Source organism: Pseudomonas sp. GL_103, assembly GCF_057835175.1.
Genome location: NZ_CM174420.1, coordinates 5362501 through 5591482, shown reverse-complemented (window position 1 = coordinate 5591482; position 228982 = coordinate 5362501). Strand labels below are relative to the sequence as shown.

Sequence of the window (228982 nt, the reverse complement as noted above, 5' to 3'; positions counted from 1 at the left end):
TCAGGCGAATCGTTATAGGTATAAAAGATGCGGCAGTTTACCTGATGCATCGCCCCCTGCCCACGCGTTGGGCTTTTTTGGCGCAATCGCCGTCAGCTGCGGCGATCGACGATATACCGGGCCAGATCACGCAACGGCTCGGCCGCCGCGTCAAACGGTCGCAGCGCGTGCAGGGCCTGGTCGCGCAGCTCCAGGGCATAGGCCTTGGCGGCGTCGAGGCCGAGCAGGGCCGGGTAGGTCGGCTTGTCCCGGGCAATGTCGGCGCCCTGGCGTTTGCCGAGGGTTTCGGTATCGCTTTCGACGTCGAGAATGTCGTCCTGCACCTGGAATGCCAGGCCGATGGCTTGTGCATAAGTCTGCAGGGACTTGAGTTCGTCTTTCTCGGCACGGCCGCTGGCCAGGGCACCGAGTTTGACGCTGACCTCGATCAGCGCGCCGGTCTTGTGCCGGTGCATGTACTCCAGGGCTTTCTGGTCAAGCTTCAAACCGACCGAACCGAGGTCGATGGCCTGACCGCCGACCATGCCCGCCGGGCCTGCCGCCAGCGCGAGGGCGCTGACCATTTGCAGATGGATCCCGGCGTCCAAAGTGCTCAGGCGCGGGTCGAGCAGGGCGCTGAAGGCCAGGCTCTGCAAGCCGTCGCCGGCGAGGATCGCGCAGGCTTCATCGAATTTCTTGTGGGTGGTGGGCTGGCCGCGACGCAGGTCGTCATCGTCCATCGCCGGCAAATCGTCATGCACCAGCGAATAGGCGTGGATCAGCTCCACCGCACAGGCTGCGCCGTTGGCTTGCTCGGCCTTGCCGCCCAACGCTTCGCACGCGGCGTAGGCCAACAGTGGACGCACGCGTTTGCCGCCATTCATCACGCTGTAGCGCATGGCTTCATACAGCCGCGCCAGCTCGGGGCTCGGTGCAGTGAACAGGGTTTCCAGGGCTGCATTGACGCGGGCCTGGCTGGTTGCCGAGTACGCTGCAATCATTCTGGCTGATCCGCGTCGAAGGGTTCCTCGGCCAACTCGCCATCACGCTCGAGCAGCACCTGAACCTTTTGCTCGGCCTGGGCCAGCGCCGCCTGGCAATCGCGGGTCAGACCGATGCCTTGCTCGAAAGCGGCCAGCGAGTCCTCCAGCGACAATTCGCCATTCTCCAGACGCTCCACCAGCGTTTGCAGGTCGGCGAGGGACTGTTCGAAATCCAGTGCAGCTTTTTTGCGGGCCATGGCGGCGATTTCCGGTTGACGTTAAACCGGCGCGACACTAGCAGATAGGGGGTTCAGGGGCAAATGAGCGGGGGATTCGAAAGCCTTGGTTGTGAGTGCCACAAAGTTCGTGGCAACCCGACGATACGGATTATTCGGCTCACTTTATGAGCCGAATAACATCGCTATTCGGCTCACCGTCCACCCGTTATCGTGACTCCCACCGCAATTTCGGAGCCATTCGATTGTTAAAAAACACCCGAATGGCTAACCTTCGAGCCCTATACGACCTGGCAGTCACGGGTCTTTCAGACGAAACGCAGTATCGGCATCTGTAACGCGCACAGGATCAGGCGCAAGGTTTCGTCATGCATGGCAGGAGGCGTTGCATGCGTTCATTTCTTTTGCTGCTGATCGGGCTGGTTTTCGCCCCCGTGATTCTGGCTGCGCCCAATGCCGAGTTGTCGGAACCGGTGGGCGGCTGGCGTTACAACGGTCTGCTGGACCGTAGCGAAAACCCACAAGTCGCCTATCCCACGCCGCCGATTGATCGGGGCGTGCAGCGTAATCGCACGATGATCGAAGGCCGACTCAAGGCCCTCGGCACCCAGCGGGGGCCACACACTCTGGCGGTCAACGGCAATCCCTTGAACCTCTACACCGACGATCAAGGGAAATTCGCCCGGCCGTACGCGTTTGGCGCCGGTTCCAACAGCGTCGAGGTGCGTAGCGCCGAAGGCCAGTCCCTCAAGCGTGTTCAATTCTATGAAGCCAACAACCTGCGTACCCCGGCACGGATTCGCGTGGTGCTGGGTTGGGACGATCCGAAAGCCGAACTCGACCTGCATATTGTCACGCCCGATGGCCAGCATGCCTTCTGGGCGCATTCGGCCTTGACCAATGGCGGCGGCCTTGACCCTGACGGCGTCGATGGCCCGGGTCCGGAAATGTTCACCATGACCGCACCGCTGCGTGGCACCTATCTGGTTTACGTGAACTATTGGGGCAACTTCGGCAGCGGCGGCTATAACTTCGATGAGTCCGGCAACCAGAACGAGGTGATTACCTCGCAGATCAACCTGGTGCTCAACGAAAACACCGTCGATGAAAAACGCGAGACGTTCATCGTGCCCCTGCGCGCAATCGGCGACCTGCTGCTGGTCAAGACTTTCAACTACTAAGCATCCCCGCTCCACGGATGAACATCGGGTTTTGTGAACATGAGTGATAGCACTGTTACTCCGGCCGCTGGCGCACCAGCGACCAAACCTTCCCTGCATTGGCCGACGCTGCTGATCGGGATATGCCTGGTCATTGGCGTGGCCGGTGGGCTGGGGTGGTTCATGCACAAGCCCAAGGCCCCGGCGCCTGTGTTGGCCAGTGACAAACTGGGCATGAGCCGGCCGGATGGCCTGCTGGAAACCCATTCCCTGAGCCAGTTGCCCAAGGATCTGCTGGCAGTGCCGTTCCTCAAGGAAACCCTGACCGAAGATTTCGTCTTCTATTACGAAACCCACGCCGACCGCCTGGGGTTGATCGGAAGCTTGCGGCGGATCATCTACGAACATGACCTGAAACTGCAGGACACCTTGATCGAGCAACTGTTCGATCAGCCTGCCGACGTAGCGTTGTGGCGCGGGGCGGATGGGCGGCTCAAGGATTTCCTGTTGGTAATGGATCGCGGCGGGCTGGCCAAGGTGCTGGAGCCGCTGGCCAAAGTGGCGCTGGACGACTCGCAGCTGAGCAAGGTCGCTGACGTGAAGGTCGGTACCGACGACGTAGCGCTCTATCAACTCAGTTACAACGCCAGCAAGGCGCTGCTGTTCGCGTCCCATGGCGACAAACTGGTGGTGCTGTCCAATCCGGCGAAACTCTACGATCCGCAGAGCGGTGTAACGGAGGAACCGGGCAGCGTATCGACCACGGCCATTGCCGCGCTGCTCAATGGTGAAAAACTGTTCCCCGAAGCCTTCGGCCTGCCGCCGCGTGCGCCGGAGGTGAAACAACGTCTGTCGGTGAATGCCAGTGTGCTGGCCATGGGTTACCAGCGTTTCATTCCGAACTTCGCCGGCCTGCGTTTCGACATGGACGACAAGGGCTGGCACAGCTTCCTGGCCATGGATGAACTGGAGAATCAGCCGGACTTCGATTTCAAACCGATCTGGCAAGCCATGCCCATGGGCGCCAGCGCTTGCGTGGCGTTGCCACTGGCTGCCGAACAACAGAAACCGCTGCTGGTGAAGCTCGGTGCCGAAGATAGCGTGGCACAAGCGTTGACCGAACACATGGCCGGCGCGGCGGGCCTGTGCTGGTATGCCGATTCGCGGTTGTACACGCCCTTGCTGGTGGCCAGCCTCAACGATGACGACGGCGGCAAACTTGATGGGGATTTGGGCAAGCTGTTCGGCTCGATGGTCGGCGCCTATGAAAGCAATGTCGCCGAGCACGCATTCCCTGTGGTGGAGAAACAGGAAGGGCAGAGCCATCAGTGGCAGCGGCAAGTCAGTTCCAGTTTCGGTCCGTACAAAGCCAAGGACGCCGAGAGTCCGGAGGCGATCAACGGCAAGGCGTTCATGCGTGTGAGCCTGGCGCGGCATGGTTCGACGCTGCTGTTTTCCCTCGACGACAAGCTTGTGGACAAGGCCCTCGGCACCCTCGATAAACGCTTCCCGCCGATGGCCGACGTGGTGCCCAAAGACCTGCTGATGCCGGTCTATTTCGGCCCGGATTCCATGGCGCAATTGATGCAGCAGGAAACCCTCGACAGCCTGCCCCAGGACATGGAACCGGTGTTCTACAACGCCGCGCAAACCTACCTGATCCCGAAACTGCGCAAGCTCGGCGGCTACGGCAAATACGCCCTGACCTTGCCCGAAGGCAGCGAACCAGACGGCCACTGGCAGTGGTTGCCGCTGGAGTGGAAAGCCCTGTGACGGCATTGATCCGAAGTCTCGGTCTGCTGGCGCTGTTGCTGAGCGCGGGTGCCCGGGCTGTCGAGGCACCATCGCTCGACCCACAGCAATCCCAGGTGTTTCGCGCCTGGTTCGTGCGCATCGCCCAGGAGCAACTGAGCCAGGGCCCGAGCCCCCGCTGGTATCAGCAGGATTGCGCCGGACTGGTGCGCTTCGCCGCTAACGAAGCATTGAAAGTTCATGACGACAAATGGCTGCGCAGCAATGGCCTGTCCAATCGTTACCTGCCGCCGGAACTGCAACTGAGCGATGCCCAGCGCGGTCTTGCCCAGCAATGGCAGCAGGGCGGCGGCAAGGTCGGGCCCTACGTCAATGCGATCAAATTGATCCAGTTCAACAGCCATCTGGTCAGCCGCGATGTGTCTCAAGCACGCCCTGGCGACCTGATGTTTTTCGATCAGGGCGACGACCAGCACCTGATGATCTGGATGGGCCGCTACATCGCCTATCACACCGGCACCAGCACACCCACCGACAACGGCATGCGTTCGGCAAGCCTGCAGCAACTCATGACATGGAAGGACACCCGATGGATACCCGACGCAGCCAACCCCAACTTCATCGGCGTCTATCGACTGAATTTTCTTTCCCAATGACCGGTGCCCGCATGCTGCGTTTTCTGTCTCTGCTGTTGGTATTGGTGCTGCCGTTCTCGGCGGTAAACGCCGAAGACTCGGTCCCGGCCAGCGGCTATGCGCCGGTGGCCGGCGAGAGTTTTTTCCTGCTGGCCGATAGCAGCTTTGCCAGCGATGAACCGGCGATGGTCCGACTCGAAGCGCCGGGCCGCGACTATCGCCGGTTTCGCATGGAGCCCTACGGCGGCGCCGACATTCGGGTGTATCGCATCGACAAGCCGCTGGATTTCCTCAAGCGCCAGAAGAACCTGCATCGAGTGGTCAGCGATGGCCAGTTCAAGGGTGAAGGTCTGTCCAACACCCTCGCTTACCTGTGGGACAACTGGTATCGCAAATCCCGTCGGGTGATGCAGCGGGCGTTTTCCTACGAGTCGCGTAAACAAGTCACCGAGGAAGTGCCGGAACTGAAGATGGGCAACGCGATGGTCGCGCCAACGCCCTACGATGCGCAGCCGCAATTCGCGCTGATACCGGGTTTGCCGGTGGTCAGCCAGTTCCGTTATCCGTTGTGGCAGGCCAAGCCGATCCAGCCACCTGCGGGAGTGAACCTGGCGGGGTCTTCCAGCGAGTTCGTCAGCGTCGCGCCGGGCAACGTGTACATCCCGTTGGGCAATCTCAAACCGGGTCTTTATCTGGTGGAGGCGCTGATCGGCAAGTACCGCGCGACCACCATGGTGTTCGTCTCCAACACCGTGGCGGTGAGCAAGATCGCCGGTGACGAATTGCTGGTGTGGGCCGCGCGCAAACACGAAGGCAGCTCGGTGCCGAAGGTCAATGTGCTGTGGACCGATGGCCTCGGCGTGATGAGCAGCGGCGCCACCGATACTGACGGCTTGCTGCGCTTGAAACACGTCAGCCCCGAGCGTTCGTTCGTGATCGGCGAGGACGAAGAGGGCGGGGTGTTCGTCTCCGAGAATTTCTACTACGACAGCGAAATCTACGACACCAAACTCTATGCCTTCACCGACCGGCCGCTGTATCGGCCGGGGGATTGGGTGTCGCTGAAAATCGTCGGGCGGGAGTTCAAGAACGCGCGGGACTCGGTGCAGCCAAGCGCGGCCGATGTCAATGTGACTGTGCTGGATGCGACCGGCACGGCGCTGCAATCCCTCGATCTGAAGCTCGATTCCAAGGCTGGCACCCAGGGCCGATTCCAGTTGCCGGACAACGCCGTGGCCGGTGGATATGAACTGCGTTTCAACTACAAGGATCAGGCCTACAGCAGCGCCTTTCGCGTCGCTGAATACATCAAGCCGCACTTCGAGATTTCGCTCAATCTGGCCAAGCAGGATTACCGTACTGGCGAGCCGGTCAAGGGCAACCTGGTGCTGCTGTACCCGGACGGCAAGCCGGTGGCCAATGCGAAATTGAGCCTGAGCCTGCGCGCCCAACAGCTGTCGATGGTCGACAACGAACTGCAATACCTCGGGCAATTTCCGGTGGAACTGACCAGCACCGAATTGACCACCGACGCCAAGGGCAACGCGTCCCTCGATTTGCCGGCAGCGGACAAACCGAGTCGCTACATGCTCACGGTGTTTGCCAGTGACGGTGCGGCATATCGGGTCAAGACCACCAAGGAAGTCCTCATCGACCGTGGCGCGGCGAATTTCCGCTTGAGCGCGCCTCAACGCTTCAGCGCGGTGGGTGACAAGGTTGGCTTCAGCTATGCCCGCGAAGGCGAGCAGGCCGATGCCGTTACGCCGGGCAGCTACGGCTGGGTGCGCCTGGAAGACCAGAGCACCGGTGAAGGCAAACTCGCGGCAACCGACAAGGGGTTCACCCTGGCCTTTGACCGGCCGGGCACCTACAACCTGACGCTCAAGGATGATCATGGCCAGGTGGTCGGTGCAACCGGTCATTCGGTTACCGGCGAAGGTGTCAAAGCCGTACCCGGCACTGTGGAAATCGTCCTCGACAAGCCCGAGTACATCGCAGGCGATGAAGCGCTGGCGCTGATCACTTTCCCCGAGCCAGTGAGCGATGCGCTGCTATCTCTGGAGCGCGACAAGGTCGAAGCCACTGCGTTACTTTCCAAAGGCGGCGACTGGCTGAAGATGGAAAAACTCAGCGATACCCAGTACCGCGCGCGCATCCCGGTGAAGGACGGTTTCGCGCCGAACCTGACCTTCTCGGTGCTGTACACCAAGGGCGGCCAATACAGTTTCCAGAACGCCGGCATCAAGGTGGTAACGCCACAGATCGACGTGGCCATCGCCACCGATAAAGAAACCTACCAGCCGGGCGAAACCGTCTCGGTGGACCTGACCACCCAGTTCGCCGGCAAAGCGATTCCGGCGCACCTGACGGTCAGCGTGGTCGATGAAATGGTCTACGCCCTGCAACCGGAAGTGGCGCCGAGCATCGACCAGTTCTTCTATCACCCACGGCGCAACAACGTACGCACCAGTGCCAGTTTGTCGTTCATCAGTTATGACGTCGCCTTGCCGGGCAGCCCCGGTGCACCGGGCAAAGCCAATCGCAGTGAGCGCGGCGTGAAGGTGCTGGAGCGACCGCGTCGCGAGGACGTCGACACGGCGGCGTGGCAACCTGAATTGCTGACCGATGCCAACGGCAAAACCCGCTTCACCTTCAAGATGCCTGACTCCCTGACCCGTTGGAGCATCACCGCCAGGGCCATTGCCGATGGCGGTCAGGTCGGGCAGAAGAAGCAATTCGTGCGCTCGGAAAAACCGCTGTACCTGAAGTGGAGCGGGCCGACTCGATTCCGCGCTGGCGACAAACCGGACCTTGGTGTGTTCGCATTCAGCCAGGCCGAGAAGCCGGTCAAGGCCGAACTGGTGACCCGTTTCGCCGGCAACGAACAGCGCGTGGCTGTGACCCTCAACAGCGGCATCAACTACATCCCGTTGCCGGCTTTTGAACTGGCCAATGGCGAGTGGAGTGCCGAGCTGGTGCAGGATGGCAAAGCCGCTGACGCCCTGGCGGTGCGCCTGAGCGCGACCGGTGAAGGCTGGCAGGTGACTCAAACCCAGAGCCTTGATGTGGGTGAGGGCGATACGCCGCTGACGTTGCCGACAGACGCCAGTGATATCCGCCTGCGTCTGGACGACAGTCCGCAAGCGTTGTTCCGTTCTGCCCTCGACGATCTCTTGAGCTACCCCTACGGTGGCGTCGAGCAGACCGCCAGCCGCCTGCTGCCGTTGAGCATCGCTTACCCGACGCTGGCGGCGAATCCGCAGATCCGTGATCGCCTGCGCCTGATCATGCAAAACAGTCGCCTGCGCCTGGTGCAAATGGCCGGCCCTTCGGCGTGTTTCACCTGGTGGGGCATGGATGGAGAGCCGGATGCCTTCCTCACCGCCTACGCCTATTACGCCGACTGGCACGCCAGCCAGGTGCTGGAACTGAGCCTGCCGCCGGAGCATTGGCAGCGGGTGCTGGAGGTCTACGCCAAGCAGGCGAAGAACACGCCGCTGTTGCAGCGGGCGCTGATCCTGTCGTTCGCCAAACAGATGCAGTTGCCGGTCAACACTTTGCTCAGTGGCTTGATGGACGACCTGGCGAAAGCGGGCGAGGGCACCGCCGCGAATCTGATGGAAGACGGTGAAGACAGCCTCGTCATGAGCGATCCGGATTCGGCGTTGGGGCTGGCTGCCGCGCGAGTGATTACGGCATCGCTGGCCAGGCAAGCGAAGGTCGCTTTGCCGGACGCGTTCAATCGGCAACTGGCCGATGCGCAGCAACGTCTGGCGGTCAGTTCCCAACCATTTGCCGAAGCGCTGAACCTGTCGCTGCAACCCTTCGATCAGGCTCACGCCCAGGCCTTGCTGCAACGTTTGCTACCGCAGCAATCGACCCTGGAACGTGCATTGGCGCTCACCTGGCTGCAACGCAGCATCGAGCAGGCATCGCCCACCATTGCATTGGCGCCGGGTGAAGGCTGGAAGAAACAGTACGGGGTTTCTGGTGAGATGTATTGGACGTGGCAGGGGGCTGCGCCAGTGCCGACGCTATTGACGCTAACCGGCGCGCAAGAGCGTCCGCTGCGCGCTGCATTGAGCTACCGCAGCCAGCAGCCGGCGGTCGATCCAATGGCCGTGACCATCACCCGTCGCCTGTCGCGACTGGTGCCGGGGGATGAAGCCTTCACTTTCAAACTTGAAGCGGTCGGCAACGCGCCGCTGTCCAGCGACAACCTCTATCTCGATGAAGTGATCGTCACCAGCAAAGCCGCCAGACCGTTGCGTTACGGCATGCTGGAAGTGCCGCTGCCACCGGGCGCCGATGTCGAGCGCACCACCTGGGGCATCAAGCTCATGGGCAAGGCCGGCACCGAACCGACGGCGCTGGAGAAGGCGCGATTCGAACCGGGGCAAATGGCTTACGCCGTTCCGGTGGATGCCTTGAGTGGCGAGTTGCGCCTGCGGCATTTGGTGCGTTTCTCGCAGAAGGGGCAGTTCAACTTGCCGCCGGTGCGTTTCACTCAGGTGTATGCGCCGCAGCATCAGGCGCTTGAACAAAAGGCAGCCCTTGGCCAGGTCACGGTCCGCTGACGTGCGCAGGCGGCTGATAGGTGGGTTGCTGTGTTTGATCCCTGTGCTGGCAACGGCGCAGGACGAACCTTTGCGCCTGGCCTTCAAGGGCGATTTGTTGTCGCTCGGCCGAACGCAGGTGATCACCCGTGAGCCGTTGCCGCAGGACTTGCAGACGCCACTGGGCAGTGTGTGGAAGTTGTTCGTCTACGCCTGGCTGGTGGACACCGGTGCGCGCGAGCCGGCTTATGAATGTCGCGGCCAGTCGAAAGAAGAGGTTTATTGCTGCACGGCGGGCGGCAGGGTCGAGCGTGATCAGGCGCTGGTGAAGTCATGCGGTCTGTATTTCGAACCCGCGCGGTTGGGCATCAGCGATGCCGATTGGCGAGCCTATTGGCAGACGCGGCAGGCGCCACAATGGTTGCTGGATTTGCCTTCGATGCAACCGGCTACCCGGGTTTCGGTGGCGGAACTGTTGAAGGTGTTGGCCGTGCTGCCGGCGCAGGATCAAGCCCGGCGTGTGTTGCTCGATGTGGTGATCAATGCCGCTGATGGCCATGTCGTCGGTGAACTCGGTAGCCGTCTGCGGGTGAAGACCTGGAGCTGGCTGGCGGATCAGGACGCAACATCGCGACAGGGCGGGTTTGCCGGTTGGACGGTGGACGGTACACCTGTCTGGGCCGGCGGGCGCGGCACCAGTCAGCGGGTTCTTCGAGATTACGCACAGGCACTCTCTACGGTGATTCCCGTTTCATGGCCTGCGGATGCAGGACAGTGCGTGGAGGTCGACCTGTTCTCCCGCTATCCACTTCGGCGCGTGCTGGCAGGGGACACCGCGGTGACTTCCGGGGCATTGCAGGGTGACTACCGCGTTGAATTCGCCAACGGCAATACGCTGGATATCCACAGCGACGGCGAACTGTTTCTGCTGAACCACAAGCTCGTGGCTCGTCTGGATCGCGAAGAGTACGTCGCCCGTGTTCTCCAGCGCGAAGCCAGCGCCGAACCGGTCGAGGCCGCCAAAGCCCTGGCCGTGGCCATCCGCACCTACCTGCTGCAAAACGCCACGCGCAGCGGTGATTGCCTGAGCATCGACGACAGCAGCAGCCGTCAGCGGGTCGCACCGCGTCCGGCGTCGTCCGAGTCACGCGACATCGCCGCGTGGACCCGCGACCTGGTGCTGGCCGGCAGCACCGTCACCTACCATTCCGATCAGCCCGGCCCGGACAAACTGTCCTGGCAGCAAGCCGTCGAACAGGCCCGTGCCGGCCAGCGCTACGACGCCATCCTGCTGCACGCCTACCCACGCGCCAGTCTCAGTCGCTGGGACAACCCGGTCGCGTCCTGCGAAGCGTTGCCCGCCGCACAAGAATGGCTGCAGAAGCAACGGCGCGGCTGGCGCCAAAAACTCGAAAGCGAAACCGGCTACAACGAAGTCAGCACCTTCGCCGTATGCCGCCTGGCCTTCGGTCGCCCCTATGTCGACCGCGAACGGCAGCGTATCTACGTGCGTGGCGCGCAGACACTGCAAGACCGCCTCGACCTGACCCACGAATACCTGCACCTGGCCTTCGAAGCGCACCCCAATGGCCAGGATGAAACCTACATCGAAGGGCTCGCCCGTCACCTCTTGCTGGAATAGTCCATGAAACTCCGTTATCCACAGGTCTTGCTGTTTCTCTGCTCGCTGGTGGCGTTGCCATCGGTGATGGCGGCGGACAGCGTCAAACTCGACACCCCCGCAGGCGGTTGGCGCAACGGCGCTCCTGAGGGCGAAGGGGAAAACTTCCGGCAGACCGTCAACTACCCGGCCTCGTCGGTGAATACCCCGGCAGGGCAGGCCAACACCGCTCGCATCAGCGGGCAAATCAAAGCCACAGCCAAACCCACAGAGCCCGGCCGGCTGATCGTCAACGGGGTGAGCATGCCACTGAAAATCGACCCGGCCGGCCGTTTCGATCGCCCGTTCTCATTCCCCAACGGCAGCAACAGCGTCGAGGTTCGCAGCCCTGATGGCAAACAACGTCAGCGCACGCAATTTCTCAACAGCAGCGGCGGTGCGACCCCGGCCAAATTGCGCGTATTGCTGGCGTGGGACAGCGACGGCACCGACCTCGACCTGCACCTGATCACCCCCGACGGCGCGCACATCTGGTACGGCGACCGCGTCGCCCCCAACGGCGCCGCGCTCGACGTCGACGTTACCACCGGCTACGGCCCGGAAATCTTCGCCATGCCCGCGCCGATCAAGGGGCAATATCTGGTGTATGTGAACTACTTCGGCGGCGGCTACAGCAGTGAAGAAGAGGGGCAGGAAGACGCGGTACAGGCGCTGACCACGGCGCAGGTGACGGTGATTACCGAGGAGGGCACGCCGAGCGAGAAGATGGAAACCTTCCTGGTGCCGATGCGTGCGGTGGGGGAGTTGACGTTGGTGAAGTCGTTCAGCTATCCGTGAGGTTGAGGTACAACATGCGCAGGGTTTGCACACGGTTTCGCCCGTGATCCTTGGCGCCATACAGGGCTTCATCCGCCTGTGAAAGCAGGCTCGAAAGCTCGTACCCCGACTCGCCGGTGGTGACGACGCCGATACTGACACTGAGCATCCCCGGCTCCAGCAACGACAGCCGGGAAAACGCCTGGCGGATGCGTTCAGCCACCTGAACCGCCTCCTGCTCATCCGCCCCTTTGAGCAGGCAGGCAAACTCTTCTCCCCCGATACGACCGAACACATCGTGATTGCGCAGGTTGCCCGTCAGAATCCGGCTGAACGCGATCAGCGCCTGATCCCCCATCGGATGGCCAAAGCTATCGTTCAGGCGCTTGAAGTGATCCAGGTCGCACAGCAACAACGCAACGGGTTCTGCCCGGCGCTTGCAGTGGGTCAGCAATTGTTCTCCGTGGGACATGAAGGCGCGACGGTTGCCGATCCCGGTCAGCGGATCACAGAACGCGGCAGCCTTGAACTTAAGCTCCGCGCGCTCCTTGACCATGGCCAGCGTCACATAAGCGATCCCGATGACATACAGCATGGATTCGAACAGCATGAAGGAAAAAAAACGTACGCCATCGCCGATGCCTGACAGGGCTTGATCCAGAGGCAGGCTCTTATCGATCACGCTGCGAACGATATAGAAAGCCGTGTGCAGCAGCGTCAGAACCAGCGCCGGCATGTACGCGACTTCAAGCTTTTTCCGGCTGCGCCAGAACTCCGATGCCGTCAGCACGCCATAACCGGCCGCCAGCAGTGAATACACCACGACTCGCACGGGCATGGCGTCATAGAACGCCGGGATAAGGCACAGGATCAGCCAGATGCCGGCGCCCGCGAAAATTCCCGGCAGCGAAGGCTCGCGCCCGACAAATACGCGCATGGCGGTCCAGTTCATCGCCGCGCTCAGCAATAGGGCCATGTTGCCGAGAACCAGCGGGATAACATCGACCCCACGCCCCCGCCAACTGACCAGCACCACGCCAAGGGCAGCGAGAAACATCATTGCACCCAGATAAGCCAGAGGCCGCTCACGGGTTTCACGCCACCAGGCATGACAGGTCAACAAACCCATCAGAAAGAAAACGAAGACCGAGACTACCAGCAGGGTCGGGATGTGCAGATCCATTGCGAAGGTTCCCGTTGAGCTTGAAAGCGAAGTCCGACCGGCAGAGCTTCTTCCGGGGTAAGGGTAACGGTCTTTGGACGGGGTGGATTTAGCATCGGCCAATTTGGCTTGGCAAGTGTTCTCTGGGCGGGATGGAGGGTTATTAGCGTTGTTTCGTACTCAGTCCGGACTGAGGGGCTCTACCCGGCCTAATTTGTTTCCTGTGCGTCAATTTTTCGAAGCGTACAGGCATGACGTAAAAGTCTCAGCACTGCTGCGACAAATTCAGTAATTGGCGAATCACTTTCTTTCAGGCATTAAAAAGCCGGCTTGTGGCCGGCTTCTCGGGGACTGGCTTGGATCATTTTTGGTAAACCGCGCCAGCCTTCAAAACGTACACCCGGATCTTGCGTCCGGCTGTGGGACCTGGTGAGAAAGTCATCTGTCAGGCCAGTGCATCTGAGCCGCAGGGCGGTTCGATGCGCAAATGTGGGGCGCAGCATACGCAGGTTTGATGGAAATTCCCAGCGGGAAGTGCCGGGCAGAGCCGTTTGGCCACCCGGGTGGGCGGCCTATGGGTGTGCTGGAGCGCTTAAAGAAAGGGCACCGTCGGCCGTCGTTTGTTCAGGGTCGACCACCAGAACACCCACCCCAGTACCCTGATGTTCTGTTCTTCGATTTGTGCGGCCCTGAAGATTTCATCCGGGTATTCGGCGCGGTTGTGGCTGCGCAGTCGCAGGGAGTTGCCCGGTAGTCGGTGCAGGTACTTGATGCGTAGCATGCCGTCATGTTCGATGGCGTAGATCTCGCCATCGATAATCTGGGTCAGGCCACGGTCAATCGCCAGGGTCGAACCGTCTTCAATTTTCTCTCCCATACTGTTACCGCTCATGAAGACACAGATGGCGTCGGCGTGGTTGATTTCCAGGGAATCAAGGTGGCTGCGGGGCAGGCGGATGGATTGCCCGGGGTCTTCTATGACGTGTGTCTCGTTGGAGCCCGGGGCGATGACAGCCTCTTTGTACAAAGGCAGTTCGACGTCGACAGGCTCGATGACCGTATAGACACCGCGGATGGTCTGGGCATCGAAGGTGTTGCCGGATTCGTCGAGCAGGCGCAGGTGTTGGGCATCTTTCGAGCCTTCGCCGGTTTTCAGCCAGTCGCTGCTGACGGAGAGTTTTCTGGCGACTTCTTCCATGCAATGGGCGGGCACACCGCGGGTGTACCAGTTATGGACATTTTGCGGAGCCGTATCCAGGAATTCGGCAAATCCGGTGGTCGTGATGTTCGCTGCTTCGAGGAGCGCTTTAAAGCGTGGGCCGCTAGTGTTCTTTTTCATGAACGTGAGTCTACTGGCGGCTAACAAGGGTTTGAATAAACGCCTCGTTCAAATTTTGCGGGTAATTTACGACCGGATGTAAGACGTTCTTGGGGAATTTTAAACAAGCAAAAACCATCGGAAGGCCTGTTTAAACGGAGTGTTTGGCGTGCTTATCAAGCGCCCACAAAAAACCCCGGATCTCCCGGGGTTTTTCTTGCCGCTTGCAGCTAAAAGCCTGCAGCCGGGCTTAGCCTTTGTAGGCAGCAACCGACTTGGTGATCGCTTCGCGGGCGGCGTCTGCGCCGGCCCAGCCTTCGATCTTCACCCATTTGCCTTTTTCGAGATCTTTGTAGTTCGCGAAGAAGTGCTCGATCTGCTGGATCAGCAGCGCTGGCAGGTCGGTGTATTCCTTCACGTCCACGTACAGCTGGGACAGCTTGTCGTGTGGGACTGCGATGACTTTGGCATCGCCGCCGCCGTCGTCGGTCATGTTCAGGATGCCGACCGGACGGGCGCGGATTACCGAACCTGGAGCAACCGGGTAAGGGGTTACGACCAGTACGTCGAGGGGATCACCGTCGTCAGCCAGGGTGTTCGGGATGTAACCGTAGTTGGCCGGGTAGAACATTGGGGTGGCCATGAAACGGTCAACGAACAGGCAATCGCTGTCTTTGTCGATTTCGTATTTGATCGGCGCGTGGTTGGCCGGAATCTCGATCGCGACGTAGATGTCGTTCGGCAGGTCTTTGCCAGCCGGAATCTTGCTGTAGCTCATTGGGCGTTGCCCCCGTTAGTTGACCAAAAACACTTGGCCGGATTGACCAAAAAGTGGCGGCGATTATAGGCATATTCCTGTGTCGACGCCATGGACCAGAAGTCGTATGGCGCTTACTGGTGTGCCTGATAGACAGGGTCATGCGCCTGAAGTTGCTTCAACCTCGCCAACGGGTCCTGGCGATAGAACAGCTTCAATTGCTGGTACACCTGTGGATAAGCCTCGTATAGCAAATCCGGGGCGCTGAAGAAGTATTCGCTGGTGACGGCAAAGAACTCGGCAGGGTTCTCGGCGGCATACGGGTCGATGGCGGTTTCGGCGTCGGGATTGCGTTCCAGTTGCCGGTCGAGGTCGTCGTAGGCCTCTTGCATGACGCTGGCCCAGTCGCTGACGCGCATGTCGGGATGCAACGGTGGCAGGCCGTTGGCGACGCCGTTGAGCATGTCGAGTTTGTGTGCCAGTTCGTGGATCACCAGGTTGTAGCCTTCCCAGCCCCCGCTGGCCATTACGCCGGGCCAGGCGAGGATGATCGGGCCTTGCTGCCAGGCTTCACCGCTGTGCTCACCGTCCCATTCGTGCTCGACGCCGCTGGCATCGCGATGGCGCTGGGGGCTGAGGAAGTCGTCGGGGTAGAGGATGATTTCGTGGAAGCCCTGATACCAGTTCAGGTCGCCGAGGTGCAGCAGCGGCAATTGCGCCTGGGCGGCGAGCAGCAAGCGTTGTTCCTGATGCAGTTCGACACCGGGCAGGGCGCTCAGGTGCTTGTCTTCGAGGAACAGCACACAGGCTTCGCGCAGCCATTGGTCTTCGGCGGCGCTGATGCCATCGAGAAAACTCAGGTGATGGCGCACCCGTTGCCACATGTCATCGGCAATCGGGTGCTTTGCCAGGGTGCGCCGGCGACGCCAGGCGCTCAGGGACCACATCGTGTCAGCGCGATTCGGCTTTGGAATTCGAACCGGCTAGGCGGTTACGCACCATGCCAATGATCATCGGCACCAGCGAGATCAGGATGATGCCCACTACCAGTAGCGACAGGTTCTTCTTGATGAACGGCACGTTGCCGAAGAAGTAACCGAGCGTTACCAGGCCACCGACCCACAGGATGGTGCCCAGCACGCTGAAGGCAAAGAAACGCGGATAAGGCATTTTCCCCACTCCGGCGACGAACGGTGCAAAGGTACGGATGATCGGCAGGAAGCGCGCCAGGGTCACGGTTTTGCCGCCGTGCTTGTCGTAGAAATCGTGGGTTTGTTGCAGGTAGTCACGACGGAAGATCTTCGAGTCCGGATTGCTGAACAGTTTTTCACCTGCCGTTCGTCCGATGATGTAGTTGGTGCTGTCGCCCAGGATCGCCGCCAGCATCAGCAGACCGCCGAGCAGCACCGGGTCCATGCCGCCACCGGCCGCCACGGCGCCAGCGATGAACAGCAGGGAGTCGCCCGGCAGGAAAGGCATGACCACAAGGCCGGTTTCACAGAAGATCACCAAGAAAAGTATGGCGTAGATCCATGCTCCGTAGTTGGTTACAAGCATGTCGAGGTAGACGTCGAGATGCAGGACAATGTCGATCGGGTTGAAATCCATGGAAAGCACCTGTGGTGACGGCCCGACTCAGCAGACCTGTGCGGATGACTTCGCGTAAGACTACGGATAGGGGTAGTTTTTCTTACAAGCCGGGAATATCGGGATTATACGAGGCGAGTGGTGAAAATCGCGTCGAGATTGTAGCGGGGAATGTCATCACAGGGCTGATGTTTGATAACGATCAGGTGGGATCGAGCCTGCTCGCGATGCCGTTGCCTCGTTGGACCAGTGTAATCCAGTCGATGCCATCGCGAGCAGGGTGCAGGTGATTCAGAGTTCGTCGCTGATCGGCAGCACATAGTTCTTGAATTCGGTGTCTTCCTTGAATCCGATGGACTCGTAGGTTTTCTGCGCGACTTCGTTGTTGCTGCTGGTGGAAACACGCATGCGCACGGCATTGGTTTCCTTGGCCATTTTTTTTGCGGTGCGGATCAGGTTGTCGGCCACCAACTGGCGGCGGGCGTCCTCGGCGACATAGATATCGTTGAGGATCCATACACGCTTGAGCGAAAGCGAGGAGAAGCTCGGGTACAGCTGGCAGAAGCCCATCAGTTTGTTGCTGTCGTCATCGGACAGCGCCAGGTAGATCACCGATTCCTTGCGACGCAGGCGTTTTTCGAGGAACGCCCGGGACGAGTCCGGATACGGCAGGGAACCATAAAACTCGCGATATTTGACGAACAACGGGGTCAGCAGGTCCAGGTGTTCGAGGGTCGCTTGAATAATCCGCATGGTAGGTCTCGTCTTCAAGTGGCTGTCTTACGTCTCTGACGGCGATGGGAAACCCTTGGCGGCCGCGCCACGATCCTGCCTGAAACTGGTACGAGTGTGCAATGCGCAAGCGGTTCAGGCATTCGGCGGGCCGAGCAGGAAATTTCCTTTCATGTCGCCTCCCGTGTCCGCCTCCAGTGTCTGAACCTGCGCTTCGTCCTTCAGATTGACCCCTGACAACTGCCGCCGGCAGGCTTCGCGCATCAAATACAGCAAACGGTGTGCCGCCATGCCGTAGCTCAGGCCTTCGAGCCGGACATTGGAGATGCAATTACGGTAGGCATCGGTAAGGCCCACCTTGGGATTGTAGGTGAAATATAAACCCAGGCTGTCCGGGGAGCTGAGGCCAGGGCGTTCGCCGATGAGGATCACGGTCATTTTTGCGCCAAGCAACTCACCGATCTCATCGGCGACGGCCACTCGGCCCTGTTCCACGAGTACGACTGGCGCAACAGTCCAGCTGTCGCCTGCCATTTGCTCTTTGAGTCGCGCTAGAAACGGCAGGGTATGGCGATGAACGGCCAGTGCCGACAGGCCGTCGGCGACCACGATCACCAGATCCACGCCATCCGGATGGGCCGCCGCGTAATCACGCAGGGTCTGCGCCGAGGCATCACTGAGTTTTCGCCCCAAATCGGGGCGTTGCAGGTAGGTGTTGCGATCCGTCGCCGCACTGTGCAGCAAAAGACATTCGCGATCACGTTCGGCCAATTGCGCATTGAGGGAGGCATGGTCAAACGGCAAGTGCACCGCATCCCGCGCCTGAGCGTGGGCGTATTGGAAGTCCAGTTGCGCGCGGGTGGGAATGCTGGTGCCGGTGCGGCCCAGAGCGATTCGCGCCGGCGTCAGGCGTCGTAGTTCCAGCCAAGGGTTGTGTGGATCGAAGGGTAGTTTGTCCATGTCAATGCTCATCCCAGTTGCGCCAAGGCCTGCCGGAAGGCTGGCGGCAGGCTGTCGCCGAAGAGAACCCTGCCATCCGCTTGAGTGAAGATGCCCATTTTCGCCAGCCACTGCTCGAACTCCGGTGCGGGCTTCAACCCCAAGGTCTGCCGGGCGTAGAGCGCATCGTGGAACGAGGTGGTCTGGTAGTTGAGCATGATGTCGTCGGAGCCTGGGATGCCCATGATGAAGTTGATCCCGGCGACGCCCAGCAGGGTCAGCAGGGTGTCCATGTCATCCTGGTCGGCTTCGGCGTGGTTGGTGTAGCAGATGTCGCAACCCATGGGCACACCGAGCAATTTGCCGCAGAAGTGGTCTTCCAGGCCGGCGCGGATGATCTGTTTGCCGTTGTACAGGTATTCCGGGCCGATGAAGCCGACGACGGTGTTGACCAGGAACGGTTTGAAATGCCGCGCCACGGCGTAGGCCCGGGTTTCGCAGGTTTGCTGATCGACGCCGTGATGGGCGTTGGCTGACAGGGCGCTTCCCTGGCCGGTTTCGAAATACATCAGGTTCTGGCCCAGCGTGCCGCGATTGAGGCTCAAACCTGCGTCGTAACCTTCCTGCAATATATTGAGGTTGATGCCGAAACTGGCGTTGGCCGCTTCGGTGCCGGCGATAGACTGGAACACCAGGTCCAACGGCACGCCGCGATTGACCGCTTCGATCGACGTGGTGACGTGGGTCAGCACGCACGCCTGGGTCGGGATCTCATAGCGTTGGATGATCGCGTCGAGCATCTCCAGCATCGCGCAGATCGAGGCGATGCTGTCGGTTGCCGGGTTGATGCCGATCATGGCATCGCCGTTGCCGTGCAGCAGGCCGTCGAGAATGCTCGCGGCGATGCCCGCCGGTTCGTCGGTGGGGTGATTCGGTTGCAGACGAGTGGACAGCCGACCGCGCAGGCCCAGGGTGCCGCGAAACTGGGTGACCACGCGGATTTTCTGCGCCACCAGCACCAGATCCTGCACGCGCATGATCTTCGACACGGCGGCGGCCATTTCCGGAGTCAGACCGGGGGCGAGGGCGCGCAGGACCTGCTCGTCGGCGGCATCGCTGAGCAGCCAGTCGCGAAAGCCGCCGACAGTGAGGTGGCTGACGACCGCGAAGGCTTGTTTGTCGTGGGTGTCGATGATCAGGCGGGTGACTTCATCGGACTCATAGGGAATCAACACTTCTTGCAGGAAGTGGGATAGCGGGATGTCGGCCAAAGTCATCTGGGCCGCGACGCGCTCGCCGTCATTGAGGGCCGCGACGCCAGCCAGAAAATCCCCGGAGCGCGCCGGGCTGGCCTTGGCCATCACATCCTTGAGGCTGTCGAAGCGATAGGTCTGGGCGCCGACTGAATGGGCATATACGGCCATGGGGCGGGGCCTCCTGATCAATTCAAAAATTCGATCCGCTTTTCTGTGGGGAATTGCATGCACTTCAATAATGCAGGCGCCAGGCTCGGGGCCCGGCGCCGGTGCATTCATATACCTTCGAGCATAGCGTCTGCAGGTGCCTCGGAACGTTGCTTGGCGGTCAACTGGAAGTACAGGTAACCGGCAACCATGAAGCCGAGGAAAACCAGGCCGATCACGGTGTTGAACCAGGCCATCGCCACCAGGCACACCACCGCCAGAAACAGCGCGATCCCCGGCACGATCGGATAGCCCGGCGCGCGGAAGGTGCGCTCCAGGTTCGGTTCGGTCTTACGCAGCTTGAACAGGCTCAGCATACTGATGATGTACATCACGATGGCGCCGAATACCGACATGGTGATCATCGCCGCCGTCAGGGTCATGCCTTGCAGGTTGATCAGGCCGTCGCTGTAGATCGCCGCGATGCCGATCACGCCGCCGGCCAGAATCGCCCGATGCGGCGTCTGGAAGCGCGAGAGTTTGGCCAGCCCCTTGGGCAGGTAACCGGCGCGAGCCAGGGCGAAGAACTGCCGGGAATAGCCAAGAATGATCCCGTGGAAACTTGCCACCAGACCGAACAGACCGATCCATACCAGCATGTGCATCCAGGTCGAATTATCGCCTACCACGGCTTTCATCGCCTGGGGCAGCGGATCGTTGATGTTCGACAGTTGGCGCCAGTCGCCGACGCCGCCGGCCATCACCATCACGCCAATGGCCAGGAAAACCAGGGTCAGAATGCCGCTGACATAGGCCCTGGGGATCGTGCGTTTCGGGTCCTTGGCTTCCTCGGCGGCCATGGCCGCGCCTTCGATGGCGAGGAAGAACCAGATCGCAAAGGGGATCGCCGCAAAGATCCCGGGAATCGAGCCCATCGTGAACTCGTTCGAACCCGACCAGCCATTGAGTACGAAGTTGCTGAAGCTGAAGCCCGGGGCAACTACACCCATGAACACCAGCAATTCAGCGACTGCGAGCACGGTGACCACCAATTCGAAGGTGGCCGCGATGCTGACGCCCAGGATGTTCAGGCCCATGAACACGAAATAGGCGCCAACGGCGGCGATCTTCGGGTCTAGTTCCGGGTATTGCACGTTGAGGTAGGCGCCGATGGCCATGGCGATGGCCGGTGGCGCAAAGACGAATTCGATCAGGGTGGCGATGCCGGCGATCAACCCGCCTTTCTCACCAAAGGCCCGGCGGCTGTAGGCAAACGGCCCGCCAGCGTGGGGAATCGCCGTCGTCAGTTCGGTGAAGCTGAAGATGAAGCAGGTGTACATCGTCGCCACCATCAATGCGGTGACGAGAAAACCCAGTGTGCCTGCGGTGCCCCAGCCGTAACTCCAGCCGAAGTACTCGCCGGAAATCACCAGGCCGACGGCAATACCCCATAAATGCAGGGTGCCGAGAGTGGGTTTGAGCTGTGTGGAAGAAGTAGTCATAAGTCCTCTCTAATTTTTATTGTTCGATCTTTTGGACTTTCGGGTGCGACGGGTTGGGTGCAAATCCTGAATGACGGGTACGCAAGGCCCGTGCCAGAGCGGCCAGACCTTGAGTGTTGTGTCATTTAAGACGCCATCGCGAGCAAGCTCGCTCCCACAGGGTTCTGTGTCAGGTCTCAAAAGGTGGATTCACCACAAAAACCTGTGGGAGCGGGCTTGCTCGCGATGGCTGCTTGAAGGGCGACACAGAGTTACCTGTGTCGCCCCCGGTTTTTAGAAGAAGCCCAGCGGATTGATGTCGTAGCTCACCAGCAGGTTTTTGGTCTGCTGATAGTGGTCGAGCATCATCTTGTGGGTTTCACGGCCGACGCCGGACTTCTTGTAACCACCGAACGCGGCATGCGCCGGGTACAGGTGGTAGCAGTTGGTCCACACACGACCGGCCTTGATGGCGCGGCCCATGCGGTAGGCGCGGTTGATGTCGCGGGTCCAGAGGCCGGCACCCAGGCCGAACTCGGTGTCGTTGGCGATGGCCAGGGCTTCGGCTTCGTCCTTGAAGGTGGTGATGCTCACCACCGGGCCGAAGATTTCTTCCTGGAACACGCGCATCTTGTTGGTGCCCTTGAGCAGCGTCGGCTGGATGTAATACCCGCTCGCCAGGTTGCCCTCGAGTTTTTCCACCTTGCCGCCGGTCAGCAGTTCGGCGCCTTCGCCCTTGGCGATTTCCAGGTACGAAAGGATTTTGTCGAATTGCTGCTCGGATGCCTGGGCGCCGACCATGGTGTCGGTGTCCAGCGGGTCGCCACGTTTGATTTGCAGGACCTTCTTCATCACCACTTGCATGAATTCGTCGTAGATCGACTCTTGCACCAGTGCCCGGGAAGGGCAGGTGCAGACTTCGCCCTGGTTGAAGAACGCCAGTACCAGGCCTTCGGCGGCCTTCTCGATGAACGACGGTTCGGCCTTCATGATGTCTTCGAAGAAGATGTTCGGCGACTTGCCACCCAGTTCCACAGTGGACGGAATGATGTTTTCCGCCGCGCATTTCATGATGTGCGAGCCGACCGGGGTCGAGCCGGTGAAGGCAATCTTGGCGATACGCTTGCTGGTGGCCAGGGCCTCGCCGGCTTCGCGACCGAAACCCTGGACGATGTTCAGCACGCCCGGTGGCAGCAGGTCGCCGATCAGTTCGACCAGCACGGTGATGCCCAGCGGGGTTTGCTCGGCAGGCTTGAGCACCACGCAGTTGCCGGCAGCCAGCGCCGGGGCGAGTTTCCAGGCGGCCATCAGGATCGGGAAGTTCCACGGAATGATCTGCCCGACCACGCCCAGCGGTTCATGGATGTGATAGGCCACGGTGTTACCGTCGATCTCGGCGGCGCTGCCTTCCTGGGCACGGATGCAACCGGCGAAGTAGCGGAAGTGGTCGGCGGCCAGCGGGATGTCGGCGTTGAGGGTTTCACGCACGGCTTTGCCGTTGTCCCAGGATTCGGTGATTGCCAGCAGTTCGAGGTTCTGTTCGATGCGGTCGGCGATTTTCAGCAGCACCAGCGAGCGCGCCTGGGCGGACGTGGCGCCCCACGCGTCGGCAGCGGCGTGAGCAGCGTCCAGGGCCTTGTCGATGTCTTCGGCCGTGGAACGGGGGAATTCGGCAATCGGTTGGCCATTTACTGGCGAGGTATTGGTGAAGTACTGACCTTTGACAGGCGCGACGAACTCGCCGCCGATGTAGTTACCGTATTTGGCTTTGAACGAAACGATAGCGCCTTCAGTACCGGGGTGAGCGTAACGCATGGTGGTCTCTCCTTGCTTTTGTGCTTATAGGGAGTCGCGCATGTGCGCTTGCTTTAAGCGTAGAGCAAGGGCCGGGCCAGTGCCTTGCATGTCAGGTAAATCAAGGCCTTGCGAGGTTTTTGTCGGACAAACGGGGTTGGCCTGTGACGCTTTCGGTACAGCCCTGGTGACACTTTGTACCCTTTGTGGCACAGCTTGTGACCAACCGGTCTTGCAGGCATTGCAATGCGGGCCGAGCTGGAGGATGCTCGGCATCACCTCATGCACGGGACGCCGAGCCCCGGGGAGAATAATAAGAAATGCACGACAACCATTTGAGTCGCCATGCCCAGCAAGTATTGACGGTGACCCAGGGCAAGACCCACCTGCACGGTCCCGGCAGCGATCCGTCCATCGCCCGTTCCTGGCTGCGCTGCCTTGAGGACTATCACCTCGATCCGGCCCTGAGCATCGCGCCGACGGTGCTGGAACATGGCCGTGTCCTGGAAAGCCGCGAGCGCTTGCAGCAAGTGCTGCACATCGCCGGCAATGAAATGACCAGCCTGCATCAACAACTCTCCGGCGCCGGCCATGCAGTGCTGCTGACCGACGCCCGCGGCGTGATCCTCAACTGCGTCACCGCGCCCGCCGAACGACAGATTTTCGAGCGCGCCGGCCTCTGGCTCGGGGCCGACTGGAGCGAAGCGTGCGAAGGCACTAACGGTATCGGCACCTGCCTGGTGGAGCGTCAGTCGTTGACCATCCATCAGGACGAACACTTTCGCGGCCGCCACACCGGCCTGACCTGCTCGGCGAGCCCGGTCTTCGATCCCCATGGCGAATTGCTGGCGGTGCTCGACGTGTCGTCGGCGCGGCGCGATGTGTCGCGGCAAAGCCAGTTCCACACCATGGCGCTGGTCAATCTGTCGGCGAAGATGATCGAGAGCTGCTACTTCCTGCGCTGCTTCGACAACCAATGGTTGCTGCGTTTTCACTTGCAGGCCGAGTCCGTCGGTTTGTTCAGCGAAGGCTTGCTGGCGTTCGACGGGGAAGGGCGCATTTGTGCGGTCAACCAGAGTGCGCTGAACCTGCTGGGGCATATTCGCGGCGGCTTGCTGGGTAAGCCGGTGGAGGCGTTTTTCGATTGCTCGCTTGATGAGTTGCTCGGTCGCGCGAGCACCAATGCCGCCGCCAGTTGGCCGTTGCGCACCCGTGATGGCCGCAAGCTGTTCGCGGTATTGCGCGGTGAGGCACGGCGGCCGCTGCCAACCCCGATGGTGCCAGCGGCCAAGGTTGTACAAGCGCCGCGGCTGTCGGGCATTTGCCTGGATGACGCGACGTTGCAGGCGGACTTCCGCAAGGCTTTGCGCGTCTATGAACGCGACGTGCCGCTGCTGATCAACGGCGAAACCGGGTCCGGCAAGGAGGCCTTTGCCAAAGCGGTGCACCACGCCAGCCAGCGGGCGGAGAAAGCCTTTGTCGCCCTCAATTGCGCGGCCATTCCCGAAACCCTGATCGAAAGCGAGCTGTTCGGATATCGCGGTGGCAGCTTTACCGGTGCGCGCAAGGAGGGCATGCGCGGCAAACTGCAACAGGCCGACGGCGGCACCTTGTTCCTCGATGAAATCGGTGACATGCCACTGGCCATGCAGACTCGCTTGCTGAGGGTGCTGGAAGACCGGCAAGTGGTGCCGATCGGTGGCGAGCCGGAATCGGTGAATGTGCGGATCATCAGTGCCACTCACCGTAACTTGCTGGATCGTGTGCAGGACGGCAGCTTCCGTGAGGATTTGTATTACCGCCTCAACGGGCTGGAAGTCGCGTTGCCGGCCTTGCGTGATCGTAGCGACAAATCCCGGTTGCTCGACTTTCTGCTGGCCGAGGAGGCGGGCGGAGAAACCGTGTTGATCGACGGCCCGGCGCGGGAGGCCTTATTGGGGTTCGCCTGGCCGGGTAATGTGCGGCAGTTGCGAAATGTGCTGCGTACGTTGGCAGCACTGTGTGAGGACGGGCGGATCGGTCTGGAGGATTTGCCGGCGATGATTCGCCAGGCGCGGCCGGCAGTCTCGACGATTGAAGAGGCGTCGGAGCATCCGCTGGAAGATGCCGAGCGGCTGGCGTTGCTCAATGCGCTGGAACAGACGCGATGGCATATGACGCACACCGCGGAGCAGTTGGGGGTCAGTCGCAATACCCTCTATCGAAAACTGCGTAAACACGGGATTGCCCGGTAGACCACGTCGCGCCCTTCGCGAGCAGGCTCGCTCCCACAGGGTCTGCGCAGGCCTTGTGGGAGCGAGCCTGCTCGCGAAGGCGTCTTCATATACTGAAACACAAGGTGCGATTTTCCCCTCCCTAAGCTAACCTGCGGCCATGTTTTACGAGGTCGACTATGCACATTCATATTCTTGGTATCTGCGGCACTTTCATGGGGTCAATGGCGGTTCTGGCCAAGGAGTTGGGCCATCACGTGACGGGCTCCGATGCCAACGTCTATCCGCCGATGAGCACTCAGCTGGAAGCCCAGGGCATTGAATTGACCCAAGGCTACGACCCGGCGCAACTCGATCCGGCCCCTGATCTGGTGGTGATCGGCAACGCCATGTCCCGGGGCAACCCGGCTGTGGAGTATGTGCTGAACAAAGGCCTGCCCTACGTCTCCGGCCCGCAATGGCTGGCTGATCACGTGCTGCAAGGTCGCTGGGTGCTGGCGGTTGCCGGTACGCACGGCAAGACCACCACCAGCAGCATGCTGGCCTGGGTGCTGGAGCACGCGGGCATGGCTCCGGGTTTCCTGATCGGCGGCGTGCCGCAAAACTTCTCGGTGTCCGCGCGCCTGGGCGATACGCCGTTCTTCGTCATTGAAGCCGACGAATACGACAGCGCGTTCTTCGACAAGCGTTCCAAGTTCGTGCACTACCGTCCGCGTACGGCAATCCTGAACAACCTCGAATTCGATCACGCGGACATCTTCCCGGACCTGCCGGCCATCGAGCGGCAGTTCCATCATCTGGTGCGGACCATCCCAAGCGAAGGCCTGGTGATTCATCCGACCACTGAGCCGGCCTTGCAGCGCGTTATCGAGATGGGTTGCTGGACTCCGGTGCAAACCACCGGTGCCGGCGGTCAGTGGCAGGTCAAGCTGCTCAGTGAAGATGGCTCGAAATTCGAAGTGATGTTCGAAGGCGTCGCCCAGGGCGTGGTCGAGTGGGACATGACTGGCCAGCACAACGTCGCCAATGCTCTGGCGACCCTGGCTGCCGCACGCCACGTCGGTGTGGTGCCGTCCATGGGTATCGCCGCGTTGAGCGCCTTCAAAAGCGTGAAGCGCCGGATGGAAAAAGTCGGGGAAGTGGGTGGCATCACCATTTATGACGACTTCGCTCACCACCCGACCGCCATCGCCACCACCCTCGACGGGCTGCGCAAGCGCATCGGCGATGCACCGCTGATCGCGATCATCGAGCCGCGTTCCAACTCCATGAAGCTTGGCGCGCACCGTGACGGATTGCCGGAAAGCGTGGTCGATGCCGATCAGGTGATCTGGTACGCACCGGCCAACCTCGGCTGGGACCTGGCGGGCACCGCCGCGCTGTGCACCGTGCCGTCGATTGTCAGCGATTCCCTGGAAGGCATCATCGAGCGCGTGAAGAGTCAGGCTCAGCCAGGCACCCACGTGGTGATCATGAGCAACGGCGGCTTCGGCGGCCTGCACGGCAAACTGGCTGAGGCGCTCAAATGAACAACGGCCCGGACCGCATCACCCTGGCGATGACCGGCGCTTCAGGCGCCCAGTACGGTTTGCGCCTGCTCGACTGCCTGGTGCGGGAAGATCGTGAAGTGCACTTCCTGATTTCCAAGGCTGCGCAGTTGGTGATGGCCACCGAAACCGACGTCACGCTGCCGGCCAAGCCGCAGATGATGCAGGCGTTCCTCACCGAATACACGGGTGCCGCCGCCGGGCAGATTCGGGTCTACGGCAAGGAAGACTGGATGTCGCCGGTGGCTTCGGGTTCCGGCTCCCCGGCGGCGATGGTGGTAGTGCCGTGTTCCACGGGCACGTTGTCGGCCATCGCTACCGGTGCCTGCAACAACCTGATCGAACGGGCCGCAGACGTGACGCTGAAAGAGCGTCGGCAGTTGATCCTGGTGCCCCGTGAAGCGCCGTATTCGAGCATTCACCTTGAGCACATGCTCAAGTTGTCGAACATGGGCGTGACAATCCTGCCAGCATCACCGGGCTTCTATCATCAGCCGCAAACCATCGACGACCTGATCGACTTTGTCGTGGCGCGGATCCTCAACCTGCTGAATATTCCTCAGGACATGTTGCCGCGCTGGGGCGAGCATCATCTGACCAGCGATGAATAAGCTGCTGGTGATAGTGCTGGCGCTGCAATTGGCCGGGTGCGCGACCGCGCGCACCCTCGATGCGGCCAAGCCGGGGGCTCCGGTGGTTTACTCGGGGACTCGCCTGGATTTGTACGCGTTGAACGGTGGGTGCTGCGCGATGGACCGATTCGGCGCCGAAGCACCGAGCTATCCCGGTGTCGACCTGCCGGCGAGTGCGTTGCTCGACACGCTGCTGTTGCCGCTGTCATTGCTGACGGTGATTGGGGTGAGTTTTCAGGCGACGGGTGGATTGTAAGAGAGCGTTGTGGCGAGGGGGCAAGCCCCCTCGCCACAGGTTCGCGGTTTACTTGCCCAACTTCCTCAGCTCATCCGACTCGACAATCCTGACCCCGTCCTGCTCTTCCAGCGCAAGGCGCCACATCGCGCGAGCCAGTTGGCAGGCCTCGATGCCATGGTATTTGCCAGGGATCAGCCGAGACAACGGGCCGGCGACTTTCTCGCCCAGTCGCGGTTCGGTGCGATCACCCAGCAACAGCGAAGGGCGGCAAATAGTCAGCTGCGGCCAGTCCTGCGCGCGCAATGCGTACTCCATCTCGCCTTTGACCCGGTTGTAGAAAATCGAGGATCTGCGATCGGCTCCCAGCGCACTGATCACGATCAGGTGCCGTGCGCCCATCTCCCGTGCGCGTTTGGCAAAGGCCACGACCATGTCCAGGTCCACCGCGCGGAACGCCTGTTCCGAGCCCGCCTGTTTGATCGTGGTGCCCAGGCAGCAGTAGGCGATGTCGACACGGCCGTTCAACTGCGGCAGAAACTCCACCGGGTCGCCGACGGGGTTTTCAAGGTGCGGGTGCTCGGCCAATGGCCTGCGTGAGGGGGCCAATACCCGTGAAATCGTTGGCTCGTTGAGCAAGCGATCAAGCAGATGTTCACCGGTCAGGCCGGTGGCTCCGGCAAGCAATACGTGCTGAGGCGTCAAGTACATAGTGTTTCTCCCTTGATACTATTCAGCTTAGTTGCTGTTTGCATCCTTGCTTTCGATGGACGCACTTTGCAGAGCTTTTCGTGCCTGCTGTTTGCGCAGAAGTTGCCAATGCGAGAGGACGGTTTTCGGTGCCCAGATCTGCGGTTCGGACGCTTCGAAACCGTCCGCCAGCTCACGTTCGGCGACGGTGGCCTTGGTCAGTTTGAAGGCTTGTGCCAGGTCATCGGTCTGGTTCAGGGCCTGGGCGAACAGGGCGTCGCCGAAGTAAGTGAAGTTGGCTTCCTCCGAGCAACCGAAGGACACTCGGTCGGCCCGCGAGGCCGTCATGATCAGGGTCCGTTCATCCTTGAGGGTGGGGATGAAACCGCCGGAGTAGCAGGACGAAATCACGATGATCTTGTCGCGGTTTTTCAGGGGGGCGAGAACTGCGGCCAACTCGTCGGCTGGCAGATCGGCCAATTCCATGCGCGGCTGGTCAAGCACGAGTTCGTGTTCGCTGGTGCCGTGGCTGGTCAGGTAGATGAAAATCAGGTCTTCCGGACCGCTGCGTTCGGCCAGCGTCAGGGCGGCGCGGCGCAGGCTTTCCCGGGTAGCCATCGGGCGGTCGGCGAGGTGGTCGCGATGGTTCACCAGGCGGATCTGGCCAAAGGTACCGAAACGGGTAGTGAGCATGTTGGCGACGTAGTCGGATTCGCGCAGAAACACGCTTTGCTTGCCATCGCCACCCAGGGTCAACGAATACAGCTCCACCGCCGGGGTCGAGGGTGGGACGTTGGCCAGCGCGGCGTCGAGCAGGCGCCCTTGGGCCAGCAGGCCGAGCTCCAGGGTGTCGGGCAATAATTTGCCCTCGGCGTCGCGTACGCGCTGGCCGTTGATCCAGGTGCCGCTGAGCACGGTGCCATCGGTCAACACCAATGTGCCGCGCCCTTGGTAACTGTCGTTGTCGAACTGCCCGGTGTAAAAGCTGCCGTCGGACAGGTTCAGTCGGCCCTGGCCGGAAAAGCGCCAGTCATTGAACTGGCCGATGTAGTGGCTGCCGTCAGTACCGATCAACTCGCCCTTGCCGTTCAGCGAGCCTTCCTTGAACTGGCCCAGCCAGACATCGCCGTCGGCGTTTTCGTAGCGGCCCTTGCCGTGCAATTGATTGTTCTTGAAGCTGCCGACATAGATGTCGCCGTCGGCGCTGTTGAACGTCCCGTTGCCTTCCAGCTGGCCGTCGACGAAGTGCCCGGTGAACTGATTGCCGTTGCCGTCGCCGCGCTGGCCTTCGCCATTGGGTTTGCCATGGGCGAACTGGCCCTGATAGGCGCTGCCGTCTTCGAGTTCGAGGCGACCCAGGCCGGCGTATTGATCGGCCTTGAACTCTCCGCGATAGCTCATGCCGTTTTCTTTGAGGGTGCCTTCGCCGTTGCGCCGGCCGGCCTTGAAGCCGCCGCTGTAGCTGCTGGCGTTGGTGGTCAGTGCCCCCTGGCCGTCGAACAGTCCCTGGTTGAACTGCCCGCGATAGACTTCGCCATTGCTGCCATGCCATTCGCCCTGGCCCTGCCACTGGCCCTTGTCGAATTCGCCGGCGTACCAGCTGCCGTTCGGGTAGTCGATGCGCCCCTTGCCTTGCAGCAAGCCATTGACCAGGTCACCGCGATAGCGTCCGCCGTCCGGCAGGCGGGCGTCGGGAGGCATTGGCGATTCGCCGTCGCCGCAAGCGGTGAGCATCAGGGTCAAGGCAAGGAGTGCAAGTGAGCGCATAGCGGATTCCGGGCAATTAGGCGAGGGAGTATGCCGCAGCTATGTGTCCTTATACAGGGCGAGGTACCGCGCGAGGGCGCGAAACAGCGTGAGCTGCTTCGCATCCGGCAAGGTTTATACGAAGCACAGGGACAGGGGTTCGGCGATGTACGCCGGTTTGTCCGAACCTTCGATTTCCAGGGTGGTGGTGGCCTTGAGCAGCCATTGGCCGGGTTTCTTCTCGATGACTTCGGTCAGGTCGACCTTCAGGCGTACTTTCGAATTGACCTTGACCGGCTGGATGAAGCGCACGCTGTCGAGGCCGTAGTTGACCACCATCTTCAAGCCTTCGGGCATGACGAGGATGTCTTCCATCAGTTTCGGGATCAGCGACAACGACAGGAAGCCGTGAGCGATGGTGCTGCCAAATGGCGTTTGCGCGGCCTTGACCGGGTCGACGTGGATGAACTGAAAATCCCCTGTGGCTTCGGCGAACAGGTTGATGCGGTCCTGATCGATAGTGAGCCATTCGGAACGTCCAAGTTCCTTGCCGACATAATCTTTGAGCTCTGCAACTGGAACATAGGGCATTGAGACTCTCCTTGGGTTCATCGGTTTTATAGTTTTGGCTTGCGGGGATCTGACCTCCCGGCTTACTACTTTAGATCAACATGACCAAACGCTCCGGTCAACTGACCATGCTTTTGGCGAATGCCGGTCTATAGCGCGAGCATGCTTATAATGCCCGGCCAATGCGGGTGACGGATTTTGCGGGAGATCTTTGATGTTGTTACGGGGCCTGACGTGGCTGGTGCTGTTCCAATTGCTCGGCACTGCGATCAATCATTTGTTCTTGCCGGTGCTGCCGGGGCCGATTGTGGGGTTGCTGCTGTTGCTGGTGTACCTCATCTGTCGCGGACAGGTCGGCGAGCCGCTGAACCTGGCGGCCAGCAGCCTGCTGCGCTACCTGCCGCTGTTGCTGGTACCGCCGGCCGTGGGCGTGATGGTCTACGCCGCTGACATCGCGGCGGATTTCTGGGCCATTGTCGGTGCACTGGTGTTGTCGCTGCTGCTTTCGATGGCCTTCGCCGGGGTGCTGATGCAGCGCATGGTCAAGGGGCACGCTCACTCCGAGGACAACCAATGATCTTCGACTGGCACGGCGCCTGGACGTCGGTGATTCATCATCCCTTGTTTGGTATCGGCATTACCCTTGGTGCCTATCAACTCGTCCTGGCGGCATTCGAGAAAACCCGATGGATCTTTTTGCAGCCGGTGCTTGTCTCCATGTTGCTGGTGATCGGCGTACTGGTGGGCTGCGGCCTGACTTACGCCGAGTACCGCAAGAGTACCGAGATCCTCAGCATCCTGCTCGGCCCGGCCACTGTCGCGCTGGCGGTGCCGCTTTATCTCAACCTGCGACGGATTCGGCAGTTGTTCTGGCCGATATTTACTACGCTGGTGATAGGTGGGGTGGTGGCCACAGGGATGGGCGTGTTGCTGGGCTGGTCGTTCGGTGCCGAGCACATGATCCTGATGACCATGGCGCCGAAATCGGTGACTTCGCCTATCGCTATGTTGGTGGCTGAGCAGATCGGTGGTGTCGCGGCGCTGGCAGCGGTGTTCGTCTTGATTACGGGTGTGATCGGCGCGATTTTCGGCCCGGCGTTGTTGACCCGGCTGGGCGTGCACAGCCCTGAAGCCAGGGGCATGGCACTGGGCATGACGGCCCACGCGGTCGGCACGGCGGTGGCGATGCAGGAAAGTGAAGAGTGCGGCGCCTTCGCGGCGCTGGCGATGAGCCTGATGGGTGTGGCCACGGCGGTGTTGCTGCCGTTGGCGGTGTCGATGGTGGTGTAAAGGAAATGTCTATGAGTCTGCCGCTTTTTCCGCTCAATACAGTGCTGTTTCCAGGCTGCATCCTCGACTTGCAGATCTTCGAAGCGCGCTATCTGGACATGATCGGCCGCTGCATGAAGCAGGGCGGCGGGTTCGGCGTGGTGTGCATCCTCGATGGCGAAGAAGTCGGTATCGCCCCGGCTGGTTACGCCTTGGTCGGGTGTGAGGCGCTGATTACCGATTTCAAGCAGCAGGACAACGGCCTGCTGGGGATTCGTGTTCAGGGCGGGCGGCGTTTCCATGTATTGCGAACGGAAGTCCAGCGCGATCAGTTGACCGTCGCCGAAGTCGAGTGGCTGGAAGACGAACCCGAGCAACCCTTGCAGGACGAAGATGCCGACCTGGTTGCGTTGCTCAAGGCCTTGGCTGAGCACCCGATGGTCGAAGCGTTGAACATGGGCACTGAGGCGACCGGGCAACAATCACTGGCCAATCAATTGGCGTACCTGTTGCCGTTTGCCGAAGTTGACAAGATCGACTTGCTGCAACTTGATGATCCGCAACAACGACTGGATGCGATTCAGGCGTTGCTGGATGAGTTGCAAGGTGAGTTGTTTGTCTGATTAATTATGGTAAGTCGTCGATTGTTTTACTGATTGTTGTTTGGTTTGCTATTCAATTTGAAGTTGGTTGTTTCGGGCTTGTAGTCAGTTTGTCTGATGGGTCTTTGTATTGATTTTTAATAAGTGCGGAGAGTGGTTTGTATTGAGTGAGTAAGTTCGAGTGGTTATATTTGTTTTGCCTGCATGAGGTAGGCATTACATATATAAGGGATTGTTTTATGAAAGATTTAAGTGGCGATGAGCGTACGTTGTGGGCGGTGTGCTTTTCCCGGGTCATGGTCCGGTATGTTTTCGCAAATGCACCGCAGGCCGAAGTTGAGTTTGCGGCGGACTCGGCATCGAATGCAGCGAATGCGTTGATCCTGGTGCGACGCTCGGGTTTGAATGGCGGTCGCGATAGATTTGAACAGCGGCTTTGGGATGATTATGTGGGGGAGGCGATGATCAAGTTCTCCACGGAAGTTCGTTGGAAGTTGGAAGACTATGTCGTCGTCGCCGGGAAAGTTGGCAAGCAGGCCGATACGGCCATTGCGAAATATCGTGGCGTTGAAGAATCGGCTTTGCCAGGCTTCCCGTTTGGGGGCTAGGACTTAATATAAATTGTCAGGGCATGCTGTTGTTTAATGTCAAGGCGATTCTTGATCGGCCTGCCGTGAATGGGTGAGTCGTCGAAAAGTTGTTTGCCTGGCATTGTTGTTGGAAAGGTCGCAGCCTTTGGCAGCTCCTACAGGGTGAACACCCCTTTCATGTAGGCGCGACTGAAGCTGCGACCTTCTGCTTTATCTAGTACGCATACCGCAGCATCGTATGCGGCAAATGTCGCAACACGAAGAAGCCGAACAATGCCAGCAACGCCGGCAACACCAGCCACCAGACCTTGGGAGGCAAGGCGTTGAGCGGTTCCTTGCGCTGGATCAGCCACAGGCTCGCCGCGCAGACGCACGCCGCCAGCATTGCGCCGGCCAATACATCCGTTGGCCAATGCGCACCGAGGTAGACCCGCGAAAGCGAAATCGCCAGTGCGGGCAGGCAGCCCACCAATATCCATGTCAGGCGCATCCGGGGCGGTTGCCCACGGCCGGCCAGGACGGCGAGGGTCAGGAACAGCGCGAAAGACCCTGAGGCATGGCCGCTGGGCATGCTGTAGCTGGTCAGCGGGTCACTCAATACTTCGGGGCGCACGCGGGCGAAAAAGTACTTGGTCGCGGTATTGGCCAGTGCCGTGAAGAGCAGCGTGCTGCCTGCGAAAATCGCGTGCTGCCATTGCCGCATCAGCAGCAGCAAACCGGTCAGCAGCGCACTGAACAGCAACATGTTGCGGAATTCGCCGATCAGCGTGAAGACCACCGCCACTTCATCCAGCATCGGTTTACGATGTTCCTGCACCAGCGTCATTACCCCTTGGTCGAGTGCAGACAGGTGCGAGTAACCGATAAACAGCCCTGCCAGAATCAGCAGACTCATCCCGGTAATGAACAATGTTGCGCGGCGATGCCGGCGCAGGCTGCTGGTCGCGCTCAAGCCGACCATCAGCGCAATGCTGCCGGCAACAACCCCGGCCTGGAGCCAGAAGCCTTCGGGCAACGGCAAGCGGATTGCTGCGCCCGTGGCCCAGCCAGGCATCAGATAAGCCACCGACCAACCCGCGCCGGCCAACAGGCTGACAGCGAAGAAGCGCGGGAAAGGCATGTCGCACATTCCGGCCACCATCGGCAGCATTGGTCGCAGGGGGCCGATAAAGCGCCCAACCAGCAGGCTGGCGATGCCGTAACGCTGGAAATAAGACTCGGCCCCGGCGATCCATTCCGGATGATGGCGCAAGCCCGGCAGGCGCCGGATGTTCTGATGGAAGTGTCGCCCCAGAAAATACGAAATGACGTCGCCCAGCACCCCGGCGACAAAACCCAGCAAGAGCGTCTCACTGAGCGTCAGTGCGCCACTGCCTGCCAGTACCGCCACGGCGAACAGCAACACCGTGCCGGGAACGATCAGCCCGGCAATCGCCAGGCATTCCACGAAGGCCACGATGAATACCGCTGCTGCCAGCCATTGCGGGTTGACCGCCAACCATCCGGTCACGCTATCGAGCCATTGGCCCATAAAAACCACTCCATCAAATGTTCAATTGCTTTCAGGGGATAAGTGCAACTTTGAATACGCCACTGACCCCTGTGGGAGCGGGCTTGCCCGCGAATAGGCCCTTTCAGTCGATATTCACGTCGCCTGACACCCCCGCTCCCACAGGGGATTTCTGTTTGCATCAAGTCCGGGTCAATCTCAGGACAGCACAAAATAATCGCGACCTTCGACCTGGCCCCGTCGCAGCGGGTTGCGCGTGCAATAAGCCGCGTAGGCAGCGTCGACGAAGCGGTACATCAGGTGTTCATCGCGCCCATGGGGAATGCCCAGGCGCGTAGTCTGGATGATGTGGGCGGGCGTCTGCCCGACGTGTTCTACCAGCAGCACCTCATGGTCGAAGCGTTTGGCGTCCCACACCGGCACTTTCAGGCCCAGTGCCTTGCACAGCAGGGTTTGCCCGGCGCAGAGTTTTTGTGACGGGCGAGGGCGGCCCTGGGCATCGGGATTGTTCAACAGCATCTGTGCCAGGCTGCCCGGCCCGCTCAATTGATCGACCCACGGGTAGGCGGATTTGATCAGCACGGCGTTACCCGGCCCCTGGGCACTGAAATTCAGCGAATCGCCGCCCCGGGCGTAATACATATAGATGTGGCCACCATCCAGGAACAAAGCCTTACGCTTTTCTGTGTAACCGAGGGAGGCGTGGCTGCCTTTTTCTGCGCAGTAATAGGCTTCGGTTTCGATGATCCGGGCGCTGAGCCACAGGTCACCAACCCGATGGCGAATGACTTTGCCCAGTAAATCCCGGGCCAGAATTTGCGCGTCTCGGTCGAAAAACGCGTCCGGGAGGCCCGTGGGCAGGCTCGCAGCGGACGCTCGAACAGTCAGATTGGACATGATGACCGGCATTTGTCAGGGCTGAATGAGTCGTGATGATAACAATTTGCAGCTTAATCCCGGCTGAACATCGGTAAATTGCCCTCCATTTCGACCATCCGCCCGTCACCGCTGTTAGTCGGTGGGCGCGACAGCTATAATCTGTCGCTTTACTCTTTACCAAGACCTAATCAAAGACCACGCCAGACCATGACTGAGTCCGTTCTTGACTACATGACCCGCCTGGGTCGCGCTGCCCGCGAAGCTTCCCGCGTGATCGGCCGTGCCAGTACCGCGCAGAAAAACCGCGCCCTGCAGGCCGCCGCCAATGCGCTGGACGCTGCCCGCGCCGAGCTGACGGTGGCCAATGAACAGGATTTGGCCGCCGGTCGCGCCAATGGTCTTGAGCCGGCCCTGCTCGAACGCCTGGCGCTGACCCCGGCGCGTATCGACGGCATGATCGTCGGCCTGCGTCAGGTAGCAGCGCTGCCGGACCCGGTTGGTGCGATCCGCGACATGAGCTTCCGTCCGTCCGGTATACAGGTCGGCAAGATGCGCGTGCCATTGGGCGTGATCGGAATCATCTACGAGTCGCGGCCGAACGTGACCATCGATGCCGCGAGCCTGTGCCTGAAGTCCGGTAACGCGACCATCCTGCGTGGCGGTTCCGAGGCGATTCATTCCAATCGCGCCATCGCCGCCTGCATTCAGCGCGGCCTGGCCGAGGCCGATCTGCCTGCCGCGGTGGTGCAAGTGGTCGAAACCACGGATCGCGCTGCCGTTGGCGCGCTGATCACCATGCCTGAGTACGTCGATGTCATCGTGCCGCGCGGCGGCCGTGGCCTGATCGAACGCGTCAGCCGTGATGCCCGCGTTCCGGTGATCAAGCATCTGGACGGCATCTGCCACGTTTACGTGAGTGAACACGCCGATCTGGCCAAGGCACAGCGCATTGCGTTCAACGCCAAGACTTACCGTTATGGCATCTGCGGTGCCATGGAAACGCTGCTGGTGGATCAAGCCGTTGCCAAGGATTTCCTGCCGGCGATGGCTGCCCAGTTCCGCGAAAAAGGCGTCGAGCTGCGTGGTTGCGAACGCACCCGGGCGATCATCGATGCCGTGCCGGCCACCGAGGAAGACTGGAACACCGAGTATCTGGCGGCAATTCTGTCGATCCGCGTGGTCGACGGACTGGACCAGGCCATCGAGCACATCAACCATTACGGCTCGCACCACACCGATTCGATTGTCAGCGAACACCAGGGCGACACCCGGCGTTTCGTGGCTGAAGTCGATTCCTCGTCGGTGATGATCAATACCCCGACCTGCTTCGCCGATGGCTTCGAATACGGATTGGGTGCCGAGATCGGCATTTCTACTGATAAGCTGCACGCCCGCGGCCCGGTGGGCCTCGAAGGACTGACCTGCGAGAAGTACATCGTGGTCGGTGACGGGCAGCTGCGCGGACAGGAGCCGGTCTGACTTGGGCGACTTCGACCCGTCAGCCCCGGTCACCGTCAGCGAGCCAGCCCCTCGCCGCATTGGCGTGCTGGGCGGAACGTTCGATCCGGTGCACATCGGCCACTTGCGGGGTGCGCTGGAAGTCGCCGAAACACTGGCGCTCGATGAGTTGCGCCTGACACCCAGTGCCAGGCCGCCCCATCGGGGCAAGCCGCAGGTGTCGGCGAAAGACCGTCTGGCGATGGTCGAGTGCGCGGTGGCCGGTGTGGCACCGTTGGTGGTGGACGCCCGCGAATTGCAGCGGGACAAACCGTCCTACACCATTGATACCCTGGAACTGATGCGCGCCGAACTGGCCGCGGATGACCAGGTTTTTCTGCTTTTGGGCTGGGACGCTTTTTGCGGCCTGCCCACTTGGCACCGCTGGGAAGAGTTGCTCCAGCATTGCCATATCCTGGTGTTGCAACGCCCGGATGCCGACAGCGAACCGCCGGATGCCTTGCGCAACCTGCTGGCAGCGCGCTCGGTGAGCGACCCGCTGGCCCTCAAAGGGCCGAGCGGACAGATTGCATTCGTCTGGCAGACACCGCTCGCGGTATCCGCCACCCAGATCCGTCAACTGCTGGCCAGCGGTAAGTCGGTACGTTTCCTGGTGCCCGACGCGGTCCTGGCCTACATCGATGCGCACGGGCTCTACCGTGCGTCGAACTGAATAGGAGTGCCTCAAGGCACGTGGCAACAACGTGTATTGAAGCGCCCGAACAAACGAGCAAAACGAGTTTTATATGACGAGCAACAACGAAAGCAAAGTAAAACGCAAAGGCACATTCAAGAGTGCCCCGCTGCCGGAAAAGGTCCTCGCCGCCGAGCCGCCTAAAGGCGACGAGCTGGTCAAGATCGCCGTAGCCGCCCTGGAAGACGTCAAGGCCCAGGACGTGCTGGTGATCGATGTTCGCGACAAGCAGAGCATCACTGACTACATGATCATCGCCACCGGTACCTCCAACCGCCAGATCGGCGCGATGCTGGACAAGGTCCGCGAGGCCGTCAAAGCCCTGGGTATCAAGCCGCTGGGTGAAGAAGGCAAGGGCGACAGCGACTGGGTGCTGTTGGACATGGACGACGTGATCGTCCACATGATGACCTCCAACGCCCGTCAGTTCTACGACCTGGAGCGCCTGTGGAAAGGTGCCGAGCAGAGCCGTGCGGCCGATGGCAAGCACCACAGCCCTGAAGTTGGTCACGAGCACTTCAACAAGCTCAACAAAGACCAGGAATAAGGGACCGCTGTGCGACTGCGACTGATCGCCGTCGGTTCACGCATGCCCAAATGGGTGGAAGAAGGCTGGCATGAATATGCCAAGCGTCTTCCGTCCGAGCTGGCGCTGGAACTGGTGGAAATACCGCTCAATACCCGTGGCAAGAACGCCGACGTGGCCCGTTTCATCCGTCAGGAAGGCGAAGCCATGCTGGCCAAGGTCGGGCCGAACGAGCGGATTGTCACTCTCGAAGTCCATGGCAAGCCCTGGAGTACCGAGCAACTGGCGGTCGAGCTCGATCGCTGGCGGCTGGACTCGCGCACTGTCAACTTCATGGTCGGCGGCCCCGAAGGGCTGGCACCGGAAGTCTGTGCCCGGGCTGACCAGCGCTGGTCGTTGTCGCCGCTGACCTTGCCGCACCCGCTGGTGCGGATCCTGATCGGCGAACAGATGTACCGTGCCTGGACCGTGCTGTCCGGTCACCCTTACCACAAGTAGTTCTGCCCTCATGTCCCAGCCGATCCGCATCAAGGACCACGAAAAAGACGCCCGTCTGGTGCGTGGCCGCGTCGTGTTCGGGGCCATTGCCGTGGTGGCGCTGATCTGCGTGCTGATTGCCCGTCTGTATTTCCTGCAGGTGATCCAGTACGAGTACCACTCGACCCTGTCGGAAAACAACCGCGTCCATGTGCAGCCGATTCCGCCGACCCGTGGTTTGATTTTCGACCGCAACGGCGTGGTGATTGCCGATAACCGGCCGAGTTTCAGCCTGAGCATGACCCGCGAGCGGTCCGGCGACTGGCAGCAGGTGCTCGACGTGATCGTCGAAGTGCTGGAGCTGACGCCAGAGGACCGGGTGATCTTCGAGAAGCGCATGCGTCAGGGGCGCCGGCCGTTCGAGCCGGTGCCGATCCTGTTTGAGCTGAGCGAAGAGCAGATCGCCCGGATCGCCGTGAACCAGTTCCGCCTGCCGGGCGTGGAAGTGGTCGCGCAGCTGGTTCGTCACTATCCCCAGGGTGCGCACTTTGCGCACTCGGTGGGCTACATGGGACGGATCAACGAGAAAGAGCTCAAGTCGCTGGACCCGGTCAATTACAGCGGCACCCACCACATCGGCAAAACCGGCATCGAGCGTTTCTACGAGCCTGAATTGCACGGCCAGGTGGGTTACGAGGAAGTCGAGACCAACGCCCGGGGCCGCGTACTGCGCGTGCTCAAGCGTACCGATCCGATTCCCGGCAAGGACATCGTCCTGAGCCTGGACATCAAATTGCAGGAAGCCGCCGAAGCAGCGCTCGGTGGTCGTCGTGGCGCGGTGGTAGCGCTGGACCCGAAAACCGGCGAAGTGCTGGCGATGGTTAGCCAGCCGAGTTTCGACCCGAACCTGTTCGTCACCGGCATCAGTTTCAAGGCCTATTCCGAACTCCGCGATTCCATCGACCGACCGCTGTTCAACCGCGTATTGCGCGGCCTGTACCCGCCGGGTTCGACGATCAAACCGGCGGTGGCGATTGCCGGTCTGGACGCGGGCGTGGTGACGGCGTCGTCGCGAGTGTTCGACCCGGGGTACTACATGCTGCCCAACTACGATCACAAATACCGTAACTGGAACCGTACCGGCGACGGCTTTGTCGACCTCGATACGGCGATCATGCGTTCCAACGACACCTACTTCTATGACCTGGCCCACAAGCTGGGGATCGATCGGCTGTCGGCGTACATGACCAAGTTCGGCATCGGCCAGAAAGTCTCCCTGGACATGTTCGAAGAGTCGCCGGGGCTGATGCCGTCCCGCGAATGGAAACGTGCGACCCGCCGGCAGGCGTGGTTCCCGGGTGAAACGCTGATTCTCGGGATCGGCCAGGGCTATATGCAGTCGACCCCGTTGCAATTGGCCCAGGCCACCGCTCTGGTCGCCAACAAAGGCGTCTGGAACCGTCCGCACCTGGCCAAGACCATCGAGGGCGTGAAACCGGTGGATGAAAATCCGATGCCGGACATCATCCTGCGCGACCCCTCGGACTGGACCAAGGTCAACCACGGCATGCAGCAGGTTATGCATGGTGCCCGTGGTACGGCGCGCAAAGCCTCGATCGGCGCGCAATACCGAATCGCCGGCAAGTCGGGTACGGCCCAGGTGGTCGCGATCAAACAGGGTGAGAAGTATGACCGTTCCAAGGTTCAGGAACGCCATCGCGACCACGCCCTGTTCGTCGGTTTCGCGCCGGCCGACGACCCGAAAATCGTGGTGTCGGTGATGGTCGAGAACGGCGAGTCCGGCTCCGGCGTTGCCGCGCCAGTGGTGCGCCAGATCATGGATGCCTGGCTCCTGGACCAGGACGGTCGGTTGAAGCCCGAATACGCCAGCCCTATCAGTGCAGAGGCTACCGCCCGTGATGAATAACTTCGATCGCATGCTCTCCAGTGAGGATGTGATGCGTCGCCGTGCGACGCTGCTGCAACGCCTGCACATCGACGGCCCGTTGCTGATCCTGCTGCTGACCCTGGCGGCCGGCAGCCTGTTCGTACTCTATTCGGCCAGTGGCAAAAGCTGGGATCTGCTGGCCAAACAAGCCACTTCTTTCGGCATCGGCCTGGTGTCGATGATCGTCATCGCCCAGTTCGAGCCACGCTTCATGGCCCGCTGGGTCCCGGTGGGTTATGTGCTCGGCGTGCTGTTGCTGGTAGTCGTCGATATCATGGGTCACAACGCCATGGGTGCTACCCGCTGGATCAACATTCCCGGGGTGATCCGCTTCCAGCCTTCGGAGTTCATGAAGATCCTGATGCCGGCGACCATCGCCTGGTACCTGTCCAAGCGCACCTTGCCGCCGCAACTCAAGCATGTGGGGGTGAGCCTGTTCCTGATCGGCTTGCCATTCATCCTGATCGTGCGTCAGCCCGACCTCGGCACTTCATTGCTGATTCTGGCGGGGGGCGCCTTCGTGCTGTTCATGGGTGGCCTGCGCTGGCGCTGGATCCTCAGCGTGCTCGCTGCCGCCGTGCCGGTGTCCGTGGCCATGTGGTATTTCGTTATGCACGATTACCAGAAGCAGCGCGTCCTCACGTTCCTCGACCCGGAAAGTGACCCGCTAGGCACCGGCTGGAACATCATCCAGTCCAAGGCCGCCATCGGCTCCGGCGGTGTGTTCGGCAAGGGTTGGTTGCTGGGGACCCAGTCGCACCTGGACTTCCTGCCGGAAAGTCATACCGACTTCATCATTGCCGTATTGGGTGAAGAGTTCGGCCTGGTGGGGATCTGCGCACTGTTGCTGATCTACCTGCTGTTGATCGGCCGTGGCCTGGTGATTACCGCCCAGGCGCAGACATTGTTCGGCAAGTTGCTCGCGGGCAGCCTGACCATGACATTTTTTGTTTATGTTTTCGTCAACATCGGTATGGTCAGTGGCCTGTTGCCGGTGGTGGGGGTGCCGTTGCCGTTCATTAGCTACGGAGGAACTTCGCTGGTGACGCTGCTGTCAGCGTTTGGGGTTTTGATGTCGATCCATACCCATCGCAAGTGGATCGCGCAGGTTTGAATAAGGTGAAATTTTCAATGCAAGTAATGCGTGGCTGGGCGACTCGATACGCGCCATGGGTCGGCCTGGTAAGCATCCTTGGCACCATGCAGGAAGCGTTGGCCGGCGACTACGAAGGCTCACCCCAGGTGGCCGAGTTCGTCGGTGAAATGACCCGCGACTACGGTTTCGCCGGTGAACAATTGATGGGCTTGTTCCGCGAAGCCGAGCGCAAGCAGTCGATTCTGGACGCCATCTCGAAGCCCGCCGAACGGGTCAAGCAGTGGAGCGAGTATCGCCCGATGTTCATCACCGATGCGCGCATCGCCCGGGGTGTGGATTTCTGGCGTCAGCACGAAGCGGTATTGGCCCGTGCCGAGCAGGAATACGGCGTGCCGGCCCAGGTGATTGTCTCGATCATCGGCGTTGAAACCTTTTTCGGCCGTAATACCGGAAATTTCCGGGTGATCGATGCCTTGTCCACCTTGGGTTTCGACTATCCTCCCCGTGCCGAGTTTTTCCGCAAGGAGTTGCGTGAGTTCCTGCTGCTGGCCCGCGAAGAGCAGGTCGATCCGTTGACGCTCAAAGGCTCCTACGCCGGCGCAATGGGATTGCCGCAATTCATGCCGAGCAGTTTCCGCGCCTATGCGGTGGATTTCGACGGTGATGGCCATATCAACATCTGGACCAACCCGGACGATGCCATCGGCAGTGTCGCCAGTTACTTCAAGCGTCATGGCTGGGTCGCCGGCGAACCGGTAGTCAGCCGCGCCGATGTCCGTGGCGATCAGGTCGACGAGGGTTTGACCACAGGAATCGAACCGACGAAAACCGTCGGGGAGTTGCGAGCCCTGGGGTGGTCAAGTCATGATGCGCTGCGCGATGATATGCCGGTTACTGCGTTCCGCCTGGAAGGCGACAATGGCCCCGAGTACTGGATGGGCCTGAAGAATTTTTACGCGATCACGCGATATAACCGCAGCGTGATGTACGCCATGGCCGTACATCAACTGTCTGAACAGCTGGTCCAAGCACGGGGCGTCAAGTAATGCGGGCATTGCCTATCAATAAACCCCTGAAGCTGATGGCATTCGCCGCGCTGGCAGTGTTGGTCGCCAGTTGTTCGACCAGCCGTGCGCCGGCCCAGAAGACCAGCACCGCCGCCGTGCGCACGACACCGGGGCTGGACATCAACCGTGCCCACAAGGATGGCGCGCCATGGTGGGATGTCGATGTTTCGCGTATCCCGGACGCCACGCCGACCCTGCACACCGGTCCATACAAGGCCAACCCGTACACCGTGCTGGGCAAGACTTACTTCCCGCTGCAAGAATCCAAGACCTACGTGCAGTCGGGTACGGCGTCCTGGTACGGCACCAAGTTTCACGGCCAGAACACCGCCAACGGCGAGGTTTATGACCTGTATGGCATGAGTGCCGCGCACAAGACATTGCCACTGCCAAGTTACGTCCGGGTGACCAACCTGGACAACAACAAGAGCGTGATCCTGCGAGTCAACGACCGCGGGCCGTTCTATTCGGACCGGATCATCGACTTGTCCTACGCTGCCGCCAAGAAACTCGGTTACGCCGAAACCGGCACCGCACGGGTCAAGGTCGAAGGCATCGACCCGCAGCAATGGTGGGCCGCCAAGGGCCGTCCGGCACCATTAATGCTCAACGAACCGAAAGTCGCGCAGAATAGCGCCCCGGTGATCACGGCTTCGGCCGGCACCGTCGAGCAATGGACACCACCGCCGCAGCAACACGCCGCCGCGGTGGTGCCTGTGCAGCTTGATGCAAAAAAAAACGCTTCTGCGTCAGCCTCTGGCCAGTATCTGCAGGTGGGCGCGTTCGCCAACCCGGACGCTGCAGAACTCCTGAGATCGAAGCTCAGCGGGATGGTGAGCGCTCCGGTGTTCATCAGTTCGATCGTGCGCAATCAGCAGACCCTGCATCGGGTTCGCCTGGGCCCGATCGGATCGCCGGGTGAAATCCAGCAGGTGCAGAACAGTGTGCGCCTGGCCAATCTCGGTTCGCCAAGCGTTGTGACTGAGTAATACGTAGGACTTGATTGACGGTTCATCTGCGGTTTTGGGGGGTGAACCAGGTTGTTGGCTCTTCGAAGAACAAAAGCCCGGCAAAGGGTGATTGGAGTGAGCAACTGAACACGCGATGACTCGTTAGAAAGTCATCTGATTAGTTTTGCCCTTGGGCAGTTTCCATTAGCGATTTCGAGAGACGGATGAACATCACCACCTTTGCCAAACGCCTGTTCCTGCTAGTCCCGCTGCTCCTCTCGCCAGCCGCATTCGCGGTCGAGATGATGCCTTCGCCACCACAACTGGCCGCCAAGGCCTATGTGCTCATGGATGCCAGCAGCGGCAACGTGCTGGTCGAGAACAATGGTGACCAGCGTCTGCCACCGGCCAGCCTGACCAAGCTGATGACCGCGTATATCGCGACCCTGGAAATCCGTCGTGGCCAGATCGGTGAAAACGACCCGGTAACCGTCAGCGAAAACGCCTGGCGTACCGGCGGTTCGCGGATGTTCATCAAGGTCGGCTCTCAGGTCACCGTCAGCGATCTGCTGCACGGCATCATCATCCAGTCGGGCAACGACGCCAGTGTTGCGCTCTCCGAGCACATCGCCGGCAGCGAAGACGCGTTCGCCGACATGATGAACAAAACCGTTGGCGACCTGGGCATGACCAACAGCCACTTCATGAACCCGACCGGCCTGCCGAACCCTGAGCACTATTCGTCGGCTCACGACATGGCAGTGCTGGCTCGCGCGATCATCCACGAAGACCCGGCTCACTACGCGATCTACTCGCAGAAAGAGTTCTTCTGGAACGGCATCAAGCAGCCGAACCGTAACCTGCTGCTGTGGCGCGACAAGACCGTTGACGGTCTGAAAACCGGCCACACCGACGAAGCCGGCTACTGCATGGTGTCCTCGGCCGTACGTGATGGCATGCGCCTGATCGCCGTGGTGTTCGGCACCAACAGCGAAGTGGCTCGTGCCGCCGAAACCCAGAAGCTGCTGACCTACGGTTTCCGTTTCTTCGAAACCCAGACCTTCTATCAGAAGGGCACCGAGCTGGCTCAGGCTCCAGTCTGGAAAGGCTCCACCAACCAGGTCAAGGCCGGCCTGGCGCAAGACCTGACCATGACCCTGCCAAAAGGCCAGCTGAAAAAGCTCGCTGCCAGCATGACCATGAACCCGCAACTGATCGCGCCAATCGCCAAGGGCGACGTGATCGGTAAAGTCGAAGTCAAACTGGACGACAAGGTGGTGCACAGCGCCGATCTGATCGCTCTGGATGGCGTCGAAGAGGGTGGTATCTTCCGTCGCATGTGGGATAGCATCCGTCTATTCTTCTACGGCTTGTTCAACTGATAGTGTGCACCTGCATGGCCCTGCGCTGATTCGGCGCGGGGCTTTGCCGTCGCCACGGCTTACGCTTACGAGGCCGTTACGCCATGACCGATACCGAAGTAAAGGCGCCAAAGATCGAGTTCCCTGCCAATGATTACCCGGTTAAGGTGATCAGCGACACCGGCGTGGGCAACAAGGACAGAATCATCGACATCGTGCGCAAATATGCAACGATCAACGATGAGCGTGTTGACGAGCGCCAGAGCAGCAACGGCAAATACACCACCATTCAGTTGCACATCGTCGCGACCGACCAGGACCAGCTGTACAACATCAACAGCGAACTGCGGGCAACCGGTTTCGTGCACATGGTGCTGTGATGTCCGGTGTGCTGGGCTTTCGCGAGCTCGGCCAGATGGCTTACGAGCCGGTCTGGCATGCCATGCAACGCTTCACCAACGAACGCGGTACCGACGTTGCCGACGAGATCTGGCTGGTTGAGCATCCTGCGGTGTTCACCCAGGGCCAGGCCGGCAAGGCCGAGCATCTGCTGCTTCCCGGTGATATTCCGGTGGTGCAGGTCGACCGTGGTGGTCAGGTGACCTACCACGGCCCCGGCCAGCTGGTGGCTTACCTGCTGCTGGACGTGCGCAAACTCGGGTTTGGTGTGCGCGATCTGGTCAGCCGGATGGAGCTCTGCCTGATCGAGTTGCTGGCCAGTTACGGTGTGACCGCCGTGGCCAAGCCCGATGCGCCGGGTGTCTACGTCGACGGGGCGAAAATCGCCTCCCTGGGTCTACGGATCCGCCACGGCTGTTCCTTTCATGGCCTGGCCTTGAACGTGGACATGAACCTGGAACCGTTTCGACGGATTAATCCCTGCGGCTATGCCGGGCTGGCGATGACCCAGCTGAGCGATCACGCAGGATCGATTGAATTTGCCGAGGTAAGTGCCCGGCTGCGCGCGCAGCTCGTCAAACACCTCGACTATGCTGAGCAGACGACCCTGACGGGCGGAATCGACTGATATGACTACTGATGCAGTGCAAACCATGATCCCGACGCTCGATGTCACCGAGCGCCCGGCCCCGCGTCCCAAGGTTGAAGCCGGCGTCAAGCTGCGCGGCGCCGAAAAGGTTGCACGCATCCCGGTGAAGATCATTCCGACCACCGAGCTGCCGAAGAAGCCGGACTGGATTCGTGTACGCATCCCGGTTTCGCCGGAAGTCGACCGCATCAAGGCCCTGCTGCGCAAACACAAGCTGCACAGCGTGTGCGAAGAAGCGTCCTGCCCGAACCTGGGCGAGTGCTTCTCCGGTGGCACCGCGACCTTCATGATCATGGGTGACATCTGCACCCGTCGTTGCCCGTTCTGCGACGTCGGCCATGGCCGTCCGAAGCCACTGGACGTCAACGAGCCGGAAAGCCTGGCCATTGCCATCGCCGACTTGCGCCTGAAGTACGTGGTGATCACTTCGGTAGACCGTGACGACCTGCGTGACGGCGGTGCCCAGCACTTTGCCGACTGCATCCGTGAAATCCGCAAGCTGTCGCCGAACGTGCAACTCGAGACCCTGGTGCCGGACTACCGTGGCCGCATGGACATCGCACTGGAAATCACCGCTGCCGAGCCGCCGGATGTGTTCAACCACAACCTGGAAACCGTGCCGCGCCTGTACAAGGCTGCGCGTCCGGGTTCGGACTACCAGTGGTCGCTGACCCTGCTGCAACGCTTCAAGCAGATGATGCCGCACATTCCGACCAAGTCCGGCCTGATGCTGGGCCTGGGCGAGACCGACGAAGAAGTCATTGAAGTCATGAAGCGCATGCGCGAGCACGACATCGATATGCTGACCCTCGGCCAGTACCTGCAACCGTCCCGCAGCCACTTGCCGGTGCAGCGCTTCGTGCACCCGGACACCTTCGCCTGGTTCGCCGAGGAAGGTTACAAGATGGGCTTCAAGAACGTTGCCTCGGGTCCGTTGGTACGCTCCTCGTATCACGCCGACGAGCAGGCCAAGCTGGTCAAGGCCGAGCTGATGTCGTCCTGATCGACGCAATGAAATGAAAAGCGCCCGCACGGCATCCAGCCTCGCGGGCGTTTTTTTGCCTTGCCCATGGCAACGGCTGTTTTTTCCTGCAACCTGCGGGGCAACGGTTCCTCTTCTGTTTGTCCCCGTTCCTGACTACTGTGTGCTGAAGATTTCACGCAGGGAGATTCACGGATGACCGCTCGACCGACCCACACCCTTTGCCCTCATGCCCCCGTCCCGGCACTGCCGTCGGAAGGCATGATCGGCGTCATCGCACCCGCCGGTCCCGCGCCGCTGGACACCGACAAGGCGGTGCAATGGATGCGTGCCCGGGGTTATTCACTGAAAGTGTTTCCCGGGGTCTACGAAAAAAACGGCTACCTGGCCGGTAGTGACGAGGTGCGACTTGGCGACCTGCATGCAGCGTTCGCCGACAGCGAGGTGGATGCGATCATCTGCCTGCGCGGTGGTTATGGCACGCCGCGGCTGCTCGACCGCATTGATTTTGATTTGCTGCGTGACAACGCCAAGCCGTTCGTCGGCTACAGCGACATCACTGCGCTGCATTTGGCGATCAGTCGTTATGCCGGCTTCGTGACCTTTCATGGTCCGATGCTCAATGCCGACCTGCTGGGTGACAAGCAAATACCTACCGAGTCTTCGTTTTTCAACATGCTGCGCGGGCAGGTGAGGGCGGGAACAGTGCTGGCTCATCCGGTGGCCTACCCGCTGACCACGATCGAGCCGGGCGTGGCACATGGGCGCTTGCTCGGAGGCAATCTGGCCATGATCGCCGCGACCATGGGCACGCCCTACGAGATTGACGCCGAGGGCGTCATTCTGTTGATCGAGGACATCAACGAGCCGCTGTATCGCATCGACCGGTTGCTCACCCACCTGCGGCTGGCTGGCACGTTGCACAAGCTGCGCGGCGTGTTGGTCGGGGATGTGGCGGGGGTTGAGGTGGCAGCGCTGGACAGGTTGCTCAAACAGACCTTCGAGCCATTGAAGATTCCGGTGCTGTCCGGGTGGCGCAGTGGGCATTGCGACCCGAATCTGACGCTGCCCATGGGGGCGTTGGTCAGGCTGGATGCGGGGAATCAGGAATTGATGTTGGAGCAGGATGTGGTAATCAGGTAAGTCGCGAATATCTTGAAAAGATCGCAGCCTGCGGCAGCTCCTACGGGGTTTTGTGTACACCCGTAGGAGCTGCCGCAGGCTGCGATCTTTTGCTTTTAACGGTTACGCAATCCTTCCAGCAACTTGTGCGTCGGATACCCGTCCGCCGGCCAGCCAAACGACTGCTGGGCGCTGCGGATCGCCTTGCGGGTGTTGGCGCCGATGATCCCGTCGGCGGTGCCGGCGTCATAGTTTTGTGCGCTCAGCAGGTTTTGCAGCTCGATCCGCTCGGTACGGCTCAGAGGCAGGTCATCCTTTGGCCACGTACCGCTGATCAGGCCCGTGCCATTGAAGCGTTCCGACAACAGGCTCACCCCCAAGGCGTAGGACGACGAGTTGTTGTACTTGAGAATCGCGCGGAAGTTATCGAGCACCAGGAACGCCGGGCCACGGTATCCGGCCGGTAGCAACAGTGCGGCGGACAACTGCTCGGAGCCGGCCGGGACCTGGCCACCGTTGGGCAGCGTAATGCCCAGTTGGCGCCATTCGGCGACACTCTTGCGAATCGTGCCATCGGCCAGCACGTAATTGAAACCGCTCGGCAGCTGGACTTCGAAACCCCACGGCTGACCTCTCTGCCAGCCGGAGCTTTGCAGGTAATGTGCGGTCGAGGCCAGGGCGTCAGCCGAACTGCCCCAGATATCGCGACGGCCGTCGCCGTCGAAGTCGACGGCGTGGGTGTTATAGGTGGTCGGGATGAACTGGGTCTGGCCCATGGCGCCGGCCCAGGATCCGAGCATCCTCTCGGGTTCGATATCGCCTTGTTGCAGGATTTGCAGGGCGGCAATCAATTGCGCGTGGGCGAAACCGGGACGACGACCTTCGTAGGCCAGGGTCGCCAGCGAGTTGATCACCGACTTGCTGCCCTGGAACTGCCCGAAGTTACTCTCCATGCCCCACACCGCCACCAGTGCCTGGCGATCGACGCCGTAGCGCTGCTCGATACTTTGCAGGACGTCAGCGTATTGGTTGACCAGCGACTGGCCTTTGCGTACCCGCAGCGGCGACAAGGCGCCGTCGAGGTATTCCCAAACCGGTTTTGCGAATTCCGGTTGGCTGCGATCGGCACGAATCACGCTGGGGTCGAAGCTGACATCGGCGAAGGCGCGGTCGAACAGATCGGCGCGGATACCGGCGGCCAGGGCATCCTTGCGGAAACCTGCCTGCCATTCGACGAAGGTCTGGGTTGGCTGGATGTCGAGGTTCTCACCGGTCGGAACCACAGGCGGAACAACCGCCGGGGCGGTGGCGACAGGGAACGTCTGAAGCGGCTGAGCGTCGGCTGCGGTCGGTTTTTCCGCACAGGCGACAAGCAAAACAAGGCTGGAGGCAGCGATCAATTGGCGTAAGTGCCAACGACGGGAAAGACAAAAGGGCATGCACGGGTCCAGGGAATACGAATCAGGTACAGACCTTAACATGTCGAAGGGGTGTTCTGCTTTACGCAGCCAGAAAGTAAGAAGCCTCCCAGCTGTCAGACTGGAAGGCTTCGCGGCGGTAACTGCCTTTGCCCTTGGCCGGGCGTTCCTTGCGGCTGCGGAACAATGGCTGGGCGATGATTGATTTGGCCTTGTTGGGACCATGCGTTGATGGCTTTTTGCTCATGATGGTGCCTCGCAAGTGAGTGGTTTTTGCGGGGCAAATCATCGGCCGAAGTTCGGTGTCTGTCTAGTCCCTACATTGTGTAGGACCTTTCATTGATCTTGATAGCGATGTGGTTTCTGTGACGAGGGGCTATTCAGCGGGCAACGTCAGGCGTTGTCCTGCCATCAACAACGTCAACCGGCTCAAACTCATCCACGGCGAACCGGCCGCCTGGCCCTTGATCTGGGCATCGATGCGCTGCGCTTCGAGCAGCAGTTGCGCCCAGCGTTGGGCCGAGTAACGCTGCAGGGCTTTGCTCACCAACGGTTTACGTTTGTCCCATACCGGAGGTTTGGCCTGGCTGAAGGCCTTGTCCAGCGGCGTGCCCTGGCTGTATTGCAGGGAGATATTGGCCAGCAGGCGCAACTCCCGGGCCAGGGCCCAGAGAATCACCGGCGGCTCGACGCCTTCACCGCGCAACCCTTCGAGCATGCGCAACGCATGGGCTGCTTCACCATTGAGCACCGCATCGGTCAGGCCAAAGACGTCGAAGCGCGCACTGTCGGCCACCGCAGCCTGCACGGTTTCAACGGTGATCTGACCCCCTTCGGCCATCAGCTTGAGCTTTTCAATTTCCTGGGCGGCGGCCAGCAAATTGCCCTCGACCCGCGCCGCGATCAGCTCAACGGCGTCCTGGCTGGCGGAAAGCCCGGCCTGGGACAAACGTTGGCGGATCCAGCTTGGCAACTGGGCGACATCGACCGGCCAGATCTGCACGAACTGGGTCTGCTGCCCTTCGACCAGCGCTTTGCCCCACTTGGTTTTCTGCGCGCTGCCATCGAGCTTCGGCAAGCTGATCAGCAGCATGGTGTCCTCGGCCGGGCGCGAGCAGTACTCGATCAGCGCGGCGGCACCTTTGTCGCCGGGTTTGCCGGACGGCAGGCGCAGTTCCAGCAGGCGCTTTTCGGCGAACAGCGACATGCTGGCACCGGCTTGCAGCAGCGTCCCCCAGTCGAAACTGGCGTCGGCGGCAAACACCTGGCGTTCATCGAATCCCTGCTGACGGGCGGCAGCGCGAACAGCGTCGGCCGCCTCCTGGCACAACAACGGGTCATCGCCGCTGATGATATAGACCGGCGCAAGGGCACCTTGCAGGTGTTTGGCGAGTTGGGCGGGGGCGAGCTTCATAAGAGAGGGCGAACGGGGCGCCCGGGCGCCCCGTAAGTCTTACTGCTGCGGCAGTTCGATAGGCGACTGACGCGGGGTATCCGCTTCAGCCTTCTTTGCCGCTTCCAGCGCGGCGGCATCAGCCTTGGCCCTGGCTTCGGCAGTCTGCTGCAACTTGTCCAGTTGGGCCGGGCTCAGTTGTTCCAGGCGCAGCATCATGCGCTGGACCATCTCCCGGCGTCCTTCTGTCCGGGCCGTTTCAGCTTCCTGGTCAGAGCCCACCAGGTTGTTGCCGTCGTGCATGTAGATTTTCTGTACTTCGATTTTGTCGCTCAGCAGTGGCAGATCGCCGCGACCACGGAAGTCGTAGTTCAGCACGGTGGTGATCTGGTACTCGCCGGCATGACCGGCACCTGCGTAGCTGAGGATGCGCTGGCTTTCCTGTTCATTGGTCAGCACCAGCTTGTAAGGAGCGCCGTTATAGACCTTGACGCCGCTGCCAATCAGTACCTGACGCAACTGGGTAACGGTTGGGCCATAAGCGTTACGGGCGCTCAGGTCGAGTTCCTTGATCGCCAGTGCATTGGTGCCGGTGCCGCGCAGCTGGAAACCGCAGGCGCTCAGCAGAACCGCGAGGCCCATCACCAGCAGATTGCGTTTGATCATCTTGTTGCTCCCCTTGAAACCATGTGGGCCGATCAGGCGGCCCGAAAGGTTTTACTCGGCGCCAGGCTCACCTGGCGCCTGATCCAATTAGCTGGCGACGATATTGACCAGTTTCCCGGGCACTACGATCACTTTACGAATGGTCAGACCGTCGACGAAGCGCAGCACGTTCTCGTTGGCACGGGCGGCGGCTTCGACTTCTTCACGGCTGGCGCTGGCCGGCATTTCGATGTGGCCACGTAGCTTGCCGTTGACCTGAATCACCAGTTGCAGGCTGTCCTGTACCAAAGCGCTGTCATCCACCACCGGCCAGCCGGCGTCGATCACAGGTTCAGCGTGACCCAGTTGATTCCACAGTTCGTGGCTGATGTGCGGCGTGATCGGAGCCAGCAGCAGAGTCACGGTTTCCAGGCCTTCGTGAATCAGTGCGCGATCCTGTTCGGTGCCTTGCGCGGCTTTTTCCAGTACGTTCATCAGCGTCATCACCTGGGCGATGGCGGTGTTGAATTTGTGGTTCTGGCCGACGTCCTGGCTGGCCTGCTTGATGGCCAGGTGGATCGAGCGACGAACGGCTTTCTGCTCGTCGTTCAGGCTGGCGACGTCCAGTTTGCCTGGCAGGCCCTGAGTGACGTGGGCTTGAGCCAGACGCCAGACGCGTTTGAGGAAACGGTGCGAACCCTCTACGCCGGAGTCGGACCATTCCGCGCTCATGTCAGGTGGCGAAGCGAACATCATGAACAGGCGGCAGGTGTCTGCGCCGAACTGGTCGATCATCGACTGTGGGTCGACGCCGTTGTTCTTCGACTTGGCCATCTTCTCGGTGCCGCCGATTTCCACCGGCAGACCGTCAGATTTCAATTTGGCGCTGATAACCTTGGCTTTGCTGTCACGCTCAAGCTCGACGTCCGCCGGGTTGAACCAGGTGTAAGCGCCATTGGCTTCGCGGCGATAGTAAGTCTCGGCGATCACCATGCCCTGGGTCAGCAGGTTCTTGAACGGCTCGTTGGAGCTCACCAGGCCTTCGTCGCGCATCAGCTTGTGGAAGAAGCGCGCGTAGAGCAGGTGAAGAATCGCGTGTTCGATACCGCCGATGTACTGATCCACCGGCAGCCAGTGGTCGGCTGCCGATTTTTCCACCAGGCCGCCTTCAAAGTGCGGCGAGGCGTAACGGGCGTAGTACCACGAGGACTCGACGAAGGTGTCCATGGTGTCGGTTTCACGCTTGGCAGGCTGGCCGCATTTAGGGCAGCTGCACTCGTAGAACTCGGGCATGCGCGCCAGTGGCGAACCGGCGCCGTCGGGTACGACGTCTTCCGGTAGCACGACAGGCAGTTGATCTTCCGGTACCGGCACGTCACCGCAAGTGTTGCAGTGGATGATCGGGATCGGGCAGCCCCAGTAACGCTGGCGGCTGATGCCCCAGTCGCGCAGGCGGAACTGGGTACGCGAGGCGCCCAGTTCTTTTTTGATCAGTGCGACTTCGATGGCGTCGAACGCGCCCGCGAAGTCGAGGCCGTCGAACTCGCCGGAATTGATCAGCGTGCCGTACTCGCCGTAGGCGTCTTGCCATGGCGCCGGGTTGCTGTCACCGGAGCTGGTGCGCACTACCGATTTGACCGGCAGGTTGTACTTGTGGGCGAATTCGAAATCGCGCTCGTCGTGGGCCGGAACCGCCATCACCGCGCCGTCGCCGTAGTGCATCAGCACATAGTTGGCGACCCAGACCGGCAGTTTTTCGCCAGTCAGTGGGTGCTCGACGAACAGGCCGGTCGGCAGGCCTTTTTTCTCCTGGGTGGCGACGTCGGCTTCGGCCACGCTGCCGCCCTTGCATTCAGCGATGAACGCTTGCAACTCAGGATTGTTCTGTGCGGCCAGGGTAGCCAAGTGGTGTTCGGCGGCGACGGCGACGTAGGTCGCGCCCATCAGGGTGTCCGGACGGGTGGTGAAGACCTTCAGCGCGCCGGTTTCGCCGATGGAATCGACGTTGTACGGGAACTGCACTTCCATGCCGCGGGATTTGCCGATCCAGTTGCGCTGCATGGTCTTGACCTGTTCAGGCCAGCCAGTCAGTTCGTCGAGGCTCTCCAGCAACTCATCCGCGTAGGCGGTGATCTTGAAGTAGTACATCGGGATTTCGCGCTTTTCGATCAGCGCGCCGGAACGCCAGCCGCGACCGTCGATCACTTGCTCGTTGGCCAGGACGGTCTGGTCGACCGGGTCCCAGTTCACGGTGCCGCTTTTTTTGTAAATCACACCTTTTTCGAACAGGCGAGTGAACAGCCATTGTTCCCAGCGGTAGTAATCGGGCTTGCAGGTGGTCACTTCACGCGACCAGTCCACCGCCAGGCCCAGGCTGCGCAGCTGGGATTTCATGTAGGCAATGTTTTCGTAGGTCCACTTGGCGGGCGCTACGTTGTTCTTCATCGCGGCGTTTTCCGCCGGCATGCCGAAGGCGTCCCAACCCATGGGTTGCAGAACGTTCTTGCCTTGCATGCGCTGGTAGCGGGAGATCACGTCGCCGATGGTGTAGTTGCGCACGTGCCCCATGTGTAGCTTGCCGCTGGGGTAAGGGAACATCGACAGGCAGTAGTAAGTCTCCTTGCCTGGCTGTTCACTGACTTCAAAGGACTTTTGCTCGTCCCAGAACGACTGGGCGGCGGCTTCGATTTCACGGGGCTGATATTGTTCGTGCATGGCTACTTTTGAACTGAATAGGGGTGGCCTAATCCTCTTCAATGCAACGCTGGACGGTGATCACGCCGCATTGGCGTTTTCGATGTCCAGCCGAGCTGGAAGTGGAGTTACAGGAAGCGCCGTAGCATACATGACCGCGCTCTACCGAGGGAAACCCTGATTGCTGCCGCGCGTCTTGCAAAAACCGCTGCGAGGGCCGTTGGTCGCGGCGTTCAGCCGGTTTGTTCATGGAAGCTAAGCTCTAACTGGGGAGTAGGTCTTATCTTCCAATGAGGTGAGGGATGGTTGAGTCACAGCAAAAAGCTACAAAACCGGAGCTGTACGAAAGGCTGATCGATCGTTTGGCCCTGGCCCTGGAAGCGGCAAGAACTGCTGGCCGGTTGCGCGACGTACGCCCTCTGGAACTGGAACTGCGTGGCCTGAGCCCCGCAGAGTTTGCACTGGTCAAGGCGTATCTGGATCGCAGTGAGCGTGAGACACACGGATGCTTGTCTGAGGCGGTAAAGCAACTCGACGCACCACGTTCAGCCAAGATCATCTGGCTAAAGGACAAGGTTCCCGGCAGAGACGCGGTAAAGGTCCGGTCTTTGCAGTTCAAATAAGACGCAGAGCCGTGCTCCATGGTTTTTTGAAGCATAGTCCCTCTGTATTGATTGTCGCATTGCGCTAACCCACTTAGGCTTCGGGCATCTCCAGGAGATGCTCGATGCCTTTTCGTTACTTTGTAAAACAACTTCTTTTGCCCCCCGGCATTCTATTGCTGCTGCTTTTGCTTGCCTGGTGGTTGCGCCGCTCAAGGCCAAGGCTTGCCGGTGTGTGCTTTGCACTGGGGCTGGGTGGCCTTTGGCTGATGAGCCTGCCGGTGGTGGTGCAGTGGAGTGCCGGCCTGCTCGAGCGTGAGCCACCGCTGGCCCGCGACGAATGGGCAGTGCTGGGGCAGCGCGCGGATGCCATCGTTGTCCTTGGTTCCGGGCGCGAGCGCGGTGACGCGGCCTGGGGCGCCGACCAGCCCACCGGTGTCGGCCTGGAACGTCAGCGGTTTGCCGCGCGGCTGGCCAAGGCTTCCGGCCTGCCGGTACTGACCAGCGGCGGCTTGCATTACGGCACTCCGCCAAGCGAGGCGCGGATGATGGCTGACTCCTTGCGCGACGATTTTGGCGTGACTGTGCGCTGGCAGGAAGGACGCAGCCGCACGACCTGGGAAAATGCCCAGTTCAGCGCCGAGGTATTGTTGCCACAGGGCATCAAGCGTGTGGTGCTCGTGACTCATGCAGGGCACATGCCACGGGCGGTCTGGAGTTTCCGCAAGGCCGGGTTTGAGGTGGTGCCGGCGCCGGTAGGGTTTCTGGGCGGCGACAATGCGCGGCCACTGGGTGGCTGGATGCCGGAGTACAAGGCGATCTGGCAGAACGGGCAGTTGATGAACGAGGCGGTGGGGCAGATCGGTTATTCGTTGTTCTATCGCTGAAAATCAAAAGATCGCAGCCTTCGGCAGCTCCTACATTGGGATTGCGTACACCCTGTAGGAGCTGTCGAGTGAAACGAGGCTGCGATCTTTTCACCGTCGCCTCAAATCTTCAGACAGTCTTGGCCATTCGGCTCGCAATCAGCGCCCAGCCAAACAACAACACGCAGAGAATGAGCAATGGCCACGAGCGCCATTCCAGATACGGCGTGAGGTTGTGCATCGGCACCACTTCGCCATACAGGATGCCGCGTTCGAACTGCGGGATCTGATCGGTAATCTGACCGAACGGGTTGATCAGGCCGGACACGCCGTTGTTGGTGGCGCGGATCATCCAGCGGCCGGCCTCCAGCGCACGCATCTGCGCCATCTGCAGGTGTTGCAGCGGGCCGATGGAGGTGCCGAACCAGGTGTCGTTGCTGATGGTCAGCAACAGGTCGCTGCGGGCGGCAAGGCTGGCGGCGAATTCCGGGTAAACCACTTCATAACAGATGTACGGCGCGATCTGATAACCCTTGGCCTGCAGCAGCGGCTGGTCGGCCGGGCCGCGGGCGAAGTCGGACATTGGCAGGTCGAAGAAGGCGATCAGCCCGCGCAGCACATCCTCCAGCGGAACATATTCCCCAAACGGCACCAGTTTTTGCTTGAGGTAAGTGCCGTCGCCTTCGCCGACTACGGTGATGCCATTGAAGAAGCGCTTCTCGTGGCGGACCTCCATGCGGACCGGGACGCCGGTAATCAGCGCCGATTTACGCTCGGCCGCGAAGCTGCCCATCATGTTCAGGTAGCCCTCGGCGGACTCCTTGAGCACCGGGATCGCCGTTTCCGGCCAGATGAGAAGATCGACGCGCCTAGAGTTGAAACTCATGTCGCGGTACAACGCCAGTTGCGCGTTGAGCTGCGCCGGGTCCCACTTCATGCTTTGTTCGATGTTGCCCTGAATGGCGGCGACGCTCAGTGGCGGGCCCGACGGGCTGGTCCAGGCGTGGTGCTTGAGCGCCATTCCGACCAACCATGGGCCAACCAGCAGCAACGCACCGGCAGCGATGAAGCCTTTGCGCCCCGTGCGAATCAGGCGCAAGCCGTTGTAGATCAACGCAGCTGTCAGGGCCAGGGTGAAGGAAATCAGCCACATCCCGCCGATAGGCGCGAGCCCGGCCAGCGGGCCGTCGAGCTGGCTGTAACCGGAATACAGCCACGGGAAACCTGTCAGGAACCAGCCGCGGAAGGCTTCCTGGCCGACCCACAGCGCTGCGAAGGCCAGGGCATCGGCAAGCGGCGCTTCATTGCGGCGCAGCCAGCGCGCCCAGATCCAGGCGGGCAGGGCAAAGAACCAGGCAATCGCCGCCGTGAAGAGCAGCATCAGGAATCCGGCCAGCAATACCGAAGCGCCGCCGAAGTGGTGAATGCTGTAGTAGATCCAGCTGGTGCCGGCACCGAACAGGCCGAAACCGAAACACCAGCCGCGACCCAATGCCTGACGCGGGCTCAGCTCGCGCAGGCCGGCATAGAACAGGCCGACGGCGAGCAATGCCAGTGGCCAGATATCGAACGGCGCCAGGGCCAGTGTGGTGATTGCACCGGCCGCCACGGCCAGCAGGTTACCGGGCCAGCCGGGGCGGGTTGTCCAGCGCATTTCAATCCTTAGCGAGCAATAGGCGTCAGGCGAAGCAAGTGAATCCGACGGCTGTCGGCGTTCAGGATGCGGAAACGGTAAGGGCCGATTTCAGTGATTTCGTTACGTTTTGGCAAATGCCCGAACGCGCTCATCACCAGGCCGCCAACGGTGTCGAATTCGTCGTCGGAGAATTCGCTGTCGAAGAACTCGTTGAAGTTCTCGATCGGCGTCAGGGCCTTGATCAGGAAATCACCGCTGGGCAGCGGCTTGATGTAGCTGTCTTCTTCGACGTCGTGTTCGTCTTCGATGTCGCCGACGATTTGTTCCAGCACGTCTTCGATGGTCACCAGGCCTGCCACGCCGCCGTACTCGTCGATGACGATGGCCATGTGGTTGTGGTTGGCGCGAAACTCGCGCAGCAGCACGTTAAGGCGCTTGGACTCCGGCACGAAGGTGGCCGGGCGCAGCAGGTCCTTGATGTTGAAGCTGTCGCCGTTCTCCTTGAGGATCAGCGGCAGCAAGTCCTTGGCCAGCAACACGCCCATCACGTCATCGTGGCTTTCGCCGATCACCGGGTAGCGGGAGTGGGCCGAGTCGACCACGGCGGGCAGGAACTCGCGGGGTGTCTGGGTCGCCTTGATGCTGACCATCTGCGAGCGCGGGACCATGATGTCCCGGACCTGCAAGTCAGCCACTTGGATGGCGCCTTCGACGATGGCCAGCGCTTCGCTGTCCAGCAGTTTGTTCTGGTGTGCATCGCGCAGCAGCTCCAGCAGCTCCTGGCGGTTTTTCGGCTCGTGGGCAAAAGCCTGGGTGAGCTTACCCAGCCATGACTTCTGCCCGTTGCTCGATCGATCTTCGCTCATAGCGATTACTCTGAATCCTTTGTTGTTTCGGTAGGGGATAAATCGGTTTCGTCGTCCGCGTACGGATCGGGATAGCCCAGTTCTGCAAGCAACGTTCGTTCCAGTGCTTCCATTTCTTCGGCTTCGTCATCATCAATATGGTCGTAACCAAGCAGATGCAAGCAGCCGTGAATCACCAGATGTGCCCAATGGGCCTTGAGTTCCTTGCCCTGTTCAGCGGCTTCACGCTCGACCACGGCCACGCAGATCACCAGATCGCCCAGCAGCGGGATGTCGAGGAACTCATCCGGCACGTCGGCCGGGAATGACAAGACGTTAGTTGCGTAGTCCTTTTGCCGCCAGGTGTGGTTCAGCTCGCGTCCTTCGGCCTCGTCGACCAGACGAATGGTCATCTCCGAGTCGGCGGTGCGCTGGCGCAAAGCCAGTTCGCACCACTGGCGGAACTCGGCTTCGCTGGGGGCGTTGGCTTCAGTGGCTATTTGCAGGTCAAGCTCAAGCATCGCGGCGGCTATCCTTGGCGGCGGCATCATCGGCCGCTTTGGTTTCGAAGCGCTCATAGGCTTCGACGATGCGCTGCACCAGCGGATGGCGCACGACGTCCTTGGGCTGGAAATGGGTGAAGCTGATCCCCGGCACATCCTTGAGCACTTCAATCACATGGTGCAGGCCGGACTTGGTGCCGCGTGGCAGGTCGACCTGGGTGATGTCCCCGGTGATGACGGCCGTGGAACCGAAGCCGATCCGGGTCAGGAACATCTTCATTTGCTCGACCGTGGTGTTCTGGCTTTCATCGAGAATGATGAAGCTGTTGTTCAGCGTACGGCCGCGCATGTAGGCCAGTGGCGCGACCTCGATCACCTGGCGCTCGATCAGCTTGGCGACGTATTCGAAGCCGAGCATTTCGTAGAGCGCGTCGTAGAGCGGGCGCAGGTACGGGTCGATTTTTTGCGACAGGTCGCCGGGCAGGAAGCCGAGTTTTTCACCCGCTTCGACCGCCGGACGAACCAGCAGGATGCGGCGAATCTGCTCGCGCTCCAGTGCATCCACCGCGCAGGCCACAGCCAGGTAGGTCTTGCCGGTACCGGCCGGGCCGATGCCGAAGTTGATGTCGTTACCGAGGATTTCCTTCACGTAGCGCAGCTGATTCAAGCCGCGGGGGCGAATCATGCCTTTCTTGGTGCGCAGGGCCACGGACGGTTCGGCGGGGGAGTGGTTGTCCAGCTGCTCGACGGCCGATTCCTGCAGGAACAGGTGCACCATGTCCGGCGACAGCTCGGTACCCTTGGTTTCCCGGTACAGGCGGCGCAGGAGGTTTTCCGCGGAGGTGGTGTGTTTGGGTTCGCCGATCAACTCGAACTGGTTTCCGCGATTGCGGATCTCGATGGTCAGGCGCTGTTCGATCAAGCGCAAATGCTCGTCGAATTGCCCGCACAGATTGGCGAAGCGGCGAGCTTCAAAAGGCTCGAGGATGAAACGATGTGGTTCTATGGGTGCGTTCAAGGTCGTATTTAGCCGCCCTGGGGCAATAGTGATGAATCAAGGATAGCGCCAGTGGCGTGGGCGCGAAAGCTCTTAAATAACCAACGTCGTACGCGGTCCCTGTGGGAGCGAGCTTGCTCGCGAAGAGGGTGTGCCAGTCGACAATAATTTAACTGACACACCGCTTTCGCGAGCAAGCCCGCTCCCACAAGGGGGATGCGGTGTTATTGGACTAGCGAACCCCGCAGCGAGTGCGGCTGCGCGGCATCGATGTGCACATCCGCGAACTGGCCGATCAGGGTCGGATTGTCGCAGCGGAAGTTTACGATACGATTATTCTCGGTCCGGCCTTGCAGCTCGCCCGGGTCTTTTTTCGAGTAATCGGTCACCAGGATCCGCTGGATCGAACCGACCATTTGTCGGCTGATCTCGAAACCTTGCTGATTCAAACGATGTTGCAGCGCGTTCAGGCGTTCTTTCTTCAGTTCTTCCGGGGTGTCATCGGCCAGATCGGCAGCCGGAGTGCCCGGGCGCTGGCTGTAGACGAACGAGTAGGAAAAGTCGAAGCCGACGTCGGCAATCAGCTTCATGGTTTGCTCGAAGTCTTTCTCGGTCTCGCCCGGGAAGCCGACGATGAAGTCCGAACTGATGCAGATCCCCGGCACGGCGGCGCGCAGCTTGCGCAGTTTCGATTTGTATTCCAGCGCGGTGTGGTTGCGCTTCATCGCGGCGAGGATGCGGTCCGAGCCCGATTGCACCGGCAAGTGCAGGTGCTTGACCAGCTCCGGCACGTCGGCGTGGGCCTGGATCAGGCTGTCGGAGAATTCCAGCGGGTGCGAAGTGGTGTAGCGGATGCGGTCGATGCCGTCTACCGCGGCGACCACGCGGATCAGCTCGGCCAGGTCGGCCAGGCGCCCATCATGAGTAGTCCCACGATAGCCGTTGACGTTCTGCCCCAGCAGCGTCACTTCGCGCACGCCGTTTTCGGCCAGGTGAATGATCTCGGCAAGCACGTCGTCGAACGGCCGGCTGACCTCTTCGCCGCGGGTGTAGGGCACCACGCAGAACGTGCAGTACTTGCTGCAACCTTCCATCACCGACACGTAAGCGCTCGGGCCGTCGATGCGAGGCTCGGGCAAATGGTCGAATTTTTCGATTTCCGGGAACGAGACGTCCACTTGCGGCAGCTTGGTGATGCGCGCGGCGTCGATCATTTCCGGCAGGCGGTGCAGGGTCTGCGGGCCGAAGACCACGTCAACGTACGGCGCGCGATCGCGGATGGCCGCGCCTTCCTGGCTGGCCACGCAACCGCCGACGGCGATCACCATGTCCGGGTTGGCCAGCTTCAGTTCGCGCCAGCGACCGAGCTGGGAGTAGACGCGATCCTGGGCACGTTCGCGGATCGAGCAGGTGTTGAGCAGGATCACGTCGGCGTCTTCAGCGCGGGCGGTGACTTCCAGGGCCTGATGTTCGCCCAGCAGATCGACCATGCGCGAGCTGTCGTACTCGTTCATCTGGCAACCGTGGGTTTCGATGTAAAGCTTCTTGGCCATGGAATAGAGTCATCACGTGATTCAAAGAACCGCGCATTATAGGGAACATGTACCCAGGTTCCTACCGCTGCGCGTCCAATGGCTATGCTATAGTTCGCGCCCTCATTTTTATCCCCCGATGTGTTGCTCGCCTGCCATGACCAAACGTGAAGCTCCAATCTACAAGGTGATTTTCCTCAACCAGGGCCAGGTGTTCGAAATGTACGCCAAGCAGATCTATCAAAGTGATCTGTGGGGGTTTCTGGAAGTGGAAGAGTTCGTCTTTGGCGAGCGCACGCAAGTGGTCGTCGACCCGAGCGAAGAAAAGCTCAAGGCTCAGTTCGAAGGCGTGGTGCGCAGTTTTGTGCCGATGCATTCGATCGTGCGTATCGACGAAGTCGAGCGTATGGGAACACCGAAAATCAGCGAAGCCCGTGGCGCGGTCGGCAATGTCATGCCGTTTCCGATGCCGATGCCTGAGAAGTAAGTTTCAGTATCGAGTTGCCCCCAATCGTCGGAACGCCGCCCGGAGCAAGCTCGCTCCCACAGGGAATTGCGCCGCACACAGGTTTTGTGAGCGCCAGAGATCAACTGTGGGAGCGAGCTTGCTCGCGATTGGGGAAGTCAGAACACAGCAGAAATCAGGGTAGAGGCGCGAAAGGCGTACGCCCGTCAGCGCTCTGCAATTCCATCAAATATTTACGGAAGATTTGCCCAAGCACCTGGGTCGCAAGCTCCAGTTCTTCGCGGGGCATCTTTTCGGTGACTTCGTCGGCGGTGTCCAGGGCCTCTTCGGCGCCGTTGACCGCCGCCATCTTCAGCAGGATGTACGCCTGAACGTTATTGGCCGGCACGCCTTCGCCGTGGAAGAACATTGTGCCGAGTTTGAATTGTGCCTGGGCGTGGCCTTGCAACGAGGCTTTTTCGAAATAGCTCAGGGCTTGATTGAGGTCGCGCGGCGTGTTTTTGCCTTCGTAGTAGAACTCACCCAACTCGTATTGCGCTTGCGCATCCCCTTCTTCCGACGCTTTCTGGCAGGCGGCGAGCGCCTGTTCCAGGTCTTGCGGCTGGGTATTGAGGGTGCAGCGACCCATCGCTGGGATTAACAACGAGTTGCCGCCTGCTTGTGCGTGCGCGAGCAGGGGCTGAAGAAGCAACAGGCAGCCCAGTGCAAGGGTGCGGCCGGTGCGGTTCATGGGAATCGACTTACCTCTGAAGGGCGCGCGGACCCATCGAGGGGATCCAATAAGCGCGCATTATGAAATAAGCAGGGCCAACCTTACAAAGTCTTTACTCGTTTTTCTGCTGCGCGGGAAATTTATCGCCCACTTTGCGGGGGATTATCAGCAGACGAGCAGGAAAAAACCTGGGAATGCAGGCGAAAGCTGACGCTGGCAAGGGCCAACGTCAGCTTTTGAGCGTTACTTCAAGGCCGCGAAGGCGCGCTCGGCGGCGTCCAGGGTCAGCTTCAGTTCAGCTTCGCCGTGGGCGATCGAAGTGAAACCGGCTTCGAATGCGCTCGGTGCCAGGTACACGCCACCTTCGAGCATCAGGTGGAAGAAGCGGCCGAACAGGGCTGCGTCGCTGGCCATGACGTCATCGAAGGTGACGATATTGTCGGCACTGCTGAAGTACAGGCCGAACATGCCGCCGGCCTGCGTTGTCACGAACGGAATGCCGGCCGCATCGGCGCGCTGTTGCAGGCCGTCGAGCAGGCGAGTGGTGTAATCGGTCAACTCGGCGTGGAAGCCCGGGCGGCTGATCAGACGCAGGGTGGTCAGGCCGGCGGCCATCGCCAGCGGGTTACCGGACAGCGTACCGGCCTGGTAGACCGGGCCCAGCGGGGCGATGCGCTGCATGATTTCGCGCTTGCCGCCGAAGCAGCCGACCGGCATGCCGCCACCGATGATCTTGCCGAAGGTGGTCAGGTCCGGCGTCACGCCGTAGTACGCCTGGGCACCGCCGAGGGCGACACGGAAACCGGTCATCACTTCGTCGAAAATCAGCACCACGCCATGCTTGTCGCACAGGGTCCGCAGGCCTTCGAGGAAACCCGGTGCCGGCGGTACGCAGTTCATGTTGCCGGCCACTGGCTCGACGATGATGCAGGCCACGTCCTGGCCGACTTCGGCGAGCATGGTTTCTACCGCGTCGATGTCGTTGAACGGCAGGGTCAGGGTGTGTTTGGCGAATGCCGCCGGTACACCGGCTGAACTCGGTACGCCCTGGGTCAGTGCGCCGGAACCGGCCTTGACCAGCAGGCTGTCGGAGTGACCGTGGTAGCAGCCTTCGAACTTGATGATGCTGTCGCGGCCAGTGAAGCCACGGGCCAGGCGAATGGCGCTCATGGTCGCTTCGGTGCCGGAGCTGACCATGCGCACCATTTCCATCGACGGCACCAGAGAGCAGACCAGGTCAGCCATCTGGGTTTCCATCTCGGTCGGGGCACCGTAGGACAGGCCGTGCTCAAGCTGTTTGCGCACCGCGTCCAGTACGTCCGGGTGGCTGTGGCCGAGAATCATCGGACCCCAGGAACCGACGTAATCCACATAGCGCTTGTCATCTTCGTCGGTGACGTAGGCGCCTTCGGCGTGCTTGAAAAACAGCGGCGTGCCGCCGACGCTCTTGAACGCGCGAACCGGCGAGTTCACGCCACCGGGAATGTGTTTCTGGGCATTGGCAAACAGCGTTTCGGAACGAGACATGATCGGGCTCTCAAATCAGATTTTAAGCGACTTAAATAGAAAACAATTCGTTGAAGGCGCGGGCGCGGCGGGTCACCTCAGCCGTGCTCTCGGCACCGAATAGGCCATGCACCACCGCCAGCAGATCGACGCCATGGGCCACCAGTGGGGCGGCATTATCCAGAGTGATGCCGCCGATCGCGCAGATTGGCAAGTGCAACTGCTTGCGGGCCTGGTCGAGCAAATCGAGGCTGCAGGTCGGGGCACCGGGCTTGGTGTTCGAATTGAAGAAGCGGCCGAAGGCGACATAGCTGGCACCTTCTTTAGCCGCCTGTTCGGCCAGTTCGAGCTGCGCGTGGCAGGTCGAACCGATGATCGCCTGGCGCCCGAGCAGTGCACGGGCCGGAGTCAGCGGGCCGTCGGTCTGGCCCAGGTGCACGCCCACGTTCAGGCGTGCCGCCAACTCGGCGTCGTCGTTGATGATCAGCTGCGTCTTGTAGCGTTCGCACAGCCCGCGCAAGGCTTCGGCCTCACGCAGGCGGCGGGCCTCGTCGCTGCTCTTGTCGCGGTATTGCAGCAAGGTGACGCCGCCTTCCAGCGCCGCCTCCACGTACTTGAGCAACTTACCGTCCAGCAAATGGCTGTCGGTAATGGCGTACAGGCCACGTAGTTTCATCGGACAAGCCTCACCGCATACAAATAGAAGTTACGAACAGAAATCCAGTGGCAAGCGGCGCGGCACGAACTGGCCTTTGCCCAGTTGCTCGGCATCACGCAGGGTGCGCCATGTGTAGTTAAGCGCGGTCTGCACGGCACTGGCGAGGTTTTCGCCCTGGGCCAGACGACCGGCCAGGGCACTGGCCAGGGTGCAACCGGAACCGTGATAACTGCCCGGCAAGCGCTGGCAGGTATAGGTTTCGTGCAGGCCATCGCGGCTGTACAGGCGATTGTGGATTTCGGTTTCGTCGCCATGGCCGCCGGTGATCAGCAGGTGTTTGACGAACGGCAGGAGTTTTTCAGCGCACTCGTCCGCAGTGCCTTCGGGCAGTTCGGCGAGGATGCGGGCTTCGGGAAGGTTGGGGGTGGCAATGATCGACAAGGGCAGCAGGCGTTCGCGCATGGCGTAGCCGACTTCGTCCTTGCCCAGGCGTCCGCCGCCGCCGGCGCGCAGCACCGGGTCGCAGACCACTGGCAAGTGCGGGTGCGCCGAAAGCAGTTCGACCACGGTGTCGACCATTTCCAGGGAACCGAGCATGCCCAGTTTGACCGCGGCGACTTCGGAGTCGTTGAGCACGGCATTGGCCTGGGCCAGTACCCACTCACGGTCCAGGACGCGGAAGTCAGTGACATTGACGGTGTCTTGCACGGTCAGGGCGGTGACGGCCGGAGCCGCATGGCAACCCTGAGCGAGCAGAGCTTCGATATCTGCCTGCAAGCCGGCGCCACCACTTGGGTCGTGGCCGGAGAGACAGAGGACAACGGGGCGAGAGCTGTAGATATTCATGGTGCGCGAGCTTACCACCAAACCTGTTTTTCGGGTGTTGTGGCGGTGTGTTTGGTCGATACATTGTGGTGAGGGGGCTTGCCCCCTCGCCACAGCGATTTGTCTGCCTTTGATAATCGTTTAGCAGTATCGCTGAAACGCCCGTTCTAGAGCCTTTTCAGGAAAAATTTCAATGGTGTTTAATGGCCATCAACGGCTATGCTAGAGTGGATCCAAACCAATAACAGGTGATGCCGGTTTTACGTCTGCTCAAAAGGAATGGGGGGCTTCCTGACAGAACCGGACAGGCCACGCTGGGGCTTCAATGCGCTATTTGCTGATGTTGCTGTTGTGTTTGCCCCTCCTGGCAAACGCCGTCGAGTTCGATGAGTTCACTCAAAGCCTCCCCTTGGGCCGAACCCTGCAGGTCTATGAGGACGCAGGTGGTCAGGCGACCATCGCGGATATCCGTGCGCAAGCGGCGGCCGGCAACTTCAAACCGCACCACAAGGACACGCTCAACGCCGGGTACTCGCGTTCGGTGTTCTGGCTGAAAATCGACCTGCATTACCGTCCGGCCAACCCGACGGCGCAAAGGACCTGGCTGCTGGAACTGGCCTATCCGCCCCTCGATCATCTCGATCTCTATTTGCCCGATGCGGCCGGCAACTATCAGTTGGTCAGGCAGACCGGCGATGCCTTGCCCTTCGCCAGCCGCGAGATTCGTCAGAACAACTATCTGTTCGACCTGACCTTCAAACCGGACCAGGCCGAAACCGTATTCATGCGCTTGCAAAGCGAAGGCTCAATCCAGGCGCCGGTCACCTTGTGGTCGAGCACAGCCTATCTCGAAGAGCAGCCCGTGCGCCTCTACGTACTGGGGCTGATCTACGGTGTGCTGCTGGGGATGCTGGTCTACAACCTGTTCATCTACCTCAGCGTGCGCGACACCAGTTACCTCTACTACATCTTCTACATCGCCTCGTTCGGCTTGTATCAGCTGTCGGTAAACGGTGCGGCTGTGCAGTATTTCTGGCCGGACAATCCATGGTGGGCCAACGCCGCTACGCCGTTTTTCATCGGTTGTGCGGGGCTGTTCGGCAGTCAGTTCGCCCGCAGTTTCCTGCAAATGGCCACTCACAGTCGCTGGCTCGACCGCTTGTTGCTGGCGCTGGTTGCTTTCAGTGCGCTGGTGGTCGGCCTGTCATTGATGACCAGCTACGCCCTGGCCCTGCGCTTGGCCACGGCCCTGGCGCTGACGTTCACCGTGGTGATTTTTGCCGCCGGGATCTTTGCCTGGCTGCGGGGGCTGCGGGTGGCGCGGTATTTCATCATTGCCTGGTCGGCGTTTTTGCTCGGCGGCGTCGTCAATACGCTGATGGTGCTGGGCTATCTGCCGAATGTGTTCCTGACCATGTATTCCAGCCAGATCGGCTCGGCCATCGAAGTGGCGCTGCTGTCCCTGGCGCTGGCCGACCGCATCAACGCCATGCGCGAGCAGCAGGCTCAGACCCTGTTCGACGCCAGCCAGAAGCTTGAAGTCCTCAACCAGCAACTGGCCCGCAGTAACAAGCTCAAGGACGAGTTCCTTGCCACCCTGACCCACGAATTGCGCACGCCCATGAACGGTGTGATCGGTTCACTGGAACTGATGCAGACGGTCGAGATGGACCCGGAGCTCGAGCAGTACCAGCAGACGGCTTCGGGGTCGGCGCGGGACATGATGCGCATGGTCAACGGCATCCTCACCCTCACCGAATTGCAGGCCGGCAAACTCAAGGCCTCGGCCGACACCTTCAGCTTGCGTGGTGTGGTCGAGGCACTGCGCACGCAGTTCGAGGGCAACGCATCGGGCAAGTCGCTGGATTTCAAGGTCGATGTCGCGCCAGGTGTGCCGGATCGCTTGCACGGCGATAACGTCAAGATCGCGCAGTGCCTGGAATGCCTGCTGGATAACGCCATCAAGTTCACCAAGGTCGGCGGCCTGGCCCTGCGGGTGACCGGCAAGACCATCGAGCCCGACAGGCTGGCCTTGACCTTTGCGGTGATCGACACGGGCATTGGTTTCACCGATTTGGGCGAGGCCACGATGTATCAACGGTTCTTCCAGCTCGACGGCTCGATGACCCGTGAATACGGTGGACTGGGGGTTGGCCTGGCGATTTGCCGACAGTTGGTCGAATTGCTCGGCGGGCGCCTGACCCATCGCTCCGAGCCAGGACGCGGCAGCCGGTTTCAGCTGGATGTGGAAGTCGGGTTGCCGGTGGTAGAGCGTCCGGTGACGCCGTTGATGACCCGGGATTTTCCGCGCCTGCGCTTGCCTCAGGATTGTGCCGTGCTGTTGGTGGATGACAGCGGCATCAGCCAGTTGGTGATGCGCGGCATGTTGCTCAAGCTGGGCTTTCGCGTACGTACGGCCGATAGCGTCGATGCCGCGCTCGATCTCTTGCGGCGCGAAGTGTTTGACGCGGTGCTGGTCGATTGTCAGTTGCCGCTGCTGGACGGTGAGTCGGTGTGCTGCCGGATCCGCGCGTTACCCGGTTATGCCGAACTGCCGTTGTTCTTGATCGCCCTGAGCGGTGACCGTGAACGCTGCCCGACCGGCGCGGTGATTGATCACTTGAACAAACCGGTGAAATTCGAAGACTTGCAGGCCGCCCTCTACCGCCGCGTGCTTTGTTCGCAACAGGGCGAAAGCGCCGGCAGTTAGGCGGATATGACACTTTGATCGGCCGAGGGGCGGTGCTTAACTGAAGTCCCTTGGCCGACCAAAGGAGCCCTGTCATGAACCTGCATCAGTTCGCCGAAACCCACGAAGTCACCAACCAGCCACCGTCACTGGACGGCGCCAACCTGTACCGCATCGACTTGCCGTTGCAGGAATGGTCGCGGCGGTTCGGGGCCGGTTGGGCCGAATCGCGGATCGACGCCTACGGCGCGCTGGCCGGTGGCCCGTTGATGGAAGCCGGGTTCCTGGCCAATCAGAACAAGCCGGTGTTCAACAGCCATGACCGGTTTGGTCATCGCATCGACCTGGTGGAATTTCACCCGGCCTATCACCAATTGATGCGCACGGCGGTTGAGCATGGCTTGACCTCATTGCCCTGGGCTCATCCGCAGTCCGGCGCCCACGTGGCCCGCGCTTCCATGACTTACTTGCACAGCCAGGCCGAGGCCGGCAGCGGCTGCCCGCTGACCATGACCTTCGCCAGCGTTCCGGCCATGCGCCTGCAACCGGACCTGGCGGAAAAGTGGCTGCCGAAAATCCTCGCCACCGAATACGACCCGCGCAACGTCGGCATGGCCCACAAGGCCGGGGTCACCATCGGCATGGCCATGACCGAGAAGCAGGGCGGCACCGATGTGCGGGCCAATACCACCAAGGCGTATCCGGTCGGTGCCAGCGGTCCGGGCCAGGCCTATGAACTGGTGGGGCACAAGTGGTTCTGCTCGGCGCCGATGTGCGACGCCTTCCTGACCCTGGCGCAGACCGACAAGGGCCTGACCTGTTTCCTGCTGCCGCGCCATCGTCCGGACGACACGCGCAATCAGTTCTACATCCAGCGCCTGAAGAACAAGCTCGGCAATTGCTCCAACGCCTCCAGCGAAGTGGAGTTCCGTGGCGCACTGGCGTGGATGGTCGGTGAAGAGGGCCGTGGCGTTCCGACGATCATCGAGATGGTCGCCATGACCCGCTTCGATTGCATGGTCGGTTCCAGTTCGCTGATGCGCCAGGCGCTGACCCAGGCCAGCCATCACTGCGCTCACCGTTCGGTTGGCGGCAAACTGCTCAGCGAACAGCCATTGATGCAGAACGTGCTGGCGGATCTGGCGCTGGAAAGCGAAGCAGCTCTGGCCTTGAGCCTGCGCATGGGCCGGGCACTGGATCATCTGGACAATTCGCAGGAAGCCAAGTTCGCCCGGCTGGTGACGGCGGTGGGCAAGTACTGGATCTGCAAGCGGGCGCCGGCCATGATCAACGAAGCGGCCGAATGCATGGGCGGCGCTGGGTATGTTGAAGACAGCATCCTGCCGCGGCTTTACCGCGAGGCGCCGGTGAATTCGACGTGGGAAGGTTCCGGCAATGTGCAGTGCCTTGATGTGCTGCGTGCCCTGTCGAAAGAACCGGGCGTGCTCGATGCGCTGTTCAGCGAGTTGGGCGATGGCCATGGCGACAAGCGCTTGGCAGCGCACATCAATCAATTGCAGGCAGCCTTCAAGGACACCAGCGACATTCAGTACCGTGCCCGGCAACTCACTGAAGACATCGCTCTGGGGCTGCAGGCCAAGTTGTTGCTGGAAGCCGGGAATGCGGTGGTCAGTGATGCCTTCATCGCCAGTCGTCTGGATGGCGGCGGCCGAGTGTACGGCGCATTGCCACGCGGGCTGGACGTGGAAGCGATTGTCGCCCGCTCGACCCCGCAAGGCTTCTGATTAGTCAGAAGATCGCAGCCTTCGGCAGCTCCTACGGGTGCACGACGAGCCCTTGTAGGAGCTGCCGCAGGCTGCGATCTTTTTTGTCTGTTCCCGTGAAGCGACGATGCAGGCAAGATGAAGGTCTGCAAGTCAGAACACAGGATGCTGATCGTGACCGAAGCTTTTATTGTCGTTCAAACCGCCGAGCAAGCCGTGGATCGGCTTGCACTCTTGCACAATCGTGCAACCACCGCGCTGAGCCAGGCGCTCAAGCGCTACCTCAAGGATCGCGTCGAGCCCGATGCCGAACAGCGCTCGATGTTCCGCTATCCCGAATTGCGCCTGACCTATCACTGCCAGGGCGAAGTCCCGCAGACCACTCGCGCTTACGCCAAGGTCCAGTTGCCGGGCACTTACAGCGTCACTGTCACTCATCCGTCGGCTTTCCGTAAATACCTGCTGGAACAGCTCGTTCCGCTGATGCACGACTTCACCGTGACCGTGGAAGTCGGTGTCAGCCAGCAGAACATCCCATATCCGTACGTGGTCGAGCAGGGCGATGAGCTGGCAGGTTCCGGTGTCACCGCCGCCGTGCTGGCGCGGGTGTTTCCGAGTACCGACCTGTCGGCGGCGACAGACGGCATTGCCGATGGATTGTACGATTGGGAAAACACCGATCCGCTGCCCCTGGCGCTGTTCGATGCCGCCCGGGTGGATTTCTCCCTGCGCCGACTGGTGCATTACACCGGCAGCGACTGGCGGCATGTGCAGCCGTGGATTTTGCTGACCAACTATCACCGCTACGTCGACCAGTTCATCGTCCATGGCCTGGAACAACTGCGCACAGACCCGCGTTTCGTGCGCATGGTGCTGCCGGGCAACGTGATCATCGAAAAAAGCATGGACCACGGCGAAGCCTCGGCGATTGCCGCCGGGGTGGTCTGGCACCGCTACCAGATGCCGGCCTATCACCTGATCGCCAGCGATGGTCACGGCGTGACCTTGGTTAACATCGGTGTTGGCCCGTCCAACGCCAAGAACATCACCGACCACCTGGCCGTGCTGCGTCCGCATTGCTGGCTGATGATCGGCCACTGCGGCGGTCTGCGTCAGTCGCAGACCATTGGCGACTACGTGCTGGCCCACGCCTACATGCGTCGCGACGGGATTCTCGACCGGGTGGTGCCGCCGAACATTCCGATTCCGGCGTTGGCCGAAGTGCAACTCGCGCTTCAGCAAGCGGCGGCCAACGTCACCGGCGAGAAGGGCGACGAACTGAAGAAGCGCCTGCGTACCGGCACCGTGCTGACCTACGACGACCGTAACTGGGAACTGCGCTGGGCGCAGGAACGGCCGCTGATCAACCTGTCCCGCGCCGTGGCGGTGGACATGGAAAGCGGCACCATCGCAGCGCAAGGTTATCGTTTGCGGGTGCCGTACGGCACATTGCTGTGCGTCTCGGACAAGCCACTACACAGCGAAATCAAGTTGCCGGGCTCGGCCAACGCCTTCTATGAACGCGCGGTCAGCCAGCACCTGAAGATCGGTATCGAGGCGGTGGATCTGTTGCGCACCGAACTCAACTCGCTGCACTCGCGCAAACTGCGCAGTTTCGACGAGCCGCCGTTCCGCTGATTGTTCTCATGGTCATTTGGCGGTCGGGGCACTAGCATTACCAGCCCTGATCGCTAGATGTTCACGTCGCCATGTCCCGTCCTCAACGCCCCGTTTCCCGCCGCCCCGGCGCGAAACCATCCCCATCAGCTCCGCGCCGTGTCGCCAAGGCACCACCGGCCGAGCCGAAACTGATCCTGTTCAACAAACCTTTCGATGTGCTGACGCAATTCAGCGACGGCGAAGGGCGTGCGACCCTCAAGGATTACATCGATGTACCGGGAATCTATCCGGCCGGACGGCTGGACCGCGACAGCGAAGGCTTGTTGCTGCTGACCAACGACGGTCAGCTTCAAGCGCGGATCGCCGACCCGAAACACAAGCTGGCCAAGACCTATTGGGTACAGGTCGAGGGCGAGCCGGATGCCGAGCAGTTGCAGCGCTTGCGTGACGGCGTCGAATTGAATGACGGCATGACCTTGCCCGCCGAGGCGCGGCAACTGGACGAGCCTGAACTGTGGCCGCGCAATCCGCCGGTGCGCTTTCGCAAAAGCGTGCCGACCAGTTGGCTGGAGTTGGTGATTCGCGAAGGGCGCAACCGGCAGGTGCGGCGCATGACCGCGGCGGTCGGGTTACCGACCTTGCGCCTGGTGCGGGTCAGAATCGGCGACTGGACGATCGAAGGGCTCGATCAGGGCCAGTGGAAGGAAGTGCCGGCGCGCTTATAACGTGCCGGATTCGATCAGGCCGATCACCACGCTCTTGATCACGAACGCCGCCACGCCCAGGCCCAGCACGAAGAACAGAATGAACGAGCCAAAGCGCCCGGCCTTGGACTTCTTCGCCAGATCCCAGACGATGAAACCCATGAAAATGATCAGGATGCTGACCAGTCCGGTCATCATCCATTCTTCGAGAACGGCAGGATCCATCGAACATCTCCAGCGCGGGCGTGGCTAAAAGGGCGCGGGGAGTATACGCCTGCGCGGGTTCGCGCTGTATTGACCTGCGTCGGTGTGTCGCAGTCATTCGTCGCCCGGCCTGACAACCGACCTGCTCTTGTAGGAGCTGCCGAAGGCTGCGATCTTTTGATTTTGCTGCTAAGAAAAGATCAAAAGATCGCAGCCTCGTTTCACTCGACAGCTCCTACAGGCGCCTATAGAAGTGCTACTTAGCTACGCAGATGAGTCAAAGGCAGTTCGGTGCTGTTCAACACCTGATTCAGCACAAAACTCGAACGCACGCTGGTCACGCCTTCAATCCGCGTCAGATGCCCCAGCAGCAGTTTCTGGTAGTGATCCATGTCCGGCACCACGACCTTGAGTTGATAGTCGGCATCCATCCCGGTCACCAGGCTGCATTCGAGTACCTGGGGCAGGGTGCGGATGGCCGCTTCGAAGTTCTCGAATCGCTCCGGTGTGTGACGGTCCATGCCGATCAGCACGTAAGCGGTCAGGCTCAGGCCGAGCATCTTGCGGTCGAGCAGGGCGACCTGGCGGGAAATGTAACCGTCGTCTTCCAGTTGCTTTACCCGCCGCGAGCACGGCGAAGGCGACAGGCCGATGCGCTCGGCCAGCTCCTGGTTGGAGATGCGTGCGTCGCGCTGCAATTCCGCCAGAATACTCAGGTCGTAACGGTCGAGCTTGCTCATCAAACGGTCCTTTGTCGTAACTATTGCGGAGGATTATGTATCCTGGGTTAAAAATTGCGCAAGTGATGTTTAATCCAGCAATCTTAGCAATCCTCTGCCGGTGCTCCCGGCCTATTCTTATCACCAGAATCACTGCTCGGACAAACAGTCCAGTGCGGCTCGCCGAATCAGGCCCGCCGCGGTCGCCACCCCCACCGGGGATGTGCCGGCCCCCGAGCTACACACTGTCCAGAAGACGGCGTGAGGTGAGCCGACGCCACAAGTGTCGAGCCAGGACGAAGTTCTCTAAGGGGAGGCCGACGGGTCTCCCCTTTTTCTTGCGTGGAATTTGGCCCGCTGGCCTCAATAAATAAGTTGCGTGACTGATAACTTGTCGCAGAACCGACCACTGCTTTCCCAGTCTTACGTACAGGCCCTAACCCTCAATGAGGAAAAGCATGAAATCGCGCATCTGGCGTTTGGCCGGTGTTGGTTTGCTGTGTGTCAGTGTCTCTGCGCAAACGATGGCCGATGAGCCGCAAAATCGTGGCCATGATGGCGGGCAACACGACCAGGGTGGGCATCAGGGCGATAACCAGGGCCATGGTGGCAGCAACCAGCCGCACCCGAAAAATGGCCAGCAGCAGAATCAGCCCCGTGCGCAAAACAACGACAATCGCCAGTACGATCACAACGGCCAGAATCAACGTCAGGACAATGACCAGAGGCAGAACCGTCCAGCGCCGGATTTCAACAGCCGGGTGCGCTCGCCGCTGCCAATGCCACAGATGCCTGCCACTGACATGCCAATCCAGCCCCGGCCCGACACCGTGCGCCAGACCCAGCAGCCGCAGCGCGGTTACTACCAGGATCAGCCGCGTCGCAACGATTACAAGCAGCGCTGGAATGGCTACACAGTCGCACCGTCCTATGACAATTACGGGCAGGGGCGCCCGAGTGGATACGGTAACAGCTGGGGGCCAGGCCCAAGGTATCGCCCCGGCCAAGTGATCGACCGCTTCCCCGAGCGCGACTACCGTGTGCCTTACCGTGGCATGGATTACTTCTATTCCGGTGGCTACTGGTATCGCCCGCTGGGCCCGCGTTATGTGGTGGTGGAGCCACCGCGCGGGATTCGTGTCAGGTACCTGCCTGATTACGCCGAGCGGGTGTGGATCGGCGGGGTGCTGCTGTTCCTGGCGGCCGGTTCCTATTATGCCTATCAGCAAAGCACTCAGGATTACGTCGTGGTCGAACCACCGGTTGGCCAACCGCAACCACCTGCCGGCAACAGTGGTTATGACGTGGAGGCGTATCCGGCCAACGGTCAGTCGCCGGAGCAGGTCAGTCGGGATGGTTACGAGTGCTATCAATATGCGGTGCAGCAGAGTGGTTTCGATCCACGAGCCGCCACCTACCAGCCAGACCCGTCGGTGGTGCAAGCCTACCGACAGGCCCAAGGCAACTGCCTGAGCAGTCGCGGTTATCAGGTGACTTACTGATCCCGGGCGGCTTTTACCACTTCCTTCGGATCGGCGTGCACCAGTACTTCGGCCCGCGGGTAGGCGCTGTGAATGGCAGCGGCCGCCTGATCGCTGATGCCATGGGCAACTGACAGCGTCAGCTCTCCCGGCAACTCCAGATGCAACTGCACAAACCACTGGTTGCCGGAGATCCGCGTGCGCAGGTCATGGGCTCCCAACACGCCGGGCACGCTGCACGCCAATTCCAGCATGTGCTGGCTGACCTCCGGCGGCAGTTCTTCATCCATCAATACCGCAAAGCTCTCCCGGGCGATCTGCACTGCGCTCCACAGAATGTAGGCGGCGATTCCCAGACCAAACCAGGGGTCGACCTGATGCAGTCCAAACCCGGCCAACACCAGCGCGATCAGAATGCTGCCGTTGAGCAGCAGGTCCGAACGGTAGTGCAGCGAGTCGGCACGCACGGCGTTGGAGCCCGTGGCCTTGATCACCCGATGTTGCAGCATCAGCAAGGCCAGGGTCAGGACGAGGGAGAACACAATCACGCCGATACTGATCCACGGCGCGCCGACCGGTTCGGGATGTTTGAGCCGATCAACGGCCTGCAATGCAATCAGTACCGCACTGCCGCCAATGAACAATGCCTGGGCCATGCCTGCCAATGACTCGGCCTTGCCGTGCCCGTAGCGATGATCATTGTCGGCGGGGCGCAGGGCGTAATGCACCGCCAGCAGATTGAGCAATGACGTGACGCCGTCGAGTGTCGAGTCGGTGAGCCCGGCGAGCATGCTCACCGAGCCGCTCAGCCACCAGGCGATGGCTTTGGCGACGATCAGGGTGCAGGCCACCGCCACCGAGGCACGGGTCGCCAGCCGCAGCAGGCGGGCGTGTTCGGAGCTGGAGGTCATAGTGGTCATCGTTCCTTGAAGAGTCCTTTCGCGCGTAGGGATTACGCGGCTGGTTGCAGGCCGAACATCGCCAGTTGCTGGGCGCTGCCTTTGCTCTGGATCAGGCGTGGATCGTCCAGCGGGAAGCTGCGGCCCAGTTCGCTTTCCAGAATAGTCTGCAACTTGCGGTTATCGACCTTGCCGTCGGCGCCGATGGCTTCCTTGAGTTTTTCCGGTGCAACTTGTGCGGTCTTGCCCGGCTCGAAGTAAATCGCGCCGGTGGCGAAGTCCACGGCAAACGCAATCAGGCCGGGGATGATGTAGAACAGCAGGCCCACGGCGTCGAGCGCGGCGATGGCCGGGTCGATCTTGCCTTCGATCTGGCCACGGCGATCCGGGTAAAAGATCGAACCGCAGGCGGTCACTTGAGTCAGCAAGGTTGCGACCAGAACACCGCCAATCAGGCGAAAGGGAGCACGCATATGAAATCTCCTGAGTAGAACGCCAATAACGTTACTGGTTAGAGCCCAGACTACGCCAAACAGTTCGCCGTTATACTCGCCGCTCTGTTTTGGAGCCAGCATGATTTCTTTGCCGATCGATGAAGTTTTACCCGCCCTGCGTGAAGCCCTCGCTACACGCCACGAAGCCGTGCTCGAAGCACCGCCCGGCGCCGGTAAAACCACCCGCGTACCTTTGGCCTTGCTCAACGAACCGTGGCTGGCCGGGCAGACCATCCTGATGCTTGAACCTCGCCGGTTGGCCGCGCGTGCAGCGGCGGAACGGCTGGCCAGTGAGCTGGGGGAGAAGGTCGGCGAAACCGTGGGCTACCGCATTCGACTCGACAGCAAGGTCGGCCCCAACACCCGCATCGAAGTGGTCACCGAAGGCATCCTCACCCGGCGTTTGCAGGACGACCCGGCGCTCGAGGGCGTGGGCCTGCTGATCTTCGACGAATTTCACGAACGCAGCCTCGACGCGGATCTGGCGCTGGCCCTGAGCCTCAATGGCCGCGAACTGTTCCGTGACGATCAGCCGCTGAAAATCCTCTTGATGTCCGCCACGCTCGAAGGCGAGCGCTTGGCCGGGTTGCTCGACGACGCGCCGATCCTGCGCAGCGAAGGGCGCATGTACCCGGTGGCGATGCGCTGGGGCCGGCCGTTTCAGGCCGGTGAATTCATCGAGCCGCGTCTGGTGCAGACCATCCTTGAAGCCTTGAACGACGAGACCGGCAGCGTGCTGGTGTTCCTGCCGGGGCAGGCTGAAATCCGTCGCGTGCATCAGCAACTGGCCGATGCCTTGGGCGAAAACACTCAGGTTCTATTGTGTCCGTTGCACGGTGAACTGGATCTCGCCGCGCAACGGGCGGCAATTGATCCGGCACCGACGGGCAAGCGCAAAGTGGTGCTGGCCACCAACATCGCCGAAACCAGTTTGACCATCAACGGCGTGCGCGTGGTGATCGATGCCGGGCTGGCGCGGGTGCCGCGTTTCGACCCAGGCAGCGGCATGACCCGTCTCGACACCCAGCGCATTTCCAAGGCCAGCGCCACCCAGCGTGCAGGTCGGGCAGGGCGACTGGAACCGGGCGTGTGTTATCGCTTGTGGTCCCAGGACCAGCACGAGCAACTGGCGGCCTATGGCAGCGCGGAAATCCTTTCGGCGGACCTCGCCGGGATGGCCTTGCAACTGGGACGTTGGGGTGTGACGCCTGGGCAACTGGTGTGGCTCGACGTGCCACCGGCCGCCGCTTATGCACAGGCCCAGGACCTGCTCGAACGTCTGGGGGCTCTGGAGGGTGAAGCGCTGACACGTCACGGTCAGGCCATGGCCGAATTGCCGGCGCATCCGCGTATCGCGCATTTGCTGTTGCGCGGCCAGGCGCTGGGTTTGGCAGACATGGCCTGCGACGTTGCGGCACTGCTCGGCGAGCGCGATATCTTGCGCGGTGCCGGGGCGGACTTGCACAGCCGACTGGTATTGCTGTCTGGCGAAGAGCGCGCCGCACGCGGTGCCCAAGGCGGGGTGCAGCGCGCACGGCAACTGGCGCGGCAGTATCGTGGTTATCTGCGGGGCAAAGCTGCGGAGCCGGTCAGCGATCCGGATCACCCGCGCTGGCTCGGCGCGTTGCTGGCGCTGGCCTATCCCGACCGGGTCGCCCAACAACGGCGCGCCGGTGGTGCGGAATATCGCTTGGCCAACGGACGTGCTGCACTGTTCGCCGAAGCCGACAGCCTGATGAAGCAAGCGTGGCTGGTGATCGCCGATCTGGGCAGTCGCCAGGGCCAGCGTGAGGAGCGGATTTACCTGGCGACGGACTTCGATCCGGCGCTCTTCGATTCAGTGCTGGCCGAGCAGGTTCGCTGCGTCGATCAACTGGATTGGGATGAGCGCGAGGGCGTGCTGCGGGCCGAGCGTCAGCGCAAGGTTGGCGAACTGATCCTCAGCCGCGAGCCACTGACCGGCCTCGACGAAACCGCCCGCAGCCAGGCGCTGGTGAACCTGGTGCGGCGCAAAGGCCTGGAGCTGTTGCCGTGGACCCCGGAACTGCGTCAGTGGCAGGCGCGGGTCGCCTTGTTACGGCAACTGGACCTCGCCGCCAAGGGCGAGAGCGAGTGGCCGGATGTCAGCGGCGCGGCATTGCTCAAGAGTCTGGAACACTGGCTGATGCCGTATCTGGGCAAGGTTTCGCGGCTCAGTCACTTTGCCAACCTGGACCTGTCGAGTATCGTCCACAACCTGTTGCCATGGCCTCTGCCACAACGCCTGGACGAACTGGCGCCGCATCATTTGAGCGTGCCGTCGGGGTCGTCGATTCGTCTGGACTACAGCGAACAGCCGCCGATTCTGGCGGTGCGTTTGCAGGAGTTGTTCGGCCTGGCCGAAACCCCGCGCATCGCCGGGGGCCGGCAGGTGGTCAAGCTGCATCTGTTGTCCCCGGCGCGGCGGCCGGTGCAGGTGACCCAGGACTTGGCGAACTTCTGGCGCAGCACCTATGCCGAGGTGAAGAAGGATTTGAAGGGGCGCTATCCGAAGCATTACTGGCCGGATGATCCGCTGGTGGCCGAGGCCACCGCACGGATAAAGCCGCGCAAGTAATCGCAGCGCGATAACGTAGGAGCTGCCGCAGGCTGCGATCTTTTGATCTTAAAAAATCAACGTCAAAAGATCGCAGCCTGCGGCAGCTCCTACACGGACGGTGTTGACCTTTCGGATTTCGCCGTGAGCTGTTCGCGGCAATAGTCAGCAAACAACTGCGCCGGTTTGGTCAGTTGCCCACGCTTGAGCCATGCCGCCACCAGCCCGGATCCGGTGACCTCTTCGGCGATGTCCACGCACACCACTTTCTGTCCGTCGTAGGTGCACTCCGAATGCGGCTTGGTCACCAGTATCGAAAAACCGAACCCCTGGCCAACCATGCCCCGCACCATCTCGATCGAAGGTGAGCTGAAGGCGATGCGCGGGGTCAGGCCCAGCTCTTCGAACAGGCTGACGAAGTAGGTCCGGCTCGGCTGCACGTCCAGAAGAATCATCGGCTCCAGGCACAAATCCCGCAGCGACACCTGCGCCTGCTGGGCAAAGCGGTGATCCGCCGGCAGCAGCGCGTAAGGTCGTTGCGCCGGCATCAGTGGTTCGGTCTGGATGGTGCCGTCGAGGTCGTGCTCGTAGAGGATCGCCAGATCGAAGGCGCCGGAGGTCAGACCCTGCACCAGCTCTTGTTGCTCGCCGTCGCGGATGCGGATTTCCACCCCTGGATACAACGCCGAAAATCCTGCGATCAATTGCGGCAGATACAGCGGCGCGACGGTTTCGAAACAGCCGATATCGATCTGACCGGACACAACGTCGTTGTCGGCCAAGGCGTTCTGCTCGAACTCCTTGGCCATGCGCAGCAGTTCCTGGGCCTTGCGGTAGAAGCGTGCACCGCTGGGGGTCAATGACACGCCCTGTGCATGGTGACGAATCAGCAGTTGCACGCCGAAACTGTCTTCCAGCCCTTTGATGGCCGTGGAGATCGAAGGCTGGGCGATGTACAGCTTGCGCGAGGCCTCGGCGACGCTGCCGCACTCAACGGTGGTGATGAAGTATTTCAGTTGACGCAGATTGTAGGCAGCCACAGCAAACCTCGGGGGAGAACGGATCAGGCATCCTGGCAATTTGCGCGCCACCCCTATCCGCTCGGGTAGCGATTTGTTGTGTTTGAACAATAACCACATGCTGCGCCAGAAGGGAGATTGGCTACGTAGTTTTTTCTTGGCCTGCGAACACATTTTTACTGGTTTTCCACCGCTCGGGCCTGAGCGACTATCCAATACACAAGAATGTCCTCTGGAGCATCTGAACGTGTTCGAGCTTGAGTATTGGCAACGCAAGGCCGCTTCCCTGCGGTTTCCCGACCAGGCCGTGATCGACGGCCAGCGCCGCGCGGCGCAGTCGGGACAGACTTTCGCCGCGATCAACCCCGCCACCGGGCAATACCTGGCCAACGTTGCCGCCTGCGGCGAAGAAGACGTGAACGCGGCGGTACGCAATGCGCGGCAGGTCTTCGAGGCTGGCACCTGGGCTGCGCGCTCGCCGACCGAACGCAAGCAAGTGCTGTTGCGCCTGGCCGACTTGATCCTGGAAAACCGTGAAGAGCTGGCGCTGCTCGATTCGCTGAACATGGGCAAGCCCGTCGCCGATGCCTACAACATCGACGTGCCGGGCGCCGCCGGGGTGTTCCGCTGGTACGCCGAGAGCCTCGACAAACTCTACGACCAGGTCGCCCCAAGCGCGCAGAACGTGCTGGCAACCATTACTCGCGAAGCCCTGGGCGTAGTGGCTGCCGTGGTGCCGTGGAATTTCCCGCTGGACATGGCGGCGTGGAAACTCGCCCCGGCCCTGGCCGCCGGTAACTCAGTCATTCTCAAACCGGCCGAGCAGTCGCCGTTTTCCGCCCTGCGACTGGCTGAGCTGGCGCTGGAGGCGGGGATTCCGGCTGGCGTGCTCAACGTACTGCCGGGCCTCGGCGAGCAGACCGGCAAGGCCCTCGGCCTGCACCCGGACGTCGATTGCCTGGTGTTCATCGGCTCCACCGAAGTCGGCAAATATTTCATGCAGTACTCGGCCCAGTCGAACCTCAAGCAGGTGTGGCTGGAGTGCGGCGGCAAGAGTGCGAACCTGGTGTTCGCCGATTGTCAGGACCTCGATCTGGCAGCGGAAAAAGCCGCATTCGGCATCTTCTTCAATCAGGGCGAAGTCTGCTCGGCCAACTCGCGGTTGCTGGTGCAGCGCTCGATTCATGACGAGTTCGTCGAACGCCTCAAGGCCCAGGCCGAACGCTGGTTGCCGGGCGATCCGCTGGACCCGTCGAGCGCCGCCGGGGCCATCGTCGACAGCCGTCAGACCGCGCGCATCATGAAGTTCATCCAGCAGGCCGAACAGCAAGGCGCGACCAGGATCTGTGGCGGTCGGCAGTCGATCTTCAACGGCTCGGACAACTTCATCCAGCCGACGATTTTCACCGGCGTGACGCCGGACATGCCGCTGTTTCGCGATGAAGTGTTCGGCCCGGTGTTGGCGATTACGGCATTCGACGACGAAGCCCACGCCTTGCAGTTGGCCAACGACAGCGTCTACGGTCTGGCGGCTTCGCTATGGACCGACGACCTCAACCGCGCCCACCGTGTGGCGCGACAATTGCGGGCCGGTACGGTGTCGGTCAACAGCGTCGATGCGCTGGACGTGACCGTGCCTTTTGGCGGCGGCAAGCAGTCGGGTTTCGGCCGCGACCTGTCCCTGCATTCATTCGATAAATACACCCAGTTGAAGACCACCTGGTTTCAATTGCGCTGATAACAAAACGGAGAACTGGCGATGACCACACCACGTGACACCCGCGACTACCAGGCCGCCGACGCTGCGCACCACATCCATGCGTTCGTCGATCAGAAATCCCTCAACGACGAAGGGCCACGGGTGATGGTCCGTGGCGAGCGCCTGCACCTGTGGGACAACGATGGCCGGCGTTACCTCGACGGCATGTCCGGGTTGTGGTGCACCAACCTCGGTTATGGGCGCAAGGACCTGGCCGCCGCGGCGAGCCAGCAACTGGAACAGCTGCCGTACTACAACATGTTTTTCCACACCACCCACCCGCAGGTGATCGAGCTGTCGGAGCTGCTGTTCAGCCTGCTGCCGGCTCACTACAGCCACGCGATCTACACCAACTCCGGCTCCGAAGCCAACGAGGTGTTGATCCGCACGGTGCGTCGTTACTGGCAGGTGCTCGGCAAGCCCGAGAAGAAAGTCATGATCGGCCGCTGGAACGGCTACCACGGTTCGACCCTGGCCGCGACGGCGCTGGGCGGCATGAAATTCATGCATGAAATGGGCGGCATGATTCCGGACATCGAGCACATCGACGAGCCGTACTTCTTCGCCCACGAAGGCAACCTGACACCGGCCGAATTCGGTCTGCGCGCGGCCCAGCAACTGGAAGCGAAGATTCTGGAACTGGGTGCGGACAAGGTCGCGGGCTTTATCGCCGAACCGTTCCAGGGCGCTGGCGGCATGATCTTCCCGCCCGAAAGCTACTGGCCGGAAATCCAGCGCATCTGCCGCAAGTACAACGTGCTGCTGTGCGCCGATGAAGTGATCGGCGGCTTCGGTCGTACCGGCGAATGGTTCGCCCACGAGTACTTCGGTTTCGAGCCGGACACCCTGTCCATCGCCAAGGGCCTGACCTCGGGCTACATCCCCATGGGCGGCTTGATCCTGTCAAAAAAAATGGCCTCGGTACTGGTGGAGCAGGGCGGTGTGTTTGCCCACGGCCTGACCTATTCCGGGCACCCGGTGGCGGCGGCGGTGGCGATTGCCAACCTCAAGGCGCTGCGCGATGAAGGCGTGGTGACGCGGGTCAAGGACGACATCGGCCCGTACCTGCAACAGTGCCTGCGCGAAGTGTTCGGCAAGCACCCGCTGGTGGGCGACATTCAGGGCACCGGCATGGTCGCGGCGTTGCAACTGGCTGAAGACAAATCCACTCGCAAGCGTTTTGCCAACGAGAACGACATCGCCTGGCGCTGCCGCACGATTGGTTTCGAGGAGGGGGTGATCATTCGCTCGACCCTGGGCCGGATGATCATGGCGCCGGCGTTGATTGCCAGCCGTGAAGAGATTGATGAGCTGATCAGCAAGACCTTGAAAGCGGTGGATCGCACGGCGCAGGAATACGGCCGGCTCTGAGATTGCTGGAAGGCCCTTCGGGCCTTATCGCGAGCAAGCTCGCTCCCACATTGGATTTGTGCCGATCTCGGTAATGAGGTCGGCATAGAACCCCTGTGTGCGAGCCTGCTCGCGAATGCGACAGACATAAAAGATCGCAGCCTTCGGCAGCTCCTACAGGGGATCGCATTCCAATGTAGGAGCTGCCGAAGGCTGCGATCTTTTGCTGTTCTCAAGCTTTGCACCCACCTCGGGCATCCCCGCCCACAGCGCCCTTTCGCAGTGCGCGCTAACCAGTTTTTTCATCACTCGCATCCACATATTTCCTCATTTTCCTAATCCCGCCCTTGGGCCAACATCGATCTCGCCAGCCCACCGAATGCTGCCCGCCGAAGGGTCCCCCGAGAGACCACAGGTTGCAGCCGATTCAGGGCTCGCCGTACTGCCCATGACAAAACTAAATCAACAGCTTTGGGAGTGCTCCATGATCATGTCCTTGCTTACCCGCGTTGCCCATCCACTGGCGGTCACCGCCATCGCCGCGACGGTCGCCACCAGCGCCCAGGCCGGCACCCTGTCCATCGGCCATACCACCTGGGTCGGCTACGGCACCCTGTACCTGGCCCAGGACCTCGGCTACTTCAAGGAAAACGGTTTGACCGTCGAGTTGCCGGTGGTCGAAGAAGCGGCGATGTACATGGCCGCACAAGCTTCCGGCGAGTTGTCGGGCTCGGCGTCGACCATCGACGAGGTACTCAAGTACCGTCCGCAATTCTGCTTCAAGGCCGTGGCCGCGCTGGACGACAGCCATGGTGGCGACGGCGTGCTGGTAGGCAAGGACGTCAAGAGCCTGCAGGAACTCAAAGGCAAGGCCGTTGCGGTCAACGAAGGTTCGACCTCGCAGTTCTGGCTGTCCTATCTGCTGAAAAAACACGGCATGAGCATGAGCGACATCACCGTGCAGAACATGACGGCCGATGACGCCGCCACCGCGTTCATCGCCGGCCGCGTACCGGCCGCCGTGACCTGGGAGCCGCACCTGTCGATGGTTCGCGACAAAAAACAGGGCAAGGTGCTGATCGACAGCAGCAGCACACCGGGGGTGATCGTCGACGTGGTCGCACTGAACTGCAGCGTGATCGAAAAGCAGCCGGAAGACGTCAAGGCCCTGGTGGCCGGTTTGTACAAAGCCGTGCAGTACACCAAGGATCATCCACAGGAAGCCTACAAAATCATGGCCAAGGGTGTCGGCGGTTACCTGGCCGATCCGAAGGAAATGGAAGCGGCCGCCCAGGGCGTGCGTTTCTACGATCAGGCCATGAGCGAAAAGCTGCTGGGCTCGCCGGGCAAGCCGGGTGACAGCGCACCGCTGATCAAACTGGCCAACGAGACCGCCAGCGAGCTGCAAGGCAAGCCCTACAACGTCAGCAATGACGACCTGATCGACAACCGTTTCGTCACCCCGCTCTAGGAGGCTGCATGTTCAAGCGCAATTCATGGCTGAGCCGCTGCATCACGCCCAAGACCGGTTTGCCGGTCTCGGTGATCTGGAGCGCGAGCGGCCTGGCCTGGGTGCTGTTGGTCGGCCTGTGGGCCGGCTTGTCCTACGGTGGCGTGGTGCCGGGCATGTTCCTGCCGACGCCGGGCGCGGTAGTCGAGGCCGCCGTGCGCCTGGGTCGCGATGGCACCCTCAGCCAGCATGTGTGGGCCAGCGTCGAAGTGGTGATGGTCGGTTTCATCGTGTCGTCCCTGGTGGCGGTGCCGCTGGGACTGTTGATGGGCAGCTTTCGCATCGTCCAGGCCTTCCTTGAGCCGCTGGTGAATTTCATTCGCTACCTGCCGGTGACCTCGTTCGTGCCGCTGTTCATCCTGTGGATCGGCATCGGTCTGGAGCAGCGGGTGTCGGTGATCATCTTCGGCGTGTTCTTCCAGCAACTGGTGATGATCGCGGACGTGTCCAAAGGCATCTCCAAGGACCTGATCAATGCCTCCTATACCCTCGGTTCCAATCGCTGCGATGCGGTGCTGCACGTGATCGCTCCGGCCTCCCTGCCAGGTGTGCTCGACACCCTGCGCGTGACCATGGGCTGGGCCTGGACTTACCTGGTGGTGGCTGAACTGGTCGCCGCTTCCAGTGGCCTGGGTTACCTGAGCCTCAAGGCCATGCGTGGCTTCCAGGTGGATGTGATTTTCCTCGCCATCGCGATCATCGGCCTGCTGGGCCTGGTCACCGATCAACTGTTCCGTTTCCTACGTCTGAGGATCACCGCATGGGCTCAGTAACCGCCGCCACTCATCGTTTTGTCGCCCCCCAGGCTGCCCCGGTGAACGCGCCTCGGCTGAAAGTGGACAAGGTCAGCCTGAGTTACAAGAAACCCGATGGCGGTACCTTTACCGCGTTGGAGGAAGTGTCGTTCGAGGTGCCGGACCAGCAATTCGCCGTACTGGTGGGGCCTTCGGGTTGCGGCAAGTCGAGCCTGCTGTACCTCACCGCCGGCCTGGCCGAACCGACATCAGGCGAGATCTACGTCGGCGGCCAACAGGTGGAGGGCCCCGGTGCGGACCGCGGCATGGTGTTCCAGAGCTACACGTTGTTCCCGTGGCTGACGGTGCGGCAGAACGTCGAATTCGGCCTCAAGCGTCGCGGCATGCCGGCGGCGCAACGCAAGGACATCGTCGATTACTACGTCAATGAAGTGGGCCTGAGCGGCTTTGCCGACAACTACGCCAAGCAGTTGTCCGGTGGCATGATGCAGCGCGTCGCCATCGCCCGCGCACTGGCCAATGACCCGCAGATCCTGCTGATGGACGAACCCTTCGGCGCCCTCGACAGCCAGACACGCCTGCAAATGCAGCAGTTGTTGCTGCGGGTGTGGGGTAACAGCAAGAAGACCGTGCTGTTCGTGACCCACGACATCGACGAGGCGATTCTGCTGGGCGACCGGGTATATGTGATGGGCGCCAGGCCGGGGCGGATCAAGCAGATTCTGGATGTGCCGATCGAACGCCCGCGCAACTTGGACATGGTCATGGAGCGCTCGTTCATCGAGATGAAGCGCGAGATCTTCGGGCTGCTGCATGATGATCTGGAGGAGGTGCATTAAGTCAGGTTTGCACAGACCCTGTGGGAGCGGGCTTGCTCGCGAAAGCGGTGTATCAGACAACATTGATGTCGGATGTACTGGCCTCTTCGCGAGCAAGCCCGCTCCCACAGGTTTTGCATCTGACTTGAATGAGGCACTAAGGCGCAACCGGCAACAGAAACCGCGCAATCACCGGCAGGTGATCGGAGATACGCAACGTATCATCCTGCCGCACCGTCGCCTCCACCCGTTTGATCCGCGGGCTGTAGAACAGGTAGTCGACGGTCCGGTCCGGGCCGTTCAGATCGGGATCGTTCGGGTAATGGGTCAGCCAGCGTTCGCGGTCGATACCACCGGCTTCGTTGTTGGTCGGGATCATCGGGTACTTGTCCCACAGCAGGTGCAACGGGCTGTCGGCGGAGTAGGGCGCGCGTTGTGCATCGGACAGGCGTCGATACTGGCCCAGCGGCAACAGGTTGAAATCCCCACCGATCAGCCACGGCGTGCCACGGCTTTCGAGTTTATCGAGGGCCCTGGCCACGGCGTTCACCTGGTTCTGCAAGGTATTGTCGGCTCGATTGGCGCGGTCCAGATGGGTATTGAGTACCGCTATTTTCCCGCCATCACTGAACGGCAAATAACTCACCAGCAAGGCGTCTTTGGGTTTGAATTGGCGGCTGAGCGGATTGCCCGAGGCGATGGGCAGTTGCAGCCGTTCGGCATGTTCGATCTGGTAACGGCTCAGGGTCGCCAGTTGCCGGCCGACGCTGCCGAAGATGTGCGGGTTCGGCACGAAGTCGGCCTTCCAGTCGAACGCGCTGGTGCCACACGGATACAAGTCGGCGAGCCGTTCTTGCAGCAGTTTGAACTGGCGCTGGTAATCGCTGGCCTTGGCGCCGTCGTCCAGTTCCTGCAACAGCACGATGTCCGGCTGTTCGTCGCGAATCACCCGCGCCACTTCGTCGAGGCTGAAGGCCATGTCTTCCGCTGTGGGACGTTCGTCGGTGCCGGCGGCCAGGTCATTCCAGAATACGTAGCGCTTGCCGGCCAGGTACTGGACGTTCCAGGTCATCACCTTCAACGCCTGCCCGGGGACCAGGGAGGGGGCCTGGGCGCTGCAACTGACTGGCAACACTTCTTTGGCATCGGGGCGCCAGGTCAGGCTGTAGATCATCGCGGCGATCAGGCCGGTCATGATCAGCAGGCCCAGCAGGGTGTAGCGCAGTAGACGGGTCATGGCTCGACTTATTAGCGTTACAGGATTGTTGCCGAGCATACCCGAGAGCGATGGTCGCGCCCAAGGTCAGAGCGAGCTGTCATTTCTCTCAGGCAACGGGTTGATCAGCATGAACAGACGGAACAGCACCACGCTGGTAAACAGCTGCAGGAAACTGTGGGCGCTGTCGATCAGCACTGAAACCACCGGGTTCTGAGGTTCCGGATACGCCGCCAGCGTCACGCCTTTGAGCAGCCACAACGGCCCCATCACACACAGAATGCACAGCAGGATGCGCAAGAAATGCCCCTGGGTCATGCGCAGGCTTTCCTTCATGGCCGCCAGCGGCGCCAGGCCGCGCAACACCAACAGATATTCGCCAAACGCCAGGGTCACCATCAGGTAGATACCCGGCAGGAAATACAGCGACAGGCCCAGCAGAATCAGCACGGTATTGAGCGCCGTCAGCAGGGCGAAGCGCGGCCACAGGTAGGCGGACCTGGACAGCAACTCGCGGTTGCTCGGCGATTCGCCGCGGCTGCGGGCGTCGAGAAACAGAATCAGCGCGGCGGTGTACAGCGGGTACACCAGCAAGCCGACAATCACGCTGATGCCGGGGAAACTGTCCGGCTCCGTGGAATGGTCGACCACTTGTTGCAGCAGTGCCTCAAGCATCACCAGCGGCAGGCACAGCTGCACGATCTGGCGCAGATTGCGCTTGAAGAAATACAGGGAGTCACGCAGCACATCTAACGGATTCATCAGTTGGTATCGCAGGTTGGAAGCAGTGGCTCACTTTAACCGATCAAACGCCGGGGGACGCAAACGTAAACGTTCGGTAAAGGACATTGAAACATCTTGTTTCAGCCTCCATTAAGGTCGAGCACCTTATCCTCATTGGATAAAGGCAACGATTTCCCCGGCAATCTACGAGGTCGCCATGAACAGCGAAGAACAAACCCTGATCGATGGACTGTTTTCCCGGCTGCAACAGGCCGAAACGGACTCAGCCCCGCGCGACGCCCAGGCCGAGGCGCGGATCAAGGAACACCTGACGCGCCAGCCCGCGGCAGGTTATTTCATGACCCAGGCGATTCTGGTGCAAGAGGCGGCGATCAAGAGCCTCGATGAGCAGAACAAACAACTGACCCGGCAAGTCGAGCAATTGCAGGCCGAACTGCAACAGGCCAAGGCCCAGGCGACCCCGGCTCCTGCGCCGAGTAGCGGTGGCTTTTTGTCGAGCATCTTTGGCGGCAGCTCTCGCGAGCCACAGCCCGCGCCAACCCAGAGCGCACCACCATCGAACGGTGGCTGGCGTGAGCCGGGACGCTCATCGTTCGGATCGCAACCGCCGCAGCAGAACTTCGGCGCGCCGCCGCAAAACTATCCACAGCAGGGCTATGCACCCCAGCAACAGGCACCGGCAGCGGCCGGCAGCAGTTTCCTCGGTGGTGCGCTGAAAACCGCCGCCGGCGTGGCGGGTGGCGTGATGCTGGCACAAGGCATCAGCAGCCTGTTCCATCACAATCAGCAACCGGAAGTCGTCGAAGTCATCAAGGAAGAGCCGGCCCAGGTCAACGACCAGGGCAACAATGGCTGGGGCGATGACCAGCGCATGGCCGGTAACGATTCCTACAGCAACGATCAGGGCGGGTTCAGCGACGCCGACTACAGCGATGACAGCTCATCGTTCTTCGGCGGCGACGACGATTCCTTCGTCTGACAGATCTGTGGCGAGGGAGCTTGCCCTTGCCACATAGCCGATTATTCGCGGAACAATCCTTCGGGCTGGCATACTGGGCGACTTTTCGGGCCTGGTGCCTGATTCAGCCTTGAGGAAAGCCGGTGAAAAAAATCGCAGTGTTCGCCGATGTCCAGAACCTCTACTACACCGTGCGTCAGGCCTATGGTTGCCACTTCAACTACGCCGCACTGTGGGCTGACATCAGCAAACAGGGCGAGATCGTCGAAGCCTACGCCTACGCCATCGACCGTGGCGACAGCAAACAGCAGCAGTTCCAGCAGATCCTGCGCAACCTCGGTTTCACCGTGAAGCTCAAGCCGTACATCCAGCGCAGCGATGGTTCGGCCAAGGGCGACTGGGACGTGGGCATTACCCTCGACATCATGGATGCCGCCGATCATGTCGATGAAATCGTCCTGGCCTCCGGCGACGGTGATTTCGACATGCTGCTGGAACGCATCATCAGCAAACACGGGGTGCAAGCAGTGGCCTACGGCGTGCCGGGCCTGACCGCCAACTCGCTGATCCGCGCCGCCAGCCGCTACGTGCCGATCGAAGGCGCGTTGCTGCTCAAGAATTGATTTTTACGGAGTTGAACCAGGTTTGGAACGCATAGCAGTCATCGACTTTGAAACCACCGGGATCTCCCCGAGCAGCAGCTGCCGGGCCACGGAAATCGCCGTGGTGATCCTTGAACAGGGGCGCATCGTCGAGCGTTACCAAAGCCTGATGAACGCCGGCGTGCGCGTCCCGGCCTTCATCGAACAACTCACCGGCATCAGCAACGCCATGCTGCGCACCGCGCCGTCGGCGGAGCAGGTGATGAATGAAGTGAATGAATTCGTCGGTACCACGCCATTGCTGGCGCACAATGCCGCGTTCGACCAGAAGTTCTGGGACTTCGAGCTCGGGCGAATCAAACGCACCCGCTTGCAGAACTTTGCCTGCTCGCTGCTGCTGGCCCGCCGCCTGATGCCCGCCGCACCGAACCACAAACTCGGCACCCTCACCACGTTCGCCAACCTGCCTCACACCGGCAAGGCCCACCGGGCCACGGCCGATGCCGAGATGGCGGCCAACCTGACGGCGCACCTCGCTGACGAACTGCGGCAGAAGCATGGCTTGCGCGAGCTGTCCCATGACTTGTTGTGCAAGTTGCAGAAGATCCCGGCGGCGAAAGTGGGCGAACACCTAAAGCGCTATCGCGGGTTCTGAAAACACCGCACATCCCCTGTAGGAGCTGCCGAGTGAAACGAGGCTGCGATCTCTTGATCTTGATTTTGAAAATCACAGTCAAAAGATCGCAGCCTCGTTTCACTCGACAGCTCCTACAGTCCTTTATTTGCCATTCCCCTCAATGTGCCCCAATGGCACCCGCTTCTCTATCGCACTCGACAACACAATCGACGTCTTGCTGAACCCGAACGTGGCGATCCGGTTGATCAGTTCTTCCAGCTCCGGCATCGAGCCCACCGCCGCTTGCATGATCACGCACGGGTCACCGGTCACCCGATGGCATTCGGTCAACTGCGGGATTTTGATCAGGTCGTCGTAGGCTTTCTGGTTGCCGTGCTGGTTCAGGCGCAGTTCGATCACGCACTGGATCGGCAGGCCGAGCTTGGCCATGTCGACCTTCGCCTGATAGCCGGTGATCACGCCGCTGGCTTCGAGCTTGGCCACGCGCTCGGCCACGGCCGGGGCGGACAGGTTGACCTTGCGCGCCAGGTCCGCGTAGGACGCGCGACCGTTTTCCAGCAGGGCGCTGAGCAGCATGCGGTCGTACTTATCCATCGGGGTGACTCCTGAAAATGGTCGACTTTCGAAAACACGGTTTATAGCGCTGAACTCCATGTTTTGAAAAGTGTACTGGCGCTTTAAACAGGTTTTGTAGCTTATTTTCCGACCCTGGCCTTTCTAGAATAGTCGTTCACTTGTCCTTGCCTGTGAGCTGCCCCCATGTCCGGCCTTCGTCGCTTTCCCTTACCCTTGATCGCTGCCTTCTTCGCTTTGTATGTGATTTGGGGTTCGACCTACCTGGTGATCCGCATCGGCGTGGAGTCCTGGCCGCCGTTGCTGCTTGCGGGCATCCGCTTCGTGATCGCCGGAGCCTTGATGTATGCCTTCCTGCGCTGGCGCGGGGCGCCGGCACCGACATGGGCGCAGTGGAAAGCCGCTGGCATCATCGGGATCTTGTTGCTGGCGTGCGGCAATGGCGCTGTGAGCGTGGCCGAACACACGGGCGTGGCTTCCGGGGTGGCCGCTTTGGCGGTGGCGACGGTGCCGTTGTTTACCCTGCTGTGCGGATATTTCTGGGGCGCGCGTAATACCCGTCTTGAATGGGCCGGTATTGTGCTCGGGATGATCGGCATTGCGATGCTCAACCTGGGTTCCAACCTGCAATCGAGTCCATTGGGTGCGGCGTTGCTGATTTTTGCTGCGGCGACCTGGGCGTTTGGTTCTGTTTGGAGCAAACATTTGCCGCTGCCTCAGGGCGCGATGGCCAGCGCCGTGGAAATGCTGGTGGGCGGTGTGGTGTTGCTGATCGCCAGCGCAGTCAGCGGTGAGCACCTGGAAAAGGTGCCGCCGATCGAAGGCTGGGCTGCGTTGGCGTACCTGACGGTGTTTGGTTCGATCATCGCCTTCAACGCCTACATGTATCTGCTGAAACACGTGCGTCCGGCCGCTGCGACAAGCTATGCCTACGTCAACCCGGCGGTGGCGGTGTTGCTGGGGATCGTGTTCGTCGGCGAAACCATCGGTATCGAAGAAGCCCTGGCGATGGCGGTGATCATCAGCGCCGTGGTGTTGATCGGCTTGCCACAATGGCGTCGCACGCCAGAGCGGCCAGTGGTGGCGACGGCAGTGCCGACAGAATCCCGTGTGAATTAGGGTAAACTGCGCGGCATTGCATCTTGTTTTGCACACTTGTTTTGAACAACCCGCGCTGAATTTTCCTACGGTACTCCCATGACTTTCGCCACCCTTGGCCTGATCGAACCCTTGCTGCGCTCCCTCGAGACGCTCGGCTACCAGACTCCGACGCCGGTTCAGGCGCAAGCCATTCCGGCGGTGCTGGCCGGTCGCGACCTGATGGCCGCGGCCCAGACCGGCACCGGCAAGACCGCCGGTTTCGCCCTGCCGCTGTTGCAACTGCTGGCCATGGAAGGGCCGAAAGTCACCGCCAACTCAGTCCGCGCGCTGATCCTGGTACCGACCCGCGAGCTGGCCGAGCAGGTTCACGAAGCCGTGCGCCAGTACGCCGAGAACCTGCCGTTGCGTACTTACGCGGTATACGGCGGCGTCAGCATCAACCCGCAGATGATGAAGCTGCGCAGTGGTGTCGACCTGTTGGTGGCGACCCCGGGCCGCTTGCTCGACCTGTTCCGCCAGAACGCGCTGAAGTTCAACCAGCTGCAGACCCTGGTGCTGGACGAAGCCGACCGCATGCTCGACCTGGGCTTTTCCGAGGAGCTGGCGAACATTTACCGCGCGCTGCCGAAGAAACGTCAGACGTTGCTGTTCTCCGCGACCTTCTCCGATGACATCCGCCTGCTGGCCGGGCAGATGCTCAACGACCCGTTGACCATCGAAGTCAGCCCGCGCAACGTCGCGGCCAATACGGTCAAGCAATGGATCGTGACGGTGGACAAGAAGCGCAAGCCGGAGCTGTTCGTGCACCTGATGCGCAAGGGCAAGTGGAAGCAGGTACTGGTGTTCGCCAAGACCCGCAACGGCGTGGATGCGCTGGTGGATAAACTTCAGGGCCTGGGCATCAATGCCGACGGCATTCACGGCGACAAACCCCAGGCGACTCGTCAGCGCGCACTGGATCGTTTCAAAGCGAGTGAAGTGCAGATCCTGGTCGCCACCGACGTGGCGGCCCGTGGCCTGGACATCGAAGACCTGCCGTTGGTGGTCAACTTCGATTTGCCGATCGTTGCTGAAGACTACATCCACCGCATTGGTCGTACCGGCCGCGCGGGTTCGACCGGCGAGGCGATTTCCCTGGTCTGCGCCGATGAAGTGAATCTGCTGTCGGCCATCGAGATGCTGACCCGCCAGACCTTGAAGCGGCAGAACGAGCCGGACTTCGAACCCGAGCACCGTGTGCCGGACACCGATGCCAGCGGTCAGGTCGTCAAGAAACCGAAGAAACCGAAGAAACCGAAGGCTTCCGGTGGTGGCGGTGGTAAGCGCAATCTGGGTCGTTGGGTTGATAGCGGTGAGGTTGCGCCGGCGGAGCCTTCGATCAAGCCTGTGCGCAAGGTGCCGGTGTTCAATACCGGGCCGCGTAAGCGTAAGCCTTGATTTACCTCTGCGTCTGTTAGGCCGCCTTCGCGAGCAAGCCCGCTCCCACACTGGATCTGTGTTGTTCACAAATCCCCTGTGGGAGCGGGCTTGCTCGCGAAGGGCGCGCCTCGGTCTTCAGCCCTTGCGCTGCAACCATTCCACCATCCCCAACCCTGCCGCCCGCCCGCTGGCGAAACACGCGGTCAGCAGATAGCCGCCGGTCGGCGCTTCCCAATCGAGCATTTCCCCGGCGCAGAACACGCCAGGCAGTTGCTTGAGCATCAATCGCTCATCCATCGCCTCGAACAACACCCCGCCAGCGCTGCTGATGGCCTCGTCCAGTGGACGGGTTTTCACCAGTGTCAGTGGCAACGCCTTGATCGATTTGGCCAGCAAGGCCATGTCGGCAAAGCAGTCGGCGCTGGTCAGTTCACGCAATAGCGCCGCTTTGACCCCATCGATACCCAACTGACTGTGCAGGTGCTTGGCCATGGAGCGCGATCCCCGGGGTTTGCTCAACCCCGCCGCAACTTTATCCACAGGCCGGCCCGGCAACAGGTCCAGATGAATGGTTACCGATCCGTGCCGGTTGATCGCCTCGCGGATCGGTGCCGACAGGGCGTAGATCAGACTGCCTTCGATTCCGGTGGCGGTAATCACACATTCGCCGAGTCGCGGCACATCATCGTTAAGGCCGATGGCGATGTTTTTCAGCGGCGCGCCGGCGAATTTGCTGACCATCAATTCGCTCCAGGCCTGCACCTCGAAGCCGCAATTACTTGGCTGCAACGGCGCCAGTCCTACGCCGCGTTGCTCCAGTGGCAGCATCCATACGCCGTCCGAACCCAGTCGCGACCAACTGCCGCCGCCGAGGGCGAGCAGGGTGGCATCGGCATGAACGGTTTTTTCGCCTTCCGGGCTGTCGATGCGCAATCCGCCACGCTCGTCCCAGCCGAGCCAGCGGTGGCGGGTGTGGATAACTACGCCGCTGTCGCGCAGGCGCTTGAGCCAGGCACGCAGCAATGGAGCGGCTTTCATGTCGGTGGGGAATACCCGGCCGGAGCTGCCGACGAAGGTTTCGATGCCCAGGTCATGAATCCACTGGCACAGCGCTTCGGCGCCAAAGCCGCGCAGCAGTGGGGCGATCTGCGGGGCGCGTTCGGCGTAGCGCGAGAGAAACGCCGGGTAGGCTTCGGAGTGCGTGATGTTCATGCCGCCGACGCCGGCCAGGAGGAATTTTCGTCCGACCGAAGGCATGCCGTCGTACAGGTCGACCTTGATCCCGGCCTGGCTCAACACTTCGGCCGCCATCAGACCGGCGGGGCCGCCGCCGATGATGGCGACGTGAGGGGGGAGGGCTGACGAGGATTGGGTCATGGGATGCGCTGCGGTCTGGCGGGATAAGCCGCGCATTCTACCAGCCCCGTCCCCTGTGGGAGCGAGCTTGCTCGCGATTGCGGTGTGTCAGATACATGGATGTTGGATGTGCCGACGCCATCGCGAGCAAGCTCGCTCCCACAGGGATGATCGGTGTATTGGACGGCTGGTTAAAAAACAACCAGTGTTCTGTAGCCTATACGCAGCATGGGCTGTAGGCCCTTTCACTCAGGTTATCCACAGGCAGTTCCACAGGCATTGTGGGTAAAACATCCACAGCTCAGTGACAACCTGATGACTGCCAGACGCGCTGCGCGCTGTGATGGAGGATGCCGTGACGGCGGGCCAGGGCCTGGCGATCCTTGCTGTAGCCGCCGCCGATTACCCCGACCAGCGGAATGTCGCGGCCCAGGCAATGGCGCATCACGCTTTCATCGCGGGCGGCGACGCCTTCGTCTGTCAGCTTCAGATAACCCAGGGCATCGTCCTTATGCACATCGACCCCGGCGTCATACAGCACCAGATCCGGTTGGTAGAGCGGCAACAGGTAGTTGAGGGCATCGTCCACCACCTTCAGGTAGTCGGCATCGCCCATGCCGTTGGGCAGAGGAATGTCCCAATCACTTTCGGCCTTGCGCGCAGGAAAATTCTTTTCGCAGTGCAAGGAAACGGTCACCGCCTCTGGAGTGTTGTGCAGTATTCGTGCAGTCCCATCACCCTGATGCACATCGCAATCGAAGATCAGCACCCGATTCACCCGACCACTTTCCAGCAGGTAATGACTGATCACCGCCAGGTCATTGAAGATGCAGAACCCGGCCGGGTAGTCGTAGTGCGCATGGTGGGTGCCGCCCGCCAGGTGGCAGGCCAGACCATGCTCCAGCGCCTGCTCGGCCGCCAGCAACGAGCCACCGACCGCCCGCACCGTACGCCGGGCCAGGGCTTCGTTCCAGGGCAGGCCAAGGCGGCGCTGGTCTTCGCGGGATAATTCGCCACTCATGTAGCGCTCGATATACGAAGGGTCATGGGCGAGGACGAGAATCTCTGCCGGACACAGTTCCGGGCGCAGCAAATCGGCGTCACTTGTCAGGCCGCTCTCCACCAGGTGATCGCGCAACAGGCGGAACTTGTCCATGGGAAAGCGGTGATCCGCCGGAAACTCGGGACTGTAGTCTTCGTGATAAATCAGCGGGAGCGGCATGATGATTTCATTCAGGAATGAGAGACGGATCCTACCAGCGTTGTAGACTTGCGACATTGAAATGGAGGGGCGGGGCACGATGGAGCCAATACTGGAACTTGAAAGCGCTCGGCTGCTGTTGCGCCAGTGGCGCGATGAAGATTTACCTGACTTTGCGGCGATGTGTGCCGATCCGCAGGTGATGCGCTATTTCCCGGCAACCTTGAGCCGGCTGGAAAGCGCATCATTGATCGGGCGAATCCGTGGTCATTTCGCCGAGCACGGTTATGGTCTCTGGGCCTTGCAGCGAAAAGACTCTGGCCAGTTCATCGGCTTTACCGGGCTCGGCGTGGTCGGATTCGACGCGCCTTTCACTCCCGCCACGGAAATCGGCTGGCGCCTGGCCCGCGAGCACTGGGGCCTCGGCTATGCCAGTGAAGCGGCGTGGACCGCTCTGCGCTGCGGGTTCGACCGCTTGCCGCTGAAAGAGGTCGTGGCCTTCACGACGCAAACCAATCTGCCGTCTGAGAAAGTCATGCAGGCCATCGGCATGCACCATGATCCGGCGGATGACTTCGATCACCCGCGACTCGAAGCCGGTCATCCGTTGCGTCGGCATGTGCTTTATCGCATCAGCCGCGAGCAATGGCTGCAAACCTTGCATGGATAACCTGACACGGACGTTTACAATGGCCCTCATGGGCAGAGTCCAGAAACTGAATCGAGCGTTGCAGCCAAGGCTGCGCGGCAATGTTTTGCGTGAGGAGCATCTGAATGAGCCAAGTGTTGGATGATCTGGTCGACCTGCTGACCCTGGAACCGATCGAAGAAAACCTGTTCCGTGGCCGCAGCCAGGACCTGGGCTTTCGTCAGCTGTTCGGAGGTCAGGTGCTCGGCCAGTCGCTGTCGGCGGCCAGTCAGACGGTTGAAGAGGCGCGCCATGTGCATTCGATGCACGGCTATTTCCTGCGTCCGGGCGATGCCGGGTTGCCGGTGGTGTATCAGGTTGACCGGGTGCGTGACGGTGGCAGTTTCAGCACGCGCCGGGTGACGGCGATCCAGAAGGGCCACCCGATCTTCACCTGCAGTGCGTCGTTCCAGTACGACGAAGAAGGCTTCCAGCACCAGACCGAAATGCCGCAAGTGGTCGGTCCGGAAAACCTGCCATCGGAGCTGGAGATCACCCAGCAGCGCGCGCACCTGATCCCCGAGAAAATGCGCGAAAAGCTGCTGTGCCCGAAGCCGATCGAATTTCGCCCGGTGACCGAGAAAGATCCCTACAACCCGCTGCCCTCCGATCCGGTCAAGTACGTCTGGTTCCGCGCCGACGGAGCATTGGCCGATTCGCCGGCGCTGCATAAATACCTGCTGGCCTATGCATCGGACTTCGGTCTGCTGGTCACCTCGATGCAGCCCCACGGCAAATCGGTGTGGCACAAGGACATGCAGGTCGCCAGCCTCGATCACGCGCTGTGGTTCCACCAGGATCTGCGCGCCGATGACTGGTTGCTCTACGCGATGGACAGTCCGTGGGCCGGCAACTCCCGTGGATTCTCCCGTGGCAGCGTGTTCAACCGCGCCGGACAATTGGTGGCCTCGGTCACCCAGGAAGGCTTGATCCGTCACCGCAAGGATTGGGCATGAGCCTGGCCGACGTGCGTCACTGGGTGTTCGACATGGACGGCACCCTGACGGTGGCCGTGCATGACTTCGCGGCGATTCGCGTGGCATTGGCGATTCCTGCCGAACACGACATCCTGACCCACCTCGCCGCACTGCCCGCTGATGAAGCTGCGGCCAAGCATGCGTGGCTGCTCAAGCATGAGCGGGACCTGGCCCTCGGTTCGCAACCGGCGCCGGGCGCGGTGGAACTGGTGCGTGAACTGGCCGGGCGCGGTTATCGCCTGGGCATTCTCACGCGCAATGCCCGGGAGCTGGCACATGTCACGCTGGAGGCCATTGGCCTGGCCGACTGCTTTGCGCTGGAGGATGTGTTGGGCCGCGATGATGCACCGCCCAAGCCGCATCCGGGCGGGTTGCTGAAACTGGCCGAAGCGTGGAAGGTGCCGGCGAGCGAGATGGTGATGGTCGGTGACTACCGGTTCGATCTCGATTGCGGGCGAGCGGCGGGGGCGCGCACGGTGCTGGTGAATCTGCCGGATAATCCATGGCCGGAACTGACTGATTGGCATGCGGCGGATTGTGTCGAGTTGCGGCAGATGCTGTTGGCTTGAAGAATTTGTCGCCTGCTAAATCGCCATCGCGAGCAAGCTCGCTCCCACAATAGGTCTGTGTGGACTCGATATCGAGTATCTCCAGAGAACCACTGTGGGAGCGAGCTTGCTCGCGATGGCGTTAGATCCGGCACTGCAAAACCTACTGCCCAAACAAAGCCTTCTGCCCCTCCGTCGAGGTAAACATCCCGTCCCCATCATGCCCGACTCCGGGCACTTCTATCAGTTGCTGCTTCAACCCTTGCGGTTGCAACCGCTTCAGATAATCGAAGTAGTAACGCCCGCGGGCCAATCGAGACGGCCCTTGCGCCCTGGCTTCACAGCTCTTGTCCAGCGCCGGATGATTAGGGTCGATGTCCTGCTGCCCCAGCAGATAAACGACTTCACGCTTGAGGTAACTTTCCTGCAGCTGCGCGGCAGTTTGCCCCTCTGCGTAGGCCGGTAAATTCGCCAGCCCGTACTTCCAGCGATTGAAATTCGGGCAACCGGCGTGGCTGAATGCCACCGGCCGGCGCTCATCGAAATAAGCGTAGGAGGACGGATTGGCGATCACGTAGCGCACCTGCACGCCGGCCGCATCGAGGTCGGATTGCGCGTGACCGAGCAATGCATAGCGCTGAACCACCTGCGCGCCGCCGGAGTGCCCGGCAATGACGATTTGCTTCACATCCGGAAACTGCTGACGGTCACCCAAGCGGGCGATGATTTCGTCGAGCGCCGCGTAGGAACTCAGCCGAAACGGTGCCGTGGATTCGCCACCGGCCATCCATTCATTGCCTTGCCAGCGCAAAACCGTGTCGGCCACCGGATGGAGCGCAACGTCGGTTTCATTGAGGAATTGCGGGGCGATCACCAGGGTCGTTGCGCTTTGCCCGGCCAGTTCGGCCGCGTGCTCACCGCTCTGCAGATAGGTTTGCGCGTTGCGCAAGCGACCGTGGAGGATGATCAGCACCCGTTCGATTTTTGCCGGGGCGGGGCTGATGCCCACCGCGATTTCACCTGATTTCAACAGCAGGCGCCCTGAGCTGAGGTCTTTGACCCCATGCTCGGCGGCCTGGGACGTTGCGCAAGTAAATAGAACAACCAACAACCACTTCTTCATTTACAGATTTTTCGCCGCAAAGGTATCGCACTGGCCAACCTGGCCTTGGGCGAAACCGGTTTTGAACCAGCGCACCCGTTGCGCCGACGTACCATGGGTGAACGAGTCCGGGACCACGCGGCCCTGACCCTGTTGCTGCAAACGATCGTCGCCGATGGCGTTCGCTGCGTTCAGTGCTTCTTCGATGTCGCCCGGTTCCAGCCAGTTCAGGCGCTTCTGCGCATTGTTGGCCCAGACGCCGGCCAGGCAATCGGCCTGAAGTTCCTGGCGAACCAGCAAACCGCCGTCGCCTTCCATCTGCCGGCCTTGCTGGCGTGCTGCCTGAATTTTCGCGGAAACCCCGAGCAAGGTCTGCACGTGGTGTCCGACTTCGTGAGCGATCACGTAGGCCTGGGCGAAGTCGCCCGCGGCGGAAAAGCGTTGGGACATCTCCTGGAAGAACGCCATGTCCAGGTAGACCTTCTGGTCGGCCGGGCAATAGAAGGGGCCGGTCGCCGAGGTGGCCAGACCGCAGGCCGAATTCACGCGGTTGCTGAACAGCACCAGAGTCGGGTCCTTATATTGGCGGCCGGCCTGCTGGAATATCGCGCCCCAGGTGTCTTCGGTATCGCCGAGGATCGAACGCACGAATTCCGCGCTCTCATCATTGGCCGGCGGTGCCTGGCGACTCTGGTTGGTGGCGGGTGCCGATTGCTGCTCCATTTGCCCGGTCAGTTGTCCGAGGATTTGCAGCGGATCCTGGCCGGTGATCCAGCCGATGCCGACAATCAGGAGGATTGCCGTCAGGCTCAAGCCCTTGCCGCCACCAAAACGCATGCCGCCGCCACCGCCGCCAACCTCATCGCCACGGGCGTCGACCACGTTGTCGCTGCGTCGGCCTTTTTTCCATAGCATGTGGGAATCCTCTTCTGTTCCGGGTAAAGCTCCGAGCGATGAGTGTTGCTGCCAAGTGGGAGCGGCGCCAGTCCGGTCGTCCGTCTTTTTTTCGCGCACAGGTTGATTCCCGGCCACCCGTGAAGGGTTGCCGAGAAGGTTTCAGGCTTGTATTGAACACGGATCACCCATCGAATTCCGTTGGACGATGGGTTTTTATCGTGAGGGCGATCGCCGGTCCTGCGGATTATTCGTCGAATGCATCCCATACCGGCGCAAAGTCAGGGCTGACCTGGCGCTCGCGTTTGTGCTGCATGGTCGATCTCCATTTCATAAGCAGTGACGCCTGCGATATGGCGCGCGGCGATGTAGCCGAAGGTCAGCGCCGGGCCGAGATTGATGCCGCCAGCGGGGTAGTGACCGCCCATGATGCTGGCCATGTCGCCGCCCGCCGCGTACAGGCCGGCGATGGGTTGCGCCGCGCCATCCAAGACCTGGGCATGTTGGTTGACCTTGAGCCCGGCGAAGGTGCCGAAGCAGCCCGGCTGGACTTTCACGGCGTAGAACGGGCCTTGCTCGATCGGCGCCACGCATGGGTTGGGTCGTTGCAGTGCGTCACCCTGCTTGCGGTTGTAGGGCGTGGAACCACGACCGAACTGCGGGTCCTCGCCGTTGCGCGCGTGGCGGTTGTAGTCCGACACGGTGGTGCGCAAGCCAACCGGGTCGATGCCGCAGGCTGCAGCCAATTCCTCAAGGGTGTTGCCGGTTTTCAGATAGCCGCTGCGGATGAAGGATGACAGCGGCAGCGGAAATGGCCGAGAGATGCCCAGGCCATATCGACGCTGAAAGCCATGGGTGCAGATCAGCCACGACGCCACTTCTTCACCCGGCGGGGCGGCGGCGACCATGGCCGTGACGTAGTCGTAGTAGCCGTTGGCTTCATTGACGAAGCGCTGGCCGTTGCTCAGCACACCGATGATGCCGGGTTTGCCGCGCTCGATGATGTGCGGGAAGTGTCCCGTGCTGCCGTCGCTGTGCGGCACCTGCGACACCGGCGCCCAGGCGACGGCGGACGTCATGTCGCTATTGACCCGGGCACCGGCACTTTCGCCCAGGCGCAGGCCATCGCCGCAAACGCCGAGGGGCGGCAAGGCCAGATGCTCATGCCCGGTTGGTGTGCGGGGGAACAGTGCCTTGCGGCGTGCGATGTCATTGGCGAAACCACCGGCGGCGAGCACCACGGCCTTGCGTGCATGGATGCGCACCGAGCCTTTGCTGGTGATGACCACTGCACCGCGTACCTGATCATTCTCGCGCAGCAATCGGGTCACGAGCGCTGACTCCCAGAGCAACACGCCGAGGTCATCGGCGGATTTCGCCAGGCGTGCCACCAAGGCCACGCCGTTGACCAGTTGCATCGCCCGGCCATGCAGGGCGAGGTCGAACAGGTGACGGCTGAAACGCCGCGTAACGTGCCAGGCCGCCGACAGCGAGCGGGTCAGGTTGAGGAATGCCGTGAGGTCCGCCCCCGCCATGATCGGCATGCCCATGAACGAGGTTTCCCGCATGGTTTTGCGCAGACGCTTGAGCAGTGTGCCGACCTTTCGTGCGTCGTAAGGGGCGGCGATCACTGAGCGTCCGCCGGTGCCTGCCCCGGGCGTGTCGCCATGAATGTCGGCAATGGCGTTGCCGTCGGCGAACTGCAGCGAGGTGTGCTGCTCGAAGAACGACACCATCCGCGGGCCGGCTTCCAGGAAAGCGTCGATCATCGCCGGATCAAAGCGTTCACCCAGCTCGTGTTTCAGGTAAGTGCGCGGCAGTTCAACCTCTTCGACGATGCCCGCGCGTCGGGCCAGCGGGTTGCATGGCACCCAGGCCCAGCCACCGGACCAGGCCGTGGCACCGCCGAACACCGGGTCCTTTTCTACCACTATGACTTTCAGTCCATGCCACGCGGCGGTCACGGCCGCCGACAGTCCCGCCGCACCGGAGCCAACGATCAGCACATCGCAGTCGATGTCGGGAAGAAAGTGCGCTTCGGCAGGCATTGTTTGAACTCCGGTGTTTTATTGTTTTGGAATCTGGTTCCAGAAAATATAAGCATCAGGTAAAGCCGAACAAGCCTGAAGGGCGTAAAGCGGGCGGTTATCGAACGCTCAGTTCCAGATTTCGCATTCGTGCGGTTGTCTTCTAGAATCGAGCAAATTTTGCGTGGAAGCGACCATGGCCGGCAGTCAGATCGAACGTGTTTTCAGTGTGCTCGAAAGCCTCACCAGCGATCCCCGTGGCCTGCCGATGCAGACCCTGGCGGAGCAACTGGACATCCCCAAGAGCGCGACCCATCGCCTGCTGGCCGAGCTGATCCGCCTCGGTTATGTGCGGCAGAATCCGGATAATTTGCGTTATCACCTCTCGACCAAACTGGTGGCGATGGGTTTCCGCTACCTGTCGAGCAGCGGTGCCGACATCGTGCAGCCGGTGCTTGACCGCCTGGCCCAGGAAGCCGGCGAGTTGGTGCGTCTCGGGGTGATCGACGGTGAGCGTCAGACCTGGATCGCCAAATCCCAGGGTGCACGCTCCGGTCTGCGTTACGACCCGGACATGGGGCGCGATGCGCCGTTGTTTTACACCGCCTCGGGGCATGCGTGGCTGGCGTGCATGAGCGATGCCGAAGCCTTGTCGCTGGTGGAGCGGCAGGGCGCGCAGGTGCCGGAACATGTGGGGCCGAACGCGCCGCGCTCGAACATCGAATTGCTCGAACGCCTGCGTATGGCGCGGGAGCAGGGCTACGCCTGGGTCGAGGAGAGCTCGGCGGTAGGCACTTCGGCAATTGCGGCAGTGGTGCGCCATCCCGCCGATGGACGGGTGATCGGCGTACTCAGCATCGCCGGGCCGAGCGCACGGATGCGGGGGGCGCGGCTGCATGAGCTGGCGCCGTTGTTGCTGGCGTACACCGCGGAGTTGTCGGCGGCGAGTTTGGCCTCGGAGTTGTTTGTCTGAGTCTGGAGCAAATTCCTGTGGGAGCGAGCTTGCTCCGGGCGGCGTTCCGACGATAGCGGACTGTCAGCCAATGAAGAGGTTGGATTCAAGTCCCTCATCGCGAGCAGGCTCGCTCCCACAGTTTTAACTGCGGTGCGCCTGCGAAGCTGTGCGCTGTTCGAACACTTTCAGGACAGGTCTGTGTAAGAATCTGGAACCAGGTTCTAAATTATTGGAGTTCATCGCTCCAATAACACTCACAAGAGGACCGCATCTTGAATTCGCCACTTCGCATCGCCCTGATCGGTGCTGGCAACATGGGCCAGCAGCACCACCAGCATCTGCAATCCCTGACTGAGGCGACGTTGTGCGCCGTGGCCGATCCCGGACCGCAGGCGGCCAGTCTTGCGGCTGAATGGGGCGTAGCCTGTTTCGCCGATCATCGTCAGATGCTGGAGCAGGCGAAACCGGACGCCGTGATAGTCGCCAACCCGAACACGCTGCACGTCAGCACGGCTCTCGATTGCCTCGCGGCCGGCGTGCCGGTATTGCTGGAAAAACCGGTGGGCGTGCACCTGGATGAAGCCAGGGAGCTGGTGGCTGCCTCGAAGGCCAGTGGCGTTCCGGTACTGGTTGGACATCACCGCCGGCACAATCCGCTGATCGTCCGCGCCCACGAACTTGTCCACAGCGGCGCATTGGGTCGGTTGACCACGGTCACGGCGCTCTGGCAGTTGCGCAAGCCCGACAGCTATTTTGAAACACCCTGGCGCCGCGAGGCCGGTGCCGGGATGTTGTTGACCAACCTGATCCACGACCTCGATCTGCTGCGGCATTTGTGCGGTGAAGTGCGTCAGGTTCAGGCCATCACCAGCAACGCCATTCGCGGGTTTGCCAACGAAGATTGCGCGGCGGTGTTGCTGCAATTCGACAACGGTGCACTGGGCAGCCTGACCGGCTCCGATGCGGTGGCTGCGCCCTGGAGTTGGGAGCTGGATTCGGGGGAAAACCCGGTGTATCCGCGTCATCCTGATCAACCGTGCTACTTGCTGGCCGGGACAGGTGGGGCGCTGAGCATTCCGCAGCTAAAACGCTGGCACTACAACGAAGTCGATGGTGGCTGGCATCAACCGTTGCTGGCAACCCAGGAAAGCTTCAGTGCCGATGAAGCCCTGCGTTTGCAGTTGCAGCACTTCGTGCGCGTTGCGCGCCGGGAGGTCGAGCCGCTGGTGAGTGCCGCCGATGCCGCGCGTACGTTGGCGCTGATCGAAGCCATCCGCGAAGCCGCCGAAACCGGGCGTGCCTGCGCGCCATCGTTGATCGAGGGTTGAGCATGAGCGAGCGTATCTTCTCCCTGGCCAGCCTGACCGTGCTGGAGTTGTCGCCACCCGATATGGTCGAGGTCGCCGCGCGGGCCGGTTACAGTCATGTCGGCTTGCGTCTGGTACCGGCGACCTCAGAGGAGCACCACTTTGCCTTGGTGGCCGACCACGAGTTGCGGCGCCAGACCCTGGCGCGTCTGCGCGATACCGGTGTTCGGGTGCTGGACGTCGAAATCCTGCGGCTCAAGCCGGAAACCGTCGTCGCCGATTTCGAGAAAATCCTCGCAGTGGGTGCCGAGTTCGGCGCCAGTGAGTTGCTGGTGGCCGGTAACGATCCTGACGAACAGCGGCTGACGCAGCGTTTTGCCGAGCTCTGTGATCTGGCGGCAGCCTATGGGCTGCACCCGCATCTGGAGTTCATGCCCTGGACCGATGCGCGCAATCTTCAACAAGCCACGCGTATCGTGGAAAACGCCGGGCGTGAAAACGGCGGCGTATTAGTGGACGCCTTTCACTTCGACCGCTCTGGATCGCGGCTGGAAGATCTGGCCAAGGTTGTCCCCTCACGGTTACGGTATGCACAGTTGTGTGACGTCGCAGGACCTCGGCCGGCCGATATGGCGGAGATCTTGCGCCAGGCGCGTAACGAACGGCGTTTCCCCGGCGATGGCGATTGTGACCTGCCGGGGCTGTTGCGCGGTTTGCCGGCTGACATTCCGTTGAGCCTGGAGATTCCCACCGTGCAGTTGCTGGAGCAGGGCGTGAGTGGATTGGACCGGGCGCAGATGGCGCTGGATAAAACCCGGGAACTGTTGGCGCAGCTGTAAGCGCTGCTGTGTATTGATCGCGGGCAGGCGACGCCTTCCACATGCTCTAGGCTGACTGTGTGGAAGCGTCGCTTGACTGCGATGTTTTGACTTCAAGTAAGGAAACCCAATGACCGTCAGCACCCCGCTTTCCGGCGTCAATCAGCCCTTCAAAGGGATCCTGCTGATCGTTGTCGCAACCTTCCTGTTTTCCAGTCACGACGCCTTTTCCAAATACCTCTCCGGTTTCTATCCCATTGTCATGGTGGTCTGGGCGCGTTACGTGGTTCACACCTTGCTGATGGCCGGGATTTTCCTGCCGCAGTCCGGGCTGCGGGTGCTGCGTACCAAGCGGCCATTGCTGCAGGTGATCCGGGCGCTGTGCCTGCTGGGCACCAGTCTGTTTTTCACCACGGGGCTGATGTACATCCCGCTGGCCGAGGCCACGTCGGTCAACTTCCTCGCCCCGGTATTGGTCACCGCACTGTCAGTGCCGCTGCTTGGCGAGCGGGTGACCCGGGGGCAATGGCTGGCGGTGATTTTCGGTTTTAGCGGAGTGCTGATCATCGTTCACCCCGGGGGTGATCTGTTTACCCCGGCGGTGTTGCTGCCGTTCTGCTCGGCGCTGTTTTTCTGTTTCTATCAACTGCTGACGCGCAAGCTCAGCGAGATCGACAGCCCGACCACCAGCAACTTCTTCGCAGGCTTGTGCAACACGCTGGTGATGAGTGCACTGGTGCCGTTCTTCTGGCAGACGCCGAACCTGGTGCATGGCGCGATGATGCTGGCGCTGGGGGCCTGCGGGATGACGGCTCACCTGTTCCTGACCCAGGCGTTCCGTCTCGCGGCACCGGCACTGCTGGCGCCGTTCAGCTATTGCCAGATCATCTTCGCCGGCCTGCTGGGCTGGCTGCTGTTTTCCCATACGCCGACACTGACCACCGTGCTTGGCATTGCCGTGATCTGCTGCAGCGGGTTGGCGGCGGCCTGGCAGCAAAGCCGCCGCTAAGCTGCGGCAAAACGCAGGCAAAAAAAAGCGCAGGCCCGAGATCGGGCCTGCGCCGAGGGAACATCAGTCTTCTACTTTCGGAATCTTGCGCGGTGCCATGAAGTACATCCAGGTCAGCGCAATGAAGTACATCGCCGGAATCATGGTGAACAGCACGGTGTAGTTGTTGTTGGTGATGGTCAGGATGTGGCCGACCAGTTGGGTCATGAACATCCCGCCAATCGCCGCACACATGCCGCCGAAGCCGAACACCGTACTCATCATGTGCTTGGGCGTGTAGTCCATCACCAGGCTCCAGATGTTCGCGGTCCAGGCCTGGTGCGCGCCGATGGCCAGGGAGATGGCGGCCACCGCGACCCACAGGTTGCTGGAGCCGGCCGCCATGATCACGCCGATGATGCAGCAGGCGAACAGGAACATGGACATCAGTCGCGCCTTGATCGGGTTGACGCCGCGACCGATCAGGAACGAGGAGAGGATGCCGCCGCCAACGCTACCGAAGTCGGCAGTGAGGTAGATGATGATCAGCGGGATACCCATCTGGGTGACGTTGATGCCCAGGTTGTATTGCTGGTTGAGGAACGGCGGCAGCCAGTACAGGTAGAACCAGAACACCGGCGCGGTGATCGAGTAGGCGAGGGCGAAGGCCCAGGTGCCGCGCATGCGCAGGATTTTCGAGAACGGTACGCGGGTTTGTTCCGGTTCGACTTCGTTCTGGATGTAGTCCAGCTCCGACTGTTTGACGCTCGGATGGTCTTCCGGGTTGAAGTACTTCAGGCCCCAGAACAGCAGCCAGATTCCGCCCAGTGCCGACATGCACAGGAACGCGGCCTGCCAGCCCCAGACGTGCAGGATCAGTGGCAGCAGCATCGGGGTGAACATCGCACCGACGTTGGTGCCGGCGTTGAAAATGCCGGTGGCCACGGCGCGCTCGCCGGCCGGGAACCACAGGCGGGTGGTTTTCACGCAAGCCGGGTAGTTGGCTGCTTCGGTCAGGCCGAGGATGAATCGGCAAACCATGAAGCCGACCGCCGAAGTGGCCAGGCCGTGGGCGCCGGTCGCCAGGCTCCAGAGCAGCACCGCGCAGAAGAACACGCGCTTGACGCCGACCCGGTCGATCAAGCGGCCTTGCAGCACGAAGCCGATGGCGTAACCGACCTGGAACCAGAAGTTGATGTTGGCGTAGTCCATCGCCGTCCAGCTCATTTCCTTGGCCAGGATAGGCTGCATCACGCCCAGGGCGGCGCGGTCGATGTAGTTCAGGGTAGTGGCGAAAAACACCAGCGCCAGCATGCCCCAACGGGTTTTGCCGACTGCCATGGCGCCGCGAATCTTGTCGCCGATACCGCCGGTGGCGGTGCTCATGGCTGGAGCCATGCGAGAGCTTTGGGAAGGAATCATGTGTACCACCCGTTTTTTGAATTTGTTATTTGGTGTTTTGGACATCGCGGCCGGTGCTGCGTGTCCGGACTTAATGTGAGGACGATGTTGCGCAGTGAACAAAAAATCGTCAATTCGCTATCGGCCATTGTGTTCGATAATCGAACACAAAACTAACTGGGTAGTACACTTTAAATTGCTCAATGGACAACCCGGCTCAATAATCGGCTCACTCTTTTAAAAGCGGCGCAAATTCCCTGTAGCCGAAGCCTCCACCGGGAGCCGAAAACATGCAGCGTTCCATTGCCACCGTATCCTTGAGCGGTACCCTGCCGGAAAAACTCGAAGCCATTGCCGCCGCCGGGTTCGACGGCGTCGAGATTTTCGAGAACGACCTTCTCTACTACGACGGCAGTCCGCGGGAAATTAAACAGATGTGCGCCGATCTCGGGATCGCCATCACCCTGTTTCAACCGTTCCGCGATTTCGAAGGCTGCCGCCGCGATCGCCTGTCGCGCAACCTGGAACGCGCCGAACGCAAATTCGACCTGATGCAGGAGCTGGGCACTGACCTGGTGCTGGTGTGCAGCAACGCCTCGGCCGAGTCCATCGGTGATGAGCAGATTCTGGTCGACGACTTGCGACTGCTGGCTGAGCACGCCGGGGCACGCGGCCTGCGCATCGGTTACGAAGCACTGGCCTGGGGCCGGCATGTGAACACCTGGCAACAGGTGTGGAACATCGTGCGTCAGGCCGATCACCCAAGCCTCGGCGTGTTGCTGGACAGTTTTCACACCTTGTCGCTCAAGAGCGATCCAAGTGCTATCGCCGAGATTCCCGGCGACAAGATTTTCTTCGTGCAAATGGCTGACGCGCCGATCCTGGCCATGGACGTGCTGGAGTGGAGCCGGCATTTTCGCTGCTTCCCGGGCCAGGGTGAGTTCGACTTGCCGGGGTTCCTTGCGCCGATCATCAAGAGTGGCTACACCGGGCCGCTGTCGCTGGAGATCTTCAACGACGGTTTCCGCGCCGCGCCGCCACGAGCCAACGCCGCCGACGGCTTGCGTTCGTTGCTGTATCTGGAAGAAAAAACCCGCGAGCGCCTGGCGCAGGAAGCCAAGCCTGCGGCCAACTCCGAGATTCTGTTCGAGACGCCCAAGGCCAGTGAGTACAACGGCATCGAGTTTCTGGAGTTTGCCGTGGACGAAAGCCTCGGCGCCAAGCTCTCCCATTGGCTGGAGCGACTGGGTTTCGTCAAGGCCGGGCAGCATCGTTCCAAGAGCGTCAGCCTGATGCGCCAGGGTGATATCAACCTGATCCTCAACTCCGAGCCTTACTCCTTCGGTCACAGTTTCTTTGAAGCCCACGGCCCTTCATTGTGCGCTACCGCCGTGCGGGTCAAGGACAGCGCCAGTGCGCTGGCTCGAGCCGTGGCCTACAAGGGCCAGCCCTATCGAGGGCTGGTGGGCCCCAATGAACTGGAACTGGCGGCGGTGCGTGCGCCGGATGGCAGCCTGATCTATCTGGTGGACCAGGATGCCGACGTCTACGGCACCGACTTCAATCTGCTGGCGGATGCGCCGGTCAGCGGTGGCCTCAAGCGCATCGACCACATGGCCATGGCGCTGCCGGCCGACAGCCTCGACAGCTGGGTGCTGTTCTATAAGAGCCTGCTGGATTTCGAGGCGGACGATGAGGTCGTGCTGCCGGATCCTTATGGTCTGGTGAAGAGCCGTGCCTTGCGCAGCCGCGACAGTTCGATCCGCCTGCCACTGAACATTTCCGAGAACCGCAACACCGCGATCTCACACGCGCTGTCGAGTTATCGCGGCTCCGGCGTGCATCACATCGCGTTTGATTGTGATGACATCTTTGCCCAGGTCAGTCGTGCAAAAGAGGCGGGCGTGCCGCTGTTGGATATCCCGCTCAACTACTACGATGACCTGGCGGCGCGGTTCGATTTCGACGACGAGTTCCTGAGTGAACTGGCCTACTACAATGTGTTGTACGACCGCGATGCCCAGGGCGGTGAGCTGTTTCATGTGTACACCGAGCCGTTCGAAGGGCGCTTCTTCTTCGAGATCATCCAGCGTAAAAACGGTTATGCCGGCTACGGCGCGGCCAACGTCGCGGTGCGCCTGGCGGCCATGGCCAAATCCCGTAGCGGCGCATTGCGCCAGGCGAAGTTGTAGGTAATTCGTAAACGCGGGATTAAACGTGGGCCGCGCGGCTTCCTTCACCGTGCCGCGCGGCCCATAATCGCCAGCCTGTGCAGTGATGGCCGTGAGCCCGCAATGACAATGACTTCAGAACTCCCCGCAGCCTCCGTAGAAACTGGTGCCGAGCCGCGCAAGAGTCGCAAGAACAACCCGGAAAAGACCCGCGAAAACATCCTGCAGGAGGCGATTGTCGAATTCGTCCAGCAGGGGCTTTCCGGTGCTCGCGTCGATGCCATCGCCGAGCGCATCCACACCTCCAAGCGCATGATCTATTACTACTTCGGCAGTAAGGAGCAGCTCTACGTCGAGGTGCTGGAGAAACTCTACGGCGATATCCGCAACACCGAAAATCGCCTGCACCTGGCGGAGTTGGCGCCGGTCGAAGCCATTCGGCGGCTGGTGGAGTTCACCTTCGATCACCATGATCGCAATGTCGATTTCGTGCGCATCGTCAGCATCGAGAACATTCACAACGCCGAGTACGTGAAGCGCTCCGATGCGATCAAGGCGATGAACAACACTATCCTCGATTCACTGGGCGAGATTCTGCGTCGCGGCGCCGAGCAGGGGCTGTTCCGTACCGGTCTTGATCCGCTGGATGTGCATCTGCTGATCAGTTCGTTCTGCTTCTATCGCGTCTCGAACCGCCACACCTTTGGTGAGATTTTTCAGATCGACCTGCCGGATGAACGCATCAAGCAGCGTCATCGGGAGATGATTTGCGAGTCGGTGTTGCGTTATTTGCAGGCTTGAAAAGATCGCAGCCTTCGGCAGCTCCTACGTCAATCGCATTGATCTGTAGGAGCTGCCGAAGGCTGCGATCTTTTGATTTTCAGTCATTCATGCTCTGGAAATGCTCAAGCATCCGCTGGGCATCCGGCACCACGCCGCTGAACAACTCGAACGCCTTCACCGCCTGGAACACCGCCATGTTGCCGCCGTCCAGTGTCCGGCAACCGAGGGCGCGGGCGTTGCGCAGCAGTTCGGTTTCCAGCGGGAAGTAAACGATCTCCGCTACCCACAATTCTGCCCGCAGCAACTCCACCGGCACCGGCATGCCCGGCAGCTTTTTCATGCCCATCGGCGTGGTGTTCACCAGGCCGTCAGCCTGGGCCATGGCGCCGGCCAGGTCATACCCGGCCACCGCCCGACTGACGCCGAAATGCTGATTGAGATTGTCAGCCAGATCCTGGGCGCGGCGGATGTCCACGTCAAAAATGCTCAGCTGTTGTACGCCCTCGCTCAACAATGCGTGGGCCACCGCCGCACCTGCGCCGCCGGCGCCCATCTGTACGACGCGTTCAACGGCAACGCCTTTCAAACCCCGGCGAAAACCCTCGGCAAAGCCCAGGCAATCGGTGTTGTGGCCGATGCGTTTGCCATCCTTGAGCACCACCGTGTTGACCGCACCGATACCGCGGGCTTCCGGCGAGAGTTCGTCGAGCAGCGGGATGACCGCCTGCTTGCATGGGAAGGTGATGTTCAGCCCGGTGTAGTTCATGCGCTCGGCAGCCATCAACAGGTCGGGGAGGGCGTTGCTGTCGAGCTTCAACTGATCAAGATCGATCAGGCGATAGAGGTAGCGCAGCCCTTGGGCATCGCCTTCATGCTCGTGCATGGCCGGTGTGCGGGAAGCCTGGATGCCGGCGCCAATCAGCCCGGCCAGTATCACGTGGTTCTGAGTCACGGCGATCACCCCTTCAAACGATGACTGAAGTGTTCCAGCGCCAGGCGATAGCCATGACTGCCAAAACCGGCCATCACCGCCGTTGCAATGGCGGATACGAACGAGTGGTGGCGGAAGGGCTCGCGGGCGTGGACGTTGGACAGGTGGACTTCGATCACCGGCAGTTCGCTGGCGACCAGGGCATCGCGGATCGCAACGGAGGTGTGGGTCCACGCGGCAGGATTGATGACGATCCCGGCGCAGCGACCGCGGGCGGCGTGAATCCAGTCGAGCAATTCGCCTTCATGGTTGGTCTGGCGAAACTCCACTGCCAGGCCGAGTTCTTCGGCGGTACGTGCGCACAGGACCGAAATGTCTGCCAGGGTTTCGTGGCCGTAAGTCGCCGGTTCACGGGTGCCGAGCAGGTTCAGGTTCGGGCCGTTGAGCACCAGAACGATAGGGGACATCGGAATCTCTCCACTTATTATTTTTGGAATAGGCCGAGGGTTTCAGCCTGTGGAGATAAATTGTACTAACTAGTTAATTTGGTCAATTGAAGTGACGACGCACTGGCTGTTTGTGGGCGGTGATCGGACACTTCCGCAGGTCAGCGCGGCAGGTGCTCCACAAGGAAATCGATAAACGCCCTCAATCGCAGCGGCACGTGACGACTTTGCGGGTACAGCAAGGTAAACGGCCGCGAGCGTCCGCCATAGGGCTTGAGCACTTCCACCAGCGAGCCGTCGGCCAGTTCCTTTTCCACGATAAAACGATAGGTCTGAAACAACCCCGCCCCGTGTTTGGCCAGGGTGACACCGCCGAGCACATCGTCGGAACAGCTGAGACTACCCTCGGCCAGAATTTCCCGGGGCACGCCTTCATCGTTGAACAACCAGGCAATGCGCCGGCCGCTGCTGGGCAATTCGTATTGAATGCATTCGTGTTTTTCGAGGTCGTCGAGGGTTTGCGGAATGCCGGCCCGATTCAGGTAATCAGGGCTGGCGATCAGCACCAGGGCGGCATCTTCCAACGGCCGGGCGATCAGGCCGGAATCCGGGATGGCTCGCACGCGAATCGCCATGTCGTAGCCTTCGCCGACGAAGTCGATGTTGCGATTGCTGATGTGCGACTCGACCTTCACCGCTGGATAGCGCGCCCGAAACTCGGGCAACAAAGGCAGGATTCGATGATGCGCGTAGGTGGTCGGAATACTGATGCGCAAGGTACCGGACGGCACTTGCTGCTGGCCCATCACCTCGCGCTGGGCCTCGACCAGTTGCGCCAGGGCCTGGCGGCACTCCTCGTAATAGCGGCGGCCACTGTCGGTCAGTTTCACGCTGCGGGTGGTACGCGCGAACAGGCGCACGCCCAGGCGTTCTTCCATGCGCGACACCGAACGGCTCACGGCAGCGGGGGTGACACCCGCCACCAGCGCCGCGGCAGTAAAACTGCCGGCCTCGGCGGCCAGGCAAAACAGCTCAATACTGCCCAACTGAAGATCGTCGAATTGTCGCTGCATGATTGATTACACCGGGGATCAGATGAAGGGGCTTGGTCAGTATTTATCAGGTGCCAGCGCCGTAATGAAAGGATTTCTTACCATTGCGCGCGGTGTTCCGCAGGGCCGGATAACGCCAGGACGCTAGTCTGAGGACGCAGAAATGATTCGACGGCCAATGCCAACGGTCGGATTCTCCAGGGAATGTCGAATACTCGGATTAATTAACCTAACGGATGGGTTAACATGAAGGTATGCAATCACAAGGGACTGTCGGTAGTGATCATGTTGCGAGACGAGCATTGTCCGCCTCATGCGCATGTGGAGGCGGGTACGTGGAGTGCGAGATTCAGATTCAGTTTTTGGCACAACGGTGTCGAACTCTGGGATGTTGTTCCGCTTTCGCGTCGGCCATCGTTGGCGGTACTCGAGGGATTGCGCCAATCGCTCCAGAAACCTGCCCATTTGCGGCGCGCCCGGGGCATCTGGTGGCGAAAATTGCAAACGGCCTGTCTTGATAATCAATTGTGGGACTGGCAAAGAAACGAAGTCGTTGTGGTGAAAAAGGTTGTCAGTACCACCAACATGATTGGGTCGGCTTGCTATGAACCTGAATCGAACAAGACGTTGCTGTCCCTGATAGGCACACAGGAAAGTGTGGAGATCGAGTTATGAAAACGATAAAAGCCAAGGTTCAGGCCGATAATCCCGTAACGGAAAGCAGCCTGGACAAAGCCATTGAACGTGGCGAATTACGTAGAAAAAATAGCCTGCAAGCGACGGCAGTTACCTACCTGGCCCCCTGTCTGGCCGTCAGCTTCGAGGACGGCAGCGGCGTATTGTTACCCGTAGCCAACTATCCGGAGTTCGAAGATTTTGAGGTCGAGGACTACGCCAGTCTGACTGTCGGCTACGCGGGTACTGCCCTGTGCCATGAAGGCAAGGACCTGCATGTATCGATCGCCGGGATGATTTCTGCGAGCAAGCCGCTGATGGCCATGGCGGCCTCGGTCGTCGCTTCGCGCAATGGTCGCCAGAGCAGCGCCGCAAAGTCTGAAGCCGCGCGGGCCAACGGCAGGAAAGGTGGGCGCCCGCGCAAGGTCGATGTTGTCTTGTAAGTGCCCACAAAAAAGCCGTCGTGAAGACGGCTTTTTTGTGCCTGGCAGGAGCCATCAACGCCGGGTCAGCATCACCCCGGATTCCATGTGATGGGTCCACGGGAACTGGTCGAACATCGCGCATCGGGTGATGCGGTGGGTGTCGTGCAGTTGGGCAATGTTGGCTGCCAGGGTCTCCGGGTTGCAGGAGATGTACAGGATGTTGTCGAAGCGCCGGGTCAGCTCGCAGGTGTCCGGGTCCATGCCGGCGCGGGGCGGGTCGACGAACACGCTCCCGAACTCGTAGCTCTTGAGGTCGATGCCGTGCAGGCGGCGGAACGGACGCACTTCGTTCAGGGCTTCGGTCAGCTCCTCGGCGGACAAGCGCACCAGAGTGACGTTATCCACAGCGTTTTCGCTGAGATTGCTCAAGGCCGCGTTGACCGAGGTCTTGCTGATTTCGGTGGCCAGCACTTTGCGCACGCGGGTGGCGAGAGGCAGGGTGAAGTTGCCGTTGCCGCAATACAGTTCCAGCAAATCATCGGAGCGATCGCCAAGCGCATCGTATGCCCAGTTGAGCATCTTCTGGTTCACCGTGCCGTTGGGCTGGGTGAACGCACCTTCCGGCTGGCGATAGCTGAAGGTGCGGCCGCCGACTTCCAGCTTCTCGACCACGTAATCGTGACCGATGACTTCGCGCTTGCCCTTGGAACGGCCGATGATGCTGACGTTCAGGTCCGCTGCGAGTTTTGAGGCCGCCGCATGCCAGTGCTCGTCCAATGGGCGGTGATAGCACAGGGTGATCATCGCGTCGCCGGCCAGGGTGGTCAGGAACTCCACCTGGAACAGCTTGTGGCTCAGGGGCGTGCTTGCTTGCCACGCTGCCTTCAGCTGCGGCATCAACTGGTTGATGCGCAGGCTGGCGATCGGGAACTCTTCGATCAGGATCGGCGTGCGTTTGTCTTCCAGGGAAAACATCGCGTAGTGACGCTCGCCGGCCTCGCGCCACAGGCGGAACTCGGCGCGCAGGCGGAAGTTTTTCAGCGGCGAATCGAAAACGGCTGGCTCCGGTGCATCGAACGGGGCCAGCAGATCACGCAAGCGCGTGACCTTTTCTTCGAGCTGAACGGCGTAGGCCTGGGAATCAAAAGTCATGCGTTGAACCAACCCAGCTTGATCACGAACAGAATCGACAGGATCACCAGCGCCGGGTTCAGCTCACGGCCGCGACCGGACATCAGCTTGATGGCGGTCCAGGAAATGAAACCGAAGGCGATGCCATTGGCGATGGAGTAAGTGAACGGCATTGCCAGCGCGGTGATCACCACCGGCGCGGCGACGGTAATGTCGTCCCAGTCTATTTCGGCCAGGCCGGATGTCATCAGCACGGCGACGAACAGCAGTGCTGGTGCAGTGGCGAAGGCAGGAACGCTGGCGGCCAGTGGCGAGAAGAACAGCGCCAGCAGGAACAGGATCGCCACCACGATGGCGGTCAAACCAGTACGGCCGCCAGCACTCACGCCAGCGGCGGATTCGATGTAGCTGGTGGTGGTCGAAGTGCCCAGCAGGGAACCGGCCATGGCGGCGGTGCTGTCGGCGATCAGCGCGCGGCCCATTTTCGGCATGTGACCGTCTTTGCGCATCAGACCGGCGCGCTTGGCGACGCCGATCAGGGTGCCGGAGTTATCGAACAGATCGACGAACAGGAAGGCGAAGATCACGCTGACCAGACCGATGTCCAGCGCACCCTTGATGTCCAGTTGCAGGAAGGTCGGGGCCAGGGACGGTGGCATCGACATCACGCCGCCGAACGGGGTGAAGCCCATCACGATGGAAATGATGGTCACCACCAGAATGCCGATCAGCACTGCGCCGCGCACGGCAAGGGCTTCGAGGGCGACGATCAGGGCAAAACCGAGGGTAGCGAGGATCGGAGCCGGTTGTTTCAGGTCACCGAGGCCGACCATGGTCGCCGGGTTGCTGACCACGATGCCGGCGTTGTGCAGGGCGATCAGTGCCAGGAACAGGCCGATACCGGCGGCAATCGCCGAGCGCAGCGGCAGCGGGATGCTGTTGATGATCCATTCACGGATGCGGAAGATCGATAGCAGGAAGAAACACACCGCCGAGATGAACACCGCACCCAGCGCCACTTGCCAGGTGTGGCCCATGTGCAGGACCACGGTGTAGGTGAAGAAGGCGTTAAGGCCCATGCCCGGTGCGAGGGCGATCGGATAGTTGGCGATCAGGCCCATGGTCGTCGAGCCGATGGCGGCGGCCAGGCAGGTGGCGACGAACACCGCGCCCTTGTCCATGCCGGTCTCGCCGAGGATGCTCGGGTTGACGAACAGAATGTAGGCCATGGCCAAAAAGGTCGTGACGCCCGCCAGAATCTCGGTCCGCACGTTGGTGTTGTGTGCCTTGAGTTGAAACAGCCTTTCCAGCATGTCTGCTCCCCGTGGCGCGCCGGGCGCCGTGAATGTATCGACCTCAACAGCAAAGCACAGGCAGCAGAACGCGCCTGGAAATTACAGTGGGCCGGAAAAAGCCGCGCATCATACCAGTAGCTTGGGAATATGGCTGCTTTGGCGGTGATCGTCGTCGATGTTTTGCGACAAAGCCAAGTGCGCCATACTGCGCGCTGGTTTTTTGGGGTGGATGGGTCCTGCATGAAAAAGCGTCTGGTTGCCGCCTTCGGAGTATGGATGGCGTTGATTCTCGGGACTCAAACGGCCGTGGCGGCCTCGGCCCCGCCACTGACGCAATTGAAAGTACTCAAGGTCGCGTCGCCGTCCTGTGGTGTCGAGAACATCGACGAAGGGCAAACCCGGACGCGCTGCGATCACAATGGCCCGAACATCACGGTGTACGTGCTGGAAGTGGGTTACGGGCGTGAGGCCCATGTCGCCCTGGACGGTTTCGAAGTGAATGGCACCCGCACACCGGTTTGCGCGTTCAAGAACGGCAACCTGACCAGTTGCACCCCCGGGGAAAAAACCGTCGGCTATTTGTATGCCCTCGATCTGGCGGGCAAGCAGGAAGGCACGCTGACCTTCAGCAATACCTCGATCAACGCGCCCGGCAACACGATGTCGACGCAGCTTTTCATCAAGTAACCACAGGTCTCGAACAAGGCGCGGGAAAGCTGACTACGCTTAAAAGATTATTCCGTGGACAGTACCTGATGACCTTTAGAGCCTTGATAGCCCTCGCCGAGGGCACTGATGACCTGCAAACCGTGACCCTGATCGATGTACTGCGGCGCGCCAAAATAGAAGTGGTGGTGGCCAGCATCGAGGGGCGGCGCATGCTCACCTGCGCCCGCGGCACTCGCCTGACGTCCGATGCGATGCTGGTGGACTTGCTGGCGCAACCCTTCGACCTGATTGCCTTGCCCGGTGGTGCGGTGGGTTCGCAGCACCTGGCAGCACACCAACCCCTGCAACAATTGATCAAGGATCAGGCGGCAGCCGGTCGCCTGTTCGCCGCCATCGCCGAAGCGCCCGCCGTGGCACTGCAGGCCTTTGGTGTATTGCGTCAACGGCGCATGACCTGCCTGCCCTCGGTCAGCCATCAACTGTCGGGCTGCACCTTCGTCGATCAACCGGTGGTGGTCGATGGCAATTGCGTCACGGCCCAAGGCTCAGGCGCCGCTTTGGCGTTTGCCCTGGCACTGGTGGAGCAACTCTGCGGTAAAGCCATACGCACGGCGGTGGAGGGGGAGCTGTTGGTTTAGATTACTTCAGGCTTTCGCTTCTTCCTTATCTTTATCTTTAGCCACGTGCATGCGATCGCGGCTGGCCAGTGTCGGGAACAGTTTGACCCACACCCCGGTCACTACCAGCGTGCCGATCCCGCCCATGACCACGGCTGGCACAGTACCAAACCAATGGGCGGTCAGGCCTGATTCGAATTCACCCAACTGGTTCGAAGCACCAATGAACAAACCGTTCACGGCGCTGACCCGACCGCGCATTTCGTCCGGGGTTTCCAGTTGAACGAACGAGGCGCGGATCACCATGCTGATCATGTCTGCCGCGCCCAACACCACCAACACCGCCAGGGAAAACCAGAACGAGGTCGACAGGCCGAAGGCGATGGTTGCCACGCCGAAGATGCCTACGGCCGTGAACATCACCCGCCCGACGTTGCGCTCCACCGCAAAACGCGCCAGGAACAGCGACATCAGCAGTGCGCCCACCGCCGGAGCCGAGCGCAACAGGCCCAGCCCCCACGGGCCGGTCAGCAGAATGTCCTTGGCGAACACCGGCAGCAGCGCCGTCGCACCACCCAATAACACCGCGAACAGATCAAGGGAGATCGCCCCGAGAATGTCCGGACGACTGCGGATGAAGCGAATGCCCGCGAGCAGAGAATCCAGAGTGGCCTTGCCCTTGTTCAGCGGAGTTTGCCGGGCCGGCAGGTTGAGCATCAGCGAACAGGCGATGACATACAAAAGCACCGTCGGGCCATACACCCAGACGCTGCCGAAGGCGTAGAGCAAACCGCCGAGGGCCGGGGCGACGATGGTGGCTGATTGCTGGGCCGATTGCGCGGCGGCCACGGCACGAGGAAACAGCGCGCTGGGCACGATACTGGGCAGCAGGGCCTGGGTGGTCGGCATTTCAAAGGAACGAGCGGCACCGAGCAGGAAGGCCAGGATAAAGATCATTTCCCGGGTGACATGATCGGTGGCGCTGCCGATGGCCAGCGACAGGGCGATTAATGCCTGGAGGGACTGGCAGATCGCCGCGACCTTGCGCCGGTCATAGCGGTCGGCGACGTGCCCGGTGTGCAGCATGAACAGTACACGCGGGGCGAACTCGACCAGGCCGACCAGACCCAGGTCGAGCACGTTGCCAGTCAATTGGTACAGGTTCCAGCCAATGGCCACGGTGAGCATCTGGAAGCCGCTGGCGGTAAATACCCGGGCCAGCCAGAACGCGAGAAAAGGGCGATGGTGACGTAACAGCAAGGGCTCTTGGCTGGGCATCTGCGGGGAAATCTGGGGAGAGGGGAGCGGCGAGATTATCACCAACCTGTAACAAAAAGTTGCCGTGAAAAAAATTTAGTTAGCCAGACATCGACTTTCTCCAGGCTCCCACAGGGAATGTGTTGCTGGCGATGACAAAAGCCGTGAGGCAACTTGTCACGCGGCAAAAGACCACGCGGTTCATCCCCGAAATTGGGACTACTCTTTCAACGTTGATTGATCCAGATCAAAACCCACAAAAGGAATTGATCCGGCGGCCGCAAGGCCAGACTCCCTGCGTTGTGATGCGTGCAAAAAAAAGAACAAACAGAGATTCGCCACACTCCATATCCGTGGGGGCCGTGGGTGCAGGCTTCCAGCCAGCAGCCGTACTACCTGACAGAGGAAGACTTATGTTCGGTTTAGAGGCACTTGATCTCGCCCGAATTCAGTTCGCGTTCACCATCTCGTTCCACATCCTGTTTCCGGCCATCACCATCGGCCTGGCGAGTTACCTGGCGGTACTCGAAGGCCTGTGGCTGAAAACCCATAACGACACCTACCGTGACCTCTACCATTTCTGGTCGAAGATCTTTGCCGTCAACTTTGGCATGGGGGTGGTTTCCGGCCTGGTAATGGCCTATCAATTCGGTACCAACTGGAGCCGCTTCTCGGACTTCGCCGGTTCCGTGACCGGGCCGTTGCTGACCTATGAAGTGCTCACGGCATTCTTCCTCGAAGCCGGGTTCCTCGGCGTCATGCTGTTTGGCTGGAACAAGGTCGGGCGTGGCCTGCACTTCTTCGCCACCGTGATGGTGGCTATCGGTACATTGATCTCGACGTTCTGGATTCTTGCCTCCAATAGCTGGATGCAGACCCCGCAGGGCTTCGAGATTGTCAACGGTCAGGTCATACCCACCGACTGGCTGGCGGTTATCTTCAACCCGTCGTTCCCGTATCGCCTGATGCACATGGCCACGGCGGCGTTCGTCGCCACCGCCTTCTTCGTCGGCTCCTCCGCGGCCTGGCATTTGCTGCGCGGCAAGGACAACCCGGCGATTCGAAAAATGCTCTCGATGGCCATGTGGATGGCATTGATCGTTGCGCCGATCCAGGCGGTCATCGGTGATTTCCACGGTCTCAATACGCTAGAGCATCAGCCAGCGAAAATCGCCGCGATAGAGGGCCACTGGGAAAACAAGGGCAACGAGGCGACTCCACTGATCCTGTTCGGCTGGCCGGACATGAAAGAGGAGAAAACCAAGTTCGCCGTCGAAATCCCGTACCTGGGCAGCCTGATCCTGACGCACTCGCTGGATAAGCAGGTGCCAGCACTCAAGGAGTTCCCGCCTGAAGACCGGCCGAATTCGACCATTGTTTTCTGGTCGTTCCGGATCATGGTGGGCCTGGGTTTCCTTATGATTTTCACCGGTTTGTGGAGCCTGTGGCTGCGCAAGCGCGACACCCTCTACACCTCGCGGCCGTTCCTGTACCTGGCGCTGTGGATGGGGCCGTCCGGCCTGATCGCGATCCTCGCCGGCTGGTTCACCACGGAAATCGGCCGTCAGCCATGGGTGGTCTATGGCCTGATGCGTACGGCGGATGCGTCGTCCAACCATAGCTTCATGCAGATGAGCATCACCCTGATCCTGTTCGTCGTGGTTTATTTCGCGCTGTTTGGCGCCGGTCTTGGCTACATGATGCGCCTGGTGCGCAAGGGGCCGAAGATCGACGAAGGCAAGGAAACCAACGACGGTGGCCCCGGCCAGAAACGCACACCGGCCCGTCCGCTGTCGGCCGCCGACGACGATCACGCCGATGCCGGCCAAAGCCTGACCAAGGAGATTTGAATCATGGGTATTGATCTTCCGCTGATCTGGGCCGTGATCATCATCTTCGGCATCATGATGTACGTGGTCATGGACGGTTTCGACCTGGGCATCGGCATTCTCTTCCCGTTCATTCCGGGCAAGACCGATCGCGATGTGATGATGAACACCGTCGCCCCGGTCTGGGACGGCAACGAGACCTGGCTGGTGTTGGGGGGCGCGGCGTTGTTCGGCGCGTTTCCTCTGGCCTATTCAGTGGTGCTCTCGGCGTTGTACCTGCCGCTGATCCTGATGTTGATCGGGTTGATCTTCCGCGGCGTGGCCTTCGAGTTCCGCTTCAAGGCCAGGGACGACAAGCGTCACCTGTGGGACAAGGCGTTCATCGGTGGCTCGGTCACCGCGACATTCTTCCAGGGCGTTGCGCTTGGCGCGTTCATCGACGGGCTGCCGGTGGTCAATCGGCAGTTCGCCGGTGGTTCACTGGACTGGCTGACACCGTTCACGATGTTCTGTGGTGCGGCGCTGGTAGTGGCGTATGCCTTGCTCGGATGTACCTGGCTGATCATGAAGACTGAAGGCAAATTGCAGGAACAGATGCATGACCTGGCACGACCATTGGCCTTCGTGCTGCTGGCGGTGATCGGCATCGTCAGTATCTGGACTCCGTTGGCCCACACGGATATCGCCGCTCGCTGGTTCACCATGCCGAATCTGTTCTGGTTCATGCCGGTGCCAATCCTGGTGCTGGTGACAATGTACGGCCTGATCCGCGCCGTGGCCCGAAACGCGCACTACACGCCGTTCCTGCTGACCCTGGTGCTGATCTTCCTCGGTTACAGCGGGCTGGGCATCAGCCTGTGGCCGAACATCATCCCGCCGTCGATCTCGATCTGGGACGCCGCCGCGCCGCCGCAAAGCCAGGGCTTCATGCTGGTGGGCACGCTGTTCATCATCCCGTTCATCCTGGGCTACACCTTCTGGAGCTATTACGTGTTCCGCGGCAAGGTCACCCATGAAGACGGCTATCACTAGTCTGCTGCACAACGAACCTGTGGGAGCGAGCTTGCTCGCGATGGCGTCGGATGCGACGCCATCAATCTTGAAGAGGATTGACGTTATGGCTGCCAAACATTCCCTGCACGACATTGAAGAAGCCGAAAAAAAGCCGCTGTGGCAGCGGCTCGGCTGGTTGGCCCTGATCTGGGCCGGCAGCGTGGGCGCCCTGTTCATCGTCGCCAGCCTGATGCGTCTGTTCATGAACGCGGCCGGCCTGACCACGCACTGACATCTCTCCCGTGGCCTCAGGGCACGGATTTATGACCCTCCAACCGGAGGGTTTTTTTTGCCTGTTACTTGCGTGCCTTGAGGATCACGAACTTCGGATTGGCCGCCACTTGCTCGACGCCACGGAACAATCGCGCCAGCTTGCTGTGGTAACCCAGGTGACGATTGCCGACGATGTACAGTGCGCCGCCCACGACCAGCGCTTCGCGGGCCTGCTGGAACATCCGCCAGGCCAGGAAGTCGCCCACCACCTGTTGCTGGTGAAACGGTGGATTGCACAGCACGACGTCGAGCGATTGCGGTTCCTGGCCGGCCAGGCCATCGCCGGCACGCACGATCACTTCCCGTTCACCCAAGGCTGCGCGCCAGTTCTCGGACGCCGATTGCACGGCCATGAACGACTCGTCCACCAGCGTGTAGTGGGCCTCGGGGTTTTGCAGGGCGCTGGCGATGGCCAGGACGCCGTTGCCGCAACCGAGATCGGCGACCCGCGCCGAGCCGAGGTTTTTCGGCAGGTGTGGCAAAAATGCCCGGGTTCCGATGTCCAGGCCTTCGCGGCAAAACACATTGGCGTGGTTGAGCAGTTCGATAGCCGGTTCGTCGAGTCTGTATCGCGTTGGGTAAGGCGACACCGCTGGCGTTGTGTCCTGAGCCGTGGCAATCAATAGCCGCGCCTTCTTCACCGCCAACGAGGCTTGCACGGGGCCGATGTAACGCTCCAGCAAGTCGCCCGCCGCCCGGGGCAGATGCTTGATCATGGCTGCAGCGACCACTTGGGCGCCGGGTGCCAGTTGGCCTTGCAGGCGGATCAGTTGTTCTTCCAGCAGGGCCAGGGTTTTCGGTACACGGATCAGCACGCAGTCGAACGGCCCGGCAGGGGTTTCGCTGGCGGGTAAGCTCTGCACCGCATCAAAGGCCAGGCCGTTGCGCACCAGGTTCTTTTCCAGACCCTGCAAGGCCAGGAACGAATCACCGCTGCTGACTACCCGTACCTTGCCCGCCAGGCTGGCCGCCAACGCGCCGAAACTGTCATTGAGCACCAATACCCGGGTGTCCGACGCCGGCTGCCGTTCGGCCAGATGATTGAGCAGGTATTCATCGGCCGCATCGAAAGCTTGCAGCGGTTCGTTCTGCTGTTCGGGCTGGCGGATCAGGTCGAGGCTGGCGAAGGGTGTTTCGAGCAAAGGCATGGGGCGGGGCTCTGGATAATCAACGGATGTCCCGCTGCCCGAAGGCGTTGGAGCGGGCGGAGCCGTCCGAGTGTACTGCGTCGTGAAGGTCTACACGCCATCACTCAGGAGGGACCGCAAATGGTACGTTTTTTTTGACTGGATTACCCGCAGGTTTTCCCGCAGCCGGGCGCTTTCAGATGGCTCCGGACCGGGCCGCGGCGATGACTGCCGCAATCTTGTTGCTGACGCCGAACTTCTCGATAGCCCTGTGCACATGAAAATTGACGGTGCGTTCACTCAAACTGAGAATCCTGGCAATTTCATAGGCCGTCTTGCCATCGGCTGAGAGTTTCAATACTTCGAGTTCCCGCCGTGACAAGGGGGGAGCCTGGGGGCGAGCCGGTTTTCTCGGTTGCATTGCGATCGCCAGAGCGTGCAAATGGCGACTGATGAATACCGAGAATCCAAGATGCTCGTACAGCTCATAGGCTGAAATCGGGCAATGACTTCTGGCCAGGCTGAGAATGCTGCGCAGACCGGTTTCCTCATCGTGGATCGCCTGGGACCAGCCATGCTGGAAACCTTGTTGCTGCAGCAACTGCCATAGCCTTGGCGTCCTGGAAAAAAGTTCTTCGCTCCAGAGAACAGGCAACGTTGAGTGATTGCAATGCGCCACTATCGGATCTATTTGCGTGGTGTTGTTTTTTTCATATTGAACGTTCCACTCATGGGGAAAATTGTTCAGGTTCACCGTACTGGCGTCGGTCCCGACTGAGTTCGAAGTAATTGAAAAGCCACAAAATTTATACCCAAGGTTTCTAGCGAAGTTGAGCGCGATTCGATAGGCCGTATTGATCTCTTGCGTGTGCGCCAAATGTTTGAGCTGTGACTCCTTCCAGATCTCCATGCGGTGATCTCCATGTGCGTGTTGTCCATGTGCGTGTTGTCCATGTGCAATATTGGATCCGAAATCCGGCACGTCACGAAGTGTAGGACAGTTCTTACGGAAAGGGTTCGACAATTTTGCTCTTTTGACTGTTGGAAAAGTGTGTTGCAGGTTCTTAGGCAATCGATGAGTTATAAGATGCCATATGGCATTTTGTAATCATTGATGTGTGTCGCATTTTGTAAACTGCCACTAGTGCAGATTAATGCCACTACAAATTGTCGGTGGTTACGCTGCTTTCTTTGCGGGACACTGGGGTATCTTTGATTGGAGCCCTCCATGTCCGTCAGTGAAGAAAAATTTACCCGTCAGACCTTGCTCGAGGTTCACCCGCTGACCCCGAACCTGTTTACCCTGCTCGCCACGCGGGATGCAGGGTTTCGTTTTCGGGCGGGGCAGTTTGCCCGATTGGGTGTCACCAAGGCTGACGGCAGCACGGTATGGCGCGCCTACTCCATGGTGTCCTCGCCCTTTGACGAGTTCCTCGAGTTCTTTTCCATTGTCGTACCGGGCGGTGAGTTCACCAGCGAGCTGAGTCGCCTGGGGGTTGGCGATGCATTGCTGGTCGACCGCCAGGCCTTCGGTTACCTGACGCTGGACCGTTTTGTCGATGGGCGCGATCTGTGGTTGTTATCCACAGGCACGGGCATCGCGCCGTTCCTGTCGATACTCCAGGACTTCGAAGTCTGGGAGCGATTCGAGCGGATCATCCTGGTCTACAGCGTTCGCGAAGCCCGGGAACTGGCTTATCAGGAGCTGATCGCAGGGCTGGCCAAGCGTGAGTATCTGGCGGAGTACGCACACAAGCTGCAATTGATCACCACGGTCACTCGTGAACAGCATCCCGGCTCATTGAACGGGCGGATCACCGCGCTGATTGAAAACGGCGAACTGGAGCGCGCCGCGGGTGTTGCGCTGACCCCTGAGCATTCTCGGGTCATGCTGTGCGGCAATCCGCAGATGATTGATGACACGCGCAAGCTGCTTAAACAGCGGGACATGCACTTGAGCCTCAGCCGGCGACCCGGTCAGGTGGCGGTGGAAAACTTCTGGTAAGAAAAACGGCGCCTCGAAGGCGCCGTTTTTTTGCTAATGCCGTCAAGGCCGGTTGTTCTGGGCCTTGAGCAAGTCGCGGATCTCGCCCAGCAACTCTTCTTCCTTGGTTGGAACCGGCGGCAGGCTAGGGGCCACGGCCTCTTCGCGCTTCAGGCGGTTGATGGCCTTGACGCCCATGAAGATCGCGAAGGCGACGATGACGAAATCGATGATGGTCTGGATGAATTTGCCATAAGCCAGCACCACCGCCGGAATAGCGCCGTCCGCTGCCTTGAGCGTTACGACCAGGTCACTGAAGTCCACGCCACCGATCAGCATCCCGATTGGCGGCATGACCAGGTCGCCGACAAACGAGGTAACGATCTTGCCGAAGGCTGCACCGATGATGATGCCGACGGCCATGTCGACCACGTTGCCTTTGACCGCGAAGGCCTTGAACTCATTTAGCACGCCCATAGGTTATTTCCTTGTTACAGATGAGATTGATGAACGCAGTGTAAATCAGCAAATCGCATTCTGCTCGAATCAACCGCCTGCTGTGCTTGCCAGAAACCGACACCGGGTGGTGTTGAAAAATTCACCGACTGATCTGAACTGTGGGGCGGCCAGGCCTTCTGCGGTGTTTTGCATATGACGTTTTTTCAGCGATATGGCTTCGTTTGTGTGAGCGAGCCAAGGTTGAGGGGCTATCACTGAATCGGGACGTTGGAAGTTGATCGGGCAGTTAGTGGCCAGCGGGCAGTATTGAAAGTCGATTACAGTTGTAGTGATGTGGACTATTTGGTTGGTTTTGGGGGCTGGCAAGTTACGTGTTTCTTTGAGTTAATAACCATGCTTTGTATAAGTGATTTCGGAGTTGTGTATTAAGTGTGTAAATGAATAAGGTTTGTATAGGTTTTCAAGTTGTACCGTAAGGCCTGTCTTTAGAGTTTGTTGGTTATTTTGAACAAAAAACTTATACAAGGCTTGTAATTGGGTGTGTATCAATATGTCTGAGTTTGGTGGGACTGTTTTAAATCATCAAAAGGGTTGTGAAATATCCAGCCGCACTCGCGCGCTTCAGCTGAGCTATCATCGCGTTTTTTCCGGGAGTTCCGATGGCCAAGGCCAAGCGCATGTACGGCTGCACCGAGTGCGGCTCCACCTTTCCAAAATGGGCCGGCCAGTGCGGTGAATGCGGAGCCTGGAACACGCTCACCGAAACCATGGTGGAAAGCGGCGGGGCAGCCGCCCCCAGCGGTCGTACCGGGTGGGCCGGCCAGCAGGCGCAGATCAGGACCCTGGCCGAAGTCAGTGTCGAAGAGATTCCGCGCTTCTCCACCGCTTCCAGCGAGCTCGACCGGGTTCTGGGTGGCGGTCTGGTGGATGGCTCGGTGGTGCTGATCGGTGGCGACCCCGGCATCGGCAAGTCGACCATTCTATTGCAAACCTTGTGCAACCTCGCCAAGAGCATGCCGGCGCTGTATGTCACCGGTGAGGAGTCCCAGCAGCAAGTGGCCATGCGTGCGCGGCGCCTGGGGTTGCCCCAGGATCAACTGCGGGTCATGACCGAAACCTGCATCGAAGCCATCATCGCCACGGCCCGCCAGGAAAAGCCCAAGGTGATGGTGATCGACTCGATCCAGACGATCTTTACCGAGCAACTGCAATCGGCACCGGGCGGTGTATCCCAGGTGCGTGAAAGTGCGGCGTTGCTTGTGCGTTACGCCAAACAGAGCGGTACGGCGATTTTCCTGGTGGGCCACGTCACCAAGGAAGGCGCGCTGGCTGGCCCTCGAGTGCTGGAACACATGGTCGATACGGTGCTGTATTTCGAAGGCGAGTCCGACGGGCGCCTGCGTCTGCTGCGGGCGGTGAAGAACCGTTTCGGTGCGGTCAATGAACTGGGTGTGTTCGGCATGACCGACAAGGGCTTGAAAGAAGTCTCCAACCCCTCGGCGATTTTTCTGACCCGTGCCCAGGAAGAAGTCCCGGGTAGCGTGGTGATGGCAACCTGGGAAGGCACGCGGCCGATGCTGGTGGAGGTACAGGCGCTGGTGGACGACAGCCACCTGGCCAACCCCCGTCGAGTCACGCTGGGGCTGGATCAGAACCGGCTGGCGATGTTGCTGGCGGTGCTGCACCGTCACGGCGGCATTCCAACCCACGATCAGGACGTTTTTCTCAACGTGGTCGGCGGGGTCAAGGTGCTGGAAACGGCGTCCGACCTGGCGTTGATGGCGGCAGTGATGTCCAGTTTGCGCAACCGGCCATTACCCCACGATCTGCTGGTGTTCGGCGAGGTCGGGCTTTCCGGTGAGGTGCGTCCGGTGCCGAGCGGTCAGGAGCGTTTGAAGGAAGCCGCCAAGCACGGCTTCAAGCGGGCCATCGTGCCCAAGGGCAATGCGCCGAAGGAGGCGCCGGCAGGGTTGCAGATCATTGCTGTCACGCGTCTGGAACAGGCGCTTGATGCGTTGTTCGAATAATTAGCAGGGGAAACTCAAAACCTGTGGGAGCGGGCTTGCTCGCGAAAGCGGTGTGTCAATCAACAGAGATGCTGAATGTACCGGCCTCTTCGCGAGCAAGCCCGCTCCCACATTGGAATGGGATTGACCTTCAGATTTCGATCAGCGCGCCCAATTCTCGTTCCAGCTCCTGCGGATCGGCGAGATTGAGCTCGATCAATCGCCGCAGGCGCTCGATGGACTCCAGACTGATGTGCAGGCAGACAAACCCGAGTTGGCCATGGTCGTCGTGGGCCAGATGCACATCCATGGTGATGTCGGCCTCTTCGCTCAGATGAATGTCCACCAGAAAATCCTGTTGCGGATTGCCCAGCCACGGATCGGGTCGCTCGATCAGCAAGCCCTTGAGCGACAGGTCAATCAACTTCACCGGCCAAGTGGACTCACCCTGGCTCAGCTCGGTTCGGGCATCGAACGCAATACGTTTGAAGCGGCGACGTTCGGCAGGGTGCTCGCTCATGGCGCGATCCTCGGAAATGTACGCTGACTATAAACCCGCATGATCAACGGCTGCCAGCGCGTGCAGGTGTCTAGACCAATGTCGGGGTATGGTCTTTGCCGTCAGGAGCGCTAAACTCGGGGTGGCTGTCTTTCTTGTCCACTCTGGCTGGAATAATAAAATGAAAAATAATAATAGCCCGCTACGCCATTTGCCTTGGCTGGTGCTGGCAATCGTAGGTGCGTGCGCCCTGGGTGTCGTGGCATTGCGCCGAGGCGAGGCAATCAACGCCTTGTGGATTGTGGTCGCTGCCGTGGCTATCTATCTGGTCGCCTACCGCTACTACAGTCTGTTCATCGCTAACAATGTCATGCAACTCGATGCGCGACGGGCCACTCCCGCTGTGCTCAACAATGACGGTCTGGATTACGTTCCAACCAACAAGCACATTCTTTTTGGACACCACTTCGCGGCCATTGCCGGTGCGGGGCCGCTGGTCGGTCCGGTATTGGCGGCGCAGATGGGCTACCTGCCCGGCACGCTGTGGCTGATCGCCGGCGTGGTGCTGGCCGGTGCGGTTCAGGACTTCATGGTCCTGTTCATGTCCACCCGCCGCAACGGGCGCTCCCTGGGCGACATGGTCCGTGAGGAAATGGGCCGCATCCCCGGCACCATCGCGCTGTTCGGCTGCTTCCTGATCATGATCATCATCCTCGCGGTGCTGGCGCTGATCGTGGTCAAGGCCCTGGCCGAGAGCCCGTGGGGCATATTCACGGTGATGGCGACCATCCCGATCGCGATGTTCATGGGCATCTACATGCGCTACATCCGCCCGGGTCGCATCGGCGAAATCTCGGTCATCGGCGTGCTGTTGCTGCTCGGTTCGATCTGGCTCGGCGGGCAGATTGCCGCGGATCCGGTGTGGGCCAAGGCGTTCAGCTTTACCGGTATCCAGATCACCTGGATGCTGATCGGCTACGGTTTTGTCGCGGCTGTATTGCCGGTGTGGCTGATCCTGGCGCCCCGTGACTATCTGTCGACCTTCCTGAAGATCGGCACCATTGTCGCCCTGGCCATCGGTATCCTGGTGACCATGCCCGAGCTGAAAATGCCGGCCCTGACCCAGTTCGTCGACGGCACCGGCCCGGTATGGAAGGGCGGTCTGTTCCCGTTCCTGTTCATCACCATCGCCTGTGGCGCGGTATCGGGTTTCCACGCGCTGATCTCCTCCGGGACCACGCCGAAACTGCTGGATAACGAAACCAACGCCCGTTACATCGGTTACGGCGGCATGCTGATGGAATCGTTCGTGGCGATCATGGCCATGGTTGCCGCTTCCGTGATCGAGCCTGGCGTGTACTTCGCCATGAACAGCCCGGCGGCCGTGGTCGGCGGTGATGTGGTGGCCGTTGCGACAGCCGTCAGCAACTGGGGCTTTGCGATTACCCCGGAAGCCCTGCAAGCGGTGGCTCACGACATTGGTGAAACCACCATCCTGGCCCGTGCCGGCGGTGCACCGACCCTGGCGGTCGGTATCGCGCAGATCCTGCACAGTGTCCTGCCGGGCGAGAACACCATGGCGTTCTGGTACCACTTCGCGATCCTGTTCGAAGCGCTGTTCATCCTGACCGCGGTCGACGCCGGCACCCGTGCCGGGCGTTTCATGCTGCAGGACTTGCTCGGCTCCTTCGTCCCGGCGCTCAAACGCACCGAGTCCTGGACCGCCAACCTGATCGCCACCGCCGGCTGCGTGGCGATGTGGGGCTGGTTGCTGTATCAGGGCGTGATCGATCCGTTGGGTGGTATCAACACCCTGTGGCCGCTGTTCGGTATCTCCAACCAGATGCTGGCCGGTATCGCCCTGATGCTCGGCACCGTGGTGCTGATCAAGATGAAACGCCAGCGTTATGTCTGGGTCACCATGTTGCCGGCGGTGTGGCTGTTGATCTGCACCACGACAGCGGGCTTCATCAAGCTGTTCGACGCCAACCCGGCGATCGGCTTCCTGTCGCTGGCCAAGAAATACAGCGATGCCCTGGCCAACGGCCAGATCCTCGCCCCGGCCAAGGACATCACCCAGATGCAGCACGTGATCTTCAACGCCTACACCAACGCGACGCTGACCGCTTTGTTCCTGTTCGTGGTGTTCAGCATCCTGTTCTATGCGCTCAAGGTCGGTATTGCCGCCTGGGGTAAAAAAGAACGTACGGATAAAGAATCGCCATTCCAGGCGCTGCCGGATGCGTAACCAGAGGATTGCAGCATGTTCAATGACTTGAGTCGCCTCGGTAAATACCTCGGTCAGGCCGCGCGCCTGATGGTCGGCATGCCCGACTACGACAACTACGTCGAGCATATGCAGAACAAGCACCCGGACAAACCGGTGATGGACTACGAGGCGTTTTTTCGCGAACGCCAGGAAGCCCGTTACGGTGGCAAGGGTGGGCCGAAGTGCTGTTGATCCGACAGCCCGGTTGAGGCAATCCCCCTGTGGGAGCGGGCTTGCCCGCGAAAGCGGTGTGTCATTCAACATTCATGTCGACTGACACGCCACCTTCGCGGGCAAGCCCGCTCCCACATTTGTTTTGTGTACTTTTTTGATTTTGTGCAACAGGAGATCCAGCGTGTCCTCTCCCATCCCCGTAACAATCCTCAGCGGCTTCCTAGGCGCCGGCAAGACCACCCTGTTGCGTCACCTGCTCAAGGCCGAGCACGGTCTGAAAATCGCCGTGATCGAGAACGAATTCAGCGACGCCGGTATCGATACCCAGCTGTTGGGCGATGAGCCGGTACAAGTGATGACCCTGTCCAACGGCTGCGTCTGCTGCACCATCCACACCGACCTGACCAAAGCGCTTTATCTGTTGCTCGAGCGTCTGGACCAGGGCGACATCGCCTTCGACCGCCTGGTGATCGAATGCACTGGCCTGGCCGATCCGGCACCGGTGGCACAAACCTTTTTCATCGACGAAGAGTTGCGTGAGCGCTATATCCTCGACGGCATCATCACGCTGGTCGACGCGGCACATGCCGACTTGCACCTGACCCAGACCATCGCCCAGGCGCAAATCGGATTCGCCGACCGCTTGCTGGTGAGTAAACGCGACCTGGTGGACGAACCGACTTTCACCGCGTTGAGCGAGCGCCTGACCCGTATCAACCGGCGTGCGCCGATCCGCGTGGTCGACCACGGCAAGATCGACCTGGCCGAGTTGCTCGATGTGCGCGGCTTCAACCTCAATGCCGATCTCGGTGGTGGCGTGAGTTTGCGCCCGGTCAGCCAGGCTGCTCCGTCCATCGACCGCATTTCCAGCCTGGTGCTGCGCACTGAAAAACCGCTGGATATCGACAAGCTCAGCGAGTTCATGAACGAGCTGCTGGAGGAGCATGGCAAGCAGTTGCTGCGCTACAAAGGCGTGTTGAATATCCTCGGCGAATCCCATCGCATGGTGTTTCAAGGGGTGCTGAAACTTTATGGTTTCGACTGGGATACCGAGTGGGCGGAAGACGACGTGCGCGAGAGCGTGATCGTGTTCATTGCCGATGACTTGCCGGAAGAAAAGATTCGCGAGGGATTTGCGCGGGTGGCGGCGGATTAAAATCAGAAATTGCAGCGAGCCTTAAGTCGCCATCGCGAGCAGGCTCGCTGAAGTGCAGTCCCCCTGTGGGAGCGAGCCTGCTCGCGAAAGCGATCTAACCTGCGGCACAGTTTTGGCCCAGTGCCGATGCAGGGCTCAGCAACAAGTCTTCCAGATAATCCAGATGCCGGTTGAGCGCGACTTGCGCCGTTGCGGCATCTCCTCGCTCCAGCGCATCCAGAATCTCCATGTGCTCCACGCAATAATCCTTCTGCTGCAGATCAAACTGCGCAATCGCCAACGAAGTCAGCGGTACCAGGCTCTCAAGAAAATGCGCTAGCGGTGCATTTCCCGCCATTTGTGCCAACTGCAGATGAAACTCTCCCGACAAACGAATCGCCCGGCCACGCTCGGTGCATTGACGCTCGTTATCGACCAGTGTCCGCAGGCGCTTCAAGTCTTGCGCGCAGGGTCGCTGACACGCCAGCCGAACCAGCATGATCTCGGCCAGACGCCGGGCATGCAGTGTCTGCCGGGTCTGCTCGGCATCAAGCTCGGCGACGCGGGGACGATGGTTGACTCGAAGGATGATGATCTGCTGATGGGACAGTCGCGTCAGCACATCACGCATGTCGCTGCGCCTTGCACCGAACATCTGCGCCAGGCTTTCTTCGGTAAAGCGACTGGCCGAATGGATGCGCTGTTCGAAAATGGCATCCAGGACCCGCGAATACAGATCATCCACCGAAGGGCGGACGGGCAGGGTGGCGAGCGTTTGTGGCGAGGCAAAGCTGTTCATGGCCAATCTCCAGTTCGAAGAGGTTTCAACTGCCGAGGTTGTCTTCCGGGATGTTCAGTTCGATGCCCATGCGCTGGCCTTCGCACAAAATGTGCCGACGCATCTCGGCGCTGGCCTGGGCGCTGTTCTTGTTGCGGATCGCCCGCACCACGGCTTCGTTTTCTTCAAGGCGTTCAGCCAGATGCTCCGGGGAGTTGCGCAACACTTCGGCGCTTTGCTTGAGGGCATTGCTGGTTTGCTGGACCACGCTCTGGAAGATCGGGTTTGACGTCAGCGTGAACAGCTCTTCGTGGAACGCGATGTAGGCACTTACGCCGGCTTCACTGTCATTGGCCTCCAGGGCTTCGCGCATGTCCATCAGGGTCAGGCGCAGTTGCCCGACTTCCTTGCTGCTGATGGACTGGGCCACGAGGCCGACGATGAATGGTTCCAGGGTGTAGCGCAGTTGCAGCACGTCTTCCAGGCTTGCTGCGGCCACCGCGTTATCGTGGGACTGGTCATCGCTGAGACTGGCCTCGAGTACGACTACGCCTTTGCCCGGCATCGAACGCACCAGGCCAAGGGTTTCCAGGACGATGACCGCCTCACGCAGGCTCGGGCGGCTGATACCCAGTTGTTCGGCCAGTTCACGTTGTCCCGGCAGCATTTCGCCGGAGCGCCACTGACCTCGGGCCAAAGCGGCCCGAAGTTTTTCCACGACTGAAGTTACGACGGTCGACGAGGTAATCACTGTTCGCTCCATGAGCATCTAAAAGTGGTGAAGGTGTGCCGGCCAAGGCGAGGTCGGCACACCGTTGATTCAGAATTCCTGCTGATGTGCCGGTGCGACCGGTTTTCTCGGCTGGAAGGTATAACCCGCCTGGCCCGAAAGTACCTTGTTAGCCCGCTGCACATCGATGTCCTTTTCCCACCGTGCGATGGCGACGGTCGCCACACAGTTGCCGATCAGGTTGGTCAGCGCCCGACCGATGCCCATGAACCAGTCCACGGCCAGTACCAGCACCAGACCCACCACCGGAATGGCCGGAATGGCTGTCAGGGTGGCCGCCAGAATCACCAGCGCCGAGCCCGGAATACCGTGGGCTCCCTTGGAGGTGATCAACGATACCAACAGAATCGTCAGCAGGTCGGTCATCGCCAGCGGCGTGCCGGTGGCATTGGCGATGAACACGATGGCCAGGGTCAGGTAGATCGAGAAACCGTCGAGGTTGAACGAGTAACCCGTTGGAATCACCAGCCCGACCGTCGAACTGCCGATGCCCAGGTGCTCAAGCTTGCGCATGATTTGTGGCAGCACAGCGTCGGACGAAGCGGTGCCCATGACGATCAGCAGCTCTTCGCGCAGGTACTTGAGCAACGGCCACATCTTCAGGCCGGAGAGGCGCATCACCAGGCCGAGAATCAGCGTCACGAAAGCCACGCAGGTCAGGTAAAACAGGCCGACCAGGCTGCCCAGGTGCTGCAGCGAGTCCAGGCCATATTTGCTGGTGGTGAAGGCGATCGCACCGAATACACCGATCGGCGCCAGACGCACGATCATGCCCATGATGCGGAAGATCACGTGGCTGAGTTCATTGATCAGCCGCGAAATACCCGATGCCGCCTCGCCCACCAGATTCAGCGCACTGCCGAACAGCACGGAGAACAGCAGGACCTGCAGGATGTTGTTATCGGCGAAGGCACCGATCACTGACGTCGGAATCAGGTCCATCAGGAACTGTGTGGTGGTGTGCATGTGCTGGCCGCGCTGGGCAATGTCGCCCATGTCGGCTGCGGAAAGCTGCTCCAGGTGAATGTTCGCGCCGCTGCCGATGCCGGTGCTGAAGGCGAACACCAGACCGATCACCAGGGCGATGGTGGTCAGGATTTCAAAGTAGATCACCGATTTGAGGCCGATACGGCCGACCTTCTTCAGGTCGCCGGCACCGCTGATGCCGCTGACCACTACGCAAAACACGATCAGACCGATGAGCATCTTGATCAGTTTGATGAAGCCATCGCCGAGAGGTTTGAGCTGGGCGGAGTATTCAGGAAGGGTCAGCCCGCAGACGATGCCGAGCACCAGTCCGAGAACCACTTGGAGGAAGATTGAACGCGAGCACCATCTGAGCATGGGAGGAATCCTGGTCGGTGTCCTGGCTGCCGTGCGCTTCGCGCATCAGATTCAGGACTTAATTATTGTGGTCTTACCGGTATGTCCAGTGCGGGCGCAGTCTAGGCGCTATTTTTGGGTGTTCGCAAGTAAAAATTAAAAAATTGGCATGACCGGTCTGACCAGTGGACAAAGCCGCGTAGAAGCTGCCGAAGGCTGCGATCTTTTGATCTTGATTTGGGCGTCTGAGAAACCAATGAAGATCAAGATCAAAAGATCGCAGCCTACGGCAGCTCCTACAGGGATCTAAGGCAGCCGTCATATCGAAGTGAGGATTTGCAGGCGAAAAAAAACCGGCCATCTCTGGCCGGTTTTTATAGCTGCGGTTTAGCGGGCTGATTAAGCGCCGTATACCGGCAGCTTCTTGCAGATCGCCTTGACCTTCTCACGAACGGCATCGATCACCGCTTCGTTGTTCAGGTCAGCCAGGATGTCGCAGATCCAGCCGGCCAGTTCCTTGCACTCTGCTTCCTTGAAGCCACGAGTGGTCACAGCCGGGGTGCCGAAGCGCAGGCCGGAGGTGACGAACGGGGAGCGTGGGTCGTTTGGCACGGAGTTCTTGTTCACGGTGATGAACGCTTTGCCCAGAGCGGCATCGGCGTCTTTACCGGAGATTTCCTGCTTGATCAGCGACAGCAGGAACAGGTGGTTCTGAGTACCACCGGAAACCACGTCGAAACCGCGCTCGATGAACACGCCGGCCATGGCCTGGGCGTTCTTCACCACTTGCTGCTGGTAAACCTTGAACTCAGGCTGCAGCGCTTCCTTGAAGCAGATCGCCTTGGCCGCGATCACGTGTTCCAGCGGGCCGCCCTGGGCACCCGGGAATACCGCGGAGTTCAGCTTCTTCTCGATGTCGGCGTTGGCGCGAGCCAGGATCAGGCCGCCACGTGGACCGCGCAGGGTCTTGTGGGTGGTGGTGGTCACGACGTCAGCGAATGGAACCGGGTTCGGGTAGACGCCAGCGGCGATCAGCCCCGCAACGTGAGCCATATCAACAAAGAGGTAGGCACCTACCTTGTCGGCGATTGCACGGAAGCGCGGGAAGTCGAGGATCTGCGAGTAGGCAGAGAAACCGGCCACGATCATTTTCGGCTTGTGCTCAACGGCCAGGCGCTCGACTTCGTCGTAGTCGATCAGGCCGTTGGCGTCGATGCCGTACTGGATGGCGTTGTACAGCTTGCCGGAGGACGAAACGCTGGCACCGTGGGTCAGGTGACCACCGTGGGCCAGGCTCATGCCCAGGATGGTGTCGCCGGCCGACAGCAGGGCCAGGTAAACGGCGCTGTTGGCTTGCGAACCGGCGTGCGGCTGAACGTTGGCGTAGTCGGCGCCGAACAGCTCTTTGGCGCGATCGATAGCCAGCTGCTCGACGATGTCTACGTACTCGCAACCACCGTAGTAGCGCTTGCCCGGGTAGCCTTCGGCGTACTTGTTGGTCAGTACCGAGCCTTGAGCTTCCATCACCGCAGGGCTGGTGTAGTTTTCCGAAGCGATCAGCTCAATGTGCTCTTCCTGGCGCTGAGCTTCTTGCTCCATGGCGGCAAAGAGATCGGCGTCGTACTTGGCAATAGTCAAATCACGGCTGAACATGGCGGTCCTCAAGGATCGGGGGCGGAAAAGGGGGGCATTCTAACCTAATGGGTTTTAGATGGCATATGAAACGGCATCATGTCGCAGACAAGTGGTGTTCATGCGGGGATTAGCGGTGATTGTGCCGGCCAAATCGCGAGCAAGCTCGCTCCCACGGGGTTCTCGGGGGCACACAAAATGTGCGAACACTGTAAATCCACTGTGGGAGCGAGGCTGCTCGCGAAGGCGCGAGTAGCGGCGCTACAAAAATTCAGTCGAACATGAACAGCGCATCATTGCTGAACTGCCCTTCGAACCGGCCCGCTGGCATCGGCCGTCCGAACAGATAACCTTGTACCTCGTCGCAGCCGTGCTCCCTCAGGAAATCAAGCTGCTCTTGGGTTTCCACGCCTTCGGCGATCACCGCCAGGTTGAGGCTGTGGGCCATGGCAATGATTGCCCGGGCAATTTGTGCGTCCTGCTCGCCGCTGGGCAGGCCATCGACAAAGGTGCGGTCGATCTTCAGAACGTCGATCGGGAACTGCTTGAGGTAGTTGAGCGATGAATAGCCGGTACCGAAATCGTCGACCGCAATGCTCAGCCCAAGGTTTTTCAGCCCGGCGAGAATCTGCATTGCCTCGCTGACTTCGCGCATCAGGATACTTTCGGTGAGTTCCAGTTCCAGGCATGCCGGCGGCAGGCCGGTTTCCTTGAGGATGGTCGCGATCCGCGTACCGAGCTGGCCGTCGGAGAACTGCCGCGCCGAGATGTTCACCGATACCTTCGGCACCCGTACCCTGGCCTGATGCCAGGCCTTGAGTTGACGGCAGGCTTCGCTGATCACCCAGTCGCCGACATCCACCACCAGCCCGAGCTCTTCGAGCACCGGAATGAAATCCCCCGGCGGCACCAGCCCGCGGCGTGGATGACGCCAGCGCAACAGAGCCTCGGCACCGGTCAGGCGCTTGCCGTCACCGCTGAACTGCGGCTGGTAATACAGCACGAATTCGTTCTGTTCCAGGGCATGGCGCAAGTCGCTTTCCAGCTCCAGACGTTCCAGCGCACTGGCGTTCATGTCCGCCTGATAGAACTGGAAGTTGTTCTTGCCACGCTCCTTGGCGTGGTACATCGCGGTGTCGGCATTCTTCATCAGCTGGCTGAGCTCGTTGCCGTCCTGCGGGCTCAGGGCGATGCCGATACTGGCCGTGACGAAGAACTCGCGGCCTTCGAGCACGAAGGGTTTCACCAGGCTGGCGAGAATCTGTTCGGCCACATGGATCGCCCGGTTCAGGGCGATTTCACGGTTGGCTCGCGGTTGCAGGAGCAAGGTGAATTCGTCACCGCCCATGCGCGCTACGGTGTCGTCATCGTCGACGCATCCGAGCAGGCGCGTGGCCATTTCCTTGAGCATGCGGTCGCCGGCGGCGTGGCCCAGGGAGTCGTTGATCGGCTTGAAACGGTCGAGGTCGAGGAACATCAGCACCACCCAGGACTTCTGCCGTTCGGCCGATTGCAGTGCCGTGTGCAGGCGATCCTGGAACAGCGAACGGTTGGGCAGGTGGGTCAGGGCGTCGTAGTAGGCGAGGCGGTGAATCCGCTGCTCGCTGGCCTTGCGCTCGCTGATGTCGCTGAAGAAGCACACATAGCTGGCCAGGTCGCCTTCGTCGTCGAGTACGGCAGTGATCCCGACCCAGGCAGGGTAGTGCTCGCCATTACGACGCTTGAGCCAGACTTCGCCTTCCCAGGTGCTGTGCTGGCCCAATTGCTTGAGCACGTAACGCAGATGGGCTTCTTGCTGGTCGTCGACGGTCAGCATGTTCGGCAACTGGTCGAGGACCTGCTCCACGGCGTAACCGCTGACACGACTGAAGGCTTCGTTGGCCTGGACGATGTAGCCGGCCGGGTCGGTGATCAGGATCGCCGAGGTCGAGTGTTCGAATACCGTGGCGGCCATGCGCAGGTCTTTTTCGGCCCGGCGTTGCTGGCTGATGTCGCGGCCGACGCCGAGCACGCCTTCGAATGTGCCGTGTTCGTCCCAGACCAATACCAGGCGCAGTTCGATCGGGATCTTGCGGCCGTCGGCCCGCAGGCAATCGAACAGGAACAGTTGGGTTTGTACCTGGCTGCGCAACAGCGCCAGTTGGTCCGGTTGATCCAGCGCTTTGCTGACCCGGTCCATCAAGTGGTAGATGCCGGTCAGTTGTTGCGGGTTGGCGATGGTCGATTGCCAGCCGTTCTGGAAAATCCACTCGGCGTCGTAACCCAGCACCGCTTGCACCGAGGGGCTGACGTAATTGAGGTTAAGGCGGCTGTCGGTGGAGAAGATCACGTCGCTGATGCTTTCGGCGAGCATCCGGTAGCGCTGCTCGCTGTCGCGCAGGGATTCGCTGGCTTCGATCTGGTCGGTGATGTCCTTGGCCACGCCGATGATCCGCGTGACCTGGTCGTTCTTGTCCCGCGCCAGTGCCTGCTCGCGAATCTCGAAGCGTCGCCACTGGCCGTCCCGATGGCGGAAGCGCAACTGGCACTGCATCAACTGGCGATAGCCGGCCTGGCGCTGGATCTGGCGGGAGCGATGGTAATAGTCGGCGTCTTCGGGATGCAGGAGGATTTCCCAGAAGTATTCGCCCATCTGGTGCAGTTCGGTGCGGTTGTAACCCAGGGTCTGGCCCAGATGGTGGTTGCTGTAGATCATGCGCTGGCTGATCACATCCTGCACATACAGGTGATCCGGCACGGTGCGCACCACGTCCGACCAGAACCCTTCGCGCTCCTGCAGCGACAGCTCGATGAGCTTGCGGCTGGTGATGTCGGTGATGCTCAGGATCACCGCTTTATAGTCGTCCGGGGTTTGCGGCAGGCGCAGCACCAGCCACAGGTGCTGGTCGCGGCCGCTGGCGTCCTGCAGCTTGATTTCCAGCTCAAGCTGTTGCTGCCGGTTGAGCATCGCGTCGAGCACCTGGTTGCCGATGGCGGTGCCGTCCTGTGGATTACCGTCGATCAGCAGTTTCCAGGCTTTGTCGGCGCTATCGACATTAAGCAGTTGCAGCGCAACCTGGTTGACCTCGGTGACCCGCAGTTCCTTGAGCAATGGCCGGCGTTGCTCCGGGATCGCCAGCCACGCTTGCAGTTGCTCGCTGCCCTGCAGTTGTGCCTTGTCGAAAAAGACCTTGAGCCCGGACATGTCGAGGACGCACAAGGCCACGCCGGTGCCTTCGAAAATGTCCTGGTAACGCCGCCGGCCTTCATTCAACTGGCGCTGACGCCGGCGCATGTTGAGCAAGGCGAGGAACGGCAGCATGGAAAACGCCAGGCCCAGCAGGCATTTGCCGATGAATGCCGGCAGCAGCTCTTCCAGCACGCGCTGACGGTCGAACAAGCCGCGCAGTTGCCAATCGCTGCTGCTCAGCGGGACGGTTAGCACGCTGTTGGCGACATCGTCTTCGGTCAGCGTGCCCGGATTGATCGAGGGCAGCGCTTCGTCGCGGCTGATGATCTGATGATTGATGCGGTTCTCCACCAGCCACAACGGGCGGCCGCCGGCCTCGCTTTGCTTGGTCAGGGACGAAAAGAAGGTGGGTGTCAGGCGCAAGGCCCAATAGCCTCGGGAACTGCCGCTGGCCTGATGCAACAATAAATGCACCACGGAACCGTCGGTGGCATTGCTGAAGTAGTGCGCCTGGGCGTGGCTGCGGCGTACCAGTTCACCCAGGTAGTCGCTGTCATCGCTGTCGGGAGCGCTGTCACTGATGACTCTTCCCGAGGGGCTGAGCAACGCCAGGCTGCGCAGATCAGGCAGCGACTGTTGCAGCTTGCGCAACAGGGCCTGCAATTCATCGGCGCCCTGCGGTTGCTCGACGATCGGCAACAGGTTGAGGGCGATCTGTGCGTTGAGCGCCATGTTCAGGCTGACCTGCGCGGCCAGATCGGCGGTGTAGTCGATGGTGTACTGACGCTGGTTCTTCTGGGTTTCCCGCAACTGGTCGAGCAACTGCCAGAACAGCAGGGCCAGCAGCAATAATGCGAGTGTCGCCAAGGTGCCCTTCAAGGTCCCGCGCAGGGGGGAGCCGGGCGCTGTGGCCGACGCACTGGAAGTCAGAGGCGGAGGGACAATGGACAAGCTGTAATCCTGCGGTTTGGCTGGACTGGCGCGACATGCACTATAAGCCGGACGCCCGAAGGGCGGCTAGCATGCCTTGAGTTGTGGCGAAGTGCCAGCCCCAGCCCGTCGGCTGGACTGCCATCTGTCATTAAGGTAGCTTTGCCGGTTACGCGGGAGCGTTCCAGCTCCTAGACTCAGACTTTTTCAGCGCGCACGTATTGATAGCCTCAAGCGAGCGACGCGCACGGTCTGGCCGGGCATTGCCTGCGCTCCAATCATTCATCAGTCACTGACCCTAGGTTCTCCATGGCTCAATACGTATTCACCATGCATCGGCTGGGCAAAGTTGTTCCGCCGAAGCGGGAAATCCTGAAAAACATTTCTCTGTCCTTCTTCCCTGGCGCCAAGATCGGCGTACTCGGCCTCAACGGTTCGGGTAAATCCACGCTGCTGAAAATCATGGCCGGCGTCGACACCGAGTTCGAGGGCGAAGCCCGTCCGATGCCGGAGCTGAACATCGGTTATCTGCCGCAAGAGCCGATCCTGGACCCGACCAAAACCGTGCGTGAAGTGGTCGAGGAAGCGGTCAGCGTGATCAAGAATGCCCAGGCTCGCCTGGATGAGGTCTACGCGGCTTACGCTGAAGAGGACGCCGACTTCGACAAACTGGCGGCCGAGCAGGCCAAGCTCGAAGCGATCCTGCAAGCCAGTGACGGTCACAACCTCGATCGTCAACTGGAAGTCGCCGCCGACGCGCTGCGTCTGCCGGCCTGGGACGCCAAGGTTGAAGTCCTGTCCGGTGGTGAGAAGCGTCGTGTGGCCCTGTGCCGTCTGCTGCTGTCCGCCCCGGACATGCTGCTGCTCGACGAACCGACCAACCACCTGGACGCCGACTCCGTTGCGTGGCTTGAGCACTTCCTGCACGACTTCCCGGGCACCGTGGTCGCGATCACGCACGACCGTTATTTCCTGGACAACGTTGCCGGCTGGATCCTGGAACTCGACCGCGGCGCGGGCATTCCTTACGAGGGTAACTATTCCGGTTGGCTGGAAGCCAAGTCCGATCGTCTGGCTGCCGAATCCAAGCAGCAATCGGCCCACGAAAAAGCCATGAAGGAAGAACTGGAGTGGGTGCGCAAAGGCGCCAAGGCCCGCCAGTCGAAATCCAAGGCTCGTCTGCAACGCTTCGAAGAAATGCAATCGCAGGAATTCCAGAAACGCAGCGAAACCAACGAGATCTACATCCCGGCCGGTCCGCGCCTGGGCGACAAGGTCATCGAATTCAAGAACGTCACCAAGGGCTATGGCGACCGCGTGCTGATCGACAACCTGTCGTTCTCCATGCCTAAAGGCGCCATCGTCGGCGTGATCGGCGGTAACGGTGCCGGTAAGTCGACCCTGTTCCGCATGCTGATGGGCAAGGAAACGCCGGATTCGGGCAGCATCGAAGTCGGTGAAACCGTGCAGCTTGCTTGCGTCGACCAGAGCCGCGAAGACCTGGACGGCAGCAAGACCGTGTTCCAGCAGATCTCCGACGGTTCCGACCAGATCCGCATCGGCAGCTACGAGATCCCGTCGCGTACCTACGTCGGTCGCTTCAACTTCAAGGGCGGCGATCAGCAGAAGTTCGTCAAGGACCTGTCCGGTGGTGAGCGCGGTCGCTTGCACCTGGCCCTGACCTTGAAAGAGGGTGGCAACGTCCTGCTGCTCGACGAACCGTCCAACGACCTCGACGTCGAAACCCTGCGTTCCCTGGAAGAAGCCCTGCTGGACTTCCCGGGCGCCGCCATTGTGATCTCTCACGATCGGTGGTTCCTTGACCGCGTCGCGACTCACATCCTGGCGTACGAAGACGACTCGCAAGCGGTGTTCTTCGAAGGCAACTACACCGAGTACGAAGCCGACCGTAGAAAGCGCCTCGGCGAAGCGGCTGCCCAGCCGCATCGTGTACGCTACAAGAAGCTGGCCTGATTTCGGGTTGGTTGCATAAAGAGCGGAGCCTTCGGGCTCCGTTTTTTTTGCCTGTGTTTTTTCAATGACACCGAGTCGCACCATTCGCGAGCAAGCCCGCTCCCACAGGGTTTTGTGAAAGGCGCAAATCTCAATTCAGCAGAAGATCCCCTGTGGGAGCGGGCTTGCTCGCGAAGGCGGTGTTCCTGATGGTGAATTACTCGAATGGTGAGTCCCTATTCGGGTGCAGAATCAGTCAAAAAAGCAGACTTATTTATATCATGCGCACCATTTAATTTCATAAATGCGACATTTCGCTCTGTTCTTGTGCGCGAATCGTTTGTTACAGTCCGGCCCAATCTCCTCCAACGACAATAAATTTGCCGAGACTTTTCCATGATCGAATCCGTCGAATCCTTTCTTGCGCGCCTGAAAAAACGCGACCCGGATCAACCCGAATTCCACCAGGCTGTAGAAGAAGTCCTGCGCACTCTGTGGCCGTTTCTTGAAGCCAATCCGCATTACCTGACCTCGGGCATCCTGGAGCGCATCTGCGAGCCGGAGCGGGCGGTGGTGTTTCGCGTGTCGTGGGTCGACGATCAGGGCAAGGTCCAGGTCAATCGTGGTTTCCGCATCCAGATGAACAGCGCGATCGGCCCATACAAGGGTGGCCTGCGTTTCCACCCTTCGGTGAACATGGGCGTGCTGAAATTCCTCGCCTTCGAGCAGACCTTCAAGAACTCCCTGACTTCATTGCCAATGGGCGGCGGCAAGGGCGGTTCGGACTTCGACCCCAAAGGCAAAAGCGATGCGGAAGTCATGCGCTTCTGCCAGGCCTTCATGAGCGAGTTGTACCGCCACATTGGTGCCGACGTTGACGTGCCGGCCGGGGACATCGGTGTCGGCGCGCGGGAAATCGGTTTCCTGTTCGGCCAGTACAAGCGCCTGAGCAACCAGTTCACCAGCGTGCTGACCGGCAAAGGCCCAAGCTACGGCGGCAGCCTGATTCGCCCTGAAGCCACCGGTTTCGGTTGCGTGTACTTCGCCGAAGAAATGCTCAAGCGCCGCGGTTTGGCAGTCGAGGGCAAGCGAGTGGCAATCTCCGGTTCCGGCAACGTCGCGCAATACGCGGCGCGTAAGGTCATGGACCTGGGCGGCAAGGTGATTTCGCTGTCCGACTCCGAGGGTACGTTGTATTGCGAAAGCGGTTTGACCGAGGAGCAATGGCTGGCGGTGCTGGAACTGAAAAACGTACAGCGCGGGCGCATCCGTGAACTGGCCGACCGTTTTGGCCTGGAGTTCCGCGCCGGTGAGCTGCCATGGAGTCTGAGCTGCGACATCGCGCTGCCGTGTGCGACGCAAAACGAACTGGATGCCCAGGCTGCTCGTACCTTGCTGCGCAACGGCTGCATCTGCGTGGCCGAAGGCGCGAACATGCCGACCACCCTTGAGGCAGTGGATCTGTTCATCGAGGCCGACATTCTGTTCGCGCCGGGCAAGGCATCCAACGCCGGTGGTGTGGCGGTGAGCGGGCTGGAGATGTCGCAGAACGCCATGCGCCTGGCGTGGACCGGTGGCGAAGTGGACAGCAAGCTGCACGCGATCATGCAGTCGATTCACCACGCTTGCGTGCATTACGGAGAAGAGAACGGCCGGGTCAACTACGTCAAAGGCGCGAACATCGCCGGCTTCGTCAAGGTTGCTGATGCCATGCTCGCCCAAGGTGTGGTCTAAGTCGGCTCGATACGGATCACTTCAATCAGTTGATCCCCGGCGGGGCGCTGCCACAGCACTTCATCGTTGAGTCGCGCACCGAGCAGTGCCCGCCCCAGCGGTGAACCCCAATTGATCAGGCCGTGGGCGGCATCGGCCTGATCTTCGCCCACCAGTTGTATCCGGCGTTCGGTGGCGTGTTCATCGGCGTAGGTCACCCAACTGCCGATCTGCACTTTCTCGGTCGAAGTCGCGGCGGGTACCACCTGAGCGCTGCCCAGGCGCTGCTTGAAGTAACGCAAATCACGTTCGAGATCCGCCAGGCGCTGCTTGTCGGCCTGCTCGCCTTTTGCCGATTGTTCGGCGTGCAGGGTTTGCAGTTCGGCGACTTTTCCCTGCAACAGGTCCAGGCCTTGCGGCGTGACGTAATTGGGCTGCGCGCTGACCTGCCGTTCGACAGGCTGATCGGCTTGCGCGGCGGCGTTATCTTCATTGACGAAGGCACGGCTCATGGAATTCTCCCGGTATAGGGTTTGGGTCATGGTCGCAGGCATTTGGTTTCACTGGATGTCTGAAAGCGACTTATGGCGAGTGATAGGCCCGGGCGGCGTCCTGATCCTTCTGCTGCTGCCAGGCTTTGTCCCGTTCCACCAGAGGACTGTTGCGCTCATCCCCGCGGTCCTGGATACGCCTCCCATAGATAAAGTCTAGAAGTGGATTCGTCGGGTGGTTGTGAAAGGTGTGTAGGCATTTCGTCGAACACCACATAACCCCTGTGGGAGCGGGCTTGCTCGCGAAAGGGGCGTGTCAGCCAGCATCAATGTTGAGTGGCATATCGCATTCGCGAGCAAGCCCGCTCCCACAGGGTAAGTGGTGTGTCAGGTCAGTAGTGATACCACTTCAGCTCAAGCATCACTTCGTTCTCGGCCGTCGCCAAATGGCTGAACTCGCGCTGGGCGCTCAAGCGCAGTCCGAGATTGCGGGATATTTCCCACTGCTGATTCAGGCTCAGGCTACGGCGCACTTCACCATTGGTGAAGAAATCGCCCTTGGCTTCCAGGCTCAAATTGCCCAGCGGGTTGTTCCACAGCACACCACTGTTGAAACCGGCGGCCGGGGCAATGAATGCGGCGAAGTCGTTGTTGTGCTCGATACGCACGGTGCCCAGGGCAAAGCCGAGCGTGTCGTCGCCCAGTTGCCAGGTGCCACCACCACCGCCGTTGACGTGGCTGACCAGGGTCTGGTCATCGTGCTTGCCCGGCACCCGCTCCAGACCACCAGTGACTTGCCATGACAGCGGTTGCAGCAGCTCGTTACGCGGAGTCAGGGAGCGAATGGTGGCCAGGTCCAGTTGCTGCACTTGCCAGTCATTGCCTTCGTACTGGCGCAGTTTCAATTGCAGGATTTCGATCTGCGCGCCAAGGGGAAAGCTTTCGTTGTTGTCATTGAGGTCGTGATAAGCCATGCGCAAGCCGTACTCGCCAAAGGCTTTATCTCCACGGGTGCCGAGGCCGAGCTGCCAGGTGCGGGACTCGTGACCGTCTTCAGGCAGGCCCGGTTGCGGGATATCCAGTTCCGGCGCCGGGTTCTGGTTGATTGCCCTCAGCAGTTCGAAGCTGCGCTGGGCGCGTGCCGGGTCGCGTTCCTGGCCGTTGGCGCGGTAACGCTCCAGACGATAGGCCGCATCGATGATCAGCGCCTGACGGTCGCGGGGTTGTGCCTTGAACGCCGGGTCCTGCAATTGTTTCTGGTCGGCGCTGACTTTCAGCACCCATTGCTGCTCTTCAGGGTTCAACGGCTCGGCGCGGCTGAGCAGTTCGCGCTCCCGGGACGGACGATACTGGATGGACTCCACCAGCCCGGCCGCTTTCACGGCTTTGACGGTGTCGGTCGGGATGGCCGTGAGCGGGAATTGCTCGGTCAGGCGCAGGCCTGGGCGGGCCACTTGCAGCAGTTCCAGCAAGCGGTATGAGCAGTTTTCGTCGAAGAAGAAATAGTCGAATTTGATCTGCTTCAGCTCCCATACGTGCTCGACCATGCGCGCGGTTTCCTGCTGGGTCAGGTTCAGGCGGTACTCCCACAGGTCGCGGTTTTCCAGGCTGCGGTATTCCGAGAGTTTTTCCTGATAGGGCACCATCGCGAACAGGCCGGGATAGCCGCCCATCAGGCCTTTCCAGGCATAGATGATGCTGTTGTCCGAGCCCTCGATGTAGGCGCCGAAGTTGATCGCGTAACTGAGCAGCGAAGTCTTGTCGCTCTTCACTTCGGCCTGGTCGATACGCAGCAGGGTATGGCCGAACATCGAGGACGGGCTGTTCAGGTAGGCCGCCGGGAAGATCATCACCGCGCTATCGGGCGAGACGTCCTTGAACCATTGGGTGAACCCGGCGCAGTCCGGCGTCGGCAGGCCGGTCAGGCCGAGTTGTTCTTTCAGCCAGCGGGTGCGGGCCGGGTAGACGCATTGAGCGTGTGTTTCACCGGCACTGGCCGGGGCGTACAAGGCTTGGACAGTCGCTGCCAGTTCATGGTCCGGATGTTCATTGCCGTCAACGGCGAGGAAGAACTTCCGGTCACTGACATAGCTGCGCCAGCCGCCGAGCTTGGCGGTTTCGTAATGGCCCAGGGATATCCAGAAAGGGTCGTTGGCCAGTTGCTGCAAACGTTGTGGGTCGATGTGAGACGCGGCGGACAGCGGGGCGCAGACACACAGCGCCAGCCAGGCAAGGCGTTTGAGCATAGAAGGCAACTTAAATACTTGAGAAAAAGACCCAAAGAGGGGCAGGTCCAAAAAACAAAACCCGCTTCCCGAAAGAAGCGGGGCGGGTCGAGCTTATGCCTGAGTCGCGTACTTGGCCAGACGAGGGTCGGCTTTGAGCACGGCCAGGGTATTGGTATGCACGTCTTCTGCGGTCACGTCAGCCTTGCTGAAGATCTGCTGGAAGTGCTCGTGAGTGACGGCGGCGAAGTGCGCACGGTCTTCCGGCGCCACGCCCAGTACCACGGCATAGGTGGTCAGCGCTTCGCCCTGACCCTTGGCCATGTCTTCGGACAGCTCGTTCATCATGCCATTCATGGCAAACCAGGATTTGCCGCCATAGGTCAGCGCCGAATTGGTTGCGCAACCGTTGGTGCCGGAGGTCATGCCGAAGGTTGCGTTGCCGGAGGTGCCGTTGGTGGTGGATGCCAGGAAGTGAGCTGGAGTACCACGCTGGCCTTCGAACAGCATGTTGCCCCAACCGCAATCCGGGCCGCCTGGCGCTTGCGCCATGGCATTGATGGATACAGCGGTGAAGAGAGTACCAAGAAGAATCCGTTTCATAGCTTTGTTCTCTTTATGTGCATACCAATTGACAAGGAGTTCTGGCCCGTTCCGGTGCCAGTGGGCCGGGCATTAGTCCAGCCGCGCAGTTTGGAGTTTAGGCACGATCACGGGGTTCCGTGATTTTTTGCAAAACATTCATGGGAAACGGCGGCGCAAGCCCGGCCCGCCTGGGGTTTGCCGATTGACTATGCTCAGGCCTGCGGCGCTCCTTGCCAGTCGGGCATGGGCAGCGCCAGAATGCTGTCATCTGCCCCGCCTGATTGTTAAGGAAGCCCGATGCCTGATCCTGTTGCTGCCAGCTTGCGTCTAGCGCCCGAAGCGCTGACCCGTCCGTTTTCCGCTGAACAGTTCAGCTTCTCTACCACCAATGATCTGGAGCCCTTTCGCGGTGTGCTTGGCCAGGAACGTGCGGTCGAAGCCTTGCAGTTCGGTGTGGCCATGCCACGCCCCGGTTACAACGTATTCGTCATGGGCGAGCCCGGCACTGGCCGGTTCTCGTTCGTCAAGCGCTACCTCAAGGCCGAAGGCAAGCGCCTGCAGACCCCGGCGGACTGGGTCTACGTCAACAACTTCGATGAGCCGCGCGAACCACGTGCCCTGGAGTTGCCGTCGGGCACCGCCGGTAACTTCATTGGTGATATCAACGTTTTGATCGACAACCTGCTGGCGACGTTTCCGGCAGTCTTCGAGCATCCGTCCTACCAGCAGAAGAAAAGCAGCATCGACCGCGCCTTCAACCAGCGCTACGACAAGGCCCTGGACATCATCGAGCGTCTGGCCCTGGAAAAGGAAGTCGCGCTGTACCGCGACGCCAGCAATATCGCCTTCACCCCGATGAGCGACGGCAAGGCGTTGGACGAAGCTGAATTCGCCCAGTTGCCGGAAGCCGAGCGCGAGCGCTTCCACGAGGATATTTCCGTGCTGGAGGAGCGCCTGAACGAAGAACTCGCCAGCCTGCCGCAATGGAAGCGCGAATCGAGCAACCAGTTGCGTCATCTGAACGAAGAAACCATCACCCTGGCCTTGCAGCCATTGTTGTCGCCGTTGTCGGAGAAGTACGCCGAGAACGCGGCGGTATGCGGTTATCTGCAAGCGATGCAGGTGTACTTGCTCAAGACCGTGGTCGAGCAGCTGGTGGACGACAGCAAGACCGACGCTGTCGCCCGCAAGTTGCTGGAAGAACAATACGCGCCGAGCCTGGTGGTCGGTCATTCGGCCAGCGGCGGTGCGCCGGTGGTGTTCGAGCCGCACCCGACCTACGAAAACCTCTTTGGTCGCATCGAATACAGCACCGATCAGGGCGCGCTCTATACGACGTATCGGCAACTGCGGCCGGGTGCGCTGCACCGCGCCAACGGTGGTTTCCTGATCCTTGAAGCGGACAAAATGCTCAGCGAGCCGTTCGTGTGGGATGCGCTGAAACGTGCCCTGCAATCGCGCAAGCTGAAAATGGAATCGCCGCTGGGCGAGATGGGGCGTTTCGCGACTGTCACCCTTACGCCGCAGCATATTCCGTTGCAGGTCAAAGTTGTCATCATCGGTGCCCGTCAGCTGTATTACACGCTGCAAGACCTCGATCCGGACTTCCAGGAGATGTTCCGCGTCCTGGTGGATTTCGACGAAGACATCCCGATGGTCGACGAGAGCCTTGAGCAGTTCGCCCAGTTGCTCAAGACCCGTACTTCCGAAGAAGGCATGGCACCGCTGACCGCCGATGCGGTGGCGCGCCTGGCGACCTACAGTGCGCGACTGGCCGAACACCAGGGGCGCTTGTCGGCGCGTATCGGTGATTTGTTTCAACTGGTCAGCGAGGCGGATTTCATTCGTCACCTGGCTGGCGATGAAATGACCGACGCGGGGCACATCGAGCGTGCGCTCAAGGCCAAGGCCACGCGGACCGGGCGGGTTTCGGCGCGGATTCTCGACGACATGCTGGCCGGGATCATCCTGATCGACACCGCTGGCGCGGCGGTCGGCAAGTGCAACGGCTTGACGGTGCTGGAAGTCGGCGACTCGGCCTTTGGTATACCGGCGCGGATTTCCGCCACGGTGTACCCGGGCGGCAGCGGCATTGTCGACATCGAGCGCGAGGTCAACCTCGGCCAGCCTATCCACTCCAAAGGCGTGATGATCCTTACCGGTTATCTGGGCAGCCGCTACGCCCAGGAATTTCCGCTGGCGATTTCCGCGAGCATTGCCCTGGAGCAATCCTACGGTTATGTCGATGGCGACAGTGCTTCCCTGGGCGAGGCCTGCACCCTGATCTCGGCCTTGTCGAAAACCCCGCTCAAGCAGTGCTTTGCCATCACCGGTTCGATCAACCAGTTCGGCGAAGTGCAGGCGGTCGGCGGAGTCAACGAGAAGATCGAGGGCTTCTTCCGTCTGTGCGAAGCCCGCGGGTTGACCGGCGAGCAGGGGGCAATCATTCCTCACGCCAACGTCGCCACGCTGATGCTCGACGAGAAGGTGCTGGCGGCGGTGCGTGCGGGGCAGTTCCATGTCTACGCGGTCCGTCAGGCCGACGAAGCCTTGAGTTTGCTGGTCGGCGAGCCGGCCGGCGAGCCGAACGAGAATGGCGAGTTCCCTGAAGGCAGCGTGAACGCACGGGTTGTGGAGCGCCTACGGGTTATCGCGGAAATGATCAGCGAAGATGATCTGAAGGAAGCCGAGAAAGAGTTGGCGCAAGAGGCGTTGGCGGAAACCAAGCCGGCCTGATGCAGTAACCCATGTGGGAGCGGGCTTGCTCGCGAATGCGTCTTTTCATTCAACATTTATGTTGGCTGATACGCCGCTTTCGCGAGCAAGCCCGCTCCCACATTTGTTTGTGTGAATACTGGAAAAGCGTCGTCGAAATGACGTCAATATTCACACTATGACCATTCGGCGCCTTTCGGTCTTGCCCCGGCCTGCAAGCCAGACTTTTCTTCTATTCTCTGCTCAAGGATATCGACGTAATCACAGGATCGAAACAGCCTTCCCATGGGGGCTGAATACCGGATCTACCGAGGGTCGCCGCCATGTCGCGCAACCTCTGCCTTACCCGTCAATGCCTGGGCCTTGTGACCCGTATCGAATGTGCCATCCGTCCGTTGGCGGGAGATACGGGCATGTGGACTCTGCTGTTCGCCGCCGGAATGGCCGGTGAACAACCTTCGGCCATCAAGGCCCAAGGTCCGTTTCACGGTCCGTTCGTCGCTGAATCAATCCTCGACACCATCGTTGAAAGCCTGACCCTGCACGGCTACGAGTTGGCCGACGATCCGCAAATCTGGTGCCTGCACCTGCAAGCCCAACTGCGGGAAATCAACGGTGGTCGCTGCCGGAACATGGGCGGCTTCGAGTTTCACCCCGAGCACTGAGTGGCACTATTGATCAAGGCGCGTCATGTCGGCCTTGTCGAGTTTGACTTCGAAACCATATTGCACGGTGGCGAGGTCAGTGCGCTGGTAGGTTTCCAGGCGCGTAGGCTGTCCGTAGAAGTAATGCACGGCAAACTGCGCCGGACCCTGTGCGCTCGCGCCATGGCTGACCGATAGAATCTCCTTCAAGTAATTACCGCTGTCGTCCTTGGCGAAAAAGCGCCAGTCCTGGGCGGGAAATGCCTTCAGGTCCACCACCAGTGCATTGTCTTTGAGCGCGAGGCCCATGGGCAGTTGACGGGCATCGACGGTTTGCTTGTCGACCGTGGCCAGGAACAGCGGCATCGAGCCCACCGCATAGGCCGGGGTTTGCGGAAACAGATTCAGATCGTAAGTGATGGTGCCGCGCAGGGGATCGATCTGGTACGCCTCTGACGGCAGTTCGATCGGCTCGTCGCGTTTGCCAAGAGTGTCTTCGGTAAAGAAGCTCACCGGACTTTCACCGGGGTTGAACGATGTGCCGAGCAGTTCATCGTTGAAGGTACGCAGGTGAGTGAATTCGATTCGCGCAGCGCTGGGGTCGTCGACCGACTGACTGATGCTGACGTTCTTTTTCAGCTGATCCTCACTCAGCGTTGCCCCTTTCAGCCAGCTCGCCGCCTGGTCGTCATAGACCACCACGGACAGGTTCAAGGGCTGGATGGACTTGTCCGTGGTATTGGCATCGAAGCGACGGATCGGCAGGTCGAGGTCCTTTCGGGTGATCGTGACGGCGGAAAAATCCAGCAGGCTGACTTCGAGGGTTTCGATCGTCCCGTTGAAGTACACCTTCGAATAATGCCGAGCCTGCTGTTTCTCAAAGTTGCGTCGTTCTTCGTCGAGCTGTTTTTCCAGGGCTTCGCTCCAGCTCTTCTGCTGCTGCATCTTGGCCAGCTGCTGCTGATAGAAGGCAATTTGTACCGAGGTTTCGTTGATCGAGCCGGCGCGTGCGATGAATTGCCCGGTGCTGTCCCTTGCCTGGACGATCAACGGGTTGAGCGGTGTTTCACTGACTCCCGGGGCCAGCGGTGCGCTGTTGTTGTATTCGATTTCCGCGTAGTTGTTCGTCAATGTGAGCAGGCTGACGCTCAGGTTGTCATTGGAGCGGGTCTGGCCTACGTCCTTTTTCGTCAGGTCGAAGCTGTAGAGGCGGCGTGGCGCGATGACTTCGACCTTGCCTTGCAGGCTCACCGGTTGCGGTTGCTGCTTTCTGTCGATATCGAGGCCTTCGATGAAGGGGTAGGCCACGGTCAGGTCATCGGGGTTGGTCAGGTTGGAGCTCGATGGGCTGAGCTGAATGCCGGGGTCGGTTTCCGACCATTCCGGCTGGAAGGGAATCACTCGTTTGTTGCTTAGCGTGACCGACTGCCATTCCAGGCCATGGGGAAACAAAAACGCCGCAGGAACGCTGAAAGTGAAGGGGAACAAAGGCTGCAGATCGGTCAGGTAGTCGGAGCCGGAGTCCTTTTGCAGAACGAACAACCCGTTGATGTAGGTGTCGACCAGGGCCTGCGGACTCGGGTAGTGCTTGAGCATGGCGAGGGCGTCTTCGCCGTATTCGGTCTCCACCGGCTTGCTGTCGAGCTTGAGTTGCGCGCGTTCGAGCAGCAGCAGTGAGCCACCCAGCTCCGACACGGCATCCTTGAGCTTCGGATCCTGGATAGCGTCCAGCGACTTTTCGAACTGCGCGGTTTTTTCTTCGAGGCTGACCTGGCGTTTTTCGTCGCTGGGTGAGCAGCCGCTCAGCAGCAGCGCCAGGCAAATTCCGGCACTCGTCAAAGGCAATCGCACATCCATTTCCAGTCTTCCTGTCCGACATCACTGAGCAGTCAATGATTTGGACACTAGCAGAAAAACTTTGATACACAGGCGCAGGTGGCGGATTTTTCGACGGTTTCCGGCTGCTTCTGAGTATGGATGGGCGGCTGGTATACTCGCCGCCGTTTTCAGCCCAACATGTGAGATTCAATGGAACGCTTTATCGAAAATACAATGTACGCCTCGCGCTGGCTGCTGGCGCCGATCTATTTCGGCCTGTCCCTCGGGCTGTTGGCGCTGGCGCTGAAATTCTTCCAGGAAGTCTTCCACGTCATCCCGAACGTGTTTTCGATGGCCGAATCTGACTTGATCCTGGTGCTGCTGTCGCTGATCGACATGGCCCTGGTGGGCGGTCTGCTGGTGATGGTGATGATTTCCGGCTACGAGAACTTCGTCTCGCAACTGGACATCGACGACAGCAAGGAGAAGCTCAACTGGCTGGGCACCATGGACTCTTCGTCGCTGAAGATGAAGGTAGCCGCGTCGATCGTGGCGATCTCGTCCATTCACCTGCTGCGCATCTTCATGGACGCCAAGAACGTCGATCCCGAGCATCTGCAGTGGTACGTGATCATCCACATGACGTTCGTGATCTCGGCATTTGCCATGGGTTACCTGGATAAAGTCACCAAGCACTGATCCATTGCCGGCCCCATGAAACACGCCGCCCGTCTGTTGCAAAACAGACGGGCGGCGTCGTTTGTGGCTTGTGCTTTGATGCGCCGAAGCCTATCCCTGTAAAGAGGCTCGCTACTGCGTGAGGTGCGTTCATGAACCTGCAAGAGTTGAATGCGTATGCCGTCGCCGGGAAGGTCGATGAGCTGAACCTGATCTCGATGGAGGGAGGCATCTACCTGCTGGAGGCGCGGATGCATGGCACGGCGTATCCCTTGAGCGATACGCACGGGCAAATGATGAGCCTGCGTTCGGTGGAGCATGCCCGTGATGTGCTGCGCTCCTTTCCCAAGTTGCACTTCAATCTCGTGCACACGGTCGTGCATGACGAAATGTGCGGTCTGGTTGCCGATGTGGAGGAAAACCTGAAGGTGCCGATCGCCTGAGGCCCCTCATCAATGGCATGACATCTGTGCTAGTCTGCTGGCCCTTTTGGTTCCGGGCGCTCCGGGACGCGCTGTGCACGCATGGCAAGTTCCCGAGCCGTCCGCACAGCGGAGCAGTGTCATGTCCGAAGTAAATCTGTCCACCGACGAAACCCGCGTCAGCTACGGTATTGGCCGTCAGCTGGGCGACCAACTGCGCGACAACCCGCCACCGGGCGTAAGCCTGGACGCGATCCTGGCCGGTCTGACCGACGCATTCGCCGGCAAGCCAAGCCGTGTGGGTCAGGAAGAAATGTCCGCCAGCTTCAAAGTCATCCGTGAAATCATGCAAGCCGAAGCTGCAGCCAAGGCTGAAGCAGCGGCTGGCGAAGGCCTGGCCTTCCTGGCTGAAAACGCCAAGCGTGACGGCATCACCACTCTGGCTTCCGGCCTGCAGTTCGAAGTCCTGACCGCTGGCGAAGGCGCCAAGCCATCCCGTGAAGACTCCGTGCGTACTCACTACCACGGCACCCTGATCGACGGCACTGTGTTCGACAGCTCCTACGAGCGCGGCGAGCCTGCGGAATTCCCGGTTGGCGGCGTGATCGCCGGCTGGACCGAAGCCCTGCAACTGATGAACGCCGGCAGCAAATGGCGCCTGTACGTGCCGAGCGAGCTGGCTTACGGCGCTCAAGGCGTTGGCAGCATCCCGCCGCACAGCGTACTGGTGTTCGACGTCGAACTGCTCGACGTTCTGTAATACCCGGCCCGATATGACGTCGGGCTAATGTGGGAGCGAGCTTGCTCGCGAAGGCGTTTATTCAGTCGACAAACAGGTTGCCTGACACACCGCTTTCGCGAGCAAGCCCGCTCCCACAGTTTCTTCGGTGACTCTCATATTTCGATCTTGTGGTGCAGTTCACTGTGCGGGCGCAACGCCCGTGCATAGCAGAACAGAAACAGATTACGCACCAGTTCCTTGAGCACCACCGGCTCGCTGGAACTCAGGCCATTGAGGTCAAGATCACCCTGGTCCTGCAGTTCGCTCAAGGCTTCTTCTTCCAGCACGGCACAGACTTCCCCGGTTTCCCGATGCAGGATCCTGAGGTAAGGGTGTGGGCGGTCCAGCCAGGCATCGATCAAATAAGTCATGGTTCTCATCTCCATTGAAGGCTTGATGAGAATATTTCTTATTCATAAAATAGCAAGGGCCTATTGGCTGTTTGCGCTTTTTTCCGGGTAAAGATTGCGTCAGGTCAAATCGACTGGCGTTTGGCTATTGCGAGGATTTACTGGGTGAAGCGGGGAGGGGGAGGTGCCATCCCACGCCGGGCGCGGGATGGATAACAGCAGGTTCAGACTTTTCTGACGAACTCGGACTTGAGTTTCATCGGGCCGATGCCGTCGATCTTGCAGTCGATGTCGTGATCGCCATCGCACAGACGGATGTTCTTGACCTTGGTGCCGACCTTGACCACCAAAGACGTACCCTTGACCTTGAGGTCCTTGATCACGGTGATGGTGTCGCCGTCCTGCAGGACGTTGCCGACCGAGTCTTTTTTCACAGCGTCATCGGACACCGCTTCGGCTTCACCGCTGGCGGACCATTCGTGGGCGCACTCGGGGCAGATCAGCTGGGCGCCGTCTTCATAGGTGTATTCGGAATTGCATTTTGGGCAGGGTGGCAACGTGCTCACTAAGGCTCCTTGGATTCAGGATCGCTAAAAAGCGCACATTGTATAGGGTTTTTCAGGCGCGGGGAGCTGAAAGCAAAAGATCGCAGCCTTCGGCAGCTCCTACAGTGTTGGTGTAGGAGCTGCCGAAGGCTGCGATCTCTTGATCCTGCTTTTAGAATCAATGCGTGCGGGCTACCGCGAATTCACTCAGTTCAACCAGTGCATCGCGGTATTCGCTGGCAGGCAGCGCTTCGAGGCACTTGATCGCCCGGGCCACATAGTCACGGGCCAGTTGCGCGGTGTACTCCAGCGAACCCGAGGCTTCCACGGCTTCGCGGATGCTTTCCAGGTCTTCGATTCCGCCTTTCTGGATCGCCTTGCGCACCAGGGCGGCCTGTTCCGGCGTACCTTCGCGCATGGTGTAGATCAGCGGCAGGGTTGGCTTGCCTTCGGCCAGATCGTCACCGACGTTCTTGCCCAGGGTTTCGGCGTCGCCTTTGTAGTCGAGCAGGTCATCGACCAGCTGGAAGGCCACGCCCAAGTGATCACCGAATGTACGCAGGGCTTCGGCCTGTTCCGGTGAGGCCTGGCACAGGGCGGCGGCACTGTGGGTCGAGGCTTCGAAGAGCATCGCGGTCTTGCCGCGGATGACTTCCATGTAGGTTTCTTCGGTGGTGCTGGCGTCACGAACCTTCGACAGCTGCAGCACTTCGCCTTCGGCGATGATGCGCGTGGCTTGCGAAAGGATCTTCATCACCGGCATCGAGCCCAGTTCGACCATCATTTCGAACGAGCGCGAATACAGGAAGTCACCGACCAGCACGCTTGGCGCGTTGCCCCACATGGCGTTGGCGGTCGAGCGGCCACGGCGCATGCCGGACATGTCGACCACGTCGTCATGCAGCAGGGTAGCGGTGTGCAGGAACTCGATGGTCGCGGCCAGCAGACGCAGTTCGTCGCCTTCGCGCCCCAGGGCCTTGCCACACAGCAACACTAATAAAGGACGCAGGCGTTTACCGCCGGCCGAGGTAATGTAATCGCCGATTTTCGATACCAGCGGCACTCGAGAAGTCAGCTGCTTCTTGATGATGCCGTCGACGGCGCTAAAATCGTCCGCCACCGCGCGGTAGAAAGCTTGGGGTTGCATCAGCGACAGTCGCTCCAGAAGGGTTGCGCGGCATGCTAGGACTCACGCTTGCAGGTGTCAAGGCGCGATGGACGGCCCCTTGCAAGGCGCTCGTGCCTTGCGTACAATCGCGCACCCTGAACTTCCTGGGCAGCACCTGCCTTACGCAATTGCAAGCGGGCCTCCAGCCCCATGCAGCCATGCCAGCCAATACCTCTTCTTATAAAGAGCTGGGTGAGCAGGATTATCGGAGAAATACCATGTCTTATGCAGTAATCGTTACTGGCGGCAAGCAGTACAAAGTCGCCCCAGGTGAATACCTGAAGATCGAAAAACTGGAAATCGCTACCGGCGAATCCGTTACCTTTGATCGCGTTCTGTTGGTTGCCAATGGCGACGACGTGAATATCGGCGCTCCAGTTGTTGCTGGCGCTACCGTTGTGGCTGAAGTGATCTCCCAAGGTCGTCACGATAAAGTCCGCATCATCAAGTTCCGTCGCCGTAAGCACCACATGAAGCGTATGGGCCACCGCCAGTGGTACACCGAGATCAAAATCACCGGTATTCAGGCTTAATTACAGCCTAATTCCTCACTAGGAGAATTGAACTCATGGCACACAAAAAAGCTGGTGGTAGTACCCGTAACGGTCGCGACTCAGAAGCCAAACGCCTTGGCGTGAAGATGTATGGCGGCCAGGCTATCAAAGCAGGCAACATCATCGTGCGTCAGCGCGGCACCCAATTCCACGCTGGCTACGGCGTTGGCATGGGTAAAGATCACACCCTCTTCGCTAAAGTCGAAGGCGTGATCAAGTTCGAAGTAAAAGGCGCCTTCGGTCGTCGTTACGTGAGCGTAGTCGCAGCTTAATTGCGCGATCGCTGGAAAAGCCCTGTCTCGCGACGGGGCTTTTTCGTTTGTGGGGTGAGTCTCTTGCAAAGCTGTTTGTATGGGCTGTCGGCGTACGATGTAGGTATCGTGGTTCAGGGTCGCTGCGCTCATTTTTGCAAGAGTCTTATGTCTTGATTGTTTTTCGGCTCGTCCGTATGGCGAGAGGCGTTTGTTATGAAGTTTGTTGATGAAGTATCGATTCGCGTAAAGGCTGGTGACGGCGGCAATGGCGCCATGAGTTTCCGTCGGGAAAAATTTATCGAGAACGGTGGCCCGAACGGCGGTGATGGCGGTGACGGCGGTTCCATCTACATGATGGCCGACGAAAACCTCAACACCCTCGTGGACTACCGTTACACCCGGCACTTCGATGCCGAGCGTGGCTCCAACGGCGGCAGCACCGACTGCACCGGCAAGAAGGGTGAAGACCTGATCCTGCGCGTTCCGGTCGGCACCACGGTGATCGATTCCGCGACTCAGGAAGTCATCGGTGACCTGACCAAGGCTGGTCAGAAATTGATGGTAGTGCAGGGCGGCTGGCACGGTCTGGGCAACACCCGTTTCAAATCCAGTACCAACCGTGCGCCGCGCCAGACCACTCCCGGCAAGCCGGGTGAGCAGCGCGACCTGAAGCTGGAAATGAAAGTACTGGCTGACGTCGGTCTGCTGGGCTTGCCGAACGCCGGTAAAAGTACCTTTATCCGTTCGGTTTCGGCTGCCAAGCCGAAAGTTGCCGACTACCCGTTCACCACGCTGGTGCCGAACCTGGGTGTGGTCAGTGTCGATCGCTGGAAGAGCTTCGTGGTCGCGGACATTCCGGGTCTGATCGAAGGTGCTTCCGACGGTGCGGGCCTGGGCATTCGCTTCCTCAAACACTTGGCGCGTACGCGTCTGCTGCTGCACCTCGTGGACATGGCGCCGCTGGATGACGCCAGCGCACCGGATGCCGCTGAAGTGATCGTCAATGAGCTGATCAAGTTCAGTCCGTCCCTGGCGGAGCGTGATCGCTGGCTGGTCCTGAACAAGTGCGACCAGATCCTTGATGAAGAGCACGATGCTCGCGTCAAGGAAATCGTTGATCGCCTGGAATGGACGGGTCCGGTCTACGTGATCTCGGCCATCTCCAAGCTCGGTACCGAGCGTCTGTGCCACGACATCATGCGTTACATGGAAGACCGTGCTGATCGCCTGGCCAATGACCCGGCCTACAAGGAAGAGCTGGCCGATCTCGATCAGCGCATCGAAGACGAAGCCCGCGCGCAACTGCAGGCGCTGGATGACAAGCGTGCCCTGCGTCGCAGCGGCGTGAAGTCGGTCCACGACATCGGCGACGATGATTGGGACGAAGAAGATGTGGATGACGAAGACGGTCCGGAAATCATTTACGTGCGTGACTGATTCGTTGCGATAAACTTAAGCGCCGCTCAATCGAGCGGCGTTTTGGTATCTGGAAATCGATTGTTGGTCATGAGTAACCACGAATAACGTCACGGGCAGTGCTAGGTCGCGCTGTCCTCAAGCTAAGGTTGAAGATGATGCGGAGCAAGGTGACAGGTGCGCAGCGTTGGGTCGTGAAGATCGGCAGCGCTTTGCTGACGGCGGACGGCAAAGGCCTGGATCGCGCGGCAATGGGTGTCTGGGTTGAACAGATGGTGGCCTTGCATGAGGCGGGTGTCGAGCTGGTGCTGGTGTCCTCCGGGGCGGTGGCGGCCGGCATGAGCCGTTTGGGCTGGACCTCGCGACCCAGTGCGATGCACGAACTTCAGGCTGCCGCCGCAATCGGCCAGATGGGGTTGGTGCAGGCCTGGGAGTCGAGCTTTGCCGAGCATGGCCGGCATACCGCGCAGATTCTCCTGACTCACGACGACTTGTCCGATCGCAAGCGCTACCTGAACGCCCGCAGCACTTTGCGTGCGCTGGTCGAGCTGAAGGTCATTCCGGTGATCAACGAGAATGACACCGTGGTCACCGACGAAATCCGTTTTGGCGACAACGACACCCTGGCGGCGCTGGTGGCCAACCTGGTCGAGGCTGATCTGCTGGTGATCCTGACGGATCGCGATGGCATGTTCGACGCCGATCCGCGTAACAATCCGGATGCCCAGCTGATTTACGAGGCGCGTGCCGATGATCCGGCACTCGACGCGGTGGCGGGTGGTACTGGTGGTGCGCTGGGGCGTGGTGGCATGCAGACCAAATTGCGTGCTGCGCGCCTGGCGGCCCGTTCCGGTGCTCATACCATCATCGTTGGCGGGCGCATTGAGCGCGTGCTCGATCGCCTCAAGGCAGGCGAGCGCATTGGCACCCTGCTGTCGCCGGAGCGCGGCATGCTGGCGGCACGCAAGCAGTGGCTGGCCGGTCATTTGCAAACCCGTGGCACCCTGGTGCTGGATGCGGGTGCGGTGATCGCGTTGTCCCAAGGCAACAAGAGCTTGCTGCCGGTTGGGGTCAAATTGGTGCAGGGCAGCTTCCGTCGCGGCGAGATGGTGGTTTGTGTGGCGCCGGACGGTCGCGAGATTGCCCGTGGCCTGGCCAACTACAGCGCGCTGGAAGCGCAAAAAATCATCGGTCAGTCGTCCGAGGCGATTGTCGGTCTGTTGGGTTACATGGCGGAACCGGAACTGGTTCATCGCGATAACTTGATCCTGGTCTGAAGGAATACCTGAATGCGCGTGGCAAAAGGATTGTTGGGGTTGCTGATGGCAATGCCGCTGCTGGCTTCGGCCGAAGAGATCGGTCAGGTGTCGACGGTGTTCAAGTTCGTCGGGCCGAATGACCGGATCGTGGTCGAGGCCTTTGATGATCCCAAGGTCGATGGCGTGACCTGCTATCTGTCGCGCGCCAAGACCGGTGGGGTGAAGGGCGGTCTTGGTTTGGCCGAGGATCGTGCCGAAGCGTCTATCGCTTGCCGGCAGGTCGGGCCGATCAGCTTCAAGGGTGAGCTCAAGGATGGCGACGAGGTGTTCAAGGAGCGCACGTCCCTGGTGTTCAAGACCATGCAGGTGGTGCGGTTTCTCGACAAGAAGCGCAATACGCTGGTGTATCTGGTGTATAGCGATCGCTTGATCGAGGGCAGTCCGCAGAATGCGGTGACGGCGATTCCGATTTTGCCGTGGGCGCACGCTCAGTAATTTCACGCAAATCAAACTGTGGGAGCGAGCTTGCTCGCGAAGGCGGTGTGTCATTCAGCATAATTGGCGACTGACACGGCCTCTTCGCGAGCAAGCCCGCTCCCACATTTTTTTGCGTCGAAATCACTGAATCGCAGGCAATAAAAAACCGACCCTGAGGTCGGTTTTTTAATGAACGAGTCGCTTAGGCAGCAGCGGCAACGTTCAGGGCCTTGACGTGGCCATTCAGGCGGCTCTTATGACGAGCGGCCTTGTTCTTGTGGATGATGCCTTTATCGGCCATACGGTCGATAACTGGCACAGCCAGAACGTAAGCAGCTTGAGCTTTGGCAGCGTCTTTTGCGTCGATGGCCTTAACTACATTCTTGATGTAGGTACGAACCATGGAACGCAGGCTGGCGTTGTGGCTGCGACGCTTCTCAGCCTGTTTTGCACGTTTTTTGGCGGAAGGTGAGTTGGCCACCGTCGAGCTCCTCGAAAGACTTTTTAGGAAATAGCAAACAAAATAGGCCGCGAATCATGCCGATGAGTTGAGGTCTTGTCAAGGGCGGTTGAGACGTTCCGCTAAGTGGTAGGTGAAGCAAGCTTGGAGATTTCTTTCCAGCGTGCGACCTGTAAACTCGCGAGCTTTGGCTCTGTGCTGTTGCGGCGCGGAGTATCGCATAAGTAGGCGCGTAGTTCGCCTGCTGTTTATCGACAGGCACAAACTCTTTCCATGAATTTGCTCAAATCGTTGGCCGCCGTCAGCTCTATCACGATGCTTTCCCGGATTCTGGGATTTGTTCGAGACACCCTCATTGCGCGGGCATTTGGCGCGGGAATGGCGACCGACGCCTTCTTTATCGCCTTCAAACTGCCAAACCTGCTGCGCCGGATCTTTGCCGAGGGGGCGTTTTCCCAGGCATTCGTGCCGATACTTGCGGAATACAAAAGCCAGCAGGGTGAAGAGGCGACCCGCACATTCATTGCCTATGTCTCGGGCCTGCTGACGCTGGTACTGGCGCTGGTCACGGTGTTGGGCATGATCGCCGCGCCGTGGGTCATCTGGGTCACTGCGCCGGGTTTCACTGATACCCCGGAAAAATTCGAGCTCACTTCCAACCTGTTGCGGGTGACCTTTCCCTACATATTGCTGATTTCCCTTTCGTCGCTGGCGGGCGCGATCCTCAACACCTGGAACCGTTTTTCGGTCCCGGCATTCGTGCCGACGCTGCTCAACGTCAGCATGATTATTTTTGCGTTGTTCCTGACACCCTACTTCGATCCGCCCGTAATGGCGCTCGGCTGGGCGGTTCTGGTGGGCGGCCTGGCGCAGTTGCTCTATCAGCTGCCGCACCTGAAAAAGATCGGCATGCTGGTGCTGCCGCGCCTGAATCTGCATGATACCGGTGTCTGGCGCGTAATGAAGCAGATGCTGCCAGCCATCCTCGGTGTCTCGGTGAGCCAGATTTCGCTGATCATCAACACCATCTTCGCTTCGTTCCTGGTTGCCGGGTCCGTGTCCTGGATGTACTACGCCGACCGATTGATGGAGCTGCCTTCCGGCGTGCTGGGCGTGGCGCTGGGGACGATTCTGTTGCCGACCCTGGCCAAGACCTACGCCAACAAGGATCGTCACGAGTATTCGCGCATCCTCGACTGGGGCCTGCGCCTGTGCTTCGTATTGGTGCTGCCTTGCTCGCTGGCGTTGGGGATTCTGGCGGAGCCGCTGACGGTTTCTTTGTTCCAGTACGGCCAGTTCAATGCGTTTGATGCATCGATGACCCAGCGTGCCCTGATCGCTTATTCGGTCGGGTTGCTCGGGATTATTATGATCAAAGTGCTGGCCCCTGGCTTTTATGCGCAACAAAACATCCGTACACCGGTAAAAATCGCGATTTTTACCCTGGTGGTCACCCAGCTGTTCAACCTGGTGCTGATCGGCCCCCTGGCTCACGCGGGCCTGGCCTTGGCGATCAGTGCCGGTGCTTGCCTCAATGCCGGATTGCTGTTCTATCAACTGCGCAAGCAGCAGATGTACCAGCCGCAGCCGGGCTGGGCGAAGTTCACTTTCAAGCTGCTGGTCGCTGTTGCGGTAATGTCCGCGGTATTGTTGGGTGCGATGCACTTCATGCCGGCCTGGGATCAGGGGCAAATGCTCGAACGCTTCTTGCGCCTGGGGGCGTTGGTGGCGGCGGGCGTGGTGGCTTATTTCGGCATGTTAGTGTTGATGGGCTTCCGTTTGCGCGACTTCAATCGCAAGACGCTGGGCTGAGGTTCTGGCCTCGATAAACACGGGCGATCCGGCAGTTTTGTCGGCTCGATCACTTTGGGTTACGGTGTTGCCTGTCGTCGGCCGCCGGGTGTGGTTATAATCGACCACTTTATGAGCAAGAAGCGCGTTATGCAGCTGGTTCGAGGCCTCCACAATCTGCGCCCCCAGCATCGGGGCTGTGTCGCCACTATTGGCAACTTTGACGGTGTTCACCGTGGTCACCAGGCTATCCTGGCGCGGCTGCGTGAGCGTGCGCTCGAGTTGGGCGTGCCCAGCTGCGTGGTGATTTTTGAGCCGCAGCCGCGAGAATTTTTCGCCCCGGACACGGCCCCGGCCCGTCTGGCCCGGCTGCGGGACAAACTGCAGCTGCTGGCCGACGAAGGTGTCGACCGCGTCCTGTGCCTGGCCTTCAACCAGCGGCTGAGCAAGCTCAGCGCCAGCGAATTCGTTGATACCATCCTGGTGGACGGCCTTGGCGTACAGCACCTTGAAGTCGGTGACGACTTCCGGTTCGGCTGCGACCGCGTAGGGGATTTCGATTTCCTGCAACAAGCCGGCATCGTTCAGGGCTTTACCGTCGAGGCAGCGCAAACCGTTGAGCTGGACGGTATTCGCGTCAGCAGCACTCAGGTCCGCAATGCCCTGGCCGCAGCTGATTTTGCCTTGGCCGAGCGACTGCTAGGTCGGCCGTTCCAGATTACCGGGCGGGTGCTGCACGGCCAGAAGCTGGCTCGCCAGTTGGGTACGCCCACGGCCAACATACAACTCAAGCGCCGTCGTGTTCCGCTTTCCGGGGTTTACCTGGTCAACGTCGACATCGACGGCAAGACCTGGCCAGGCGTCGCCAATATCGGTGTGCGGCCCACGGTCCAAGGTGATGGCAAAGCCCACCTCGAAATACATCTTTTAGATTTTGCCGGCGATCTGTATGACCGGCGTTTAACGGTGGTTTTCCACCACAAGCTGCGCGAAGAGCAGCGTTTCGCCTCTCTGGAGGCGTTGAAAACGGCGATCAACGCGGATGTCGCCGCCGCCCGTGCACTAGCCGCACCTAGCGCCCATCGCTAATGAAGAGCCTTAAATGACCGACTATAAAGCCACGCTAAACCTTCCGGACACCGCCTTCCCAATGAAGGCCGGCCTGCCACAGCGCGAACCGCAGATCCTGCAGCGCTGGGACAGTATTGGCCTGTACGGAAAGTTGCGCGAGATTGGCAAGGATCGTCCGAAGTTCGTATTGCACGACGGCCCTCCGTACGCCAACGGCTCGATTCACATCGGTCATGCGCTGAACAAGATTCTCAAGGACATGATTATCCGCTCGAAGACCCTGTCGGGCTTCGACGCGCCTTATGTTCCGGGCTGGGACTGCCACGGCCTGCCGATCGAGCACAAGGTCGAAGTGACCCACGGCAAGAACCTGGGCGCGGACAAGACCCGCGAACTGTGCCGCGCCTACGCCACCGAGCAGATCGAGGGGCAGAAGTCCGAGTTCATTCGCCTCGGCGTGCTGGGCGACTTCGCCAACCCGTACAAGACCATGGATTTCAAGAACGAGGCCGGTGAAATCCGTGCCTTGGCCGAAATCGTCAAGGGCGGTTTCGTGTTCAAGGGCCTGAAGCCTGTGAACTGGTGCTTCGACTGTGGTTCGGCCCTGGCCGAGGCGGAAGTCGAGTACGAGAACAAGAAGTCCTCGACCATCGACGTAGCGTTCCCGATTGCCGATGAAGCCAAACTGGCTGCCGCCTTCGGTCTGCCAACCCTGGGCAAACCTGCCTCGATCGTGATCTGGACCACCACCCCGTGGACCATCCCGGCCAACCAGGCGCTGAACGTTCACCCGGAATTCAACTACGCCCTGGTCGACGTCGGCGACAAGCTGCTGGTACTGGCTGAAGAACTGGTCGAGTCGTGCCTGGCGCGCTACTCGCTGGAAGGTTCGGTCATTGCGACCACCACCGGTAAAGCGCTGGAGCTGATCAACTTCCGTCACCCGTTCTACGACCGTCTGTCGCCGGTTTACCTGGCCGACTACGTTGAGCTGGGCGCCGGTACCGGTGTGGTTCACTCCGCTCCGGCCTATGGCGTGGACGACTTCGTGACCTGCAAGAAGTACGGCATGGTCAACGACGACATCCTCAATCCGGTCCAAAGCAACGGCGTGTACGCGACCTCGCTGGAATTCTTCGGCGGCCAGTTCATCTGGAAGGCCAACCCGGCCATCGTCGACAAGCTGACCGAAGTCGGTGCGCTGCTGCACACCACCGTCATCGAACACAGCTACATGCACTGCTGGCGCCACAAGACCCCGCTGATCTATCGCGCCACCGCGCAGTGGTTCATCGGCATGGACAAGCAGCCGACCACCGGCGACACCCTGCGCCAGCGCTCGCTCAAGGCCATCGAAGAGACCCAGTTCGTACCGGCCTGGGGCCAGGCGCGCCTGCACTCGATGATCGCCAACCGTCCGGACTGGTGCATTTCTCGTCAGCGCAATTGGGGCGTGCCGATCCCGTTCTTCCTGAACAAGGAAAGCGGCGAGTTGCACCCACGTACCGTTGAGCTGATGGAAGAAGTCGCCAAGCGCGTTGAAGTCGAAGGCATCGAGGCCTGGTTCAAGCTGGACGCCGCCGAGCTGCTGGGCGATGAAGCGCCGCAGTACGACAAGATCAGCGACACCCTGGACGTCTGGTTCGACTCGGGCACCACGCACTGGCACGTCCTGCGCGGTTCGCACCCGATGGGCCACGAAACCGGCCCGCGCGCCGACCTGTACCTGGAAGGCTCGGACCAGCACCGTGGCTGGTTCCACTCGTCCCTGCTGACCGGTTGCGCCATCGATAACCACGCGCCGTATCGCGAACTGCTGACTCACGGCTTCACCGTCGACGAGTCCGGCCGCAAGATGTCCAAGTCCCTGGGCAACGTGATCGCGCCACAGAAAGTCAACGACACCCTGGGCGCCGACATCATGCGTCTGTGGGTTGCTTCGACCGACTACTCGGGTGAAATGGCGGTTTCCGAGCAGATCCTGCAACGCAGTGCGGACGCCTACCGGCGTATCCGTAACACCGCGCGCTTCCTGCTTTCGAACCTGACCGGCTTCAACCCGGCCACCGACCTGCTGCCGGCCGAAGAAATGCTGGCTCTGGATCGTTGGGCCGTGGACCGTACCCTGTTGTTGCAACGCGAGCTGCAAGAGCACTACGGCGAATACCGCTTCTGGAACGTGTACTCGAAGATCCACAACTTCTGCGTGCAGGAGCTGGGCGGTTTCTATCTCGACATCATCAAGGACCGTCAGTACACCACTGGCGCCGACAGCAAGGCCCGCCGCTCGTGCCAGACCGCGCTGTTCCACATCTCCGAGGCGTTGGTGCGCTGGATCGCGCCGATCCTGGCGTTCACCGCCGACGAACTGTGGCAATACCTGCCGGGCGAGCGTAACGAGTCCGTCATGCTCAACACCTGGTATGAAGGCCTGAGCGAACTGCCGGAAGGCATCGAGCTGGATCGCGCTTACTGGGACCGGATCATGGCGGTCAAGGTCGCGGTCAACAAGGAAATGGAAATCCAGCGTGCAGCCAAGGCTGTCGGTGGCAACCTGCAGGCCGAAGTGACGCTGTTCGCCGAAGACGCACTGACCGCCGACCTGGCCAAACTGAGCAACGAACTGCGTTTCGTACTGATCACGTCGACCGCCAGTGTTGCGCCATTGGTGCAGGCACCGGCCGATGCAGTGGTCACCGAAGTCAGCGGCCTGAAGCTGAAGATCGTCAAGTCGAGCCACGCCAAGTGCGCCCGTTGCTGGCACTGCCGTGAAGACGTCGGCGTGAACCCGGAGCATCCGGAAATCTGCGGCCGCTGCGTCGACAACATCAGCGGCGCCGGCGAGGTCCGTCACTATGCCTAATGCCGTTGGCCGTTTCGGACGGCTGAGCTGGCTCTGGTTGAGTTTGCTGGTCCTGGTCATCGACCAGGCCAGCAAGTTCTACTTCGAAGGCAAGCTCCAGATGTACCAGCAGATCGTAATCATTCCCGATTACTTCAGCTGGACCCTGGCCTACAACACTGGCGCGGCGTTCAGCTTCCTGGCTGACAGCTCCGGCTGGCAGCGCTGGCTGTTCGCGTTGATCGCTATCGTGGTCAGTGCGGTGCTGGTGGTGTGGCTCAAGCGTCTGGGGCGCAACGAGACCTGGCTGGCGATTGCGCTGGCACTGGTGCTCGGTGGCGCGCTGGGCAATCTGTATGACCGCATTGCCCTGGGCCATGTGATCGATTTCATTCTGGTGCATTGGCAGAACCGCTGGTATTTCCCGGCGTTCAACTTTGCCGACAGTGCCATCACTGTTGGTGCTGTCATGCTGGCACTGGATATGTTCAAAAGTAAAAAGACCGGAGAAGCCGTTCATGACTGAACAGGTATTGGCTGAGCAACGCATCGGCCAGAACACGGAAGTCACCTTGCATTTTGCATTGCGCCTGGAGAACGGCGACACGGTGGACAGCACCTTCGACAAGGCCCCGGCGACCTTCAAGGTCGGTGACGGCAACCTGTTGCCAGGTTTCGAAGCGGCGCTGTTCGGTTTCAAGGCCGGTGACAAGCGTACGCTGAACATCGAGCCGGAAAACGCTTTCGGCCAGCCGAACCCGCAAAACCTGCAAATCATCCCGCGCTCCCAGTTCCAGGACATGGAACTGTCGCCTGGCTTGCTGGTGATCTTCAACGATGCGGCCAATACTGAATTGCCGGGCGTGGTCAAAGAGTTCGATGACGCGCAAGTGACCATCGACTTCAACCACCCGCTGGCGGGCAAGACGTTGACCTTTGACGTGGAAATCATTTCCGTCAAGGCGCTCTGAGGCATTACGGGGCAGCTTCTGTTGCCACCGGACCCTGTGGGAGCGAGCTTGCTCGCGATGAGGGCCTGACAGTCGATATTGATGTTGACTGACTCTGCGCTATCGCGAGCAAGCTCGCTCCCACAGGAAGTTTCACTGTTCTCGAACCTTGTGTTTGAGCAACAGGACCGCATTATTATTTCTTGCGCGCAAGACACGAGGCACAGCATGCAAATCAAACTCGCCAACCCCCGTGGCTTCTGCGCCGGTGTGGACCGGGCGATCGAAATCGTCAACCGCGCCCTGGAAGTCTTCGGGCCGCCGATCTATGTGCGCCACGAAGTGGTCCACAACAAATTTGTCGTCGAAGACCTGCGCTCCCGTGGTGCGATCTTCGTCGAAGAACTGGACCAGGTGCCGGACGACGTCATCGTGATCTTCAGTGCCCACGGCGTATCCCAGGCCGTGCGCAGCGAAGCGGCTGGCCGTGGGCTGAAAGTGTTCGACGCCACGTGCCCGCTGGTGACCAAAGTCCACATCGAAGTGGCGCGCTACAGCCGTGACGGCCGAGAGTGCATTCTCATCGGCCATGCCGGTCACCCGGAAGTCGAAGGCACCATGGGCCAATACGATGCTGGCAATGGTGGCGCGATCTACCTGGTCGAGGACGAGAAGGATGTCGCGGCACTGCAGGTGAACAACCCTGAAAAGCTCGCCTTCGTGACCCAGACCACCTTGTCGATGGACGATACCAGCCGCGTTATCGACGCCCTGCGTTCGCGTTTCCCGGCCATCGGTGGGCCGCGCAAGGACGACATTTGCTACGCCACGCAAAACCGTCAGGATGCGGTCAAGCAACTGGCCGACGAGTGCGACGTGGTGCTGGTGGTCGGCAGTCCGAACAGCTCCAACTCCAATCGCCTGCGCGAATTGGCAGAACGCATGTCCACTCCGGCCTACCTGATCGACGGTGCCGAGGACCTGCAGAAGAGCTGGTTCGACGGCGTCGAGCGTATCGGTATCACCGCCGGCGCATCCGCCCCGGAAGTCCTGGTGCGCGGCGTGATCCAGCAGTTGCAGGCCTGGGGTGCCACCGGTGCCGATGAACTGGCCGGTCGCGAGGAGAACATCACGTTCTCGATGCCTAAAGAACTGCGCGTTCGTTCGTTGCTCTGAATTTATTCCTTTCTTTGCATAACGCCTGCTCAGCCTTGTCGTTGCGCAGGCTGACGCGACCGGTCCGAGCCAACACTACTTGATGTTGGCTCACCGGTTCGCGAACTGCGCAAATGTGTAGCGTCCCTCCAAACAGTGGCTCGCCCTGACCTCTGAATCGTATTGAGCTTTCGACCGTACTGTTCCCCATAATCGACATGCGTGCGCCGCTCTGGCGTTCGGCCAGCAGTGGATTGTCGCTGTCCATCTCCCCCTTGCCGCTGATATCCAGAATGATCCGCCAGCCTTGGCTCCAGTCGCCATTGATGCCGTGAATCACCACGGCCTGGTTGCGGGTGATGGCTTCGCTCCGGGCAGTGCGAATACCGTTGGAAAGAGCCTGTGCCGCTTGCTGTCTTTGGTTCGACTCGACCAGCGTTGCGAACGCCGGACTGACCAAATGCAGAACAATTCCTGTAATTGCCAGTCCCATGAGCAGTTCGATCAGGCTGAAGCCTTGTTGCCGCATGACATCTCCCTCCGTGGCGTGCTGTGGCTCGTGCAATCCCTGCGCGAGAAATGGCAACGCAAATGCACCGCATCGCTCGAATGTTGTGCCGCGCAAGAGCAGGTATAGCCGAAGGAAACAGAAGGCCCCGATGGATCATCCTACAAAAGGTTTCACGCTGATCGAGTTGCTGGTCGCGATCGCGATCCTTCTGATTCTGCTGACTCTGGCTGTCCCGGCATTTACCCGCTCGACGCAAACAACCAGGGCTGATACTGAAATCGCTGACCTGCGACGAGCCCTGAATTTTGCCCGGCTCGAAGCCATCGATCGGGGCAATGCCACACGGGTGCGACCGACGGCCGGTGGGGATGTCTGGAGTGGGGAACTGACGATTTACGACGGTACTGGCGCTTTGGCCAATGTATTACGGGTTGTTCCGGCGATGAGCAGCGGAGCAACTCTGGCGCTAACCTCTGGCGTCACCGCCATCGATTTCAACAGTATGGGCGGACTGTCATCACCGTCCTCAGAGGTGGTGGTCAGCTATGGGCGGGGCGCACAAGGCAGAACGCTAACAGTGTGTTTGAACGGACGAATTCTATTGGGTGGAAGTTGCGGATGAGGGCAGGGAGGCAAGGCGCGCAGGAGGGTATGACGCTGGTCGAAGTCCTGGTGGCGTTAGTCATTCTGGGAGTGGGCCTGCTCGGGGCGGCGGCGTTTCAGCTCAATGCGCTGAAGTACACGGACAGCGCTCGCATGACCAGTCAGGCCAGTTTTATCGCCTACGATCTGATGGATCGCATTCGCGCCAACGCCGCTGCGGATTACACCATTGCGCCGCCGACTTCGGGCAATCCGGACGTTGCCCGGGATCAGGACCTGTTTGACTTCAACGCCAACATCGTCAGTTCACTCGGTGCCTCCGCGACGGGCAGTATCACCGTTAACCAGAAGGTGTACACCATCACGATCACCTGGGACGACTCACGGGCCGCGAATACTGCCGACTCACGACGCAGCTTCGTTCTGAGCAGTCGCGCGGCCATTGATCCGACGGTGATCCCGTGAGTCGCCGCAGCAGGGGTTTTAGCCTGGTCGAATTACTGATCGCCCTGGCATTGAGCCTGATCGTGGTGCTGGGCGTGGTGCAGGTTTTCATCGCGGCCAAGAACACCTATCTCAGCCAGAATGCCGCCGCGAACATGCAGGAGGACGCACGTTTCGTGTTGAGCAAAATGATTCAGGAAGTCCGCATGGTCGGGATGTTCGGTTGCCTGGAGACGATCACCGATTCAAGTAAGAAAGGTGATTTCCATGCCAGTCAGCTAGCACCGATCCGTTGGGACAACGGCGGCCGCAAGTTGACGCTGGTTACGGCGGATGTCGGCGGCAATGGCGGCAAGCCGGACTGGACCGTGCTTTCCGATTGTCGAACCAATTCGACGGCCTACAGTGAAGGTCGGACGCCAGTGGCAGGGCAACTGGCCTTTCCGATTCGGCGGCTGACTTATAGCTTAAGCAACAACCAACTGCTTATGAAGAGCGGGGCCGCAGCAGACCAGGTATTGGTGGATAACGTCAGCGCTTTCGACGTGAGCTTCGGCCTGGCCAGCACGGCCACTGATCTGGCTGCTTCGCGTTACAGCAGCAATCCGCCGGACCCCGCGCTGATTCGAAGCGTTCGCCTGAGCCTGACTCTCGTTGATCCGAACCACCGGGTGGCCGATCAAACCTTCAATGTGGTTGCCGCTCTGCGCAACCGCTTGCCATGAGGGGGTGCCAATGAATCGTGCTCCCAAGACGTATTTCGCCCAACGCGGCATGGCACTGTTGGTCAGTCTGGTGTTCTTGCTCTTGCTGACGTTGATTGGTCTTTCATCGATGCAGAGCGCCACCCTGCAGGAAAAAATGGCCGGTAGCGTCGCCCTGCGCAACCAGTCGTTTCAGAGTGCAGAAGCCGCATTGCGGGTGGGCGAGGGTACAGTGCAGCGGGACAGCTATGCGCTACCTGTTTGTAGCGGCATCGTTCAATGTGCGCCACCGTCCGAGTCTTCGACTATTACCGCTGCCGGTTTCAACGCCTCTTCCGGCGTGACCTGGATTGCATCGGGCAAGGGTTTTTATGGTGTGCAAAACATCGGTGTCAGCCGAAATGCGGTGAATGTGCCGATCAATACCCCGGCAACCTTGTACCGGGTAACGGCAGTCGGCATCGCGGGGCATTCGCGCAGTGTGGTGGAGAGCATCTATGCGAAGTACTGAGCGACCTGCCAGGTTATGGTCGCAACTGTTTGTTGTCGTCGTCGCGCTCGACCTGTCGATGTCGGCGCACGCTGCCACATCAGCGGATTCGCCTGCGCTGAACCGGCCAACCTGTCTGGCCAATGGCAACTGGTACGGTTTTTATCACAGCAATCAGGGGCTGAAGGCCGTCTGCCTGAAGCTGCCCGAGGCGATCAGCGTTAAGATGCTCGACAGCAACGCCGATGGAGTGGTCGACAACAGCGACACACTATCCGATGGCGTGATCTTTATCGGCGAGCATTCGACCCAGGACGCCAGCGACAACGGCGGGGCCGTGAACGATTCCACTGGCGACGGTACTGCGGGGATGGAAAAATCCGGCGGCAGCCGTCGCATCATGTGGCGACAAATACAGTGAGTGAGAGTTGATGCATGCGTAGTTCCAACCGCGGTTTTACCCTGATCGAAATCATGATCGTGATTGCGATCATCGGTATTGTCATGACCATTGCTGCCCCGAGTTTCACCGAATACCTGAACAAGGGCCGTCGCGCAGAAGCAGCCGGTCTGCTCTCGGAGCAGACGCAGCTACTGGAGCGCTTCTACTCGCAGAAAAATGCCTACACCGATGCGACGGGCCTCAGTGCCGGCAATGATTACTACAGCATCACACCGACCCTGACCGACCAGACCTTTCTGCTGACGGCGGTGCGCAAGGCAGGCTCGAGCATGGCCACTGACAAGTGTGGTGATCTGACCATCACCAACACCGGTGTGCTCGGTATGGTCAACGCGAAATCCGGCCTGACCAGCAAAGACTGCTGGGGGCGCTGAGTTTCTTTTTCGGGTGCCTTTTGTACCCTCTGTCTATTTAACGATGGGATCAGAACATGACCAGGCAACAGCAAGTGGTGATTGTCGGCGGTGGGGTGATTGGATTGCTGACGGCGTTCAATCTCGCCTCCGAAGTGCAAAGCGTTGTGCTGCTGGATCGCTCGAGCGTCGGCCAGGAATCGTCTTGGGCCGGTGGCGGCATCGTTTCGCCGCTTTACCCGTGGCGCTACAGCCCGGCGGTCACCGCGCTGGCTCACTGGTCCCAGGACTTTTATCCACAGCTGGGCGAGCGCTTGTTTGCCGCCACTGGCGTTGATCCTGAAGTGCACACCACCGGGCTGTACTGGCTGGATCTGGATGACGAGGCTGAAGCCCTGGCATGGGCCGCCCGGGAGAATCGCCCGCTCAGCGCGGTGGATATATCGGCAGCACACGACGCCGTGCCGGTGCTGGGCAGTGGTTTTTCCCGGGCGATCTACATGGCCGACGTCGCTAACGTGCGCAATCCGCGTCTGGTGAAATCTCTCAAGTCCGCGTTGCTGGCGCTGCCGAACGTGACGATCCATGAACAGTGCGAAGTCAGCGGGTTTGTTCGCGACGGCAACAAAGTGGTCGGCGTGCAGACCTCCACAGGTACTGTCCCGGGCGATCAAGTCGTCCTGACGGCGGGGGCCTGGAGCGGAGATTTGCTCAAGCTTCTTGATCTGACGCTGCCGGTCGAGCCGGTGAAAGGGCAGATGATTCTCTACAAGTGTGCGGCGGATTTCCTGCCGAGCATGGTCCTGGCCAAGGGCCGTTATGCGATTCCACGGCGCGACGGGCACATACTGATCGGCAGTACGCTGGAGCATGAAGGCTTTGACAAGACGCCGACCGGGACGGCACTGGAAAGCCTGAAGGCGTCCGCGGTGGAGTTGATCCCGGCGCTGGCCGATGCCGAAGTGGTGGGGCATTGGGCCGGATTGCGCCCGGGATCACCCGAGGGCATTCCTTACATCGGCCCGGTGCCGGGGTTTGACGGGCTCTGGCTCAACTGCGGGCACTACCGTAACGGGCTGGTGCTGGCGCCGGCCTCATGCCAGCTGTTTGCCGATGTGATGCTGGGCCGGGCACCGATTATCGATCCGGCGCCTTATGCGCCTGCCGGAAGACTTTAAAGCCTCAATCCAATCCCAACTTCTTGAGCCTGTAGCGCATCGACCTGAAAGACAGGTTCAACCGCTGAGCCGCCGCCGTGCGGTTCCAGCGGGTTTCCTCCAGGGCCTGGAGCAGCAGTTGGCGTTCGACGTTTTCCAGGTAGGCTTCCAGATTGTCGATCCGGGTCAGGTCCGGCACGCCACCCTCAGTCCCACGGTTGCCTTCAGCCAGGCGCAGGTCGCCGGCTTCGATCTGTTTGTTCTCACACAAGGTGTGCGCCCGTTCGAGCATGTTTTCCAGTTCCCGCACATTGCCCGGGAAGCGATAGCTTTTCAGCGCATCGAGGGCTTGAGGGTGGAGTCTCGCCGCAGGTTGGCCGGTATCGGCGGCCAGACGGTTGAGAATGTGGCTGGCAAGCATTTCGATGTCATCACGACGCTCGCGCAAGGGCGGCACCCGGAGTTCGATCACGTTCAAACGGTAGTAAAGATCGTGACGAAATCGTCCGGCGGCGACTTCGGCGCCAAGGTCCTTGTGCGTGGCGCAGAGAATGCGCACATCCACCGCCACTTCCTGCTGCCCGCCGACGCAGCGTACGGATTTCTCCTGAATCGCGCGCAGCAGTTTGACTTGCATGGCCAGCGGCAGGTCGGCCACTTCGTCGAGGAGCAGGGTGCCGCCGTGGGCTGTCTGGAACAGGCCGGGTTTGTCTTCGATGGCGCCGCTGAAACTGCCTTTGCGATGGCCGAAAAACTCGCTCTCCAGCAGCTCCGAAGGAATCGCCGCGCAGTTGATCGCAATGAACGGCTGATTGGCGCGGGGGCTTTGATCATGGATCAGGCGCGCGACCAACTCCTTGCCGCTGCCGGACTCTCCGCTGATGTATACCGTCGCATGGCTGCTGGCCAGTTTGGTGATGTGTTTGCGCAGGTTGCGCATGGGCAATGAGTCGCCCAGCAGGCGTCGATCGATGCCGACCCCGCGGGCAGGAACCAGCAGGGCGTTGGTGACCAGCTCACGCAGGCGCGCAAGGTCCACCGGTTTGGTCAGGAAGTCGAATGCCCCGGCCTTGAGTACATTGATCGCGTTTTCGAGACTGTCATAGGCGGTGATCATCGCCACCTGGACCTGAGGGTGGCGTTGCTGGATGTGCTGCACCAGCTCCAGGCCGGTACCGTCCGGCAACTGCATGTCGGTCAGGCATAGATCGAAGGTTTCGCGTTTCAGCAGGGATTGCGCTTCGCCGACGTTGCGGGCGTTGAACGTCTCCAGCTTCATCCTTCCCAGGGTGATTTCCAGGAGTTCTCGAATGTCCGGTTCGTCATCGACGATCAAGACTTTTTGTCGTGGTCTCGTGTTCAACGTGGGGTTCGTCCGTGTGCATAGGTCATGCAAAGGCAGCCGCTTTCCTGGCGTGCCTTGAAGTCTAGGCGGGACAGAATGCTTTTGCCCGGCTGGCCGGACAGATAAAGCCCCAGGCCCTTGATATGGGGGGCTGGGGCTTCATTATCGAGTATTTCCAGTGATTTCAGGTTGAGTCGTAGCGGCGACATTTGCTCGCGGCGCTGCAGGTGCAGGACGTTTTCGATTACCCGGTTCATTCGCAGAGAGAGGTCTTGAATAATCTGCGTCAGACGTCGATCAACACCTTTCAGTTCCTTGGGGACGCGCGATAGTCCCTAAACGGCTGCCATTTCTGCTGAAGTGTCAGTGGCCACTGGAGCCCTTGCCTTGCTCAAGATGAGCCTGGCTGCAATACCATTGCTGGTCGAGGCTCAGCGCGCGGTCACGGGGCAGGTGAACACCGCAATGGGCGCAACGGACCATGGGCGCCGCTTCCCGCTCGGCAGGGGATCTGGGAGTGGATGCCTGACCCTTGAACTTGCGCCAGAACCATACCGCAGCGGCAATCAGGGCAATCCAGAACAATAAACGAAGCATGGTGAGCTGCTTTTCGACTGATGATCCGGCAGTTTAGCCAAGGACCTGACAGGCGCACAGTGTAATAAAGCGCTGAAATAAAAAAGGGAGACTCGAAAGTCTCCCTTTTTTCATAACCCGGGGGTGTCAGTCGAACACGCCGAAGGTCATGTAGCTGAACCACGAACGGTCGCTGTTGTTGCCTTCGGCTTCGTGATTTTCTTCTTCGACCGCGTCGCCATTGTCGTCTTTAGGCTTGAGCTCGCTCGGGATGGCGTCCTTGGCGTCCTGGAATTGCTTCTGTACGTCCTGGTTGGCGCGGGTTTCGCCCGGTGGCAGCGGCGGACGGGACTCGATCAGGCCCAGGGTCGTCTTGCTCAGCCACGAACGGTTGTCGGCTTCGGCCACGGTCGGTACGAACTGACCGTCTACCAGCGTCGGGTGGTTCGGGTAGTTGAGCTTCAGGGTTTCCAGACTGGTGGCAGCCAGTTCGTCCAGGTGCATGCGCTGGTAGGCCTCGGTCATCACCGCCAGGCCGTCGCCGACCGAAGGGGTTTCCTGGAAGTTTTCCACCACGTAACGACCGCGGTTCGCGGCAGCGACGTAGGCCTGACGGGTCAGGTAGTAGTCGGCCACGTGAATTTCGTATGCCGCCAGCAGGTTGCGCAGATAAATCATGCGCTGCTTGGCGTCTGGCGCGTAGCGGCTGTTCGGAAAGCGGCTGGTCAGCTGGGCGAACTCGTTATAGGAGTCGCGGGCGGCGCCCGGGTCACGCTTGGTCATGTCCAGCGGCAGGAAACGCGCCAGCAGGCCGACGTCCTGGTCGAAAGAAGTCAGGCCCTTGAGGTAGTAGGCATAATCGACGTTCGGATGCTGTGGGTGCAGACGAATGAAGCGTTCCGCAGCGGACTTGGCCGCTTCTGGCTCGGTGTTCTTGTAGTTGGCGTAGATGAGTTCGAGTTGCGCCTGGTCGGCATAGCGACCGAACGGATAACGCGATTCCAGAGCCTTCAGTTTGGCGATGGCGCTGGTGTAGCTGCTATTGTCCAGGTCGGCTTGAGCCTGTTGGTACAGCTCGACTTCACTGAGGTTTTCGTCTACGACTTCCTTCGATGAGCAAGCAGCGGTCAATGCGAGGATGGCGATCAGCAGCAGGTGTTTCACTTGCATGGCGGCTTGCGTCCCTATGACGGCCGCTGTCTTGGGCGTGGCCGTCCTGTTATGATGAGCGCCCCGTTGAATAGCCTCGGGGCAAAAGACGCCGTATTTAACCACAAGCGCGCAGCCGAAACCAAAGGCTGTGCCGACGCCTAGTCTGAGCATGTCCGATAAAATTGAACTTCGCGCAGAGGTGCCGTCCGAATTGGGCGGCCAACGCCTCGATCAAGTCGCCGCACAATTATTCGCTGAGCACTCGCGCTCGCGCCTTTCCGCCTGGATCAAAGACGGCCGCCTGACTGTGGATGGGGCGGTTATCCGCCCGCGAGACATCGTCCACGGCGGCGCCATCCTTGAGCTGACTGCCGAGCAGGAAGCTCAGGGCGAATGGGTCGCTCAAGACATAGCCCTGGATATCGTCTACGAAGACGACGACATCCTGGTGATCAACAAGCCTGCGGGCCTGGTGGTGCACCCGGCTGCCGGTCATGCCGACGGCACCTTGCTCAACGCCTTGCTGCACCACGTGCCGGACATCATCAATGTGCCCCGCGCCGGTATCGTGCATCGCCTGGACAAGGACACCACCGGTCTGATGGTGGTGGCCAAGACCATTCAAGCGCAGACGCAGCTGGTTACACAGTTGCAGAGCCGCAGCGTCAGCCGGATCTACGAGTGCATCGTGATCGGCGTGGTGACAGCCGGTGGCAAGATCAACGCGCCGATCGGTCGTCACGGCCAGCAACGCCAGCGCATGGCCGTGATGGAAGGTGGCAAGCAAGCCGTCAGCCATTACCGCGTGCTCGAGCGCTTCCGCTCCCACACCCACGTGCGGGTGAAGCTGGAAACCGGTCGTACGCACCAGATTCGCGTGCACATGGCGCACATCAACTACCCGTTGGTCGGAGATCCTGCCTACGGCGGTCGTTTCCGTATCCCGCCGGCCGCCAACCCGACCATGGTCGAGTCGCTGAAAAACTTCCCGCGTCAGGCGCTGCATGCGCGTTTCCTGGAACTGGATCATCCGACCACCGGTAAGCGCATGAGCTGGGAATCGCCGTTGCCGGAAGATTTCGTCTGGTTGCTGACCCTGCTCAAGCAAGACCGCGAGGCGTTCATCGGATGAGTGACTGGCTGATTCCTGACTGGCCCGCGCCGGCCGGGGTCAAAGCCTGCGTCACCACCCGTGCGGGCGGCGTCAGTGTGGCGCCGTTCGACAGCCTCAACCTCGGCGATCACGTCGACGACAGCCCTGAGGCTGTTGCCGAGAATCGCCGGCGTCTTACCGAGCATTTCTCCATTCAACCGGCCTGGCTGCAGCAGGTCCACGGCATCGTCGTGGCTCATGCCGACCCAAGCCAGGTGGTCACCGCTGATGCGAGCTGGACGTCGACACCCGGTATTGCTTGCGCGGCGATGACGGCCGATTGCCTGCCGGCATTGTTTTGCGACCGTGCCGGCACTCGTGTCGCTGCGGCCCATGCCGGTTGGCGCGGATTGGCAGCGGGCGTGCTGGAAGCCACCCTCGACAGTCTGGCGGTGCCACCTGCCGAAGTATTGGTCTGGCTTGGCCCGGCTATCGGTCCACGAGCCTTTGAAGTCGGCCCGGAAGTGCGCGAAACCTTCGTGCAGCAGTTGCCGCAAGCGGCAGAAGCCTTTGTACCGAGCCAAAACCCCGGCAAGTTCATGGCCGACATCTATATGCTTGCGCGCCTGCGTCTGGCAGTTCACGGCGTTACAGCTGTCTACGGTGGCGGTTTCTGCACCGTGACCGATCCACGCTTCTTCTCCTATCGCCGTGCCCCCCGCACTGGCCGATTCGCCTCCCTGATCTGGCTCGCCCGCTAAGCTTCCCTGACCTGCATCAACGTCACGACGCTTGAAACTCCCAGAATCGACCGCATCTATTGTGGTATCTGGCAGGTTTCTTCATTCAGGATGTTTTATAGGTCCGGCCTGCTCAAAAGGAAGGTGACCCATGCGTATAGACCGTTTAACCAGCAAATTGCAGTTAGCGTTGTCCGATGCCCAATCCCTGGCTGTCGGCCACGATCATCCGGCCATAGAACCGGCGCACTTGATGCAAGCCTTGCTCGAACAGCAGGGCGGCTCGATCAAGCCCCTGTTGATGCAGGTGGGCTTCGACGTCAACAGCCTGCGTAAAGAGCTGACCAAAGAGCTCGACCAGCTACCGAAAATCCAGAACCCGACCGGTGACGTGAACATGTCGCAGGATCTGGCGCGCCTGCTCAACCAGGCGGACCGTCTGGCCCAGCAGAAGGGCGACCAGTTCATCTCCAGTGAATTGGTGCTACTCGCCGCCATGGACGAGAACAGCAAGCTCGGCAAACTGTTGCTTGGCCAGGGCGTGAGCAAGAAAGCCCTGGAAAATGCGATCAACAACCTGCGCGGTGGCGAAGCCGTCAATGACCCGAACCACGAAGAGGCGCGACAGGCGCTGGATAAATACACCGTCGACCTGACCAAGCGCGCCGAAGACGGCAAGCTCGATCCGGTGATCGGCCGTGACGATGAAATTCGCCGGACCATCCAGGTGCTGCAACGTCGTACCAAGAACAACCCGGTGCTGATCGGTGAGCCTGGCGTGGGTAAAACCGCCATCGCCGAAGGCCTGGCCCAGCGCATCATCAATGGTGAAGTGCCGGATGGCCTCAAGGGCAAGCGCCTGTTGTCCCTGGACATGGGGGCGCTGATTGCCGGTGCCAAGTATCGCGGTGAGTTCGAAGAGCGCCTGAAATCCCTGCTCAATGAACTGTCGAAGCAGGAAGGGCAGATCATCCTGTTCATCGACGAACTGCATACCATGGTCGGCGCCGGTAAGGGCGAAGGCTCGATGGATGCGGGCAATATGCTCAAGCCGGCCCTGGCCCGCGGTGAGCTGCACTGTGTCGGTGCGACCACCCTCAACGAGTACCGCCAATATATAGAGAAGGACGCCGCCCTCGAGCGACGTTTCCAGAAAGTGCTGGTGGATGAGCCGAGCGAAGAAGACACCATCGCCATCCTGCGTGGCCTCAAGGAGCGTTATGAGGTCCACCACAAGGTGGCGATTACCGACGGCGCGATCATTGCCGCAGCCAAGCTCAGCCATCGTTACATCACTGACCGGCAGTTGCCTGACAAGGCCATCGACCTGATCGATGAGGCCGCCAGCCGCATCCGCATGGAGATCGACTCCAAGCCGGAAGTGCTGGACCGTCTGGAGCGTCGCCTGATTCAGCTGAAGGTGGAATCCCAGGCGCTGAAGAAAGAAAGCGACGACGCGGCGAAGAAGCGTCTGGAAAAATTGCAGGAAGAAATCGCTCGTCATGAGCGTGAATACTCGGATCTGGAAGAAATCTGGAACTCGGAAAAAGCCGAAGTCCAGGGTTCTGCGCAGATCCAGCAGAAAATCGAACAGTCCCGTCAGGAACTGGAAGCAGCCCGCCGCAAAGGTGACCTGAACCGCATGGCCGAGTTGCAGTACGGGGTGATCCCGGACCTGGAACGCAGCCTGCAAATGGTCGACCAGCATGGCAAAGCCGAAAACCAGTTGCTGCGCAGCAAGGTGACTGAAGAAGAGATCGCCGAAGTCGTTTCGAAGTGGACGGGTATTCCGGTGTCGAAAATGCTCGAAGGCGAGCGCGAAAAGCTGATGAAAATGGAAAGCCTGTTGCACCAGCGTGTGATCGGCCAGGACGAAGCGGTGGTTGCGGTTTCCAACGCTGTGCGGCGTTCCCGCGCCGGGTTGTCCGACCCGAATCGCCCGAGCGGCTCGTTCATGTTCCTCGGCCCGACCGGTGTCGGTAAAACCGAGCTGTGCAAGGCGCTGGCCGAATTCCTCTTCGACACTGAAGAGGCGATGGTGCGGATCGACATGTCTGAGTTCATGGAGAAACATTCCGTGGCTCGCTTGATCGGTGCGCCACCAGGCTACGTGGGCTATGAAGAGGGCGGTTACCTGACCGAGGCCGTACGTCGCAAGCCGTATTCGGTGATCCTCATGGACGAAGTCGAGAAGGCGCACCCGGATGTGTTCAACATCTTGCTGCAAGTGCTCGAGGATGGTCGTCTGACCGACAGCCATGGCCGCACGGTGGACTTCAAGAACACCGTGATTGTCATGACCTCCAACCTGGGGTCGGTACAGATCCAGGAACTGGTCGGCGATCGTGAGGCGCAGCGCGCGGCGGTGATGGATGCGATTTCCAGCCATTTCCGGCCGGAGTTCATCAACCGGGTCGACGAAGTGGTGATCTTCGAGCCGTTGGCGCGGGATCAGATCGCCGGCATTACCGAGATCCAGTTGGGTCGTCTGCGCAGTCGCCTGACCGAGCGTGAGCTGAAGCTTGAGCTCAGCCCTGAAGCCATGGACAAGCTGATCGCGGTCGGCTACGACCCGGTGTACGGCGCACGGCCGCTCAAGCGCGCTATCCAGCGCTGGATCGAGAACCCGCTGGCGCAGCTGATCCTGTCCGGTCGATTCATGCCGGGCGATACCGCTCACGGTGTGGTGGAAAACGACGAAATCGTCTTTGTCTGATCCATAACGGCAGCAAAATCGAAAAGGCCTCGCATAACGAGGCCTTTTTTTCGTTAGGCTGTTGAACTCAAAGGAAAAGGCTTGTAAAGTGCGCCCCGCAGTAAGTCACCCGCCAGGGTTTCCGCTCCCCAAGCAGGAATCCAAAATAAGTTGCAAATCATTAACTTGAAAGCAATTTAGGGGGTTGACAGAGGTGCTGAAGATTGTAGAATAGCGCGCCTCAGACACACGAACGCAGCGATGCGAACGGGTTGAAGAGAACGCAGTAAAGCTTCAAAGTTGTAAATTGAAATGTGTAGTTCCGTGATAGCTCAGTCGGTAGAGCAAATGACTGTTAATCATTGGGTCCCAGGTTCGAGTCCTGGTCACGGAGCCAATTTCAAACCGGGGTATAGCGCAGTCCGGTAGCGCGCCTGCTTTGGGAGCAGGATGTCAGGAGTTCGAATCCCCTTACCCCGACCATTTTTGGGTCGTTAGCTCAGTTGGTAGAGCAGTTGGCTTTTAACCAATTGGTCGTAGGTTCGAATCCCACACGACCCACCATTTTTGAAACCAGTTAGCGCTGGAATCGAATCTTAAGATCAGAGGCCAAAAGCGCTGATCGAAGAAGGCGCCTTTCAAAGGTGCCTTTTTTTTACCGGGGTATAGCGCAGTCCGGTAGCGCGCCTGCTTTGGGAGCAGGATGTCAGGAGTTCGAATCCCCTTACCCCGACCATATTAAAAATCCTCGTATCGAAAGATACGGGGATTTTTTTTGTCCATAGGAAACTCAGGAACGCCGCAAAGCCAATGTGGGAGCGAGCTTGCTCGCGATAGCGGTCTGGCATTCAGTACATGTGTTGAATGTCAGGCCGTCATCGCGAGCAAGCTCGCTCCCACAGTGGTTGAGGTGTTAGTGCAGTTTCAGCCGTGGCTCAGTCCCGCGCCCGATCTTGCTGCCCAGCATCAGCATCGCCGTGCGGAACGGCCCGTACAGCGCCATCTGGTGCATGCGGTACAGCGACACGTAGAACATCCGCGCCAGCCAGCCTTCGAGCATTACGCTGCCGGTGAGGTTGCCCATCAGGTTACCCACAGCCGAAAAACGCGACAGTGAGATCAGCGAGCCGTAGTCGGTGTACTTGTACTCCGGCAGTGCCTTGCCTTCGATGCGCAGTTTCAACGATTTGGCCAGCAACGAAGCCTGTTGGTGAGCGGCCTGGGCACGTGGCGGCACGTTGCGGTCAGTGCCTGGCTGCGGGCAGGCGGCGCAGTCACCGAAGGCGAAAATATTGTCGTCGCGGGTGGTTTGCAGGGTCGGCAGCACTTGCAGCTGATTGATGCGGTTGGTTTCCAGGCCATCGATGTCCTTGAGGAAACCCGGTGCACGAATCCCCGCGGCCCAGACTTTCAGGCTGGCGTTGATCACTTTACCGTCCGCAGTAATCAGGCTGTCGGCGGTCACTTCGCTGACCGCAGCATTGGTCATCACGTTGACCCCGAGTTTCTCCAGGGTTTTATGCACAGGCCCGCCGATGCGCTCCGGCAGCGCGGGTAATACCCGTGGGCCGGCTTCGATCAAGGTGATGTGCATGTTTTCCGGTTTGATCCGGTCCAGGCCGTAGGCCGCCAGTTCATGGGCAGCGTTGTGCAGTTCGGCGGCCAGTTCGACCCCAGTGGCACCGGCGCCGACGATGGCGACGCTGATTTGCTCGATCGTGTCGGTCTGACCGGCGTGAGCGCGCAAATAGTGATTGAGCAGTTGCTGGTGGAATCGCTCGGCCTGTTTGCGGGTGTCGAGGAACAGGCAGTGTTGCGCCGCGCCTTGGGTGCCGAAATCGTTGGTGGTGCTGCCGACGGAGATCACCAGCGAGTCGTAAGGCACTTCACGGGCCGGCACCAGCTCCAGACCGGCTTCGTCGTAGGTGGCGGCCAGCTGGATTTTTTTCTTCGCGCGATCGAGTCCGCTCATGCGCCCCAGCTGGAACTCGAAGTGGTTCCATTTGGCTTGGGCAACATAGTTGAGTTCGTCTTCGGAAGAGTTCAGGGAACCGGCCGCCACTTCGTGCAACAACGGTTTCCAGATGTGGGTCAGGTTCGCGTCGACCAGCATCACGCTGGCCGTACCGCGCTTGCCCAGAGTCTTACCCAGGCGGGTAGCCAACTCCAGACCGCCGGCGCCGCCGCCGACAATGACAATACGATGGGACATGGGGATAACTCGCAAGGCTAAAAGAAATCGGTGCAGTCAACCGCGCGAGCGCAAGGCAGCTCATAGCGTCAGGTAACTGATAAGTCGGCTCAACAGGCCCAGACCAATGGTCACTGCCAATACCAGTACAAGGAGCATCCACGGCCGGAAAGGCCGGCGCTCGACTTGGTGCTGGGACAACTGCAGGTACTCTTCGACATGCTTTTGGTCGTCGGGGTTCAGGCGGCTGGTCATATCGGGCCTCGTCAGGAGTAGACGTTGCTGAATGTGTGGAAGCTACAGGGAAATTAATCAGCTGTGAACGAAGCTTAGCTGCTGACCGGGGAAAGGCTCGAGTCTCACAGACTGATCCCGACATCAAAAACAATGCTGCGCCCCAGGTTGCTGCGCAAGAAGTCCGGCGCATCCGGGTGAGCGAACAGCACGCGGGCGAATGTCGGCCCAACCAATGACAGCGAGCGCCAGCCCTGGCGCAGGTATTCGGTCGGCGGCGGGAAATGGCTGTTGAGGTCCAGCACTTCGCGTTTGAGGCTGGCGAAGGCGATGATGTCCAGTTCACCCAGATCCATGCCGCGTTCTTTGTAGTTGTGCGCTTTTTTGCGCAAGGTCGGCGCCAATCGCAGCAAGAACTCGTTGGCGGGGATGCGTCGTGGCTTGGCCTCGCGGCGCACCAGTTGGCTCAAGGAAAACGCGCTGCGTCGGCGTTGCAGTTCGTCGCGCCATTCATCATTGAGGCGCCGGCCCTCGTCGAGCACGAAGAACACCTCGAAACTGGCATCGCGAAACAACACATCCGGCGGCTCCCCGGCGGGGGCGAATTCATCGGCGCGATAGGGAATGTTCAAGCCTTGCAGCAGGCGCTGGCAAACCCAACGCTCACGCTCCCATTTGCGGGCATTGGACAGGAATGCGTTGGCTTGCTCGGCCGCGATGGTCAGCAGGCGTAAATAATCTGAGTCATCCATAGGCCCAAGCTTAGCGTTCAAATGTGATCGCAAAGAAGACAATTTGTCGCAGAGGCTCATAGCCTTCCGTTCCCATGCCCGTTCCAGGGCCCTGCACAAAACGGATAGTGGTCTGCGCTCACTGGCTATTGCCACGTATCGGGCGGCTCTACCCTCGGCTGTACGGACGTAAGCCGTGTTACCGCCGCTCAAAAAAACAACAACAAGAGATATATGCCATGCGCAAGATCGACGTACATGAGGTTATCGACAACGCTCGTTTCAACCGCTTTCACTGGATGGTGCTGTTCTGGTGTGCCCTGATCATCATTTTCGACGGTTACGATCTGGTGATCTACGGCGTGGTCCTGCCGATGCTGATGAAAGAGTGGGGGCTCAGTCCTCTGCAAGCCGGTGCACTGGGTAGTTATGCACTGTTCGGCATGATGTTCGGCGCGCTGTTCTTCGGACCGCTGTCGGACAGGATCGGCCGCAAGAAAGCCATCACGATCTGCGTGATGCTCTTCAGTGGCTTCACCGTGCTCAATGGTTTCGCCCGAAACCCCACCGAGTTCGGCCTGTGTCGCTTCATTGCCGGGCTCGGCATTGGCGGCGTGATGCCTAACGTCGTGGCGTTGATGAACGAGTACGCGCCGAAAAAAATCCGCAGCACGCTGGTCGCAATCATGTTCAGCGGTTACTCGGTGGGCGGCATGTTGTCCGCCGGGCTGGGCATTGTGCTGATCCCGAGTTTCGGCTGGCAGTCGGTGTTTTACGTGGCGGTCCTGCCGTTGCTGTTGTTGCCGCTGATCATGTATTTCCTGCCCGAATCGGTGGGCTTCATGTTGCGTCAGGGGCGCAATGAAGAGGCGCGCAATATTCTTCAGCGGATTGATCCGGCCTACGTCGCGCAACCGTCTGACCAATTGCACATGGCCGAAGTGAAAGGCACGGGCACCCCGGTGCTGCAGTTGTTCCGTGAAGGCCGCGCGCTGCGCACGCTGATGCTGTGGCTGGCGTTTTTCTGCTGCCTGTTGATGGTCTACGCCTTGAGTTCGTGGTTGCCGAAACTGATGGCCAACGCCGGTTATAGCCTGGGTTCGAGCCTGTCGTTCCTGCTGGTGTTGAACTTCGGTGCAATCTTCGGCGCGGTCGGCGGCGGGGTGCTGGGCGACAAACTCAATCTGCCGAGAGTGCTGGCGGTGTTTTTCGCCATGGCGGCGGTGTCGATCACGCTGTTGGGCTTCAACAGCCCGACGCCGGTGTTGTACCTGCTGATCGCCATTGCGGGTGCCACCACCATTGGCTCGCAGATTCTCTTGTACGCCTGCGCCGCGCAGTTTTATTCCATGACGATTCGGTCTACCGGTCTGGGCTGGGCGTCGGGCATCGGACGCAACGGGGCCATCGTCGGTCCGCTGCTGGGTGGCGCCTTGCTCGGGATCAGCCTGCCCCTGCAACTGAACTTCATGGCGTTTGCCTTGCCCGGTGCGGTGGCGGCCCTGGCCATGACCGTGTTCGCCATCAGCAGCCGACGCAGCGCTGATGGCGTCAACCCGGCGTTGTCAGCGACCGGTGCCTGAATCATGAAAGCGTTTTTCCAGGACTTCTCGTTGTCAGCCGCCGTGGCTGGATTCATTGCCACGGTGATTTCCTACGCCGGCCCGTTGGTGATCATCTTTCAGGCGGCAGAAGCGGCACATCTTTCGCGGGAAGTGTTGTCGTCCTGGATCTGGGCGATCTCCATTGGCAGCGCCGTACTCGGCATCGGTTTGAGCCTGCGCTACCGCGTTCCGGTGATCATCGCCTGGTCGGCGCCGGGCTCGGCGTTGCTGGTGACGCTGTTGCCGGACATCTCCATGGCGGAGGCGGTGGGGGCTTATCTGGTCAGTAGCCTGATCATTTTCGTGGTTGGCATCTCGGGGGCTTTCGACCGGATCATCAGAAAGTTGCCCGCAGCCATCGCGGCGGCAATGCTGGCGGGGATCCTGTTCAGTTTCGGCACCGGCTTGTTCGTGTCGATGCAGCGCAAGCCGTTGCTGGTCCTGGCGATGTTTGCCTGCTACCTGATCTGCAAACGGGTGATGCCGCGTTATGCAGTGATGATGGTGCTGCTGGTGGGCTGTTCGATTGCCGCGTTCACCGGTGATTTGCATCGTGAAGCGCTGGTGATCGGCCTGGCCACGCCGGTGTGGATCACGCCTGAGTTCAGCCTGGGCGCGATCCTGAACATCGCCTTGCCGCTGGTGATGGTGGCGCTGACCGGTCAATTCGTGCCCGGCATGGCGGTGCTGCGCGCCAGTGGATACCCAACGCCGGCAAGCACGATCATCGCCAGTAGCGCGCTGGGCACGGCATTGCTGGCGCCGTTCGGTTGCCATGGACTGAATCTGGCGGCGATCACCGCAGCAATCTGCACCGGTCGCGAAGCCCACGAAGATCCTCGCAAACGCTACGTGGCCGGGGTCGTCGGCGGCCTGTGCTACCTGCTGCTGGGGATCTTCGGCGCCACGCTGGTCTCGCTGTTTTCAGCGTTCCCCAAAGAGTTGATCGCGGCACTGGCCAGCCTTGCCTTGTTCGCTGCCATTGCCGGCGCGTTGACGGGCGCGATGGCGGTGCCGAGCGATCGCGAAGCCGCGCTGGTGACCTTTCTGGTCACGGCTTCGGGCATGTCGTTGTTCGGTTTGTCCGCAGCGTTCTGGGGGCTGATTTTCGGCATGGTCACCCATGTGCTGTTGAGCGCCCGTCGTCCCGTTCTCCCTCGCAAATCCACTGCAACTGAAGTCCTTCAATCAGTCGATCAATAACAATAAGAGAAAAACGATGAAACAGATTCTCCCAACAACCGGTTCGGCGTTGTCCCTGGCTGTCGTCTCGAGTTTATCCACAGGCACGATGGCCGCTGAAAAAGGCTTTATCGAAGACACCACCGCGACGTTGCAGGCGCGCAATTACTACTTCAGCCGCGACTATTCCGACATCGTCGGCGCCAACCAGCAATCGAAGGCTGAAGAGTGGGCCCAGGGTTTCATCCTCAACGTGAAGTCCGGATACACCCAGGGCACCGTCGGGTTTGGGGTAGACGTCATCGGCTTGCTCGGCCTCAAGCTCGACAGCGCCCCGGACCGGACCAATACCGGTTTGCTGCCGGTGCAGGGTGACGGCCGCGCGGCGGACAACTACAGCCGCCTGGAAGGCGCGTTGAAGATGCGCTACTCCAAAACCGAGCTGAAAGTCGGTGAGCTGCAACCCAATCTGCCGGTGTTGGCATTCAGCGATATTCGCCTGCTGCCGCCGAGTTATCAGGGCGCAAGCATCACCTCCAACGAGATCAATGGCCTGACCCTGCAGGGTGGTCACTTGAGTTCAACCAGCCTGCGCAACGAGGCTGGCGACGAAAAGATGCAAGCGATGCTGGGTCATGTGCCGCAGCGCCAGGTCAGCAGTGACGGTTTCAATTTTGCCGGCGCGGATTATGCCTTCAACGACAAGCGCAGCTCGGTCAGCGCCTGGTACGGGCAACTGGAAGATATCTACAACCAGCGTTTTCTGGGTTTAAAACACAGTGAGCCGGTGGGCGACTGGATCCTCGGCGCCAACCTCGGTTACTACAATTCGCGCGAGGACGGCAAGAAACTGCTGGGCAACATCGACAACCAGGCGTTCTTCTCGTTGCTGTCGGCCAAGCGTGGCGGCCATACGTTTTACGTCGGCTATCAGGGCATGTTCGGTGACAGTGCGTTCCCACGGGTGTTTGCCAACATCTCGCCGCTGGGCAACGAAGTGCCGACCTATGAGTTCGCCTTCACCGATGAACGTTCCTGGCAGGCGCGCTACGATTACGACTTCGCGGCGCTCGGCGTACCGGGGCTGACCAGTACCGTGCGCTACATCAGCGGCAATAACGTCGATACCGGCAAGGGCTATGAAGGCAAGGATCGCGAGCGTGACCTGGACATTGGCTATGTGCTGCAGAGTGGCAGCCTCAAAGGTTTGGGCATTCGCGTGCGCAATGCGATGGCGCGTTCAAACTACCGCAGTGATATCGACGAGAACCGCTTGATCCTCAGCTACACCTGGACCTTGCTGTGAGCCCTTTGATCACAGGTTGCTGGTGCAATCACCGATGACGTTGTAGGTCACGCGGTGGGTCTGGCCCTGATGATCGACATACTCCATGGTCGCCGGTACAACCCCGCACGCTGTCGCGGTGTCCGACACCGAAACCACCTTGGCGATGTCCAGTGGCTGCGCCGGGTTGTACAGGACCGCGAGGGGCTCGTTGTCAGCGGCCATGGCCGAGGAGGCGATGACGGTCAGCAACAGGCTGATCAACGTTTTCATGTTGGCGTGCTCCGTGTCGGTTTCGATGTCTGAATTTTAGTCTTTGCCACCGACGGATAAAGGGGCGAACGGCGGATGCAGCCTTACATAAAACGTAACAGTCATCGCCCGAGGGGGGCTTATGGATGTGCTTAACAACTTGCGCGTGTTCATCCGGGTGGTGGACTGCGCCAGTTTCACCGGGGCTGCCGATGCGCTGGATCTGTCGACCGCGCAGGTATCCCGATTGGTGGCGGATCTGGAGGAACATGTACAGGCGCGTCTGCTGCAACGCACCACGCGACGCTTGAGTCTGACCGACGCCGGCGAGCGCTTCCTGCAGCGCAGCCGGCAAATCGTCGAAGCCATGGATGAGGCGACGGCCGAGGCCCGAGGCGCTCATATCAATCCGGCCGGACGCCTGCGGGTGCATAGCATGAACGGCCTGGGTGTGCTGCTCACGCCGTTGATCGCCCGCTACAGCGAGCTTTATCCCGATGTGGTGTTCGAACTGACCTTGTCGCAGCGCAATCCCGATCCGCTGGAGGAAGGGCACGATGTGGTGATTTCGATAGCTCCCGAACTGGCCGACTCGCAAATGGTTGCGCAAGCCGTCGGGCAGATCTACAGCGTGCCCTGTGCTTCCCCGGCTTACTTGCAACGCCGGGGTGTGCCGCAGCAGCCGCTGGCGCTGAGCGATCATCAATGCCTGCGCATGCTCGACCCGTTGTACAGCGATCAATGGCTTTTCCAGGACGAGCACGGCGAGCACGCCGTCAGCCCGGCCAAGACCTTTCAGTGCAATGTTGCCGAGTCGATGGTCAAGGCTTCAGAGGCGGGCATGGGCATCAGCCTGCTGCCGTTCTACACCGCGACGCGGCCCTTGAGCGACGGCACGTTGCTGCGCGTGTTACCTGCATGGCGCCTGCGCGAACGCAATGTGTATGCGCTGTATCCTTCGCGACGCTTTCTCGATGCCAAGGTCCGCACCTGGGTGGACTTTCTCAAGTCTGAGCTACCGAAGCTGTTCGCCGAACATGATGCGGTGATGAACGATCCGCGATATTGGGCTTGAGGTCGAAGGGCCGGCGAGCGGCGGTGTAGACTGAGTGCCTGTTGTTCTTCGCCTGGGAGGCGCGCGTAGCCATGATCGGTGCAGAGTTGCTGTCATCGCAAACCCTTGCGGTCGGCTGGCTTATCTATGTGCCGGTGTTGATCTGGGCGATCTGTCGCGCACCGTGGGTTGAACTGTTCACCGACAGCCGTCGTCAGCATCTGCTGTTTGGAACGGTGTTTGCGCTGTTTCTGTTGTGGCTGGTGCGGCGCGACTTTGATACTGGCGTGTCTTACCACTTCATCGGCATGACAGCGGTGACGCTACTGCTGGACTGGCCGCTGGCGCTGGTTGGCGGGTTGGTTGCACAAACGGGGCTGGTGTTGCTTGGCCGGCAGGACTTGGCGGCGGTCGGGGTCAATGGCGCGCTGTTGATTGCGCTGCCGGTGCTGGTCACCGAGTGCTGCGCCATTCTGGTGGAGCGCGCGCAGCCGCGAAATCCCTTTGTGTATATCTTCGTGTCCGGCTTCTTTGCGGCGGCGCTGTCGGCATTGCTGTGCCTGCTGCTGGCGCTTTGGCTGCTGTGGTTCGATGAACGTTTTGCCATGCCTTACTGGCTGGAAGATTTTGTCGGATATCTGTGGCTGATCATTTTTCCCGAAGCGTTTATCAACGGCATGATCGTCAGTGCGCTGGTCGTGTTTTGTCCGGAGTGGCTGGAGACGTTCAACCGCACCAGCTACCTCTCGGCACCCTGGAAAGACGACGATCCCAAGTCCTGATCCACATCAAAACCTGGAATCGCCCATTCAGTGGATCAGTGGCGCGGGTCGAAGTCACCGCTGAACATCTCGTCCTCGGCATCGGGAGCCACTGGAATCTTGTGCTCTTCGGACGCCCAGGCGCCCAGGTCGATCAGTTTGCAGCGATCGGAGCAGAATGGCCGGAATTTGCTCTCGGCGGTCCATTCCACGGGGGCGCCACAGGTTGGGCATTCGACGGTTGTTGGTTGGCTCATGACTGGCCTCCACGCAAAGAAAGATAAAAGTGATGCAGGCGTTCGACCTCGCTGTGCAGCCAGGCAAGGTCGCGGTCATTGACCACGACGTCGTCGGCATGGCTCACGCGATCCTGGCGGCTGGACTGGGCCTTGAGGATCGCCTGGACTTGCTGCTCGCTGGTCTGGTCACGTTGCAGGGTACGTTCGATCTGCAATTGTTCGGGGGCATCGATCACCAGCACCCGTTGGGTCATGGCGTATTGCCCGGACTCGATCAGCAGCGGCGAAACCAGAATCGCATAAGGCGATTTTGCCAGCGCCAGGTGGTGAGCGATCTCCTCGCCGATCAGCGGATGCAGGAGGGCCTCCAGCCAGCGGCGTTCTTCAGGCACCTCGAAGATCAATTTGCGTAGCGCGGCGCGGTCCAGTTGCCCGTCGGCCTGCAACACGCCGGGGCCGAAGTGCTCGGCGATTTGCGCCAGCGCCGGGCGGCCGGGTTCCACTACCCAGCGAGCGGCATGATCGGCGTCGACTACATGCACGCCCAGGTCGATGAAGTGTTGGGCGGCCGCACTTTTGCCGCTGCCGATGCCGCCGGTCAGGCCGAGAATCCAGGGTTTTTCCACAGGGCTATTCATTTCAAACCGACAAACTGCCAATAGAGGTCGGTTATTTGACCACCCCAGAGCAACGCAATCCAGCCGGCAATGGCCAGATAGGGACCGAAAGGGATCGGCGTCGAGGTTTTTGCATTTCGCCAGCGCAGCAGTATCAGCCCGAAAATGGCACCCACCAGCGAGGACAGCAGGATGGTCAGCGGCAAAATCTGCCAGCCACCCCAGGCGCCCAGCATCGCCAGCAGCTTGAAATCGCCGTAGCCCATGCCGTCCTTGCCCGTGACCAGCTTGAACAGCCAGAACACCGACCACAGCAGGCCGTAGCCGGCGATCGCCCCCCAAAGCGCCTCGTGCAACGACACGAACAGGCCGAAACTGTTAACGATCAACCCCAGCCAAATCAACGGCAGCACCAGTACGTCCGGCAATATCTGATGTTCGGCGTCGATCAGGCTCATCGCCAGCAACCCCCAGCTCAGGATCAGCACCAGGGCGGCCGGCCAACCGAAGCCGAAGTGCCAGGCAACAAACGCCGACAACAGCCCGCAGGCCAGTTCGGTCAACGGATAGCGTGGGCTGATCGCTGCCGCGCAGGCTGAGCAGCGGCCGCGCAAAAACGCATAACTGAGCAGCGGGATGTTTTCCCAGGCGCGGATTCGGTGACCGCAGTGCGGGCACTGGGAGTGGGGCAGCAACAGGTTGTAGGTCGGCAGCGGCGTTTCGCCAGGCAGCCCGAGAATGTCATGGGCCTGCTCGCGCCAGTCGCGTTCGAGCATTTTCGGCAGGCGCCAGATCACGACATTGAGGAAACTGCCGACCAGCAGGCCGGTGATGCCTGCGAGAAGGACAAAGGCCAGCGCAGAGTGAATCAGGATTTCATTCAAGGGCATGTCAGATCGCTGAGCCAAGTTGGAAGATGGGCAGGTACATGGCAACTACCAGTCCACCGACGATAACACCCAGCACCACCATGATGAACGGCTCCATCAGGCTGGTGAGGTTATCGACCATATTATCGACGTTGTCTTCGTAGAAACCCGCGACTTTGTCGAGCATAGCGTCCAGGGTGCCTGACTCTTCGCCGATGGCGGTCATTTGTATCGCCATGTTCGGAAAGACGCCACAGGTACGCATGGCGAAATGCAATTGCATGCCGGTCGAGATGTCCTGCCGGATGCGCAATACCGCGCGCTTGAACACGATATTGCCGGTCGCACCGGCCACGGATTCCAGGGCCTCCACCAGCGGCACGCCGGCAGCGAAAGTGGTCGACAGTGTACGGGCGAACCGGGCCACGGCGGACTTGTGCATCAGGGTGCCCACCAGCGGCAGTTTCAGCAGCCAGGTGTCCATCCGGTCACGGAAGGCCGGGGATGTCCTGAGGGCGTGGCGCACGCCGAAGGTCATCGTGATCAGCGCGCCAAGGACCACCCACCACCAGGCCTGCATGAATTGCGACAGGCCAATGACCATCACAGTGAAGGCCGGCAGTTCGGCGCCAAAGCCTTTGAACACCGACTCGAACTGCGGCACGACATTGACCAGCAGAATCCCGGTGACAATCGCCGCGACGAACACCACCACCAGCGGGTAGGTCATGGCTTTCCTGATCCTGGCCTTGAGGCTTTCGCTTTTTTCCTTGTAGGTCGCGACCCGCTCCAAAAGGGTGTCGAGGGCACCGGCCTGCTCGCCGGCATCCACCAGGTTGCAATACAGCTCATCGAAATACCGGGGCTTCTTGCGCAGGGCGGCGGCGAAGCTGCTGCCTGCTGCAACTTCCTGTTTCAGTTCGTCCACCAGCTTGCGCATGGCCGGATTGTCGAAGCCTTCGCCGATGATGTCGAACGACTGCAACAACGGCACGCCAGCCTTCATCATCGTCGCCATTTGCCGGGTGAACAGGGCAATGTCCTGGGCCTTGATGCGCTTGCCCATGTTGAAAACCGAGTGGTTTTTCTTGCGGACCTTGCCGGGAGTGATGCCCTGCTTGCGCAGTTTCGCCTTGATCAGCGCCGGGTTTTGAGCGCTGAGTTCGCCGGATACCTTTGTGCCTTTGCGGTCGATGCCTTCCCATGCATACACGCTGATTTTCGCTGCCTTGACCGCCATGTTCAGTCCTGGGTATTCCGATTGAATTGCTCTTATAGCCTAGTCAAGGGACGGGGCCAAACCCGCAAGGGTGAGGTGACAAAAAACGTCAGATAGTGCTGATCCTGGTAGTAGGCAAGGGCTTTGCGGCCACCACGCCCCCTGCCAACAGGGGCTTCTGGCCTTGGCACAGGCTGTGCTGCCATGGGGCAGGTCATGAGCCTTCGACTCATGCATGGAGCTTGTACATGAACAATCAGAAAGGTTTTACCCTGATCGAGTTGCTCGTCGTGGTGGCGATCATCGGGATCCTGGCAACACTGGGCCTGCCGATGTATTCCAAGTACCAGGCTCGGGCCAAGGTCACGGCGGCGCTGGCCGAACTGACTGCAATGAAGGTGCCGTTCGAGGATGTGATCAGCCAGGGGGAAACCCCGACAATTGCCAACGTGGCGCCCGCCGGCGAGACATCGACCAACCATTGCGCCCTGTCTGTGACGGCTACAACGCCGGGAACGGGATCAATCGTTTGTACGTTGCACAATGCCCCGGGGGTGATCCAGGGCAAAACCGTCACCCTGACACGGGACGAAACCAAAGGCTGGTCATGTAAGAGCAGTGTTTCCGAGGACTACTTGCCTAAAGGGTGTTCCGGTTCAGCGGCATGAATTGCTGAATCAAGTCCCCGCTTTTGCGGGGATTTTCCTGTTTGTCGACCCGTCGTCAAATACCGCAGATAAAGCTTAGAATTTCAGCATCTTAGGAACTTTCCATAAACCCGCAACTTGCATGCAGTGTTTGTGCTTCTCGTGCATTTTGCATGATTCCGAAAATTGTCTTATTTTGTAATTTATTGATTAATAAGGTTTTATTATCTGTTTCAAAGTTGGCACAGCGTTCGCAATATCCTTGGTAACCCTGCCGACAAGACACCCGGCAGACTTTCCGAAAAACAGGAGTTACTCGTATGAAGAAGTTCGCTATCACTGCCGCTGCTGCTACCGCGCTGACCCTGACCATGGCCAACGCCGCGTTTGCTCAAACCACCCAGGCAACCCAGTCGCCAATGGTGCTGGCTGCCGGTGAAATGACCGAAGCGAAAGAAGCTACTTCCGATACCTGGATCACCACCAAAGTCAAAGCTGACCTGATGACCGAAAAAGGTATTCCAGGTAGCGACATCAAGGTTGAAACCAACAAAGGCGTGGTATCGCTGTCGTCGACCACCGCCGTGACCGATTCGCAAAAAGACACGGCAGTGGCCATCACCAAGAAAATCAAAGGCGTCAAGGCGGTTTCCGCTGACGGCCTGAAAGCCGAGTAAGGCAAGGTTTCTCGCCTGGACCGGGGCCAAACGAATGTTGACCACCACAGGCCCCGCGCATTTTTGCCGGGGCCTGTTTTATGTGTAGTGCTGAAAATCAATTGTGGAAGTGTTCACATGAATCAGGTGTGGGTTCAGTTTCCGCGTTTGCTGGTGATCTGTTTCAGCCGATTACCTTCGAACCGCAAGTATTGATACATGCCGCCATTCGGTCCGTAGGTCCATTCCTCGACCTGAAACTCTTCGCGCCGATCTACACTGCGCTTGTAGCCCAACAAGTCGCGACTGACCGGTTCCCCGCATTTCTGCAGGACTTCACTCGAGCGATCGCCGACGCTGATCAACTGGCTGCCACAGCGCAGGGTATCGGCCGCCCAGGCCTGACTGACGGAGAGCGCCAGAGCCAGGCCTGCCAGCCGCCGATTCATCACTCGGCATCCAGATGCATCGGCGTCACCACGCGGCCGTCGCTTTGCGCCTCGCCCAGATTGGCGTCGATGAAGTACACCCGGTCATCTTCCAGTTGGGCCTTGTCCACCAGGTAATCCTTGATGCTGCTGGCGCGTTCCTGGCCCAGTTGACGCAACAGCACGTCGCTGGAGCTCCAGAACTTGATCACCTCGGCACGCATTTTCGCGGTGCGCTCTTCCTTGCCCAGGTCCTTCCATTCGGCAGGGGGCTGGGTTTTCAGGCGGGTGCGGTAGATACCTTCGAGCAGCGGGCCTTTTTCTCCGTCCGGCACTTCCAGCAACGAAGCCTGGGCCGGGACCTTGTCACCGCGGCGCTGGAGCATTTTGTAGTAGTTGTACTGGTATTCACGCTCCAGGCGTTGTTCGGCGATCAGCGGGCCATCGCTGCTCTGGGCGGCGGTACCTTCGATTTCCAGGCGCAGGGCCGGGCGTTCCTTGAGCGCCTTGGACAGCTTGTCCAGGGCGCCTTCGGCGTCCTTGCCCAGTTCGCTGGAACCGGCTGCGAATGAAACGCTGCCCAGGTCTTCCGAGCCGCCACCGTTGACCAACCCGCCAATGAGTTTGAACGGTGCTGCCGCGGCTTTGACGATCAGATTGCGCAGGGTCTGCCAGATAATCGGCATGACGCTGAACTGAGGGTTGTTCAGGTCGCCGGTGACCGGCAGTTCGATGGAGATCTTGCCGTCGACGTCCTTGAGCAAGGCAATGGCCAGTTTCAGCGGCAGGCTCACGGCATCCGGGCTGTCGACTTTTTCACCCAGTTGCAGTTGTTCAACCACCACTTTGTTTTCGGCTTTGAGCTGACCCTTGGTGATCTGGTAGTGCAGGTCGAGATTGAGCCGGCCCTTGCGGATACGGTAGCCGGCGAACTTGCCGGAGTAGGGCGTCAGCGTGGTCAGCTCCACGCGTTTGAAGCTGGTGGCGATGTCGAGGCTGGCCATCGGGTCGAACGGATTGACCGAGCCCTTGATGGTCACCGGCGCGTAGCGATCGACCTTGCCCTTGATGTCGACACCGGCCGGTTTCGGCTGGCGGCTGTCGATGGTGCCGATCTGCCCGTTGAGTTGCTGGATGGCGGTGGCGAAGTTCGGAGTCAGGCTGAAGTCGGCGAAGTTGGCCGAACCGTCATTGATGAAGATGCCGCCGATGTGGATGCCCAAGGGTTTTTCGTTGCTGGTCGGTTTGCTTGCCGCAGCTTTTGCCCCGGAGTCCGCCGGCTGGGGAATCAGCAGGTCATCGATGTTGGTGGTGCGATCATCGTTGATCATGAAACGCGCGTAGGGCTGGAGCAGGTTGATCTTGTCGATCGACAGGCTGTCTCCATGCTGATAGTTCAGGCCTTCGACCACGACCTGTTGCCACTTGAGGAAGTCGCGGGTTTTCAGGGTGTCCAGGGTATGCAACTGATCGACCTGGGCACGGCCGGTGACGCTGAAGGCCAGGGGGTCGGTGCTTTTAAGATCGACCGCCAGATCGCTGCCGAGCATGCCGCTGCGCAGTTCCAGGCGAATGAACGGCGTGATGTAGGACTGGGCAACCCGCAGGTCGATGTCCTTGGTCTGTACCTTCAGCCTGGCGCTGACCGGGGCCAGGTTGACCTCGCCGTCGGCCATGATTCTGCCTTGCTTGCCCACGCCGCTATCGAGCTTGAGGGTAAAGGGTGAACCGTTGAGACTGTCGAAGTTTTGCAGGTCGAGGTTCAGCGGACCCAGTTCCAGGGCGACGGCGGGTTGTGCCTTGCGGTCCGCCAGATGCACCTGGTAGTCGCGCAGTTGCACATCCTTGAGCTGCACCTGCCAGGGTTTGTCTGGGGCGGCCGGTTCAGGTTTCGGTGAGTCTGCCGCCGCCGGAGTGCTGGTCGGTTCGGCATCCGCCTTGGCTTTGGCAGCGGGTTTGGCTGGTTGGCTAGCGAACAGTTTCTGCCAGTCGAGTTTGCCGTCCGATTCCAGTGCGGCCCAGGTTTCCAGTTTGTGGCTGCGGATCTTGCCGACCACCACTTGCTGCTTGGCCAGGTCCACGGTGGTTTCGCTGACGTCCAGGCGCTCAAGCTTTACCAGCGGCCGGCCATCCGGCGCCTTGATCGCGAAGGGGGCGATGCTGACCGCTACATTGTTCAGCAGCAGCTCGGTTTCCTTGGCCAGGTTGAGTTTGTAGTCGGTGCTGATGCTCATGACGCCGTTTTCGAGATCCAGTGGCACGGCATCGCGCACATAGGGCCAAAAGGCTTTCATCTTGCCATCAGTGATTTTCAGCTTACCTTCGGAGGCGATCGGGATCAGGCTGAAGTTGCCGGTCCAGTCGATCTGTCCGCCATTGGGGCCGACGGCCACCAGGGTCATGTCGGCGCTGTCATCGGGCAGGGTGCTGAGGTTCTTCAGCTCGAAATCGAGTGTGTCGTAGAGAAACTCGATGGGCTCGCTGGGCCGGGCATCCTCAAAGTGCACGGCGCCGCCCGCCAGTTTGATCCGCTCGATGCGCAGCGGAAACGGCTTGGCATTCGGGTCGGTCGGTGTGGGTTCGCTCGCTGGCAGTTTGAACAGCCCAAGCAGATTGAGTTTGCCGTCCTTGTTGAACAGGATTTCGGTCTTGGGCTTGTCCAGTTCGACATCGGACAGGTGCACCGCCTTGGTCCACAGGCTGTCGAATTGCAGATTGGCGTACAGGCGCTCGAAACCGACCTGCTCCTTGCCGGGTTCGCCGATGTTCAAGCCCCAAAGGGTCAGTTCAAGGCTGAACGGATTGAATTCGATCCGCTGGATCGTGGCGGGTGTAGTGGCGTAGTTGGCCAGTTGCTGGTTGGCAACGCGCAATGCGATACCCGGTAAAATCAGAAAACCCAGCAAGCTGTAGAGGGCCAGAGCAGTCAACAAGGCGCCGATGGCGCGAATCAATCCTTTGTACATGTGCGGCTTCATCTGTCTGAATCGGAGTGCCTTGGAGTATGGCATGCGTTTCCGGTTCCGAAGTGATCTGCCTGTTCAGGAATTTTCAGACTTCTCCGACAACGGTCAGAGCTGCAGGATCAGGGTTTTCAGCGGTGGCTGTTGATCCATCGACGGAAAATCGGCACCCGGTTTCATCACGCTCCACTCACGCACCGGCCGCCCGGCCTTCTCTGCACAACGCAAAACCTGCTCGCGCCAGTCGTCCATGCTGACTTTCGCCAGGTTGTTGCAGCAGATCAGCACGCCGTTGTCGGCGGTGGTCAACAAGGCCGGTTTGAGCAGGCTCTGGTAGTCGCGCAGCAGGTCGACGGTGCCGAATGCACTCTTGGCCCAGGCCGGAGGGTCCAGCAGCACCAGATCGTACTGGCGCTGTTCCAGGCGCTGATAGCTCGGCAGCTTTTGTCCGCGGCGTTGGCTGATCGGCAGCCCGGCCAGTTGGCGAATGGCCGGGAAGTAGTCGGACTGGATAAATTCCATGGTCGGCAACTGCGGGTTGAGTTGGCCGTTCTCCCGACCGACCGCCAGGTTGCCTTCGGCGAAGTCCAGGTTGCATACCTCGCGTGCGCCACCGGCGGCGGCACTGAGGCCGACACCACAGGTGTAGGCGAACAGGTTCAGTACGCTCTTGTTCTTGCTGTGATCCTTGACCCAGCCGCGGGTGTTGCGCAGGTCGAGGAACAGCAGCGGGTCCTGTCCGGCATGGCGACCCCGTACCCGATAGTTCAGGCCCCACTCGTGGCCGACCAGGTCTTGCAGGGCGGCTTCGTCGGCGCGGTAGACGATGTCTTCGCGATCGATGCGCGAGTTGCCACGGGAGCGGTCGTTGTAGACCAGCAGGGTTTGAAAACCCAGGTGTTGATTGATCGCTTCGTGCAGTTGCAGCAGCGTCTCGCGCTCCAGCGCCTGGTGGAAACTTTGCACCAGCAGTTGTGGGCCGTAGCGGTCGATGGTCAGACCCCCCGCACCTTCCTGGCTGCCGTGGAACAGGCGATAGCAATCGGTGCCTTGCTGGTGCAGTTCGGCGAGCAGGTCCTGGCGTTGATCGAGGGCGGCGCGCAGCGCCTGATTCAAGGAAGACATGCTGGGCGCCTTGCAGGAGGGAATTGGGCGCGGGAGTTTAGCAGTTTTGGTACGGGACCGAGGCGCTGCCTTCGCGAGCAGGCTCGCTCCCACACCGGATTTGTGTCGTACGCGGGATATTCGATCAACAAAAGTCCCCTGTGGGAGCGAGCTTGCTCGCGATGCTTTTCAGCTGTTTCTAACTCAGCAACCCCATCCGTCGTTTAGCCCGCTGCACCGACCCATTACGCACCGCCCAGCGCAGCATCGGCGCACTGCGATTGACGCTGGCGCGGATCAGCTTGCGTTGCAGCGGGTTCTGGCTGACGCCGAGCATGTCGCTGGCCCAGTCCGGCAGCAGGTCGATCCCGGCCTGCATCATCAAACCGCCAAACGGCTTGGCCAGGCGACTGGGGGAGGGGGCGTTCAGCAACAGGCGCAGGACTTCCCGACTGCGTTCGTCGCACAGCAACTGTGGACGCATGCGCTCAAGATAGTCGGCAATTTCCTGCCGCGAACGGGGTACATCCCTGGCCCCGAGTCGCTCGGCGACCAGGGCGATTTCAGCGTAGTAGCGATCCTGATCGACCAGCGACAGGTGCGGATTGCGATAGCGCAAATGCGCGGCGAGGAAGTTGCTGACTTCCGCCACATGGACCCACGTCAGCAATTGGGGATCGCTGGCGGCGTAGGCACGTCCGTCCGGCGCCGTGCCGGTGATCTGCAAATGGATGGTGCGGACTTTTTCGATCAGCCAGTCGGCATCCTGTCGAGAACCGAAGGTGGTGCCGGAGATGAACTGCCCGGTGCGGCGCAAGCGGCCGAGCATGTCTTCACGAAAGTTCGAATGGTCCCAGACCCCGGCCAATGCCAGCGGGTGCAGGGCCTGCAGCATCAAGGCGCTGATGCCACCGATCAGCATGCTGCTGAAATCGCCATGGACTTGCCAGCTCACCGAGTCTGGCCCGAACAACCCGGGGTCGCCTTTGGGGTTTTCCAGGTCGAGTTTGCCCAGGGACAAACCTGTCAGGCTCATGATCTGGGTTTCGATGCGGGTGCGGATGAATTCCATGGTTACTCAGTGATGAAAGAGGAGGGCGCGGCCACCGGTCGCGCCTGGAGGTTACTGATTCAAGCGCTTGTCGATCAGCCCTTGCACCACGCTCGGGTCCGCCAGGGTCGAAGTGTCGCCCAGGCTGTCCAGTTCGTTGCAGGCGATCTTGCGCAGAATGCGCCGCATGATCTTGCCCGAGCGGGTTTTCGGCAAGGTCGGCGCCCACTGGATCAAGTCCGGTTTGGCGAAACTGCCAATTTCCTGGCTGACGAGGGTCAGCAATTCTTTCTTCAGTTCATCGTTGGTTTCGGCGCCGTTCATGGGCGTGACGAAGACGTATATGCCCTGGCCCTTGATGTCGTGGGGGTAACCGACCGCAGCGGCTTCGGCGATGCTCTCGTGCAGCACCAGGGCGCTTTCCACTTCGGCGGTGCCGATACGGTGGCCGGACACGTTGATCACATCGTCGATGCGCCCGGTGATCCAGTAGTCGCCATCTTCATCGCGCCGTGCGCCGTCACCGGTGAAGTAGTAGCCGGGGTAGGGCTTGAAGTAGGTGTCGACCATGCGTTGCGGGTCGCGATAGACACTGCGGATCTGCGCCGGCCAGCTGGACTTTATGGCCAGTACGCCGCTGCCGGCACCTTTGATTTCCCTGCCTTGCTCGTCGAGCAATACCGGTTGCACGCCGAACATCGGTTGTGTCGCACAACCAGGCTTGATTCGCTGGGCACTGACCAGCGGGCTGAGCATGATGCCGCCGGTTTCGGTCTGCCACCAGGTATCGACGATCGGGCAACGCTCTTCGCCGACCTCATGGAAATACCATTCCCAGGCTTCCGGGTTGATCGGCTCGCCGACCGTGCCGAGTAGCCTGATGCTGGCGCGGGATGTTTGCTTCAACGGTTCCGGGCCTTCGCGCATCAGGGCGCGCAGGGCCGTCGGGGCGGTGTAGAAAATGTTCACTTTGTGCTTGTCGATCACCTGCCAGAAGCGCGAGGTACTCGGGTAGTTCGGCACGCCTTCGAATATCAGCGTGGTTGCGCCGTTGGCCAGCGGACCGTAGACGATGTAGCTGTGACCAGTGACCCAGCCGACGTCGGCGGTGCACCAGAAGACTTCGCCGTCGCGGTAGTCCAGCACGTACTTGAAGGTCATCGCAGCTTGCAGCAGGTAGCCGCCGGTGGTGTGCAGCACGCCTTTGGGTTTGCCGGTGCTGCCGGAGGTGTAGAGGATGAACAGCGGGTCTTCGGCGTCCATGGGCTCGGGCGGGCAATCGGCGCTGGCTTCGCGCAGGGCCTGCTGGTACTTGATGTCCCGTCCTTCGACCCGGTTCACCTGCCCCTTGGTGCGCTCGACCACCAGCACGGTGCTCACGTCCGGGCAGCTTCGCAGCGCCTTGTCGACGTTCTGCTTGAGTGGCACGACCTTGCCGCCGCGCACGCCTTCGTCCGCGGTAATCACGGTGCGGCAGTCGGCGTCGAGAATACGGTCGCGCAACGAGTCCGGGGAGAAGCCGCCGAACACCACCGAGTGCACCGCGCCGATGCGGGTACAAGCCAGCATGGCGTAGGCCGCCTCGGGAATCATCGGCAGGTAGATGCACACGCGATCGCCTTTTTTCACGCCACGGCTTTTCAGCACGTTGGCCAGGCGGCAGACGTTTTCATGCAGTTTTTTGTAGGTGATCGATGTCGAGTCGGTAGGGTCGTCGCCTTCCCAGATGATGGCGACCTGATCGCCGCGTTTCTCCAGGTGCCGGTCGATGCAGTTGTAGCTGACGTTCAATTGCGCACCGGCAAACCAGCTGGCTTCACCGGTTTTCAGGTTGTAGCGCTGGACGGTTTCCCAAGGCGCACTCCAGTCGAGAAAGCGCGTGGCCTGTTCGGCCCAGAAGGTGCTGGGGTGTTCGACGGATTGGCGGTACAGGCGCTGATAGTCGTCTTGACTCAATTGTGCGGCCCGGCGGACGGCATCGGCTTTGGGGAACGTGCTGATATCGAACATGACGGTTCCTTATTCTTGTTTTGCGACAAGGATAAAGATGCGCCGAGAGGTCAATGGGTTCAAGAGGGGAGCTGTGCGACCCTCGTAGGAGCTGCCGAAGGCTGCGATCTTTTGACGTTGCTTTGAAGATCAAAAGATCGCAGCCTTCGGCAGCTCCTACAGTGATAGTGCACGCCACCGTTTTTGCAGTAAACCCGGTGCCGTTTGAAGGGGCGGGCTAACCGCCCCTTCCACCGATTACCCGCGGTGACGACCACGGAAGTAATTGATCAGCCCTTGGGTCGAGGCGTCCTCGGCCGCGGTTTCTTCGCTGCCTACCAGGCGGTTGTAGACGCCTTTGCCCAGCTCTTTGCCCAGCTCCACACCCCACTGGTCGAAGGCATTGATGCCCCAGATCACGCTTTGCACGAAGACTTTGTGTTCGTACATCGCCACCAGAGCGCCGAGGCGACGCGGGCTGATGCGTTCGACCACCAGGGTGTTGCTCGGACGGTTGCCCGGGATCACCTTGTGCGGCGCGAGCTTTTGCACATCGTCTTCGCTCATGCCTTTGTCGCGCAGTTCGGCTTCGGCCTCAGGCAGGGTCTTGCCGAGCATCAGCGCCTGGCTCTGCGACAGGCAGTTGGCGTACAGCCACTGGTGGTGGTCGGACACCGGGTTGAAGCTGACGATCGGCACGATGAAGTCGGCCGGGATCAGTTGCGTGCCCTGGTGCAGCAACTGGTGGTAGGCGTGCTGACCGTTGCAGCCGACGCCGCCCCAGATCACCGGCCCGGTGTCGGTGGACACTGGCTTGCCGTCCTGGCGCACGCTCTTGCCGTTGGACTCCATGTCCAGCTGTTGCAGGTGCTTGGTGATGTTACGCAGGTAGTGATCGTACGGCAGGATCGCGTGGCTTTGCGCGCCCCAGAAGTTGCCGTACCACACGCCGAGCAAGGCCAGCAGCACCGGCATGTTCTGTTCGAACGGCGCGCTCTGGAAGTGCTGGTCCATGGTGTAGGCACCGGACAGCAATTCCTTGAAGTTGGACATGCCGATGGCCAGGGCAATCGGCAAGCCGATGGCCGACCACAGCGAGTAGCGCCCGCCGACCCAGTCCCACATCGGGAAGATGTTTTCTTCGCGGATGCCGAACGCTACCGCGGCGGCGTTGTTGCTCGATACCGCGATGAAGTGGCGATACAGCTCGGCTTCCGAACCACCCTGGGCCAGATACCAGGCACGGGCAGCCTGGGCGTTCTTCAGGGTTTCGAGGGTGTTGAAGGATTTCGACGAGACGATGAACAGCGTGGTCTCGGCGCGCAGCTTCATGGTCAGTTCGTGGAACTCGCTGCCGTCGATGTTCGCCAGGTAATGGCAACGCACGCCTTTCTGGGCGTAGGACAGCAAGGCTTCGGACACCAGTTCCGGGCCGAGGAAGGAGCCGCCGATGCCGATGTTCACCACGTCGGTGATCGGTTTTTCGGTGTAACCGCGCCACAGACCGTCGTGGATACGGCCGACGAGGTCGGTGATCTGGTTCAGCACCTTGTGCACTTCGGGCATCACGTTGACGCCGTTGACCGACAGCTTGTCGCCGACCGGGCGGCGCAGGGCCGTGTGCAAGGCCGGACGACCTTCGGAAGAATTGACGATTTCGCCATCGAACAGCGATTTGATCGCGCCCTGGAGGTCGACTTCGTTGGCCAGGCCCACGAGCAGATTGCGGGTCTCGGCGTTGATCAGGTTTTTCGAATAGTCGAGAAACAGGCCGCAGCTGCTGAGGGTGAATTGAGTAAAACGCTGCGGATCGGCATTGAAGGCTTCGCGCATGCTGAAATCCTGCATGGCTTGGCGGTGGTCATTCAACGCTTGCCAGGCAGGCAGAGCGGTAACGTCGTGAGGAGTGCGGTAATACGCCATCGCTGCGGGTTTCCTTATTACTTGAACGGCCTTTTGAACACTAAAAATCCCGGAGCGCTGTGGGTGGGCATTCCGGTCAACTGCGTCGACACGATTTCATGGCGCAGGGCGACTACAGTAAACCCCGCGCAATGATCTGTCTTGACTTTGTCTGACCTGTTTCCGGTACTTTTTTAACATCGAAGTTAGGAATGGTCCGACAAACGGAAGAGACAAGACTCGGATCAGGCGACCTGGACCGGAATGGCGTTGCTGGTGTGGCTCAGTTCATTGCCCGGTGCCATGTAGAGCATGCGCGGCTTGAAGTTGAGCAGTTCGGCTTCGCTGTAATGAGCGTAAGCGCAGATGATCACGCGATCACCGACCTTGGCCTTGTGCGCGGCGGCGCCGTTGACCGAGATCATGCGTGAACCTTCTTCGCCACGGATGGCGTAGGTGGTGAAGCGCTCGCCGTTGTCGACGTTGTAGATCTGGATCTGTTCGTACTCACGAATGCCGGACAGGTCCAGCCATTCACCGTCGATGGCGCAGGAGCCTTCGTAATCGAGTACAGCGTGGGTGACTTCGGCGCGATGCAGCTTGGCTTTGAGCATGATGGCGTGCATGAGTATTTCCCAGGTCGGAATCGAACGGCGGGCAGTTTGCCCGAAGGGGTTGTGGGCGGCAATACAGTCTGTTTGGGCGCAGAAGCCCTCTGTGGGAGCGAGCTTGCTCGCGATGAGGGCCTGACATTCAACGGGTGTGTTGTCTGACAGTCCGCTATCGTCGGATCGCCGCCCGGAGCAAGCTCGCTCCCACAGGGTTTTTCGGTGTTTAGATTGGCGCGTCGAGGTTCAGGTGCAGGTTGTCGATCAACCGCGTCGTACCGAGGAACGCCGCCACCAGAATCACCAGGTCACGATCCTGCGCCGTCGCCGGGCGCAAGGTCAGGGCATGGCGGATTTCCAGATAGTCAGGACGCAGGCCGGCTGTTTCGAGCTGTTTGATCTGCGTGCCGATCAGCGCCGGGTAGTCGCGTTCGCCCTGCTTGATCGCCTCGCCAATCGCATTCAGCGTGCGGTAGACCACCGGTGCCACAGCGCGTTGCTCTTCGCTGAGGAAACCGTTGCGCGACGACAGCGCCAGGCCATCGGTAGCGCGAACAGTGGGCTCGCCGATGATCTGGATCGGCATGTTCAGGTCATGAACCAGCGCGCGAATCACCGCCAGTTGCTGGAAGTCTTTCTCGCCGAAAATCGCCAGGTCCGGCTGGACCATGTTGAACAGTTTGCTGACCACCGTCGCCACGCCTTCGAAATGCCCCGGACGGCTGGCGCCGCACAGGCCTTCGGACAATTGCGGGACGCTGACGCGGGTCTGGCCGGCCATGCCGTCGGGGTACATCTCTTCAACAGTGGGGGCAAACAGCAGATGGCAGCCGGCCTGGAGCAGTTTTTCCTGGTCGGCGGCGAGGGTGCGCGGGTACTTGTCGAGGTCTTCGCCAGCACCGAATTGCAGCGGGTTGACGAACACGCTCGCAACCACGAAGTCCGCCCGTTGGGAGGCTTTGGTTACCAGCGCCACATGGCCGCTGTGCAGGTTGCCCATGGTTGGCACAAAGGCGATGCGCTTGCCTTCGTTACGGGCGCGGGCCACGGCGGCCCGCAGTTCGCGTACGGTTTTTACGGTGTTCATGCAGAGAATCCGTGTTCGATCCCAGGGAAAGTTGCCGCTTTGACTTCAGTCACGTAGGCATTCAATGCAGCTTCAATGCTGGTCTGGCCAGTCATGAAATTTTTCACGAATTTCGGCACGCGCCCGGTAATGGACAGCCCCAGCATGTCGTGCAGAACCAGCACCTGGCCATCGGTGCGATTGCCGGCGCCAATACCAATCACCGGAATCTTCACCGCCTGGGTGATTTCTTCCGCCAGTTCGCTCGGGACGCACTCGAGCAGCAGCATTGCCGCGCCAGCCTGTTCCAGGGCAATCGCGTCGGCACGCATCTGCCGCGCCTGGTTTTCATTGCGGCCCTGGACCTTGTAGCCGCCAAGGATGTTCACCGACTGCGGCGTCAGGCCCATGTGCGCGCAGACAGGGATGCCGCGCTCGGCCAGCAGGCGGATCGAATCGGCCAGCCACAACGCCCCTTCGACCTTGACCATGTGCGCGCCGGCCTGCATCAACAGGGCGCTGTTGGTCATGGCTTGCTCGGTGGTGGCGTAGGCCATGAAAGGCAGGTCGGCGAGGATCAGGGCATCGCTGTTACCACGTTTGACGGCGGCCACGTGATAAGCCATTTCTGCTGTGGTGACAGGCAAGGTGCTGTCGTGGCCCTGCAAAACCATGCCGAGGGAGTCGCCCACCAGCAGCACTTCGACACCTGCCTGGTTGCAGGCATGGGCGAAGGTCGCGTCGTAGCAGGTCAGCATGGTGATTTTTTCACCTTTTTGCTTCAGACCTTGCAGGGTGGTCAGGGTGATGGCTGGCATGAAAAGTTCCTCATTCAGGCGCTGTGGAAACTACTGCGAGTAACGCGCGTGATTCTTCGTTGAATTCAGGCGCACGCTCTTTCGTCGTGCTTTTAAGGCCTGGATTGCGCCCTTGAACGCCGTGTTGGCGGCAGCGGGACGCCTATAGTCGTGAGGAGAACGAGGGAAGTCAATTGCGTGTGTTACCGCATTGTTACAGGTGGGGTGTTACCGGGGTAACTGATGCGATTCAGCAGTCGAAGCTGCGACCAGTGTGGGAGCGGGCTTGCTCGCGAAGGGGGCATCACATTCAACATTTTTGTTGATTGATACACCGCTTTCGCGAGCAAGCCCGCTCCCACAGGGGATCTTGGTCAATTATGGGGGAGGCGTTCCAGCCCGACGAATGGGCAGGCTGCGAGTAATTCCCTAAGCGTGCGGCCATCGGCCAGGCGCAGATCTGTAGGGGCCAGTTCCGCCAGCGGATACAGCACGAAGGCTCGTTCCTGCATGTGGTAATGGGGAACCTTGAGGCGCGGTTCGTCGATCAGGCGATCACCGAACAGCAAGATGTCGAGGTCCAGCGTGCGCGGTCCCCAGCGCTCAAGACGCTCGCGACCCTGGCCGTTTTCGATGGCCTGCATGGCATCCAGAAGGTCCAGCGGCGCCAGCGTGCTGTCGAGAGCGGCCACCGCATTGGTGTAGCGCGGTTGTCCGGGGAGCAGCGAGTCGCTTTGATAAAACGCAGAAACCCCGACTAGTTCCGTTTGCGGCAAATGCGCCAGCGCTTCGACGGCGCTGCGCAATTGTTCGGCGGGGTCAGCCAGATTGCTGCCCATGCCGATGTAGATGCGTTCCATGGATCACTCGCCCGTGGTGCTCGAAGCGCCGGCGGCGCGTTTGCGCTTGGAACCACCGCTGCGGCGACGCTTGCGCGGGGCGCCGGTGCCTTCATCCTTGCCGCTGAGGTCGCGAATCATGTCGCGACGCTCGCTTTCGTTGGCGTCCTGATAATCGGTCCACCATTCGCCCAGGCCATCGGTCTGCTCGCCAGCGCTTTCGCGTAGCAGCAGGAAGTCGTAGCCGGCGCGGAAACGCGGATTGTCCAGCAACAGATCGGCACGCTTGCCGCTGCGGCGGGGCAGGCGTTCCTGCATGTCCCAGATTTCGCGGATCGGCATGGTGAAGCGTTTCGGAATCGCGATGCGCTGGCACTGCTCGGCAATCAGCTCGTGCGCCGCTTCCTGCATCGCCGGAATCGGCGGCATGCCACGCTCCTGCAGGCGCAGGACGCGGGCCGGCAGGGCAGGCCAGAGCAGGGCTGCAAACAGGAACGCCGGGGTTACCGGTTTGTTCTGCTTGATCCGCAGGTCGGTATTGATCAGGGCTTCGCTGATCAGGGTGTGGGTGTACGTCGGGTTGTATTCCAGTGCTTCGGCGCTGGCCGGGAACAGAGGATCGAACAACTGCAGGTCGACCAGCATTTCAAACGTATCGGCGGCATGGCCGGAGAGGAACAGCTTGAGCACCTCTTCGAACAGGCGGGCCGACGGGATCTCGCGCAGCATCGGCGCCAGGCCGCGGATCGGCAGGGCGCTGTGCTTTTCGATGCCGAAGTTCAGCTTGGCGGCGAAACGCACGGCCCGCAGCATCCGTACCGGGTCTTCCTGGTAGCGTTGCGTCGGATCGCCGATCAGGCGGATCAGGTGGTTGCGGATGTCGTGTACGCCGTAGGCGTAGTCGAGGATGCGTTCGCTGACCGGATCGTAATACAGGGCATTGATGGTGAAGTCGCGACGTTGCGCGTCTTCTTCCAGGGTGCCATAGACGTTATCGCGCAAGATGCGCCCGCTTTCGTTGCGCGAAGACTGATTGCTGTCTTCCTCGTCTTCGTTTTGCGGGTGATTGGCGCGGAAGGTCGCGACTTCGATGATTTCGCGGCCGAAGTGGATGTGCACCAGCTTGAACCGGCGCCCGATGATTCGCGCGTTACGGAATTCGGCCCGTACCTGTTCCGGTGTGGCGCTGGTGGCAACGTCGAAATCTTTCGGTGTGATGCCCAGCAGCATGTCGCGCACGCAACCGCCCACCAGGTAAGCCTGATAATCGGCGTTCTGCAGGCGTTCAACGATATTCACCGCGTAACGGCTGAATTGCGCCTTCTGCAGCGAGTGTTGGCCGCTGTTGAGCACTTCAGGCGTGCTGCGAATGTGTTGCGTAGGACGCTTGGGAGTACGGAATGACTGGAACAGCTTCTTCAGCATGGGATGCACTGTTTGAAGGAATATTCGGCCATAACAGAAGAATGACCGCATGATGGGCGGGGATTCTAGCATTTAGTCGGGGGATGGTGTAGGACACAGCAGATATGAGCTGTAGGCCGCAGGCTTAAAGGCCGGAACGAGCCGATTTGCGAAAATTTCCGAACCGCGGAAACCACAAGGGGAGCCGAAGCTCCCCAAGAAGTAGTTGCATGCTCTATTTTTATTTTTGGTTTCGGGCTTCTTGTTTTTGTTGAGCGCCCTCGCCATGAAGCTTTCCTTCATGACCCTCCCAATCGGGAGCCAAGAGCAAACGGATTGCTTTGGTCGCTGAATTGCAGTGATCTTTCGATCCAACCAGTACGGGCTCTGTCTTAAGACAGTTTTTTGTTGTTCTCGGCCTGGTCGTGGGGCAAGCCCCAAATACAACGCCTCTCCAAAAGAATCAGTTAGCTGCGCCTCTCGCCGTCTTGTTTTTATTGTGCGTGAGTCGATTCGTCTTATTTTTATTGTCTTGTGCATTGCTTGTTATTGTTCTTGTACCAAACATATAGCAGGGTGCGTGCCAACTTTTGCGAAACCCAATAAAACAAGGGGTTAGGTCGGTCGGCAGGCATTTCGAGGGCCAAAAAAAGCCGGGGCTTCGTTACCGTAAGCCCCGGCTTCTGTTACGTGAAAAAGCTGAGGTAACAGTTTTTTCACAATGTCACGTGTTACCCGCACATGAGACAGGTGCGGTTCAGCTTTCGCTGGCCACCCCGGTCTTGCGCCGCGGGATGCCCAGGCGCTGACGGCGCTCCCACAGGCATTTGCGACTGACCCCGAGCTTGCGGGCCAGTTCGGTTTCGGTCATGTGGTCCTGATGCTCGAGGACGAAATGCTGGAAGTAGTCTTCCAGGGAGAGGTCTTCGGTCGGTTCGTGGTTGCTGTTACTGGTGTTGCCGTTGCCCTGTTGGGGCGCCAGGCCAATGAACTCGTCGTCTTCCAGATCGCCCAGTTCGATGTCGATGCCCAGCAGCTCGGCGGAAATTTCCGGGCTTTCGCACAGGATGACGGCGCGCTCGACGGCGTTTTCCAGTTCACGAACGTTGCCCGGCCAGGAGTAGTGACGAATGGCTTGCTCGGCATCCGCGGCGAATTTCAGGTCGGTGCGGTTGATTCGTGCACTTTGCCGCGCCAGGAACGCATTGGCGATTTCGTTGACGTCCGCACCGCGTTCGCGCAGGGCTGGCAGCTTCAGCGCGATAACGTGGAGGCGGTAATACAAGTCTTCGCGGAACTGGCCGATTTTCGCCAGGCTCTTGAGGTCGCGGTGAGTCGCAGCGATCAGGCGCACATCGACTTTTTGCGACTGCACCGAGCCCACGCGACGAATTTCGCCTTCCTGCAATACGCGCAGCAGGCGAGCCTGGGCTTCCAGTGGCAGTTCGCCGATTTCGTCGAGGAACAAGGTGCCGCCGTCCGCCGCTTCCACCAGGCCGGCGCGTCCGGCGCTGGCGCCGGTGAATGCGCCTTTTTCGTGGCCGAACAGTTCGGACTCGATCAGGCTTTCCGGAATGGCCGCGCAGTTCACCGAAATCATCGGCGCCTTGGCGCGTTTGGACAGGTTGTGCAGGGCGCGCGCCACCAGTTCTTTACCGGTACCCGATTCGCCCTGGATCAGAACGTTGGAGTCGGTCGGTGCCACTTTGCGGATCTTGCCGTACAGGTCCTGCATCGGTGGGCACGAGCCGATAATGCCGATTTCACCGTTGCTGTTGTCGGTACCGGATTTCGCTGCACCGTTGGCGGCTTTGCCGGCAACCGCTTCACCGCCGGCTTGTACCGTTTGTCGGTCACGCAGGATTCGTGCGGCCGCTTGCAGCATTTCGTCATGGTCGAATGGCTTGGCAATGTAGTCCACCGCGCCCATTTTCATCGAGTCGACAGCCGAGCGCAGGCTGGCATAGCTGGTCATGATCAGCACCGGCGTGCCCTGGGCGAGCTTGATCAACTCCGTGCCAGGCGCGCCCGGCAGGCGCAGGTCACTGATGATCAGGTCGAACGAGGGAATGGTGAAGCGTTCTTGTGCTTCCTGCACTGATCCGGCTTCGCTGACCTGGTACTGGTTACGTTCCAGCAGGCGGCGCAAGGCGGAGCGGATAATGGTTTCGTCTTCGACGATCAAAATGTGCGGCATTGATTCGATACTCTCGACGGTCTCAGTTCACAGCGGACGTCGCTTCGACATGACGCGGCAAGGTAACCCTGATACGGGTGCCGCGTTGGCTTTGAACATCAGCCGGGCTGTCGATGGTGATTTGTCCATAATGCTCTTCAACGATGGAATAGACCAGTGCAAGGCCCAGACCGGTGCCTTCGCCAGGGTCTTTGGTGGTGAAGAAAGGTTCGAACAATCGGTCCATGATGCTCGACGGAATACCGCTGCCTTCGTCTTCCACGATCAGATCGACCGTGTGTTCGCCGGCTTCGCTCTTGACTCGTACCGCACTGCCGGGAGGCGAGGCGTCACGGGCGTTTGAAAGCAGGTTGATCAATACCTGGGCCAGCCGTTGCGGGTCGCCTTCGACCCAGTGTTCGGGGTCGCACAGGTTGTAGAACTGCACTTCGAAATTGCGTCGGTTCAGGGCCAGCAGGCCGATGGCATCCTGAGCCACTTCGGCCAGACAGACGGGCTCGTCGCTGTGCTGATGGCTGCCGGCATGGGCAAAGCTCATCAGCGACTGGACGATGCGCGACACGCGCTTGGTCTGCTCGAGGATCTGGCCGCTGATTTCCTTCAGCTCGCCGTCTTCTTCACGTTCTTCGCGCAGGTTCTGCGCCAGGCACGCGATGCCGGTAATCGGGTTGCCGATTTCATGGGCCACGCCGGCCGCCAGTCGACCGATGCTGGCCAGGCGCTCGGAATGCACCAGTTTGTCCTCGAGCATCTGGGTTTCGGTCAAGTCCTCCACCAGCAACACCAGGCCGCTGTTGCCCGGCGCGAGGGGTTCGTCGATCGCCGCTTTGTGCAGGTTCAGCCAGCGTGTCTGGCCGTCGAGGGCCAGATGCTGTTTGTGCAAGTGTTCGTCCGGCAGATTGATGAAGCCTTGCAGCAGTTCTTTCCATGGGTCGGCAATGGTGCTCAGACGCGAACCGACCACGCGCTGCGCGGCGATGCCGGTCAGTTCCTCCATGGCCTTGTTCCACATGAGGATTTCCTGATCCTTGGCCAGCGAGCAAACGCCCATCGGCAATTCCTGCAGGGTCTGGCGGTGATAGCGGCGCAGGGCATCGAGTTCGGCGGCCAGGCCGGTCAGGCGCGAGTGGTAGTCCTCGAGGCGGCTTTCGATGAAGTGAATGTCTTCGGTGACGTAGTTTTCGCCGCCAGCCTTGTACGGCAGGAACGTCTCGACCATGTCCTGGGCCACGCTGGGGCCCATCAGGCCGGAAAGGTTGGCCTCGATGCGGTCACGCAAGCGGCGCAGGGCATACGGTCGGCGTTCGTCGAAAGGCAGATAGAGATCGCGCAGTGCCTGTTCCACTTCTTTCTGCGCCGCTTTTGCACCCAGTGGCTTGGCCAGTTGCGTGGCGAATTCCTGGGGTGAGGCGGCGTGCAATTCCCGGCGTTGCGGGCGGCGCACGTTGTCCACGGCGCAGGCTTCGGCGGCGCTGGCCTCTTCGGTGCTGGCGTTGGTGAACAGCGAGATGAGAGTGAACATCAGTACGTTGGCTGCCAGCGAGGCAATCGCCGCCATGTGCCAGCTGGTGTCGTCCAGCACGTAGATCATGTTCAGCAGCGGAATGTAGAAGCCCTGCAGGTTGCCGACCAGTGGTAACAGCATGGTCACCAGCCACACCAGGATCCCCGCCAGCAAGCCGGCGATGAAGCCGCGACGGTTGGCGGTCGGCCAATACAGGACCGAGAGCACGCCCGGCAGAAACTGCAACGTGGCGACGAAAGCGACAATGCCGAGGTTGGCCAGGTCCTGCTCGGCACCGAGCATCAGGTAGAAGCCGTAGCCGGCCATGATGATCGCGACAATCAGCGCCCGGCGGGTCCACTTCAGCCAGCGGTAGATGTTGCCTTCGGCCGGTGGCTGGTACAGCGGCAGCACCAGGTGGTTCAAGGCCATCCCGGACAGCGCCAGCGTGGTAACGATGATCAGGCCACTGGCGGCGGACAGTCCGCCGACATAGGCCAGCAACGCCAAAGCCTTGCTGTTGGCGGCAATGCCGATGCCCAGGGTGAAGTATTCCGGGTTGGTGGTGGCGCCCAGTTTCAGGCCGGCCCAGAGAATCAGCGGCACCGCCAGGCTCATCAACAGCAGGAACAGCGGCAGGCCCCAGCTCGCACTGACCAGCGAGCGCGGGTTGAGGTTCTCGGTAAAAGTCATGTGATACATGTGCGGCATCACGATCGCCGAGGCGAAGAACACCAGCAGCAACGTACGCCACGGGCCTTCCTGCAAAGGCGTGTGCAAGGCAGCGAGCGCGGTCTGGTTTTGCAGCAGCCACAGTTCAAGCTGTTGCGGGCCGTCGAACACGCCGTAAAGCGCATACAGCCCGACACCGCCGAGGGCGATCAGCTTGATCACCGATTCGAAGGCAATCGCGAACACCAGGCCTTCATGTTTTTCGCGGGTGGCGATGTGGCGGGAGCCGAAGAAGATCGTGAATAGCGTAATCAGTGCGCAGAAGCTCAGGGCCACGCGATGCTGTACCGGTTCTCGGGTGAGGATACTGATGGAGTCGGCGACCGCCTGAATCTGCAAGGCCAGCAGCGGCAGTACGCCGACCAGCATGAAAATCGTGGTCAGCGCACCGGCCCAGGTACTGCGGAAGCGGAAGGCAAACAGGTCCGCCAACGACGACAGTTGATAGGTGCGGGTGATCTTCAGGATCGGGTAGAGCAGCACCGGCGCCAACAGGAATGCCCCGGAAACGCCCAGGTAGCTGGACAAAAAGCCGTAGCCGTACTGATAGGCCAGGCCCACGGTGCCGTAAAACGCCCAGGCACTGGCGTAGACGCCCAGTGACAGGGTGTAAGTCAGCGGGTGGCGAATGATCGCCCGGGGAATCATGCCCCGTTCGCTGATCCAGGCCACACCGAACAGCACCGCCAGGTACGCGGCGCTGATCAGGATCATCTGGGTCAGGCTAAAGCTCATCGGCATCTTTTTGGCTCTGCAGGATGAAAGTCACGACGATCAGAATCAGCCAGAGCAGATAAGGGCGATACCAGGCGCCAGTGGCGTCGATCCACCAATCCATGATGGCCGGGGAAAACAGGTAAATCCCCACTACCAAAAGCAGGACCAAGCGATAGATGTACATCCCGGCCTCTCTTTTTTATGCGCGTGCCCGAAAACGTGCGGCGATGGTAACGGATGGGCGCGCCACTGCAAGTGCGATCACAATAGCTGTGCCTCGGGCAGGCTCAGTGTGCGCGGGATCAGCGAGGCATCCCAGTGGGCAATGCCCCAATTCAGCACTTCCCGTGGCGTGGCGTACGTCAGTTCGGTTCCCGGGTTCTGTCCCAGCGCCCGTAGCGCCCGCAGCAGCAGCGGCGTTGCCTGATCCTCGGTCAACGGCGGCGAACGGTAGGACTTGCCGAGTTTTTTGCCATCGGACTGGGTAATCAGCGGGATGTGCAGATAACGCGGTTGAGCCAGGCCGAGCAGTTCTTGCAGGTAGAGCTGGCGGGGCGTGGAGTCCAGCAGGTCGGCACCCCGAACGATGTCGGTGATGCCCTGCCAGGCATCGTCCAGGACCACGGCCAATTGATAGGCGTAGAGCCCGTCGCGGCGGCGGATCACGAAGTCGCCGACTTCCCGGCCCAGATGCTGTCGGTATTGGCCCTGTACCCGGTCGATGAAGTGGTATTCCAGTTCCGGTACGCGCAGGCGGATGGCCGCATCGTCAGTGCCATGGCCAGCATTGCGGCAGAAGCCTGGATAAATCCCGTGATACGGCTCCAGCTGTTTGCGCGAGCAGGTGCAGGCGTACGCCAGACCTTGATTGAACAGGCGATTGAGCACCTCGGCGTAGGCATCGTGCCGCTCGCTTTGGCGAACCAGACCGCCATCCCACTCGAAGCCATAGCTTTCCAGTGCCTTGAGAATGGCCGCCTGGGCGCCGGGTTCCTCGCGGGGTGGATCAAGGTCTTCCATGCGCATCAGCCAGCGTCCGCCCACCGAGCGTGCGTCGAGGTAAGAGGCCAGTGCGGCGACCAGCGAGCCGAAGTGCAGATGGCCGCTAGGGGTGGGGGCGAAGCGCCCGATGTAGGGGGTGTTGGCGGTCATGAATGCATTTAAAGCCAAAAAAACATCAGAAACAAAAACGGAGCGTTCGCACGCTCCGTTCTTCGTTCAAGTCGCAATTATTTGCCGACTTGCTTTTCCTTGATTTCCGCCAGGGTCTTGCAGTCGATGCACAGGTCGGCGGTAGGACGCGCTTCGAGGCGCTTGACGCCAATCTCGATGCCGCAGGATTCGCACCAGCCGTACTCTTCGTCTTCGATCAACTGAAGTGTCTTGTCGATCTTCTTGATCAACTTGCGTTCACGATCGCGGGCACGCAGTTCGAGGGCGAATTCCTCTTCCTGGCTGGCACGGTCTGCCGGATCAGGAAAGTTGGCCGCTTCGTCCTTCATGTGGTCCACGGTCTTGTCGACACCTTCCATCAGCTCTTTTTTCCACTGATTCAGGACCTTGGTGAAGTGCTTGCGCATGGGCTCGCCCATGTACTCTTCGCCGGTTTTCTGAACATAGGGCTCGAAGCCGCTGATCGTCTGGTTTTGCTGCTTTGCTTGGGTGGACATGAAATAGACCGCCTCTACTCTTGTAATCCATCTGCGCAGGATTGCTCCATCACCGACACCTGCCGGCCCTGCGGCTGCAAGCGGGCGAACTTACCAGATCAACTCGGGCCGCGCTACTCCCGGATGTCGAGCTCGCGGCACATGCTGCTTGCAAATGATGACAAACCGTTGTCTGGTGGCTCTGGAACCCTGCTCAATTATTGATTTTAGTCAAACCTTGCGCGCGCGCTTGAGTCGTTTGTGATCGGGGTTACAAGGCCTCTGACCGCTTTAGGTTCTCGCTCGTTCCTGCGCTTGGGTAGAATCGGTTTTTTTCCGTTGAAGGAAGGCCAATGGCTCAGCCCTACAGTGCCCGTAGTCGCGCGATCGAACCTTTCCATGTCATGGCGCTGTTGGCGCGAGCCAATGAATTGCAGGCGGCCGGCCACGATGTGATCCACCTGGAAATCGGCGAGCCGGACTTCACCACCGCCGAACCGATCATCCAGGCCGGCCAGGCTGCGCTGACAGCGGGGAAGACCCGTTACACCGCCGCGCGCGGCATTCCGGAGCTGCGTGAGGCCATTTCGGGCTTTTATCAGCAGCGTTATGGCTTGAACATCGACCCGCGGCGCATCCTTATCACACCAGGCGGATCCGGCGCGTTGCTGCTGGCCAGCGCTTTGCTGGTCGACCCCGGTAAACACTGGCTTCTGGCGGACCCGGGCTACCCGTGTAACCGGCACTTCCTGCGATTGGTCGAAGGCGCGGCACAACTGGTTCCGGTCGGTCCGGATGTGCGTTATCAATTGACGCCTGGCCTGATCGAGCGTTATTGGGATCACGACAGCGTCGGTGCATTGGTGGCGTCGCCAGCCAATCCGACCGGCACGATCCTGACCCGCGACGAGTTGGCGAAGCTGTCTGTCGCGATCAAGGAGCGCCACGGTCATCTGGTGGTCGACGAGATTTATCACGGCCTGACCTACGGTACCGATGCGGCCAGTGTGCTGGAAGTCGACGACAGTGCATTCGTTCTGAACAGCTTTTCGAAGTACTTCGGGATGACCGGATGGCGGCTCGGCTGGCTGGTGGCCCCTGACGCGGCCGTCGGTGAGCTGGAAAAGCTCGCCCAGAATCTCTACATCAGTGCTCCAAGCATGGCGCAGTACGCTGCGCTGGCCTGTTTCGAGCCAGCAACCATCAGCATTCTCGAAGAGCGCCGCGCCGAATTTGGCCGGCGTCGGGATTACCTTCTGCCGGCCTTGCGTGAATTGGGCTTCGGCATTGCCGTGGAGCCGGAAGGGGCGTTCTACTTGTACGCCGATATCAGCAAGTTCGGCGGCGATGCCTTCGCGTTCTGTAAACATTTTCTCGAAACCGAACATGTAGCATTCACCCCGGGGCTGGATTTCGGGCGATATCAGGCCGGGCATCATGTGCGGTTCGCCTACACGCAAAACCTCGAGCGTTTGCAGGAGGCAGTCGAGCGCATTGCCCGTGGGTTGCGGAGCTGGCAAGGCTGATGCGTTTTCATCCTCCCCTCGAAGAAGGGTGCCTGATCCGACGTTACAAGCGTTTTCTTGCCGATATCGAAACCGTTGGCGGCGAATTGCTGACCATTCACTGTCCGAACACAGGCTCGATGCTTAATTGTCAGGTCGAAGGCGGGCAGGTCTGGTTCAGTCGCTCAAACGACCCGAAACGCAAGTTGCCTGGCACCTGGGAGATCGGTGAAACCCCGCAAGGGCGGCTGTTTTGCGTGAACACCGCTCGCGCCAATGGTTTGATCGAAGAGGCGCTGCGAGCGGGCGTCATCACCGAACTGAACGGTTTTACCGGGCTCAAGCGCGAAGTGGCTTATGGCCGGGAAAACAGTCGTATCGATTTCCGCCTTGATTATCCAGACGGGCCGGCCTACGTCGAAGTCAAAAGCGTGACCCTGGGCTTCGACGGTACGGCGGTGGCGGCGTTTCCCGATGCAGTCACCCAGCGTGGCGCCAAGCATCTGCGGGAGCTGGCGCACTTGGCCAGGGACGGTATTCGCGCGGTGCAGTTGTACTGTGTTTGCCTGACCGACATCGAGGCCGTGCGCCCGGCGCAGGAAATCGATGCCGCTTATGCGCAGGCCTTGCGTGAGGCGATTGCCTGTGGGGTCGAGGTGCTGGCTTACGGTGTGCGGTTGAGCCACGAAGAAATGCTGGTCGACCGGCGCCTGGACGTGTTGCCGGGTGGCTAAAGGCTGATCCAGATCCCTTGTTCATCCTCGCGGCAGGCCACGCTGGTCAAGGCTTGCCCCGCGCAAGGGCCGGCGACGCATTCACCGTCTTCGATCAGGAACAGTGCGCCATGGGTGGCGCACTGGATCAGGCTGTTGCTGGGGTCGAGAAACTGGTCGGGGTGCCACTCCAGGGCAACGCCCCGGTGCGGGCAGCGATTGATGTAGACATAAACCTGCCCGCTGCGGCGCACTGCAAAAAACTTTTGGCCATCGATGTCGAACCCGCGACTGCTGTCATTGACCAGCTCGGCACCTGCGCAAAGCAACTTCATGTCTATCCTCGGTTCCGCGGCTCGTGAATGTCTGAGCTTGGCGGTTAAATGCTATCAAATGGCTGCCTTGCCCGTCGGGTACAAGTGCCTGTCGTCGAGGATACTTGGCCGGCTGCTTCGATGCCCGGGAATCCTTTGAAGGAAGCGGTTTATGCGCCTGACCATCCATCGCCGCATCTTGGCAGTACTTTTCCACAGGCAAAAAAAGACCCGGCAAGAGCCGGGTCAAATAACCGTGATTAGCCTGATGAGGAGATAATCCGAGAGTCCGAACCAAGGGCTTTTCAGAATATCGACCAGTCTCGCGACCAGTTGTGATAATCATATCGATTCTCATTACCAAGTCAACCGCTGTTTTTCGATTTCTTTACGATTCGCCGGAATTGTGCCTGCAGGCCTCGTAATCATTGGTTTTCAGGCTGCAAAAGCTTCAGGGATTTTTGTCGGATCAATTCTTGTGGCGTGTAGAGATGGCTTCCAGTTGTTTGTTCAGGGCTTCCTTGCGCTCGGCTGGAATATCATTCCAGTGAACGTCCATCAGGGCGCCTTCAATTGCGTACAACAACACCTTGGACGCCCGAAAACCGCGCGTGCGCACGGCCCGATAAGCATCCACCGCCCCGAGGCGACGCAAGTCCGAAGCGCTATGGATGCCCACGGCATGCAGCCATTGCGCTGACGTCTTGCCAAGATTCTTCAGGTGTTGCAGTTCATCATTCATCAAGCCTCCTTGCGATGGCCGAATGGAGAGCGTGGGCAATCTTCTGAGGAGTGTAGCCATCAGCAGGAAAAGCGTGATTGTTTGCTCGTTTACGACGCAAATGCTTCTAAGAAACGAGTATTGGCAGTGCGTGAACAAGTCTATGAGCGCAAGAGAAAGAGGTGGGGAAGAATCTGGAAATTAAGGGCGAACATCCCCGCAGTCCAGCGCAACGAGAGGCGCCGGACGTGTCAGGCAGCGACGATGATCAGCGGGTGCGATAGCGCAATCGCGTGCCGAAGTTCATCGACATCAGGATTTCGTCGGCACTGAGTTCCACCGGAAAGTAAGTACCGGAGATTTGCGCGTGAGCCAGGCTCGCGCCTTCCAGGTTCGCCTTGCGAAAATCGATGCCGCGCAAGTCGGCGGAACGGAAGTAGGCGTCGCTGAAATCCACACCGTCGGCATTCAGCTCGCGCAGGTCCAGCCCCCGGAAATCTCCACCCACCATGTCGATGGGACCATCCTTGGGGCGTTCACTGTTGAAGCCTTTGATGTCGTCTTTGTGCAGCAGGGCATAAATTGGTGTGTCGAGAAGTTTAGGCTGGCTCATGTCGCATCACCTGATGGTTTTATGACGCCAGTATAGTGCCACTATTTGACGGTCGTGAAGCCAGCGCGGACCTCACGACTGAAATAGATTCTTACAGGCCTGGCAGGCGCTGGCGAATCTGTTCCACAACGGTATCGAGCGTCCCGCTTTCATTGGTCTGGACGCGCTTGCTGCAGAGGATCTCCGCGGGTGTCAGCGCTTCACGGCTGGCTTGCTGGGCTGCGATAACGGCCAGGGTGGCGTCGGACGGGTCTTTCTTGTCTGCCTGGCGCATGGCCAGCCAGCTTTCGATCACGGCCTGTGGCGCATTGCAGTCGAGGATCAGGAACGGTGCGCCCGTGGCTTCGGCAACCTTCGCTGCACTGTCACGCTGATCACGCTTGAGGTAAGTGGCATCGACCACCACCGGGAAGCCTGCACGCAGAATGACGTCGGCGATTTCATGCAGGCGGGCATAGGTCGCTGCACTGGCGTCGGCGCTATAGATGCCGGCCTGTACGTCGTTCTCGACAGTTTGCTCGCCGAACAGGCGCTTGCGTTCGACATCGGAGCGCAGGCGAATCGCGCCCAGGGCTTCGACCAGGCGCATGGCGACATGGCTCTTGCCGACAGCGGAAACACCGTGGGTAATGGCCATGAAGCGCGAAGGAATGGTGCTGTAGCTTTCCGCCAGGTTGGCGTAGTTGCGGTACTGGCGCAGGGTCGTGGCGCGCTGCACCGCAGTGGCGTCGGCCGGCATGCTGAACAGGGCAACCTTGGCGCGAACCAGTGCGCGGTAGGCTTTATAGAAGTTCAGCAGTTCGAGACCGCGATAGTCGCCGGTCAGCTCCAGGTACTGGCTGATGAAACGACGCGCCAGGCACTTCAGGCCGCGATCCTCCAGGTCCATCGCCAGGAAGCCGGTGTCGGCATAAACGTCGGTAAAGCGAAACGGTTCGTTGAATTCGATGCAGTCGAAGATCACGACCTTGCCGTCGATCACGGTTGTGTTGCCCAGGTGGATGTCACCGTGGCATTCACGAGTGAAACCTTCGGCCTTGCGCTGGGCTAACAGCGGCTTGAGGCGCTCGAAGCTGCTTTCGGCCCAGGCTTGCAGGGCGTCGAGTTGCAACAGGTCGGCCTTGTCGCTGAGGAACGGCCGAATCTGTTCGAAGTTCTGCCGCACCGGCGCCATGACGCTGTCCGGAGTGCCGGCTTCGTGCTCGGCCGGCACTTTCGGTGCGTTGAGGTGGAAACGGGCGATTTGCTCGGCCATCTCGTCGATGTGCGCGGTGGTCAGTTCGCCATTGGCTTGCAGGGTGCTGAGCAAGCCGGTTTGCGGGAACTGGCGCATCTTCAGTACGTATTCGATGGCCGGGCCTTCGCCGCCCAATTGCGGAGCCTCGGCACTGCCGGTGACGGGCAGCACTTCGAGGTACAGATCGTTGGTCAGGCGCTGGTTCAGGCGCAGTTCTTCAGCGCAAAAGTGTTCGCGAGCCTCAAGGCTGGTGAAGTCGAGAAAACCGAAGTTGACCGGTTTCTTCACTTTATAGGCGTAGGGGCCGGTGAGCAGTACCCAGGAAATATGGGTCTCGATGACCTGGAATCCCTCTACAGGATGCGGGTAGAGGGCAGGGTTTTGCAGGGCAGCGATCAGGGACTGGCTCACAGGCGATCCTTCAGAGTCTGGGAAATTCAAGGCCGTCATTATGGCCGCAAGTCCGCTCGACGCAAACCTCGGAGCGCTCCTGTTGAGGATGAATAAAGTGCGTATAATCCGCCGCCATGACTCGTACTCGAACTCCCCGCACCCCGAAAAAACCACCCTCCAGGGGCCTGCGCCCGTGGCTGGGCTGGGCCATTAAACTCAGTCTGGTCGCCCTGGTGGTGCTGGCCGGATTCGCCGTTTACCTTGATGCAATCGTCCAGGAGAAGTTCTCCGGCAAGCGCTGGACCATCCCGGCCAAGGTTTACGCGCGCCCGCTCGAGCTGTTCGTCGGACAGAAGCTGAGCCGGGATGATTTCCTGACCGAACTCGATGCCCTGGGCTATCGCCGTGAAAGCGTGGCCAACGGTCCGGGGGCGGCGTCGGTCAACGGCAATACCGTTGATCTGAACACCCGTGGCTTCCAGTTCTATGAAGGCATGGAGCAAGCGCAACCGGTGCGGGTGCGTTTCTCCGGCGATTACGTGGCCGAGTTGGCGGGGGCAAAAGGCTCGAAGCTGTCGGTGGTGCGCCTGGAGCCGCTGCTGATCGGCGGCCTGTACCCGAAAAACCTCGAAGACCGGATTCTGATCAAGATCGATCAGGTGCCACCGTACCTGCTTGAAACGCTGGTGGCGGTCGAGGACCGCGATTTTTATCATCACTTTGGTGTTTCGCCGAAGTCGATCGCCCGTGCCATCTGGGTCAACGGTTCGTCCGGGCGCATGCGTCAGGGTGGCAGTACCCTGACTCAGCAGTTGGTCAAGAACTTCTACCTGACCAACGAGCGCAGCCTGAGCCGCAAACTCACCGAAGCGATGATGGCGCTGCTGCTTGAACTGCACTACGACAAGCGCGAAATCCTAGAGGCTTACCTCAACGAAGTGTTTGTCGGGCAGGACGGTCAGCGTGCGGTGCACGGTTTCGGTCTGGCCAGCCAGTTCTTCTTCAGCCAGCCGCTGGCCGAGCTCAAGCTGCATCAGGTCGCGCTGCTGGTGGGCATGGTCAAGGGGCCTTCTTCCTATAACCCCCGTCGCAATCCGGAGCGTGCCCTCGAGCGGCGCAACCTGGTACTCGATGTGCTGCAAGAGCAGGGCGTCGCGACCGCCGAGCAGGTTGAGGCGGCGAAGAAAATGCCGCTGGGCGTGACCAAGCGCGGCAGTTTGGCGGACAGCTCGTTCCCCGGCTTCCTCGATCTGGTCAAGCGTCAGTTGCGCGAAGACTATCGCGACGAAGACTTGACCGAAGAAGGGCTGCGCATCTTCACCAGTTTCGACCCGATCCTGCAGATGAAGGCTGAAGCCTCGGTCAACGACACCTTCAAGCGTCTGGCGGGGCGAAAGGGTTCCGATGACGTCGAAGCGGCAATGGTCGTGACCAACCCGGAGACCGGGGAAGTGCAGGCCATGATCGGCAGTCGCCAGGCCAGTTTTGCCGGGTTCAACCGGGCGCTGGATGCGGTACGGCCGATCGGCTCGCTGATCAAGCCGGCTGTTTATCTGACCGCACTGGAGAAACCGAGCCAGTACACATTGACCAGTTGGCTATCGGATGAATCTTTCTCGGTCAAAGGCGCGGATGGTCAGGTCTGGAAGCCGCAGAACTATGATCGTCGTTCTCACGGTACGGTGTTCCTCTATCAAGGCCTGGCGCATTCCTACAACCTGTCGACCGCGCGTCTCGGTTTGGCGGTCGGTGTGCCGAACGTATTGAAGACGGTGGCGCGCCTGGGTGTGACGCGTGAATTCCCGGCCTTCCCGTCGATGTTGCTCGGGGCCGGCGGCATGACGCCAATCGAAGTGGCGACCATGTACCAGACTCTCGCCAACGGCGGCTTCAATACGCCGATGCGCGGGATTCGTAGCGTGCTGACTGCCGAGGGCGAGCCGCTCAAGCGTTATCCGTTCCAGATCCAGCAGCGTTTCGATCCGGCCTCCATTTACCTGATCCAGAGCGCCATGCAGCGGGTGATGCGTGAAGGTACCGGCAGCTCGGTTTATAGCGTGTTGCCCAGGACCCTGACCCTGGCGGGTAAAACCGGTACCAGTAACGACTCGCGGGACAGTTGGTTTGCCGGTTTCAGTCAGGACTTGCTGGCGGTGGTCTGGCTGGGTCGCGACGACAACGGCAAGACGCCATTCACCGGCGCCACCGGAGCCCTGCAGGTCTGGACCAGCTTCATGCGCAAGGCCGACCCGTTGCCGCTGGACATGCCGCAGCCGGATAATATTGTTCAGGCCTGGGTTGATTCGCGAACCGGGCAAGGTTCTGACGCCGGTTGCCCAGGTGCCGTGCAGATGCCGTATATTCGCGGCAGCGAACCGCCTCCCGGCGCCGCTTGCGGTGGTGAAAACCCTGCCGAGTCGGTGATGGACTGGGTTAAAGGCTGGATGAATTAAGCAAAGAGGGTTTCAAGTGAACAAGTGGTTGATTCCAGCGGTTGCCGCCGTAGCTTTGCTCAGCGGTTGTTCCAGCGTACAACGTGGCTCGATTCCGGTCGTGGATTCCGGCACCGCCGTGTCCAACAGTGAGCGGATCTCGGCCAATGGCGGCTTCCGCCAGACGACCGTCAAGCGCCCTGCACAAGGCCAGTCGCGGACCCAGGCGATTCCGCAAGGCGACAGCGGTGTAGTGGTGATGGTGCCAGGCACGGCAACGACTTCGACGCCGATCAGTACCACGCCGATTACACCGGGTCCGATCACGCCGGGGCCGATTGACACGTCGCCGGTCCAATCGGCGCCGATCAATCAGGGCAGCTACAGCATGCCGTCGTCGCCAAGCGGCATTCCATCGGCCAGTTCGGGCGGGCTTTCGGCCGACGAGCAACTGGACGGCCCGGTATTGGCTTTGCTGACAACCGCTCAACAGCAACAGGCGAGCGGTGATCTCAATGGTGCCTCCTCCAGCCTCGAGCGCGCCCAGCGCGTTGCACCGCGTGAGCCGCAGGTGCTTTACCGTCTGGCGCAGGTGCGCATGGCACAGGGCGATGCCGCCCAGGCCGAGCAGTTCGCTCGCCGTGGGCTGACCCTTGCCAATGGCCGTCCAGCCCTTCAGGCCAACTTGTGGGAGCTGATTGCCCAGGCGCGCGCGAAGCAGGGTGACTCTCAGGGCGCGGCATTGGCTCGTCAGAAGGCCAAGGTAACGCTGTGATGGATGCGTGCTTTCTGAAAATCGCCGATCAACTGTTGTTGATCGAGCGCGAGCTGCGGGTGCAAGGGTGGTGGGATGACGTCGCGCCTTCTGCCGAAGCGCTTTCCAGTGTCGAGCCGTTTTCGGTCGATACACTGGATTTCGAGCAATGGCTGCAATGGATCTTCCTGCCACGCATGAAGATGATCCTCGAGCAGGATTTGCCGCTACCCAACGCTTCGGGCATTCAGGAAATGGCTGAAATGGTCTTTGCCGGACGCAATGTCCAGGGCAAGGATCGGCAGTTACAGGTGCTGCTCAAAGAATTCGATCAGCTGATCACCGCGTCCCGCTGAGCCAGAAGCTGCCAGCGTCCGCTGGCAGTTGTTCACAATATCTCTGTATTTTGTCGGCCGCTGCAGGGTAAGTGCATTCGCGTGCCAATTTTTTGCTAAAAGTTGCGCAATCGAAGCTAACACAGGGCTGATTTACGGGTTTTTTCTTGCGTTCTCATGTGCTTAGTAGAATAAAGCACATAGACGACTTGACTTGCGAAGGACGAAACAGAAGAATCCAAAGTCCGCTGTACAGGGACTGCCAGAAGCAGACCCTCTCAGCAGATCATGAGGCGCATATCCGCGTCGACCTGTTACACCCGCAACGCGTTACCTCGCGCTGGGTGGGAAAGCCCCGCAACACTTGGGACGATCCCAATACTTGCTCAGTCAGTGCTGACGTAGTCGGCGACCACCGTCGCTCATGCTCTGCCGAGAAGTAAACCTATTAAGACCCGTCCCATTTTTCGTGGGCGGTATTCTGGCGTTTTAGAGGTGAGCAACGTGGAGCTTTTATCTGGCGGTGAGATGCTCGTCCGCTTCTTGCGTGACGAAGGCGTCAAATATATCTACGGGTACCCGGGTGGTGCTCTTCTTCATGTCTACGATGCCCTGTTCAAAGAACCGGAAGTGACCCACATCCTGGTTCGTCATGAGCAAGCGGCTACCCATATGGCTGACGGCTACGCCCGTGCCACCGGTAAAGCCGGTGTGGTACTGGTGACTTCCGGTCCTGGCGCAACAAACGCCATCACCGGTATCGCCACCGCCTACATGGACTCCATTCCGATGGTGATCATTTCCGGCCAGGTGCCTAGCACCATGGTCGGTACCGATGCGTTCCAGGAAACCGACATGATCGGTATCTCCCGGCCGATCGTGAAGCACAGCTTCATGATCAAGCACGCGTCGGAAATCCCGGAAGTCATGAAGAAGGCGTTCTACCTGGCGCAATCCGGTCGTCCTGGCCCGGTCGTTGTCGATATCCCGAAAGACATGACCAACCCGGCCGAGAAGTTCGAATACGTCTTCCCGAAAAAAGCCAAGCTGCGTTCCTACAGCCCGGCTGTTCGCGGTCACTCCGGTCAAATCCGCAAGGCGGCAGAAATGCTCCTGGCGGCCAAGCGCCCTGTGTTGTATTCGGGCGGCGGCGTGATCCTCGGCGGTGGTTCCGCACCACTGACCGAACTGGCGAAGATGCTCAACCTGCCAGTGACCAATACCCTGATGGGCCTCGGTGGTTTCCCTGGCACCGACCGTCAGTTCATCGGCATGCTCGGCATGCACGGCAGCTACACCGCCAACCTGGCGATGCACCATGCTGACGTGATCCTCGCTGTCGGCGCACGTTTCGACGACCGTGTCATCAATGGCGCGTCGAAGTTCTGCCCGAACGCCAAGATCATTCACATCGACATCGACCCGGCTTCGATCTCCAAGACCATCAAGGCCGACGTGCCTATCGTGGGTCCGGTCGAGAGTGTCCTGACTGAAATGGTCGCGATCCTCAAGGAAATCGGCGAGACCCCGAACAAGGAGTCCGTTGCCAGCTGGTGGAAGCAAGTTGATGAGTGGCGCGGTGATCGCGGTCTGTTCCCTTACGACAAAGGCGACGGCAGTGTCATCAAGCCGCAAACCGTCATCGAAACCCTGTGCGAAGTGACCAAGGGCGACGCCTTTGTGGCTTCGGACGTGGGTCAGCACCAGATGTTCGCTGCGCAGTACTACACGTTTGATAAGCCCAACCGCTGGATCAACTCCGGCGGCCTGGGCACCATGGGTTTCGGTTTTCCGGCCGCCATGGGCATCAAATTGAGCTTCCCGGATACCGACGTCGTTTGCGTCACTGGTGAAGGCAGTATCCAGATGAACATTCAGGAACTGTCGACCTGCTTGCAATACGGTTTGCCGGTAAAAATCGTCATCCTGAACAACGGTGTGCTGGGTATGGTTCGCCAGTGGCAGGACATGAGCTACGGCAGCCGTCATTCGCACTCCTACATGGAGTCGTTGCCTGATTTCGTCAAGCTGGCAGAGGCCTATGGTCACGTCGGCGTGCGCATCACCGATTCGAAAGATTTGAAGTCGAAGATGGAAGAAGCGTTCGCCATGAAGGATCGCCTGGTAGTGATCGATGTTTCGGTCGATACCAGCGAGCACGTCTACCCGATGCAGATCAAAGACGGCTCCATGCGCGATATGTGGCTGAGCAAGACGGAGCGTACTTAATCATGCGGCACATTATTTCCTTGCTTCTGGAAAACGAACCGGGCGCTCTGTCTCGTGTGGTTGGCCTGTTCTCGCAGCGCAACTACAACATCGAAAGCCTGACCGTGGCACCGACCGAAGACCCGACCCTGTCGCGTCTGACGCTGACCACGGTTGGTCACGATGAAGTCATCGAGCAGATCACCAAGAACCTGAACAAGCTGATCGAAGTGGTAAAACTGGTCGACCTGTCGGAGAGTGCTCACATCGAGCGCGAACTGATGCTGGTCAAGGTCAAGGCCACCGGCGCCCAGCGTGCCGAGATCAAGCGCACTACCGATATTTACCGTGGACAGATCGTCGATGTCAGCGCCAGCGTATATACCGTTCAACTGACCGGTACCAGCGACAAGCTCGACAGCTTCATTCAGTCCATTGGCACCGCCTCGATTCTGGAAACCGTCCGTAGCGGCGTGACCGGCATTGCCCGCGGCGACAAAGTACTCAGCATCTAAACCAAATTAGCGAACGGCCTGAACGGCCTGATATAGGGGAAATTCATGAAAGTTTTCTACGATAAAGACTGCGACCTGTCGATCATCCAGGGCAAGAAAGTTGCCATCATCGGTTACGGTTCCCAGGGCCACGCTCAAGCGTGCAACCTGAAAGACTCCGGCGTTGACGTGACTGTCGGCCTGCGTAAAGGTTCGGCTACCGTTGCCAAGGCTGAAGCCCACGGCCTGAAAGTGACCGACGTTGCTTCTGCCGTTGCAGCTGCCGACCTGGTCATGATCCTGACCCCGGACGAGTTCCAGTCCTCCCTGTACAAGAACGAAATCGAGCCGAACATCAAGAAAGGCGCCACCCTGGCCTTCTCCCACGGCTTCGCGATCCACTACAACCAGGTTGTGCCGCGCGCTGACCTCGACGTGATCATGATCGCGCCGAAGGCTCCAGGCCACACCGTACGTTCCGAATTCGTGAAGGGCGGCGGTATCCCTGACCTGATCGCTATCTACCAGGACGCCTCGGGCAACGCCAAGAACGTTGCGCTGTCCTACGCTGCGGGCGTTGGTGGTGGTCGTACGGGCATCATCGAAACCACCTTCAAGGACGAGACTGAAACCGACCTGTTCGGCGAACAAGCCGTTCTGTGCGGTGGTACCGTTGAACTGGTGAAAGCCGGTTTCGAAACCCTGGTTGAAGCTGGCTACGCGCCGGAAATGGCCTACTTCGAGTGCCTGCACGAACTGAAGCTGATCGTTGACCTCATGTACGAAGGCGGTATCGCCAACATGAACTACTCGATCTCCAACAACGCCGAATACGGCGAGTACGTGACCGGCCCTGAAGTCATCAACGCCGAATCCCGTCAGGCCATGCGCAACGCCCTGAAACGTATTCAGGACGGCGAATACGCCAAGATGTTCATCAGCGAAGGCGCTACCGGCTATCCTTCGATGACCGCCAAGCGTCGTAACAACGCCGCTCACGGTATCGAAATCATCGGCGAGCAACTGCGCTCCATGATGCCGTGGATCGGTGCCAACAAGATCGTCGACAAAGCTAAAAACTAAGTCACGCGCTTGTACGAAAAACGCGGCTTAGGCCGCGTTTTTTCGTTTGGGGGGCCGGTTCTGGTATAAAGCTGCATCGTTTGCGGCCGAACCGTCGTCCCAGACACCTGTCCAAACTTTCCACCCGTTGCAAGGTAATGTCCATGAGCGAACGCCCCGAAGAGCCAAACCAGGCCTCTGACGCCGATAGCCTGCTGCCCATCGATGAACATGTCGAAGAAGGGCATGACGCTGAAGGTCGTAAAGTCCGGCATCGTGGTATCTATCTTCTGCCGAATCTGTTCACCACTGCGAACCTGTTCGCAGGGTTCTATTCCATCATCAACTCGATGAGCGCCCAGGCGGCCCTGAGTGCCGGTGACTCGGCCAATGCGAGCAAGTATTTCGCGTTCGCGGCCATCGCGATCTTCGTTGCCATGGTGCTCGATGGTCTTGATGGGCGCGTGGCCCGCATGACCAATACCCAGAGCGCCTTTGGTGCCGAGTACGACTCGCTGTCGGACATGGTTGCCTTTGGTGTTGCCCCGGCATTGCTGGCCTTCGGTTGGGCCTTGGGTGACATGGGCAAGGTTGGCTGGATGGTCGCCTTCATCTATGTGGCGGGCGCGGCATTGCGCCTTGCGCGCTTCAACACGCAGGTCGGCACCGCGGACAAGCGCTACTTCATCGGTCTGGCCAGTCCGGCCGCTGCGGGTGTGGTTGCAGGTATCGTCTGGGCGTTCAGCGACTACGGCATCCAGGGGTCCAAGATGTCCTTCCTGGTTGCGCTGATGGTGGCGGCGGCAGGCATGCTGATGGTTAGCAACATCAAGTACAACAGCTTCAAGGAACTGGACCTGAAGGGGCGAGTGCCTTTCGTGGCGATTCTCGCA

At 60.3% G+C, this 228982-nt stretch carries 212 protein-coding genes, 4 tRNA genes and 1 pseudogene (2 of these 217 running past the window's edge); 115 read left to right on the top strand and 102 right to left on the bottom strand.

Annotated features, from left to right (window positions below; translation table 11 throughout):
• The 3 genes from dxs to AC3IP0_RS25185 all read right to left on the bottom strand — a co-directional run.
• Position 1 carries a 1-nt sliver of a 1-deoxy-D-xylulose-5-phosphate synthase gene (dxs, locus tag AC3IP0_RS25195; RefSeq protein WP_489317382.1) on the bottom strand. It extends 1898 nt beyond the left edge of the window, so just 1 of its 1899 coding nucleotides falls inside the window; its start codon straddles the left edge of the window (only 1 of its three bases is visible, at position 1); its stop codon lies beyond the left edge, outside the window.
• Positions 2–92: 91 nt separating this feature from the next.
• Complete coding sequence (locus tag AC3IP0_RS25190) at positions 93–980, bottom strand: polyprenyl synthetase family protein (protein WP_489317381.1); 888 nt, start codon at positions 978–980, stop codon at positions 93–95.
• A complete protein-coding gene (locus tag AC3IP0_RS25185) occupies positions 977–1219 on the bottom strand; it encodes an exodeoxyribonuclease VII small subunit (RefSeq protein WP_007970180.1) in 243 nt (80 codons plus the stop codon). Before AC3IP0_RS25185 ends, AC3IP0_RS25190 begins: the two co-directional genes overlap by 4 nt.
• A 368-nt stretch (positions 1220–1587) precedes the next feature.
• On the opposite strand from AC3IP0_RS25185, the gene AC3IP0_RS25180 reads away from it, so the two are divergent.
• The 6 genes from AC3IP0_RS25180 to AC3IP0_RS25155 are packed head-to-tail and all read left to right on the top strand — an operon-like array spanning position 1588 to position 11759.
• Positions 1588–2379 (top strand): YfaP family protein, encoded by a 792-nt coding sequence (locus AC3IP0_RS25180; protein WP_489326160.1) that lies wholly within the window; start codon positions 1588–1590, stop codon positions 2377–2379.
• Between the two features lie 39 nt (positions 2380–2418).
• Positions 2419–4131 (top strand): DUF2138 domain-containing protein, encoded by a 1713-nt coding sequence (locus tag AC3IP0_RS25175; protein ID WP_489326158.1) that lies wholly within the window; start codon positions 2419–2421, stop codon positions 4129–4131.
• Positions 4128–4766 carry a DUF1175 domain-containing protein gene (locus tag AC3IP0_RS25170; RefSeq protein ID WP_057713137.1) on the top strand — a complete coding sequence of 213 codons (639 nt, stop codon included), beginning with the start codon at positions 4128–4130 and terminating at the stop codon, positions 4764–4766. Before AC3IP0_RS25175 ends, AC3IP0_RS25170 begins: the two co-directional genes overlap by 4 nt.
• The gene (locus AC3IP0_RS25165; RefSeq protein WP_489326157.1) at positions 4763–9322 is read left to right on the top strand and encodes an alpha-2-macroglobulin family protein; all 4560 of its coding nucleotides are present in this window, start codon (positions 4763–4765) and stop codon (positions 9320–9322) included. Before AC3IP0_RS25170 ends, AC3IP0_RS25165 begins: the two co-directional genes overlap by 4 nt.
• A 1-nt stretch (position 9323) precedes the next feature.
• Complete coding sequence (locus AC3IP0_RS25160; RefSeq protein WP_489326156.1) at positions 9324–10943, top strand: DUF2300 domain-containing protein; 1620 nt, start codon at positions 9324–9326, stop codon at positions 10941–10943.
• 3 nt (positions 10944–10946) lie between these two features.
• Positions 10947–11759: a YfaP family protein gene (locus AC3IP0_RS25155; protein ID WP_489317375.1), complete on the top strand. Its 813-nt coding sequence runs from the start codon at positions 10947–10949 to the stop codon at positions 11757–11759.
• On the opposite strand, the gene AC3IP0_RS25150 is transcribed toward AC3IP0_RS25155, so the two are convergent.
• From AC3IP0_RS25150 to exaC, 10 genes are all read right to left on the bottom strand, one after another.
• Complete coding sequence (locus AC3IP0_RS25150) at positions 11746–12921, bottom strand: GGDEF domain-containing protein (RefSeq protein ID WP_489326154.1); 1176 nt, start codon at positions 12919–12921, stop codon at positions 11746–11748. The two genes, AC3IP0_RS25155 and AC3IP0_RS25150, sit on opposite strands and share 14 nt — an antisense overlap.
• Before the next feature lie 571 nt (positions 12922–13492).
• Positions 13493–14239 (bottom strand): LexA family transcriptional regulator, encoded by a 747-nt coding sequence (locus AC3IP0_RS25145; protein ID WP_489317373.1) that lies wholly within the window; start codon positions 14237–14239, stop codon positions 13493–13495.
• A gap of 229 nt (positions 14240–14468) precedes the next feature.
• Entirely contained in the window at positions 14469–14996 is a 528-nt protein-coding gene (gene ppa / locus AC3IP0_RS25140; protein WP_007990564.1) for an inorganic diphosphatase, read from the bottom strand.
• Positions 14997–15109: 113 nt separating this feature from the next.
• Positions 15110–15922, bottom strand: coding sequence for a M90 family metallopeptidase (locus AC3IP0_RS25135; protein ID WP_489326153.1), 813 nt, complete (start codon positions 15920–15922; stop codon positions 15110–15112).
• Between the two features lie 4 nt (positions 15923–15926).
• Positions 15927–16583: a DedA family protein gene (locus tag AC3IP0_RS25130; RefSeq protein WP_489317371.1), complete on the bottom strand. Its 657-nt coding sequence runs from the start codon at positions 16581–16583 to the stop codon at positions 15927–15929.
• A gap of 270 nt (positions 16584–16853) precedes the next feature.
• Entirely contained in the window at positions 16854–17315 is a 462-nt protein-coding gene (locus AC3IP0_RS25125; RefSeq protein ID WP_007990572.1) for a GNAT family N-acetyltransferase, read from the bottom strand.
• A gap of 114 nt (positions 17316–17429) precedes the next feature.
• Entirely contained in the window at positions 17430–18254 is an 825-nt protein-coding gene (gene eutC, locus AC3IP0_RS25120; RefSeq protein WP_489326151.1) for an ethanolamine ammonia-lyase subunit EutC, read from the bottom strand.
• A gap of 8 nt (positions 18255–18262) precedes the next feature.
• Positions 18263–19657 carry an ethanolamine ammonia-lyase subunit EutB gene (locus tag AC3IP0_RS25115; protein WP_150726941.1) on the bottom strand — a complete coding sequence of 465 codons (1395 nt, stop codon included), beginning with the start codon at positions 19655–19657 and terminating at the stop codon, positions 18263–18265.
• A gap of 107 nt (positions 19658–19764) precedes the next feature.
• A complete protein-coding gene (gene eat / locus AC3IP0_RS25110) occupies positions 19765–21138 on the bottom strand; it encodes an ethanolamine permease (protein ID WP_150726942.1) in 1374 nt (457 codons plus the stop codon).
• Positions 21139–21411: 273 nt separating this feature from the next.
• Positions 21412–22932, bottom strand: a complete 1521-nt coding sequence (gene exaC, locus AC3IP0_RS25105) for an acetaldehyde dehydrogenase ExaC (RefSeq protein ID WP_008052346.1) — start codon at positions 22930–22932, stop codon at positions 21412–21414.
• A 299-nt stretch (positions 22933–23231) separates the two neighbouring features.
• On the opposite strand from exaC, the gene AC3IP0_RS25100 reads away from it, so the two are divergent.
• The 4 genes from AC3IP0_RS25100 (at position 23232) to AC3IP0_RS25085 (ending at position 27559) form a co-directional block, all read left to right on the top strand.
• The gene (locus AC3IP0_RS25100) at positions 23232–25145 is read left to right on the top strand and encodes a sigma-54-dependent Fis family transcriptional regulator (protein ID WP_489317368.1); all 1914 of its coding nucleotides are present in this window, start codon (positions 23232–23234) and stop codon (positions 25143–25145) included.
• Positions 25146–25303: 158 nt separating this feature from the next.
• The gene (mpl, locus tag AC3IP0_RS25095) at positions 25304–26653 is read left to right on the top strand and encodes a UDP-N-acetylmuramate:L-alanyl-gamma-D-glutamyl-meso-diaminopimelate ligase (RefSeq protein WP_489317367.1); all 1350 of its coding nucleotides are present in this window, start codon (positions 25304–25306) and stop codon (positions 26651–26653) included.
• Positions 26650–27282 carry a flavin prenyltransferase UbiX gene (ubiX, locus tag AC3IP0_RS25090; RefSeq protein WP_150726946.1) on the top strand — a complete coding sequence of 211 codons (633 nt, stop codon included), beginning with the start codon at positions 26650–26652 and terminating at the stop codon, positions 27280–27282. The genes mpl and ubiX overlap by 4 nt, the downstream gene beginning before the upstream one ends.
• Positions 27275–27559 carry a YceK/YidQ family lipoprotein gene (locus AC3IP0_RS25085; protein ID WP_122592679.1) on the top strand — a complete coding sequence of 95 codons (285 nt, stop codon included), beginning with the start codon at positions 27275–27277 and terminating at the stop codon, positions 27557–27559. The genes ubiX and AC3IP0_RS25085 overlap by 8 nt, the downstream gene beginning before the upstream one ends.
• 48 nt (positions 27560–27607) lie before the next feature.
• On the opposite strand, the gene AC3IP0_RS25080 is transcribed toward AC3IP0_RS25085, so the two are convergent.
• The 3 genes from AC3IP0_RS25080 to AC3IP0_RS25070 form a co-directional block, all read right to left on the bottom strand.
• Entirely contained in the window at positions 27608–28249 is a 642-nt protein-coding gene (locus AC3IP0_RS25080) for an oxidoreductase (RefSeq protein WP_489317366.1), read from the bottom strand.
• A gap of 27 nt (positions 28250–28276) precedes the next feature.
• On the bottom strand, positions 28277–29995 hold the full coding sequence (locus AC3IP0_RS25075; RefSeq protein WP_489326148.1) for a C13 family peptidase: 1719 nt from the start codon (positions 29993–29995) through the stop codon (positions 28277–28279).
• Between the two features lie 114 nt (positions 29996–30109).
• Positions 30110–30565 carry a MaoC family dehydratase gene (locus tag AC3IP0_RS25070; RefSeq protein ID WP_046041672.1) on the bottom strand — a complete coding sequence of 152 codons (456 nt, stop codon included), beginning with the start codon at positions 30563–30565 and terminating at the stop codon, positions 30110–30112.
• Positions 30566–30758: 193 nt separating this feature from the next.
• Between AC3IP0_RS25070 and AC3IP0_RS25065 the strand changes: the two genes are divergently transcribed.
• From AC3IP0_RS25065 to AC3IP0_RS25050, 4 genes are all read left to right on the top strand, one after another.
• A complete protein-coding gene (locus AC3IP0_RS25065) occupies positions 30759–31121 on the top strand; it encodes a CidA/LrgA family protein (RefSeq protein WP_489326147.1) in 363 nt (120 codons plus the stop codon).
• Entirely contained in the window at positions 31118–31834 is a 717-nt protein-coding gene (locus AC3IP0_RS25060; RefSeq protein ID WP_057713153.1) for an LrgB family protein, read from the top strand. The genes AC3IP0_RS25065 and AC3IP0_RS25060 overlap by 4 nt, the downstream gene beginning before the upstream one ends.
• An 11-nt stretch (positions 31835–31845) precedes the next feature.
• Positions 31846–32436, top strand: coding sequence for an LON peptidase substrate-binding domain-containing protein (locus AC3IP0_RS25055; protein ID WP_489317363.1), 591 nt, complete (start codon positions 31846–31848; stop codon positions 32434–32436).
• Between the two features lie 218 nt (positions 32437–32654).
• Positions 32655–33023, top strand: coding sequence for a hypothetical protein (locus tag AC3IP0_RS25050; protein ID WP_489317362.1), 369 nt, complete (start codon positions 32655–32657; stop codon positions 33021–33023).
• 196 nt (positions 33024–33219) lie between these two features.
• On the opposite strand, the gene AC3IP0_RS25045 is transcribed toward AC3IP0_RS25050, so the two are convergent.
• Together AC3IP0_RS25045 and AC3IP0_RS25040 are read right to left on the bottom strand one after the other, a co-directional pair.
• Complete coding sequence (locus tag AC3IP0_RS25045) at positions 33220–34536, bottom strand: bifunctional DedA family/phosphatase PAP2 family protein (protein WP_489317361.1); 1317 nt, start codon at positions 34534–34536, stop codon at positions 33220–33222.
• A gap of 177 nt (positions 34537–34713) precedes the next feature.
• On the bottom strand, positions 34714–35412 hold the full coding sequence (locus tag AC3IP0_RS25040) for a DNA-3-methyladenine glycosylase (RefSeq protein WP_489317360.1): 699 nt from the start codon (positions 35410–35412) through the stop codon (positions 34714–34716).
• A 189-nt stretch (positions 35413–35601) separates the two neighbouring features.
• Between AC3IP0_RS25040 and AC3IP0_RS25035 the strand changes: the two genes are divergently transcribed.
• The 13 genes from AC3IP0_RS25035 to AC3IP0_RS24975 all read left to right on the top strand — a co-directional run bounded on the left by AC3IP0_RS25035 (position 35602) and on the right by AC3IP0_RS24975 (position 48183).
• Entirely contained in the window at positions 35602–36873 is a 1272-nt protein-coding gene (locus AC3IP0_RS25035; protein ID WP_489317359.1) for a glutamate-5-semialdehyde dehydrogenase, read from the top strand.
• A gap of 1 nt (position 36874) precedes the next feature.
• Positions 36875–37564, top strand: coding sequence for a nicotinate-nucleotide adenylyltransferase (nadD, locus tag AC3IP0_RS25030; RefSeq protein WP_223449077.1), 690 nt, complete (start codon positions 36875–36877; stop codon positions 37562–37564).
• A gap of 73 nt (positions 37565–37637) precedes the next feature.
• Positions 37638–38132: a ribosome silencing factor gene (gene rsfS, locus AC3IP0_RS25025; RefSeq protein ID WP_007975896.1), complete on the top strand. Its 495-nt coding sequence runs from the start codon at positions 37638–37640 to the stop codon at positions 38130–38132.
• A gap of 9 nt (positions 38133–38141) precedes the next feature.
• Complete coding sequence (gene rlmH / locus AC3IP0_RS25020) at positions 38142–38609, top strand: 23S rRNA (pseudouridine(1915)-N(3))-methyltransferase RlmH (RefSeq protein ID WP_008052376.1); 468 nt, start codon at positions 38142–38144, stop codon at positions 38607–38609.
• Between the two features lie 10 nt (positions 38610–38619).
• Positions 38620–40515, top strand: a complete 1896-nt coding sequence (gene mrdA, locus AC3IP0_RS25015; protein ID WP_489317358.1) for a penicillin-binding protein 2 — start codon at positions 38620–38622, stop codon at positions 40513–40515.
• A 31-nt stretch (positions 40516–40546) separates the two neighbouring features.
• Positions 40547–41650, top strand: coding sequence for a rod shape-determining protein RodA (rodA, locus tag AC3IP0_RS25010; RefSeq protein WP_053162859.1), 1104 nt, complete (start codon positions 40547–40549; stop codon positions 41648–41650).
• A gap of 17 nt (positions 41651–41667) precedes the next feature.
• Complete coding sequence (mltB, locus tag AC3IP0_RS25005) at positions 41668–42678, top strand: lytic murein transglycosylase B (protein WP_489326146.1); 1011 nt, start codon at positions 41668–41670, stop codon at positions 42676–42678.
• Positions 42678–43688, top strand: coding sequence for a septal ring lytic transglycosylase RlpA family protein (locus tag AC3IP0_RS25000; RefSeq protein WP_056728859.1), 1011 nt, complete (start codon positions 42678–42680; stop codon positions 43686–43688). Before mltB ends, AC3IP0_RS25000 begins: the two co-directional genes overlap by 1 nt.
• 185 nt (positions 43689–43873) lie before the next feature.
• A complete protein-coding gene (locus AC3IP0_RS24995; RefSeq protein ID WP_056728857.1) occupies positions 43874–45031 on the top strand; it encodes a D-alanyl-D-alanine carboxypeptidase family protein in 1158 nt (385 codons plus the stop codon).
• A gap of 83 nt (positions 45032–45114) precedes the next feature.
• On the top strand, positions 45115–45390 hold the full coding sequence (locus tag AC3IP0_RS24990) for a DUF493 domain-containing protein (RefSeq protein ID WP_008052383.1): 276 nt from the start codon (positions 45115–45117) through the stop codon (positions 45388–45390).
• Complete coding sequence (gene lipB, locus AC3IP0_RS24985) at positions 45390–46037, top strand: lipoyl(octanoyl) transferase LipB (protein ID WP_489317357.1); 648 nt, start codon at positions 45390–45392, stop codon at positions 46035–46037. The genes AC3IP0_RS24990 and lipB overlap by 1 nt, the downstream gene beginning before the upstream one ends.
• Before the next feature lie 25 nt (positions 46038–46062).
• A complete protein-coding gene (lipA, locus tag AC3IP0_RS24980) occupies positions 46063–47061 on the top strand; it encodes a lipoyl synthase (RefSeq protein WP_162130289.1) in 999 nt (332 codons plus the stop codon).
• Positions 47062–47235: 174 nt separating this feature from the next.
• Positions 47236–48183 carry a S66 peptidase family protein gene (locus tag AC3IP0_RS24975; protein ID WP_489326145.1) on the top strand — a complete coding sequence of 316 codons (948 nt, stop codon included), beginning with the start codon at positions 47236–47238 and terminating at the stop codon, positions 48181–48183.
• Positions 48184–48278: 95 nt separating this feature from the next.
• On the opposite strand, the gene AC3IP0_RS24970 is transcribed toward AC3IP0_RS24975, so the two are convergent.
• The 5 genes from AC3IP0_RS24970 to leuS form a co-directional block, all read right to left on the bottom strand.
• Positions 48279–49601 carry a lytic murein transglycosylase gene (locus tag AC3IP0_RS24970; protein ID WP_489326144.1) on the bottom strand — a complete coding sequence of 441 codons (1323 nt, stop codon included), beginning with the start codon at positions 49599–49601 and terminating at the stop codon, positions 48279–48281.
• Between the two features lie 61 nt (positions 49602–49662).
• On the bottom strand, positions 49663–49827 hold the full coding sequence (gene arfA / locus AC3IP0_RS24965; RefSeq protein WP_489326143.1) for an alternative ribosome rescue factor ArfA: 165 nt from the start codon (positions 49825–49827) through the stop codon (positions 49663–49665).
• A 129-nt stretch (positions 49828–49956) separates the two neighbouring features.
• Positions 49957–50994: a DNA polymerase III subunit delta gene (gene holA / locus AC3IP0_RS24960; RefSeq protein WP_489317354.1), complete on the bottom strand. Its 1038-nt coding sequence runs from the start codon at positions 50992–50994 to the stop codon at positions 49957–49959.
• Positions 50995–51033: 39 nt separating this feature from the next.
• The gene (locus AC3IP0_RS24955) at positions 51034–51639 is read right to left on the bottom strand and encodes an LPS-assembly lipoprotein LptE (protein ID WP_489326142.1); all 606 of its coding nucleotides are present in this window, start codon (positions 51637–51639) and stop codon (positions 51034–51036) included.
• An 87-nt stretch (positions 51640–51726) separates the two neighbouring features.
• A complete protein-coding gene (gene leuS, locus AC3IP0_RS24950) occupies positions 51727–54333 on the bottom strand; it encodes a leucine--tRNA ligase (protein ID WP_489326140.1) in 2607 nt (868 codons plus the stop codon).
• A gap of 281 nt (positions 54334–54614) precedes the next feature.
• Here leuS and AC3IP0_RS24945 point away from each other — a divergent pair, with 281 nt between their 5' ends.
• A complete protein-coding gene (locus tag AC3IP0_RS24945) occupies positions 54615–54935 on the top strand; it encodes a hypothetical protein (RefSeq protein ID WP_008052397.1) in 321 nt (106 codons plus the stop codon).
• Positions 54936–55039: 104 nt separating this feature from the next.
• On the top strand, positions 55040–55801 hold the full coding sequence (locus AC3IP0_RS24940) for a YdcF family protein (RefSeq protein ID WP_489317351.1): 762 nt from the start codon (positions 55040–55042) through the stop codon (positions 55799–55801).
• A gap of 109 nt (positions 55802–55910) precedes the next feature.
• Here AC3IP0_RS24940 and lnt read toward each other — a convergent pair whose 3' ends face one another.
• From lnt to miaB, 5 genes are all read right to left on the bottom strand, one after another.
• Positions 55911–57434 (bottom strand): apolipoprotein N-acyltransferase, encoded by a 1524-nt coding sequence (gene lnt / locus AC3IP0_RS24935; protein ID WP_489326138.1) that lies wholly within the window; start codon positions 57432–57434, stop codon positions 55911–55913.
• An 8-nt stretch (positions 57435–57442) separates the two neighbouring features.
• Positions 57443–58282 carry a CorC family transporter gene (locus AC3IP0_RS24930; RefSeq protein WP_027924283.1) on the bottom strand — a complete coding sequence of 280 codons (840 nt, stop codon included), beginning with the start codon at positions 58280–58282 and terminating at the stop codon, positions 57443–57445.
• A 5-nt stretch (positions 58283–58287) separates the two neighbouring features.
• Positions 58288–58782, bottom strand: a complete 495-nt coding sequence (ybeY, locus tag AC3IP0_RS24925) for an rRNA maturation RNase YbeY (RefSeq protein ID WP_489317349.1) — start codon at positions 58780–58782, stop codon at positions 58288–58290.
• Complete coding sequence (locus AC3IP0_RS24920) at positions 58775–59782, bottom strand: PhoH family protein (protein WP_008022966.1); 1008 nt, start codon at positions 59780–59782, stop codon at positions 58775–58777. Before AC3IP0_RS24920 ends, ybeY begins: the two co-directional genes overlap by 8 nt.
• A 203-nt stretch (positions 59783–59985) precedes the next feature.
• Positions 59986–61314, bottom strand: coding sequence for a tRNA (N6-isopentenyl adenosine(37)-C2)-methylthiotransferase MiaB (gene miaB / locus AC3IP0_RS24915; RefSeq protein ID WP_489317348.1), 1329 nt, complete (start codon positions 61312–61314; stop codon positions 59986–59988).
• A 136-nt stretch (positions 61315–61450) separates the two neighbouring features.
• Here miaB and AC3IP0_RS24910 point away from each other — a divergent pair, with 136 nt between their 5' ends.
• Positions 61451–61780 carry a DUF1820 family protein gene (locus AC3IP0_RS24910; RefSeq protein WP_008052403.1) on the top strand — a complete coding sequence of 110 codons (330 nt, stop codon included), beginning with the start codon at positions 61451–61453 and terminating at the stop codon, positions 61778–61780.
• 154 nt (positions 61781–61934) lie between these two features.
• On the opposite strand, the gene AC3IP0_RS24905 is transcribed toward AC3IP0_RS24910, so the two are convergent.
• The 4 genes from AC3IP0_RS24905 to AC3IP0_RS24890 all read right to left on the bottom strand — a co-directional run bounded on the left by AC3IP0_RS24905 (position 61935) and on the right by AC3IP0_RS24890 (position 65481).
• Entirely contained in the window at positions 61935–62489 is a 555-nt protein-coding gene (locus AC3IP0_RS24905) for a tetratricopeptide repeat protein (protein WP_057713169.1), read from the bottom strand.
• A gap of 225 nt (positions 62490–62714) precedes the next feature.
• Complete coding sequence (gene hemL / locus AC3IP0_RS24900) at positions 62715–63998, bottom strand: glutamate-1-semialdehyde 2,1-aminomutase (RefSeq protein WP_489317347.1); 1284 nt, start codon at positions 63996–63998, stop codon at positions 62715–62717.
• Between the two features lie 31 nt (positions 63999–64029).
• The gene (gene thiE, locus AC3IP0_RS24895) at positions 64030–64653 is read right to left on the bottom strand and encodes a thiamine phosphate synthase (protein WP_150726971.1); all 624 of its coding nucleotides are present in this window, start codon (positions 64651–64653) and stop codon (positions 64030–64032) included.
• A gap of 30 nt (positions 64654–64683) precedes the next feature.
• Positions 64684–65481 carry a hydroxymethylpyrimidine/phosphomethylpyrimidine kinase gene (locus AC3IP0_RS24890; protein ID WP_489326136.1) on the bottom strand — a complete coding sequence of 266 codons (798 nt, stop codon included), beginning with the start codon at positions 65479–65481 and terminating at the stop codon, positions 64684–64686.
• Between the two features lie 304 nt (positions 65482–65785).
• On the opposite strand from AC3IP0_RS24890, the gene AC3IP0_RS24885 reads away from it, so the two are divergent.
• The 4 genes from AC3IP0_RS24885 to AC3IP0_RS24870 all read left to right on the top strand — a co-directional run bounded on the left by AC3IP0_RS24885 (position 65786) and on the right by AC3IP0_RS24870 (position 72218).
• Positions 65786–68170: a 7TM diverse intracellular signaling domain-containing protein gene (locus AC3IP0_RS24885; protein ID WP_489317346.1), complete on the top strand. Its 2385-nt coding sequence runs from the start codon at positions 65786–65788 to the stop codon at positions 68168–68170.
• A 74-nt stretch (positions 68171–68244) separates the two neighbouring features.
• Positions 68245–69894: an acyl-CoA dehydrogenase family protein gene (locus AC3IP0_RS24880; protein ID WP_489317345.1), complete on the top strand. Its 1650-nt coding sequence runs from the start codon at positions 68245–68247 to the stop codon at positions 69892–69894.
• Positions 69895–70011: 117 nt separating this feature from the next.
• The gene (gene amn / locus AC3IP0_RS24875) at positions 70012–71511 is read left to right on the top strand and encodes an AMP nucleosidase (protein WP_489326134.1); all 1500 of its coding nucleotides are present in this window, start codon (positions 70012–70014) and stop codon (positions 71509–71511) included.
• A 71-nt stretch (positions 71512–71582) separates the two neighbouring features.
• Entirely contained in the window at positions 71583–72218 is a 636-nt protein-coding gene (locus AC3IP0_RS24870; RefSeq protein ID WP_347909298.1) for a pseudouridine synthase, read from the top strand.
• Here the strand turns inward: AC3IP0_RS24870 and AC3IP0_RS24865 are convergent.
• Positions 72213–72422 carry a DUF2788 domain-containing protein gene (locus AC3IP0_RS24865; protein ID WP_007894445.1) on the bottom strand — a complete coding sequence of 70 codons (210 nt, stop codon included), beginning with the start codon at positions 72420–72422 and terminating at the stop codon, positions 72213–72215. The two genes, AC3IP0_RS24870 and AC3IP0_RS24865, sit on opposite strands and share 6 nt — an antisense overlap.
• A gap of 239 nt (positions 72423–72661) precedes the next feature.
• Positions 72662–73141 carry an Lrp/AsnC family transcriptional regulator gene (locus AC3IP0_RS24860; RefSeq protein ID WP_007937367.1) on the bottom strand — a complete coding sequence of 160 codons (480 nt, stop codon included), beginning with the start codon at positions 73139–73141 and terminating at the stop codon, positions 72662–72664.
• A 437-nt stretch (positions 73142–73578) separates the two neighbouring features.
• On the opposite strand from AC3IP0_RS24860, the gene AC3IP0_RS24855 reads away from it, so the two are divergent.
• Positions 73579–74622, top strand: coding sequence for a DUF6515 family protein (locus AC3IP0_RS24855; protein ID WP_489326132.1), 1044 nt, complete (start codon positions 73579–73581; stop codon positions 74620–74622).
• Here the strand turns inward: AC3IP0_RS24855 and AC3IP0_RS24850 are convergent.
• Both AC3IP0_RS24850 and AC3IP0_RS24845 read right to left on the bottom strand, forming a co-directional pair.
• Positions 74616–75512: a cation diffusion facilitator family transporter gene (locus AC3IP0_RS24850; RefSeq protein WP_489319823.1), complete on the bottom strand. Its 897-nt coding sequence runs from the start codon at positions 75510–75512 to the stop codon at positions 74616–74618. The two genes, AC3IP0_RS24855 and AC3IP0_RS24850, sit on opposite strands and share 7 nt — an antisense overlap.
• Before the next feature lie 41 nt (positions 75513–75553).
• Positions 75554–75973, bottom strand: coding sequence for a polyribonucleotide nucleotidyltransferase (locus tag AC3IP0_RS24845; protein WP_150715947.1), 420 nt, complete (start codon positions 75971–75973; stop codon positions 75554–75556).
• Positions 75974–76073: 100 nt separating this feature from the next.
• Between AC3IP0_RS24845 and hrpB the strand changes: the two genes are divergently transcribed.
• A complete protein-coding gene (hrpB, locus tag AC3IP0_RS24840) occupies positions 76074–78590 on the top strand; it encodes an ATP-dependent helicase HrpB (RefSeq protein WP_489326131.1) in 2517 nt (838 codons plus the stop codon).
• Positions 78591–78679: 89 nt separating this feature from the next.
• On the opposite strand, the gene AC3IP0_RS24835 is transcribed toward hrpB, so the two are convergent.
• Entirely contained in the window at positions 78680–79609 is a 930-nt protein-coding gene (locus tag AC3IP0_RS24835; RefSeq protein ID WP_489326130.1) for a LysR family transcriptional regulator, read from the bottom strand.
• Positions 79610–79835: 226 nt separating this feature from the next.
• Between AC3IP0_RS24835 and AC3IP0_RS24830 the strand changes: the two genes are divergently transcribed.
• From AC3IP0_RS24830 to AC3IP0_RS24810, 5 genes are all read left to right on the top strand, one after another.
• The gene (locus tag AC3IP0_RS24830; RefSeq protein WP_489326129.1) at positions 79836–81326 is read left to right on the top strand and encodes an aldehyde dehydrogenase; all 1491 of its coding nucleotides are present in this window, start codon (positions 79836–79838) and stop codon (positions 81324–81326) included.
• A gap of 21 nt (positions 81327–81347) precedes the next feature.
• Entirely contained in the window at positions 81348–82718 is a 1371-nt protein-coding gene (locus tag AC3IP0_RS24825) for an aspartate aminotransferase family protein (RefSeq protein WP_489317338.1), read from the top strand.
• A gap of 463 nt (positions 82719–83181) precedes the next feature.
• Positions 83182–84168 carry an ABC transporter substrate-binding protein gene (locus AC3IP0_RS24820; protein WP_489317337.1) on the top strand — a complete coding sequence of 329 codons (987 nt, stop codon included), beginning with the start codon at positions 83182–83184 and terminating at the stop codon, positions 84166–84168.
• A gap of 8 nt (positions 84169–84176) precedes the next feature.
• A complete protein-coding gene (locus AC3IP0_RS24815) occupies positions 84177–84980 on the top strand; it encodes an ABC transporter permease (protein ID WP_489326127.1) in 804 nt (267 codons plus the stop codon).
• Positions 84968–85801: an ABC transporter ATP-binding protein gene (locus AC3IP0_RS24810; protein ID WP_090451570.1), complete on the top strand. Its 834-nt coding sequence runs from the start codon at positions 84968–84970 to the stop codon at positions 85799–85801. The genes AC3IP0_RS24815 and AC3IP0_RS24810 overlap by 13 nt, the downstream gene beginning before the upstream one ends.
• Positions 85802–85937: 136 nt before the next feature.
• Here the strand turns inward: AC3IP0_RS24810 and AC3IP0_RS24805 are convergent, their stop codons facing one another.
• Positions 85938–87017, bottom strand: a complete 1080-nt coding sequence (locus AC3IP0_RS24805; protein ID WP_489317335.1) for an endonuclease/exonuclease/phosphatase family protein — start codon at positions 87015–87017, stop codon at positions 85938–85940.
• A 66-nt stretch (positions 87018–87083) separates the two neighbouring features.
• Positions 87084–87758, bottom strand: coding sequence for a YciC family protein (locus AC3IP0_RS24800; protein ID WP_353741629.1), 675 nt, complete (start codon positions 87756–87758; stop codon positions 87084–87086).
• A gap of 178 nt (positions 87759–87936) precedes the next feature.
• Between AC3IP0_RS24800 and AC3IP0_RS24795 the strand changes: the two genes are divergently transcribed.
• The 3 genes from AC3IP0_RS24795 (at position 87937) to AC3IP0_RS24785 (ending at position 89955) form a co-directional block, all read left to right on the top strand.
• Positions 87937–88719, top strand: a complete 783-nt coding sequence (locus tag AC3IP0_RS24795; protein WP_489317334.1) for a DUF2076 domain-containing protein — start codon at positions 87937–87939, stop codon at positions 88717–88719.
• A 122-nt stretch (positions 88720–88841) separates the two neighbouring features.
• Positions 88842–89321: a LabA-like NYN domain-containing protein gene (locus AC3IP0_RS24790; protein WP_007990686.1), complete on the top strand. Its 480-nt coding sequence runs from the start codon at positions 88842–88844 to the stop codon at positions 89319–89321.
• A gap of 22 nt (positions 89322–89343) precedes the next feature.
• Complete coding sequence (locus AC3IP0_RS24785; protein ID WP_489326125.1) at positions 89344–89955, top strand: 3'-5' exonuclease; 612 nt, start codon at positions 89344–89346, stop codon at positions 89953–89955.
• A 123-nt stretch (positions 89956–90078) separates the two neighbouring features.
• Here AC3IP0_RS24785 and AC3IP0_RS24780 read toward each other — a convergent pair whose 3' ends face one another.
• Entirely contained in the window at positions 90079–90531 is a 453-nt protein-coding gene (locus AC3IP0_RS24780; RefSeq protein WP_007990688.1) for an Lrp/AsnC family transcriptional regulator, read from the bottom strand.
• A gap of 165 nt (positions 90532–90696) precedes the next feature.
• On the opposite strand from AC3IP0_RS24780, the gene yedA reads away from it, so the two are divergent.
• Both yedA and rhlE1 read left to right on the top strand, forming a co-directional pair.
• Complete coding sequence (gene yedA, locus AC3IP0_RS24775) at positions 90697–91629, top strand: drug/metabolite exporter YedA (RefSeq protein ID WP_489326124.1); 933 nt, start codon at positions 90697–90699, stop codon at positions 91627–91629.
• Positions 91630–91707: 78 nt separating this feature from the next.
• Positions 91708–93048 (top strand): RNA helicase RhlE1, encoded by a 1341-nt coding sequence (gene rhlE1, locus AC3IP0_RS24770; protein ID WP_150726987.1) that lies wholly within the window; start codon positions 91708–91710, stop codon positions 93046–93048.
• Between the two features lie 117 nt (positions 93049–93165).
• Here rhlE1 and AC3IP0_RS24765 read toward each other — a convergent pair whose 3' ends face one another.
• Positions 93166–94407 (bottom strand): TIGR03862 family flavoprotein, encoded by a 1242-nt coding sequence (locus AC3IP0_RS24765; protein ID WP_489326122.1) that lies wholly within the window; start codon positions 94405–94407, stop codon positions 93166–93168.
• A 280-nt stretch (positions 94408–94687) separates the two neighbouring features.
• Entirely contained in the window at positions 94688–95608 is a 921-nt protein-coding gene (locus AC3IP0_RS24760; RefSeq protein ID WP_489317330.1) for a histone deacetylase family protein, read from the bottom strand.
• Positions 95609–95687: 79 nt separating this feature from the next.
• Between AC3IP0_RS24760 and AC3IP0_RS24755 the strand changes: the two genes are divergently transcribed.
• From AC3IP0_RS24755 to AC3IP0_RS24745, 3 genes are all read left to right on the top strand, one after another.
• The gene (locus AC3IP0_RS24755; protein ID WP_489317329.1) at positions 95688–96257 is read left to right on the top strand and encodes a GNAT family N-acetyltransferase; all 570 of its coding nucleotides are present in this window, start codon (positions 95688–95690) and stop codon (positions 96255–96257) included.
• Between the two features lie 104 nt (positions 96258–96361).
• Positions 96362–97231, top strand: a complete 870-nt coding sequence (gene tesB, locus AC3IP0_RS24750) for an acyl-CoA thioesterase II (protein WP_046041726.1) — start codon at positions 96362–96364, stop codon at positions 97229–97231.
• Positions 97228–97821 (top strand): HAD family hydrolase, encoded by a 594-nt coding sequence (locus AC3IP0_RS24745; protein WP_489326120.1) that lies wholly within the window; start codon positions 97228–97230, stop codon positions 97819–97821. Before tesB ends, AC3IP0_RS24745 begins: the two co-directional genes overlap by 4 nt.
• Positions 97822–97963: 142 nt before the next feature.
• Here AC3IP0_RS24745 and AC3IP0_RS24740 read toward each other — a convergent pair whose 3' ends face one another.
• The 3 genes from AC3IP0_RS24740 to AC3IP0_RS24730 form a co-directional block, all read right to left on the bottom strand.
• On the bottom strand, positions 97964–98923 hold the full coding sequence (locus tag AC3IP0_RS24740; RefSeq protein ID WP_489326119.1) for an alpha/beta hydrolase: 960 nt from the start codon (positions 98921–98923) through the stop codon (positions 97964–97966).
• On the bottom strand, positions 98924–99817 hold the full coding sequence (gene ypfJ, locus AC3IP0_RS24735) for a KPN_02809 family neutral zinc metallopeptidase (RefSeq protein ID WP_489326118.1): 894 nt from the start codon (positions 99815–99817) through the stop codon (positions 98924–98926).
• 260 nt (positions 99818–100077) lie between these two features.
• The gene (locus AC3IP0_RS24730; RefSeq protein ID WP_489326116.1) at positions 100078–101844 is read right to left on the bottom strand and encodes an FAD-dependent oxidoreductase; all 1767 of its coding nucleotides are present in this window, start codon (positions 101842–101844) and stop codon (positions 100078–100080) included.
• Positions 101845–102019: 175 nt separating this feature from the next.
• On the opposite strand from AC3IP0_RS24730, the gene AC3IP0_RS24725 reads away from it, so the two are divergent.
• The 4 genes from AC3IP0_RS24725 to AC3IP0_RS24710 all read left to right on the top strand — a co-directional run bounded on the left by AC3IP0_RS24725 (position 102020) and on the right by AC3IP0_RS24710 (position 105912).
• Positions 102020–102796 carry an IclR family transcriptional regulator gene (locus AC3IP0_RS24725; protein ID WP_489326114.1) on the top strand — a complete coding sequence of 259 codons (777 nt, stop codon included), beginning with the start codon at positions 102020–102022 and terminating at the stop codon, positions 102794–102796.
• 254 nt (positions 102797–103050) lie between these two features.
• Positions 103051–104106, top strand: a complete 1056-nt coding sequence (locus AC3IP0_RS24720) for a Gfo/Idh/MocA family protein (RefSeq protein ID WP_489326112.1) — start codon at positions 103051–103053, stop codon at positions 104104–104106.
• 2 nt (positions 104107–104108) lie between these two features.
• The gene (locus AC3IP0_RS24715; RefSeq protein ID WP_489326111.1) at positions 104109–104924 is read left to right on the top strand and encodes a sugar phosphate isomerase/epimerase family protein; all 816 of its coding nucleotides are present in this window, start codon (positions 104109–104111) and stop codon (positions 104922–104924) included.
• Between the two features lie 109 nt (positions 104925–105033).
• A complete protein-coding gene (locus tag AC3IP0_RS24710) occupies positions 105034–105912 on the top strand; it encodes a DMT family transporter (protein ID WP_008052441.1) in 879 nt (292 codons plus the stop codon).
• 63 nt (positions 105913–105975) lie between these two features.
• On the opposite strand, the gene AC3IP0_RS24705 is transcribed toward AC3IP0_RS24710, so the two are convergent.
• Positions 105976–107313, bottom strand: a complete 1338-nt coding sequence (locus tag AC3IP0_RS24705) for an MFS transporter (protein ID WP_489317322.1) — start codon at positions 107311–107313, stop codon at positions 105976–105978.
• Positions 107314–107582: 269 nt separating this feature from the next.
• On the opposite strand from AC3IP0_RS24705, the gene quiC reads away from it, so the two are divergent.
• Together quiC and AC3IP0_RS24695 are read left to right on the top strand one after the other, a co-directional pair.
• Positions 107583–109484: a 3-dehydroshikimate dehydratase QuiC gene (gene quiC, locus AC3IP0_RS24700; protein ID WP_489317321.1), complete on the top strand. Its 1902-nt coding sequence runs from the start codon at positions 107583–107585 to the stop codon at positions 109482–109484.
• A 102-nt stretch (positions 109485–109586) separates the two neighbouring features.
• Positions 109587–110264: a TetR/AcrR family transcriptional regulator gene (locus tag AC3IP0_RS24695; protein ID WP_489326110.1), complete on the top strand. Its 678-nt coding sequence runs from the start codon at positions 109587–109589 to the stop codon at positions 110262–110264.
• 79 nt (positions 110265–110343) lie between these two features.
• On the opposite strand, the gene AC3IP0_RS24690 is transcribed toward AC3IP0_RS24695, so the two are convergent.
• The 3 genes from AC3IP0_RS24690 to AC3IP0_RS24680 all read right to left on the bottom strand — a co-directional run bounded on the left by AC3IP0_RS24690 (position 110344) and on the right by AC3IP0_RS24680 (position 112696).
• Complete coding sequence (locus AC3IP0_RS24690; RefSeq protein ID WP_489326109.1) at positions 110344–111198, bottom strand: shikimate dehydrogenase; 855 nt, start codon at positions 111196–111198, stop codon at positions 110344–110346.
• A 5-nt stretch (positions 111199–111203) separates the two neighbouring features.
• Positions 111204–111644, bottom strand: coding sequence for a type II 3-dehydroquinate dehydratase (gene aroQ / locus AC3IP0_RS24685; protein ID WP_489317318.1), 441 nt, complete (start codon positions 111642–111644; stop codon positions 111204–111206).
• 140 nt (positions 111645–111784) lie between these two features.
• Positions 111785–112696, bottom strand: coding sequence for a LysR family transcriptional regulator (locus AC3IP0_RS24680; RefSeq protein WP_489326108.1), 912 nt, complete (start codon positions 112694–112696; stop codon positions 111785–111787).
• Between the two features lie 225 nt (positions 112697–112921).
• On the opposite strand from AC3IP0_RS24680, the gene AC3IP0_RS24675 reads away from it, so the two are divergent.
• Both AC3IP0_RS24675 and AC3IP0_RS24670 read left to right on the top strand, forming a co-directional pair.
• Positions 112922–113350 carry a DUF4160 domain-containing protein gene (locus AC3IP0_RS24675; RefSeq protein ID WP_489317316.1) on the top strand — a complete coding sequence of 143 codons (429 nt, stop codon included), beginning with the start codon at positions 112922–112924 and terminating at the stop codon, positions 113348–113350.
• Positions 113347–113793 (top strand): DUF2442 domain-containing protein, encoded by a 447-nt coding sequence (locus AC3IP0_RS24670; RefSeq protein ID WP_489326106.1) that lies wholly within the window; start codon positions 113347–113349, stop codon positions 113791–113793. Before AC3IP0_RS24675 ends, AC3IP0_RS24670 begins: the two co-directional genes overlap by 4 nt.
• Before the next feature lie 54 nt (positions 113794–113847).
• On the opposite strand, the gene trmA is transcribed toward AC3IP0_RS24670, so the two are convergent.
• Together trmA and AC3IP0_RS24660 are read right to left on the bottom strand one after the other, a co-directional pair.
• Entirely contained in the window at positions 113848–114927 is a 1080-nt protein-coding gene (gene trmA, locus AC3IP0_RS24665) for a tRNA (uridine(54)-C5)-methyltransferase TrmA (RefSeq protein ID WP_489326104.1), read from the bottom strand.
• Complete coding sequence (locus tag AC3IP0_RS24660) at positions 114924–116219, bottom strand: NCS2 family permease (RefSeq protein ID WP_057713210.1); 1296 nt, start codon at positions 116217–116219, stop codon at positions 114924–114926. The genes trmA and AC3IP0_RS24660 overlap by 4 nt, the downstream gene beginning before the upstream one ends.
• Before the next feature lie 222 nt (positions 116220–116441).
• On the opposite strand from AC3IP0_RS24660, the gene AC3IP0_RS24655 reads away from it, so the two are divergent.
• Both AC3IP0_RS24655 and AC3IP0_RS24650 read left to right on the top strand, forming a co-directional pair.
• The gene (locus AC3IP0_RS24655) at positions 116442–116888 is read left to right on the top strand and encodes a DUF4879 domain-containing protein (RefSeq protein WP_489317314.1); all 447 of its coding nucleotides are present in this window, start codon (positions 116442–116444) and stop codon (positions 116886–116888) included.
• A 68-nt stretch (positions 116889–116956) separates the two neighbouring features.
• Positions 116957–117508, top strand: coding sequence for a DJ-1 family glyoxalase III (locus tag AC3IP0_RS24650; protein WP_489317313.1), 552 nt, complete (start codon positions 116957–116959; stop codon positions 117506–117508).
• A gap of 6 nt (positions 117509–117514) precedes the next feature.
• Here the strand turns inward: AC3IP0_RS24650 and AC3IP0_RS24645 are convergent, their stop codons facing one another.
• Entirely contained in the window at positions 117515–118765 is a 1251-nt protein-coding gene (locus AC3IP0_RS24645) for an MFS transporter (protein ID WP_489326103.1), read from the bottom strand.
• Between the two features lie 392 nt (positions 118766–119157).
• Between AC3IP0_RS24645 and AC3IP0_RS24640 the strand changes: the two genes are divergently transcribed.
• The 3 genes from AC3IP0_RS24640 (at position 119158) to AC3IP0_RS24630 (ending at position 121858) form a co-directional block, all read left to right on the top strand.
• Positions 119158–120594, top strand: a complete 1437-nt coding sequence (locus AC3IP0_RS24640; RefSeq protein ID WP_489326102.1) for a cytochrome ubiquinol oxidase subunit I — start codon at positions 119158–119160, stop codon at positions 120592–120594.
• Between the two features lie 3 nt (positions 120595–120597).
• Positions 120598–121605 (top strand): cytochrome d ubiquinol oxidase subunit II, encoded by a 1008-nt coding sequence (cydB, locus tag AC3IP0_RS24635; protein WP_056728750.1) that lies wholly within the window; start codon positions 120598–120600, stop codon positions 121603–121605.
• An 85-nt stretch (positions 121606–121690) separates the two neighbouring features.
• A complete protein-coding gene (locus tag AC3IP0_RS24630; protein ID WP_489317310.1) occupies positions 121691–121858 on the top strand; it encodes a DUF2474 domain-containing protein in 168 nt (55 codons plus the stop codon).
• Between the two features lie 64 nt (positions 121859–121922).
• Here AC3IP0_RS24630 and AC3IP0_RS24625 read toward each other — a convergent pair whose 3' ends face one another.
• Positions 121923–123047 carry a methyltransferase gene (locus tag AC3IP0_RS24625; protein ID WP_489326101.1) on the bottom strand — a complete coding sequence of 375 codons (1125 nt, stop codon included), beginning with the start codon at positions 123045–123047 and terminating at the stop codon, positions 121923–121925.
• Between the two features lie 175 nt (positions 123048–123222).
• Positions 123223–123936 (bottom strand): autoinducer binding domain-containing protein, encoded by a 714-nt coding sequence (locus tag AC3IP0_RS24620; RefSeq protein ID WP_489317308.1) that lies wholly within the window; start codon positions 123934–123936, stop codon positions 123223–123225.
• Positions 123937–124254: 318 nt separating this feature from the next.
• Here AC3IP0_RS24620 and AC3IP0_RS24615 point away from each other — a divergent pair, with 318 nt between their 5' ends.
• On the top strand, positions 124255–125031 hold the full coding sequence (locus tag AC3IP0_RS24615; protein WP_489317307.1) for a ferredoxin--NADP reductase: 777 nt from the start codon (positions 124255–124257) through the stop codon (positions 125029–125031).
• Positions 125032–125073: 42 nt separating this feature from the next.
• Here the strand turns inward: AC3IP0_RS24615 and mscL are convergent, their stop codons facing one another.
• Complete coding sequence (gene mscL / locus AC3IP0_RS24610; protein WP_489317306.1) at positions 125074–125487, bottom strand: large-conductance mechanosensitive channel protein MscL; 414 nt, start codon at positions 125485–125487, stop codon at positions 125074–125076.
• A 641-nt stretch (positions 125488–126128) separates the two neighbouring features.
• Between mscL and radA the strand changes: the two genes are divergently transcribed.
• Positions 126129–127496, top strand: a complete 1368-nt coding sequence (gene radA / locus AC3IP0_RS24605) for a DNA repair protein RadA (RefSeq protein ID WP_046041753.1) — start codon at positions 126129–126131, stop codon at positions 127494–127496.
• A gap of 130 nt (positions 127497–127626) precedes the next feature.
• On the opposite strand, the gene AC3IP0_RS24600 is transcribed toward radA, so the two are convergent.
• On the bottom strand, positions 127627–127995 hold the full coding sequence (locus tag AC3IP0_RS24600; protein ID WP_489317305.1) for a PilZ domain-containing protein: 369 nt from the start codon (positions 127993–127995) through the stop codon (positions 127627–127629).
• A gap of 160 nt (positions 127996–128155) precedes the next feature.
• Here AC3IP0_RS24600 and AC3IP0_RS24595 point away from each other — a divergent pair, with 160 nt between their 5' ends.
• The 3 genes from AC3IP0_RS24595 to yjiA all read left to right on the top strand — a co-directional run bounded on the left by AC3IP0_RS24595 (position 128156) and on the right by yjiA (position 131573).
• Positions 128156–130222 (top strand): carbon starvation CstA family protein, encoded by a 2067-nt coding sequence (locus AC3IP0_RS24595; protein WP_057713219.1) that lies wholly within the window; start codon positions 128156–128158, stop codon positions 130220–130222.
• Positions 130223–130237: 15 nt separating this feature from the next.
• Positions 130238–130435, top strand: coding sequence for a YbdD/YjiX family protein (locus AC3IP0_RS24590; RefSeq protein WP_489317304.1), 198 nt, complete (start codon positions 130238–130240; stop codon positions 130433–130435).
• A 163-nt stretch (positions 130436–130598) separates the two neighbouring features.
• Positions 130599–131573 (top strand): GTPase, encoded by a 975-nt coding sequence (gene yjiA / locus AC3IP0_RS24585; protein WP_489317303.1) that lies wholly within the window; start codon positions 130599–130601, stop codon positions 131571–131573.
• Positions 131574–131667: 94 nt separating this feature from the next.
• On the opposite strand, the gene AC3IP0_RS24580 is transcribed toward yjiA, so the two are convergent.
• The 5 genes from AC3IP0_RS24580 to AC3IP0_RS24560 form a co-directional block, all read right to left on the bottom strand.
• Positions 131668–132351, bottom strand: a complete 684-nt coding sequence (locus tag AC3IP0_RS24580) for a GntR family transcriptional regulator (RefSeq protein ID WP_489317302.1) — start codon at positions 132349–132351, stop codon at positions 131668–131670.
• A 25-nt stretch (positions 132352–132376) separates the two neighbouring features.
• The gene (locus tag AC3IP0_RS24575) at positions 132377–133081 is read right to left on the bottom strand and encodes a FadR/GntR family transcriptional regulator (RefSeq protein ID WP_489317301.1); all 705 of its coding nucleotides are present in this window, start codon (positions 133079–133081) and stop codon (positions 132377–132379) included.
• A 69-nt stretch (positions 133082–133150) separates the two neighbouring features.
• Entirely contained in the window at positions 133151–134464 is a 1314-nt protein-coding gene (locus AC3IP0_RS24570) for a C4-dicarboxylate transporter DctA (RefSeq protein WP_489317300.1), read from the bottom strand.
• Between the two features lie 378 nt (positions 134465–134842).
• Entirely contained in the window at positions 134843–136096 is a 1254-nt protein-coding gene (glyA, locus tag AC3IP0_RS24565) for a serine hydroxymethyltransferase (protein ID WP_489317299.1), read from the bottom strand.
• Between the two features lie 250 nt (positions 136097–136346).
• A complete protein-coding gene (locus tag AC3IP0_RS24560; RefSeq protein WP_489317298.1) occupies positions 136347–140195 on the bottom strand; it encodes a sensor domain-containing protein in 3849 nt (1282 codons plus the stop codon).
• A gap of 288 nt (positions 140196–140483) precedes the next feature.
• Between AC3IP0_RS24560 and ettA the strand changes: the two genes are divergently transcribed.
• Both ettA and gdhA read left to right on the top strand, forming a co-directional pair.
• A complete protein-coding gene (gene ettA, locus AC3IP0_RS24555; RefSeq protein ID WP_489317297.1) occupies positions 140484–142148 on the top strand; it encodes an energy-dependent translational throttle protein EttA in 1665 nt (554 codons plus the stop codon).
• Between the two features lie 375 nt (positions 142149–142523).
• On the top strand, positions 142524–143861 hold the full coding sequence (gene gdhA / locus AC3IP0_RS24550; protein ID WP_489317296.1) for an NADP-specific glutamate dehydrogenase: 1338 nt from the start codon (positions 142524–142526) through the stop codon (positions 143859–143861).
• Here gdhA and AC3IP0_RS24545 read toward each other — a convergent pair.
• The 3 genes from AC3IP0_RS24545 to AC3IP0_RS24535 form a co-directional block, all read right to left on the bottom strand.
• Positions 143858–144352 (bottom strand): GreA/GreB family elongation factor, encoded by a 495-nt coding sequence (locus AC3IP0_RS24545; RefSeq protein ID WP_489317295.1) that lies wholly within the window; start codon positions 144350–144352, stop codon positions 143858–143860. The two genes, gdhA and AC3IP0_RS24545, sit on opposite strands and share 4 nt — an antisense overlap.
• Before the next feature lie 371 nt (positions 144353–144723).
• Positions 144724–146577 (bottom strand): Lnb N-terminal periplasmic domain-containing protein, encoded by a 1854-nt coding sequence (locus tag AC3IP0_RS24540; RefSeq protein WP_489317294.1) that lies wholly within the window; start codon positions 146575–146577, stop codon positions 144724–144726.
• 93 nt (positions 146578–146670) lie between these two features.
• Positions 146671–147159, bottom strand: a complete 489-nt coding sequence (locus tag AC3IP0_RS24535) for a DUF3015 domain-containing protein (protein ID WP_008052053.1) — start codon at positions 147157–147159, stop codon at positions 146671–146673.
• Between the two features lie 279 nt (positions 147160–147438).
• On the opposite strand from AC3IP0_RS24535, the gene AC3IP0_RS24530 reads away from it, so the two are divergent.
• Both AC3IP0_RS24530 and AC3IP0_RS24525 read left to right on the top strand, forming a co-directional pair.
• On the top strand, positions 147439–149877 hold the full coding sequence (locus tag AC3IP0_RS24530) for a Lon protease family protein (protein ID WP_489317293.1): 2439 nt from the start codon (positions 147439–147441) through the stop codon (positions 149875–149877).
• 302 nt (positions 149878–150179) lie between these two features.
• On the top strand, positions 150180–150521 hold the full coding sequence (locus tag AC3IP0_RS24525) for a PA4575 family protein (protein WP_008052055.1): 342 nt from the start codon (positions 150180–150182) through the stop codon (positions 150519–150521).
• 6 nt (positions 150522–150527) lie between these two features.
• On the opposite strand, the gene AC3IP0_RS24520 is transcribed toward AC3IP0_RS24525, so the two are convergent.
• The gene (locus tag AC3IP0_RS24520) at positions 150528–152357 is read right to left on the bottom strand and encodes a hypothetical protein (RefSeq protein WP_489317292.1); all 1830 of its coding nucleotides are present in this window, start codon (positions 152355–152357) and stop codon (positions 150528–150530) included.
• Positions 152358–152528: 171 nt separating this feature from the next.
• Here AC3IP0_RS24520 and AC3IP0_RS24515 point away from each other — a divergent pair, with 171 nt between their 5' ends.
• From AC3IP0_RS24515 to bamJ, 3 genes are all read left to right on the top strand, one after another.
• Entirely contained in the window at positions 152529–153017 is a 489-nt protein-coding gene (locus AC3IP0_RS24515) for a TIGR00645 family protein (protein ID WP_489317291.1), read from the top strand.
• Between the two features lie 131 nt (positions 153018–153148).
• Entirely contained in the window at positions 153149–153439 is a 291-nt protein-coding gene (locus AC3IP0_RS24510; protein WP_489317290.1) for a DUF6482 family protein, read from the top strand.
• A 121-nt stretch (positions 153440–153560) separates the two neighbouring features.
• Positions 153561–154178, top strand: a complete 618-nt coding sequence (gene bamJ / locus AC3IP0_RS24505) for a BamJ family beta-barrel-assembly machinery protein (protein ID WP_008052058.1) — start codon at positions 153561–153563, stop codon at positions 154176–154178.
• Between the two features lie 134 nt (positions 154179–154312).
• Here the strand turns inward: bamJ and AC3IP0_RS24500 are convergent, their stop codons facing one another.
• The 3 genes from AC3IP0_RS24500 to AC3IP0_RS24490 all read right to left on the bottom strand — a co-directional run bounded on the left by AC3IP0_RS24500 (position 154313) and on the right by AC3IP0_RS24490 (position 156241).
• A complete protein-coding gene (locus AC3IP0_RS24500) occupies positions 154313–154570 on the bottom strand; it encodes a PA4570 family protein (protein ID WP_008052059.1) in 258 nt (85 codons plus the stop codon).
• A gap of 203 nt (positions 154571–154773) precedes the next feature.
• Complete coding sequence (locus tag AC3IP0_RS24495) at positions 154774–155115, bottom strand: zinc ribbon domain-containing protein YjdM (protein ID WP_020798653.1); 342 nt, start codon at positions 155113–155115, stop codon at positions 154774–154776.
• Positions 155116–155272: 157 nt separating this feature from the next.
• Positions 155273–156241, bottom strand: coding sequence for a polyprenyl synthetase family protein (locus tag AC3IP0_RS24490; protein ID WP_008052062.1), 969 nt, complete (start codon positions 156239–156241; stop codon positions 155273–155275).
• 239 nt (positions 156242–156480) lie between these two features.
• Between AC3IP0_RS24490 and rplU the strand changes: the two genes are divergently transcribed.
• The 5 genes from rplU to AC3IP0_RS24465 all read left to right on the top strand — a co-directional run bounded on the left by rplU (position 156481) and on the right by AC3IP0_RS24465 (position 160240).
• Entirely contained in the window at positions 156481–156795 is a 315-nt protein-coding gene (gene rplU / locus AC3IP0_RS24485) for a 50S ribosomal protein L21 (protein ID WP_003176051.1), read from the top strand.
• Positions 156796–156830: 35 nt separating this feature from the next.
• Positions 156831–157088, top strand: coding sequence for a 50S ribosomal protein L27 (rpmA, locus tag AC3IP0_RS24480; RefSeq protein ID WP_003281574.1), 258 nt, complete (start codon positions 156831–156833; stop codon positions 157086–157088).
• A gap of 195 nt (positions 157089–157283) precedes the next feature.
• Positions 157284–158507, top strand: a complete 1224-nt coding sequence (gene cgtA, locus AC3IP0_RS24475) for an Obg family GTPase CgtA (protein ID WP_150716722.1) — start codon at positions 157284–157286, stop codon at positions 158505–158507.
• A gap of 137 nt (positions 158508–158644) precedes the next feature.
• Positions 158645–159763, top strand: coding sequence for a glutamate 5-kinase (gene proB, locus AC3IP0_RS24470; RefSeq protein WP_150727089.1), 1119 nt, complete (start codon positions 158645–158647; stop codon positions 159761–159763).
• A 12-nt stretch (positions 159764–159775) separates the two neighbouring features.
• Complete coding sequence (locus AC3IP0_RS24465; protein ID WP_046041772.1) at positions 159776–160240, top strand: CreA family protein; 465 nt, start codon at positions 159776–159778, stop codon at positions 160238–160240.
• Between the two features lie 184 nt (positions 160241–160424).
• Here the strand turns inward: AC3IP0_RS24465 and rpsT are convergent, their stop codons facing one another.
• Entirely contained in the window at positions 160425–160703 is a 279-nt protein-coding gene (gene rpsT, locus AC3IP0_RS24460; RefSeq protein ID WP_007970922.1) for a 30S ribosomal protein S20, read from the bottom strand.
• A 252-nt stretch (positions 160704–160955) separates the two neighbouring features.
• Here rpsT and murJ point away from each other — a divergent pair, with 252 nt between their 5' ends.
• The 6 genes from murJ (at position 160956) to ispH (ending at position 168512) form a co-directional block, all read left to right on the top strand.
• A complete protein-coding gene (gene murJ, locus AC3IP0_RS24455) occupies positions 160956–162494 on the top strand; it encodes a murein biosynthesis integral membrane protein MurJ (RefSeq protein WP_489326099.1) in 1539 nt (512 codons plus the stop codon).
• 129 nt (positions 162495–162623) lie between these two features.
• Positions 162624–163562 carry a bifunctional riboflavin kinase/FAD synthetase gene (gene ribF, locus AC3IP0_RS24450; RefSeq protein WP_477753715.1) on the top strand — a complete coding sequence of 313 codons (939 nt, stop codon included), beginning with the start codon at positions 162624–162626 and terminating at the stop codon, positions 163560–163562.
• A 13-nt stretch (positions 163563–163575) separates the two neighbouring features.
• Positions 163576–166407: an isoleucine--tRNA ligase gene (gene ileS, locus AC3IP0_RS24445; protein ID WP_489317288.1), complete on the top strand. Its 2832-nt coding sequence runs from the start codon at positions 163576–163578 to the stop codon at positions 166405–166407.
• Positions 166400–166912 carry a signal peptidase II gene (gene lspA / locus AC3IP0_RS24440; protein ID WP_489317287.1) on the top strand — a complete coding sequence of 171 codons (513 nt, stop codon included), beginning with the start codon at positions 166400–166402 and terminating at the stop codon, positions 166910–166912. The genes ileS and lspA overlap by 8 nt, the downstream gene beginning before the upstream one ends.
• A gap of 7 nt (positions 166913–166919) precedes the next feature.
• A complete protein-coding gene (gene fkpB / locus AC3IP0_RS24435; RefSeq protein ID WP_489319822.1) occupies positions 166920–167357 on the top strand; it encodes an FKBP-type peptidyl-prolyl cis-trans isomerase in 438 nt (145 codons plus the stop codon).
• A gap of 207 nt (positions 167358–167564) precedes the next feature.
• Positions 167565–168512, top strand: a complete 948-nt coding sequence (ispH, locus tag AC3IP0_RS24430; RefSeq protein WP_008052070.1) for a 4-hydroxy-3-methylbut-2-enyl diphosphate reductase — start codon at positions 167565–167567, stop codon at positions 168510–168512.
• Here ispH and AC3IP0_RS24425 read toward each other — a convergent pair.
• Positions 168481–169020, bottom strand: a complete 540-nt coding sequence (locus AC3IP0_RS24425; protein ID WP_489317286.1) for a GspH/FimT family pseudopilin — start codon at positions 169018–169020, stop codon at positions 168481–168483. The two genes, ispH and AC3IP0_RS24425, sit on opposite strands and share 32 nt — an antisense overlap.
• Positions 169021–169150: 130 nt before the next feature.
• On the opposite strand from AC3IP0_RS24425, the gene AC3IP0_RS24420 reads away from it, so the two are divergent.
• From AC3IP0_RS24420 to thiO, 7 genes are read left to right on the top strand one after another with little or no spacing between them, the layout of a single operon-like run.
• Entirely contained in the window at positions 169151–169624 is a 474-nt protein-coding gene (locus AC3IP0_RS24420; protein ID WP_489317285.1) for a GspH/FimT family pseudopilin, read from the top strand.
• On the top strand, positions 169621–170070 hold the full coding sequence (pilV, locus tag AC3IP0_RS24415) for a type IV pilus modification protein PilV (protein WP_489326097.1): 450 nt from the start codon (positions 169621–169623) through the stop codon (positions 170068–170070). Before AC3IP0_RS24420 ends, pilV begins: the two co-directional genes overlap by 4 nt.
• Positions 170067–170774, top strand: coding sequence for a PilW family protein (locus tag AC3IP0_RS24410; RefSeq protein ID WP_489326096.1), 708 nt, complete (start codon positions 170067–170069; stop codon positions 170772–170774). Before pilV ends, AC3IP0_RS24410 begins: the two co-directional genes overlap by 4 nt.
• Before the next feature lie 10 nt (positions 170775–170784).
• Positions 170785–171264 carry a pilus assembly PilX family protein gene (locus AC3IP0_RS24405; RefSeq protein ID WP_489317282.1) on the top strand — a complete coding sequence of 160 codons (480 nt, stop codon included), beginning with the start codon at positions 170785–170787 and terminating at the stop codon, positions 171262–171264.
• A complete protein-coding gene (locus AC3IP0_RS24400; RefSeq protein ID WP_489317281.1) occupies positions 171251–171664 on the top strand; it encodes a hypothetical protein in 414 nt (137 codons plus the stop codon). The genes AC3IP0_RS24405 and AC3IP0_RS24400 overlap by 14 nt, the downstream gene beginning before the upstream one ends.
• Before the next feature lie 14 nt (positions 171665–171678).
• Positions 171679–172080 carry a type IV pilin protein gene (locus tag AC3IP0_RS24395; RefSeq protein WP_489317280.1) on the top strand — a complete coding sequence of 134 codons (402 nt, stop codon included), beginning with the start codon at positions 171679–171681 and terminating at the stop codon, positions 172078–172080.
• A gap of 56 nt (positions 172081–172136) precedes the next feature.
• The gene (gene thiO / locus AC3IP0_RS24390) at positions 172137–173237 is read left to right on the top strand and encodes a glycine oxidase ThiO (protein WP_489317279.1); all 1101 of its coding nucleotides are present in this window, start codon (positions 172137–172139) and stop codon (positions 173235–173237) included.
• Positions 173238–173241: 4 nt separating this feature from the next.
• Here the strand turns inward: thiO and AC3IP0_RS24385 are convergent, their stop codons facing one another.
• The 4 genes and pseudogenes from AC3IP0_RS24385 to AC3IP0_RS24370 form a co-directional block, all read right to left on the bottom strand.
• Entirely contained in the window at positions 173242–174579 is a 1338-nt protein-coding gene (locus AC3IP0_RS24385) for a sigma-54-dependent transcriptional regulator (RefSeq protein WP_489326093.1), read from the bottom strand.
• Positions 174576–174878, bottom strand: a pseudogene (locus AC3IP0_RS24380) (hypothetical protein); the annotation flags it as partial. The pseudogene AC3IP0_RS24380 and the gene AC3IP0_RS24385, both read right to left, overlap by 4 nt.
• Positions 174879–174924: 46 nt before the next feature.
• A complete protein-coding gene (locus AC3IP0_RS24375) occupies positions 174925–175158 on the bottom strand; it encodes a PP0621 family protein (RefSeq protein WP_489317277.1) in 234 nt (77 codons plus the stop codon).
• Positions 175159–175284: 126 nt separating this feature from the next.
• The gene (locus AC3IP0_RS24370; RefSeq protein ID WP_489317276.1) at positions 175285–176307 is read right to left on the bottom strand and encodes an outer membrane protein assembly factor BamD; all 1023 of its coding nucleotides are present in this window, start codon (positions 176305–176307) and stop codon (positions 175285–175287) included.
• 151 nt (positions 176308–176458) lie between these two features.
• Here AC3IP0_RS24370 and rluD point away from each other — a divergent pair, with 151 nt between their 5' ends.
• From rluD to AC3IP0_RS24335, 7 genes are all read left to right on the top strand, one after another.
• The gene (rluD, locus tag AC3IP0_RS24365) at positions 176459–177421 is read left to right on the top strand and encodes a 23S rRNA pseudouridine(1911/1915/1917) synthase RluD (protein ID WP_007990414.1); all 963 of its coding nucleotides are present in this window, start codon (positions 176459–176461) and stop codon (positions 177419–177421) included.
• The gene (pgeF, locus tag AC3IP0_RS24360) at positions 177418–178143 is read left to right on the top strand and encodes a peptidoglycan editing factor PgeF (RefSeq protein WP_489317275.1); all 726 of its coding nucleotides are present in this window, start codon (positions 177418–177420) and stop codon (positions 178141–178143) included. The genes rluD and pgeF overlap by 4 nt, the downstream gene beginning before the upstream one ends.
• A 130-nt stretch (positions 178144–178273) precedes the next feature.
• The gene (gene clpB / locus AC3IP0_RS24355) at positions 178274–180838 is read left to right on the top strand and encodes an ATP-dependent chaperone ClpB (protein WP_150754962.1); all 2565 of its coding nucleotides are present in this window, start codon (positions 178274–178276) and stop codon (positions 180836–180838) included.
• Positions 180839–181138: 300 nt separating this feature from the next.
• Positions 181139–181214 (top strand) — tRNA-Asn (locus AC3IP0_RS24350).
• A 9-nt stretch (positions 181215–181223) separates the two neighbouring features.
• Positions 181224–181300: transfer RNA gene (locus AC3IP0_RS24345), tRNA-Pro, on the top strand.
• A gap of 5 nt (positions 181301–181305) precedes the next feature.
• Positions 181306–181381: transfer RNA gene (locus AC3IP0_RS24340), tRNA-Lys, on the top strand.
• A gap of 95 nt (positions 181382–181476) precedes the next feature.
• Positions 181477–181553, top strand: a tRNA-Pro gene (locus tag AC3IP0_RS24335).
• Positions 181554–181730: 177 nt separating this feature from the next.
• Here the strand turns inward: AC3IP0_RS24335 and AC3IP0_RS24330 are convergent.
• From AC3IP0_RS24330 to AC3IP0_RS24320, 3 genes are all read right to left on the bottom strand, one after another.
• Positions 181731–183029 (bottom strand): NAD(P)/FAD-dependent oxidoreductase, encoded by a 1299-nt coding sequence (locus AC3IP0_RS24330; protein ID WP_489326091.1) that lies wholly within the window; start codon positions 183027–183029, stop codon positions 181731–181733.
• Between the two features lie 60 nt (positions 183030–183089).
• A complete protein-coding gene (locus AC3IP0_RS24325; protein WP_007970531.1) occupies positions 183090–183263 on the bottom strand; it encodes a DUF3094 domain-containing protein in 174 nt (57 codons plus the stop codon).
• Between the two features lie 104 nt (positions 183264–183367).
• The gene (locus AC3IP0_RS24320; RefSeq protein WP_007970534.1) at positions 183368–183994 is read right to left on the bottom strand and encodes a DUF1780 domain-containing protein; all 627 of its coding nucleotides are present in this window, start codon (positions 183992–183994) and stop codon (positions 183368–183370) included.
• Between the two features lie 218 nt (positions 183995–184212).
• On the opposite strand from AC3IP0_RS24320, the gene AC3IP0_RS24315 reads away from it, so the two are divergent.
• From AC3IP0_RS24315 to AC3IP0_RS24305, 3 genes are read left to right on the top strand one after another with little or no spacing between them, the layout of a single operon-like run.
• A complete protein-coding gene (locus tag AC3IP0_RS24315) occupies positions 184213–185556 on the top strand; it encodes an aromatic acid/H+ symport family MFS transporter (protein ID WP_489317274.1) in 1344 nt (447 codons plus the stop codon).
• 3 nt (positions 185557–185559) lie between these two features.
• Positions 185560–186780 (top strand): benzoate/H(+) symporter BenE family transporter, encoded by a 1221-nt coding sequence (locus tag AC3IP0_RS24310; protein WP_489317273.1) that lies wholly within the window; start codon positions 185560–185562, stop codon positions 186778–186780.
• A gap of 16 nt (positions 186781–186796) precedes the next feature.
• On the top strand, positions 186797–188065 hold the full coding sequence (locus AC3IP0_RS24305; RefSeq protein ID WP_489326090.1) for an OprD family porin: 1269 nt from the start codon (positions 186797–186799) through the stop codon (positions 188063–188065).
• A 9-nt stretch (positions 188066–188074) separates the two neighbouring features.
• Here the strand turns inward: AC3IP0_RS24305 and AC3IP0_RS24300 are convergent, their stop codons facing one another.
• Complete coding sequence (locus tag AC3IP0_RS24300) at positions 188075–188317, bottom strand: DUF2790 domain-containing protein (RefSeq protein WP_489326089.1); 243 nt, start codon at positions 188315–188317, stop codon at positions 188075–188077.
• Between the two features lie 121 nt (positions 188318–188438).
• On the opposite strand from AC3IP0_RS24300, the gene AC3IP0_RS24295 reads away from it, so the two are divergent.
• Both AC3IP0_RS24295 and AC3IP0_RS24290 read left to right on the top strand, forming a co-directional pair.
• A complete protein-coding gene (locus AC3IP0_RS24295; RefSeq protein ID WP_489326088.1) occupies positions 188439–189371 on the top strand; it encodes a LysR family transcriptional regulator in 933 nt (310 codons plus the stop codon).
• A 71-nt stretch (positions 189372–189442) separates the two neighbouring features.
• Entirely contained in the window at positions 189443–190132 is a 690-nt protein-coding gene (locus AC3IP0_RS24290; protein ID WP_489327837.1) for an energy-coupling factor ABC transporter permease, read from the top strand.
• A gap of 35 nt (positions 190133–190167) precedes the next feature.
• Here the strand turns inward: AC3IP0_RS24290 and yacG are convergent, their stop codons facing one another.
• The 4 genes from yacG to AC3IP0_RS24270 are packed head-to-tail and all read right to left on the bottom strand — an operon-like array spanning position 190168 to position 193076.
• Positions 190168–190368, bottom strand: coding sequence for a DNA gyrase inhibitor YacG (gene yacG / locus AC3IP0_RS24285; RefSeq protein WP_007970539.1), 201 nt, complete (start codon positions 190366–190368; stop codon positions 190168–190170).
• Positions 190365–190988 (bottom strand): dephospho-CoA kinase, encoded by a 624-nt coding sequence (gene coaE, locus AC3IP0_RS24280; RefSeq protein ID WP_046041800.1) that lies wholly within the window; start codon positions 190986–190988, stop codon positions 190365–190367. The genes yacG and coaE overlap by 4 nt, the downstream gene beginning before the upstream one ends.
• A complete protein-coding gene (locus tag AC3IP0_RS24275; RefSeq protein WP_489317270.1) occupies positions 190985–191857 on the bottom strand; it encodes a prepilin peptidase in 873 nt (290 codons plus the stop codon). The genes coaE and AC3IP0_RS24275 overlap by 4 nt, the downstream gene beginning before the upstream one ends.
• A 1-nt stretch (position 191858) precedes the next feature.
• The gene (locus AC3IP0_RS24270; RefSeq protein WP_489326087.1) at positions 191859–193076 is read right to left on the bottom strand and encodes a type II secretion system F family protein; all 1218 of its coding nucleotides are present in this window, start codon (positions 193074–193076) and stop codon (positions 191859–191861) included.
• A gap of 227 nt (positions 193077–193303) precedes the next feature.
• Between AC3IP0_RS24270 and AC3IP0_RS24265 the strand changes: the two genes are divergently transcribed.
• Together AC3IP0_RS24265 and AC3IP0_RS24260 are read left to right on the top strand one after the other, a co-directional pair.
• Positions 193304–193723: a pilin gene (locus AC3IP0_RS24265; protein WP_489317268.1), complete on the top strand. Its 420-nt coding sequence runs from the start codon at positions 193304–193306 to the stop codon at positions 193721–193723.
• A gap of 299 nt (positions 193724–194022) precedes the next feature.
• Positions 194023–194379 (top strand): BON domain-containing protein, encoded by a 357-nt coding sequence (locus tag AC3IP0_RS24260; protein WP_489317267.1) that lies wholly within the window; start codon positions 194023–194025, stop codon positions 194377–194379.
• Between the two features lie 134 nt (positions 194380–194513).
• Here the strand turns inward: AC3IP0_RS24260 and AC3IP0_RS24255 are convergent, their stop codons facing one another.
• The 16 genes from AC3IP0_RS24255 to dksA all read right to left on the bottom strand — a co-directional run bounded on the left by AC3IP0_RS24255 (position 194514) and on the right by dksA (position 215329).
• On the bottom strand, positions 194514–194807 hold the full coding sequence (locus AC3IP0_RS24255; RefSeq protein ID WP_489317266.1) for a DUF2845 domain-containing protein: 294 nt from the start codon (positions 194805–194807) through the stop codon (positions 194514–194516).
• Complete coding sequence (locus AC3IP0_RS24250; RefSeq protein WP_489326086.1) at positions 194807–197797, bottom strand: DUF748 domain-containing protein; 2991 nt, start codon at positions 197795–197797, stop codon at positions 194807–194809. Before AC3IP0_RS24250 ends, AC3IP0_RS24255 begins: the two co-directional genes overlap by 1 nt.
• A 60-nt stretch (positions 197798–197857) precedes the next feature.
• Positions 197858–198874, bottom strand: a complete 1017-nt coding sequence (locus AC3IP0_RS24245; protein ID WP_489326084.1) for a class I SAM-dependent rRNA methyltransferase — start codon at positions 198872–198874, stop codon at positions 197858–197860.
• Between the two features lie 178 nt (positions 198875–199052).
• On the bottom strand, positions 199053–199925 hold the full coding sequence (locus AC3IP0_RS24240) for an oxygenase MpaB family protein (protein WP_489317263.1): 873 nt from the start codon (positions 199923–199925) through the stop codon (positions 199053–199055).
• 51 nt (positions 199926–199976) lie between these two features.
• Complete coding sequence (gene acs, locus AC3IP0_RS24235) at positions 199977–201914, bottom strand: acetate--CoA ligase (protein ID WP_489326082.1); 1938 nt, start codon at positions 201912–201914, stop codon at positions 199977–199979.
• Positions 201915–202151: 237 nt separating this feature from the next.
• Complete coding sequence (pgi, locus tag AC3IP0_RS24230; RefSeq protein ID WP_489317261.1) at positions 202152–203816, bottom strand: glucose-6-phosphate isomerase; 1665 nt, start codon at positions 203814–203816, stop codon at positions 202152–202154.
• A 224-nt stretch (positions 203817–204040) separates the two neighbouring features.
• The gene (gene panD / locus AC3IP0_RS24225; RefSeq protein ID WP_003228271.1) at positions 204041–204421 is read right to left on the bottom strand and encodes an aspartate 1-decarboxylase; all 381 of its coding nucleotides are present in this window, start codon (positions 204419–204421) and stop codon (positions 204041–204043) included.
• A gap of 208 nt (positions 204422–204629) precedes the next feature.
• On the bottom strand, positions 204630–205490 hold the full coding sequence (gene panC, locus AC3IP0_RS24220; RefSeq protein ID WP_489317260.1) for a pantoate--beta-alanine ligase: 861 nt from the start codon (positions 205488–205490) through the stop codon (positions 204630–204632).
• Positions 205487–206287: a 3-methyl-2-oxobutanoate hydroxymethyltransferase gene (gene panB, locus AC3IP0_RS24215; protein ID WP_095965623.1), complete on the bottom strand. Its 801-nt coding sequence runs from the start codon at positions 206285–206287 to the stop codon at positions 205487–205489. Before panB ends, panC begins: the two co-directional genes overlap by 4 nt.
• Before the next feature lie 353 nt (positions 206288–206640).
• A complete protein-coding gene (folK, locus tag AC3IP0_RS24210; protein WP_489317259.1) occupies positions 206641–207126 on the bottom strand; it encodes a 2-amino-4-hydroxy-6-hydroxymethyldihydropteridine diphosphokinase in 486 nt (161 codons plus the stop codon).
• A 3-nt stretch (positions 207127–207129) separates the two neighbouring features.
• Positions 207130–208530: a polynucleotide adenylyltransferase PcnB gene (locus AC3IP0_RS24205; protein ID WP_489326080.1), complete on the bottom strand. Its 1401-nt coding sequence runs from the start codon at positions 208528–208530 to the stop codon at positions 207130–207132.
• 736 nt (positions 208531–209266) lie between these two features.
• A complete protein-coding gene (locus AC3IP0_RS24200; RefSeq protein WP_489317257.1) occupies positions 209267–210706 on the bottom strand; it encodes a sigma-54-dependent transcriptional regulator in 1440 nt (479 codons plus the stop codon).
• Between the two features lie 22 nt (positions 210707–210728).
• Positions 210729–213683 (bottom strand): sensor histidine kinase, encoded by a 2955-nt coding sequence (locus AC3IP0_RS24195; RefSeq protein ID WP_191624914.1) that lies wholly within the window; start codon positions 213681–213683, stop codon positions 210729–210731.
• On the bottom strand, positions 213667–213843 hold the full coding sequence (locus AC3IP0_RS24190) for a hypothetical protein (protein WP_003176118.1): 177 nt from the start codon (positions 213841–213843) through the stop codon (positions 213667–213669). Before AC3IP0_RS24190 ends, AC3IP0_RS24195 begins: the two co-directional genes overlap by 17 nt.
• Positions 213844–213920: 77 nt before the next feature.
• The gene (gene gluQRS, locus AC3IP0_RS24185; protein WP_489317256.1) at positions 213921–214811 is read right to left on the bottom strand and encodes a tRNA glutamyl-Q(34) synthetase GluQRS; all 891 of its coding nucleotides are present in this window, start codon (positions 214809–214811) and stop codon (positions 213921–213923) included.
• 77 nt (positions 214812–214888) lie between these two features.
• Entirely contained in the window at positions 214889–215329 is a 441-nt protein-coding gene (gene dksA, locus AC3IP0_RS24180; protein WP_008053890.1) for an RNA polymerase-binding protein DksA, read from the bottom strand.
• A 332-nt stretch (positions 215330–215661) separates the two neighbouring features.
• Here dksA and AC3IP0_RS24175 point away from each other — a divergent pair, with 332 nt between their 5' ends.
• The gene (locus tag AC3IP0_RS24175; protein ID WP_489326078.1) at positions 215662–216834 is read left to right on the top strand and encodes a pyridoxal phosphate-dependent aminotransferase; all 1173 of its coding nucleotides are present in this window, start codon (positions 215662–215664) and stop codon (positions 216832–216834) included.
• Positions 216834–217547: a DNA/RNA nuclease SfsA gene (gene sfsA / locus AC3IP0_RS24170; RefSeq protein ID WP_489326076.1), complete on the top strand. Its 714-nt coding sequence runs from the start codon at positions 216834–216836 to the stop codon at positions 217545–217547. Before AC3IP0_RS24175 ends, sfsA begins: the two co-directional genes overlap by 1 nt.
• Here sfsA and AC3IP0_RS24165 read toward each other — a convergent pair.
• The 4 genes from AC3IP0_RS24165 to AC3IP0_RS24150 all read right to left on the bottom strand — a co-directional run bounded on the left by AC3IP0_RS24165 (position 217544) and on the right by AC3IP0_RS24150 (position 220822).
• Positions 217544–217861, bottom strand: a complete 318-nt coding sequence (locus AC3IP0_RS24165) for a Rieske (2Fe-2S) protein (RefSeq protein WP_150727079.1) — start codon at positions 217859–217861, stop codon at positions 217544–217546. The genes sfsA and AC3IP0_RS24165 overlap by 4 nt on opposite strands.
• A 448-nt stretch (positions 217862–218309) precedes the next feature.
• The gene (locus AC3IP0_RS24160) at positions 218310–218582 is read right to left on the bottom strand and encodes a TfoX/Sxy family protein (RefSeq protein ID WP_008053897.1); all 273 of its coding nucleotides are present in this window, start codon (positions 218580–218582) and stop codon (positions 218310–218312) included.
• A 247-nt stretch (positions 218583–218829) separates the two neighbouring features.
• Entirely contained in the window at positions 218830–219174 is a 345-nt protein-coding gene (locus AC3IP0_RS24155) for a pentapeptide repeat-containing protein (protein WP_489326074.1), read from the bottom strand.
• Positions 219175–219265: 91 nt separating this feature from the next.
• On the bottom strand, positions 219266–220822 hold the full coding sequence (locus AC3IP0_RS24150; protein WP_489317253.1) for a bifunctional aminoglycoside phosphotransferase/ATP-binding protein: 1557 nt from the start codon (positions 220820–220822) through the stop codon (positions 219266–219268).
• A 116-nt stretch (positions 220823–220938) separates the two neighbouring features.
• On the opposite strand from AC3IP0_RS24150, the gene mrcB reads away from it, so the two are divergent.
• The 7 genes from mrcB to pssA all read left to right on the top strand — a co-directional run.
• Entirely contained in the window at positions 220939–223257 is a 2319-nt protein-coding gene (gene mrcB, locus AC3IP0_RS24145; RefSeq protein WP_489317252.1) for a penicillin-binding protein 1B, read from the top strand.
• Between the two features lie 16 nt (positions 223258–223273).
• Positions 223274–224011: a tetratricopeptide repeat protein gene (locus tag AC3IP0_RS24140; protein WP_489317251.1), complete on the top strand. Its 738-nt coding sequence runs from the start codon at positions 223274–223276 to the stop codon at positions 224009–224011.
• Positions 224011–224346, top strand: coding sequence for a YqcC family protein (locus tag AC3IP0_RS24135; protein WP_489326072.1), 336 nt, complete (start codon positions 224011–224013; stop codon positions 224344–224346). The genes AC3IP0_RS24140 and AC3IP0_RS24135 overlap by 1 nt, the downstream gene beginning before the upstream one ends.
• A gap of 483 nt (positions 224347–224829) precedes the next feature.
• Entirely contained in the window at positions 224830–226554 is a 1725-nt protein-coding gene (locus AC3IP0_RS24130) for an acetolactate synthase 3 large subunit (protein WP_489317249.1), read from the top strand.
• Between the two features lie 2 nt (positions 226555–226556).
• Positions 226557–227048, top strand: a complete 492-nt coding sequence (gene ilvN, locus AC3IP0_RS24125; protein WP_003176102.1) for an acetolactate synthase small subunit — start codon at positions 226557–226559, stop codon at positions 227046–227048.
• A 45-nt stretch (positions 227049–227093) separates the two neighbouring features.
• Positions 227094–228110, top strand: coding sequence for a ketol-acid reductoisomerase (gene ilvC, locus AC3IP0_RS24120; RefSeq protein WP_003228216.1), 1017 nt, complete (start codon positions 227094–227096; stop codon positions 228108–228110).
• A 143-nt stretch (positions 228111–228253) separates the two neighbouring features.
• Positions 228254–228982, top strand: the 5' portion of a protein-coding gene (gene pssA, locus AC3IP0_RS24115) for a CDP-diacylglycerol--serine O-phosphatidyltransferase (RefSeq protein ID WP_489317248.1). Its footprint extends 129 nt past the window's final position; only the first 729 of its 858 coding nucleotides appear in the window; it begins with the start codon at positions 228254–228256; the stop codon falls past the right edge of the window.

Coding starts and splice junctions, on each gene's coding strand:
- AC3IP0_RS24650 (WP_489317313.1), top strand. CDS start 116,957: ATGACCTTTAGAGCCTTGATAGCCCTCGCCGAGGGCACTGATGACCTG.
- lspA (WP_489317287.1), top strand. CDS start 166,400: ATGCCTAATGCCGTTGGCCGTTTCGGACGGCTGAGCTGGCTCTGGTTG.
- AC3IP0_RS24525 (WP_008052055.1), top strand. CDS start 150,180: ATGTCGCGCAACCTCTGCCTTACCCGTCAATGCCTGGGCCTTGTGACC.
- AC3IP0_RS24405 (WP_489317282.1), top strand. CDS start 170,785: ATGAATCGTGCTCCCAAGACGTATTTCGCCCAACGCGGCATGGCACTG.
- AC3IP0_RS24465 (WP_046041772.1), top strand. CDS start 159,776: ATGCGCGTGGCAAAAGGATTGTTGGGGTTGCTGATGGCAATGCCGCTG.
- radA (WP_046041753.1), top strand. CDS start 126,129: ATGGCCAAGGCCAAGCGCATGTACGGCTGCACCGAGTGCGGCTCCACC.
- AC3IP0_RS24310 (WP_489317273.1), top strand. CDS start 185,560: ATGAAAGCGTTTTTCCAGGACTTCTCGTTGTCAGCCGCCGTGGCTGGA.
- pilV (WP_489326097.1), top strand. CDS start 169,621: ATGAGGGCAGGGAGGCAAGGCGCGCAGGAGGGTATGACGCTGGTCGAA.
- AC3IP0_RS24765 (WP_489326122.1), bottom strand. CDS start 94,407: ATGACCCAATCCTCGTCAGCCCTCCCCCCTCACGTCGCCATCATCGGC.
- AC3IP0_RS25150 (WP_489326154.1), bottom strand. CDS start 12,921: ATGGATCTGCACATCCCGACCCTGCTGGTAGTCTCGGTCTTCGTTTTC.
- AC3IP0_RS25165 (WP_489326157.1), top strand. CDS start 4,763: ATGACCGGTGCCCGCATGCTGCGTTTTCTGTCTCTGCTGTTGGTATTG.
- AC3IP0_RS24295 (WP_489326088.1), top strand. CDS start 188,439: ATGGATGTGCTTAACAACTTGCGCGTGTTCATCCGGGTGGTGGACTGC.
- AC3IP0_RS24885 (WP_489317346.1), top strand. CDS start 65,786: ATGCGCTATTTGCTGATGTTGCTGTTGTGTTTGCCCCTCCTGGCAAAC.
- AC3IP0_RS24165 (WP_150727079.1), bottom strand. CDS start 217,861: ATGAAGTTGCTTTGCGCAGGTGCCGAGCTGGTCAATGACAGCAGTCGC.
- mscL (WP_489317306.1), bottom strand. CDS start 125,487: ATGGGCGTGCTAAATGAGTTCAAGGCCTTCGCGGTCAAAGGCAACGTG.
- AC3IP0_RS24270 (WP_489326087.1), bottom strand. CDS start 193,076: ATGGCGGTCAAGGCAGCGAAAATCAGCGTGTATGCATGGGAAGGCATC.
- AC3IP0_RS24990 (WP_008052383.1), top strand. CDS start 45,115: ATGACCGATACCGAAGTAAAGGCGCCAAAGATCGAGTTCCCTGCCAAT.
- AC3IP0_RS25045 (WP_489317361.1), bottom strand. CDS start 34,536: ATGGGCCAATGGCTCGATAGCGTGACCGGATGGTTGGCGGTCAACCCG.
- AC3IP0_RS24535 (WP_008052053.1), bottom strand. CDS start 147,159: ATGAAACGGATTCTTCTTGGTACTCTCTTCACCGCTGTATCCATCAAT.
- rsfS (WP_007975896.1), top strand. CDS start 37,638: ATGACGAGCAACAACGAAAGCAAAGTAAAACGCAAAGGCACATTCAAG.
- AC3IP0_RS24975 (WP_489326145.1), top strand. CDS start 47,236: ATGACCGCTCGACCGACCCACACCCTTTGCCCTCATGCCCCCGTCCCG.
- AC3IP0_RS24500 (WP_008052059.1), bottom strand. CDS start 154,570: ATGACTTATTTGATCGATGCCTGGCTGGACCGCCCACACCCTTACCTC.
- AC3IP0_RS24890 (WP_489326136.1), bottom strand. CDS start 65,481: ATGAATATCTACAGCTCTCGCCCCGTTGTCCTCTGTCTCTCCGGCCAC.
- AC3IP0_RS24160 (WP_008053897.1), bottom strand. CDS start 218,582: ATGAATGATGAACTGCAACACCTGAAGAATCTTGGCAAGACGTCAGCG.
- AC3IP0_RS24590 (WP_489317304.1), top strand. CDS start 130,238: ATGTTCAATGACTTGAGTCGCCTCGGTAAATACCTCGGTCAGGCCGCG.
- AC3IP0_RS24815 (WP_489326127.1), top strand. CDS start 84,177: ATGTTCAAGCGCAATTCATGGCTGAGCCGCTGCATCACGCCCAAGACC.
- AC3IP0_RS25175 (WP_489326158.1), top strand. CDS start 2,419: ATGAGTGATAGCACTGTTACTCCGGCCGCTGGCGCACCAGCGACCAAA.
- AC3IP0_RS24970 (WP_489326144.1), bottom strand. CDS start 49,601: ATGCCCTTTTGTCTTTCCCGTCGTTGGCACTTACGCCAATTGATCGCT.
- thiE (WP_150726971.1), bottom strand. CDS start 64,653: ATGAAACTACGTGGCCTGTACGCCATTACCGACAGCCATTTGCTGGAC.
- AC3IP0_RS24600 (WP_489317305.1), bottom strand. CDS start 127,995: ATGAGCGAGCACCCTGCCGAACGTCGCCGCTTCAAACGTATTGCGTTC.
- rhlE1 (WP_150726987.1), top strand. CDS start 91,708: ATGACTTTCGCCACCCTTGGCCTGATCGAACCCTTGCTGCGCTCCCTC.
- AC3IP0_RS24845 (WP_150715947.1), bottom strand. CDS start 75,973: ATGCGTGCTCCCTTTCGCCTGATTGGCGGTGTTCTGGTCGCAACCTTG.
- ribF (WP_477753715.1), top strand. CDS start 162,624: ATGCAGCTGGTTCGAGGCCTCCACAATCTGCGCCCCCAGCATCGGGGC.
- AC3IP0_RS24710 (WP_008052441.1), top strand. CDS start 105,034: ATGACCGTCAGCACCCCGCTTTCCGGCGTCAATCAGCCCTTCAAAGGG.
- ypfJ (WP_489326118.1), bottom strand. CDS start 99,817: ATGCTATGGAAAAAAGGCCGACGCAGCGACAACGTGGTCGACGCCCGT.
- AC3IP0_RS24810 (WP_090451570.1), top strand. CDS start 84,968: ATGGGCTCAGTAACCGCCGCCACTCATCGTTTTGTCGCCCCCCAGGCT.
- panD (WP_003228271.1), bottom strand. CDS start 204,421: ATGCACGCCATCATGCTCAAAGCCAAGCTGCATCGCGCCGAAGTCACC.
- proB (WP_150727089.1), top strand. CDS start 158,645: ATGCGGAGCAAGGTGACAGGTGCGCAGCGTTGGGTCGTGAAGATCGGC.
- lnt (WP_489326138.1), bottom strand. CDS start 57,434: ATGCGCTGGACAACCCGCCCCGGCTGGCCCGGTAACCTGCTGGCCGTG.
- ilvC (WP_003228216.1), top strand. CDS start 227,094: ATGAAAGTTTTCTACGATAAAGACTGCGACCTGTCGATCATCCAGGGC.
- arfA (WP_489326143.1), bottom strand. CDS start 49,827: ATGAGCAAAAAGCCATCAACGCATGGTCCCAACAAGGCCAAATCAATC.
- thiO (WP_489317279.1), top strand. CDS start 172,137: ATGACCAGGCAACAGCAAGTGGTGATTGTCGGCGGTGGGGTGATTGGA.
- AC3IP0_RS25080 (WP_489317366.1), bottom strand. CDS start 28,249: ATGTACTTGACGCCTCAGCACGTATTGCTTGCCGGAGCCACCGGCCTG.
- AC3IP0_RS24420 (WP_489317285.1), top strand. CDS start 169,151: ATGGATCATCCTACAAAAGGTTTCACGCTGATCGAGTTGCTGGTCGCG.
- AC3IP0_RS24175 (WP_489326078.1), top strand. CDS start 215,662: ATGGCTCAGCCCTACAGTGCCCGTAGTCGCGCGATCGAACCTTTCCAT.
- cydB (WP_056728750.1), top strand. CDS start 120,598: ATGGGTATTGATCTTCCGCTGATCTGGGCCGTGATCATCATCTTCGGC.
- AC3IP0_RS24745 (WP_489326120.1), top strand. CDS start 97,228: ATGAGCCTGGCCGACGTGCGTCACTGGGTGTTCGACATGGACGGCACC.
- coaE (WP_046041800.1), bottom strand. CDS start 190,988: ATGAATAGCCCTGTGGAAAAACCCTGGATTCTCGGCCTGACCGGCGGC.
- AC3IP0_RS25115 (WP_150726941.1), bottom strand. CDS start 19,657: ATGGCCGTATATGCCCATTCAGTCGGCGCCCAGACCTATCGCTTCGAC.
- AC3IP0_RS24780 (WP_007990688.1), bottom strand. CDS start 90,531: ATGGATAAGTACGACCGCATGCTGCTCAGCGCCCTGCTGGAAAACGGT.
- AC3IP0_RS24630 (WP_489317310.1), top strand. CDS start 121,691: ATGGCTGCCAAACATTCCCTGCACGACATTGAAGAAGCCGAAAAAAAG.
- AC3IP0_RS24275 (WP_489317270.1), bottom strand. CDS start 191,857: ATGCCCTTGAATGAAATCCTGATTCACTCTGCGCTGGCCTTTGTCCTT.
- AC3IP0_RS24725 (WP_489326114.1), top strand. CDS start 102,020: ATGGCCGGCAGTCAGATCGAACGTGTTTTCAGTGTGCTCGAAAGCCTC.
- AC3IP0_RS24245 (WP_489326084.1), bottom strand. CDS start 198,874: ATGTCTTCCTTGAATCAGGCGCTGCGCGCCGCCCTCGATCAACGCCAG.
- holA (WP_489317354.1), bottom strand. CDS start 50,994: ATGAAGCTCGCCCCCGCCCAACTCGCCAAACACCTGCAAGGTGCCCTT.
- AC3IP0_RS24930 (WP_027924283.1), bottom strand. CDS start 58,282: ATGAGCGAAGATCGATCGAGCAACGGGCAGAAGTCATGGCTGGGTAAG.
- ispH (WP_008052070.1), top strand. CDS start 167,565: ATGCAAATCAAACTCGCCAACCCCCGTGGCTTCTGCGCCGGTGTGGAC.
- AC3IP0_RS24695 (WP_489326110.1), top strand. CDS start 109,587: ATGACAATGACTTCAGAACTCCCCGCAGCCTCCGTAGAAACTGGTGCC.
- AC3IP0_RS25155 (WP_489317375.1), top strand. CDS start 10,947: ATGAAACTCCGTTATCCACAGGTCTTGCTGTTTCTCTGCTCGCTGGTG.
- AC3IP0_RS24860 (WP_007937367.1), bottom strand. CDS start 73,141: ATGAGCAAGCTCGACCGTTACGACCTGAGTATTCTGGCGGAATTGCAG.
- AC3IP0_RS24865 (WP_007894445.1), bottom strand. CDS start 72,422: ATGGATCCTGCCGTTCTCGAAGAATGGATGATGACCGGACTGGTCAGC.
- yedA (WP_489326124.1), top strand. CDS start 90,697: ATGTCCGGCCTTCGTCGCTTTCCCTTACCCTTGATCGCTGCCTTCTTC.
- ybeY (WP_489317349.1), bottom strand. CDS start 58,782: ATGCTTGAGCTTGACCTGCAAATAGCCACTGAAGCCAACGCCCCCAGC.
- folK (WP_489317259.1), bottom strand. CDS start 207,126: ATGGAACGCATCTACATCGGCATGGGCAGCAATCTGGCTGACCCCGCC.
- AC3IP0_RS24880 (WP_489317345.1), top strand. CDS start 68,245: ATGAACCTGCATCAGTTCGCCGAAACCCACGAAGTCACCAACCAGCCA.
- AC3IP0_RS25060 (WP_057713153.1), top strand. CDS start 31,118: ATGATCTTCGACTGGCACGGCGCCTGGACGTCGGTGATTCATCATCCC.
- AC3IP0_RS25035 (WP_489317359.1), top strand. CDS start 35,602: ATGACTGAGTCCGTTCTTGACTACATGACCCGCCTGGGTCGCGCTGCC.
- AC3IP0_RS25135 (WP_489326153.1), bottom strand. CDS start 15,922: ATGTGGTCCCTGAGCGCCTGGCGTCGCCGGCGCACCCTGGCAAAGCAC.
- ilvN (WP_003176102.1), top strand. CDS start 226,557: ATGCGGCACATTATTTCCTTGCTTCTGGAAAACGAACCGGGCGCTCTG.
- AC3IP0_RS24615 (WP_489317307.1), top strand. CDS start 124,255: ATGTCCGTCAGTGAAGAAAAATTTACCCGTCAGACCTTGCTCGAGGTT.
- AC3IP0_RS24190 (WP_003176118.1), bottom strand. CDS start 213,843: ATGTACATCTATCGCTTGGTCCTGCTTTTGGTAGTGGGGATTTACCTG.
- mrcB (WP_489317252.1), top strand. CDS start 220,939: ATGACTCGTACTCGAACTCCCCGCACCCCGAAAAAACCACCCTCCAGG.
- AC3IP0_RS24800 (WP_353741629.1), bottom strand. CDS start 87,758: ATGAATCCGTTAGATGTGCTGCGTGACTCCCTGTATTTCTTCAAGCGC.
- AC3IP0_RS24155 (WP_489326074.1), bottom strand. CDS start 219,174: ATGAGCCAGCCTAAACTTCTCGACACACCAATTTATGCCCTGCTGCAC.
- AC3IP0_RS24330 (WP_489326091.1), bottom strand. CDS start 183,029: ATGTCCCATCGTATTGTCATTGTCGGCGGCGGCGCCGGCGGTCTGGAG.
- AC3IP0_RS24490 (WP_008052062.1), bottom strand. CDS start 156,241: ATGCAACCCCAAGCTTTCTACCGCGCGGTGGCGGACGATTTTAGCGCC.
- AC3IP0_RS24955 (WP_489326142.1), bottom strand. CDS start 51,639: ATGATCAAACGCAATCTGCTGGTGATGGGCCTCGCGGTTCTGCTGAGC.
- eat (WP_150726942.1), bottom strand. CDS start 21,138: ATGACTACTTCTTCCACACAGCTCAAACCCACTCTCGGCACCCTGCAT.
- AC3IP0_RS24375 (WP_489317277.1), bottom strand. CDS start 175,158: ATGCTTCGTTTATTGTTCTGGATTGCCCTGATTGCCGCTGCGGTATGG.
- AC3IP0_RS24945 (WP_008052397.1), top strand. CDS start 54,615: ATGGTTGAGTCACAGCAAAAAGCTACAAAACCGGAGCTGTACGAAAGG.
- AC3IP0_RS24740 (WP_489326119.1), bottom strand. CDS start 98,923: ATGAAGAAGTGGTTGTTGGTTGTTCTATTTACTTGCGCAACGTCCCAG.
- ubiX (WP_150726946.1), top strand. CDS start 26,650: ATGAACAACGGCCCGGACCGCATCACCCTGGCGATGACCGGCGCTTCA.
- AC3IP0_RS24680 (WP_489326108.1), bottom strand. CDS start 112,696: ATGCAGCGACAATTCGACGATCTTCAGTTGGGCAGTATTGAGCTGTTT.
- rodA (WP_053162859.1), top strand. CDS start 40,547: ATGCGTCGCCGTGCGACGCTGCTGCAACGCCTGCACATCGACGGCCCG.
- rplU (WP_003176051.1), top strand. CDS start 156,481: ATGTCTTATGCAGTAATCGTTACTGGCGGCAAGCAGTACAAAGTCGCC.
- gdhA (WP_489317296.1), top strand. CDS start 142,524: ATGATCGAATCCGTCGAATCCTTTCTTGCGCGCCTGAAAAAACGCGAC.
- AC3IP0_RS24325 (WP_007970531.1), bottom strand. CDS start 183,263: ATGACCAGCCGCCTGAACCCCGACGACCAAAAGCATGTCGAAGAGTAC.
- AC3IP0_RS25190 (WP_489317381.1), bottom strand. CDS start 980: ATGATTGCAGCGTACTCGGCAACCAGCCAGGCCCGCGTCAATGCAGCC.
- panB (WP_095965623.1), bottom strand. CDS start 206,287: ATGCCAGCCATCACCCTGACCACCCTGCAAGGTCTGAAGCAAAAAGGT.
- AC3IP0_RS24705 (WP_489317322.1), bottom strand. CDS start 107,313: ATGATTCCTTCCCAAAGCTCTCGCATGGCTCCAGCCATGAGCACCGCC.
- quiC (WP_489317321.1), top strand. CDS start 107,583: ATGCAGCGTTCCATTGCCACCGTATCCTTGAGCGGTACCCTGCCGGAA.
- AC3IP0_RS24265 (WP_489317268.1), top strand. CDS start 193,304: ATGAACAATCAGAAAGGTTTTACCCTGATCGAGTTGCTCGTCGTGGTG.
- leuS (WP_489326140.1), bottom strand. CDS start 54,333: ATGCACGAACAATATCAGCCCCGTGAAATCGAAGCCGCCGCCCAGTCG.
- AC3IP0_RS24400 (WP_489317281.1), top strand. CDS start 171,251: ATGCGAAGTACTGAGCGACCTGCCAGGTTATGGTCGCAACTGTTTGTT.
- hemL (WP_489317347.1), bottom strand. CDS start 63,998: ATGTCTCGTTCCGAAACGCTGTTTGCCAATGCCCAGAAACACATTCCC.
- AC3IP0_RS24135 (WP_489326072.1), top strand. CDS start 224,011: ATGGATGCGTGCTTTCTGAAAATCGCCGATCAACTGTTGTTGATCGAG.
- ileS (WP_489317288.1), top strand. CDS start 163,576: ATGACCGACTATAAAGCCACGCTAAACCTTCCGGACACCGCCTTCCCA.
- AC3IP0_RS24640 (WP_489326102.1), top strand. CDS start 119,158: ATGTTCGGTTTAGAGGCACTTGATCTCGCCCGAATTCAGTTCGCGTTC.
- AC3IP0_RS24715 (WP_489326111.1), top strand. CDS start 104,109: ATGAGCGAGCGTATCTTCTCCCTGGCCAGCCTGACCGTGCTGGAGTTG.
- AC3IP0_RS25130 (WP_489317371.1), bottom strand. CDS start 16,583: ATGGATTTCAACCCGATCGACATTGTCCTGCATCTCGACGTCTACCTC.
- AC3IP0_RS25145 (WP_489317373.1), bottom strand. CDS start 14,239: ATGAAAAAGAACACTAGCGGCCCACGCTTTAAAGCGCTCCTCGAAGCA.
- rpmA (WP_003281574.1), top strand. CDS start 156,831: ATGGCACACAAAAAAGCTGGTGGTAGTACCCGTAACGGTCGCGACTCA.
- AC3IP0_RS24540 (WP_489317294.1), bottom strand. CDS start 146,577: ATGCTCAAACGCCTTGCCTGGCTGGCGCTGTGTGTCTGCGCCCCGCTG.
- sfsA (WP_489326076.1), top strand. CDS start 216,834: ATGCGTTTTCATCCTCCCCTCGAAGAAGGGTGCCTGATCCGACGTTAC.
- AC3IP0_RS24795 (WP_489317334.1), top strand. CDS start 87,937: ATGAACAGCGAAGAACAAACCCTGATCGATGGACTGTTTTCCCGGCTG.
- murJ (WP_489326099.1), top strand. CDS start 160,956: ATGAATTTGCTCAAATCGTTGGCCGCCGTCAGCTCTATCACGATGCTT.
- AC3IP0_RS24625 (WP_489326101.1), bottom strand. CDS start 123,047: ATGCCTTTGCTCGAAACACCCTTCGCCAGCCTCGACCTGATCCGCCAG.
- acs (WP_489326082.1), bottom strand. CDS start 201,914: ATGTTCGATATCAGCACGTTCCCCAAAGCCGATGCCGTCCGCCGGGCC.
- ettA (WP_489317297.1), top strand. CDS start 140,484: ATGGCTCAATACGTATTCACCATGCATCGGCTGGGCAAAGTTGTTCCG.
- AC3IP0_RS24655 (WP_489317314.1), top strand. CDS start 116,442: ATGAAAAAGCGTCTGGTTGCCGCCTTCGGAGTATGGATGGCGTTGATT.
- cgtA (WP_150716722.1), top strand. CDS start 157,284: ATGAAGTTTGTTGATGAAGTATCGATTCGCGTAAAGGCTGGTGACGGC.
- bamJ (WP_008052058.1), top strand. CDS start 153,561: ATGTCCGAAGTAAATCTGTCCACCGACGAAACCCGCGTCAGCTACGGT.
- AC3IP0_RS24675 (WP_489317316.1), top strand. CDS start 112,922: ATGAAGGTATGCAATCACAAGGGACTGTCGGTAGTGATCATGTTGCGA.
- exaC (WP_008052346.1), bottom strand. CDS start 22,932: ATGCGTTACGCTCACCCCGGTACTGAAGGCGCTATCGTTTCGTTCAAA.
- AC3IP0_RS24320 (WP_007970534.1), bottom strand. CDS start 183,994: ATGGATGACTCAGATTATTTACGCCTGCTGACCATCGCGGCCGAGCAA.
- pgeF (WP_489317275.1), top strand. CDS start 177,418: ATGAGTGACTGGCTGATTCCTGACTGGCCCGCGCCGGCCGGGGTCAAA.
- AC3IP0_RS24620 (WP_489317308.1), bottom strand. CDS start 123,936: ATGGAGATCTGGAAGGAGTCACAGCTCAAACATTTGGCGCACACGCAA.
- mltB (WP_489326146.1), top strand. CDS start 41,668: ATGCAAGTAATGCGTGGCTGGGCGACTCGATACGCGCCATGGGTCGGC.
- AC3IP0_RS24855 (WP_489326132.1), top strand. CDS start 73,579: ATGAAATCGCGCATCTGGCGTTTGGCCGGTGTTGGTTTGCTGTGTGTC.
- lipA (WP_162130289.1), top strand. CDS start 46,063: ATGATCCCGACGCTCGATGTCACCGAGCGCCCGGCCCCGCGTCCCAAG.
- AC3IP0_RS24515 (WP_489317291.1), top strand. CDS start 152,529: ATGGAACGCTTTATCGAAAATACAATGTACGCCTCGCGCTGGCTGCTG.
- AC3IP0_RS24260 (WP_489317267.1), top strand. CDS start 194,023: ATGAAGAAGTTCGCTATCACTGCCGCTGCTGCTACCGCGCTGACCCTG.
- AC3IP0_RS24760 (WP_489317330.1), bottom strand. CDS start 95,608: ATGCCGCTCCCGCTGATTTATCACGAAGACTACAGTCCCGAGTTTCCG.
- AC3IP0_RS25185 (WP_007970180.1), bottom strand. CDS start 1,219: ATGGCCCGCAAAAAAGCTGCACTGGATTTCGAACAGTCCCTCGCCGAC.
- AC3IP0_RS24580 (WP_489317302.1), bottom strand. CDS start 132,351: ATGAACAGCTTTGCCTCGCCACAAACGCTCGCCACCCTGCCCGTCCGC.
- AC3IP0_RS24290 (WP_489327837.1), top strand. CDS start 189,443: ATGATCGGTGCAGAGTTGCTGTCATCGCAAACCCTTGCGGTCGGCTGG.
- AC3IP0_RS24910 (WP_008052403.1), top strand. CDS start 61,451: ATGACCAAACGTGAAGCTCCAATCTACAAGGTGATTTTCCTCAACCAG.
- eutC (WP_489326151.1), bottom strand. CDS start 18,254: ATGGACAAACTACCCTTCGATCCACACAACCCTTGGCTGGAACTACGA.
- AC3IP0_RS25125 (WP_007990572.1), bottom strand. CDS start 17,315: ATGCGGATTATTCAAGCGACCCTCGAACACCTGGACCTGCTGACCCCG.
- AC3IP0_RS24205 (WP_489326080.1), bottom strand. CDS start 208,530: ATGCTGAAGAAGCTGTTCCAGTCATTCCGTACTCCCAAGCGTCCTACG.
- AC3IP0_RS25065 (WP_489326147.1), top strand. CDS start 30,759: ATGTTGTTACGGGGCCTGACGTGGCTGGTGCTGTTCCAATTGCTCGGC.
- clpB (WP_150754962.1), top strand. CDS start 178,274: ATGCGTATAGACCGTTTAACCAGCAAATTGCAGTTAGCGTTGTCCGAT.
- AC3IP0_RS25180 (WP_489326160.1), top strand. CDS start 1,588: ATGCGTTCATTTCTTTTGCTGCTGATCGGGCTGGTTTTCGCCCCCGTG.
- AC3IP0_RS25050 (WP_489317362.1), top strand. CDS start 32,655: ATGAAAGATTTAAGTGGCGATGAGCGTACGTTGTGGGCGGTGTGCTTT.
- hrpB (WP_489326131.1), top strand. CDS start 76,074: ATGATTTCTTTGCCGATCGATGAAGTTTTACCCGCCCTGCGTGAAGCC.
- AC3IP0_RS24850 (WP_489319823.1), bottom strand. CDS start 75,512: ATGACCTCCAGCTCCGAACACGCCCGCCTGCTGCGGCTGGCGACCCGT.
- AC3IP0_RS24200 (WP_489317257.1), bottom strand. CDS start 210,706: ATGCCGCACATTTTGATCGTCGAAGACGAAACCATTATCCGCTCCGCC.
- AC3IP0_RS24250 (WP_489326086.1), bottom strand. CDS start 197,797: ATGCCATACTCCAAGGCACTCCGATTCAGACAGATGAAGCCGCACATG.
- AC3IP0_RS24425 (WP_489317286.1), bottom strand. CDS start 169,020: ATGCGGCAACAAGGCTTCAGCCTGATCGAACTGCTCATGGGACTGGCA.
- dksA (WP_008053890.1), bottom strand. CDS start 215,329: ATGTCCACCCAAGCAAAGCAGCAAAACCAGACGATCAGCGGCTTCGAG.
- AC3IP0_RS24820 (WP_489317337.1), top strand. CDS start 83,182: ATGATCATGTCCTTGCTTACCCGCGTTGCCCATCCACTGGCGGTCACC.
- AC3IP0_RS24825 (WP_489317338.1), top strand. CDS start 81,348: ATGACCACACCACGTGACACCCGCGACTACCAGGCCGCCGACGCTGCG.
- AC3IP0_RS24905 (WP_057713169.1), bottom strand. CDS start 62,489: ATGAACCGCACCGGCCGCACCCTTGCACTGGGCTGCCTGTTGCTTCTT.
- AC3IP0_RS24755 (WP_489317329.1), top strand. CDS start 95,688: ATGGAGCCAATACTGGAACTTGAAAGCGCTCGGCTGCTGTTGCGCCAG.
- AC3IP0_RS24645 (WP_489326103.1), bottom strand. CDS start 118,765: ATGCCCAGCCAAGAGCCCTTGCTGTTACGTCACCATCGCCCTTTTCTC.
- gluQRS (WP_489317256.1), bottom strand. CDS start 214,811: ATGACCGCCAACACCCCCTACATCGGGCGCTTCGCCCCCACCCCTAGC.
- pgi (WP_489317261.1), bottom strand. CDS start 203,816: ATGGCGTATTACCGCACTCCTCACGACGTTACCGCTCTGCCTGCCTGG.
- AC3IP0_RS24595 (WP_057713219.1), top strand. CDS start 128,156: ATGAAAAATAATAATAGCCCGCTACGCCATTTGCCTTGGCTGGTGCTG.
- aroQ (WP_489317318.1), bottom strand. CDS start 111,644: ATGTCCCCTATCGTTCTGGTGCTCAACGGCCCGAACCTGAACCTGCTC.
- AC3IP0_RS25100 (WP_489317368.1), top strand. CDS start 23,232: ATGCACGACAACCATTTGAGTCGCCATGCCCAGCAAGTATTGACGGTG.
- glyA (WP_489317299.1), bottom strand. CDS start 136,096: ATGTTCAGCCGTGATTTGACTATTGCCAAGTACGACGCCGATCTCTTT.
- AC3IP0_RS25000 (WP_056728859.1), top strand. CDS start 42,678: ATGCGGGCATTGCCTATCAATAAACCCCTGAAGCTGATGGCATTCGCC.
- AC3IP0_RS24730 (WP_489326116.1), bottom strand. CDS start 101,844: ATGCCTGCCGAAGCGCACTTTCTTCCCGACATCGACTGCGATGTGCTG.
- AC3IP0_RS24315 (WP_489317274.1), top strand. CDS start 184,213: ATGCGCAAGATCGACGTACATGAGGTTATCGACAACGCTCGTTTCAAC.
- AC3IP0_RS24195 (WP_191624914.1), bottom strand. CDS start 213,683: ATGCCGATGAGCTTTAGCCTGACCCAGATGATCCTGATCAGCGCCGCG.
- AC3IP0_RS24370 (WP_489317276.1), bottom strand. CDS start 176,307: ATGCAAGTGAAACACCTGCTGCTGATCGCCATCCTCGCATTGACCGCT.
- miaB (WP_489317348.1), bottom strand. CDS start 61,314: ATGGCCAAGAAGCTTTACATCGAAACCCACGGTTGCCAGATGAACGAG.
- mpl (WP_489317367.1), top strand. CDS start 25,304: ATGCACATTCATATTCTTGGTATCTGCGGCACTTTCATGGGGTCAATG.
- AC3IP0_RS24570 (WP_489317300.1), bottom strand. CDS start 134,464: ATGCTCAGATGGTGCTCGCGTTCAATCTTCCTCCAAGTGGTTCTCGGA.
- AC3IP0_RS24305 (WP_489326090.1), top strand. CDS start 186,797: ATGAAACAGATTCTCCCAACAACCGGTTCGGCGTTGTCCCTGGCTGTC.
- AC3IP0_RS24510 (WP_489317290.1), top strand. CDS start 153,149: ATGAACCTGCAAGAGTTGAATGCGTATGCCGTCGCCGGGAAGGTCGAT.
- AC3IP0_RS24995 (WP_056728857.1), top strand. CDS start 43,874: ATGAACATCACCACCTTTGCCAAACGCCTGTTCCTGCTAGTCCCGCTG.
- AC3IP0_RS24255 (WP_489317266.1), bottom strand. CDS start 194,807: ATGAATCGGCGGCTGGCAGGCCTGGCTCTGGCGCTCTCCGTCAGTCAG.
- lipB (WP_489317357.1), top strand. CDS start 45,390: ATGTCCGGTGTGCTGGGCTTTCGCGAGCTCGGCCAGATGGCTTACGAG.
- AC3IP0_RS24660 (WP_057713210.1), bottom strand. CDS start 116,219: ATGCTGGAAAGGCTGTTTCAACTCAAGGCACACAACACCAACGTGCGG.
- AC3IP0_RS24240 (WP_489317263.1), bottom strand. CDS start 199,925: ATGGAATTCATCCGCACCCGCATCGAAACCCAGATCATGAGCCTGACA.
- AC3IP0_RS24545 (WP_489317295.1), bottom strand. CDS start 144,352: ATGAGCCGTGCCTTCGTCAATGAAGATAACGCCGCCGCGCAAGCCGAT.
- trmA (WP_489326104.1), bottom strand. CDS start 114,927: ATGACTTTTGATTCCCAGGCCTACGCCGTTCAGCTCGAAGAAAAGGTC.
- panC (WP_489317260.1), bottom strand. CDS start 205,490: ATGAACACCGTAAAAACCGTACGCGAACTGCGGGCCGCCGTGGCCCGC.
- AC3IP0_RS24530 (WP_489317293.1), top strand. CDS start 147,439: ATGCCTGATCCTGTTGCTGCCAGCTTGCGTCTAGCGCCCGAAGCGCTG.
- AC3IP0_RS25085 (WP_122592679.1), top strand. CDS start 27,275: ATGAATAAGCTGCTGGTGATAGTGCTGGCGCTGCAATTGGCCGGGTGC.
- AC3IP0_RS24300 (WP_489326089.1), bottom strand. CDS start 188,317: ATGAAAACGTTGATCAGCCTGTTGCTGACCGTCATCGCCTCCTCGGCC.
- AC3IP0_RS25070 (WP_046041672.1), bottom strand. CDS start 30,565: ATGCCCTATGTTCCAGTTGCAGAGCTCAAAGATTATGTCGGCAAGGAA.
- AC3IP0_RS25075 (WP_489326148.1), bottom strand. CDS start 29,995: ATGCGCTCACTTGCACTCCTTGCCTTGACCCTGATGCTCACCGCTTGC.
- AC3IP0_RS24940 (WP_489317351.1), top strand. CDS start 55,040: ATGCCTTTTCGTTACTTTGTAAAACAACTTCTTTTGCCCCCCGGCATT.
- AC3IP0_RS25040 (WP_489317360.1), bottom strand. CDS start 35,412: ATGTCCAATCTGACTGTTCGAGCGTCCGCTGCGAGCCTGCCCACGGGC.
- AC3IP0_RS24670 (WP_489326106.1), top strand. CDS start 113,347: ATGAAAACGATAAAAGCCAAGGTTCAGGCCGATAATCCCGTAACGGAA.
- AC3IP0_RS24520 (WP_489317292.1), bottom strand. CDS start 152,357: ATGGATGTGCGATTGCCTTTGACGAGTGCCGGAATTTGCCTGGCGCTG.
- yacG (WP_007970539.1), bottom strand. CDS start 190,368: ATGAGCCAACCAACAACCGTCGAATGCCCAACCTGTGGCGCCCCCGTG.
- rluD (WP_007990414.1), top strand. CDS start 176,459: ATGTCCGATAAAATTGAACTTCGCGCAGAGGTGCCGTCCGAATTGGGC.
- AC3IP0_RS24870 (WP_347909298.1), top strand. CDS start 71,583: ATGTCCCGTCCTCAACGCCCCGTTTCCCGCCGCCCCGGCGCGAAACCA.
- ppa (WP_007990564.1), bottom strand. CDS start 14,996: ATGAGCTACAGCAAGATTCCGGCTGGCAAAGACCTGCCGAACGACATC.
- amn (WP_489326134.1), top strand. CDS start 70,012: ATGAAGGTCTGCAAGTCAGAACACAGGATGCTGATCGTGACCGAAGCT.
- AC3IP0_RS24395 (WP_489317280.1), top strand. CDS start 171,679: ATGCGTAGTTCCAACCGCGGTTTTACCCTGATCGAAATCATGATCGTG.
- tesB (WP_046041726.1), top strand. CDS start 96,362: ATGAGCCAAGTGTTGGATGATCTGGTCGACCTGCTGACCCTGGAACCG.
- AC3IP0_RS24805 (WP_489317335.1), bottom strand. CDS start 87,017: ATGACCCGTCTACTGCGCTACACCCTGCTGGGCCTGCTGATCATGACC.
- mrdA (WP_489317358.1), top strand. CDS start 38,620: ATGTCCCAGCCGATCCGCATCAAGGACCACGAAAAAGACGCCCGTCTG.
- AC3IP0_RS25055 (WP_489317363.1), top strand. CDS start 31,846: ATGAGTCTGCCGCTTTTTCCGCTCAATACAGTGCTGTTTCCAGGCTGC.